Annotated in this window: 150 protein-coding genes, 3 pseudogenes and 1 riboswitch; of the genes and pseudogenes, 61 read left to right on the forward strand and 92 right to left on the reverse strand. The window is 59.6% G+C overall.

Going from position 1 to position 179,352, the window contains the following annotated elements:
* From BSU04_RS22985 to BSU04_RS23000, 4 genes and pseudogenes are all read right to left on the reverse strand, one after another.
* The coding region (locus BSU04_RS22985) for a transposase (protein WP_144021322.1) at positions 1 to 271 on the reverse strand (271 nt) is incomplete at its 3' end.
* Positions 272 to 313: 42 nt separating this feature from the next.
* Positions 314 to 1,075, reverse strand: a complete 762-nt coding sequence (locus BSU04_RS22990; protein ID WP_089162735.1) for a tetratricopeptide repeat protein — start codon at positions 1,073 to 1,075, stop codon at positions 314 to 316.
* Between the two features lie 74 nt (positions 1,076 to 1,149).
* Positions 1,150 to 1,452 (reverse strand): annotated as a pseudogene (locus BSU04_RS48860) (tetratricopeptide repeat protein); the annotation flags it as partial.
* Between the two features lie 469 nt (positions 1,453 to 1,921).
* On the reverse strand, positions 1,922 to 2,737 hold the full coding sequence (locus BSU04_RS23000; RefSeq protein WP_089162737.1) for an SDR family NAD(P)-dependent oxidoreductase: 816 nt from the start codon (positions 2,735 to 2,737) through the stop codon (positions 1,922 to 1,924).
* A gap of 147 nt (positions 2,738 to 2,884) precedes the next feature.
* Here BSU04_RS23000 and BSU04_RS23005 point away from each other — a divergent pair, with 147 nt between their 5' ends.
* A complete protein-coding gene (locus BSU04_RS23005; RefSeq protein WP_089162738.1) occupies positions 2,885 to 3,826 on the forward strand; it encodes a GlxA family transcriptional regulator in 942 nt (313 codons plus the stop codon).
* A 140-nt stretch (positions 3,827 to 3,966) separates the two neighbouring features.
* Here the strand turns inward: BSU04_RS23005 and BSU04_RS23010 are convergent, their stop codons facing one another.
* The 5 genes from BSU04_RS23010 to BSU04_RS23030 all read right to left on the reverse strand — a co-directional run bounded on the left by BSU04_RS23010 (position 3,967) and on the right by BSU04_RS23030 (position 9,807).
* A complete protein-coding gene (locus tag BSU04_RS23010) occupies positions 3,967 to 4,233 on the reverse strand; it encodes a hypothetical protein (RefSeq protein ID WP_089162739.1) in 267 nt (88 codons plus the stop codon).
* A 195-nt stretch (positions 4,234 to 4,428) separates the two neighbouring features.
* On the reverse strand, positions 4,429 to 5,619 hold the full coding sequence (locus BSU04_RS23015; protein ID WP_256983234.1) for a pyridoxal-phosphate-dependent aminotransferase family protein: 1,191 nt from the start codon (positions 5,617 to 5,619) through the stop codon (positions 4,429 to 4,431).
* Between the two features lie 211 nt (positions 5,620 to 5,830).
* The gene (locus tag BSU04_RS23020; RefSeq protein ID WP_089162740.1) at positions 5,831 to 6,844 is read right to left on the reverse strand and encodes an alpha/beta hydrolase fold domain-containing protein; all 1,014 of its coding nucleotides are present in this window, start codon (positions 6,842 to 6,844) and stop codon (positions 5,831 to 5,833) included.
* Positions 6,845 to 6,886: 42 nt separating this feature from the next.
* On the reverse strand, positions 6,887 to 8,359 hold the full coding sequence (locus tag BSU04_RS23025; protein ID WP_179258408.1) for an MFS transporter: 1,473 nt from the start codon (positions 8,357 to 8,359) through the stop codon (positions 6,887 to 6,889).
* 401 nt (positions 8,360 to 8,760) lie between these two features.
* A complete protein-coding gene (locus tag BSU04_RS23030) occupies positions 8,761 to 9,807 on the reverse strand; it encodes an AraC family transcriptional regulator (protein ID WP_089162742.1) in 1,047 nt (348 codons plus the stop codon).
* Positions 9,808 to 10,011: 204 nt separating this feature from the next.
* Here BSU04_RS23030 and BSU04_RS23035 point away from each other — a divergent pair, with 204 nt between their 5' ends.
* The 4 genes from BSU04_RS23035 to BSU04_RS23050 are packed head-to-tail and all read left to right on the forward strand — an operon-like array spanning position 10,012 to position 14,104.
* On the forward strand, positions 10,012 to 10,920 hold the full coding sequence (locus tag BSU04_RS23035; RefSeq protein WP_089162743.1) for an SDR family NAD(P)-dependent oxidoreductase: 909 nt from the start codon (positions 10,012 to 10,014) through the stop codon (positions 10,918 to 10,920).
* Positions 10,917 to 12,485: a flavin-containing monooxygenase gene (locus tag BSU04_RS23040; RefSeq protein ID WP_089162744.1), complete on the forward strand. Its 1,569-nt coding sequence runs from the start codon at positions 10,917 to 10,919 to the stop codon at positions 12,483 to 12,485. Before BSU04_RS23035 ends, BSU04_RS23040 begins: the two co-directional genes overlap by 4 nt.
* A 16-nt stretch (positions 12,486 to 12,501) precedes the next feature.
* Positions 12,502 to 13,470, forward strand: a complete 969-nt coding sequence (locus tag BSU04_RS23045) for an alpha/beta fold hydrolase (RefSeq protein WP_089162745.1) — start codon at positions 12,502 to 12,504, stop codon at positions 13,468 to 13,470.
* Between the two features lie 13 nt (positions 13,471 to 13,483).
* Complete coding sequence (locus BSU04_RS23050) at positions 13,484 to 14,104, forward strand: TetR/AcrR family transcriptional regulator (protein WP_089162746.1); 621 nt, start codon at positions 13,484 to 13,486, stop codon at positions 14,102 to 14,104.
* Positions 14,105 to 14,160: 56 nt separating this feature from the next.
* Here the strand turns inward: BSU04_RS23050 and BSU04_RS23055 are convergent, their stop codons facing one another.
* From BSU04_RS23055 to BSU04_RS23080, 6 genes are all read right to left on the reverse strand, one after another.
* Complete coding sequence (locus BSU04_RS23055) at positions 14,161 to 15,813, reverse strand: GMC family oxidoreductase (RefSeq protein WP_089162747.1); 1,653 nt, start codon at positions 15,811 to 15,813, stop codon at positions 14,161 to 14,163.
* 60 nt (positions 15,814 to 15,873) lie between these two features.
* The gene (locus tag BSU04_RS23060; protein WP_089162748.1) at positions 15,874 to 17,295 is read right to left on the reverse strand and encodes a coniferyl aldehyde dehydrogenase; all 1,422 of its coding nucleotides are present in this window, start codon (positions 17,293 to 17,295) and stop codon (positions 15,874 to 15,876) included.
* A gap of 50 nt (positions 17,296 to 17,345) precedes the next feature.
* On the reverse strand, positions 17,346 to 18,986 hold the full coding sequence (locus BSU04_RS23065) for a 3-(methylthio)propionyl-CoA ligase (protein WP_089162749.1): 1,641 nt from the start codon (positions 18,984 to 18,986) through the stop codon (positions 17,346 to 17,348).
* Between the two features lie 155 nt (positions 18,987 to 19,141).
* Positions 19,142 to 19,954: a GDSL-type esterase/lipase family protein gene (locus tag BSU04_RS23070; protein WP_089162750.1), complete on the reverse strand. Its 813-nt coding sequence runs from the start codon at positions 19,952 to 19,954 to the stop codon at positions 19,142 to 19,144.
* Positions 19,954 to 21,228: a glycoside hydrolase family 1 protein gene (locus BSU04_RS23075; protein WP_218827336.1), complete on the reverse strand. Its 1,275-nt coding sequence runs from the start codon at positions 21,226 to 21,228 to the stop codon at positions 19,954 to 19,956. Before BSU04_RS23075 ends, BSU04_RS23070 begins: the two co-directional genes overlap by 1 nt.
* 215 nt (positions 21,229 to 21,443) lie before the next feature.
* A complete protein-coding gene (locus BSU04_RS23080; RefSeq protein WP_089162751.1) occupies positions 21,444 to 22,898 on the reverse strand; it encodes a carbohydrate porin in 1,455 nt (484 codons plus the stop codon).
* Between the two features lie 398 nt (positions 22,899 to 23,296).
* On the opposite strand from BSU04_RS23080, the gene BSU04_RS23085 reads away from it, so the two are divergent.
* Positions 23,297 to 23,995, forward strand: a complete 699-nt coding sequence (locus tag BSU04_RS23085) for a TetR/AcrR family transcriptional regulator (protein WP_089162752.1) — start codon at positions 23,297 to 23,299, stop codon at positions 23,993 to 23,995.
* A 47-nt stretch (positions 23,996 to 24,042) separates the two neighbouring features.
* On the opposite strand, the gene BSU04_RS23090 is transcribed toward BSU04_RS23085, so the two are convergent.
* The 3 genes from BSU04_RS23090 to BSU04_RS23100 all read right to left on the reverse strand — a co-directional run bounded on the left by BSU04_RS23090 (position 24,043) and on the right by BSU04_RS23100 (position 27,874).
* Positions 24,043 to 26,598 carry a beta-mannosidase gene (locus BSU04_RS23090; protein ID WP_089162753.1) on the reverse strand — a complete coding sequence of 852 codons (2,556 nt, stop codon included), beginning with the start codon at positions 26,596 to 26,598 and terminating at the stop codon, positions 24,043 to 24,045.
* Positions 26,599 to 26,713: 115 nt separating this feature from the next.
* Positions 26,714 to 27,349, reverse strand: a complete 636-nt coding sequence (locus BSU04_RS23095; protein WP_179258409.1) for a TetR/AcrR family transcriptional regulator — start codon at positions 27,347 to 27,349, stop codon at positions 26,714 to 26,716.
* 174 nt (positions 27,350 to 27,523) lie between these two features.
* Positions 27,524 to 27,874, reverse strand: a complete 351-nt coding sequence (locus BSU04_RS23100) for a winged helix-turn-helix transcriptional regulator (protein ID WP_089162755.1) — start codon at positions 27,872 to 27,874, stop codon at positions 27,524 to 27,526.
* A gap of 93 nt (positions 27,875 to 27,967) precedes the next feature.
* Between BSU04_RS23100 and BSU04_RS23105 the strand changes: the two genes are divergently transcribed.
* The 3 genes from BSU04_RS23105 to BSU04_RS23115 all read left to right on the forward strand — a co-directional run bounded on the left by BSU04_RS23105 (position 27,968) and on the right by BSU04_RS23115 (position 31,490).
* Positions 27,968 to 28,717 carry an SDR family NAD(P)-dependent oxidoreductase gene (locus BSU04_RS23105; RefSeq protein ID WP_089162756.1) on the forward strand — a complete coding sequence of 250 codons (750 nt, stop codon included), beginning with the start codon at positions 27,968 to 27,970 and terminating at the stop codon, positions 28,715 to 28,717.
* Positions 28,718 to 28,917: 200 nt separating this feature from the next.
* Positions 28,918 to 30,288 carry a leucine-rich repeat-containing protein kinase family protein gene (locus tag BSU04_RS23110; protein WP_089162757.1) on the forward strand — a complete coding sequence of 457 codons (1,371 nt, stop codon included), beginning with the start codon at positions 28,918 to 28,920 and terminating at the stop codon, positions 30,286 to 30,288.
* A gap of 56 nt (positions 30,289 to 30,344) precedes the next feature.
* Positions 30,345 to 31,490 carry an alpha-hydroxy acid oxidase gene (locus BSU04_RS23115; RefSeq protein WP_089162758.1) on the forward strand — a complete coding sequence of 382 codons (1,146 nt, stop codon included), beginning with the start codon at positions 30,345 to 30,347 and terminating at the stop codon, positions 31,488 to 31,490.
* A gap of 12 nt (positions 31,491 to 31,502) precedes the next feature.
* Here the strand turns inward: BSU04_RS23115 and BSU04_RS23120 are convergent, their stop codons facing one another.
* From BSU04_RS23120 to BSU04_RS23140, 5 genes are all read right to left on the reverse strand, one after another.
* Complete coding sequence (locus BSU04_RS23120; RefSeq protein ID WP_089162759.1) at positions 31,503 to 32,981, reverse strand: M81 family metallopeptidase; 1,479 nt, start codon at positions 32,979 to 32,981, stop codon at positions 31,503 to 31,505.
* 85 nt (positions 32,982 to 33,066) lie between these two features.
* On the reverse strand, positions 33,067 to 33,840 hold the full coding sequence (locus tag BSU04_RS23125) for an ABC transporter substrate-binding protein (RefSeq protein WP_089162760.1): 774 nt from the start codon (positions 33,838 to 33,840) through the stop codon (positions 33,067 to 33,069).
* A gap of 112 nt (positions 33,841 to 33,952) precedes the next feature.
* Complete coding sequence (locus BSU04_RS23130; protein WP_089162761.1) at positions 33,953 to 35,056, reverse strand: DUF2817 domain-containing protein; 1,104 nt, start codon at positions 35,054 to 35,056, stop codon at positions 33,953 to 33,955.
* Positions 35,057 to 35,106: 50 nt separating this feature from the next.
* Entirely contained in the window at positions 35,107 to 36,219 is a 1,113-nt protein-coding gene (locus BSU04_RS23135) for a 2Fe-2S iron-sulfur cluster-binding protein (RefSeq protein WP_089162762.1), read from the reverse strand.
* A 2-nt stretch (positions 36,220 to 36,221) separates the two neighbouring features.
* A complete protein-coding gene (locus BSU04_RS23140; protein ID WP_089162763.1) occupies positions 36,222 to 37,274 on the reverse strand; it encodes an aromatic ring-hydroxylating dioxygenase subunit alpha in 1,053 nt (350 codons plus the stop codon).
* Positions 37,275 to 37,431: 157 nt separating this feature from the next.
* On the opposite strand from BSU04_RS23140, the gene BSU04_RS23145 reads away from it, so the two are divergent.
* Positions 37,432 to 38,397, forward strand: coding sequence for a LysR substrate-binding domain-containing protein (locus tag BSU04_RS23145; RefSeq protein WP_089162764.1), 966 nt, complete (start codon positions 37,432 to 37,434; stop codon positions 38,395 to 38,397).
* 40 nt (positions 38,398 to 38,437) lie between these two features.
* Here the strand turns inward: BSU04_RS23145 and BSU04_RS23150 are convergent, their stop codons facing one another.
* The 3 genes from BSU04_RS23150 to BSU04_RS46550 all read right to left on the reverse strand — a co-directional run bounded on the left by BSU04_RS23150 (position 38,438) and on the right by BSU04_RS46550 (position 40,766).
* Positions 38,438 to 38,665, reverse strand: a complete 228-nt coding sequence (locus tag BSU04_RS23150; RefSeq protein WP_144021325.1) for a hypothetical protein — start codon at positions 38,663 to 38,665, stop codon at positions 38,438 to 38,440.
* 143 nt (positions 38,666 to 38,808) lie between these two features.
* Positions 38,809 to 40,494 (reverse strand): NRAMP family divalent metal transporter, encoded by a 1,686-nt coding sequence (locus tag BSU04_RS23155; RefSeq protein WP_089162766.1) that lies wholly within the window; start codon positions 40,492 to 40,494, stop codon positions 38,809 to 38,811.
* Between the two features lie 125 nt (positions 40,495 to 40,619).
* On the reverse strand, positions 40,620 to 40,766 hold the full coding sequence (locus BSU04_RS46550; RefSeq protein WP_179258410.1) for a hypothetical protein: 147 nt from the start codon (positions 40,764 to 40,766) through the stop codon (positions 40,620 to 40,622).
* Between the two features lie 1,047 nt (positions 40,767 to 41,813).
* Between BSU04_RS46550 and BSU04_RS23160 the strand changes: the two genes are divergently transcribed.
* The 3 genes and pseudogenes from BSU04_RS23160 (at position 41,814) to BSU04_RS23170 (ending at position 44,572) form a co-directional block, all read left to right on the forward strand.
* On the forward strand, positions 41,814 to 42,131 hold the full coding sequence (locus BSU04_RS23160; protein ID WP_089162767.1) for a hypothetical protein: 318 nt from the start codon (positions 41,814 to 41,816) through the stop codon (positions 42,129 to 42,131).
* 107 nt (positions 42,132 to 42,238) lie between these two features.
* Positions 42,239 to 43,782: pseudogene (locus BSU04_RS23165) on the forward strand (carbohydrate porin).
* A gap of 223 nt (positions 43,783 to 44,005) precedes the next feature.
* Positions 44,006 to 44,572 (forward strand): cytochrome b, encoded by a 567-nt coding sequence (locus BSU04_RS23170; RefSeq protein ID WP_089162768.1) that lies wholly within the window; start codon positions 44,006 to 44,008, stop codon positions 44,570 to 44,572.
* 234 nt (positions 44,573 to 44,806) lie between these two features.
* Here the strand turns inward: BSU04_RS23170 and mntP are convergent, their stop codons facing one another.
* Both mntP and BSU04_RS47835 read right to left on the reverse strand, forming a co-directional pair.
* The gene (gene mntP, locus BSU04_RS23175; RefSeq protein WP_089162769.1) at positions 44,807 to 45,376 is read right to left on the reverse strand and encodes a manganese efflux pump MntP; all 570 of its coding nucleotides are present in this window, start codon (positions 45,374 to 45,376) and stop codon (positions 44,807 to 44,809) included.
* 22 nt (positions 45,377 to 45,398) lie between these two features.
* Positions 45,399 to 45,578: riboswitch (yybP-ykoY riboswitch) on the reverse strand.
* Between the two features lie 155 nt (positions 45,579 to 45,733).
* The gene (locus BSU04_RS47835) at positions 45,734 to 46,075 is read right to left on the reverse strand and encodes a hypothetical protein (RefSeq protein WP_179258406.1); all 342 of its coding nucleotides are present in this window, start codon (positions 46,073 to 46,075) and stop codon (positions 45,734 to 45,736) included.
* Here BSU04_RS47835 and BSU04_RS23180 point away from each other — a divergent pair.
* From BSU04_RS23180 to BSU04_RS23190, 3 genes are all read left to right on the forward strand, one after another.
* Positions 46,059 to 47,489, forward strand: coding sequence for a sensor domain-containing diguanylate cyclase (locus BSU04_RS23180; RefSeq protein ID WP_256983237.1), 1,431 nt, complete (start codon positions 46,059 to 46,061; stop codon positions 47,487 to 47,489). The two genes, BSU04_RS47835 and BSU04_RS23180, sit on opposite strands and share 17 nt — an antisense overlap.
* Positions 47,490 to 47,619: 130 nt before the next feature.
* On the forward strand, positions 47,620 to 48,213 hold the full coding sequence (locus tag BSU04_RS23185; protein ID WP_089162771.1) for a transglycosylase SLT domain-containing protein: 594 nt from the start codon (positions 47,620 to 47,622) through the stop codon (positions 48,211 to 48,213).
* 251 nt (positions 48,214 to 48,464) lie between these two features.
* Entirely contained in the window at positions 48,465 to 48,926 is a 462-nt protein-coding gene (locus BSU04_RS23190; protein ID WP_089162772.1) for a hypothetical protein, read from the forward strand.
* Here the strand turns inward: BSU04_RS23190 and BSU04_RS23195 are convergent.
* The 4 genes from BSU04_RS23195 to BSU04_RS23205 all read right to left on the reverse strand — a co-directional run bounded on the left by BSU04_RS23195 (position 48,923) and on the right by BSU04_RS23205 (position 53,149).
* Positions 48,923 to 51,130, reverse strand: coding sequence for a hybrid sensor histidine kinase/response regulator (locus BSU04_RS23195; RefSeq protein WP_256983241.1), 2,208 nt, complete (start codon positions 51,128 to 51,130; stop codon positions 48,923 to 48,925). The two genes, BSU04_RS23190 and BSU04_RS23195, sit on opposite strands and share 4 nt — an antisense overlap.
* 136 nt (positions 51,131 to 51,266) lie before the next feature.
* On the reverse strand, positions 51,267 to 51,626 hold the full coding sequence (locus tag BSU04_RS46560; protein WP_179258411.1) for a hypothetical protein: 360 nt from the start codon (positions 51,624 to 51,626) through the stop codon (positions 51,267 to 51,269).
* 277 nt (positions 51,627 to 51,903) lie between these two features.
* Entirely contained in the window at positions 51,904 to 52,245 is a 342-nt protein-coding gene (locus BSU04_RS23200) for a hypothetical protein (protein ID WP_089162774.1), read from the reverse strand.
* A 154-nt stretch (positions 52,246 to 52,399) separates the two neighbouring features.
* A complete protein-coding gene (locus BSU04_RS23205) occupies positions 52,400 to 53,149 on the reverse strand; it encodes a response regulator (protein ID WP_089162870.1) in 750 nt (249 codons plus the stop codon).
* A gap of 247 nt (positions 53,150 to 53,396) precedes the next feature.
* Between BSU04_RS23205 and BSU04_RS23210 the strand changes: the two genes are divergently transcribed.
* Together BSU04_RS23210 and BSU04_RS23215 are read left to right on the forward strand one after the other, a co-directional pair.
* Positions 53,397 to 54,182 (forward strand): response regulator, encoded by a 786-nt coding sequence (locus tag BSU04_RS23210; RefSeq protein WP_089162775.1) that lies wholly within the window; start codon positions 53,397 to 53,399, stop codon positions 54,180 to 54,182.
* A gap of 140 nt (positions 54,183 to 54,322) precedes the next feature.
* Positions 54,323 to 55,624 carry an ATP-binding protein gene (locus BSU04_RS23215; RefSeq protein ID WP_256983252.1) on the forward strand — a complete coding sequence of 434 codons (1,302 nt, stop codon included), beginning with the start codon at positions 54,323 to 54,325 and terminating at the stop codon, positions 55,622 to 55,624.
* Here the strand turns inward: BSU04_RS23215 and BSU04_RS23220 are convergent.
* A complete protein-coding gene (locus BSU04_RS23220; protein ID WP_218827337.1) occupies positions 55,611 to 57,899 on the reverse strand; it encodes a hybrid sensor histidine kinase/response regulator in 2,289 nt (762 codons plus the stop codon). The genes BSU04_RS23215 and BSU04_RS23220 overlap by 14 nt on opposite strands.
* Before the next feature lie 593 nt (positions 57,900 to 58,492).
* On the opposite strand from BSU04_RS23220, the gene egtD reads away from it, so the two are divergent.
* On the forward strand, positions 58,493 to 59,473 hold the full coding sequence (gene egtD, locus BSU04_RS23225; RefSeq protein ID WP_089162777.1) for an L-histidine N(alpha)-methyltransferase: 981 nt from the start codon (positions 58,493 to 58,495) through the stop codon (positions 59,471 to 59,473).
* A gap of 596 nt (positions 59,474 to 60,069) precedes the next feature.
* Here the strand turns inward: egtD and BSU04_RS23230 are convergent.
* The 5 genes from BSU04_RS23230 to BSU04_RS23250 form a co-directional block, all read right to left on the reverse strand.
* A complete protein-coding gene (locus tag BSU04_RS23230) occupies positions 60,070 to 60,366 on the reverse strand; it encodes an acylphosphatase (protein ID WP_089162778.1) in 297 nt (98 codons plus the stop codon).
* A gap of 189 nt (positions 60,367 to 60,555) precedes the next feature.
* Entirely contained in the window at positions 60,556 to 61,737 is a 1,182-nt protein-coding gene (locus tag BSU04_RS23235) for a hybrid sensor histidine kinase/response regulator (RefSeq protein WP_089162779.1), read from the reverse strand.
* A 32-nt stretch (positions 61,738 to 61,769) separates the two neighbouring features.
* Positions 61,770 to 62,378, reverse strand: a complete 609-nt coding sequence (locus BSU04_RS23240; protein WP_089162780.1) for a chemotaxis protein CheB — start codon at positions 62,376 to 62,378, stop codon at positions 61,770 to 61,772.
* Between the two features lie 2 nt (positions 62,379 to 62,380).
* On the reverse strand, positions 62,381 to 63,223 hold the full coding sequence (locus BSU04_RS23245) for a CheR family methyltransferase (RefSeq protein WP_089162781.1): 843 nt from the start codon (positions 63,221 to 63,223) through the stop codon (positions 62,381 to 62,383).
* 12 nt (positions 63,224 to 63,235) lie between these two features.
* A complete protein-coding gene (locus BSU04_RS23250) occupies positions 63,236 to 66,403 on the reverse strand; it encodes a hybrid sensor histidine kinase/response regulator (RefSeq protein ID WP_256983253.1) in 3,168 nt (1,055 codons plus the stop codon).
* 209 nt (positions 66,404 to 66,612) lie between these two features.
* Here BSU04_RS23250 and hpnA point away from each other — a divergent pair, with 209 nt between their 5' ends.
* Both hpnA and BSU04_RS23260 read left to right on the forward strand, forming a co-directional pair.
* A complete protein-coding gene (gene hpnA, locus BSU04_RS23255; RefSeq protein WP_089162783.1) occupies positions 66,613 to 67,635 on the forward strand; it encodes a hopanoid-associated sugar epimerase in 1,023 nt (340 codons plus the stop codon).
* Positions 67,636 to 67,782: 147 nt separating this feature from the next.
* On the forward strand, positions 67,783 to 68,319 hold the full coding sequence (locus tag BSU04_RS23260; RefSeq protein WP_089162784.1) for a hypothetical protein: 537 nt from the start codon (positions 67,783 to 67,785) through the stop codon (positions 68,317 to 68,319).
* Positions 68,320 to 68,386: 67 nt separating this feature from the next.
* Here BSU04_RS23260 and BSU04_RS23265 read toward each other — a convergent pair whose 3' ends face one another.
* Both BSU04_RS23265 and hpnC read right to left on the reverse strand, forming a co-directional pair.
* On the reverse strand, positions 68,387 to 69,574 hold the full coding sequence (locus BSU04_RS23265; protein WP_089162785.1) for a glycosyltransferase: 1,188 nt from the start codon (positions 69,572 to 69,574) through the stop codon (positions 68,387 to 68,389).
* Between the two features lie 80 nt (positions 69,575 to 69,654).
* Positions 69,655 to 70,515, reverse strand: a complete 861-nt coding sequence (gene hpnC / locus BSU04_RS23270) for a squalene synthase HpnC (protein ID WP_089162872.1) — start codon at positions 70,513 to 70,515, stop codon at positions 69,655 to 69,657.
* Between the two features lie 857 nt (positions 70,516 to 71,372).
* Between hpnC and ispH the strand changes: the two genes are divergently transcribed.
* From ispH to BSU04_RS23285, 3 genes are all read left to right on the forward strand, one after another.
* The gene (gene ispH, locus BSU04_RS23275) at positions 71,373 to 72,341 is read left to right on the forward strand and encodes a 4-hydroxy-3-methylbut-2-enyl diphosphate reductase (protein WP_089162786.1); all 969 of its coding nucleotides are present in this window, start codon (positions 71,373 to 71,375) and stop codon (positions 72,339 to 72,341) included.
* Positions 72,342 to 72,354: 13 nt separating this feature from the next.
* On the forward strand, positions 72,355 to 73,509 hold the full coding sequence (hpnH, locus tag BSU04_RS23280) for an adenosyl-hopene transferase HpnH (RefSeq protein ID WP_089162787.1): 1,155 nt from the start codon (positions 72,355 to 72,357) through the stop codon (positions 73,507 to 73,509).
* A gap of 171 nt (positions 73,510 to 73,680) precedes the next feature.
* Positions 73,681 to 73,932 (forward strand): hypothetical protein, encoded by a 252-nt coding sequence (locus BSU04_RS23285; protein ID WP_089162788.1) that lies wholly within the window; start codon positions 73,681 to 73,683, stop codon positions 73,930 to 73,932.
* A gap of 113 nt (positions 73,933 to 74,045) precedes the next feature.
* Here the strand turns inward: BSU04_RS23285 and BSU04_RS23290 are convergent, their stop codons facing one another.
* From BSU04_RS23290 to BSU04_RS23320, 7 genes are all read right to left on the reverse strand, one after another.
* The gene (locus tag BSU04_RS23290) at positions 74,046 to 74,441 is read right to left on the reverse strand and encodes a type II toxin-antitoxin system VapC family toxin (RefSeq protein ID WP_089162789.1); all 396 of its coding nucleotides are present in this window, start codon (positions 74,439 to 74,441) and stop codon (positions 74,046 to 74,048) included.
* Positions 74,438 to 74,674 carry a type II toxin-antitoxin system Phd/YefM family antitoxin gene (locus BSU04_RS23295; RefSeq protein ID WP_089162790.1) on the reverse strand — a complete coding sequence of 79 codons (237 nt, stop codon included), beginning with the start codon at positions 74,672 to 74,674 and terminating at the stop codon, positions 74,438 to 74,440. The genes BSU04_RS23290 and BSU04_RS23295 overlap by 4 nt, the downstream gene beginning before the upstream one ends.
* A 200-nt stretch (positions 74,675 to 74,874) precedes the next feature.
* The gene (locus tag BSU04_RS23300) at positions 74,875 to 75,501 is read right to left on the reverse strand and encodes an MlaC/ttg2D family ABC transporter substrate-binding protein (RefSeq protein ID WP_089162791.1); all 627 of its coding nucleotides are present in this window, start codon (positions 75,499 to 75,501) and stop codon (positions 74,875 to 74,877) included.
* A gap of 163 nt (positions 75,502 to 75,664) precedes the next feature.
* Positions 75,665 to 76,117, reverse strand: coding sequence for a DUF4174 domain-containing protein (locus BSU04_RS23305; RefSeq protein WP_089162792.1), 453 nt, complete (start codon positions 76,115 to 76,117; stop codon positions 75,665 to 75,667).
* A 65-nt stretch (positions 76,118 to 76,182) separates the two neighbouring features.
* Positions 76,183 to 76,671, reverse strand: coding sequence for an Lrp/AsnC family transcriptional regulator (locus BSU04_RS23310; protein WP_089162793.1), 489 nt, complete (start codon positions 76,669 to 76,671; stop codon positions 76,183 to 76,185).
* 10 nt (positions 76,672 to 76,681) lie between these two features.
* The gene (locus tag BSU04_RS23315; RefSeq protein ID WP_089162794.1) at positions 76,682 to 78,322 is read right to left on the reverse strand and encodes an acyl-CoA synthetase; all 1,641 of its coding nucleotides are present in this window, start codon (positions 78,320 to 78,322) and stop codon (positions 76,682 to 76,684) included.
* Positions 78,323 to 78,342: 20 nt separating this feature from the next.
* Positions 78,343 to 79,314: an SDR family oxidoreductase gene (locus BSU04_RS23320; RefSeq protein WP_089162795.1), complete on the reverse strand. Its 972-nt coding sequence runs from the start codon at positions 79,312 to 79,314 to the stop codon at positions 78,343 to 78,345.
* A 176-nt stretch (positions 79,315 to 79,490) separates the two neighbouring features.
* Here BSU04_RS23320 and BSU04_RS23325 point away from each other — a divergent pair, with 176 nt between their 5' ends.
* From BSU04_RS23325 to BSU04_RS23335, 3 genes are all read left to right on the forward strand, one after another.
* On the forward strand, positions 79,491 to 80,204 hold the full coding sequence (locus BSU04_RS23325; RefSeq protein ID WP_089162796.1) for a TetR/AcrR family transcriptional regulator: 714 nt from the start codon (positions 79,491 to 79,493) through the stop codon (positions 80,202 to 80,204).
* A gap of 409 nt (positions 80,205 to 80,613) precedes the next feature.
* Positions 80,614 to 82,857 carry a TonB-dependent receptor gene (locus tag BSU04_RS23330; RefSeq protein WP_089162797.1) on the forward strand — a complete coding sequence of 748 codons (2,244 nt, stop codon included), beginning with the start codon at positions 80,614 to 80,616 and terminating at the stop codon, positions 82,855 to 82,857.
* Between the two features lie 61 nt (positions 82,858 to 82,918).
* Complete coding sequence (locus BSU04_RS23335; RefSeq protein WP_089162798.1) at positions 82,919 to 83,602, forward strand: Fe2+-dependent dioxygenase; 684 nt, start codon at positions 82,919 to 82,921, stop codon at positions 83,600 to 83,602.
* 10 nt (positions 83,603 to 83,612) lie between these two features.
* On the opposite strand, the gene BSU04_RS23340 is transcribed toward BSU04_RS23335, so the two are convergent.
* Positions 83,613 to 83,933 carry a type II toxin-antitoxin system PemK/MazF family toxin gene (locus BSU04_RS23340; RefSeq protein WP_089162799.1) on the reverse strand — a complete coding sequence of 107 codons (321 nt, stop codon included), beginning with the start codon at positions 83,931 to 83,933 and terminating at the stop codon, positions 83,613 to 83,615.
* Positions 83,927 to 84,175, reverse strand: coding sequence for an AbrB/MazE/SpoVT family DNA-binding domain-containing protein (locus tag BSU04_RS23345; protein WP_089162800.1), 249 nt, complete (start codon positions 84,173 to 84,175; stop codon positions 83,927 to 83,929). The genes BSU04_RS23340 and BSU04_RS23345 overlap by 7 nt, the downstream gene beginning before the upstream one ends.
* Positions 84,176 to 84,463: 288 nt before the next feature.
* Here BSU04_RS23345 and BSU04_RS23350 point away from each other — a divergent pair, with 288 nt between their 5' ends.
* Both BSU04_RS23350 and BSU04_RS23355 read left to right on the forward strand, forming a co-directional pair.
* A complete protein-coding gene (locus tag BSU04_RS23350; protein WP_089162801.1) occupies positions 84,464 to 87,076 on the forward strand; it encodes an MMPL family transporter in 2,613 nt (870 codons plus the stop codon).
* Between the two features lie 81 nt (positions 87,077 to 87,157).
* Positions 87,158 to 88,048 carry an MlaA family lipoprotein gene (locus BSU04_RS23355; protein ID WP_256983247.1) on the forward strand — a complete coding sequence of 297 codons (891 nt, stop codon included), beginning with the start codon at positions 87,158 to 87,160 and terminating at the stop codon, positions 88,046 to 88,048.
* Between the two features lie 174 nt (positions 88,049 to 88,222).
* Here BSU04_RS23355 and leuD read toward each other — a convergent pair whose 3' ends face one another.
* The 3 genes from leuD to BSU04_RS23370 are packed head-to-tail and all read right to left on the reverse strand — an operon-like array spanning position 88,223 to position 91,138.
* Positions 88,223 to 88,840: a 3-isopropylmalate dehydratase small subunit gene (gene leuD, locus BSU04_RS23360; RefSeq protein WP_179258412.1), complete on the reverse strand. Its 618-nt coding sequence runs from the start codon at positions 88,838 to 88,840 to the stop codon at positions 88,223 to 88,225.
* Positions 88,833 to 90,254, reverse strand: a complete 1,422-nt coding sequence (gene leuC, locus BSU04_RS23365; protein ID WP_089162803.1) for a 3-isopropylmalate dehydratase large subunit — start codon at positions 90,252 to 90,254, stop codon at positions 88,833 to 88,835. Before leuC ends, leuD begins: the two co-directional genes overlap by 8 nt.
* A 5-nt stretch (positions 90,255 to 90,259) precedes the next feature.
* A complete protein-coding gene (locus tag BSU04_RS23370; protein ID WP_089162804.1) occupies positions 90,260 to 91,138 on the reverse strand; it encodes an alpha/beta fold hydrolase in 879 nt (292 codons plus the stop codon).
* 94 nt (positions 91,139 to 91,232) lie between these two features.
* Between BSU04_RS23370 and BSU04_RS23375 the strand changes: the two genes are divergently transcribed.
* Positions 91,233 to 92,129, forward strand: a complete 897-nt coding sequence (locus tag BSU04_RS23375) for a LysR family transcriptional regulator (protein ID WP_089162805.1) — start codon at positions 91,233 to 91,235, stop codon at positions 92,127 to 92,129.
* A 370-nt stretch (positions 92,130 to 92,499) separates the two neighbouring features.
* Here BSU04_RS23375 and BSU04_RS23380 read toward each other — a convergent pair whose 3' ends face one another.
* Positions 92,500 to 92,754, reverse strand: a complete 255-nt coding sequence (locus BSU04_RS23380; RefSeq protein WP_089162806.1) for a hypothetical protein — start codon at positions 92,752 to 92,754, stop codon at positions 92,500 to 92,502.
* A gap of 505 nt (positions 92,755 to 93,259) precedes the next feature.
* Between BSU04_RS23380 and BSU04_RS23385 the strand changes: the two genes are divergently transcribed.
* Entirely contained in the window at positions 93,260 to 93,571 is a 312-nt protein-coding gene (locus tag BSU04_RS23385) for a hypothetical protein (protein WP_089162874.1), read from the forward strand.
* A 345-nt stretch (positions 93,572 to 93,916) separates the two neighbouring features.
* Here BSU04_RS23385 and BSU04_RS23390 read toward each other — a convergent pair whose 3' ends face one another.
* The 6 genes from BSU04_RS23390 to BSU04_RS23415 all read right to left on the reverse strand — a co-directional run bounded on the left by BSU04_RS23390 (position 93,917) and on the right by BSU04_RS23415 (position 100,189).
* The gene (locus BSU04_RS23390; protein ID WP_089162807.1) at positions 93,917 to 94,864 is read right to left on the reverse strand and encodes a hypothetical protein; all 948 of its coding nucleotides are present in this window, start codon (positions 94,862 to 94,864) and stop codon (positions 93,917 to 93,919) included.
* A gap of 6 nt (positions 94,865 to 94,870) precedes the next feature.
* Positions 94,871 to 96,640, reverse strand: coding sequence for a ShlB/FhaC/HecB family hemolysin secretion/activation protein (locus BSU04_RS23395; RefSeq protein WP_089162808.1), 1,770 nt, complete (start codon positions 96,638 to 96,640; stop codon positions 94,871 to 94,873).
* A gap of 23 nt (positions 96,641 to 96,663) precedes the next feature.
* Entirely contained in the window at positions 96,664 to 96,765 is a 102-nt protein-coding gene (locus BSU04_RS48865) for a hypothetical protein (RefSeq protein WP_373452855.1), read from the reverse strand.
* Between the two features lie 217 nt (positions 96,766 to 96,982).
* Positions 96,983 to 98,737, reverse strand: a complete 1,755-nt coding sequence (locus BSU04_RS23405) for a hypothetical protein (protein ID WP_256983248.1) — start codon at positions 98,735 to 98,737, stop codon at positions 96,983 to 96,985.
* A 109-nt stretch (positions 98,738 to 98,846) separates the two neighbouring features.
* A complete protein-coding gene (locus BSU04_RS23410; RefSeq protein ID WP_089162811.1) occupies positions 98,847 to 99,236 on the reverse strand; it encodes a GtrA family protein in 390 nt (129 codons plus the stop codon).
* Positions 99,233 to 100,189, reverse strand: a complete 957-nt coding sequence (locus tag BSU04_RS23415; protein WP_089162812.1) for a glycosyltransferase — start codon at positions 100,187 to 100,189, stop codon at positions 99,233 to 99,235. Before BSU04_RS23415 ends, BSU04_RS23410 begins: the two co-directional genes overlap by 4 nt.
* A gap of 374 nt (positions 100,190 to 100,563) precedes the next feature.
* Between BSU04_RS23415 and BSU04_RS47840 the strand changes: the two genes are divergently transcribed.
* Positions 100,564 to 100,749: a SymE family type I addiction module toxin gene (locus BSU04_RS47840; RefSeq protein WP_144021326.1), complete on the forward strand. Its 186-nt coding sequence runs from the start codon at positions 100,564 to 100,566 to the stop codon at positions 100,747 to 100,749.
* 194 nt (positions 100,750 to 100,943) lie between these two features.
* Here BSU04_RS47840 and BSU04_RS23425 read toward each other — a convergent pair whose 3' ends face one another.
* Positions 100,944 to 101,675, reverse strand: coding sequence for a polymorphic toxin type 22 domain-containing protein (locus tag BSU04_RS23425; RefSeq protein ID WP_089162814.1), 732 nt, complete (start codon positions 101,673 to 101,675; stop codon positions 100,944 to 100,946).
* Between the two features lie 305 nt (positions 101,676 to 101,980).
* Between BSU04_RS23425 and BSU04_RS23430 the strand changes: the two genes are divergently transcribed.
* Complete coding sequence (locus BSU04_RS23430) at positions 101,981 to 102,208, forward strand: SymE family type I addiction module toxin (protein WP_089162875.1); 228 nt, start codon at positions 101,981 to 101,983, stop codon at positions 102,206 to 102,208.
* A 45-nt stretch (positions 102,209 to 102,253) separates the two neighbouring features.
* Here BSU04_RS23430 and BSU04_RS23435 read toward each other — a convergent pair whose 3' ends face one another.
* From BSU04_RS23435 to BSU04_RS48870, 6 genes and pseudogenes are all read right to left on the reverse strand, one after another.
* Positions 102,254 to 102,532, reverse strand: coding sequence for a hypothetical protein (locus BSU04_RS23435; protein WP_089162815.1), 279 nt, complete (start codon positions 102,530 to 102,532; stop codon positions 102,254 to 102,256).
* Positions 102,529 to 103,353 carry a hypothetical protein gene (locus tag BSU04_RS23440; protein ID WP_144021327.1) on the reverse strand — a complete coding sequence of 275 codons (825 nt, stop codon included), beginning with the start codon at positions 103,351 to 103,353 and terminating at the stop codon, positions 102,529 to 102,531. The genes BSU04_RS23435 and BSU04_RS23440 overlap by 4 nt, the downstream gene beginning before the upstream one ends.
* A gap of 27 nt (positions 103,354 to 103,380) precedes the next feature.
* On the reverse strand, positions 103,381 to 103,731 hold the full coding sequence (locus tag BSU04_RS23445) for a hypothetical protein (protein WP_089162817.1): 351 nt from the start codon (positions 103,729 to 103,731) through the stop codon (positions 103,381 to 103,383).
* Positions 103,728 to 105,419, reverse strand: a complete 1,692-nt coding sequence (locus BSU04_RS48560; protein WP_089162818.1) for a hypothetical protein — start codon at positions 105,417 to 105,419, stop codon at positions 103,728 to 103,730. The genes BSU04_RS23445 and BSU04_RS48560 overlap by 4 nt, the downstream gene beginning before the upstream one ends.
* Before the next feature lie 388 nt (positions 105,420 to 105,807).
* A complete protein-coding gene (locus BSU04_RS23455; RefSeq protein ID WP_256983249.1) occupies positions 105,808 to 117,570 on the reverse strand; it encodes a hemagglutinin repeat-containing protein in 11,763 nt (3,920 codons plus the stop codon).
* 30 nt (positions 117,571 to 117,600) lie between these two features.
* A pseudogene (locus BSU04_RS48870) lies at positions 117,601 to 117,717 on the reverse strand (ESPR-type extended signal peptide-containing protein); the annotation flags it as partial.
* A 378-nt stretch (positions 117,718 to 118,095) separates the two neighbouring features.
* On the opposite strand from BSU04_RS48870, the gene BSU04_RS23460 reads away from it, so the two are divergent.
* Positions 118,096 to 118,449 carry a hypothetical protein gene (locus BSU04_RS23460; protein WP_256983250.1) on the forward strand — a complete coding sequence of 118 codons (354 nt, stop codon included), beginning with the start codon at positions 118,096 to 118,098 and terminating at the stop codon, positions 118,447 to 118,449.
* 448 nt (positions 118,450 to 118,897) lie between these two features.
* Here the strand turns inward: BSU04_RS23460 and BSU04_RS23465 are convergent, their stop codons facing one another.
* A complete protein-coding gene (locus BSU04_RS23465) occupies positions 118,898 to 119,107 on the reverse strand; it encodes a hypothetical protein (RefSeq protein WP_089162820.1) in 210 nt (69 codons plus the stop codon).
* 86 nt (positions 119,108 to 119,193) lie between these two features.
* On the opposite strand from BSU04_RS23465, the gene BSU04_RS23470 reads away from it, so the two are divergent.
* Positions 119,194 to 119,604 (forward strand): DUF2000 domain-containing protein, encoded by a 411-nt coding sequence (locus BSU04_RS23470; protein WP_089162821.1) that lies wholly within the window; start codon positions 119,194 to 119,196, stop codon positions 119,602 to 119,604.
* A gap of 89 nt (positions 119,605 to 119,693) precedes the next feature.
* Here the strand turns inward: BSU04_RS23470 and BSU04_RS23475 are convergent, their stop codons facing one another.
* The 4 genes from BSU04_RS23475 to hpnD form a co-directional block, all read right to left on the reverse strand.
* Positions 119,694 to 120,347: a phosphorylase gene (locus BSU04_RS23475; protein ID WP_089162822.1), complete on the reverse strand. Its 654-nt coding sequence runs from the start codon at positions 120,345 to 120,347 to the stop codon at positions 119,694 to 119,696.
* A gap of 89 nt (positions 120,348 to 120,436) precedes the next feature.
* Complete coding sequence (shc, locus tag BSU04_RS23480; RefSeq protein WP_089162823.1) at positions 120,437 to 122,416, reverse strand: squalene--hopene cyclase; 1,980 nt, start codon at positions 122,414 to 122,416, stop codon at positions 120,437 to 120,439.
* Complete coding sequence (gene hpnE, locus BSU04_RS23485; protein WP_089162824.1) at positions 122,416 to 123,699, reverse strand: hydroxysqualene dehydroxylase HpnE; 1,284 nt, start codon at positions 123,697 to 123,699, stop codon at positions 122,416 to 122,418. The genes shc and hpnE overlap by 1 nt, the downstream gene beginning before the upstream one ends.
* Positions 123,699 to 124,544 carry a presqualene diphosphate synthase HpnD gene (gene hpnD, locus BSU04_RS23490; protein ID WP_089162877.1) on the reverse strand — a complete coding sequence of 282 codons (846 nt, stop codon included), beginning with the start codon at positions 124,542 to 124,544 and terminating at the stop codon, positions 123,699 to 123,701. Before hpnD ends, hpnE begins: the two co-directional genes overlap by 1 nt.
* 651 nt (positions 124,545 to 125,195) lie before the next feature.
* On the opposite strand from hpnD, the gene BSU04_RS23500 reads away from it, so the two are divergent.
* Both BSU04_RS23500 and BSU04_RS23505 read left to right on the forward strand, forming a co-directional pair.
* Positions 125,196 to 127,457 carry a hybrid sensor histidine kinase/response regulator gene (locus tag BSU04_RS23500; protein ID WP_089162826.1) on the forward strand — a complete coding sequence of 754 codons (2,262 nt, stop codon included), beginning with the start codon at positions 125,196 to 125,198 and terminating at the stop codon, positions 127,455 to 127,457.
* Between the two features lie 194 nt (positions 127,458 to 127,651).
* On the forward strand, positions 127,652 to 128,884 hold the full coding sequence (locus tag BSU04_RS23505) for a hypothetical protein (protein WP_089162827.1): 1,233 nt from the start codon (positions 127,652 to 127,654) through the stop codon (positions 128,882 to 128,884).
* Positions 128,885 to 128,987: 103 nt separating this feature from the next.
* Here the strand turns inward: BSU04_RS23505 and BSU04_RS23510 are convergent, their stop codons facing one another.
* The gene (locus BSU04_RS23510) at positions 128,988 to 129,542 is read right to left on the reverse strand and encodes an NADPH-dependent FMN reductase (protein WP_089162828.1); all 555 of its coding nucleotides are present in this window, start codon (positions 129,540 to 129,542) and stop codon (positions 128,988 to 128,990) included.
* Between the two features lie 820 nt (positions 129,543 to 130,362).
* On the opposite strand from BSU04_RS23510, the gene BSU04_RS23520 reads away from it, so the two are divergent.
* Positions 130,363 to 130,650, forward strand: a complete 288-nt coding sequence (locus BSU04_RS23520; RefSeq protein WP_089162830.1) for a DUF4148 domain-containing protein — start codon at positions 130,363 to 130,365, stop codon at positions 130,648 to 130,650.
* Positions 130,651 to 130,800: 150 nt separating this feature from the next.
* Here BSU04_RS23520 and BSU04_RS23525 read toward each other — a convergent pair whose 3' ends face one another.
* Positions 130,801 to 131,757 carry an AEC family transporter gene (locus BSU04_RS23525; protein ID WP_089162831.1) on the reverse strand — a complete coding sequence of 319 codons (957 nt, stop codon included), beginning with the start codon at positions 131,755 to 131,757 and terminating at the stop codon, positions 130,801 to 130,803.
* 629 nt (positions 131,758 to 132,386) lie between these two features.
* Here BSU04_RS23525 and BSU04_RS23530 point away from each other — a divergent pair.
* Positions 132,387 to 132,953, forward strand: a complete 567-nt coding sequence (locus BSU04_RS23530; protein WP_089162832.1) for a lipocalin family protein — start codon at positions 132,387 to 132,389, stop codon at positions 132,951 to 132,953.
* 43 nt (positions 132,954 to 132,996) lie between these two features.
* Here the strand turns inward: BSU04_RS23530 and BSU04_RS23535 are convergent, their stop codons facing one another.
* The 3 genes from BSU04_RS23535 to BSU04_RS23545 all read right to left on the reverse strand — a co-directional run bounded on the left by BSU04_RS23535 (position 132,997) and on the right by BSU04_RS23545 (position 134,950).
* On the reverse strand, positions 132,997 to 133,290 hold the full coding sequence (locus tag BSU04_RS23535; protein WP_089162833.1) for an H-NS histone family protein: 294 nt from the start codon (positions 133,288 to 133,290) through the stop codon (positions 132,997 to 132,999).
* 78 nt (positions 133,291 to 133,368) lie between these two features.
* Positions 133,369 to 134,592: a serine hydrolase domain-containing protein gene (locus tag BSU04_RS23540; protein ID WP_089162834.1), complete on the reverse strand. Its 1,224-nt coding sequence runs from the start codon at positions 134,590 to 134,592 to the stop codon at positions 133,369 to 133,371.
* Positions 134,593 to 134,731: 139 nt separating this feature from the next.
* Positions 134,732 to 134,950: a hypothetical protein gene (locus BSU04_RS23545; protein ID WP_089162835.1), complete on the reverse strand. Its 219-nt coding sequence runs from the start codon at positions 134,948 to 134,950 to the stop codon at positions 134,732 to 134,734.
* A 279-nt stretch (positions 134,951 to 135,229) separates the two neighbouring features.
* Between BSU04_RS23545 and BSU04_RS23550 the strand changes: the two genes are divergently transcribed.
* The gene (locus BSU04_RS23550; RefSeq protein ID WP_179258414.1) at positions 135,230 to 136,345 is read left to right on the forward strand and encodes a helix-turn-helix transcriptional regulator; all 1,116 of its coding nucleotides are present in this window, start codon (positions 135,230 to 135,232) and stop codon (positions 136,343 to 136,345) included.
* A gap of 37 nt (positions 136,346 to 136,382) precedes the next feature.
* Here the strand turns inward: BSU04_RS23550 and BSU04_RS23555 are convergent, their stop codons facing one another.
* The 3 genes from BSU04_RS23555 to BSU04_RS23565 form a co-directional block, all read right to left on the reverse strand.
* Positions 136,383 to 136,649: a hypothetical protein gene (locus BSU04_RS23555; RefSeq protein WP_256983251.1), complete on the reverse strand. Its 267-nt coding sequence runs from the start codon at positions 136,647 to 136,649 to the stop codon at positions 136,383 to 136,385.
* A 134-nt stretch (positions 136,650 to 136,783) separates the two neighbouring features.
* Positions 136,784 to 137,032 (reverse strand): DUF2164 domain-containing protein, encoded by a 249-nt coding sequence (locus BSU04_RS23560; protein WP_089162837.1) that lies wholly within the window; start codon positions 137,030 to 137,032, stop codon positions 136,784 to 136,786.
* Between the two features lie 17 nt (positions 137,033 to 137,049).
* Complete coding sequence (locus BSU04_RS23565) at positions 137,050 to 138,504, reverse strand: sigma-54 interaction domain-containing protein (RefSeq protein ID WP_089162838.1); 1,455 nt, start codon at positions 138,502 to 138,504, stop codon at positions 137,050 to 137,052.
* 300 nt (positions 138,505 to 138,804) lie between these two features.
* Between BSU04_RS23565 and BSU04_RS23570 the strand changes: the two genes are divergently transcribed.
* The 3 genes from BSU04_RS23570 to BSU04_RS23580 all read left to right on the forward strand — a co-directional run bounded on the left by BSU04_RS23570 (position 138,805) and on the right by BSU04_RS23580 (position 141,462).
* Complete coding sequence (locus tag BSU04_RS23570) at positions 138,805 to 140,205, forward strand: GntP family permease (protein ID WP_089162839.1); 1,401 nt, start codon at positions 138,805 to 138,807, stop codon at positions 140,203 to 140,205.
* 138 nt (positions 140,206 to 140,343) lie between these two features.
* Positions 140,344 to 141,144 carry a 3-hydroxybutyrate dehydrogenase gene (locus tag BSU04_RS23575; protein WP_089162840.1) on the forward strand — a complete coding sequence of 267 codons (801 nt, stop codon included), beginning with the start codon at positions 140,344 to 140,346 and terminating at the stop codon, positions 141,142 to 141,144.
* A gap of 84 nt (positions 141,145 to 141,228) precedes the next feature.
* Positions 141,229 to 141,462 (forward strand): hypothetical protein, encoded by a 234-nt coding sequence (locus BSU04_RS23580; RefSeq protein WP_089162841.1) that lies wholly within the window; start codon positions 141,229 to 141,231, stop codon positions 141,460 to 141,462.
* 88 nt (positions 141,463 to 141,550) lie between these two features.
* On the opposite strand, the gene BSU04_RS23585 is transcribed toward BSU04_RS23580, so the two are convergent.
* Complete coding sequence (locus BSU04_RS23585; protein ID WP_089162842.1) at positions 141,551 to 143,569, reverse strand: AI-2E family transporter; 2,019 nt, start codon at positions 143,567 to 143,569, stop codon at positions 141,551 to 141,553.
* A gap of 280 nt (positions 143,570 to 143,849) precedes the next feature.
* On the reverse strand, positions 143,850 to 146,357 hold the full coding sequence (locus BSU04_RS23590; RefSeq protein ID WP_089162843.1) for a PAS domain-containing protein: 2,508 nt from the start codon (positions 146,355 to 146,357) through the stop codon (positions 143,850 to 143,852).
* Positions 146,358 to 146,573: 216 nt separating this feature from the next.
* Here BSU04_RS23590 and BSU04_RS23595 point away from each other — a divergent pair, with 216 nt between their 5' ends.
* Positions 146,574 to 146,756 (forward strand): DUF1289 domain-containing protein, encoded by a 183-nt coding sequence (locus BSU04_RS23595; RefSeq protein ID WP_089162844.1) that lies wholly within the window; start codon positions 146,574 to 146,576, stop codon positions 146,754 to 146,756.
* A 220-nt stretch (positions 146,757 to 146,976) separates the two neighbouring features.
* Complete coding sequence (locus BSU04_RS23600; RefSeq protein ID WP_256983255.1) at positions 146,977 to 147,219, forward strand: hypothetical protein; 243 nt, start codon at positions 146,977 to 146,979, stop codon at positions 147,217 to 147,219.
* A gap of 43 nt (positions 147,220 to 147,262) precedes the next feature.
* Here BSU04_RS23600 and BSU04_RS23605 read toward each other — a convergent pair whose 3' ends face one another.
* Positions 147,263 to 147,625, reverse strand: coding sequence for a VOC family protein (locus tag BSU04_RS23605; protein WP_089162845.1), 363 nt, complete (start codon positions 147,623 to 147,625; stop codon positions 147,263 to 147,265).
* Positions 147,626 to 147,651: 26 nt separating this feature from the next.
* On the reverse strand, positions 147,652 to 148,164 hold the full coding sequence (locus tag BSU04_RS23610; protein WP_089162880.1) for a hypothetical protein: 513 nt from the start codon (positions 148,162 to 148,164) through the stop codon (positions 147,652 to 147,654).
* A 384-nt stretch (positions 148,165 to 148,548) separates the two neighbouring features.
* Here BSU04_RS23610 and BSU04_RS23615 point away from each other — a divergent pair, with 384 nt between their 5' ends.
* The 4 genes from BSU04_RS23615 (at position 148,549) to BSU04_RS23630 (ending at position 152,575) form a co-directional block, all read left to right on the forward strand.
* Positions 148,549 to 149,346 carry an SDR family oxidoreductase gene (locus BSU04_RS23615; protein ID WP_089162846.1) on the forward strand — a complete coding sequence of 266 codons (798 nt, stop codon included), beginning with the start codon at positions 148,549 to 148,551 and terminating at the stop codon, positions 149,344 to 149,346.
* A gap of 37 nt (positions 149,347 to 149,383) precedes the next feature.
* Positions 149,384 to 150,316, forward strand: a complete 933-nt coding sequence (locus BSU04_RS23620; RefSeq protein ID WP_089162847.1) for a 3-keto-5-aminohexanoate cleavage protein — start codon at positions 149,384 to 149,386, stop codon at positions 150,314 to 150,316.
* 210 nt (positions 150,317 to 150,526) lie between these two features.
* Positions 150,527 to 151,879 carry an MFS transporter gene (locus BSU04_RS23625; RefSeq protein WP_089162848.1) on the forward strand — a complete coding sequence of 451 codons (1,353 nt, stop codon included), beginning with the start codon at positions 150,527 to 150,529 and terminating at the stop codon, positions 151,877 to 151,879.
* 441 nt (positions 151,880 to 152,320) lie between these two features.
* The gene (locus BSU04_RS23630) at positions 152,321 to 152,575 is read left to right on the forward strand and encodes a hypothetical protein (RefSeq protein ID WP_089162849.1); all 255 of its coding nucleotides are present in this window, start codon (positions 152,321 to 152,323) and stop codon (positions 152,573 to 152,575) included.
* A gap of 133 nt (positions 152,576 to 152,708) precedes the next feature.
* Here BSU04_RS23630 and BSU04_RS23635 read toward each other — a convergent pair whose 3' ends face one another.
* Together BSU04_RS23635 and serA are read right to left on the reverse strand one after the other, a co-directional pair.
* Positions 152,709 to 154,469, reverse strand: coding sequence for a winged helix-turn-helix domain-containing protein (locus BSU04_RS23635; protein ID WP_089162850.1), 1,761 nt, complete (start codon positions 154,467 to 154,469; stop codon positions 152,709 to 152,711).
* Positions 154,470 to 155,278: 809 nt separating this feature from the next.
* Complete coding sequence (gene serA, locus BSU04_RS23640; protein WP_256983256.1) at positions 155,279 to 156,499, reverse strand: phosphoglycerate dehydrogenase; 1,221 nt, start codon at positions 156,497 to 156,499, stop codon at positions 155,279 to 155,281.
* A gap of 447 nt (positions 156,500 to 156,946) precedes the next feature.
* Between serA and BSU04_RS23645 the strand changes: the two genes are divergently transcribed.
* The 3 genes from BSU04_RS23645 (at position 156,947) to BSU04_RS23655 (ending at position 159,614) form a co-directional block, all read left to right on the forward strand.
* Positions 156,947 to 157,864 (forward strand): AraC family transcriptional regulator, encoded by a 918-nt coding sequence (locus tag BSU04_RS23645; RefSeq protein WP_089162852.1) that lies wholly within the window; start codon positions 156,947 to 156,949, stop codon positions 157,862 to 157,864.
* Positions 157,865 to 158,021: 157 nt separating this feature from the next.
* Positions 158,022 to 158,723 (forward strand): fumarylacetoacetate hydrolase family protein, encoded by a 702-nt coding sequence (locus BSU04_RS23650; protein WP_089162853.1) that lies wholly within the window; start codon positions 158,022 to 158,024, stop codon positions 158,721 to 158,723.
* A gap of 351 nt (positions 158,724 to 159,074) precedes the next feature.
* The gene (locus tag BSU04_RS23655) at positions 159,075 to 159,614 is read left to right on the forward strand and encodes a DUF1003 domain-containing protein (RefSeq protein WP_089162854.1); all 540 of its coding nucleotides are present in this window, start codon (positions 159,075 to 159,077) and stop codon (positions 159,612 to 159,614) included.
* Positions 159,615 to 159,748: 134 nt separating this feature from the next.
* Here BSU04_RS23655 and BSU04_RS23660 read toward each other — a convergent pair whose 3' ends face one another.
* From BSU04_RS23660 to BSU04_RS23675, 4 genes are all read right to left on the reverse strand, one after another.
* Positions 159,749 to 160,285, reverse strand: coding sequence for a GNAT family N-acetyltransferase (locus BSU04_RS23660; RefSeq protein WP_089162855.1), 537 nt, complete (start codon positions 160,283 to 160,285; stop codon positions 159,749 to 159,751).
* 5 nt (positions 160,286 to 160,290) lie between these two features.
* Complete coding sequence (locus BSU04_RS23665) at positions 160,291 to 160,869, reverse strand: helix-turn-helix domain-containing protein (protein ID WP_306427215.1); 579 nt, start codon at positions 160,867 to 160,869, stop codon at positions 160,291 to 160,293.
* A gap of 864 nt (positions 160,870 to 161,733) precedes the next feature.
* The gene (locus BSU04_RS23670; protein ID WP_089162882.1) at positions 161,734 to 162,255 is read right to left on the reverse strand and encodes a hypothetical protein; all 522 of its coding nucleotides are present in this window, start codon (positions 162,253 to 162,255) and stop codon (positions 161,734 to 161,736) included.
* A 564-nt stretch (positions 162,256 to 162,819) separates the two neighbouring features.
* Positions 162,820 to 163,005 carry a CsbD family protein gene (locus BSU04_RS23675; RefSeq protein ID WP_089162856.1) on the reverse strand — a complete coding sequence of 62 codons (186 nt, stop codon included), beginning with the start codon at positions 163,003 to 163,005 and terminating at the stop codon, positions 162,820 to 162,822.
* A gap of 259 nt (positions 163,006 to 163,264) precedes the next feature.
* On the opposite strand from BSU04_RS23675, the gene BSU04_RS23680 reads away from it, so the two are divergent.
* Entirely contained in the window at positions 163,265 to 163,624 is a 360-nt protein-coding gene (locus BSU04_RS23680) for a DUF2471 family protein (protein ID WP_089162857.1), read from the forward strand.
* Positions 163,625 to 164,028: 404 nt separating this feature from the next.
* Positions 164,029 to 165,048 carry a tyrosine-type recombinase/integrase gene (locus tag BSU04_RS23685; protein WP_089162858.1) on the forward strand — a complete coding sequence of 340 codons (1,020 nt, stop codon included), beginning with the start codon at positions 164,029 to 164,031 and terminating at the stop codon, positions 165,046 to 165,048.
* Positions 165,049 to 165,068: 20 nt separating this feature from the next.
* On the opposite strand, the gene BSU04_RS23690 is transcribed toward BSU04_RS23685, so the two are convergent.
* On the reverse strand, positions 165,069 to 166,286 hold the full coding sequence (locus BSU04_RS23690) for a DNA-binding protein (RefSeq protein WP_089162859.1): 1,218 nt from the start codon (positions 166,284 to 166,286) through the stop codon (positions 165,069 to 165,071).
* Positions 166,287 to 168,035: 1,749 nt separating this feature from the next.
* On the opposite strand from BSU04_RS23690, the gene BSU04_RS23695 reads away from it, so the two are divergent.
* Positions 168,036 to 169,385 (forward strand): replication initiation protein, encoded by a 1,350-nt coding sequence (locus BSU04_RS23695; protein WP_089162860.1) that lies wholly within the window; start codon positions 168,036 to 168,038, stop codon positions 169,383 to 169,385.
* 88 nt (positions 169,386 to 169,473) lie between these two features.
* Here the strand turns inward: BSU04_RS23695 and BSU04_RS23700 are convergent, their stop codons facing one another.
* On the reverse strand, positions 169,474 to 170,538 hold the full coding sequence (locus tag BSU04_RS23700; protein ID WP_089162861.1) for a ParB/RepB/Spo0J family partition protein: 1,065 nt from the start codon (positions 170,536 to 170,538) through the stop codon (positions 169,474 to 169,476).
* Positions 170,539 to 170,561: 23 nt separating this feature from the next.
* Positions 170,562 to 171,224: a ParA family partition ATPase gene (gene parA / locus BSU04_RS23705; RefSeq protein WP_062085299.1), complete on the reverse strand. Its 663-nt coding sequence runs from the start codon at positions 171,222 to 171,224 to the stop codon at positions 170,562 to 170,564.
* Between the two features lie 1,128 nt (positions 171,225 to 172,352).
* Between parA and BSU04_RS23710 the strand changes: the two genes are divergently transcribed.
* The 6 genes from BSU04_RS23710 (at position 172,353) to BSU04_RS23735 (ending at position 178,868) form a co-directional block, all read left to right on the forward strand.
* A complete protein-coding gene (locus BSU04_RS23710; RefSeq protein WP_089162862.1) occupies positions 172,353 to 173,738 on the forward strand; it encodes a GntT/GntP/DsdX family permease in 1,386 nt (461 codons plus the stop codon).
* Between the two features lie 66 nt (positions 173,739 to 173,804).
* Positions 173,805 to 174,095, forward strand: coding sequence for a DUF1272 domain-containing protein (locus tag BSU04_RS23715; protein ID WP_089162863.1), 291 nt, complete (start codon positions 173,805 to 173,807; stop codon positions 174,093 to 174,095).
* A gap of 187 nt (positions 174,096 to 174,282) precedes the next feature.
* Positions 174,283 to 174,822 (forward strand): formaldehyde-activating enzyme, encoded by a 540-nt coding sequence (gene fae / locus BSU04_RS23720; protein ID WP_089162864.1) that lies wholly within the window; start codon positions 174,283 to 174,285, stop codon positions 174,820 to 174,822.
* A 60-nt stretch (positions 174,823 to 174,882) separates the two neighbouring features.
* Positions 174,883 to 175,920: an aldo/keto reductase gene (locus BSU04_RS23725; protein WP_089162865.1), complete on the forward strand. Its 1,038-nt coding sequence runs from the start codon at positions 174,883 to 174,885 to the stop codon at positions 175,918 to 175,920.
* Positions 175,917 to 177,362: an NAD-dependent succinate-semialdehyde dehydrogenase gene (locus BSU04_RS23730; RefSeq protein ID WP_089162866.1), complete on the forward strand. Its 1,446-nt coding sequence runs from the start codon at positions 175,917 to 175,919 to the stop codon at positions 177,360 to 177,362. Before BSU04_RS23725 ends, BSU04_RS23730 begins: the two co-directional genes overlap by 4 nt.
* A 96-nt stretch (positions 177,363 to 177,458) precedes the next feature.
* On the forward strand, positions 177,459 to 178,868 hold the full coding sequence (locus BSU04_RS23735; protein WP_089162867.1) for an MFS transporter: 1,410 nt from the start codon (positions 177,459 to 177,461) through the stop codon (positions 178,866 to 178,868).
* Positions 178,869 to 179,352 lie beyond the last annotated feature (484 nt).

Below are 179,352 nucleotides of genomic sequence, written 5' to 3' on the forward strand. Positions count from 1 at the left end.
AGCGAAAGGCAACCGAATCATAGGTCGCTCGTTCAAGCCTGCGGCTGGAGAACACGCCCGTGGCATAGCCATACACCAGGATCGCCAGCAGGGTGGCCGGATGATGCGCCTTCGAGCCTCGTCCCGCGTACTGACGGGTCAGGTTCGACAGATCCAGTTGATCGACCACCTCGACCACGAACCGCGCCAGGTGACCTTCGTTCAACCAGTCGTCCAGTGACGGGGGCAGCAGATAGTCGGTGTTGCGGTCGGTGACGATGAAGTGAGACATGACAAAACTCGCTTAGTTATACGAATATAATTTTCTCATATTTCATGCTGGAATGCCCGAGAAAGCCCGACAGGCTGCTAGCTCCTTCAACACGTTACCAAGATTGTGGTGCCCCTCGGCGAGATCGGGTCTGAGAGCCAGCGCTCGCTGGTAAGCCGCAACGGCATCAGGCAAACGACGCAGTGCCCACAGCACGATGCCCAGGTTGTTATGGGCTTCGGCCATATCCGGGCGGATCAGCAACGCTTGCCGGTAGGCCGCTTCGGCCTCGGGTAGCCGGTCTAGAGTCTGCAGCACGATGCCCAGGTTGTAATGAGCTTGCGCATAGTCGGGCCGGACTGCGAGCGCTTGGCGGTAAGACACCTCCGCTTCGGGAAAGCGTTCAAGGACACCCATCAAGGCGCCCAGGTTAAGGTGGGCTTCTGCGTAGTCAGGGCGGATAGCGAGCGCCATCCGGCAGGCCAGCTCGGCCTCGGGCAGGCGGCCTGATTCCTTGAGCACGTTCGACAGGTTGTTGAGCGCCTCGGCGTATTGGGGCCTGAGGATCAGTGCCTGCCGGTACGCCGCCTCGGCTTCTGGCAGTCGGGCAAGTTCCTTGAGTACGTTGCCCAGGTTGTTGTAAGCCCCTGCATCGGGAGACAGAACCAATGCCTGCCGGTAAGCACTCTCCGCTTCGTGCCAACGGCGCAGGTCATGGAGCACGATGCCCAGGTTGTAGTGGGCCTGCGCGTAATTCGCACGGATCGCAAGCGCATGCCGGTACGCCGCCTCGGCGTCATGGAGGCGTCCGAGATCGTAGAGCACCGCACCCAGATGTTGCTGGCCTCGGCGAGGTCCGGACGGATGCTCAGCAGTTGCCGATAGATAGCCAACGCCTCCGCCAAAGCGCCAAGCCCCTTAAGCAGCATGCCGAGATTGTTATAAGCATCGACGAAATCGGGCTTGGCCTCGATAGCCCGCCGCCAATACGTTTGCGCATCCTCCAGTTGGCCAAGCGCTAGCGAACAGACCGCCACTATATTCAAGGCCTCCGCCAGCGCGCTTCCCGTCAATGCCGGATGTGGTTCAAGCATCGGCTTGACCATCGACAACGCTTGCGCATAGTGTCCGGCCAGGCATAGCGAAGCAGCCGACTGATGCCAGTCCGCAATGGGAGGTGCGCTTGTTGGGACAGATGTCATGAGTTGGCTGTCGAAACTTGGGTCAGCGGATTCTGTCGGGCTGCGCTTACCTCGCTCCACATGGCATGAAATCGATGCGCCGTGGTTCGGACGTTTGGGGGAAAGGGGAAGCGCCCACCACGAAGGTTACGATAGTTGCTATCGGCTTGACGGCGGGAAATGAGCGCATTGCTGCACGCTATTCGGAGGATGGGGCGCTAAAGAGCGTTTAGACAGCTTTAATGAGCTGGCGTATTTGCGTCTGGTCCGCGGCTGGAGGGTCTTGGTAAATCGCAAATGCCGCGTTCAGCTTAGCTAAGTCATAAGCTCACAACTCGAAGCTCACAACTCGAAGCTCACAAGTCGTAAGCTTACGTACAGGCTTAAGGTTCTTCAACGCGGCCCAATGCGCTGACACGCGGTTTCCTTAAGAGCGGTGATTGCGCTTGAAGGGAACGCACCGGCATTGAGCCACTCACTATGCAAACGCTTAATGTTGCGTGACGCTCGTTACGCCATAACGCGCCGCCGGCAGCCGATGCGAAAGGTTAGGCACCAACGCCTGGCGAGCCGCCTCGAACGCGTTCCAGTCTGCCGATTCCGGCAGCGAGGGAATCGTTACAAGCTCGCCCTGGTCGAGGCCTGCGAGTGCCGCGTCCACCATGTCTTCCGACGTCATGACGATACTTTGGGGCAGATAGCTCACCGGCGTGCCCGCGATGTCCCAGAACTCCGTGCTGGTTGCGCCGGGCAAGACGGCCTGGACCCGCACGCCCTTCGCGCCAAGCTCATGGTGCAACGACTGTGTCAACGCAAGCACGTAAGCCTTGCTGCCGCCGTACACGCCATTCAGCGTCTCCGGCGACACAGCGGCAATCGATGAAATGTTCACGATCGTTCCGCCTCCACGCGCGACAAAACCCGGTACGACGGCCTTCGTCAAATGCGTAAGCGCGACCACATTAAGTGTGATCATCGCGTCCATTTTGTCGATGTCCGAATCCACGAGCGGCGCGGTCGCGCCCACGCCGGCGTTGTTCACAAGCATTGTGATGCTGGAGTCATTACGCAGGACGTCTTCAACCTTTCGCACCCCTTCAGTCGTCCCCAAATCCGCGACGACCACCTCGAAAGTGCGTCCGGTGGACGTTGTCAGCGTCGTTGCCAGCGCGTTCAGCCGGTCGCGATTGCGCGCCACCAGGATAACGTCGTAACCCCGTTCGGCGAGCCGCTCTGCGTAGACCGCGCCAATGCCGGTCGAAGCGCCCGTCACGAGGGCCGTGCCTTTGTTCGCTACATTGCTCATTTCCGTTCTCCAGTTTTTCCAAGTGTTCCGGCAGAGGCGCCGGTGTGTGAACGGAATAGTAGAAGTGTGCGATCATGTCCTCAATGACATAGATGCAACTTTTTAGGACATCAACCGGAATCCCTTTCCCGGCGCGCAGGAGGCCATGTGAAAACGATCGGAATCATTGTTTATCCGGACTTTCAGGTGCTGGGGCTCGCGGTCTCGACCGTGTTCGAGTTTGCCAACGCAACCATAGGAGAAACCGCGTACGAGGTGAAGTTGCTGTCGGAACATGGCGGCTCTGTGCGTTCCTCGCTGGGATTCGGCGTTGAGACCGCGAGTTTCAAGGGCAGCGAGTTCCACACCCTGATCGTCTCCGGCGACAACACAGGCACGCCGCAGTCGGCAGGCGTGGCTGCGTTTCTTCGCGACGCGCTGAAGGCATCGCAACGCATTGCGGCGACCTGCACAGGCGCGTTTGTGCTGGCCGAGGCGGGCTTGCTGGACGGCCGCCGCGCGACCACGCACTGGTACTTCGCGCGGGCGCTTCAGCGCGCGTATCCGCAGGTCAAGATGGAGGAGGACCGGATCTTTATCGTCGACGGTCCGATCTGGACGTCCGCCGGTGCAAGTGCCGGGATCGACCTTGCGCTCGCGCTCGTCGAGAAAGACCTGGGCACGGACACCGCGCGGCTCGTGGCGAAAAAAATGGTGGTCTATCATCGTCGAGCCGGTGGCCAGTCGCAGTACTCCGCGCTGCTCGAACTCGACGCGAAATCGGATCGGGTGCAGACCGCGCTGACCTATGCAAAGTCCAACCTGAGCGCGAAGCTGTCGGTCGAAGAGCTGGCGGAAGTCGCCCACCTCAGCCCGCGCCAGTTCAGCCGGGTCTTCACCGACGAGACCGGACAGTCGCCCGCCCGGGCCATAGAAAATCTACGCGTGGAGGCCGCCCGCCTGATGATGGAAACGGGACGGCATTCAGTCGATGTAGTCGCACGCGAGAGTGGTTTCGGGGACCGTGAACGGATGCGGCGTGCATTCCTGCGTGCTTTTGGACAGTCGCCGCAAGCCATGCGCCGGATGACGGAATCGCAGTTGGTTTGATGAAAGGCCGGCTTGCAGCGCGGATGGTTCATGTCCGGGTTGACGACGCGTTGGGGACGCGTTGGGAACGCGTTGGGAACGTTACACACGTTCGCTGAACCACCCCGGGTTGACCGTGTATTCGTGTCCTGAGCCCGGGGTTATACCGCCGGCGCCAACTGCGCAAGCACGGTCGTCATGCTCATGACCTGCTGGTCACCATCTGAAATTCCCGCGTCGTAGGCAGCCTTGGCCAATTGAGCATTGGTTAGCCTGGCAAGGCCGTTGAAACTATCGCGGACAATCGTCGCAGTCGTGGCGGAACTGGTCCGAAGCTCCCAAGTCTTGTCTTCGACAAGCCTTTGAAGCACATATTCGCGAGCAGCCGTTTTCGCAGCAAGAATGCCGCGCGCTCGTTCTTCTGTCATGGTGTTCTCCCCGAGTTCGCCCTCGTTTTATAGCAACGCGGCGCAACCCTGGCGGTTCGGAAGAACACACTTGGCTCAATTCTTTAACGGATGCCCTTTCAGGTCTCGGGCAATGATCTTCTTCGGGTCACTAATCGTATTCCAGGTAGCCCGAAGAAGACCTGCCGACTGCGTACGTGGACCTTCAGTCCACATTCAGTCCAAAGCCAGACGTGCGATAGCACGCTCCACGCCACCGCGGCCGAAGGGAACACCCTGCGCGGTCATGGCGGCTTCGACGCCCCCGAGACATCCGAGGATCATCGCGGGGTTAATGTCGCCGAGATGCCCGATGCGGAATGCGCGGCCCGCAAGTGGCCCGAGACCACCGGCAATCGCAACTTCGAAGCGCTCACGCGCGACGCTGCGGATTGCTTCCGGATCGATACCCTCGCTCACCCCGATGGTCGTCACCGACACCGAGCGCGCCGCGGGTTCCTCGCAGAAAAAGCGCAACGCGCCCGTCTCGCTCCAGCATTGCACCGCAGCATGCACCGCTTGCGCGATTCGCCGATGGCGCTCCAGCACCTCGGTCAAGCCTTCCCGAAAGATCAGCCCGAGCGACGCCTCCAGCCCGGCGATCAGGCTCTGCGGCGGCGTGCCGCAAAACTTGCGGTACGACAGCGGACTTTTCCGCCGCTCCCAGTCCCAGTAGAAACGCGGCGTGCAATTGCGGCGCGAGACCTCCATAGCCGTTGCGTCGACCGCGACGAACGCGAGTCCGGGCGGCACCATCAACGCCTTCTGACTGGCGCCGAGAACCACGTTGATGCGCATTGCATCCATGGCGAACGGCGCGGCTGCAAGCGATGCAACCACATCGACCACGAGCAACGCCGGGTGATCAGCCCGGTCGATCGCTGCCCGCATGGCGGGCAGATCGTTGGTGATGCCGCTGGCGGTGTCCGTGTGAACGATGAAGACCGCGACAATCTCGCGCTTCACATCCTCCCGCAACACGGCTTCGATATCCGCTGGATCGATTGGACGTCCCTCGACCCAGGGTGTGCGGATCACACGGCCGCCCATTGCCTCGGCCTGCACCGCCCACGATTCCGAGAAGTGGCCCGTGCCAGCCACCAGCACCGCCTGACCCGGCGCAATCAGGTTGGCGATGACCGCTTCCCAGGCACCGTGCCCGTTCGAGGCATAGAGGAAGACGTCCGACTGCTCCGTCTGCAGCACGCGCTTCAGACCCGCTTCGCAAGCGGCAATACAGCGATCCAGTCGCGGGTCAGCCAGGTCCATCGGCTGGCGGCTCATGGCGTGCAGGACTTCATCTGGTACGCGGCTAGGTCCCGGCGAATGCAGAAAGCGATGACCGGGCAAACGGGCGAAGTCGTTCATGCGAGAAGGATTCGAGATGGGTGATTGCCGCTGGAGTTTGAGCGCGCTTGAGCTTTGTCGTCAGTCAGTTTCATTGCAACCCTGGCCAATTGTTGGTCAAGAAGATTCTACAGGGCTGCGCCGGAGCATGCACTTTCCATTCGCTTGCCTGGCGTAATCAAGACTGAGTGCCTCGTCAACGATGCTTCCTGAGCCCTATGACCGGCATGCGCTAAGCCGTCGAACGCTCCAGCCAGTGCTGCAGGAACTGCGCGGTCTTGCTGCAGGCAAGCATGGCCTCAGGCGTTTGCGTGCCGGTAGGCCAGGACTGATGCACGTGAGGCATCCCCTCGTAAATATCCAGTTTCACCACACGTCCGGCAACATCCAGCGCCTGGTATAGACGCACGGAATCGCTCAGCAAGATCTCCCGCGTTCCGGCCTGGATCAGAGTGGGAGGAAATCCCTTGCCGAAGTCACCGTGAATGGGCGATGCGTACGGATGCATCAAATGGTCGGGACCCGCATACATATTCATGTTGCAGGCCAGTTTCTCCGGATCGAAGAAGTCTGCGTGAAGCAGTGTCCGGATGGTGTCGCCCTCGCAGCGCAAGTCGACAAACGGCGACCACAACGCGAGCGCAGCCGGCATCGGCTTGCCCTGGTCCCTGAGCTTGAGGGTCGACGCGACAGCAAGGCCGCCTCCCGCCGAGTCGCCAAACAGCACGGTCTGCTCAGCAGGCGTCCCGTCATTCGTCAGGGCATCGAAGACCGCGACTACTTCGTCGGTGACGGTGTCGTAGCGTCCGCGGGGCGTCAGCGTGTAATCGATCGACAGCACGGGCTCTCCCAGCAAATTCGCGATCACCGCAGGCGCAACTGCGTTAGCGCTGGCGGAACCGCCCGTGTAGCCGCCCCCGTGCGTGTAGAAAACCCTCGCACGCTCACGATGCTGCACCGCTGGAATGTATTCCATCACGGGCACACCGCCCATATTGTGATCGACGGTTCGTGTGCCCAGTCGAGCCAGCACCGGCGCGGCCAACGCCTCTGCGAACCCGTTGGAGCGAGCGTTGGCGGCGGCCCATTCGTCTGGATTGTCAGTGATCGGCTGGGTTTGCAGTCCGCCGATCTTCATGACCTCCGCGACCATGCGGCCGAACGCTTCCTTCCACTGCGCGGAAACCGTCGACGGCAGGACAAACTGCAACGGCGTGGTGTCTTTCCCGTGCTCGATCTCTGACATGTTTATTCCGTCAATTATTCAATAATACTAATTAGATTTCAATCAGACCGCACGCTGCTGTATCAGTTGCTCGAGAATCCTTGCATGCGTAGGTCGATCAAGGCGGTACAACAGCATAATCAGCACGCCCGCTATCGAGAAGAGTGCGGCCCCAGGCCCGTAGCAGAGCCCCAGCAAGCTGATCGTCTCGGGACGAAGCGCAACCTGCGCGCCCGCATTCGCCGCCGCGCCGCTGGGAAATCCGCTGAACTGCAGGACCAGCCCTGCAATCAGCGCCCCGCCACCCGTCGCGACCTTTCCTGCGAAAGCCCATCCCGCGAAATACAATCCCTCGCGCCGGGAGCCGAAGAGGTACTCGTGCTCATCGGCAGCATCGGCCAGCATCGACGAGACGGCGATAGCCGCAGCAGTCAGGCCCAGTCCGCCGATCGCAGCGTTGCAAGCAAGCACTATTACGAGGGGCATGCCTTCCATATGCAGCAACCCGGCCAGCCGCAAGCTCGCAGGAAGTGCCTGGGTCACGATCAGGATGCCGAGGCTTACCAGCAACATGCGCTTCTTGTCGAATAGATGAGCGAACACGCCGATCAGCGGCGCGCCGGCCAGCAAGCCGCAGAAATAGGCGAGCATGACGACTTTGATGCCGTCACCGGATAAGCGCCAGAAATAGGTGTTGGCGTGCAATCCGAGCGAAAGCGCCACGCCTTGCGCGACAAAGAACAGCATTGATGAACTGAACAGGACGCGAAATGACCGGTTGCGGAAAATTTCGACGAGTCCTGCCAGCAATGCGCGTAACCAACCCGGCCGATTCACGGCAATTGGATGGGCTCGACCACGCAGGACGAACGTTCCCCACATGGCAGCGAGTGCACCACCAATAGCGAGCGCTGCACAGGTCATGGCAAAGGGGGTATAGGCTGACTTCTGTGACAGCCCGTCCGCGCCCTTGAAGAAGAGTCCGAAGCCAATCAGAACCGTGGCTAGTCCGCCGATCATGCCAAGCCCCCAACGCCAAGCCGCAACGCGTGATCGTTCGGCGTAGTCGTCGGTCAGCTCGGCGCCAAGCGCGAGGAACGGCAGATTGAAGAGTGAGACCGACACACGCAACATCACGGAGAGCAGAAGCAGCGTGACGAACAAGGTGGTTGCGGGCACACCCTTGGGCAACGAGAAAATCATCACGAAGGCGATCATGGACAGCGGAAGGCCCAGCATCATGAACGGCAGGCGCCGCCCGAGCCGCGAACGCCATCCGTCGGATATCGAGCCGATCAGCGGATCCAGGATCGCATCGACGACAAGTCCCGCCGACAGCGCCACGCCCGCCGATGCGCCCGACACGCCGCATATCGCCGTTACGTAGAACAACCCGAACACGGTCATGACGTTGTTGGTCACCGCATCGACAAACGATCCCGCGCTATAGGCAATCTTGGGTAACAACGGCAGCGGCGTATGCCGCCGCGCGATTGCGTCGATCAGATGGTCCGGGGTGGTATCGGGCGTTGTCACGACTGCGCTCATTAGGGGTACCGATCAGTGGGTTGTGCTGTTGGATCATCGGAAAAGCGCGGCTGGACACGCGTGCCGGGCCCCAGGGATTTGCTTGATCACAGCGGGTGCAAACGACCTGACAACACGTGTTGAAGGACGCACTGTGTCCCGGTGAAGCGCGCCCGGATGATTGCATTGCCGCTTGAAGTTGGCCGATAATAGCCGCTAATTTGCAAACAGGAAAGTCTGTTTTATTGTGCAATGCAATGAATCCTGCCAAATTGCAGGGTGATGCCGCGCGCAATTTTCAGCGCTGCTTTGCGTTGCAGCTTGGGTCTGCCGTCTGGACGCCATGACCTTGCAGAATCGCCAGGCTCCCTTCAAAGCCGCCCTAAAACAACTAAGCATGCCCGACAGTTTTAAGTACGCGTAACCGGAACAGCACGCTGAACTGCTTTGCGATAAACATTCGGCGCCACGCCATGCCACCGCTTGAAGGCTTGGGAAAATGTCGAGGAATCGCTAAAGCCGAGGCGCAACGCAATGTCCGCCATGCTGAGTTGCCGGTCCTTTAGCAACTCCTCCGCCACTGCACGACGCGACTCCATCAAGAGCGTCCTGAACGACGTACCCTCCTCCTTAAGGCGGCGCTTCAAGGTGCGTTCACTCACATTGATGATCCTTGCCATGGCAGCCAGATCCGGCAACGAGCTACCGGGAACGCTAAGGTATTGCCGGACGATCGTCGATGTCCCGGACCGCGCTCGCCGGCGTTCAATAAGCTCCGCGCACATCTGCTCGCACATGGTCGCGGTGATCGGATTGGCCTGCGGCAGCCGCCGGTCGAGGTACGCCAGATCGAACGACAAGCTGTTCATCTTGGCCCCGTACTGAGGGGTCGCCCCGAACACACCGCGGGCCTTCCCGCGCCGCGGATTCGTCCGGTTCGGCTCCGCCCTGAACGTCAGCCGCTCGATTCTAAAATCCGGACCGGCAATTTCGGAGAGCAGGACCGCCGCTCCCGCCATGTCGCCTTCCACGAGAAATCGCGTCAGGTCGCGTCCCAGGTCCGGCTCGCCGAACGTCAGCACGCCGAGATTGCCTTCCTCGTGGTACGAGATCAACGTGAACGCGAAAGTCAGCGGAATGAAACGAAGCGCGAGCGTCAACGCATCTCTCATGGTCGCGCTGCTGATCAGGCCGAATCCCCACACGCCGTAGGCCGAGAACCGATGACGAAGTCCCAGTTCGATGCCAAGTTGATCCGGTGCGCCCGTCAGCTTCAACAGGTTGCTGATGACGCGAAGCTCCTGCGCGGCCAATAGTTCGGCGTTGGGATCGTCGAGTTGCGTAAGCGCCAGGCCGCTGCCCTCAAGCAGCCTGGCGGGAGAAAAGCCCTTCGAGCGAGCGTAGTCGACAAGTAGCCGGGTGCGTGCAGGGCCGCGTCTGAAATCCCAGAAACTCATCAGGAGATACCCTTAAAGGACAAAATTTGGCCCAAATACTAAAACAGCTGTCCCGTTGCGCCATTGGTGTATTCCCGTTGCAACCGCACTATGGATCCTAACTGGACTGGCATTCAACGCAGCCGGAGAACCTGTGCGCCCACGCGCGGCGAGCAGGATTTCGCTATTGAAAGGTTAAGGGCAGAGTTGGCAAGGGACGTGTTCATGAAAAGCTTTGAGGGGAAAGTCGCCGCGATCACCGGCGCCGGGTCGGGCATGGGTCGCACCCTGGCGGTCGAGCTCGCTCGACGAGGTTGCCACCTTGCGTTGAGTGACATCAACGAGACAGGGTTGGTCCAGACGATGAAGGAATGCATGGTCCATGGAGTGCGCGTTACATTGCAACGCCTGGATGTCTCCGATCGCGCTGCTGTTTTTTCATGGGCGAGCCAAGTCTCGGCAGATCACGGACGCATCAACCTGATCTTCAATAACGCGGGAGTGTCGCTCGCGGCGCCTGCCGAGACAGCGAAGATCGAAGACTTCGAATGGATCATGGGCATCAATTTCTGGGGTGTGGTGCATGGCACGCAGGCCTTCCTGCCGTATCTGCGAGCGTCGGGCGACGGGCATGTGATCAACACATCCAGCCTGTTCGGCATTATCGCGATGCCAACGCAGGGCGCATACAATGCCAGCAAATTCGCAGTCCGCGGCTACACCGAGGCATTGCGCATGGAACTGGAAATGGAGGGCGTGTCTGTGAGTGCTACCTGTGTTCATCCCGGCGGTGTTGCGACCAACATCGCCACCGCGTCACGGATCGACGACAACATCCAGTTGCTGACAGGGCAGGACGCGGATGCGCATCGCCGCCAGGCTAATCGCCTGATCAACGCGACCAAGGCGGACGATGCGGCGCGCCAGATTCTTGCAGGCGTGCAGCGCAATGCGCGCCGCGTGCTGATAGGCAGCGACGCCCGGCGTGTCGATTTCATCTCGCGGCTGATGGGCTCGGCTTACCAGATCTATGTACTGCGTTTTCATCGCAAGCTTCAGGAACGTCGTGCGAACAATCCGCATGCTGCCCGGCCCGCTCAGGCCGCCGCTTCCACGCCCAAGGACATTGCATGACACCGGCTACCCACTCGAGCAGTCCCTCCCTTTCATCTTCATCTTCGCCTTCAACGCGCGCCGATATTGACTATGACGTGCTCATCGTGGGCGCCGGTTTGTCCGGTGTGGCCGCGGCGCATCATCTGCGCGAGCGTTGCCCCACTGCCCGGTTCGCGATACTCGAAAGCCGGTCCACGATGGGTGGCACATGGGACCTGTTCCGCTATCCCGGCGTGCGCTCCGACTCTGACATGTTCACGCTCGGCTATAGCTTTCGCCCATGGCATAGCGACAAATCGATATCCGACGGCCAGACGATCCTCGACTACATCCGGGGCACGGCCCAAGCATCGGGCATCGACAAGACCATCAAGTTCGGTCACAAGGTGACGGGCGCGAACTGGGATTCGCAGGACGCATGCTGGACGGTGCAGGTTCAGCGTACCGAGGGCAATGTCGAAATCGAAACGCGCTACACCTGCAAGTTCCTCTACATGTGCAGCGGTTATTACGACTACGACGAAGGTCATGCGCCTCGTTGGCCAGACATGGAGAAGTTCAAAGGCCGCATAGTCCATCCGCAGCATTGGCCCGCCGGCCTGGCCTATGCGGACAAGCGCGTTGTCGTGATCGGCAGCGGCGCCACTGCGGTAACCCTGGTGCCGGCAATGGCGGACACGGCGAAACACGTGACCATGCTGCAGCGCTCGCCCACCTACATCTTTTCACTGCCTGCACGCGACAAGATCGCAAACACGCTGCGCAAATGGTTACCATCAACGCTCGCGCACCGGCTTATCCGCACCAAGAACGTGCTGCTGACGATGTACCTGTACAACCGCGCACGCCGCAAGCCGGAAGAAACCAAACGGTTACTCATCAGGGCAGCAGGCAAGCAGCTAGGCCCCGGGTTCGACGTCGACAAACACATGACGCCCCGATACAACCCGTGGGACCAGCGCCTGTGTCTCGTCCCGAACGCAGACCTGTTCAAAGCGGTGCGCGCCGGCAAGGCATCGATCGCAACGGACGAAATCGAATGCTTCACCGAGACCGGTGTGCGGCTGCGAAGCGGCCAGCATCTCGACGCCGACCTGGTGATTACCGCTACCGGACTGAAACTCAAGATGCTCGGTGGATCGGTGATCTCCGTTGACGGACGCCAGATTTCCCTCGGGGATACGGTGTCGTACAAGGGCATGATGTATAGCGATATACCGAATCTCGCGTCGTCGTTCGGCTATACGAACGCTTCGTGGACCCTGAAGGCCGAGTTGATTGCACAGTATGTCTGCCGGCTCGTGAATCACATGAAGGCAAATCACTACGATGTTTGCGTGCCGCGACTGAGGGACAACGAAATGGGTTCGCTGCCTGCCGTCGATCTCACGTCTGGCTACATTCAGAGGGCGTCGAACATCCTGCCCAAGCAGGGGCTTCACAAGCCTTGGAAGTATCATCAGAATTACCTGCTCGATCTTGCGTCGCTCAGGTTCGGTGCCTTGAGCGACGGTGTCATGCAGTTCGAACGACGCCCCATGACAACAGTCAGGCTTAAGCGCGAAGCGCAAGAGCACGCATAAAAACAAAGGTGAGTACTTGACGCTTCTTTTCCTGTCCATCGTCGCTGTTTGCGTCATCGTCATCGCGGGGCTTGTTGCTTTTTCTCTTTACGTTGCACGCCGCGTCGACCAGGCGTTGCCCCCGCAGGGCCGGTTCATCGACATTGGCGCGGACCGTATTCATTACGTTGAATACGGGAATGGCCCGCCCATTGTCTTTGTTCACGGATTGAACGGGCAGTTACGCAACTTCGCGTATCTGCACATGAATGCGCTCACGCAAACGCATAGGGTGATCCTCATTGACCGGCCGGGCTCGGGGCATTCAACGCGAGGCGCAGGATCGTCCGCCAGCATCTCCGCACAGGCGCGAACCGTAGCCATGTTCATCGACGCCATGGGGCTGGACAAGCCGGTACTGGTCGGACATTCACTGGGCGGCGCTATCGCTCTGGCGGTCGGCCTCAATCATCCGGACAGCGTCGGCCGACTGGCGTTGATCGCCCCGCTCACCCACCTGGTCGATCCCATTGACGCCTTCGCCGGACTGCTGATCCGATCTTCACTGGTTCGGCGGATCGTATCGCTCACAGTGGCCACGCCGTTCGCTATCAAGGGCAGTCGCGCGATCCTGGACATCGTGTTTGGTCCCGATCCTGTCCCCAGGGATTTCGCGCTGAAAGGGGGTGGGTTGCTTGGCTTGAGGCCACGCAGTTTCTATGCGGCGTCGTCCGACATGATGGCAGTCGCTGACGAACTTCCGGCCATGGAAAACCGGTATGCAAGTTTGCACCTGCCCGTGGACGTGCTCTACGGCCGCGAAGACAGAATATTGGATTGGCGCAGTCATGGCGAGGCGCTCAAGCAAAAGCTGCATGGCACCAATTTGCGATTGGTCGACGGCGGCCATATGCTGCCGGTAACAGCCCCATCATTGACAATGGAGTGGCTCAGAACGATTGCAGACGAACCGCTGACGACATTTACCTCGCCCGTCACCCAATAGTCGCAATGACCACATGAACCGCGAACGGCTCACCCGCGAGCAAGCCCGCGAACAAACACGCCAACGTTTGCTCGACGCTTCGCAGCTCATTTTCACGAAGAAAGGATTCGCCGCGGGAAGCGTTGAAGAGATAGTATTGGCCGCGGGTTATACGCGTGGCGCGTTCTATTCGAATTTTCGCAGCAAGCAGGCGTTGCTAATTGAACTTCTCAAACGCGATCACCTTGCCATGCAAGCCGGCTTGCACGGCATCATGCAAGGACAAGTCACGCGTGAGGATCTGGAAGACCGCGCACTGCTTTTTTACAGCCATCTATACCGCGACAATAAAAACTTCCTGCTATGGGTCGAAGCGCAACTGCTGGCATCGCGCGATACGCACTTCCGCGTTATCTTCAACGCCTTCCTGCACGAAAAGCTTGAGCAAATGACCGTGTATATCCGCGAGTTTTCAGTTCGCGCGGGTACACCGTTGCCCGCTGAAACGCTTGCGCTTGGGTTGATGGCGCTATGCAACGGCGTGCGGTTCTTCTATTCGATCAATCCACAGCACGTGACGGGGGAACTGGCCGAATCCGTGCTGGCGCACTTCTTCTCACGGGTGGTGTTCGGACGCGGCATTCCAGGTCATTGAACCGTCTGCGCCGGTGGGTCTCGCCGGCGAGTGATGAGCTGTCAAGCCTGGAATATTCACGCCCGTGCACGAGCAGGGTTACGATCGATGGTATCCACGCAACGGAGACGGGCGCGCGGTGCACCCCGGATCATGTCGACGGCCTTTTCGGCGATCATGATGGTCGGCGCATTCGTGTTCCCGCCAATCAGCGTCGGCATCACCGACGCATCGACAACACGCAGGCCGTTCAGACCTCGCACGCGTAGTTGCGAGTCCACTACCGCGTGAGTATCGTGCCCCATCCGGCAAGTGCCGACCGGGTGATAGACGGTGTCGACGCGCCGTTTCAACGCATCGCGAATCTCATCATCCGTATTCACGTGCGCGGTAAACAAGTCCTTGGTGATCCATTCAGCAAGAGCAGGCGCTTGCATCAGGCGTCGCGCGAGCTTGAATCCCTCCACCATGTCGTCGAGATCGCGGGGGTCGTTGAAGAACGCCGGATCGATGCGCGGTGCATCGCGAGAGTCCCCGCTTTGAAGCGTCACTTCTCCACGGCTTCGTGGCCGCAGCAAACACACATGGCACGATAACCCATGGCCCAGGTGCAATGTGCGTGCGTGGTTATCCGCCATCGCCACGACAAAGTGAAGCTGGACGTCGGGCGTTTCCAGGTCCGGCCTTGTCTTGAGGAAGGCGCCGCCTTCTGCGAAGTTCGACGTCAGCGCCCCACGGCGCGCACCGCGAAAGCGCAGGATCTCCCGCAACAGACGCGCGCTGCCGCGAAACGATATGCCCAGCGTGTCGAGGCTACGCGTCCGGTAGCCGAAGATAAAATCAGGATGATCCTGCAGGTTCTTGCCCACACCGGGTAAATGCTGGACGACGGGAATCCCCAACCGGCCGAGCTCCTGCGTATCACCCACGCCGGACAGCATCAGCAGTTGCGGTGTCTGCAATGCGCCCGCCGCCACGATCACCTCGCGGCGAGCGCGGATAATGCGATTCTTTCCGGCAAGCATTACTTCAACGCCGACAGCACGTGAGCCCTCGAAAATGATCCGCTGCACGTGAGCATGCGTCTCGACCGAGAGGTTCTTGCGCTTCTTCATATGTGGCAACAAATAGGCGCGTGCAGCGCTCCATCGCTCGCCATTCTTTTGCGTGACCTGATAGATCCCGACGCCTTCCTGCACGGCGCCGTTGAAGTCGTCAGTCACGGGCAGCCCAGTCTGGCGCGCGGCCTCGAGGTACCTCGCATGGAACGGATTGTCGGTACGCAAGTCGCTGACCCAAAGCGGTCCATCATGGCCATGCCATTCGTTGGTGATCCGCTCGTTATGCTCGCTACGCAGGAAGTACGGGAGCACGTCCTCGTACGACCATCCTTCATTGCCCAGCGACGCCCAATGGTCGTAGTCCGAACGATGTCCGCGCGTATAAACCATGGCGTTGATGGCGGACGATCCCCCCAGTGCCTTGCCCCGCGGCTGGTAGCCCTTGCGTCCGTCAAGGCCCGCCTGCGGCACGGTTTCGAACGCCCAGTTGTTCAGCCGTGTCGGCAACATGACGACGGCGGCGGCCGGTATGTTCACGAGCGCGCTGTTGCCGCTTCCTCCTGCTTCGAGGACGCAGACCGTGACTGCAGGATCCTCGGTCAGCCGACCTGCGACGACACAACCAGCCGAGCCTGCGCCGATCACGACGAAATCGAAAAGCTCACTCATTCTGGTCTCCTTCGATGTAGTCAGCGCTAGTCGGCATGCGTCACGCCGCTGGCGTTTTGTTCATGTAATACGCTTGATCAGTTGCAGCATCAGGTCGAAGGTCTTGCCGTATGGGGGATGGAAAAGACGGGTGCCATTCAGACGCGCCTGGTAGAAAACCGGTTTCTCTTTGCTGAAGGTACGAAAGCCCCATTCGCCGTGATAAGCGCCCATGCCGCTCGGGCCGACTCCTCCGAACGGCTGTGCTTCTTGCGCCAGGTGCCACAGACAGTCGTTGATCGTGACCCCGCCGGAGACTGTTTCGTTCAACACCCGGTCGCGATTGGCGACGCTCCGGCCGAACCAGTAAAGCGCAAGGGGGCGCTCGCCCTGGTTCACCATGGCAATGGCCTTGTCAAGCCCGTCGTATTCGATAATGGGCAGCAGCGGGCCGAAGATTTCCTCGCGCATCAGACGCGTGCTCGCGGCCGCGCCGATCACTAACGTTGGCGGGAATTTGCGCGTGCCTTCGTCGAAGCGTTCGCCGGCTGGATTGACTTCGACAATGCGTGCACCGCCATCACGCGCTTCCTCCCGTATCGCAAGCAGCCGATTGCGATGCCTCGTGCTGATGATCGCCGTGTAGTCCGGATTAGAGATCAGCGTGGGATAGAGGCGCGTAATAGCCGCCTTGAGTTGATCGGCGACGCTGTCGGCCAGACCCACCGGCACGAGAACATAGTCCGGAGCAATGCAGGTCTGTCCGGCGTTCAGGAACTTGCCGTAGGCAATGCTAGCGGCGGCGGCTGCAATGTCGCAGGAGGCGTCGAATATCGCGGGCGATTTTCCGCCGAGTTCCAGCGTCACCGGCGTAAGGTTTGCCGCGGCGGCCTGAGCGACTTGCCGGCCGACCCGGGTCGATCCGGTAAAGAACAGGTGATCGAAGGGCAGGTGTGTAAAAGCCTGACCCACGTCCACACCGCCATTCACTACGCTCAGCTCATCCGGCGCAAACGAAGCGCTAACCAGGTGATCCAGCAGTTCGGAGAAACGGGGAGTCAGTTCGGACGGTTTGAGGAGCACCCGGTTGCCAGCGGCAAGGGCCGCCAGCGCCGGCCCCAACGATAATTGAATAGGGTAGTTCCACGGCGATACGATGCCGACCACGCCAAGCGGTTGCCGCAACAGGCGGTTATAGCCAGGCCGGAAGTGCAGGCCGGTTGCGACTCGCTGCGGACTTATCCAGTGCTTCAGGTGGTTGCGTGCGTGGCGAACTCCAGCGCGCACGACAAACAACTCGGCGATCCGCGTTTCATGAGCGGACCGGCCACCGAAGTCGGCGTCGATCGCGCGTATGAAGTCGCTTTCATGATTCTCCGTCAACGCAAGCAGCCGGTTCAGCCGGTCCATGCGAACGTGCAGCGGCGGATTCGATTCCGCCGCGAACGCCCGGCGTTGCGCCTCGAAGCGTTCTTCCAGGAAAGAAGGCGAGCTGACCTGCATGGTCTGTTTCCCGTGTGTGGAATGACGCTAGCTTACTCGGTTGGTACCGATCAGGCGGGTGCCGTGTGCGAACGGTCGTGGTGCCCTTTGAACTGCTCGCGCAACTGATGCTTGACTACTTTCCCCGTAGCGCCGATCGGGAGTGCATCGACAAAAATCACATCGTCCGGAACCTGCCACTTCGCCACGCGCCCGTCGAAGAAAGCCAGCATGTCGGCAGCGCTCAGCAAAACATTCGACTTTGGAACGACCACGAGCAACGGGCGTTCGTCCCACTTCGGGTGAGGGACCGCAATACACGCAGCCATTGCCACGCCAGGGTGCGCCATGGCGACGTTCTCGATGTCGATTGAACTGATCCACTCCCCGCCCGACTTGATGACGTCCTTGGCCCGATCCGTGATCTGCAGGAAACCGTCCGCGTCGAGGGTGGCGATGTCGCCGGTGCGAAACCATCCGTCGTCGAGGTTCTCGTGGTCCTGCTTGAAATAGCGATCGACCACCCAGGGTCCGCGAACCATCAGTTCACCGGAACTCGCACCATCTTGCGGCAGGTCCAGACCGTCGTTATCCACGATACGAAGATCCACGCCGAAGACGGGACGTCCCTGCTTCAGCCGTAACGTGCGTTGTTGCTCCTTGGGCAGCGCGAGATGTTTTCGCTTGAGCGTATTGACGGTCCCCAAGGGAGAAAGCTCGGTCATGCCCCAGGCATGCGAGAGTTCTACGCCGTAATCGTCCGCGAAGGCGTCGATCATGGCGGCAGGACAAGCCGAACCACCCACGATCGTTCGCTTGAGCGTGGAGAATCGAAGCTTGTTGCTCTGCACGTGGTTCAGCAGCATTTGCCAGACAGTGGGCACGCCCGCGGCAAGATCCACGGCCTCTGACTCGATCAGTTCGTAGACCGACTTGCCATCGAGTGCCGGCCCAGGGAACACCAGCTTCGCTCCGGTCAGCGCGGCGGAATACGGCAAACCCCATGCGTTGACATGGAACATGGGTACGACCGGAAGCACCGCATTCCTCGCCGACAGATTCATTGAATCGGGCAGTGCTACAGCGTAGGCATGCAGGACCGTCGAGCGATGGCTGTACAAGACACCTTTGGGATTGCCCGTGGTACCGCTGGTGTAGCACAGGCTGGACGCTGCGTTCTCGTCGAGGGACGGCCACGAATAGACGGCATCGGAGAAGCCGTCGATCAAACTCTCGTAGCACGCAATGCCGTGCGCGGTCATGCCGTCTGTCACGCGGTCCTGATCGCATAGCGCGACCCAATGGCGAACACCGGGGCACTGCGATTGAATGGCTTGCACCAGCGGCAGGAACGTCAGGTCGAAGCAGACCACCTCGTCCTGCGCGTCGTTGATGATCCAGACCAGTTGCGCTAGCGGCAAGCGCGGATTGAGCGTGTGCAATACACGTCCCGACGCCGATACCCCGTAGTAAATTTCAAGGTGCCGGTAACCGTTCCAGGCGAGGGTCGCCACACGCTCCCCGTGACTCGTTCCAATCGCGTCGAGCCATCGCGCAAACCGTCGCGCACGGCCCGCTACACCGTTCCAGTTCGTGCGATGCAGATCGCCCTCCACCCGCCTGCTGACAATCTCACCGTCACCGTGGCAGCGATCCGCAAACTCGATGAGGGACGCTACGTTCAGGGCGTGGCCCTGCATGTTTCCCAGCATTGCATTTCCTTTGGCCGCCTTGAGTGGCAGCTCGTCCGGCTACATGGTGTCGGCGCGACGGTCATATACCAATGGTGTAACGGGACACTTGCTTTAGTAATTGGGCCAAAAACCATGCTCTAGGGGTATCTACCCATGAGCATGCGCCCTCGACCTCACTGGGTAGCCGCGGTCAAGGCGGCGAGTGCGATAGGACGCATCACGTCGTATCCCGCCGCCGTGGGATGCACCCCGTCGCGCGTCAATTCGGCGCGCAAGCTGCCGTCCGGCGCCGCGAGAGCCGAATGATAGTCCGCGAAAACAAGTCCGCGCTCGACGGCCAAGGCCCTAAGCCATGCATTGATCTCTGTAATGCGGGCACGCGGATCGATCCCCGGACGCCAGGCAAAACTGCCTGCCGGGGTGACGCTGCCGAGAATCACTTGCACATCGAAGGCGCGCGCCAGCGTGACCATCGCGATGATGTTGTTCTGGTAGTCCGCGAACGTCGTAGGTCCGGTATTACCGGCGAGATCGTTTCCTCCGCATAGCAGGTGGACCACGGCGGGCTTCAGTTGAATGACATCGGCCATGAAACGCAGCAGGATCTGCGGGCTGGTTTGTCCACTAATGCCACGGTTGATCACGCCGCCGCTGACGAGGCCATAGCGGAACATTCCCGGGTCGCCCGCGAGCCAGAATTCAGTCAGCGAATCGCCGATGAACACCGCCTTCGGCGACACGCCTTGAAGCGTGCGGTTTGCGTCCCGGTACTGACCGAGATTGGGCCAGTCGCGCGCTCGCAGCGCTTCTGCACGGGCTTCACGTGCGGCCAGCACCGCCGGGTCGTGAGCCCGGGCGAGCAGGTCGGCATCGAAGGGACCGGGCGCCAGATAGGCATGCACGAACCGTATCTCGTCCTCAGTCGGTCCACTCCCTTGCGAGTCGAGTTGATCGACCATGCCAACACCAGGTACTGAATCGCTCATCAGAGTTCTCCCCGGCGCGCGATGGCGCCTAAGTGAAACGCGCTCGGCTTGGGCCTGCGCTCGAAAGTTTCAAAATCGACCTCGACGAGGCCGAAACGCTGATCGTAGCCCGACGTCCATTCGAAGTTGTCCAGCAAGGACCAATGAATGTAGCTGCGCACGTCGATACCTTCGTCCAGGCACTGGCGTACTTCCGCGAGAGCAGCATCGATATAGGCCACGCGACGCGTATCGTCGTTGGTCGCAATGCCGCTTTCGGTGACGTAGACGGGTCGCCCGGTGCGGCTTGCAGCCAAGCGGATCGTGGCTCCCAGCGCTTGCGGATAGAACTCGTAACCGGCCGCCGTCATCTCCGTACCGGGCGCGAGCTCGGCCTGTCCGTGTGCATCCACGCGTACGCGCGTGTAGGTCTGAACGCCGATGAAGTCGGTCAGCGCCGCTTCGTCAAGCCAGGGACCATAGAGGCTGTCGGTAATGTACCCGGCCAGATTTGCATCGCCAACGCCTTGCACTTCCTGCATCGTCAGATTGAGGCCAACCGGGAAATTACCCGGCCCTGCCTTGATGGCCTGCGCCGCCTTGCGGTGGGCATCGATCAACACGGCTTCGGTCTTCTCGACGTCTGCGAAAAGGAGCGATGAAAACTGCGTCGAGCCGCAACGCTGTGCACAAGCGAGCAGCATTGCATCGATAGCCGGCTTGGATTCGGGCGTCGCCAGTAGAACCTTGATCAGACGCTGGATGTTGGCCTCGTTGAAGGTCGTGGCGGCAGCCAGGTTTTCGCCCAGACGCCGGGTTGCCGTTTCCGCGAAACGTGCGAACAGATCCGCGCCGTCCTGGACCTCGAAACCGCCGCGCGCCGCAAACCAGCGCGGCACGGTGAAATGGCTATAGGTGAGCATCGGGGCTAGTCCACGCTCAAGGCATCGGTCTAGCAAGCGCGCGTATCGATCCAGTTCAGCCATCGAAAATTGACCGGGTTCCGGTTCTATGCGCGCCCACTCGATTCCGACTCTGTAGCAGTTGAAACCCAGGTCGGCGGCGATGGCGATGTCATCGCCAAAGCGATGATAACTGTCGCACGCGTCACGTGACGGCTCGCGGAATACGGTGGGGCTCACGTGCTCGGCGAGCCACACATCTGAGCTGACGTTATTGCCTTCGCTCTGATGCCCCGATATTGCCACGCCCCACAAAAAGCCCTTGGGTACTGCGCATGGCGCTTTGTACGCTTTGTCCGCTTTGTCTGCTTTGTCTGCTTTGTCACTAATCAAAATCACTTCCTCCGTTTGTTACGGTTTCATTGCGCCCCCGGGATAGAGAGGGCGCAGCAGTTCGCCGGATACCGTCACTGTGTTTTCAGCATCCGTTCGATCTCGCCTGAACAAAGCCTTGTGCAAAAGCCGATGTATTGCGGCAACGAGTCTCCGATGAACCGGGCCACAATGCGCCGGTCCCCCGGCGGTCATGTCCGAAAATGGCCCGTCGATCAGAACACCACAGTTGCACCCGTGGTCAGCAAAAGAGCCGCCTTATGCGAAGGGAACAGCACGGGTTGCGTTGTGTACGCGAGGCTATTGGTCCAGTAGATGCCCCGAGCCACGTGGAACGCATAGGACAGCGAGAACGTATTGCTGCCTGTAATGGCGGTCGCGGTCGTCACCAAATTTATGTACTGCTGAGTTTTAGGGCTAATCCATTGATGGGTGTAGCCGATGCTGATCATGTCGTAGGGACGCGAGTCAAACGGGCCGAGGCTATAAAGCGTAGCTGCAACGTCCCGGCTAAACGGATTCTTGCTTGCGTCCGCGAAGTCCACTTTGACATCCGCGTAAATACCGCGATAGGTGTAAAACTGATCGGGCTGGGTGAACTGCCGGGTAATAGCGACATAGAACCCCTTGTTACCGTACGTCGGCTTGCCGACACCGTAGTCAAAATAGTCGCTCGTGTTGTACAAGGCGCCTCCTCTCAGCCAGAAGGCGCGCTGGTTCACAGCGGACAAAATCCGATAACCCACTTCGTCCATATAAAGAGCCCTTGCACCGGGAACGCTAAAGTCCAGACCCGATGAATTCGCCTGGGAATCAGCCTGAAAACCTTGTGGACTCATGCTTCGCGTGACGGCGAAATGGTTATAGAACCGCATGTCCGGCGTGTACAGACGAATATCGAAAGTGGGTGCCGGCTTGACTGACGGAACGCCTAGTTCGTAAAACATACTACTGGCGGGACCTAGCGCGGACGATGCGACCGTCGTCCCCAACGTAAAGCCGTAAAAGCTGTTCGACGGTGTTTGATATCCGTACTCGATGCGTACCTGATGGTTAAAGAATTCCTGTTCGATCGCCAGTGCGCTCACGTAGGCGCCACGTGTACCCGAGCCAAGATAGCTGCTCTCGTTCCATTCGCCCGACATGATGAACTGCGAATCCTTGCTGAAGCCAACCCGCGAAAGATCGTAGGTAAGGACGGCCAGTGCCGCCTGGCTGTAGGTGGGGCGCTGCCCCGTATAGGCTTGCGGAACACTGCTGTCGGGATGCAGCAGGTCATACGTCACCCCCGCCGACATGCCGCCCTGAAGCATCCAGCCGTTTTCATACAGCTTCTCGCGCAGACCACCCATGCTCGGCGAAATGCTGTCACACGTACTCGAGAGCGGCGTCTCCAGACCGCGTGCGCGATCCTGGTCGTAGGCAAGGCAGTTCGTGGTCTTCGCTGCTTGAGCGATGCTGTCGTCGGCTTTTGCGAGCGTCGCCGAAAGAGCCAGTGCGAGTCCAAGACCCGCCACGTGCAGCAGTTTTCTCCCGCTGTCCCTTGCTCCGATTTCCCGGCGGACGTCCGCGTGCGCCTTGAACCACGGCGCCCTTTTCTTCCATTGCTCCACGACATTGATACGCGCATCGGCAGACTTCGCCGACCTCCGCGCGGGGGTCATTCTCATGTTGCTCGTCTCCTGATGTTTTTCTGGTTACTTGCCTGAAGCAAGTGCGTCACAGTAATTCGATAATAACAAACAGGCAAGACTGTTTGTGAATGTACGAGGGTATTTCCCGATCGGGAGATGGAAATGAAGAGAGCCGACTGACGCTTTCCACCGCCATATGAAGGTCTGGGATGGAAGCCGTAAAGCCGCATAAAATAAGGCTTTTCGAGGCGATTCAGGTCAATGCGCGGTATGCCAGTGCGCACCGGCGCGCAAGCCGGTTTCTCTTGCGATAAAAAACCAATAGACTTGTTTGTTTGTTTTCGTCTATTGTCGTGGTGGCCCACCTTGGCAAGCACGAGCAGATAAAAACGACAATGAAGTCAGCTAAACAGAGAGACGTAACCCAATCCGCCATGAGACAACAACCGAGAGAAAAGCCGCTCCGGACGTTACCGGTCCGAAGCGCGCCCGAACCCGCTGGAGAACCCGCGCGGCGTCCGCAAGCCCAGCGAAGCGCAGAGACACAGGCCAAGCTGATTGCAGCGGCCATTTCCTGCCTGCACCGGTTCGGCTATAGCGCGACGTCGGTGACCATGGTGGCGGACGAAGCCGGGGTAAGCCGCGGCGCAATGACCCATCAATATCCGACCCGAACCGACCTGATGCTGGCCGTCGTTGAAGCGGTGTTCGAACAGGACGTCCAGCACTACGAGCGCACGGTCGCCGAGAAAACACCGATGCAATGGATACGCGAGCTGCCGGCGACCATGTGGGAAGTGATGAGCCAGCCGTCGGGCACCGCCGTCATCGAGATCATGCTGGCCTCACGCTCGGATCCTGAACTGGCCGACAAGCTGCGTTCAATGCAGAACGCTATCGACCGCCTATCGCATCCGTGGATCATTGAGCGCCTGGAAGCCGCGGGTTTGCGCGATCGTCCGAACGGCGAGGCGATTCACCGCCTGTTTGTCGCGGCTATACGCGGACTTTCGCTCGAAGCGCTCTTCAGGCGCGATCGGGCCGACGCCGAAAACTCAGTCGCAGTGCTCAGCGAGTTGCTCCGCCTGCTCTACCCTGATATGGACACGGAACTCGCGCAACAGAGCAATTGAGTTCGATCGGGGCGAGGAGGCCCCGTCGTACGCGCGCCTCACTGCTCTCAGCGATGAAATGAACCCCGTGTGATATCGGCCGGTTCCAGCGTTGCGCCGGGCAGCGCCACACGTATCGTACGTGTCTCGCCGGCTTGCAAGTCGAAGTAGTTATCGCTGAACACAGTGGTCGGCTGCCGAGCCGAAAGATGCACGAAGTGATGATAGCCAACACCCGTCAACGTCACGGCGAGCGAGTGGTCATCGGCTATCTGCACTTGCATCTCCGGTTCGTCTGGAGAGAAAGGCAAGTCCTTGACCGGCGCGAAAAACAGGCGGTTATCGGCAAATCGGTTTGAACGAACGACAAGCACCCTGGCCGGGTCCGCTGCCATGCGCGCGGCCTCGCCACGCCAGACCACGCGGCTTTCCGTACCCGGCACGCTTGCCGTGACAACTTCCTCCCACAGTGTATTGCCGTCGAAATTCTTCATGGTCAAGGTCGCCGCGAATTCGACCCTCTCGCGGGTGTCGTTGGTCATCCATAATTCGATCACGCCGTCGTCCAGCGTCTTGAACGACCCGAGTACCGGCGCGTAAGCGCGGGCGACGTAGAACCAACTCGCCTTCCGCACGCGGTCGAAATCAATCAGGCTCCAGCTAATTCCCGGCCAGCAATCGTTGTATTGCCAGATCAGCGTGCCCGAACAATGTGGCTTGCGGCGGCGATAATGCTCAATGCCAAACTTCAATCCTTCGGCCTGTACCAACTGGGTGAAGACAACATATTGGCCGAGGGTGTCCGGCAAACCGGTCACCGGAATCAGCATCGCGTTCACCTTATCTCGCGGGTGGTCCTTGATGCGATTGAGAAAACCATCGCTGCCAAGCGACATCTGGTCAGGCGCGAGCCAACGCGCCAGCGTGCTCTCAGCCGGTGACGCCTGGATGCCGAATTCACTGACGAAACGCGCTTTGTCTTCCGCGTAACGGGTATAGGCCACCGCTTCCGGGCCGTGGCTGAAATCGCCCACCGGCAGTTCGTCGGGAACCGGCGGCAGGCCATGCCAGACCGTCCAGTTGTGGACATCGCCTGCGCGCATGCTGTTGTGACTGGGACCGCCGTAAGGGCTGCCCGGCCAATAGGGCGTAGACGGATCGAGTGTCTTCAGTGCTTGCGGAATCGTTCGTTGGAAAAACAGGTCACCAGGATAAGGCGCGTTCGACCCGCTCATCCGGGCGATGAACTGATGAACTGCCTGTCCCTCGTTGTTGCCGCACCATAACGCCAGCGAGGGATGATTCCGGAGCCGGGTAATCTGGTGATCGACCTCACGCTGCACGCTTTCGACAAAAGCAGGTTCGTGCTCGGGATACGGCGCGCACGCGAACATGAAGTCTTGCCAGACGAGCAGGCCCAGGCGGTCGCAGGCGTCGTAGAACGCATCGGCTTCGTACAGGCCACCGCCCCACACGCGGATCATGTTGATGTTCGCGGCGAGCGCGTCTGCGAGCAAGGCTTGATGGTCAGAAGCGGTCGTCGCGCCGACAAGGGAACTCGCCGGTATCCAGTTCACGCCGCGCGCAAAGATCGGCACGCCGTTCAGAATGAAGCGGAAAAAGTCACAGCCGGGTTCATCCGGATCGGCCGACGTATCGAGTTCGATACAGCGAATGCCGACCTTCAGCGTGCGCTGGTCGAGACGTTGCTCCCCCTGTGCAAGTTCGACGCGCAACGTGTACAGCGAAGGCAAACCGAGCTCGGGCGTCCACCATAAGCTCGGTGTATCGATGATCGGCTGCCACGTCGCGGATCGGCTCGTCCCATCAAAGGTCAGGGTCGTGCCGCCGGCAAACACACCGTCCGGATCAATCAACTGAAGCATCGCGAGCAGAGGCTCGCGAGAATCGCTATCCGTGGCGAAGGCGTCGATGGTTATCGCGACATCGATCCTGGCTGCGGGGTCGATTGCAATCGTGCTAAAGCGGACATCATGGATGACCGCGATTCGCTGACGCTCCAGACGGACGGGGCGCCAGATTCCCACGCTGGGCAGTTGCGGACCCCAGTCCCAGCCCCAGCCAAACTGCGCTTTTCGATGGTAATTGCGTTTCGATTCTTTGATCGGATCCGCAATGATCTCCCAGGTTTCCATCGACTTGTCGGCCACTGGCAGCGCAGGTGGTGTGAAACGGATCAGCAGCAGATTGGGTTGATCGTCATGCAGCAGCGGGCCGGCGTCGAAACTGAACGCCGTGAACATGTTGTCCGTCTTGCCCAGAAGACTTCCGTTCAGCCAGATCGACGCATAGGTGTCCAGGCCTTCGAACGTCAATATCACACGTTCTCCAGGTCCCGGCTTCATGGCGAAAAATTGTGTGCGCCACCACCACTCACGGTCTTTCACCCAGGCGCAAAGGAACTCGTTTTGCTCGGCAAAAGGATGCGGGATCCGGCCTGCAACGTGCAACGCTAGATAGGTGTCGCCGGGTGCAGGAGCGGGTATCCAGCCATCGCCGCCTGCCGACAGTTCTGCCGCCTCAGCCTCGCGAGGCGCGTAATCCTTGATCTCCCAGTCGCCGAGCAAAATGTGCCCGACCGGGTCGGTGGTCGTCTCTGCCACTGTTTGTACTCCTCGTCCGTTCCTGGGCCATTTGATAGCAGCCCTCGTTTATAAGTCACTATACCGTGACTTATAAACGAGGGCAAACGACACAATGAATTGGCGACCCTCGGTTTTATTTGCGCAGACCGTTGTCGCCGGCACCTTGAGCGACCGCTCGTATGCCGGCTAGCGCAATCGTGGAATAGAGATCGGCGACTTCGTCGAGCGATTTGACACCCGTCTGCATGACGTCGACAGCGCCGGACATGGCAGCGAGCAGCATGCGGGTCACGATCTCCGCGAGCGTCATGTCGAGGCCGGTTTCCGTGGCGATCATCGCGGCCCAGTCGGCAACCGCGGCGTTCAGGATGGTGCTCGCGTAGTGTTCCAGCGGCCCCTCGCCGTAAAGCAAGCGGCGCAACAGCGGGCCGCGCTCGGCGATGGTCGCCAGCCATAAGCGAGTATTGACTCGCAAGCGCTCTTCGAAGCTCGTGATCACAGGCAACTCTTCATGGACACGTTGCCTCATGACCTTGAACTCACGTTCGACGAGTGCACCTATGAGATCGTCGCGGTTCGTGAAGTATCGATAGCCTAGCCGCTTGTCAACGCTGGAGCGCGCCGCCACGGATTCCATGGTCACCGCCGACACCCCGCTCTCGACAATGATTTCCGCCGCCATGTCGAGAAAGCGTTCGCGCCGCTTGGCGCCGCTCAAGCGGCTGCGAGGCACCGGGTCAGGATCGGGCGAGGCGGAGTTGGTTTTCACATCGGTTGCCATTGTTGAGTTCTAGTTAGCAGGACATTGTTGAGGCGCTATCTGCAGTGAGTTGCACGCATTGTGCGGCCGGTCCGGTTTGTCGGACCAAGCAAAAGTGCAAGTATCAACGGCGCTAAGCCACACGCTTGATTGCATGCTATTCATTAGCATACCGAACATACTCTATTGAGTCTTTGTCTTGTCCAGTAGCAAACCGTCTATCCGTTCCCTGTTTTCATCGCCCCAGGCACAGAGCGGCATGAGCGCTTTCGCCAGCGTCTTGCCGAACTCCGTCATTTCATAATCGACCCTGGGCGGCACTTCCCGATAGTCACGTCGCACGATGATGCCATCCTCGGCCAACTCGCGAACCTGCTGGATCAAGACCTTTTCACTGATGCCGGCGACAAGACGCTTCAATTCGCCGAACCGACGCGGCCCACTGTTCAGATGAAACAACACGATCGGCTTCCACTTCCCGCCGACAACCGAGAGAGCTATCTCCAGCCCGCAACTAAACGCCCGGTTTTCCATAAAATGACCTCCACACATACCTTTAGGTAGGTACTAGCCTAACAGAATGTACTCGCCCATAATAAATCTTCACACTCGATCGGGAGATTTCAGATGGGTAAGCTCAGTGGAAAAGTGGCAGTGGTAACGGGTGCAAACAGCGGAATTGGCCTCGCGACGGCAAAGCGCTTTGCGCGGGAAGGCGCGCGGGTTTTCATGAGCGGCCGGCGCCAGAAGGAACTCGATGCGGCCGTCGCCGAGGTTGGAGAAAATGCCCGCGGCATTCAAGGCGACGTGTCCGTCCTTGCCGACCTGGACCGCCTGTTTGCCATCGTCAAAGAGGAAGCAGGAACGATCGACGTCCTGTTCGCCAACGCCGGCGGTGGAGAATTTGCAGCGCTCGGCGAGATTACGGAGGAGCACTTCGATAGAACTTTCGCGACCAACGTAAAGGGCACGCTTTTCACGGTGCAGAAGGCCCTCCCACTGCTCAAGGACGGCGCGTCGGTCATTCTCACTGGATCGACTACCGAGGTGACCGGCGCGCCGTCATTCAGTGTCTATAGTGCTAGCAAGGCAGCGATCCGCAACTTCGCGCGAAGCTGGATCCTCGATCTCGCGCCGCGCAAGATCCGCGTCAATGTGCTTGTGCCAGGCGCAACTTCCACACCCGGATGGCATGGCCTCGCCACCTCGGAAGAAGCGAGCGAGGAGATGATCAAGTTCGTGCAGAGCACGACACCGCTTGGCCGCCTTGGCGATCCCTCGGAGACCGCGAGTGCGGCACTGTTCCTGGCTTCCGACGACAGCAGCTTTGTCACCGGCAGCGAATTGTTCGTCGACGGCGGGTCAGCGCAGATCTAGGGAACATGCAGGCCGCGAGTGGTCTACGAGACAGGTGGGCCACGGTTCGAATGTGCTCGAGCCGTGAGCGAAAAACTGTTGTCTGCTGCGCAAGCATCGGGGCGTTTGCGCGGTCGGACTTGCGCGTTGCCAATACTCAGTAAAATAGGTCCCGCACGGGCAATATCAACCTGCTGCCCATCCTGGATATTCCCGCCACTGTGACAAGCACACTCGAACAACTTCGCACCGGACAGCTAGCCGGTACCCAACGACTGACGCTAGCCTGCGGCCTGACCGAATTTCCGCGCGAGATATTCGGTCTGTCCGACACGCTGGAAATCCTCGACCTGTCCGGCAATGCGCTTTCGTCGCTGCCCGATGATTTGCCGCGCCTGACGAATCTGCGCACCATCTTCTGCTCGAACAACCAGTTTGCAGAGCTTCCGGAAGTGCTCGGTCAGTGCATGAAATTGAGCATGGTCGGATTCAAGGCAAACCGCATACGAAAAGTATCGGGTGCTTCATTACCGCCCAATCTTCGCTGGCTGATCCTGACCGACAACGAAGTTGAGGCGCTTCCACCCGAGATCGGAAACTGCACTCGGCTACAAAAGCTGATGTTGGCGGGCAATCAGTTGCGCACGCTGCCGGTGGAGTTGGCCGCATGCTCTCACCTTGAGTTGATCCGCCTGGCAGCTAATCGGCTTACCGAACTGCCGCTTTGGGTCGCGTCCTTGCCCCGGCTTTCGTGGCTGGCGTACGCGGGAAATCCATTCAACGACCGACTTGAAGCACGCGCAATGACGGATACGCCCGTTGCCGATATCCCCTGGGAGGCTCTGGATCTGCAGCATCGGCTAGGTGAAGGCGCATCGGGCGTGATTCATCGTGCGGAACTTCGGGTGGAATATCCGGCGGATAGCGACGCAACCCAGCCCGTTGCAGTCAAGCTATTTAAGGGCGCTGTGACCAGTGATGGCCTGCCGCACTGCGAAATGGCCGCTTGCATTGCTGCGGGACCACATCCGAACCTGATCCCGGTACTCGGCAAGATAAAGGGCCATCCCACCGGGGCCCATGGACTCGTGATGGAGTTGATTGACCCGCAGCTAAGGAACCTTGCGGGGCCGCCCAGTCTGGAGTCTTGCACGCGCGATATCTATGACCTCGGTACCCGCTTCGACCTGACGTCAGCGCTAAGCGTTGCACACGGGATCGCATCGGCAGCATGGCATTTGCATCAGCAGGGCATCATGCATGGCGACCTGTACGCCCACAATATCCTGCATGGCGGACAGGGTCAGGCGCTAATGGGAGATTTTGGCGCGGCATCGTTCTATGCAACCGGCGATCAAGCGCTGGCCAACGCACTCCAGCGCCTGGAAGTAAGAGCGTTTGGCTGCCTGCTCGAAGAATTGCTTGATCGATGCGATGCGCAGGGGTCCGCGCAAAGAAGCTTGGCGGTGCTCGCAAGCCTGAAAAATGACTGTCTGGACGAGCAGGCCGGCGACCGGCCCCTGTTTGGCGAAATCGTGATTACCCTGGCCGCGCTGAGGGATTCTCGTCGGGACGAGGCAACTTCAGCTTAAATTCGGGTGCTTTAAACCGTATACTCATCCTCCCGTTCCCGTAGCGAGAGAGAAACGTGCCAGTCATTACCTGCATCGAGGATTTGCGCGTGCTCGCGCAGCGGCGCGTGCCGCGCATGTTCTACGATTACGCCGACAGCGGCTCGTGGACCGAGAGTACCTACCGGGCCAATGAAAGCGACTTCCAGCGTATCAAGCTGCGCCAGCGCGTAGCGGTCAACATGGCGGGTCGCAGCACTCGCACGGAAATGGTGGGGCAGGAGGCCGCCATGCCGGTGGCGCTGGCACCCACGGGATTGACCGGCATGCAACACGCGGACGGCGAGATCCTCGCCGCACGCGCAGCAGAGAAGTTCGGTGTGCCGTTCACCTTGTCCACCATGAGCATCTGCTCGATCGAGGACGTCGCGGCACACACCAGCAAACCATTCTGGTTCCAGCTCTACATGATGCGCGACCGCGACTTCATCGTGCGGCTGATCGAGCGCGCCCGGGCTGCGAAGTGCAGCGCCCTGATGCTCACGCTCGACTTGCAGATTCTCGGTCAGCGCCACAAGGACATCAAGAACGGGCTCTCGGCGCCGCCCAAACTGACGCTCCCGAACCTCATGAACCTGGCGACCAAACCACGCTGGTGCCTCGGCATGCTCGGCACCAAGCGGCGCAGTTTCGGCAACATCGTCGGGCATGCAAAGGGCGTGGGGGATCTCTCGTCCCTGAGCTCATGGACCGCCGAGCAATTCGATCCGGCCTTAAGCTGGGCAGATGTCGAATGGGTCAAGAAGCTGTGGGGAGGCAAGCTCATCCTGAAGGGCATCATGGATCTGGAAGACGCGCGCCTTGCCGCCGACAGCGGCGCCGATGCAATGATCGTCTCCAACCACGGCGGCCGCCAACTCGACGGCGCGCCATCGTCCATCTCCGCGCTACCCGAGATTGCGAGCGCGGTGGGAGATCGAATCGAAGTGTGGATGGATGGCGGCATCCGCAGCGGACAGGACGTGTTGAAAGCGGTGGCGCTCGGTGCGAAAGGCACGCTGATTGGCCGCAGCTTCCTGTACGGGCTGGGCGCAATGGGTGAGGCAGGGGTCGAGCGATGCCTGCAGGTCATCCACAAGGAACTCGACACCACCATGGCCTTTTGCGGGCATACCGACATCCGGCGCGTGAACGATCAGATCCTGCTACCCGGGACCTTTTGAACGCCCGCGCCGTTACCAGTTCGTGCCGGTGTCCAGCGGATAAACCGGCCGCTGGACGTTCTTGAATTCGAACAGGCTGAAGTCGGAACTGGTCACGCCACGGCTGTCGCATTCAACCAGGCCGTGCGCGATCGGCACAAATACCGGACGGCAATACATACGCGACTTGAGGATGAGAAACGTCGCACGGCGCGGGTCGATGCCAACACTTTCAAACACGCCAAGGTCCCAGGGCTCGTGCGTGCGCTCCGTCAACACGATCTGCGCTATGCCCACATCAAGCACCGCAGCGCGGCCCATGTGGGCGCGCTGTCCCGTGTAGGTCGGTCCGCTGATTACGTATTCCCCGTCGGTCAACGCACGCACAACGCCCGTGAGCGTGACCGGTAGACGCGGTTTCGCGGCTCGCCCGCTGAGCTTGTTGCCAATGCCAAGCGTGACAGTCTCGCCCACTCCCGCCGCGAACAATGCAGCGACGGCTTCGGGATCGCATACCAACCCCATCACGATCCCCGTCAAGCCCTGGTGGATGGCTTCCTCATAGACCTCCATCGTGTCGCACGTGCCGCCTGACATGCAGTTGTCGCCATGATCGAGCAACAACACGGGCTTATCAGCGCCACGTGCGAGCGCGGCGCCCTCGGCAACGGAATCAGCGAGCGGCGGACTTCGATAGAAAAATCCCTCCCGGTCTTCCCAGATTTGCCGCGCAATGCGCTCAGCTACTTGCGCGGCAGCCTCGCGATCACCGTCGCCGACCACCACCACGCTGATGCAAGGCGCCGGGATATCGGCAAGTGAAAATCCCGCCAGCACGGAGACGGCGAGCATGCCGTCGCGCTCGGCTGCCTGGGCCGCTTCCACCGCGCGTTTCATTGCCCCCGCAGCGCTCGCACTGCGCAGCGTATGCGTGAGCAGCGGCGGCTGCGACCACGCAATCACCGGCCGCGCGCGGCCATCGAGGAGATCGAACAGAAGCCGCGCCGCGTGAGCGCCGCATTCGAACATATCGACGTGCGGATAAGTCTTGAAGCTGACCATGACATCCGCGTTGTCGATCATCTTCTGCGTGACGTTCGCGTGCAGATCGAGAGCGACCGCTATGGGTGCATGCGGCAATGCGGCACGCAGCCGCTCGAGCAGGTCACCCTCGCCGTCGTTGGAATTTTCTGCAACCATTGCGCCGTGCAAATCGAGCATGACGGCGTCACAACCATGCGCGGCATCCACAATTGCGTTGCAGATGATGTCGTACGCAATGGCCGCGACCGGACCGCTCGGATTCGCCGACGCCGAAACCGGCGTGACAAGTTGCGCGCCCGCTCGTTCGGCTGCGTCGATAAACGCGGACATGGCGGTTTGCATGCCCTTGTTCTCGTTGTACGCGTCCTCGCCGAACGTGGGACCGTGACGACCGAACGCCGCCAGGGGTGTAGCCACCGGCGAGAACGTATTGGTCTCGTGATTCATGCGTGCGACAAGAATTTTCATGCGGCTTCCACTCGATGAGTTCAGACCACGCGAACGCTCTCTCTCACACTGCGAGCGAGTTCGCCTCTCGCCCGATCATACATTTTCAACTCCCCGAAATATCGAAATCAAAGTAGCGGCGCTCGATTTTTTGATACGTGCCGTCCTTCCTCATCGAGTCGATCGCGTGGTCGAGTTTCGTCTGCAACACGGTATCGTCCTTGCGCACGCCAATACCTGCTCCCTTGCCCAAGGTCTTCGCGTCGCTCACCGGATCTCCAACGAATGCAAAACCCTTGCCTCGCGGCGTCTTGAGAAACCCCTGGCTGCCGGCGATCATGTCGGTCAGCGTGACATCGATACGGCCGGCCAGCAGGTCCGTGAACACCTGCTCCTGGTTCGCGTACGACACGACCTCGATCCCGGCTGGCGCCCAGTTCGCTTTCGCGTAGGCCTCTTGCGTCGAGCCCTGTGCGACCCCGACTTTCTTGCCCTTCAACGAATCCACCGTCGGCTTGATATTCGCCCCTTCTTTTCCAATCAGCCGGCTAGGCGTATTGAACAGCGGCACGGAAAACGCGACCTGTTCCTCGCGCTTCGGGGTGATCGACATCGCAGACAGGATGGCATCGAACTTGCGACCCTGCAGCGCTGGAATGATGCCGTCGAACCCCGTTTCGACCCAGACGCATTTGACATCGAGCCGCTTGCAGATTTCGTTTCCCAGGTCGATCTCGAAGCCCACGAGTTGCCCCGATGGCGCCTTCGATTCAAACGGCGCATAGGTCGGATCAACGCCAAAGCGCAGTTCGCTTGCGTCTTTCGCTTGCACGCAGAACGCGGCGAGTAACAACGCCATACCAGCAAGTGCCTTTTTCATGATGCTCCAGTTCGACGGAATAGCCGCATCGTTGAATGCGTTGCCGGCTAAGGTTGATAAAACCGCTGCTAAAGCGGGTTGTGCGTTTTTGGCGTTGCTCGAGGCTCAGTCGCTAGGCTGCCTGCAAAGCCCGCAGCCCACGCTCAAAAATCTGCCGCGTGCGTAGCTGGGTGAGTTCACGCCAGTCCTGATCCGCAGGGTAGAAATGTTCCGCCAACGCAGCCTTGATCCGGCGTCCCGTTTCGTCTTCAGGATCGCCATACAAATGCAGCCAGTGATCGTCTCTTAGCGCGCGATGTCCCCTGATGCCGTCGTAGGTCCCGCATTCAATAACCAGCTGCATCAGGTCCATGCCGGGCAGTGCATCCAGCAGCGCCTGTGACGTGTAGCCGGTCGCGGTCGCCGCGATTCCTGAATCGGTCGTGGCGGCAGGTCCGGTGATCACTGTGTAGAGCCAGGGGCCGAAAACCGACTGTGACTTGGCGAGTGCGGGGTAGCTCTCCTGCGCCACCGCCATCAACATCGCATGACCGAACGCCCCTGCTCCCGTATGCAGGTCGAAGCACATTGCTGTATGCGCGCCTTCCATAAAACGCTTTGCGATGGCCCGCAATGTACGGTTGCTCCAGGTCGCATGCTGGCCGCCGAAGAAAATGCCGTCGGCATGAGCGTACTGCCCCGCCTCGACAATGCTCATGACCGTAGCTAGACCCAGTCTTTTAATCTCCTCTGCCATCCGTTCGTCGGCACGGCGGCGAGCGGGACCGTCAAGATCGCAGCACAAATAGATACTGTGAAAAGCCTCATAGCGCGCGTTGTCCGGCAGCGCCTCATTAAACGCAACGTAGTTCCGGTTGAGGTCGACGTTGTCCTCATTCACTCGACGTAACCAGGCCGTTCCCCAAGGATTGATCAAGTGCACCATGACCACGCAGACGTCGGCTGGCAACGCGCGTTTTTGCATTGAATAAAGGAATGCGATCTGCGATTCCGAGCCGTAATACCCTTCGATGCCATGCGTACCAGAAACGACGATGAACCGCTTGGGCGCAAGCGGATCGCCGATCACCGCTACGTCGGTGGCGAGCATTTCACGGCGGGGGCCGCGCATTGGATGCTCGAACTCCGCAAGCTCGGCGCCGACAGCCCGCGCAGCTTCGATAAAACGATCTCGCTGGGCGGTGAACCCTGGGGCTTCAATAAAATACCGGTTCATGTTCTCTTTCCAAAAATTTAGAATCGCTGGCGGCAGACTAGTTTGCTTTGCTAATCAATTTGTATGGTGACTGCAGTTGACGGCCTTGCGCAGCACAGCAAAATTTCTCCGTCGCGCGGCTCATCAAGCGGTTGCTCGAAGTATTCGACGGTACCGTCGATCAACCGGCTGGCACAGCTCCCGCACAATCCAGCGCGGCAACTGAACGGTGGTTTAAAGCCCTCAGCTTCGGCAAAATCCAGCATTGAATGACATGACGGGTCCCATGCAGAGGTTTTGCCGGAGGGCATGAAACAAACCGTGGGCATGCCCGCTTCATATGCTTCAGATGTAGCCGAAGGCTCGGGCGAAGACGGCATGTCGACCTCGTCCAGCTCAAGCGCCGAGGCGGGCCCGAAGAACTCATGCCGGATACGGGCTTCGTCGACACCGAGGCTTCGCAGCAACCGGAAGTTCGACTGCATGAAGCGCGTTGGGCCGCACAGGTAAACGTCGTAGTCGTCGAGCGGCAGCAGGCGCTGCAGAGTCTCGCGCGTGATCAGGCCGTGACTATTGAAGCGCTGCTCTGCAACGTCCGATGGCTCCGGCGTGCGATAACAGATATGCGTCAGAACACCCTCCCGGCTCGCCTGCAAGCTTGCCACTTCGTCCCGGAAAGCATGCACGCTTCCGTTTTCGCATGCGTGGATAAAATAGACTCGGCGTTGCGATGTCGCACACAAACGATGCAACATGCTGAGCATCGGCGTCACGCCAACACCACCGCTTAACAGCACGACGGGACGATCGCCAAGCTCATCGAGTACGAACCCACCGGCTGGACCGGCCACATCAAGCGTAGCGCCCGCCTCGATAACCCCGTGTAAATGGCTCGATACCACCCCGTCAGGCAGTTCGCCCCGATCCGGTGGCGCCAGTTGATGCTTGACCGAAATACGCCATCGAGTGCGCTCGGCAGGATCGCCGGACAGGCTGTAATGCCGCAGCAAGCGCTGCCCGTCCGACCCGGTGAGACGCACCTGAACAAATTGTCCCGGTAGGAAAGCCGGCAGCAACGCACCATCCGTCGCTTCAATCACGAACGATTTGATGACGCTGCTTTCCCGCTGCAGCTCCGCTACGCGCATCCGCTTGAACGCTCGCGGTTCTGTTGCCTCTTGCATCGCTAGCGCACGCGCTCGAGCGCGGCAGGCTCCTGAGCCTGCGTCTGCGCGTCGATCAGCCTTTGCAAACTGCGTCGAAAGCGCAACGGCCCGGCGTCGAGCGGCAGATCGAGATTCGGCGTCCGCCTGTTCGCCATGCCCGCGTGGACGGCCGTCAGGATCACGCGGTCTTCTTCAAATGCATGACGAACGTCCTCGTTGAACTGACGCGACACGTTTTCATCGCGTTGATCGAAGTTGCGCATCTGGAACCAGAAATAGCGCGTGTTCGATTCATCGATCGGCGTCATGAAGTTGTATGAGTTCATCAGGAAGACGTGCTCGTGCAGCGGGCCTTCGTCGGTACCGGTGCCGGCCGGCGTGAACACCGCCTTGATGATCGCATGCGATGGAAACCGCACTTCGTAATGCTGCTTGCGATCGCAGCGTCCCGAGAATTTCACGAAGCGCGCGTAGAAGGGCGCCACATCCACGTCTCGCATCCAGCGCGACACGACTACCCCGTCATCGGTCACCGTCGTTTTCAACGGCTCGGATTCGCACGCCGCGTTGCCGAACGAGGACGGGTGAACCCACGCGACATGAGATGGATCAAGCAGGTTGTCTGTCACATACAGATAGTTGCACGCGAGCGTCATTGCATCGCCCTGGTTCATGCCCCAGGCAGGGTCGCCCCATTCTTCGACTGCGAAAATAGTGTCCGCATTCGCCTGCTGCGCCGAGCCCATCCAGATCCAGACCAGGCCGTAACGCTCTTCAACGGGGTAGCTTCGAACTCGCGCGGCCGGTGGAATTCTCGCCATGCCCGGTGCTCGCACGCAGCTTCCCGAGCAATCGAACGTAAGGCCGTGGTAACCGCATTCAATCTGGCCGTCCTGCAGGCGTCCCATCGACAAAGGCAGCTTCCGGTGCGGACAAGCGTCTTCCAGCGCGACCACCGCGCCGCCAGGCTTGCGATACAAAACCACTGGCTCGCCAAGCAGGGTCATCGGATGCAAGCCGTCGCCAATCTCGCTGCTCCATGCCGCCACATACCACGCGTTTCTTAAGAACATTGCCCTCTCCGTTCCATTCGGATGACAGCCGTTTCGGCTGTTCGATCCGGCCAATCCCTCGGAACCCAGCTTAGGAACTCAAAATTGAAAAGAACAGAGGGCTAAAGCTTTGGCATCGTTTAGAATTTCTAAAACGACTTGGGCTCCCCCGCCAACCATGGACACACTTCCGCCGCTGCGAGCGTTGCAGGTATTCGACACCCTGGGCCGTTGCGGGGGAGTAGTCGAGACAGCGCGTCGGCTGGGCGTCTCGCCGGGCGCGGTCAGCCAGCAGATCAAGATCCTGGAAGATTCATTGGGCATGCGGCTGCTAGCGAGAGAAGGCAAGCGGCTTCGCCTGACTGCAGCCGGCGAGCGATATCACGAGACCTGCGCAGCGGCGTTCGAAAGCCTGCGCGTGGCGGGTGCGGAGATAGAGCGAGTCAGGAACAGGCGTAGCCTCAGCGTGAGTGCGCTGCCCTCGCTACTGTCAAAGTGGCTCGCGCCGCGCATCTACGAGTGGCAAAGCGAACATCCGGAACTGGATGTATATCTGGACGGCACGCATTCGGAGCCATCGCCCGATGGCCCCGAGATCGACTTTCGCATTACCTACGGCGAGCGCATCAATCATGCAGGCACTACGGTGGAGTTGTTTCGTGACAGTGTCGTACCGGTATGCAGCCCTCGGTTGCTCAACACCGGGCGAGCGCTCGGCAAGCTGGACGACATTCTTGCTTACCCGTTGCTGTCGATAGACTGGTTTCCCAAGTTTTCCTCGCCGCCGTCCTGGCGCGAATGGTTTGCGGCTAAAGGCATTGAATGCCCGGAGGACATGCGCGGCAATCGCCTGGTGTTTTCGTTGTCGGGCCTCGCGATACAGGCCGCCATTGAAGGTCATGGCTTCGTGCTGGCGCAGACATCGATGATCGTAGATGACCTGACCGCGGGCCGTCTCGTGTTGCCGTTTCCGGTCGGCGTTGCACTGCCCTCGCCCTATTTCCTGACTTGGCAGGCGAGCAGCTTCGACCAGCCGCACTGCCGCGTTTTCCATCGCTGGATTCTCACGCGAAGCCGCGAACAACAAGCGATCAACGACCGGTTGCTCAGTCCAGGGGAGTCGCGTGCACAAGAAGATTTTTAGTCGCTCGTGTGCTTGCTGGTGACTGCACGATGCAAGCGACCTACATGCTGCCCATGAATTTGCCGAGGCAATATTTTCCATATACCCGGCAATAGCCGGTGACGACCCAGTGTTTTTCAACCCTGACACGCGATTGCGCCGACACGTGAATCAAGTTGGGAGCGAATGAGCGCGTAGTGGGATTGAGAATGGCGAATAGCAGAAGAACAAGCAGCCCTATGAATCGGCGAGTCAGGCTGATTGTGCGGCGAAGCTGATTTTGGTCCATCGCCAATCCTTCGTCGGCTATTGCGTTGATTGCGCGCTTCAACCAGCTTGATGAACTTGCGATGAAACACGTCAGCCCACCATGACCCAAGAGAATGGGCACGACTCCGTCGTAACGCACGCAGCCACACCCGCACATTGCTGTCAGTGCACCCAGATCATCTGCACGACCTTTACCACCACAAGCCCAACCGCCACGATCAGGTAAGCGCGAAGCACACCCATCCAGATCCGCTTTGTCAGCGTGAGGTTCGGCGGCGGCAGTTCATCAAGCGCCGGCATGCGCCACGTATCCCGCGTATCCCGCGTATTCCGCGTTTCCTGCGTTTCCTTCAGATAGCGCTGCCCGGTGCGTCCCTGCGCGCCGTCCGATGCTTCGTGGCCACGTTTGCGAAAGACCACCATGGCGAGATATCCGAGCACGGCCAATGCAGTTCCACCACCCAGCACTTCAAGAATGGTCTCGCCGGTGATATCGGGGTACACAACGGATGCCGTCAGGATAATCGACAACATCACCAGAACCCAAATAACAGCGCCCGTGAAAACATTGAGCTTCTTCGAGTTGGCCCACGGTCCCAGCACCGCTTTGTCGTTGCACAATAACAGCAGGAAAACCGTTGCGCTAGGCAACAAAACGCCCGCGAGTGTTTGCACGGCTTCCGTCAACAGTCCCAGCGGACTGCCGGGAATAAGCACGAGTGCTGCGGCCGCAGCTACGATACCGAAATAAACCAGATAAAAACCTTTTGCGTCCGACACGCCACGGTGCAGCGAGTGACGAATCTTGAATACGTCTCCAATGGCATAGGCTGTTGACAGCGACACCGCAGCAGCACCAATGATGCATGCGTCAAGCAAGGCCACGGCGAACAGCGTGGCGCTCGTGCGTCCCGCGTATTTGCTCAAGCCCGCGATCACCCCGCCTGCGTCGGTGAAGTTACCGAACTCGGGCTTGCCGGCGTAAAGCGCCGCGCAAAAGGACATCATTGCCACACCGCCGATCATCACAAAGACAATACCGATCCACAGGTCGGCCTTCTCATACTTCATGAAGCGCGGCGTAATACGCTTATCGATTACATAGCTTTGCTGGAAAAACAATTGCCACGGTGCAACGGTGGTGCCAACAATACCGATCACGAGCAACATCACGTCGCTCAGCTTCGACTGTGCCGGCCAGGTCGGCACGAAGAAGTTGCTTGCCATCTGCGACACGGGCGGGTGGATCGACACGAGCACGGGAACGAGCAGCAAACTCAACAGACAAAGAACAATCGCAAACCGCTCGAAACGTCTGAAGCTTCCCGTACTCACGGCCGCCATAGTCAGCGCTGCGGCAATGCACACACCCAGTATTTTGGAAATGCCGAAGAAATCAAGGACAAACGTGATGCCGATAAACTCGGTCACGATTGTGAGCGCGTTTAGAATAAACAGGTCGATGACGCTAAAGGCACCCCAGAATTTTCCAAAGCGTTCAAAGATCAGACGGGCATGACCGACTCCGGTAACGGCTCCCAGACGCAGCACCATTTCCTGGTTGACGAATAGAACAGGAACCAGCAGCAGCAACGTCCAGAGCAACGTTGTTCCGTAGTTCTGACCTGCTTGCGTATAGGTGCCGAAAGCACCGGCGTCGTTGTCGCCCACCATCACGATCAGGCCGGGTCCGAGAACGGCCAGGAGCGTGCGGATGCGCGCCCACCAATTGGTGCGTGCACCTGTGTCATGTTGGGCGATCGTGCCGAGTGCGCCCTTGATGTCGCCAACGTGCGCATCATCGAGCACAGCGCTGCGTGGTGGTAGAACTTGGGATGGAGTGGACATTATTATTTTTCCGGAAAGCATGCGTGGCCGATAGGGATGTGCCGTGCTTATCCCGTGTACGACCGACGTGAGTCATCCTTTGATGAAGCTCAGGAGACCCCGGACGGTGTACGCGGGAACGTTAATCAGGCGTGAAACACGAATTTGCGGAATGCGCGCCATGCGTTAGCGCAGCGATGCCGGCTGGTGGATTCCAGAGCCAGCATGCCGTTGTAGTGAAGGCGCGATTCCTGGACGTGCGGAAGGTGTGAGACGAGCAAACCGAAGTTCATGATGCTTCTCCGACAAAGCGGCTTTTCAGTGGTTGGAAAGCCAGCAGAACGAAGTTCGGACACGCAGTGCGTGTGACGAAAAGGATCTACTCGCCTTCCCTGGCAAAAGTGAAGGTGCTGCGGCGTATGGGATAACTGTCACTGTCCGGCATGGCGGCTCCTTTCTTGCGTATGCACGCACGTCATCATCCGCACGGCGCACTTTTCTTTTTTCAAAGGCGCGAGCGGAACCAGTCACGAGTGTCAGCTCGCAACGCGATTCGTATGGACGCAGGTAATCCTGGCGTCAATACGCTGTTTCAAGGTGCACGGAGTATTTACTGCGGCGCGCACCGTCTGCCTGCTGGCAAGACGGCGGCTAGGGAATCAAGCGCGAACGTCCTGCCGGTCAGGCAGAGAAAAACTTCGAAGGTCGACTACTACAACTGTCCAAGGCATTGGCCCCGTTTGTGACGATGCCCGGATTCTAGGCGCGCGCTAAATGTCGAGTCAACCCTATTCGTTAAGCAGAGCAGAAATAGTTTTGACGCGTGGTTAATGCGCTGTTGATTCGTGGTTACTGCACCCTTAGCGGATCATTTTTCACGCTAGCAGGAATATGCGAGCAATGTGCGCGTAAGCATAATGAAACGAATTACTGAATGACGTCAGCTTTGTTCCCGGCTTAATCGGACGTTGGACGGGACTGCTTTTCACTGAGTTAATGGCGTCATTTTCTGACGCCATTTTTACTTGCCAATAAGTTTGGCTCGAGAATACAATCCGCCCGTCTCATCAAAAAGGAGTCCCTCGTGGACACATGCCCTAGTAGTGGAAGTTCGATGCCGGCCAGCGCCGGCGAAGCATCCGCGAGATAGCGTCACAGGAAAACTCCTTAGCCGCTAACTCGCCTCGTCGGGTTAGCGCGCTTCATCCCGGACCGGCCTCAGGCCCGTCTGTCTGCAGCACGCTCCCCTTTGTCTGATCGCTCTTTGCAAGTTCGCTTGCAAGGCCGCGTCATGTCTTGGCACGTCGCTCGATCCAGTCGAGCTGGACGGGAGTCTGCTCATGTTTGTCATTTCGCTTATCTCGCGCATCCGTCCGGTATTACGGCCGGCCCACCACACCTTCGCTTGCAACCCATCGTCGGGCTGGGCCGAGCTTTACCTGACTACGCCGGACAAAATGTGTTCACGCCGCTTCTGGGCTGGCGTCGTTCGTGCCCTGCTGCGTAAGACCGGTTACGCCGGCGGCTCGCTCACGCCGACAGTCTGCTTGCTCATCGCGCTGACCGTTGCAGCCGTTGTTATCACAGGCGGTTTATCCGCTACCTCAGTAGGCGACGAACTCGAACGCGCAGTGCGTTTGAGCTGGTGGTTCGTCTGAGAGCGGCCGCAGCACGCACTCACTTCCTCATTCGCCTTTCCACCCGCCCTTGCACTTTTACCGAGAAAAAAATGTAGATCGTAAAACCATCTATCTCTCCACACACCATGAATAAAAACCTTAAGAATTTGCTTTCGAGTTTTCTTGAAGAAACGCCAACGCCAACGCCAACGTCCTGCGCTGCGCAAGCACCGCGCCTATCAAGCAGAGCACGATCAAGTGTTCGCAACGGGGTTTCCGTATTAGTGTCGCTAGGCGCGCTATCCACCGCTGCCGCACAGACGAGTGTCGACGCACCGGGCGCAGACACCGCCGACGCACAACCCGCTGACACGCAAGCAGCACCGGCGCCAACCGGGCTTTGGGACCGCTCGACCTTGTTCGGGGATATGGGAGGGCTGCGACCATGGCTGGGTAATTACGGCGTCACCCTCGGCGTGCAAGAGACCAGCGAATATCTGCGTAACCTGTCCGGTGGCGTGGCGCGTGAAGGTGCGTATGACGGCCTCACCCAAGCTTCGCTCCAGATCGATACATCGAAAGCATTCGGCCTGCCGGGCGGTACGTTCAACGTCTCCGGCCTGCAAATTCATGGTCGCAACCTGAGCCAGCACACGCTGCTCACGCTACAGTCTGCAAGTGGCATAGAAGCAGACGCAAGCACTCGACTGTGGGAGCTTTGGTACCAGCAGTCCCTGCTTGACGGACGGGTCGATGTAAAGCTTGGCCAGCAAAGTCTCGATCAGGAATTCATGGTCAGCCAGTACGCCACGCCGTTCATGAACGCTACGTTCGGCTGGCCCGTCTTGCCGTCCGTCGACCTGCCCTCGGGCGGCCCCGCTTACCCGCTGTCCTCACTCGGCGCTCGTTTCAGGGCGAAGCCATCGGACGCAGTGACCGTGCTCGCAGGTGTGTTCGACGGCAACCCGGCCGGGAGCAATAGCGGGGATCCGCAAAAGCAGGATAGTCACGGCACGAACTTCAATCTGGGCAACGGCGCGTTGTTCATTGCGCAAGTGCAGTATGCGATCAATCAGCCGCCGGCCGATGCGAAAGCGCCTCAGCCAAGCGGACTTCCAGGCACCTATGAACTCGGCCTCTGGTACAACTCCCAGAACTTCGCCGACCTGCAGCACGACACGAACGGCTTGTCGCTTGCCAACCCCGCGTCCAACGGAATTCCCGCACGTCATCGCGGCGACTACGGCGTCTACGCCGTCGCCGATCAGATGATCTGGCGTCCAGGCGCGGACAGCCCCCAGTCAGCCGGTGTATTCGCCCGCGCGATGGGCGCGCCCGGTGACCGCAACCTGGTCGACCTCGGCGTGAACGCGGGCGTCACGCTGAAAGCGCCGTTCAAGGGCCGGGATAACGATATTGCCGGACTGGCTATTGGCTACGCCAGGATCGGGTCGAATGCGCAGGGCCTCGATCGGGATACCGCATCGTTCTCCCACCGGGGTATCCGCAGCGCAGTGCTGAAACGATCATTGAAGCGACCTATCAGTACCAGGTCGCGCCGTGGTGGCAGTTGCAGGCCGACTTTCAATACGCGTTCCGGCCGGCCGGAGGAATTCCTAACCCCGCGAATCCATCCGAGCGCGTGCATGACGAAGCGGTGGTCGGCGTACGCACCGTCGTTAATTTTTAAGAAACAGGTGTCTTCCTGGTCTCGGTCTCGGTCGCAGGAACAGGAACAGGAACAGGAACAGGAACAGGAACAGGAACAGGAAGTCTTCCGGTATCTGGTCTGCTCATGTGGGGCTGCTTCTCGTCGGATGAATCCAATTGGGGTAATGTGGAACATCCCGTGGAGCAACCCGTAGGGAAAAGGCGAGTCGCGGCCCACCGCGAAACCAACCGAAGGAGGCGACATGAACATCGCGAATTCTTCCGCCCCGCCGCGTGATCCAATCGCCGGCGTGCCGCGTTATTCGTCCGCGCAGATCGCTCTGCACTGGGTAATCGGGCTGGCGATCATCGTCATGCTCGGCATTGGTCTCTACATGGTCGGGCTGCCGAAAGACCTCGCTTTCAAATCGAGCCTGGTCAACTTCCACAAGTCGCTTGGGATCACCATCTTCCTGCTTGTGCTGATTCGCATCGTGGTTCGCCTGGTTGCAGGCCCTCCTCCGCTTCCGCCAATGCCCGCATGGCAACGCGCCGCCGCAAGCGTGACGCAAGGTCTTTTATACGTGGCGATGATCGTCATGCCGCTAACGGGTTATCTTGGCTCGTCATTCAACAAGTTCAGCACGCGCTTCTGGGGCATCCCGCTCCCAATGTGGGCCTGGGACGACCCCGGCTTGCGAAAAATTTTCTTCACGGTACACACGATCAGTGCCTGGGTGTTGATCGCACTGATCGTGCTGCATGTGGCCGGTGCGCTCAAACATCAGTTGGTAGACCGCGACCGCCTGATGGAAAGGATGCTGCCATGACGCAATCGCATGCATCCGAAGCGCAGCTATTTCGCAACCCTTATTAATTAATTAAGCATCCTGACGATCAACAAGACCCTCATTTTGGCGCTCGTCTTGGCATTGGCACTCTCAGCCCGGCTGCCGGCACCGACCGACGGACGTGCGCTCTACTCGAGACATTGAACGCGGTAGCGGCAAGGGTCTCCGCGCACAAGAAGGAGCCTTACCGCATGCCGACCGTCATCCGCTACTTCAACTCATATAGCCAAGATGCTCGGCCAGGATTACCGACCCGATAACAACAAGAATGACCCCGCCCGCAATCTCGGCGCGCTGCCCCACGGCCTTGCCCAGAAAACGCCCGACCATCACGCCCAGGGTCACCATGATCAGCGTCGCCAATCCGATAGTCGCGGCGGTCGACAAGATATTCACATCGATAAAAGCGAGTCCCGCTCCCACCGCCATCGCGTCGATACTCGTGGCGAACCCGGTGAGCGCCAGCAGCCAGAAACCGTGGCTGTTGGGCTTCTCGACTTCCGTCGTGGGCGCGCGCAGGCCCGAGGTGATCATACGTACGCCGAGCACGAGCAGCAGGCTGAACGCGATCCAGTGATCCCACGAGGCGACATACGGAGCGGCGGCCTTGCCTAGCGCCCAGCCAACCAGCGGCGTGATGGCTTCAATCACGCCGAAGATCAGGCCGGTACGAAGCGCCTCGCGAATTCGCGGACGATGCAGGGCGGCGCCCTTGCCGACCGCAGCGGCGAAGGCGTCTGTCGACATGGCGAAGGCGAGCAGGAGAGTAGAAGCAATATTCATGGGGATGTCAGGATGTGGTTATGCGTTCGGGCCGGGCAAGAACATACGATGCAGCGGCGAGCCCGACCGGTTTCGCCGATACATCGATGGTCTTGCCAACCAAAAAGCTAACGGCGGCTCATGCCACGGTTCGATTGAACCAAGCGTGTTGACATGAGCGCTTCCAGCAAGTGGAAGCCGGCTACTCCCCAAAGACGAATGGAGGCTACCATGCTCGAAATGAATTTGTAAGCTTTCCCCGGCAGCGTGAAGGGATACTTCCGGGCCGCTTCTGCCATGCGCATCGACACGGATCAAGGGTCCACACCGGTCCACAGAAAGGACGAACCCAGATAATCTTGCCGGTCGACAAAACCGTCACGAAAGTTCAAGCCGATACAATGCGGCCAGCCAAGAATGGCGAGCCTCCCGATCGAACCTCCCGCGCGATGCCAAACCCGAAATCCAAACCGCTGCATGACAGTGCGTGCCCAGCGCCGCACCGCGCTCCGTGCCGCCGGTCCAGGCATCGTCTTCGCCGCCCATGCCTTGTGAGCCGAGCGCGATGAACCCCGCCTCTCCCCCAGCGGCAGGTTTAAGGAAGCGCCGCATCAGGTCTCGCTGGACGGCGGTCGGGATGGCAAGCGCGCTCTCCCGCCATCCGATGGTCGCGGGTGTCGTGGGTACCGTGGTCGCGGTGCTGATGGCGAGCTTGTCCATAGCGACCTTGTATCAGGGGCGCCAGGGCGTGCTCGACCACGCCCATGAAACATCGGCGAATCTCGTCGCGATCATCAGCAGCGACCTCGCCCGCAATGTCGAAATCTACAATCTCTCCCTCAACGCGATGGTCGAAGGCGCGCAGAACCCGGCCATGACGGCACTCTCGCCCGCCCTGCGCGGCCAGATTCTCTTCGACCGCGCGATCTCCGCGGCCTACATCACCGGCGCCTATGTGCTGGACGCGCACGGCAGGGTCACGGCGGCGAGCAAGGACGTCCCCCTGCTCGCGGCCTCTTTCGCCGACCGCGAATATTTCTACGCCCAGCAACGCAGCCCCTCGACCGGCCTGTTCTTCTCGCATCCGTTTGCGTCGCGTTTGCGCGGCACGCCGACAATCGGCATGAGCCGGCGCGTCAACGCGCCCGACGGTTCGTTCGCCGGGATCGCGCTGCTGGCAATGAACGTCGCGTATTTCAACTCACTGCTCGATAAACTCAACGTCGGCGCCGAGGGGTCGATCTTTATCGTCTATCAGGACGGTACGATGATCGCCCGCAAGCCTTTCCACGAAGACTTGGTCGGGCGCAACGTCGCCATCTCGCCCACCTTCTCGCGCATGGTGAATGCCACATCGGGATCGTACGCGGCCATCTCCCCGGTCGATCACGTGCGCCGCCTCTACACGTTCTCACATGTGCCGGGGACACCGTTTATCGCGGTCGTGGCGCCGGCCGAAGGGGATGTGTTAAGACAGTGGCGCGAACGCAGCCGGGTCGTCGGCGCGCTGACGCTGCTGTCGGGGATGAGCTTCGTCGCGGTGTCGTGGCTGCTTGCGCTGTCGCTGCGCGAGCGGGCCCGCGCACAAGAGGAACTCGTCCGGCTGGCCGGCACGGATGCGCTCACCGGCCTGCCGAACCGGCGCGCGTTCGACGAACGCATGGACGACGAATGGCGCCGCGGACGCCGGGCGGGCACGCCGTTGTCGGTGCTGTTCATCGACGTGGATTATTTCAAGGCCTACAACGATACCTACGGCCACGCACTCGGCGACGACGCGCTCGCCACCGTCGCGCACAGTATTGCCACGACTGTGCGCCGTCCGGGCGATGTCCCGGCGCGCTACGGGGGCGAAGAGTTCGTCGTTCTGCTGCCCGATACCCCCCTGGAGGGCGCACGGCATATTGCCGAAGCGATCCGGCAGGGCGTGCAGGCCTGCACGATCCCCCACCGGGCCAGCGCGCTCGGCACGGTGACCATCAGCATAGGTTGCGCGACGGCATCGCCGCCGGGCCTGGGCGGTGCGTATGGCCTGCTCGCCGCCGCCGACCAGCAGCTCTACAAAGCGAAGGCCGCAGGGCGCGACTGCGTCCGGCCGCTCGCCCACGCGGCGGCGCCGGTAGTGAGTGGCTGAGCACGCCGGCAGGCATGCCCAGTACTGGCCGACGGCGCCCGGACCCGCTTGGGCGACCCAGCAAACACATGATTTGCAAGGATTTTTCTCATCGGTATAATGCGACCTTCCCTTCCGAGGCCACTTCCCCATGAGCAGACTCCTTTGGCTCGCTGCGCTGACCTTCGGCGCGACGCTAGGACCGATGCAGGGCGCGGTGGCTCAGGAACGTGCCCCGGAAGCCGCCCAGCAAGATGCAGCAGCCAGCGACGCCACCGTCGAGGCCACTCATCAGGTCTCCCAGTTGATCTCCCAGTTGATCTCCCAGAAGTTCGGCGTCGCGCGGGCAAAAGCTGAGCAGATTTCGGCCGCGGTCATGTCAGCGGCATCGAAATACTCACTCCCTCCCGCCCTCCTCCTCGCCATCATCTCCGTTGAATCCCGCTTCAAGGAAAAAGCCCGCGGCGCCAATGGCGCAACCGGGCTGATGCAGGTCGTGCCGGCCGCGCACAAGCAACTCGTGCGCAACATAGACCTGACGGAAGCCACCGCGAATATTGAAGCGGGATCGGCGATTCTCCACGGTTATGTGCAATCCGCTCGTGGCGATGTGGGCGCAGCCCTGAAGAGCTACGGCGGCTCGAAAGCCTACGCGGAAAAGATCAGCCTGCGAGCCAAGGCGTTCGCTCCGCAATTCGGCTCGGGCACCGATGCCGGCACCAACACCGAAACGACCGGCGACTGACGCTCCGCTTCAGCGCTCTGCAGCAATATCCCCCCAACTCCCTCTCATTGCATGGCGCCTTGCCTCCACGCCCGGCGCGGACCGGTTTTTGCTGTCCTTACTCGGGGCCGACCGCACTTCCAATGGACAACAACAGTGCAATTGCCGCCCCCGCGACCAAGCCTGAACACGGTTGAGCCCGCTGCCGCCTGCTTTCGATTCTCCGACGCGTCACTCGTTGGCTAACCGATCGCCTCACTTTCGAGGAATCCGTGACACGACGCCCTTTTGAAGCGGACCAGGAACAGTTCGCTTTATGGCAGCCCAAGCGCCTGCCCACGCTCATGCCCGCCCGGCGTGTCGTGATCGCGCACCGCGACCCGATGATCGGCGAGTCGTTCGTGTTGCTGCTCGGTTTGAAGGGACTGGCGGCGCAGCACGTGAGGGACGTGGACGCGCTGACGATGCTGATCGAAGACTGGCATCCGCAGGCGTTGATGATCGATACCCGCCTGGGAACGGGCGAGCACAGCGGTTTCGTGCGCAGGCTCTGCGATAACCCCCGCCACGCCGGCACCCTGCTTCTCGCGTTGAGCAACTTCCTTCCGGAGGATTGCGTCCCGGTATTGCAGGAGGCAGGCTTCGACGGTCATTGCCGCCGCCCGTGTCCGATGTGGCGTGTCTCGGAAGTACTCGCCGACTTTTTCGCCCCGAATGGCGTGTCGATGAGTTAGCGCAGTACCAGTTCCCGCAGTTCGTCGATATTGAATGGCTTCGCGAGAATGGTCACCCCAGTATGGCGCGCGCGCTCGAATTCGTCGGCATAACCGGTCATCAGGGCGATCCGCTGTGAGGGCCAGGTGCCGCGCACTTTTTCAGCCAGGTCGATGCCATTTAGCCGGCCAGGCATTTGTATATCCGACAACACCAGGTCAAAGCGGCTGCCTTCGTTGAGCAAGTCGAAGGCTTTGTCGGCGGTGAGTTCGTGACGCACGTCGCAGCCAAAGGTCGCGAGCACCGCTGCCACGCCCGCCGCCACTTCCTCGTTGTCTTCCACCAGCAAGATCGAACCCGGATGCAGCCGTGCCGGCGCAGCCTTGTCCTGCGAATCCGGCGAATCCGGCGTATCCGACGGATCCGCCGTATCCGCCGTGTGGGTTGCGTCGTTCGGTGCAGTCACCGGCGCGGCGGCCGGACCGTGGTATCGGGGCAGATAAAGCCGCACGGTCGTGCCGCGCCCCAGCACGCTGTCAAGGCGCGCGGTGCCACCCGCCTGCTCGCATGCCGCCTGCACTTGCGCCAGCCCGAGGCCCGTGCCTGAGCCGCTCAGCTTGGTCGTGAAAAGCGGCTCGAAGGCACGCCGTGCGGTCGTTTCGGGCATGCCGTCACCGCTGTCGGTGAAAGCGAGCAGCGCGTATTCACCGTCGGGCAAAACGTTGTCGGCCGTCACGCGAACGTTCTGGCTGCGGATGACAAAACGGCCGCCGCGAGGCATTGCATCGCGGGCATTCACCGCAATGTTGATGATCGCAAACTCAAGTTCCGTGGCGTCCGCGCGAACCTGCCACATGTCCGGTGGCACTTGCACTTTCACCTGGACCTTTTCGCCAGCCGCCGTTTCGATCAGCCCGGCCGCCGCGGGCAGCCAGACAGCCAGATCGATCGGCTCCTGCTTGAGCGGTTGCTTGCGTGCGACGCTGAGGAGGCGTCGTGCGAGCGCTTCGGCACCAGCGGTCGCGCGCTCCACGGCCAGGACTTCCCTTTCAAGCCCATTGAAATTCTTGCGCCGCGCAAGCTCCATGTTCGCCGCCACCACCATCAGCAAATTATTGAAGTCGTGCGCCACGTTGGCGACCAGATTGCCGAGCGCACCCATGCGCCGCAACTGCCGGCTGGATGCCTCGGCCGAGAGCCGCATGGCGACTTCCGCCTGCCAGCGCTCCCATGCGGCCTGTTGCGCCTGCAACTGGCGCAACGAAAAGAGCACGAGCAGCCAGACCGCGACGCACGGAGCCGCCGTAATCACGGCGATCAACGTGTAGTGCTGCCGCCACTCCGCAAAGATCGCGTCGGTCGGAATGGCGCTTGTCACGTAGAGCGGGTAATCCCCCACGCGACGAAACGCCACCACGCGCTCCACGCCGTCAATACTGGAGCGTATCCGCAAGCGTCCGAACAGCTCGTTGTTACGCATGGCGCTGGTGAAAGCCACGTCGCGGGCGTGCGTGATGCCGGCGCGGTTGGGCGGCTCGCGCACGAGAATGCCGCCGTCGCGGCGAAACAGGCCGACGCTCATGCCGGGTTCACCATTCGACAGATCGCGATAAAAGCCTGCGAAATAATCGCGTTTGAGCGCGATCGACACGACGCCCGCAAAACGGCCGTCGTTCAGGCTACGCCCGACGCTGGTCGTAAATACATCAGCTTGCTGGACGCTGCCGAGCAGCGGTAGGGAGAAATAGGGGTCCGGGCGGATGGAGCGCGCAGAGATGAAGTCGTCGCGATTGGCAATGGAGACCGCCGGCACCGGAAAGTAGCGGTTGCTGGCGAGCATCTCACCCGTCACGCCGAAAATGGTGATGCCCGCCACCTGGGCAAACGATTCGCCGATCACGCTCAGGCGATCATGGATGGCTTTCTGATTGGCGTGGATCTGGGCGTCGTCGCTATCGGCGAGCATTTCCACAATACGCGTCGAGATTTCGCGGTTGAGGTCGAGCACCTTGACGGCTTGTTCGTCGGCGACGCGGGCCACGCGGTCGGCGATATCGTCCGATTCGGTCATGCGGCGCTGGTAATCGTAATAACCGTAGCCAAGCAGGAATACGATTGGAACCAGGATCGATACCGCCAGCACGACTAGCAGGATCCGCCGCGTCGCGGCGAAATTGCGCAACGGCAATGGCAAGTCGAGAGCAGCGGAATCCGAAGAGTGCAAAGCGTCAGGGCTCCAAGATTGGGTTCGCTCGCGCCACGGTTGGTCAGATCGCGCTCGGGGCAGATCTGCCAGCAGCCAGCAACTGGCAGACCCCTCAAGCCTGATTACCCAGGGCCAAGCGAAACGCCCGATCCTGTTACTGCGGCTTCGACATTGTCCCACTACCATTTGGCGATGCAGTGGTCGAGTTGCTATTTGCGCTGGAACCATTGCTCTTCATGTTAGGCGTGGAGCCTGTTCCCGTACCCATCCCGCCACCCACTGCGTTACCCCCCGGGGCACCGCTCATTCCCGCCCCGTTGGAGCCACCCGCATTGGCCCCACCCATTCCACCGCCGCCGCCCACGCCTGCGCCACCGGCCGAGCCTCCGCCTGCTGAACCGCCTCCAGCGCCGCCTCCGCCCGCACCGCCTCCCCCGCCCGCCTGCGCATAGACACCGCCCGACAGACCCAGCACCAGCGCAGACACCAAAATCTTCTTCGTCACGTGTTTCATTGCCGCCTCCTTGAACTTCCGTTGAGTGCGTTGCGCAGGACTCAAGTCGCAACGCTCGCTCTCAAGCTAGTGCAAGGGGCATGCCGCACATGCCGCTATTGTATAAGCGGTAACGCTTGCCTGGCGGGCGTTTCGGCAATCCTGTGCCAGCAGTACATGTGACCTTGGAGTGGCTCTTTGACCAGCTTTTGCCCCGAATGTCGGTTGATTTCAGGGCGTTCAAAACAAAAAAACCGGGCTTGTCAGCCCGGTTTTGTCATTGCGAAGCGGCTAGGACTTACCAGCCTTGTTGCTGGTAATACCCCGCCTGCGGTTGCGGGCCGCACGGTACATAAGCACGGCGATAGTCGTCAAAGCAGTATCCCGGTGGCGGACCAGGCTGGTAGGCCGGCTGTGCATAAACAGGTTGCGCATAAACCGGCTGATACACCGGCTGCGCGTAGACAGGTTGTGCGTAGACCGGCTGAGCCACCGCGGACCCCACCAGTGCACCAATCACGGCGCCGCCCAGCAGTGCGCCCACAACCGCACCGCCGTCTCCGCCACCCCCGTGCGCAGACGCCTGACCCGACATGGCAAGACTTCCGGCCAACACCAACACTGCTGCTACGCGTTTCATTTGAGTTCTCCAGATCCCGTGGTCGGGACTATGGAACTGATCTTATGCGGGTACAGAAGAAATAACTGATGCAGTTGGTAACGGATCATTTCAGCGGATACATATTCGCGAGCGGCTTTTTGCGGACAAAACCCTGCAAGACTCGGCGCTTCGTTCACGCTTCGGTCGATGCCCGCCGGATCGCCCGTTCTACGGCGCCGGTCTCGCCGTGCGGCACGAAAATGTAGCCCTGTCCCCAGACCGTCTGGACATAGCGGGGATCGGATGGATCGGCTTCCAGCAAGCGCCTCAACCTCCATATGGACACGTCGAGGCTGCGGTCCCTATACGTTCCGGCCTGACCGCGCAGCTTCTCGTTCAACTGCGCACGCGTGAGCACCACCATTTCGTTTTTCACGAAGATCTTCAGCGTCGCAAATTCGCCGGATCGCAATGGCACCCGTTCCCCGTTGTGACGCAGCTCACGCGCGGCAAAATCGACTTCATAGGGGCCAAAGCGGTAAGGCGGCCGGTCCTCCGGCGCGCCCGGCGCCGCCGCGTCGCGACGTCTCAGGACCGTACGGATGCGGGCTAGCAGTTCGCGTGGATCGAAGGGTTTGGCCAGGTAATCGTCGGCGCCCAGTTCGAGGCCGATCACGCGGTCAATCACATCTGAGCGAGCCGTCAGGAAGATCACGGGGATGTCGTCGCCGGCCGCACGCAATTCGCGCAACGCACTGATGCCATCCTGCTCGGGCATCATCACGTCGAGCACGACAATTGACGGCCGCTCGACATCGAGACGTCGCTTAAGACCCGTACCGTCGTGCAGCACCGAAACTGCAAGGCCGTTGCCTTGCAGATATTCGCGAACGAGGTCGCGCACTACGGGGTCGTCGTCGACGAGAAGAACATGATGGGTCATGCGATTCATTCTAAGACGCCAAAGCGCCTTTTCGCGACACTGATTCCTTTCCGCTTCTTTCATCGAATTGCACGGCAGGGAAGTGCTTAATAGATCTGACCAAAGCGCTTAGCCGCCCGGGTCAACGCATACAGGCTTTTCAACCCGCCCTTCCCGGTCATTTTTGCAAGGGTTTTGGGTAAGAATCGGTAACCATCTTTGAGTAGATGAAAAACCGTAGGTTTTAGATGCCAGCTAAAATTTCACCATGACTACATCCGTATTGATCGTCGACGACGACCCGGCGGTATGCGACCTGCTCAGCCGCTTCCTGAAAGCGCGCGGGCTGGACGTTTCCGTCCTTCACGATGGCACCGGCCTGCGCCGGCGGCTGGAATATGCACGCCCGTCCATCGTGGTGCTCGACATCATGATGCCGGACATGGACGGCCTCGCGGCACTTCGCCAGGTGCGCTCCGCCGGTGACGACATCCCCGTGATCTTCGTCACCGCGCGCGACAGCGTGACGGACAAGGTGGAAGGGCTGGAACTCGGCGCGGACGATTACCTGGCCAAACCCTTCGATCCGCGCGAACTGCTCGCCCGTATAGACACGGTATTGCGGCGGCGCGCGCCCGCATCGACAGGACGGCCCGAAGCCTGCGCAAGCGAACGCTTCGGCCGCTTCGAACTCGACTTCGTCACGCGCGCGCTGGTAAGCGGCAACGAGCGCATCCCGCTGCGCGACAGCGAATTCGCGTTGCTCAAGGTGCTCGTACGGCATCCGTACAAGGTCCTGTCTCGCGTGCTGATCCACGACCTTGTGCATCGCGACGACAGCACCTTCAGCGACCGCAGCCTCGACGTGCCTATCTGGCGGTTGCGCAGAATTATCGAGGAAGATCCGGCCAGCCCGCGCCATGTGCAGACCGTGCGCGGCCAGGGTTATGTGTTCATTCCCGATCCTGACGGTGCGCGCAACACGAACGCGGCGACCCAATCAGTGCCGGCCATCCCCGCTACCTCCACGCCCGATCGCGCTTCTACGGTATGAGACTCTTCGGCACGGCGCCAGGTCACGGCCCGCGCGGGATCCAACGCGCCCGCAACGGGTCAGGTCATGCCGGGCCGGTTCGCCTCTTGAGTCGCAACCGTTCGGGTCGCGGCAATCCGTTCAATACGCTGTTCGGGCGCATGGCGCTCATTTCGCTGGTCGTGCTGTTTGCCGTGCAGGCCTGCTGGTTCACGGTGCTTACCGTGCAGCGGCCGCATCACGACGCAGAAGGTTATGCGCGTGGATTGATGCTTGTACTCGCCGCAGCCAACGACGACGCACGTCAAGGCGTGCGGCTCGCGCCCGCGTTGAGCGTGCAGTTGGTGTTGTCCTCGAACCTGCCCGAAGGCATCACGTTGCGCGAGCCCGACAACGGCCCCGTCGTGCATTTGTTGCGCGAGTTGAGGAACGTGCTGCCGCCGGGCACGCGGCTCGCCGTCGATGGCCCGAAGCACGCGCAGCGTCTCTGGGTGCGTTATCCGAACAGTCCGAACTGGATCGTGACGCCGGTTGACCTGCCACCCGCACCGCCTATTCTGATTGAATCGGTGGGTATGTTGCTGGCGGCCGTGATCCTGTCACTGGTCGCAGCGTGGCAACTGCAGCGGCCGTTGTCGCGCGTGGCGCAAGGTGCGCGGCAGTTCGGTGCGGGCGAGCGCCCGGTTCCGGTAGATGAGCGCGGACCGCGTGAGCTCCGCGACCTGATCCGCGCATTCAACCAGATGATGCGGCGAATCAACGATGCCGACGACGAGAAAGCCGTCATGCTCGCCGGCATTGCGCATGATCTGAAGGCGCCGCTCACGCGCCTGAAGCTGCGTGCGAGCGTCCTGGTACAGGACGATGCCGAGCGCGCACATTTCATTCGCGACATCGACTCGCTGACGCGCATCGTGCAGCAATTCCTGGAATTCGCGGCCAACGCGCCGACGAGCGGACCGGCTATCAACGTGGACGATTTTCTCGCGGAGCAGTTCGCGCAAGACGAAGCCGGCGACAGCCCACTGTTTCGCCTCGACCTGGGCGCTGGCGATACATTCCACTTGCCGCGCACCTTGCTGGACCGGCTAGTGACCAATCTGGTCGATAACGCGCTGGAACATGGCGCGCCGCCCGTCGACATCAGCACGGGCAAGCGCAATGGCGAGTGGTTCATCACGGTGCGCGATTACAGCGACGGAATCCCGCCCGAGCGTCTGGACGATGCCCGCAAGCCGTTTGTCCGCCTGGACCCGGCGCGCGCGGGCGATGGTCATTGCGGACTGGGACTTGCCATCGTCGGACGTCTCGCGCACGAGCTCGGCGGCCGCTGCGATATCGGCAACGCGGCAGAGGGCGGCCTGACCGTGCGTATCGTCATTCCGATGGACGAACCCGACCGCGCGGGCTGCGGCCCAGCTTTGCACACCGCCCGTGTGCCCGAAGCCGTCATGGCTTCCTGAACACCGCCTGTTCAAGCTCATCGAAGTTGAATGGCTTAGGCAGCAGGGTCGCGCCGCTCAGCTCGTCGCCAAGTTCAGCCGCAATGCCCGTCCCATAACCCGATGCCAGCACCACATGCACGCGTGGCTGCATGCGCTTCATCACGCGCGCCAGATCGAGGCCTGACATGCCGGGCATGCGGACGTCAGTGAGCAGGACATCGAATAATTGCTGGGCGATCACGTCGAGCGCGGCCTGCGCACTATCCACCGCCAGCACTTTTGCGTCGAGCAACTCCAGCAACTCGCGCGTCGCCTCGCGAGTGTTGGCGTCGTCCTCCACGATCAGGACCCGTAGTGGCTGAAGTGGCTGAGGTTCAGGCGCGGCAGCAGCGTGCGGCACCTCTGGCACCTTCGCCACGTCCGGCTTATCGGGCGCCTCATAAACCCGCGTGCGGAACATCCAGCGCACCTTGCGCGCCAGTGCATCCCGCCGATACGGCTTGCTGATCAACGCCACGCCCGGATCGAGCCGGCCACCGTGCACGATCGCGTTTTCGGTGTAGCCCGATGTAAACAACACTTCCAGCGCCGGCAGCATTTCCTTCGCGCGCCGAGCGAGTTCGACGCTGCGCATCGGTCCCGGCATCACGACGTCGCTGAACAGCAAATCGACGTGCACGCCGCTTTCGAGCACACTCAACGCGCTCTGGGCATCAACAGCCTTCAGCACCTGATAACCCAGCTGGGTCAGCATGTCCACGGCAGTGGCGCGTACGTTCGGGTCGTCCTCCACCACCAGGATCGTTTCCGTGCCGCCCGTCACCGGATCATTTGCGGCTTCCACGCGCACAGCCTCTTCTTCCATCGAGCGCGGCAGATAAAGCTTGACCGTCGTGCCGTGGCCCGGCTCGCTGTAGAGCTTGATATGGCCGCCGGTCTGCTTCATGAAGCCGTACGCCATGCTCAAGCCCAGGCCGGTGCCTCGACCTTCTACCTTGGTCGTATAGAAGGGCTCGAAGGCGCGCGCGAGGATCTCCGGCGTCATGCCGCAACCGGTGTCGGAGACGGCAACCATCACGTACTGGCCGCTCGCCAGGTCCTCGTGATGGCGCGTGTACTCGTCGTCGAGCATCGCGTTGCCGGCCTCGATGGTCAGGCGCCCCGCGCCGTCCATCGCGTCACGCGCGTTGATCGCCAGGTTCACGATCACGTTCTGCAAATGATTCGGATCAGCAAGCGTGTTCCACAAGCCGCCCGACACCACCGTTTCCAGTTCGATGGTTTCGCCGAGCACCCGGCGCAGCATGTCGTCAGAACTGCGCAGCAGCCGCGAAATATCGAGCGCCACCGGTTCAAGCGGCTGCCGGCGCGCAAACGCCAGCAATTGCGACGCGAGCTTCGCGCCGCGCTCGACTGCTTCGTGCGCGCAGGTGAGGCGCCGCGTCAGCGTTTCGTTACCGTTCGATTCCTGCACGGCGAGCTGCAGATTTCCGCCAATCACCTGCAGCACGTTGTTGAAATCGTGGGCCACGCCGCCGGTCAGTTTGCCGACGGCTTCCATTTTCTGCGATTGCGCCAGCGCAGCCGCCGTCTCGTGCCGCTCGGCTTCGCTCGCCCGCAACGCCGCCACCGCCTCTTCGACGCGGCACTCCAGCGTCTCTCGATGCCGCTCAAGTGCCTCACTCAAGCGCTTTTGCTCCTGCAGCGCGGCGTCGAGTGAACGCACGCTGAGCACGCGCTCCGTGATATCGCGGGAAATCGATACGAACCATTGCGCACCGGCTGGCTCGTTCACCGGCGACACCGAGACGTCCCAGTATTTCGGCGTGCCTTTCGCCGTCGGGCAGAGCGCTTCGAAGCGCGAATGATGGCCTTGCCGGGCGTTATCGATTGCCTCGACCAGCAGATGCCGGGATTCCTCCGGCCACAGCGACGCCCACGACTTGCCCTTGAGCGGCGCGAAGTCATCGATTTCCATCAGGCAGATGCCGTTGGCGTTCATGAATTCGAGCGTACCGTCGAGCCGCAGGATCTTGATGCAATCCGTGCTGCCATTCAGCACACTCAGAAAAAACCCGCCGGAATCAAGCGAAAAGGCAGCGTCGTTATCGGACTGGTGATCACTAGAGGGCGCGCTTTCTGGCTCGGGCACAGCCGGGATAGCGCCATGAAAACCGAACGGTTTGTCGGCAGGCGCCGCAGGTTCGGGCTGCTCGACCGGCGTCGGGATGCTGTACGCGCCCGTGTCGTCGAGACGTGCGATCACGGGATCGGGACTAGCTGAGTCGGTCATGAATCGGGCGCTGAAGAGAGAACGGCGAGGACAGCGCAAGGCATTTTCAAGTCGATGCGCTGCAACGTGAACGGAAATGGAAAGCAAGCATTGCGCCAGTGTGGGGAAGCGGAGCCACACGCGTGGCAAAGCTCTTGCAGCGCTTGCTTCACGCGGAGATCGCCCCACGGCGTTCACAGAGCACGTGTAAAAACCAACCCGGTGGTGGGTAGTTATTGCGAAATGGCCTAATTCCGGGATGACTTTAGCGGGATATCGAAGACACCGGTACAGCCGACTACCACCAGTATTTGATAGCGGGGCCTTGACCTATATTAGTGAATGTCCCGTCGGCTTCCGGCGGGTTCTGCTTGAAAAGACGCGTTTCGGATCCTTTAGCGACATGGCTAGCGTGATGATGCACGCCCTTGCATCCGGATTTGAAGGCGCCGTGCGCGCTTCTTGCTCACCCAAAGGCTTCGCTCCCCGGCCGCGTGGCGCCTGGCACGGCCGGAACTGCGATCTACCCATTCTCGTCAGGTGTTTTCGACCCGTAATTCTCGTCATGGATAACCCGCCGCGCGCGCTGCGACGCGGCAACATGGAGACGTCTCATGCCTCAAGCCACGACGCAGGCCGTTCAGTCGCCGCGCTTTTCCTCCCCGTTTGCCGCAGCCGTACACGAAGGCCTCACGCACGCCCCGCAAAAAGAATTGCCGTCGATGTATTTGTACGACGAAGTTGGCTCCGCCTTGTTCGAAGTCATCACCACGTTGCCGGAATACGGCGTGACGCGCGCTGAGGAGCGAGTGTTGAACGCGCATGCTGCCGATATCGTGGCCGCGTTGCCGCGAAATGTGAGCGTCGCCGAACTCGGTAGCGGCAGCGGCCGGAAAACGCGGAAAATCCTGGAGGCGCTATGCAAGAAGCGCCCGACCGAATACTGTCCGATCGAAATTTCGCCTACCGCGTTGCAATTGTGCCGGCGCGAGTTAGGCGATATTGAACGGATTTCGATCGTGGGCTACGAGCGCGATTATCTGGCCGGGCTCGCGGAGGTCAGCGCCAACCGTAAAGAGGGCGAAGTTCTACTCGTGCTGTTTCTCGGCAGCACGATCGGAAATTTCGCGCGGCTGGCAGCCACGCGGTTTTTGAAATCGATTCGCGGCATGCTCCAGCCGGGCGATTCGTTGTTGCTCGGGATGGATTTACTCAAGCCGCTGGATGTGCTGATTCCGGCGTACGACGATCCTATTGGCGTTACGGCTGCGTTCAACCTGAATCTGCTTGCGCGGATCAATCGCGAACTGGACGCGGACATTCCGCTGGACGCGTTCGAGCATCTTGCGCGCTTCAATCCCGATGCCCGCAGCGTGGAAATGCATTTGCGTGCGAAGCGTCCGGTGAGAGCAACCATTCGCGCGGCAGGATTAAGCGTGGAATTCCGCCAGGGCGAGACGATCTGGACGGAGAGCAGCCACAAATATCTTCCCGGGGAAGTGGGGCCGTTGGCTGCGGATGCGGGATTCGAAGCCACGAGGCAGTGGCTCGACGACGAATGGGGATTTGCCGAGAGTTTGCTGGTGGCAAAGTAACGAGGTGGGTTGCTCGCGATGGACGTGGGCAGGCGTTGGACAGAGCGCTCCGGGCTTGTTTGAAGTCCGGAGCGCTGCCGTTTTGGTCCTGATGGACTGGACCCGGCGCGACACAACGGATGACGAATCCTTTACATAAGACTGGCCGACGACGTGAGCGTGTCAAAGAAACGAGTCGTGTAAAAGTATCCGGGGCAATGCTCAGTATGACTTACCAATATGTTATCCAGTCGTAACAGCTTTTAGAGATACAAATGCAAAGAGCCCCGAGATAGGGACCCTTTGAAAGCTGGAAAACGGCAGGCGGAACATCCCCTTAGCACGAGGTAGTCGGGGACTAGCGCAATTTATTGCTCTGCGCTACCACTGCCTCAGAATCCCGGATGATTCTGTGCCCGATTGAGTAGACCCGTCCATTCCGGAAAGGCCCCCCAAAGGTTCTTGCAACCAGCCCGCCCAGTCTAGCGTCCTGACACCCTGAGGTCAGGAATCCAGACCCAGCCACCTGCCGAAAAATGGTAATTTGTACTTGCTCGACGAGGTTCAACTCAGGAGATAGGGAGCCAAAATCGCCCTGGTTTCTTGTCGAGAACCCCTCAATGCTGCTCGAACCGTTCAAACCGCTTCTCGATATACCGCTCCTCGCTGACCAGATCCGTGACCCGCGCATGCGGCGGCCCCCGGCGCAACCATTCAAGCATCAGGTCGACCTGATTCGCCGGTCCCTGGATCATCGCTTCAACCGATCCGTCCTCCAGGTTGGCTACCCAGCCGCGAACACCGAGCGCATGCGCCCGGCGCAACGTCGCATGGCGGAATCCCACCCCTTGCACCAACCCCTTCACGTGCACGTAATACGTCTCTATTCGAATATCCAGGTCTGGACTCGGCATGTTTGCTTCTCCCGATTAGTGCTGATTCGCCACGCCGCCAGGCTTGTGCCCGAGGCACGTCCGGCAAACGCCATCAGGCCGCATTTTAGACAAGACCAGGAAAACCGGCAGTGACGATGGGATTACCGTGACCAAGCAGCGCGCAATCAGCACATGGCACAAAGCTGCGATTTGCGCATCGGCCTACCCTCACCCCAGCCGGAACGGCTGTGCCCCCTCGGCCGTGTCACCACCCACCCGCCGCGCCACCGCTTCGCGCGGCAACGTGACTTCGAATACCGTGCCGCTCTCCGCGTCGGAGCGAACTTCCACGCGCCCGCCATGCATCTGCGCAATCTCGCGCGTGATGTAGAGGCCAAGTCCAAGCCCGCCAGTTTCCTGCTGCGGCCGTCCCGAGCGATACGGCGCAAAAATGGTCGGCAAGACATCGACGGGAATCTCGCCTGCGTTTTGCACGCTGATCAAAACGTCGTCGGCAGCGTCACCGTTCAGACGCACCTGAATGGTCGAACCGTCACGCCCATGAGTCAGCGCGTTGCCGATCAAATTCGAAAACACCTGCGACAACAGATCGCCATCGCCTTGCAACAGCGTATCGCCATCGCGGAAAATAAAGATGCGGCCCTTGCCCACCCGCGCCTCGTATTCTTCAACAATATTTTTCGCCAGCGTCATCAACTCCACCGTCCGCGGCTGCAGCGTGACGCGCCCGCCGCGCAGCCGTGCGAGATTGAGCAACTGGTCAACCATGCGCACCATCCGCATGCCGCTGCTCTTGATGCGCGTGCCGATATTCGCCACATTCTCATCCGGCACGAACCGCGCAAGATATTCCGCCGATGCAATCACCGCCGACAACGGCGTACGCAGATCGTGGCCGAGCACGGCCATGAGCATTTCGTTGGCGTCGAGGAGTTGCTGGACGGTCGCGAGTTGCGTGGCGAGCTGCTGCTTCTGCTTCTCGATCTGGATGAACACATCCACCTTCGAATTCAGGATCCGCGAGTCGTAAGGCTTGTACAGGAAGTCCACCGCGCCCGCTTCATAACCGCGAAACGTGCGACCGGTGTCCTGCGCGGTCGCGGTCAGGAAGATGATCGGCACATGCGCCGTACGCGGACTGCCGCGCATCAGTTCAGCCAGTTCGAAGCCGTCCATGCCCGGCATGTTGACATCGAGAATGGCGAGCGCAACTTCGTGCTTGAGCAACAGCTCCAGCGCGGCCGGCCCCGAGCCGGCCGCGAGTACCGAGATGTCCGGGCGCGCCAGCGACGCTTCCAGCGCAGTGATGTTGTTCTGCACATCGTCCACGATCAGAACGTAAATGGGCGGCCTGAGCGGCTGCCTGACAGATTGCCTGATGTGTTCCATTAGAGGAGTTCCATTAGCGTGTCAGCTCCAAGTCAACCGGGTTCGCGGCGCGTGCCCGCGGCCAAGCGCGCCAAACGAGCGGTCATGACGTCGAGCGTGAGAATGTCGTGCACGCCGCCGCGCGCGATGGCGCCGAGCGGCATCGCATTGGCCACGGCTGTGTCCGGATCTTGCACCCAGCAGCGTCCACCCGCCCGCGAGATCGCGACCAGCCCGCGCGCGCCGTCGTCGTTAGCACCGGAAAGCACAATGCCGAGCAGCGTATCGGCAAAACACAGCGCCGCCGATTCGAACAGCACATCCACCGACGGCCGCGAAAACCGCACCGGCGGATCGACGGAAAGGGCAATCGTGCAATCCGGCTCGACCAGCATGTGATACCCCGGCGGCGCAACATAGATCGTGCCGCCGGCGATCTCGTCCTTGTCGTCGGGCTCGACGACCGGCAACTGGCAGCGCGCGGAAAACAGCGCGGGCAGCAGGCTGGGTGGCTCGCTCCTGACATGTACGACCACCAGCACGGCAGGGCGAAAATTGGCCGGCAGTGCAGGCAGAATGTGATTCAGTGCTTCGATGCCCCCCGCCGATGCCCCAATCACGATGGCTTCGATGGCATCCAGGGAATCGGTCGACGGCGTCATCGCTAGACCTTTTGATACAAACGCTCGCGCGCATCGAAATCGGCGAAGCTTCCCGCGTGTTTCGAAAACCGCAGACTCTCTTTGCTGCCGAGCCCAAGAAATCCGCGCCGCACCAGCGAATCGCTGAAAAGTCCCAGTGCACGGTCCTGCAGCGCGCGGTCGAAATAGATCAGCACGTTGCGGCACGACACCAGATGCGCTTCGAGAAAGACACTGTCGGTGGCAAGGCTGTGATCGGCGAACACCACGCGCGACTTGAGCGTCTGCGAAAATTTAGCCGCGCCGTAGGCCGCGTGGTAGTAGTCGGAGAGCGAGCGTTTGCCGCCGGCCGCCAAGTAATTCTGGCTGAAACTGGCCAGCCGATCCAGCGGATAAATACCGCTTTCGGCCTGGCGCAAGGCGTCGGCGTTGATATCGGTGGCGTACAAAACCGTACGGTCCGCAATGTTCTCCTCAGCGAACAGAATGGCGAGTGACCACAGTTCCTCACCGCTGCTGCACCCTGCCACCCACACCTTGATGGACGGATACGTCTGCAAGATCGGCACGACCTGCTCGCGAATGGCGCGGAAATACAGCGGGTCGCGGAACATCTCGCTGACCTGCACCGTCAGGTACTGAAACAGGCGCGCGAACAGCGTGGCGTCGCGAAGAATGCGCTCCTGCAACTGCGACATCGTCGTGAAACCCAGATCGTGCAGCGCCTGCGTCAGGCGCCGGCGCAGCGAACTCACCGAATAATGGCGGAAGTCGTGCTGGTACTTCAGATAAACGGCTTCGAGCAACAGCTTCAACTCGATGTCGAAGATCGCCTCTTCCGTGTCCTTCAGGGTTCGATGTGGCATGGCGGATCGTGGCTATCGTTGACGCAACCAGACACGACACAGCGACACCAGCTTGTCGACGTCGATCGGCTTCGAGATATAGTCGTCCGCGCCTGCTTCCAGGCACTTCTGGCGATCACTCGCCATCGCTTTCGCGGTCAGCGCGATGATCGGCAACCGCGCATGATCGGCGTTCTTGCGGATCTCGGTCATGGCGGTGAGCCCGTCCATTTCGGGCATCATGATGTCCATCAGCACGAGGTCGATGTCCGGATGGCGGGCAAGCGAATCCAGCGCCTCGCGGCCATTACGCGCGATTTCAAGCTTCGCGCCCAGCGGCTCGATCACATGCGACAACGCGAAGATATTGCGGACATCGTCTTCGGCCAGCAGGATCGTGCGGCCCTCGAATACGTCGTCGCGCTGGCGCGCCGCGCGCAGCATGCGCTGCTGCTCGGGCGGCAACGCACTCTCCACGCTGTGCAGGAACAACGTCACTTCGTCTACCAGACGTTCCGGCGACTTCGCGCCCTTGATGATGATCGACTTGGAATAACGGCGCAGACGCTGCTCTTCGTCCGGCGACAGCACGCGCCCCGTGTACACGATTACCGGCGGCGATGCATGCTCCTCCGACGTCGATACCCGCTCCAGCAAGTCGTAACCGGAACCGTCCGGCAAGGCGAGGTCCATCACGATGCAATCGAAGGTCACGCGGTTCATCTGCTCCAGCGCTTGGGCAATCGTCCCGGCCTCCACGATCTCGACCGTCGCGCTTTTCAGCAACGCGTGGATGCTCTGGCGCAGCGCGGGGTCGTCCTCGACCACCAGCACGCGCCGCGTGCCTTGCGCCGAGCGCGCTTCGAGCTTTCGGATCGCGCCCGCCAGCGTGTCGCGCGCGCTCGGTTTGAGCGTATAGCCGATCGCGCCGAGATGCAGCGCGACATCGGCATGATCCGTCGACGAGACGATGTGAATCGGGATGTGGCGCGTGAGGGGATCGTGCTTGAGCCATTCGAGCACGGTCAGGCCTGACTGGTCGGGCAAACCGACATCGAGCAGGATGCCGTTCGGTTGCAGGGTGCGGGCCAGTTCCACACCTTGTGTCGCGGTGGTCGCGTGCACGAAGTCGAATTCGAGTTCATGCGCGAGGTCGTGCAGGATGTGCGCGAAACGCACGTCGTCTTCAATCGCCAGGATCACGCGGTCCGGGCGCTTGCGGTTGGCGCGGTCGTCGGCTATGGGTTGCGGCGCCGGGTAGTTCGCATTCGGCGCGCGCCAGGACGACGGCCCATGAGCAGAAGAAGCCGATGCCCTTGCCGCGAGGTGCACCGGCGCGTGGCTCTGCACGACGCCGGCGCTCACCGCCAAGGCTGTGTCCGCCGCGCCGTTTGCCAAGGCAGCCTCCGGCTCGCTCATGGGCCCGATCACATCAAGTTTCGCGGTGACCGTGCCTTCTTGAACGGCCAGCGGCAGCGTGACTGAAAACACGCTGCCCTTGCCCGGCTCGCTCGATACGCTCACTGAACCGCCCAGCAGCCGCGAGAATTCCCGCGATATCGACAAACCCAGGCCACTGCCGCCGTACTTTCGGCTGGTCGTGCCATCGGCTTGCTGGAACGCCTGGAAAATCAGGTCCTGCTTGTCGCGCGCAATGCCGATGCCGGTATCGCGCACATCGAAGCGAAGCGCATTTTCATTGTTATCCGCCTTCTGCACCGAGACCGTCACCTGGCCCTGCTCGGTGAACTTGAACGCATTCGATAACAAGTTGCGCAGGACTTGCTGGAGACGCTGGTTATCGGTGACGAAATACTCCGGCACGCCTTCCGCGCGTTCGGTGACGAGCTTCAGCCGCTTCGAATCGGCGACAGGCGCGAACGATTGCCGCAACGACTGCAACATCCCGTCGATGGCAACCGGCGCGAACTGCACGTCCATCTGTCCTGCTTCCACCTTCGACAAATCCAGGATGTCGTTGATGAGCGACAGCAGATCACTGTTCGACGAATGAATGGTCGCGGCGTAGCGCACCTGTTCGTCGGAGAGATTGCCGTGCTTGTTGTCCTGCAAAAGCTTCGCGAGAATCAGCGAACTGTTCAGCGGCGTGCGCAACTCGTGCGACATGTTCGCGAGGAATTCGGACTTGTACTGGCTCGCCCGTTCCAACGCCAGCGCGTTCGATTCCAGTTCCTTTTGCGCGCGCACCAGTTCCGTTTTCTGCCGTTCGAGATGCTGTGTGTATTCCTCGAGATGCACGTTGGTCTGCTCGAGCTCGGCCTGTTGCGTTTCCAGCCGCGCCTGCGTTTCCATCAAGACCCGGCCGCGCTCCTCGAGCTCTTCATTCGATACCCGCAGCTCTTCCTGCTGAACCTGCAATTCCTCGCTCTGGCGCTGCGTCTCCTCCAGCAAATCGACCATTCGCGAACGATACTGCGCCGAGCGCAGCGCCATGCCCATTGCTTCGGCGGCGTTTTCGAGGAGCTCGCGGGTATCGTCCACCGCGTTTTCATCGCCGACAAACCCCACTTCCAGCACGCCGATCACTTGGCCATCGGCCATCATGGGCGCGACCACGCAATGGCTCGCAGGCGCCGATGCCAGCGCCGAGCCGACCGTCAGGAAATCCGATCCCGCCCCCCTGACCTCGATCGCCCGTTTCTCGTCGAGCACCTGCCCGAGCAGCCCCTGGCCCCGCTCGATCCGCTGCGGCACGGCGTTCTCGGCAGGCAGCGCCCAGGTAGCGATACGCTCGAGTGCATTGCCTTCACGGCTGTAAAGCACGGCGACATGCGCGCCCACATACGGCACGAGCGAGCCGAGGATGCCGTTGGCAACGGCAGCGGGGGCGAGATCGCCGCGCGTCTGCAAGCCGATCTGGACTTCGCCCTGCTTGAGCCATGCGCTGCGTTGCAGGTTCAGCCGCGTTTTGATATAGAGATGCCCCACGGCGGCCAGCACGAACATCACGATCACGCCGATCACGCGGTTGATTTGCAGCGCGATCGGTCCGGTGAGCGCGTCGGCGTTCGTGAGGAAATAACCCGTGAACATCAGCACGGAGGCCACGCCGGCGGTCATGAACGGCACGGTGGGCCGGTCGGCCCACATGCAGAGCGCGACCGGCAGCATGTAGAACACCCAGATGGCGACGCGCAGCGGCGTGAGCCAGTCGACCGCAAAGACGATCAGGAGCAACATCGCGATCGCGAAGTACAGCCACACGGATCGATTTCGACTGTCTATGAACATTGGCTGAAGAGTTTTCTTTAAATTTGGGGTCTGGCGGACTTAAGCAGCACCGGACCATAGCACGAGCCGCGAGCCCTTGTCACATATGGGCTGGCGGCAGATCGACCCGCTTCGAAAGACGCGCAACTGTTACCTTTGCAAGACAAGAAGAGGCAAAAATGACTGACCCGTTAAGTGGGTTCGCCCGTGGACGCGTGCTCGTCACCGGCGCATCCGGATTCGTTGGATCGGCGGTCGCGCGCATCGCGCGGGAACGTGGTTTCGACGTTCGCGTAGTCATACGCAAGACCAGTTCCCGGCAGAACCTCGAAGGCCTCGACGCCGAAGTCGTGATCGGCGACATGCGCGACGAAGCCTCCATGCGGGCCGCGATGAAGGGAGTGCGCTACCTGCTGCACGTTGCCGCCGACTACCGCATCTGGGCTCGCGATCCGGGCGAAATCGAGCGCGCGAACCTGGAAGGCACCGAGGCCACCATGCGCGCAGCGCTGGCCGAGGGCGTCGAGCGGATCGTGTACACGAGCAGCGTGGCAACGCTGAAGGTGAGCCCGGCAGGAGATATTGCCGATGAAACGAAGCCTGCCCAGGCCCATCAGACCATTGGCGCGTATAAGCGCAGCAAGGTGCTGGCGGAACGCGCGGTCGAGCGCATGGTCGCGAATGACGGCTTGCCGGCGGTGATCGTGAATCCATCCACGCCGATCGGCCCGCGCGACGTCAAGCCGACGCCGACCGGGCGAATCATCGTGGAAGCGGCGACGGGCAAGATCCCCGCTTTCGTCGATACCGGCCTGAACCTCGTGCACGTGGATGACGTGGCGAACGGCCACTTTCTCGCGCTGGAGCGGGGAGTGATCGGTGAAAGATATATTCTCGGTGGCGAAAATCTGTCGCTGCAGCAGATGCTGGCCGACATTGCCGGACTGGCCGGGCGCAAGCCGCCGACCATCAAGCTGCCGCGTGGTCCGCTGTATCCGCTCGCAATCGGCGCGGAGCTTTACGCGAAGTTCAGCGGCAAGGAGCCGTTTGTCACCGTCGATGGCTTGAGGATGTCGAAGAACAAGATGTACTTCACGTCGGCGAAAGCGGAGCGGGAACTGGGATATCGGGCACGGCCGTATGGCGAAGGCCTGAGCCACGCGCTGGACTGGTTTCGCGCGAACGGCTACCTGAAGAAATAAAGCGATCAATCGTAATGCGCATCGCCTGTTGTTTTGATGGCATTTTTAGTGGCATACACGCATTTTGTTACAACGTGTGGCGACGTTGCGCGGTACGCAGCAGTTAAAATCGCAGGCTCGATGCAAGGCTAGCAAGGCAAACAACGCATGAACTTAACTGACCAGCTCGGCGCGCTGGAATCAAGCCTCGATGAGCTGATTTCCGCAGCCGCTTCTACTCCCGCTTCTATTCCTGCTTTTATTCACGCTTCTCCCGAATCTTCCCCTGCTTCTGTTGCTGACTCTGCAACTGACGCAACCGTTGATCGGGCGACGGCAGCTGCGTCCGCTGTTGAAGAAAAACCGTCCTTGGCTGAGGAAAAGCCCACGCTGAACATCTCGCGCCCTGAAAAGAACCTGATCGCGATGACAATCGGCGGGGTGTCGGTGGCATTGAGCCCCGCTGGGGTATCGGAGTTGATCGAGGAATTGTCGAACGCGCGCGCTTCGATGGACGTCGAACAGCCAGGGGGCCTGCCGCCCGGCTGGCGCTTTGTCGCAACGAAAAACCCGGTGATGGCAACGCAACGTTATGCGAACGGCGACCGGTTGCTGGTGTTGCGCCATACCGGACACGGCTGGGTTCCGTTCTCGTTCTCGCCTGACATGGTGATCGAGATGTACGCGATGCTGACAAAGCGGTGAGTTGAACTGCCATGGGCGAAATCGGTTACGCAACATTCGCCCACGCACATGGCTCAGCTTCTTCCGCTCAAGGCGCCTGGACCCGCGCCTTCCACTGCCCGCCCTTGCCGCGCCAGAACCGTATTGCCGAACCAACCGTCGCGCTGACATAAAACAGCGCGATCACCGGCAATAGCGGCGCCCAGAGTATCGAGCGGCGGTAGTAGCGCAGCATCGGCGAATACGCGCTGCACATGGCGAGCCACGCGAGCCACGCTGGCCATCCCTTCGCGCCAAGCGTCAACGCAAGCACCGGTGGCGCGAGATAGATCACGCACATCGCGAGCACTGTCCCGACCAGCAACAGCGCCGAATAACGCAACTGCGTGAACGCCGTGCGGGCGATCATGTTCCAGACTTCGCGCCAGTTGTCGTAGGGACGCAACGATTCACTGTCACCGGCAAGATCCAGACGGATCGGCCGCGCTGCGTTCACGCCGTTACGAAACTTGATGCGTGAAGCGAGGCTGCAATCGTCGATGAGCTCGCCACGAATGGATTCGATCCCGCCCGCCTCCACCAGCGCCGCGCGCCGCACCATCATGCAACCGCCTGCGGCGGCCGCCGTGCGGCTGCTCACGTTGTTCACCCACGCGAACGGATACAGCTTTGCGAAGAAGAACACGAACGCGGGAATCAGCGCTTTTTCCCACGTTGAGTCGCAGCGCAGCCGCACCATTAACGAGACCAGATCGCGATCTTCCAGAATCGCGCGGGCGACGAGTTGCGAGGCAGCATCGGCCGGATGCCGGATGTCTGCGTCGGTAAGCAGCAGGTAATCGGCCGGAAAGCCCAGCCCGTCGATAGCCGCAATGCCTTGCGACTGCGCCCACACCTTGCCGGACCAGCCGGGCGGCAAGGGAGCGGCCGTCAGCACCGTCAGGCGGTCTTCGAAACCGCCGTCACGCGCGGCGGCCTGAGCAGCGTCGGCGGTGCCGTCAGTGCTGTGGTCGTCGACGACGATCAGATGGAACGAACCCGCGTAATCCTGCGCGAGCAGCGAGCTCACCGCACGGCCGATCACGTCGGCTTCATTGCGCGCCGGCACGATCGCGACGACGGCCGGCCATGCGCCGCGACGCGCGATCTCCGCCTGACCGACTGCGTGGACGGTACTTTCGCTCAGCCGTTCGAGGGCTTGCGCGCGCCAGAAACCGCCGCGGCCAAACAGCAGGACAAGCCAGATGAGGAGGGACAACCAGGCAATCAGGAGCATCGTCAATTCAGAGCAGGTCGATGATTAAGCAGATTCAACATCAGGAGGGGCGCCATACCACGTCAGGTCAGCACGTCAGGTCAGCTTTCGACCGAGCGCAATTGCACACCCACCCGGCCACGCAGCCGCATCGCGAGCGAGCGCACGCCGATCACCGCCCAGTCCGGGCCTTTCAGCACCGGGCGCTTGCGGAACACGTCGTAGTCGGCCTGTTCGATTTTTTCGAGAATTCGCAAACCGCCATGCACGACGCTACACAGCTCCAGGCCAAACCGCCCGGGCATGCGCACGGCCAGCGGCGCGCCGCCAACGATCATCGCACGCGCGTGGTCGACTTCATGACGCATCAGCGCGCGCCAGGCGTCGTCGCAGATTTGCTCGTCGATATGCCGTTCGGTCACGCCGAAACGCTCGAGATCGCATAACGGCATGTAAATCCGGCTCTTCTTCCAGTCGATACCCACGTCCTGCCAGAAGTTGATGAGCTGCAACGCGGTGCAGATCGCATCGGAATCGGCAAGATTCTCGGGCGTGCTGGCGTCGAAGAGATGCAGCATCAGCCGTCCGACCGGATTCGCCGAGCGCCGGCAATAGTCCATCAGCGCAGGCCAGTCGGCGTAACGCGTGGTGTCGATGTCCTGATCGAACGCCGAGACGAGATCGTAAAAGGGCCCGAGCGGCAACCCATATTGCGCGACGGTGCCAGCAAGTTTCTCGAACAGCATGGGATGAACCGGTGCCGGGTCCCCGGCGGCGACCGCATCCAGCCCGGCGCGGAAATCGGCGAGACGGGCATGGCGCTCGGCCGGCTCAAAGACACCTTCGTCGGCAATGTCGTCTGCCGTGCGCGCGACGTGATAAATCACGCCGACCGGCGCCCGCAGCCGTTTCGGCAGCAATATGCTGGCTACCGGAAAATTTTCGTAGTGATCGACTTCCATAAGACGGTCCAGGTATTCGACACGGCGCGCGGATGCCAGAATGGACATCGACGCACGCAGGTCGTGCGTGCCGGGTCGCTGACGCGTAACAACATTGCGCTCCAGGGCGACCTAAATGTTGGTTAGGCGCAACGGCCCGACACGTATAAATTCTTGTCGTGCGCTGCCAGAAAACCTGTTGGAGAAGCAGGCGCGAATCCAGGCGAACCCGGTGCACTTGTTCAACCCGCTTATTCAACCCGCTTATTCAGCCCGCTTATTCAGCCCGCTCACGCGGCTTATCTGGCATCCGCCCCAACGCAGGTTTGGATTGGATTCGCGTCAGTTTCGGTGAATCCAGCTGCCAGGACCGATGCTTCTACCGCCGCTGATCACCGCTGATCATGCCCGGCAGGCCATATATTCCGGGGACGTTTCGTCGTGCCTGTCGTCGTGCCTGTCGTCGTGCCTTTCGTCGTGCCAAGCGGCACGGTCCCGCTACCCGGGCGCGCCTGCGGCCACCGCTCAACAGCCGGTTCACCTCGGCGCCATGGCATCTTCGAGGCCGTTTCGCGGGCAATCCGGCGAAGCACTAGTTTACCGGCTTCCGCGTCCGCGCAGTAATTCAACCCTGCCGATAGAAACGGAAACACCCTCTTACAAGCATCCAAAAACTGAACGCGTTAGAATACGCGGTCTACTTCGGCCTTAAAGTTGAAACGAATGGCATCTTCTCAGCCAATTGTTTCCGAAAGCATTTTCCGAGAAGCTTTAATTTTGCTTACAACAAATCAACCGGATTTGATCGAAGCCCGGATTTGATAGAAGCCTATAGCCGGTTCCATTCGAAACCCGCGCCAGTCGGAGTTCGCCCGAATATGCGTATTATCCTTGCTCAACCCCGCGGCTTTTGTGCGGGCGTGGTCCGCGCGATCGAGATTGTCGATCGCGCTCTTGAACGACATGGCGCGCCCGTCTACGTACGCCATGAGATCGTTCACAACCGGCACGTCGTCGACAACCTGCGTAGCAAGGGCGCGCGTTTCGTCGAAGAACTCGACGAAGTGCCGCACGGCGCGGTCGCTATTTTCAGCGCGCATGGCGTCGCGCAAACGGTGGAAGCCGACGCAGAAGCGCGCGGTCTGGACGTGCTGGACGCCACCTGCCCGCTGGTGACGAAGGTGCACGTACAGGGCCGGCAATATGTTGCGCAGGGCCGCACGCTGATCCTGATTGGCCATGCGGGGCACCCGGAGGTGGAAGGGACTATCGGCCAGATTCCCGGCACGGTAGTGCTTGTGCAAAGCGAAGCTGAAGTGGCAACGCTCGCGCTGCCTGTCGATGCTCCTGTTGCCTATGTCACGCAGACCACCCTGTCGGTGGACGATACGCGCGACATCATCGACGCGCTGCATCGCCGGTTTAGCGACATCGTCGGCCCGGATACGCGCGACATCTGCTACGCCACGCAAAATCGCCAGGCGGCGGTGCGCGAGCTGAGCAAGCAAGTCGACGTATTGCTGGTGGTCGGGGCAACCAACAGTTCGAACTCGAATCGTCTGTGCGAGATCGGCGCCGAAACCGGCGTGCCAAGCTACCTCGTGGCGGACGGCTCGGAAGTGAAAGCCGACTGGTTTGCGAACGCGCAGACTGTCGGAATTACGGCCGGTGCGTCCGCACCGGAAGAAATGGTTAAGCACGTTATCAATGCACTGCGCGCGCTGGGCCCGGTCGAAGTCTCGACAATGTCCGGCCGCGAAGAAAAAGTTGAATTCAAACTCCCCGCGAAGCTGACGAAGCCGCTGGCTGCGGCAACGGCATCCGCCGGCGCCCTTCGCGAAGATTAAGGAGCACACGCAATTGTCTATTCCGATGCTGCAAAAAGTCCGGGTTGGCGCTTACATCGCGCGCCAGCATTTCATGCGCAACAAGCGCTATCCGCTCGCGCTAATGCTCGAGCCTTTGTTCCGCTGCAATCTGGCGTGTAACGGCTGCGGCAAGATCGATTATCCGGATCCCATCCTGAACCAGCGCATCTCGATGGAAGACTGCCTCAAGGCCGTCGATGAATGCGGTGCACCGGTGGTTTCCATCGCTGGCGGCGAGCCGCTGCTGCACAAGGAAATGCCCCAGATCGTGAAGGGCATCATCGCGCGCAAGAAGTTCGTCTATCTCTGCACGAACGCGCTGCTGATGGAAAAGAAGATGGACGACTACGAGCCGAATCCGTACTTCGTCTGGTCGGTTCACCTCGATGGCGACAAGCAAGCGCACGACCATTCCGTCTCGCAAGACGGCGTGTACGAGAAGGCCGTTGCGGCGATCAAGGAAGCGAAGCGCCGTGGTTTCCGCGTGAACATCAACTGCACGCTGTTCAACGACGCCGATCCGGAACGCGTAGCGAATTTCTTCGATACGCTCGGGCCCATGGGCGTGGACGGCATTACGGTGTCGCCGGGTTATGCGTATGAACGCGCGCCGGACCAGCAGCACTTCCTGAATCGCGAGAAGACGAAGACGCTGTTCCGCGACATCTTCAAGCGCGGCGATAACGGCAAGCGCTGGTCGTTCAGCCAGTCGAGCCTGTTCCTCGACTTCCTGGCCGGCAATCAGACCTACGAATGCACGCCTTGGGGCAACCCGGCGCGTACCGTGTTCGGCTGGCAGCGTCCGTGTTATCTGCTCGGTGAAGGGTATGTGAAGACCTTCAAGGAATTGATGGAAACCACCGAGTGGGACAAGTACGGTACGGGCAAGTACGAGAAATGCGCCGACTGCATGGTGCATTGCGGCTTTGAAGCCACCGCCGTGATGGATACGGTTGCGCATCCGCTGAAGGCAGCGCGCGTCGCCTTGCGGGGTCCGCGTACCGAAGGTGCTTATGCGAAAGACCTGCCGGTCGACAATCAACGCCCGGCGGAATTCGTATTCTCGAAGCACGTCGAGATCAAGCTGGAAGAGATCGGCCGCGCGAAGGGCAACAAGGGCGGCAAGCAAACGACAATTGCGGCCTGAGTTTGAGTGCCTGAGCTTCGGCTAGTCACTTGAGCTTGATCGCATGCGGCAAAAAGAACGGGTGGATAAGGTCGCGACGAGCGGCGTTATCCACCCGTTTTGTATTTCGAGATGCGTAGGTCGCACGCCCGTGTAGCATCGCGGGTTTTCAAGGCAAACAAGCAGGAAGCAATGGCTGAATTCAGCGTAATGATCAATCTCGGCAAAGCCGATCTGGACGACTACTCTCTCTTGGCAAAGATGCTGCACAAGACCGGTTTCAGCGAGACGAAAGCCGCGCAAGTGGCGGCGGACTATCGGCTGTTGCCCGCTTCATTCAAGTACTCCAGCGAGACCGAAAACATGACCGCAGTGAGGGAGAAAGCGCTGAAGTCGGCGAAGAGCGTTTCGTCGAAGGCAATGGTGCTTGTGTCGGAATGCTGAGGCGGGGGTCAAGGCAAAGGCTGCGAGGGCGGAACTTGCTGCGCATAAAGTTCGGTAGTGCCTAGGCACTTCGGAGCCAAGGGGTCGGGCGGCACCGCCCTTTACGGTCTAGCTCACCAAATCGTCTTGACGTGGGCGTAAGCCCTTATTTTGGGATCCTTCGTCACGAGTGGCGCAGCATACTTCCGCGCCGTTGCCACGATCAACCGGTCCGCTGGGTCTCGGTGGAACTCGCCCGGCAGTTGAACGGATTTCACCGAAATATCGACGTCGACAGGGGCAAATTTCACACCGGGTATCTGCTGCACGGTCGCAAGCCAGTTCTCCACGTCCATTGAGAACACGATAGCTTCACGTTTTACGAGCATTGCGATTTCCCACGCCGAGATCGCCGAAACGATGAGTTCGCCCCCTGCTCGCTCACGTTCGATTGCAGTTTTAGCCTTTTTGCTCAGCGCGACGTCGTTGGTTACCCACCAAATCAGCGTATGTGTATCCAGAACAATCACTGCGCGGCCTCCCAATCGCCTTCCCCAACAGGGTCCGTTGGATTGTCATAACGCAACAGCGAGCCGCGCAGAAGATCCAGCGGATCCCGCGCATCGGCACGATACGGCCGCAATTCCAGCGTTGGCCTGCCGTGGTCGGTCACGATCAAACTCTCCCCCGATGACTCCACCAACCTAAAAAATTCAAGTGCCTTCGCCTTGAACTCGGATTTCGATACTTGCCGATGTGGCATTTTATGTCCCTAGTCATATGACAATAGTCATATTAGCCAGTGTAAGGTGTTTTGTACATGGTGATGCGTTGACAATCAACACGCAAAAAAGGCGCGTCCGGCTGTCGCCAGATGCGCCCTTTGTTTTGCTGCTACACGATGTACTCGGCTCGCTATTTCATCCTATACGCATGAGTCCGGGTCCTAGCTCCGTGCCTCGCTCACTCCGCTGTCCGCGCGTTGTGGGCGGCCAGGAACTTGATCAAGCCGTCCACGCCGCCCTTCGCCAACTGACCCGAGAACTGCGTCTGGTACACCTGGATCAGCCACGCGCCCATCATGTCGATGTCGTAGATCTTCCAGCCGTCCGGCGTCTTTTCCAGACGATAACGCACCGGGTTATCGCCGCCGGTCGAGTACACGTGCGATTGAACGACAGCGTCTTTCCCACCGGCATCGAGCGTCGGGGCGTCGAACTTGAACTTGACGTCTTCGTCGCGTAATTGCGACAGCGACGACGTGTAGGTGCGCACCAGCAGCGTCTGGAATTGCTCATAGAGCGCCTTCTGCTGGTCGGGTGTCGCCGTACTCCACGCCTTGCCGACGGCAATCCGCGTGGTGCGCTCGAAATCGGTTGCCGGCACGAAGCGCGTCTGCACCAATTGCGTGATCTTGGCCATGTCGCCGCCACGCGCGGCAGGATCAGCCTTCATCGCGTTGACAGTGCCTTCCACGGCGCCTTTAACGACGGCATCAGGACTCACCTGCGCAAACGACGCGCTGGAAAACAGCGCCGCCGACAAGGCCAGGGCGAACAGAACAACACGGACAGGCAAATAGCGTTTCATACGACCGTTATCGAGTAATGGAGAATGGTGTGCAACCCAAAGCGCCGGATTAGCGGAAAACGCAGTAAGTATATCGACCCGCGTTTGCCGTGACAGTTCAGCGCCTTCCAGCGATTGTCGGTTCAAAGTTGACGCGGGAACCTGTGGAAGGGGACACAGCGAATCATTGGTCCTTGTGTGCCTCGCCAGTGACGGCTTGCTCACGCGCTTCCTGGCGGCGCATCGGCATGGCATCGATAGTGGAGATCAATTGCTGCGGCATGATTGCCTGCGGCGAATCGATCTTGACCCCGCCATCCTTGCCGATCAGGAGTGCCCGAAAAGTATTGGCCTTCACCCCGTAACGGCGCCGGAGCTCGGCCGCGCTGTCGCTTGCCCCCGTGACGGACTCGCCGATCACCTCCACGAGCACAAGGTTGCGTTGCGCAAAGCCCGGTCCGATATCTGCAATGGCCGTGCGCTGGGCGGCCAGTTGCGCTGACGTGGAATCTGCAGCGAAAACTACCAGCAGCCGGTCATGCCACGCATGCTGATTGATCGTCTGCGAAGCTGCAGCAAACTCGAATTTCAAAAGGCAAGCGAGAGCGAAGACGAATGCTAGAGATGACGGTTTCATCGAAGCAGCTCCTAAGCGCCGCCGTGGTAAAAAGGCAGCACATACCCATTCTACGACCCCTGCCGTCAAACCAGCGGACTCGGCCCGCGCTCCAGGTAGGTTGTCAACGCGATATAACTGCGCGTGCCGGTGAACCCTTCTATCGAATGAATGCGCTCGAGCAGATGTTCGAGCGTCTGCGTGTCGCGAGTTCGCACTTTCAGCAGCATCGCGCTTTCGCCAGTCACCGTATGGATCTCTTCGACGTCCGCAAACTCCGTCAGTTGCAGTAGTTGGCGCGTGACGGCCCAACTGGAGGTATCGACGTGAACGAATGCCAGCAACGGCCGGCCAACGCTTGCGCCGTCCAGCGTCGCCACGGTCGCCTTGACGACGCCATCTTGCTTCAGGCGCTTCGCCCGTTCGTGCACGGCAGGCGCGGACAAATGCAGCAGACGGCCAAGCTCGGCGTAGGTCCGCGTGGCGTCTTCGGCAAGCAACGCCAGCAGCTTGCGATCGGTCGCGTCGAGGGCGGCGGGAGGCTTGCGTTTGGGCAGGGCCGTCTCCGGGGTCATCGGCGGATCCTCATGGCTTGGTCGGACTAATCAAAACCGGCAACCCTGCCCGCAATTCCTTGCGCATCACCTTGCCGGTCGGCGTCATCGGCAAAGCGTCGACAAACCTGACCTCGCGCGGATATTCATGCGCCGCCAGCCGCGTCCTGACATGCTGCTGAAGCTCGCGCACAAGCGTTTCGTCCGGAACATACCCCGCATTCAACACAATGAACGCCATCACGATCTCCGTGCGCGTTGCGTCCGGTGCGCCCACAACCGCCGCCATGCTGACGGCGGGATGGCGAAGCAAACAATCTTCAATAGGCGCAGGACCGATCCGATAGCCCGCGCTGGTGATCACGTCGTCGTTGCGGCCGACGAAGCGGATAAAACCATCGGAGTCGCATAAGCCGAGGTCACCGGTCAGCAGGAACTGGCCGCGGATTTTATCGCGCGTGGCCGCTTCGTTGTTCCAGTAACGCAGGAACATGACCGGGTCGGGAGCGGCGATCGCAATATTTCCCGGTGTGCCGGGCGGAAGTTCTGTGCCTTCATCGTCGACGATCGCCACGCGATGTCCCGGCACGCTGCGCCCAATTGCGCCCTCGCGCGGGTCAAACAACGCAGAACATGACGACACCACCACGTTGCACTCGGTCTGCCCGTAGAACTCGTTGATGGTCACCCCAAGCGCTGCCCTACCCCACGCGATCAATTCTTCACCCAGCGATTCCCCGCCGCTCGCTACCGCGCGCAATGACAACTGCCACTGCTCGGGGCGCGCCACCGAGCGCATCATCTTGAGCGCGGTCGGCGGCAGGAACGTGTGCGTGACGCCGTGACGCGCCATCAGATCGAAGGCAGCGGGGCCATCGAACTTTTCGAAACGCCGAGCCAATACCGCCACGCCGTGATGCCAGGCGGGCAGCAAGACATCGAACAGGCCTCCAATCCACGCCCAGTCGGCGGGCGTCCACATCAGCCGGGCGTGCGCCGGGAAAAGTCCTTGCGACATTTCTACGCCCGGTAAATGACCCAGCAACGCCCGATGGGCAAGCAACGCGCCCTTGGGCTTTCCCGTCGTGCCGGAGGTGTAGATGATCGCGGCGGGATCGTCGCAGGAGGTATTGGCAGGGGTGAGGACGTCTGTTTCCGCGCGCAGCGAATCCCAGAAGGAATGGGCGTTTTCGTGGGTGGTGGTATCGACGCAATAGGCCGCTTCGAGGTCTGGCAACGTCTCACGCACCTGCGCCAGTTTCTCGAAACCCGCATGGTCGGTGATCAGTGCCGCTGCGCCGCTATCGGCGAGCCGGTACTGGATGGCATCGACGCCGAACAACTGAAACAGCGGCACCGCGATATAACCCGCCTTGTAGATGGCCAGATGCGCGATGGCCGTCTCCGGCGATTGCGGCAGGAATATCCCCACGCGGTCGCCGCGCTTAAGCCCCGCGCGAGCAAGCGCGTTGGCGAACTGGTTGGAGAGCGTCTTGAGGTCATCGAAGGTGAAACGTGTTTCCGCGCCTTCGCGGGTCTCGTAGATGAGCGCGAGGCGGCCGGAACCGTCGGCCCATTTATCGCAGGTGTCGACGCCGACGTTGTACTGCGCGGGTACCTTCCACGCGAATGCCGCGGCAAGGGTTTCATATGAATCGGCTGCGGGAAGCATCGCTTCTCCCTGGTTGAGTCTCACTCACCGGCGCTGGATGGCGCGGCTTCGTCGTTTGCATCGTTTGGATTGTTGGTGGCGGCCAATTCCTGCAACCCCGCAGGCGGCCGATAACGCGAAAACCCGTTGAATTCAAGCGTACGCCCAGCGGCCGCCAAGGGCCACGAATGGCGCGCGTTCGGTACGCCGCCATCGACGCGAATCACCGTCCCGTTGATGAACGCCGACGCCTCCGATAACAAAAATACCGCCGCCGCGGCCAATTCGGATTCGGTCCCAAAGCGCTGCAACGGCACCTTGTGCTTGAGCTCACGCAACAACGCACGATAGCGTTCGTCGTAACTATCCATACCCGCCGATGCAATCCATCCCGGCGCGACAGCATTCACCCGCACGCCGGCGTAACCCCATTCGCACGCGGCTGTTTCCGTGAAATTCCAGACGCCGGCGCGCGCGGCGCCCGAATGGCCCATGCCGGGCATGCCACCCCAGATGTCCGCGAGCATGTTGACGATCGCGCCGCCGTGATCGCGCATCCACTGCGTAAAACATTCGCGCGACATCAGGAAAGTGCCGTGCAGGTTATTGCGTACGACAGCGTCCCAGCCATTCAGGGAAATCTTGTCGAGCGGCGCGGGAAACTGACCGCCCGCGCAATTGAATAGGCCGTCCAGCCGGTTGAAATCAGCGAGTGCCGTCGCGACGACTTGTTTGACGCTCGCTTCGTCGCGGATGTCGCAGGAGTAGCAGCGCACGCGTTCGGTGCTTTCGGGGTAGTCCTCGGCCAACTCGTCGCGCACGGTTTCCAGCTTCGCCAGGCTTCGTCCGATCAGGAGCACCGCAGCCCCCAGCGACACGAGTTCATGCGCGGTGCATCGGCCAAGCCCGCTGCCTCCCCCCGTCACCATGACGACCTTGCCGGCGAACAGGCCGGGACGGAAAACAGAGCGGTATTGATGCTGACCGCGGGGATCGTTCGAATTGGATTCCATGATTCTCAACGTAACTGGGCGAGTGCGCTTCAATGCGGTTGAGTAAAACTCAACTATACGACAACGTCAAGCCGGTTAAACCTTAATATTCTGCATAAAATCGCTTAAATTTAACTAGAATATCAATTGAGCTACACTCAAAATATTACCCCTGACGGTCGAATTTCATCGCCTATATGAGCCAGCCCAAAACCCTTCCCGCACGTCGCGCACCATCGAGCGTCAAGTCCGGACAGCGCATCAGGGACATCCTGCTCGTGGCGCGGCAGGTGTTCTCGGAACGCGGCTATGCATCGGCAACGACGATCGAGATGGCGCGTCGGCTTGGGGTATCGGAGGCGACGGTGTTCACGTATTTCTCCGGCAAGCGCGACCTGTGCGTGCGGGTGATCTGCGACTGGTACGACGAGATCATCGCGGAGATCGAGGCCGCGCTGCCGCACATCACGGGAACGCGCGAGAAGCTGTTTTTCCTGATCCGCACGCACTTGTATCGGCTGATGATCGACGGACCGGGGCTGTGCGCACTGATCCTGTCCGAAGGGCGCGCGAAAGACGACACCTTTGGCGATGAAATCGTGCAACTCCAGCGGCGCTACACCGCGCCGCTGATGCAGGTGCTGTCGGACGGCGTGGCAGCCGGCGATATCCGCAACGACCTTCCGCTGAGCCTGCTGCGCTCCAGCATCTATGGACCGATGGAACACGTGCTGTGGGACGCAATCAGCAAGAAAACGGTGGATATAGAAGAAACGTCGAAACGGTTGTCTCTGCTTCTTTGGCAGGGTTTGCAGCCCCCCAATCCGAAAGTCGCCGCCCTCGGGCAATTACAACGCGACATGGCGGCGGCGCTTAAGAAGTTTGAAGACACCCCAAGCTCGCCTGAATGAAAGCTCTGCTTTCGGCAGATGATTACGGTTGACCACGACCTACGCGGCAACAGTTGTTTCCCTCCACGCTCCGGCATTACCCTGCTCATCCCCGCCCCGCAACACTGCGCCCTCCACAGCGTGTGTTATCTCCCGCGATAGAACCGCCCCGTGAAAATCGCGGGGCCTTGGTCCGTCAGCAATCCGCATAGTTCCCGAAGTGATATTGAAAACAATTCTTACTTGTGTAATGATATTGATTCGCATTTAGGAACTATCAGGAAAATGGCGTGCGTTCGCTGCAACGACGGACTGCTGCTTCGGCCACGCCTGTTGCCATTCGCTCACGCCGCCGCGGGCATCGCGGAAGCAATTAACCGGCATGGCGCAACGGCGCCGGCTTTCGACCATCTAGTACTCGGGGATACACATGTTGAGGAAGACACCGCTTGCCGCGGCGATCATGACCGCGCTGGCGGCTCCTGCTGCCGTTCCGCTTTATGCTCACGCGCAGGCTGCGCCGCTCAGCAAGACCGATCAAACCGCCCAGGCGGAACAGCCAGCACAACCCGCACAAGCCGCACCCCTCGTTGAAAACGCTGCACTGCCGGCCGTGCATGTCTCCGGTCAGGCCATCACCACGCCCGATTTCCAGCCCGAAAAGTCGAGCGTAGGCGCCAAGGTTCCCACTGCATTGCGAGATATTCCCCAAGCGGCTGTGGTCGTCCCGAAAGCCGTGCTGCAGTCCCAGGCAGCCACCTCTTTCTCCGATGCCCTTCGCAACGTCCCCGGCGTCACCATTGGCGCTGCGGAAGGCGGGCAGATCGGCAACAACATCAACTTGCGCGGTTTCTCCGCGCGCACGGATATTTATCTCGATGGCTTCCGCGATCGCGGCCAGTACTATCGCGACACGTTCGACCTTGAATCCATCGATGTGCTGTACGGCCCGTCCTCGCTCTATTTCGGGCGCGGCTCCACGGGCGGCGTGATCAACCAGGTGAGCAAGCAGGCGGAGCTGAAAGCGCATGCATCGGTATCCGCGATGGTCGGCACGAGCGACCGCTACCGCACCACCGTCGATATCAACCAGCCGCTGTCCGACACATCCGCCGTGCGGCTCAATGCGTTCGGGCAAGACCTCGGCTCCACGCGCGACGTGATGAAGAGCAAGGACTACGGCTTCGCGCCGACGGTGCGCTTCGGCATTGGAACGCCGACGGAAGTCACATTGTCAGCGTTGATCCAGCACAACCGCGACCAGCCGGACTACGGCATTGCGCCGGTGAACGGCGCGCCTGTGCCAGTGAGCAAGGGCCAGTTCTATGGCTTCGAAGGCGATCGGACGATTCAGGATGTGCAGACGCTCTCGGCGCGTATCCAGCATCGATTCAACGACAACCTCACGCTGCGCAACGAGACCCAGTTCAGCCACTACGGCACCGAAGCGACCGCGACCAACGCAGCGGCTGTGCTGACGGGGCCGCTGGGAACATCGACGGCACTCGCCAACGGGAATTACACGTCGTTGCCGTTGTCGTCGCTGTATGTGAAGTTGCAGGGCAAGGACCGCAACATCAACGATCACTCGGTCTACAACACGACCGATATCGATTACAAGTTCAACACCGGTTTCCTCAAGCACGAGGTGATCGCAGGCGTTGACCTGAGCCACGAGACATACAGCAATCAGTCGTTCACCGCGACGACCCCGGGCCTGCCGTCGAACACCATCGCGATCGTTCCGCTACTCAATCCGCAATACACCACGCGACCGGCCAATACGCAGGAAGTGGCGACCAACCTGGCGGAATCGAGCGCGAACGGCGTGGGCATTTATGCCAACGATACGGTGTCGGTCGGCCAGTACTGGAAGGTGGTGGGCGGCTTGCGCTGGGACCGTTACGAGGCATCGATCAAGAACACCCTCAACCTGCCTTCGTACGCCACGCAGACCAATTACTTCACCAGCGTGCGCGGCGGGATCATTTTCCAGCCGACCGACTGGCAGTCGTACTACGTGTCGTACGGCACGTCGTTCAACCCGTCGCTGGAAGCGCTGACGCTGACGAACAACCAGCAGAACACGCCGCCTGAATCAAACCGTTCCTACGAAGTGGGCACCAAGTGGGATTTGCTGAACGGCGGGTTATCGGTGACGCAGTCGCTGTTCAATATCGATAAAACCAATGCCCGTACGCTCCAGGCCGACGGCAGCTACTCGCTCGACGGCGACGTGCGCGTGCGAGGTTATCAACTCGGGCTGGCGGGCCACATCACCAACAAGTGGCAAGTCTTTGGCGGCTACACCTACATGGACGGCCAGGTGGTGAAGGCGCTGGACAACACCAACGGCAAGACCCTGGCGAACACGCCGCGCAACATGATCACGTTGTGGACGACTTATGACCTCACGCCGCAATGGACCTTCGGGGGCGGCCCGGTGTATACATCGGCGCGATATGCCGCCAGCAACGACTTCGTGCAAGTGCCTGCGTACACGCGCTGGGATGCAATGGCAGCGTTCCACCAGAAACATTACGACGTCCAGTTCAACGTGCAGAACCTGACCAACAAGCACTACTACGACGCGCTGATTCCATCGGATGGCGGCCGTGCGGTGCCGGGTTACGGCCGCACATTCCTCGCGACGCTAAACTACCGGTTCTATTGACCCACCGCAGGACATGCGAGCCGCGCGATGCACGTCGCGCGGCCGCTGGACCCCAAACACCATGATCCTTTCGATACCCAACGTCCTCAGCCCCGAGGACGCCGCCGCCATGCGCGAGCGGCTCGATGCGTCGGATGCATGGGTGGACGGCCGCGCGACGGCCGGCTATCAGGGCGCGCCGGTCAAGCGCAACCAGCAGATCGCGCAGGAAGCGCCGATTGCGTTTGAACTCGGCGACATCATTCTTGGCGCGCTCGAACGGCATCCGTTGTTCATCAGTTCAGTGCTGCCCAACCGTGTTTATCCGCCGCTCTTCAACCGGTACGAAGGCGGGATGCATTTCGGCAGTCACGTGGATGGGGCTATTCGGCTCGTGCCGGGACATGGCACGCGGGTGCGCACGGATGTATCGATCACGCTGTTCCTCACGCCGCCGCAAGACTACGACGGTGGCGAACTGGTGATCGAGGATACATACGGTGTGCAGGAAGTGAAGCTGCCGGCGGGGCATGCGATTGTTTATCCGGCGACCAGCTTGCATGAAGTACGGCCGGTGACGCGGGGAATGCGGGTATCGAGTTTCTTCTGGGCGCAGAGCCTGGTTCGCGACGATACCCGCCGAAGCCTGCTATTCGATATGGACAACGCCATTCAAAGGCTCAATGCACAGAACGCCGACGACGCCGCGAGGCGAACGCTCGTGGGCTGCTATCACAATCTGCTGAGGCTTTGGAGCGAGACGTAGGGGTAGCTTATTAAACTGCGAAGACTTCCTGCAAGGTCCGCAATGCGACCGACAGCGTATTCGCCGGCACAGCGCCGAGTTTCTTGACCAGACGGGTTTTGTCGATCGTGCGAATCTGATCGAGAAGCACCAGTCCTTTCTTCTGGCTGAAAACCACTGAGACACGGTACGGCGCCGGCCGGCTTTTCGTTGCCATGGGCGCGACGATCACGGTACGCAAATGGTCATGCAACTCCGGCGGCGATATCACTACGCAAGGCCGGGTTTTCTGAATTTCGCTGCCGACGGTAGGGTCCAGGTTAATGAGCCAGACCTCTCCACGCACTACCACGCAAGCTCCGCATCATCAGCGTTCGGAAACTCGCCCAATACGAGTTCGTCATCGCCGGCTTGAGCTATTGCCTTGCTTGCGTCTGACCACCCCTGGCGGGCCTTCTTTTGCGGTTTTCTTAAAACAATTGCGTCGTTTTCCACTTCCATCTCCACTTCGTCCTCCAGCCCAAGTTGGGCCAGGATGGGCTTCGGGATCAACACACCCTGCGAGTTACCCATCCTGCGAATCGTTGTTTTCATCGCTTCACCGTGATGACAATGTTAGTCCATGAAAAAACTAAGCGGTCACACAATGTTAGTACAATTTGTCATTAAGTGTGCGCTGACCTCGGCCCCCGCCAGAACCCGGTCCGCAAACTGCTGAGGCGAATGAGACGTTTTTGTCCGTCGGCGCCGCCCAGCCTGAACACGTAGTGTGAAGCTCCTCCTGCGAGCTTCTCCTCGCGCCCGGTATACTCACGCGGCGCCTCATGGCCCCCTGTCCAGACAGCCAAACATCAGAACACGCCCTCCGAGGCATCCGTCTTCATGCTCACGCCTCTCATTGCCCGTCTCGTCACGCTATCGATTCGCCGACCCGGCTGGATCATCGTTTTATCGCTGCTGATCGCCGTGCTGAGCGGCTATTACGTCGTGCATCACTTCAAGATAAGCACCGACATCAGCCAGTTGATCGAGACAGAACCCGACTGGGCCGCGCGCAGCCACGCGATTGACGAAGCCTTTCCGCAACGGGGATCCACCGTGCTCGTGGTGGTCGAAGCGCAAGCGCCTGAATTCGCCGATGCCGCCGCCAAGGAGCTAGCCGCCGCGCTGGCCAAGAACACCGTTCACTTCACGGCGGTGTCGCAACCCTCGGGCGGTGACTTCTTCGAGCACAACGGCCTGCTGTACCTTTCCACCGATAAAGTCGCCGACACCACCCAGCAACTCGTGAAAGCGCGCCCGCTGATCAACGCGCTGGCGCACGACCCCACGCTCACCGGCCTTGCCGGCACGCTCAACACCAGCCTCAACCTGCCGCTGCAACTTGGGCAAGTGACGCTCGGGCAAATGTCGAAGCTGCTGGGCCAGAGCGCGGACGTGCTCGATAAAGTCCTGGCCAACCAACCCGCCGTGTTCTCGTGGCGCAATCTGGTCGAACCCTCGGCCACGCACCCTGCGCGTGCCTTCGTCACCGTGCAGCCGGTCGTGGACTACAACGCGCTGGAACCCGGCGCGAGCGGATCGAACGCGATTCGGGCGACAGCAAATGAACTGAAGTTATCGGAGAAATATGGGGCTGTTGTACGGCTGACCGGCGAACAGCCGCTCTCCGATGAAGAATTCGCGTCGCTGAAAGACGGCGCCGTGCTCAACGGCATCCTGACGTTCATCGTCGTGCTGGTGATCCTCTCGCTCGCACTGCGCTCGGGAAAGATGATCATCTCGGTGTTCATCACGCTGTTCGTCGGACTGGCGATCACGGCCGCGCTCGGCCTGCTCATGGTCCACGCGCTGAACCTGATTTCAATCGCGTTCATGGTGCTGTTCGTCGGACTCGGCGTGGATTTCGGCATCCAGTTCGGCGTGCGGTATCGCGAGGAACGCTTCAAGGATGACCGGCTGGACGTTGCGCTCGTGAATACCGCGCGCCACGTTGGCGTGCCGCTGACGCTCGCGGCCGCCGCGACGGCCGCGAGTTTCTTCTCGTTTTTGCCGACCGCGTATCGCGGTGTGTCCGAACTCGGGCAGATTGCGGGCGTCGGCATGATAATCGCGTATCTCACCAACATGACCTTGTTTCCGGCGCTGATCAAGGTGTTCGGGCCGCCGGGCGAAGCGGGCTCGCCGGGCTTTCCGAAGCTTGCGCCGGTGGACGAATACCTCGCGCGCAATCGCAAGCCGGTGCTGATTGGCACGCTGGCAGTCGTGATCTGCGCGCTGCCGTTGCTGCTGCATCTGCGTTTCGACTTCAATCCGCTGAACCTGAAGGACCCGAAAACGGAGTCCATGGCCACACTGCTCTCGCTGAAAGACGCGCCCGAAGCGGCCGTGAACGATGTGAAGGTGCTCGCGCCGTCGCTTGAGGAAGCGGACAAGATGGCGGCGAAGCTCGAGAAGCTGCCGGAAGTGGAACGCGCGACGACCTTGTCGACGCTTATTCCCGCTGATCAACCGCAAAAGCTCGATTTGATTGCCGCCGCGGCCGCGCAGCTTTTGCCTTCGCTTGACCAGCGCGTTGCCACGCCCGCTGATGACGCCGTGCGCGTCGCCACGCTAAAACGCCTGTCAAACTCGCTGGACCTCGCCGCCGATGAACATCCCGGCCCGGGTGAAAACGAAGCGCGTCACTTGTCCGCGACGCTGAAAAAGCTCGCCGCAGCCGATGTCGCCACCCGCGACCGTGCCGAGCACGCCATGTCCGACCCGCTGCGCATCGCGCTGGGCCAGATGCGCGCGCTGCTGCAACCGTCGCCGATCACGCTGGCGTCGCTGCCTGAGTCGATGACCGAAGGCTGGCTCGCCGCCGACGGCCACGCGCTCGTGGAAGCGTCGCCCAAAGCACTGGACGGCAAAAGCCGCGACGACGACAAGCTGCTCGCCCGCTTCGCGAATGCCGTGCAGAAAGTCGAGCCGAACGCGATCGGCGGCCCGATCTCGGTGCTGCATTCGGCCAATACGATCATCAAGGCGTTCGAGCAGGCGGCGGCGTTGTCGCTGATCGCCATTGCGATTCTGCTGTGGCTGACGTTGCGCCGAATCGGCGATGTTTTGAGAACTTTGATACCGTTGCTTGTTTCCGCCGTTGTCACGCTGGAGTTATGTGTGGTATTCGACATGCCGCTGAACTTCGCGAACATCATTGCGTTGCCGTTGATGCTGGGCATTGGTGTGGCGTTCAAGATCTATTTCGTGATGGCGTGGCGCTCCGGGCAAACCGGTCTGCTGCAGTCCAGCCTTACGCACGCCGTGATGTTCAGCGCCGCGACCACGGCGACGGCGTTCGGCAGCTTGTGGTTTTCGCATCATCCGGGCACATCGAGCATGGGCAGGCTCCTGGTCCTGGCGCTTTTTACGACGTTAATTGGCGCAGTGGTATTTCAGCCGGTTCTAATGGGAAAACCGCGGGTACGGCCAAAAGTGGCCGACACCGTTTAGGCCGTCTTTTTTTAGACCGTCTGTCTTTGAACCGTCCCTTAATGCACTAACTACTTACGCACGACCCAAGGAAACCGACCCATGAGGATGGCAAAAACGCCTGATGCCGCCCGCACCCTGCGAGCGCTCTCCGGCGGCGTGCTGCTCGCCGCTGCTTTCGCCCTGTCTGGTTGCGCCACTGGCCCCACCGCCAAGCCGGGCGATCCGCTGGAGCCGATGAACCGCGAGATCTTCAAGTTCAACGACGCCGCCGATAAATACGTCGCCCGCCCGATTGCGACCGGCTACGTGAAGGTCACGCCAGTCCCGGTCCGCACGGCGATCAGCAGCTTCTTTTCGAATATTGGGGACATTGGCAACTTCGCGAACAACCTGCTGCAGTTGAAGATCACCGATGCGAGCGAAGACCTGATGCGCATCGCGATCAACTCCACCTTCGGTATTGGCGGTTTGATCGACTGGGCGACGCCAGCCGGACTGCCGAAGCACAACCAGGACTTCGGGCTGACGCTGGGCCATTACGGCGTGCCGTCGGGGCCGTATCTGGTGTTGCCGTTGCTCGGCCCGAGTTCGGTGCGCGATTCAACGAACTGGATTGCGAGCTATCCGCTCAATCCGGGTACTTATTTGAGTACGGAAGCGAGCGTGTCGATGTTCGTCGTACAGTTCGTGAGCGCGCGTGCCGATCTGCTGGGTGCAACCGACATCCTGTCGCAAGCCGCGCTGGATAAATACGCATTCGTCCGCGATGCCTACACGCAGCGTCGGCAATATCTGCTGACGGGCGCGGCGAACGCGGCGCTGCCGGATTACGGCGATGAAAGCGGTACTACCGCAGCGCCTCCGGGTGCCGCAAGCGCGACAGCTGCGCCGGCGAAGCCGGGCATGGGTGGGAGCAGCAGTTCGCAAGGCTTGCCGAACTACGCTGATCCGGGTGCGGCCGCGCCGGCGTCGGCACCTGCTGGGAAGTAATTGAGTGTCAGCTCGCGATACGGCTGCCGTATCGCGAGTACTTTAGCTTTATAAAGACCGCTCGGCCTTGCGTTGTTTCCAACGGCCACGCAGCGTCGAGCGCTCCCCTTCCACGCGTTGCGGCATCCCAAGCCGAGCGCGCAGCATCCAGCGATCCAGTTCCTGCTCCCACGGCTACATCACGGCGGCCCAGGGATGGCGCTCGAAGTGGCGCTTTTCAAAGGCTTCTATGTCGGTGAGAACCGTCAGCGTCAGGTCGATCGTGTCCATGCCTTCGATCACCATGCGCTTGTGCCTCGCGCCGAGCGGGAACTTGAAAACCTGCGCGCTGGTTGTTGAAGTAACCGTTTGCGCTTCCAGGTCGATAAGGATCTTCGACGCAGGATCGTTGGTCGATTCCCGCAGCAATAAGTCCACCGCTTCACGATCGAGTTGCACGAGCAACAGGCGATTGTTCATCGCGTTGGAGTAGAAGATTTCGGCGAAACTGGGTGCAATCACGGCGTCGAAACCGTATTGCTGAAGTCCCCACACCGCATGTTCCCGGCTCGATCCGCAACCGAAATTTGCACCGCCAATCAAGATGCGCGCGCCGTTATAAGCGGGTTGGTTAAGTACGCAATTTGTGAGCGGTTCGCCGTGTTCATCGAAACGCAGGTCGTAGAGCAAGCCCTTGTTCAAACCCGCTTTATCGATGATGCGAAGAAACTGCTTCGGCATGATCTGATCGGTGTCGAGGTTCTCTATTGGCAAGGGCACCGCGCTGCCTTCAATTCTGTTCATGTCAGTCATGGTGATTCTCCAGCGAGCGGACGTCGGTGATCTTGCCGGTCAGCGCGGCGGCGGCGGCCATCGCGGGACTCATCAGATGCGTGCGGCCGCCGCGTCCTTGCCGGCCTTCGAAGTTGCGATTCGTCGTTGATGCGCAGCGTTCGCCGGCTTCGAGGAAGTCGTCGTTCATCGCGAGACACATCGAGCATCCCGGCTCGCGCCATTCGAAGCCAGCCGTTTTTAAAATCTCCGCGATGCCTTCCGCTTCAGCCTGCCGGCGCACCGAGCCCGAGCCCGGCACGACCATCGCGCGTACGCCTGCTGCCACCTTGCGCCCGCGCGCGATCGACGCGACGATACGTAAATCCTCGATCCGCCCATTCGTGCAAGAACCGATAAACACACGGTCGATCGGCGTTCCCGCTATTGGCCGGTTGGACTCGAGACCGATGTAGTCGAGCGCACGACGCAACGCAGCGGCGGCTTCGGGCGTACCTTGCTGGGAGGCGTCGGGCACGAGGGCATCGACGCGCATCGCCTGGTCGGGGCTCGTGCCCCACGTGACGAAGGGCGCGATGTCGCGAGCATCGAAGGAGTATTCGGCGTCGAAGGTGGCATCGGCGTCGGATTTCAAATCGCTCCAGTCGGCGAGCGCTGCCATCCATGCGGCTTCGTCTAGCGATGTCGCATGGGCGCGGACGTAGTCGAACGTCGTCTCGTCCGGCGCGATCAACGCCGCTCGTGCGCCCGCTTCCACGGTCATGTTGCAAAGGGTCATGCGCGCTTGCGCCGAGAGCGACGCGATGGTCGTGCCCGTGAATTCCACCGCATACCCCCGCGCCCCTTGAGCGCCAATCTGGCTGATGATCCAGATGATCACGTCCTTCGATGCCGTGCCATAAGGTAACGCGCCATCGATGGTGATGCGCATGGTCTGCGCCACGCGATACACCAGCGTCTGCGTCGCGAGAACGTGTTCAACCTCCGATGTACCGATACCAAACCCTAGCGCGCCCAACGCGCCGTAGGTGGTCGTGTGACTATCGCCGCAAAGCACCGCCATGCCGGGGCGGATCAAACCCAGTTCCGGCGCAATGATGTGTTCAATACCCTGCAGCGGATCGTTCGCCGCGAAGAGCCGGATCCCCGCCTTATCGCAATTGCGCGCGAGGTTCTCGGCTTGTAGCAGCGAAGCGGCATCGCGAATCACGCGCGGCGATTCAGCGTGCGTTGGAATGATGTGACTCACCACGGCGAGTTGCTGCTTCGGACGACGTACCGGGCGGTGCTTTTCGGCAAGTCCGCTGAACGCTTGCGGACTCGTGTACTCGTTCATCAAATGCAGATCGACGTAGAGCAGCACGTTCTGATCGTCGATACGCGTAACCGTATGCGAGTCGACGAGCTTTTTATAGAAAGTAGTGTGGTTCGACATGATGCTCAATCCTGAAGAAACGGCAGCACGCGCTCGAGCAACAATTCGGGCGCTTCTTCCGGAATGTAGTGGCCGCATGGCAGCGAGTGGCCGCTGACGTTATCGGAGAAATGCTTCCATTCGGCGACAGGATCGAAGCACTTTTCGATCACGCCTTCCGCGCCCCACAGCGCGAGAAAATCGCAGGTGATCTTCTGGCCCTTCGCCAGCGATTCGCGATCATGTTCCAAGTCGATCGTCACGCTTGCGCGATAGTCCTCGCAGATGCCATGAGCAGTTCCCGGCTGTTGCAGGCAGCGCAGATATTCCGCGTATGCCTCGGGCGTGAACGGCTTCAACCCCGCACTGCGCGCGCCGATGGTCTGCTTCAGATACAGGTCGGCGTCCGCGCGAATCAGCGTCTCGGGGAACGGCGCGGGACGGACCAGGAAAAACCAGTGCCAATAAGCGCGAGCGAATTCGAACGAGGTTTTCTCGTACATCGCGAGCGTTGGCGCTACGTCAAGCGTGATCAGCTTCTTGATGGCCGCAGGATGATCCAGCGCCATCCGCACCGCCACCCGGCCGCCGCGATCGTGTGCGAGCACCGCGAACGATTCGTGACCCAGCGTGCGCATCAGGTCGACTTGATCCTGCGCCATACGGCGCTTCGAATAGTTGCTGTGATCGGGAAGGCCTTCTGGTTTGCCACTGTTGCCATAACCGCGCAGATCCGAGGCCACGACGGTGAAGTGTTTCGTCAGCTTGGGCACGACCTTGTGCCAGATTGCGTGGGTTTGGGGGTGGCCATGCAACAGCAGCAGCGCCGGCCCATTGCCGCCCTGTATCGCCTTGATCCTGACACCATCGACGGTTGCCGATACGTCCTTCAAGTCATCGAACATCATTGTCTCCAGCAGTTTTATGAAGTTTAATTGATGCATTTCCCGATACAGTTTCTATTCAGGCAATCCAGACTTAACTTTTTGGAACTAATCGATGGACGGTTTTTCGGACCTCAATCTGTTCACGCTGGTCGCGCGGCATCGCAATCTGGCAGCGGCTGCGCGCGATCTCGGCGTGACGCCGCCCTCCATCAGCAAGCGTCTCGCGCAGCTCGAGCGGCGGCTCGGCGTGCGGCTTTTAAACCGCACCACGCGGCGCGTCAGCCTCACGCCCGAGGGCGAGTTGTATCTGGCGAACGGCTCGCGCATCCTCGATGAACTCGCCGAACTGGAACAACTCGTCACGAAAAGCCGGGCGGAGCCGACGGGTTTGCTGCGCGTGAATGCATCGTTTGGATTTGGGCGCAGCCGGATTTCCCCGGCGGTATCGAAGTTCATCGAGCGATATCCAGCGATCAAGATCCAGCTTCATCTGTCGGACCGGCCGGTGAATTTGCAGGAGGAAGGTTTCGACCTGGGTATCCGTTTCGGCGATGTCCCCGATGCACGCATCAACGCGCGTTTGCTGCTCAGGAACCGGCGGATTGTGTGTGCATCGCCGGGATATGTGGAGAAGCACGGGCTGCCCGCCACGCCGCACGACCTGACGCGGCACGCGTGCCTCGTGCTGCGGGAGAACGAATCAGCGTATGGTGCCTGGCATTTCACGCGCGGCAAAAAGTTGGAGACCGTCAAGGTCGATGGGCCGCTCAGCAGCAATGACGGGACCGCGGTGCTGCAATGGGCGCTGGATGGACGCGGCATTGCTGTGCGCTCGCAATGGGAAACAGAGGCGCTGGTGCGCGATGGGAAGCTGGTGGTGTTGCTGAACGACTGGGCGCTGCCGAACGCGGATATCCACGCGATCTATTTAGAGCGGAATCAGTTGTCCGCGAAGTTGCGGACGTTCGTGGAGTTCCTGGGGGAGGAGCTACACGCTGGGGCCGGCTAGACGAGCGCTACTCAATATCGATGAGTCGAACGTGCTCGCGTCCGAGTACAGCGATGCGACCAAGCACACCGACTGGCCAACGCTGGGAAAGTGCGCTATTTGGACTACGAGCCACTTGCCTCGCGTAGCAATTTTGCAGCGTAAAGAGACTTCGCCAATCTTTCATCGCGGGTATTTCTTTATTTGATGCGGCTGTCGATTATCCAGAAAAAGCAGCGTTTAATTAATTGATTTAAAGTGATGATTTGCATCTCTAAAGAGCAAATGCCCACATTTAACGCGCCTGCTTTTTGGCGGGCGTGTTTTATCGACACCTATACGGTTTTTTTCAAAGCGGCTTGGCTTTGACTTCCGGTTTGAAAGGCCGGATTTATGCGGCCTGATCGAAAGACTGCTGCATTACTCGCTGTTGCGGCGCATGCTGACGTTCGTCTATTTCCGCCATGCCATACGCAAGGGCAAACTTACGGGCATCGACAGGGCACGGGAAATGGCCCAGCACGCCAGTCGCGCGCTGTACGCCATCAACCTCCCTGACGATAAGCATGGCTGCGTATAAGCCATCGTCGTACGCGGCCAGCGGAATCAAGACGACATTCTCGTAAGCGATCTCAGCGTATTGCATGACTGAATCCCCCAAGTTGACGACTCACTACTCTCTCAGCGCACCAGTTGGTCTGGCACGACATTGTGTTTAGGCATTATCAATAAACGGAAAACAAGAATCAACCGGATTTTCCCTGTTGAGGGTTTATACGTGGAATTAGCCCGATGTTATGTGGCGGCCACTTCATTTACCTGGTGCATTTGGCGCACGCAACAGGCAGAAGAAAAGCTTATACAGACAGAATATGTCAATTTGATGAGATACGTGGGACAACGCATGGATGCACTGTCGTTGTGCGGTTGATGCTTCTGGTGGCGGAGGGAGATTGCGGCTTCGGCCGCTTCGATGACACCCAACGGGCACGGAGATTCTGCAATGCCTTTTTACCTTCGCGTATTCTGACGCTTAGGTTTGCTTGGCGAATGTGATGACGTATTGAGGCGCTTAGCCTTGATGTCAGGCACGTGATATGCGCGCAATCCTTACACCGACAGCAATGTCCTAATGAACTATGGGGGAGCTTGTGAAACTCGATCCGACTGCATGGTTTCCGTTGAGCGATTACACGCCGGTGCGCGACGGATGGTACGAGGTGCAACTCGCGAGCGGCGAAACAGCATTTGCGAAGTTTGGTACGGACGGATGGACCGAAAAACCGATGCTTGTCTTCACTCACTGGCGCGGCCTTGCTGGCGATCCGAGCAAGGTTGAGGGTGCGGAGACTATCGATGCTGAAGCGACAGCGGCGGAAGGGGTTAGAGCGGTTTGGGATACGTTCTTCCCCGGGTCAGGAGCGCAGCAGCATAAGCCGTTGGACGCGGGGCATAGCAAGTAGTAGCGGTGGGGTTTGATGACCCGGTGAGGGTCCATAGGCTGGCGAGCGTGGGTGGCTCGCCAGTTTTTTGTTTTGGGGATGCGGGTTGCGTTTGTTGCGGTGAGGTCGACTGGCACGCGACGTCTAGATTTTTAAGTTCTGCGCGTGGCTATTGTGCGGAAAAGATCCTATCAGTGTTGTGAGTTCGGGGAAGACGCAGCCTCAATGCGAATCCGGTACGAATAGTCCCAATACAGGACGGAGCCGATGATGGCAAGTAACACCGCGACTCCGAGAACTGAGCTCACACGTTCAATCAAAATTAGCATTCTTTATAGCGGCACTTGGTTAAAAATCACGCGAACGTCACAGCTCGGCCGCGTGAGACTTCAGTTCCTGGACAATGAAGCTCGACGCAATCTGGTTGAAAGCAATATCGGTACCCGCCAGCAGCGTAATCGGCACGCTCTGTCCAGCCATGGCATAGGTTGCGGCATACACCCCCACGTTTAGTTGTGCATAGGCAGATGCTGGCGCGTTCTCGTTCATGCCTGTCAAATAGGAGACGTCTCCTAACGTAGCGACCGTTCCGCCAAACTGCTGTTGCAGTTGCGCAAGAGTTTGTGAACTAGCGACCGCCCCGCTTTGCACGACGAGCACCGGCGCACTCGCGGTGATTTGCGTTGAATAGCGAATCGATCCGCCCGGCATTGCCACAGTGTCTGCGGCAAGCGCGTGCGCGACGCCGCTATCCGCATCAGTGGCCACGCCCGCAATCGATTGACCGGAGACATCCGATGATGTCAGCGTTGCCCGAAAGACATCGGCGGAACCGCCCAGACCGAACGTGAACCCAGTCAAATCCTGGTGGAACATCTGGATGTCGTTGCCAAGTCCCAACGTGCTGAAATCGCCTGCCGCCGTGACGATTGTCTGGCGTGCAAGCGTCGCGCGGTATTGTCCGATGACCTCGCTGGTTTGCGCGTTAAACACAGTGCTGCTCGCGGTCGATATCGACAGTTGCTCGCTTGCGACGCCCGTGTATTGAGAGGACGTGTTCTTGCTGCTGACGAAGCTGACATAACCCGTCCCGCCGGTCTGCAGAAATATCGCCGAGATGAATGCCGATGCAGAACTCGGTATGGACCCGCCTTTGGCGCCGCTGGTGCCGGTCTCGGACGCATTGTTGACGTTGCTGCTATTGCCGGTGTCCCCACCGCCTCCGCATGCTGCGAGCGCGCTTAGCGACGTGGCGACAGCTAACCTGCAGAGGGGCACAGCGAAATAGCCTGACGAAGTTTTTCGTGATGTCATGGTTGTTCAGTATTGGTAGATGACCTGGATGCCAGCGGTGGTGCGAGCGGTTGGATAATTCGATGGCTTGTACAAGGGCGTGCCCACGAAGAAGTCGTAGCTGACGGCACCGGCAACGCCGACTTTGCCGCCGCGAATGCCAAGCACCGCACCAGCGATCTGTTTGCCCAGCAGCGCGGCGACGCTGGGGCCGTACACATGGCCGTAATCAAGGCCCACATAAACGACCTGGCCGCTATTGCCCACAGGCACTTCAAGATCATTGCGCCAGTAGAAGCCTTTCTCCGAGCTCAGGAGATATTCACCATCGAACCCGCGCACGCTATAGAAGCTGCCGATGGAGATATCGTCGATATAAAACAAACGTTGATTCGTGAACTGCCCGCGAAATGTGCTCGCGTATCGAAACGGAACGTCACCGAGTTTGAACGGAACGGACAACGACGCATCGAGCGTCGCCATTTTGTAGAGATACGTCTGCGGGAGCTTCTGTCCACTGTACGGATCGTGGAGATCGCCTTGCGCGCCAAACCAAGGCACGCCTTGCTTGTAGGCGAGCGTCGCGTCGAGCGTGGCGCTACCTGCATGCTGACGACGCGTCAGGCCGACCTCGAAAAACGAGTTGTCGCGATGTTGCGCGTCAATCTCCGTATCTTCGATAAAGCTGCGTCCATAGCGGCGGGAAAGTTGTGCCTCGACGCCTGTCTTGCTGGTTTGATCCCGATACAACAACCGGTCGATACGGAAGTTGAGTGACTTCGTATCGCCTTGGGATAAGAACGTCTGATTCGCGCCCGCTATATGCTGGAAGTAGCTGCTTTTGTTGCCCGAGAGCGAAAAGTTCCAGTTCCCCCAGGGCACCGAGTAATACGCGTTCAGGCCATGTGTGCCGTATTTCTTGTCGGTGAAATAGAGGTCGTTCGAAACGCCAAGACTGAGAAGATCGTTAAGACCCAGCGGATTGTCGAGGCCGAATGTCGCCGTACCCTGAAACCTGCCGGTCTCGAGGGTTCCGGAGTTATCTATTCCCAACACGAGCTTCCACGGCTTTGAGCGCTGTACCGCGATGACGATGTCACTCGTGCCCGCAACGGCCGCCGGCTCGATCTTCATGTCTGCTTCCTGGCTCGCGATACGCTTCATCTGCTCCAGTCCCTGCTCGATGTCACGGAGGTTCAGCAAATCACCGGGACGGCTTGGGAACGCGGAACGCCACGTACCGCGGATGGTGGGATCGGCAAAGCGGATATCGTGGATCGTTCCCGGCAGCAGTTCGAAGCGCAACGTGCCCTTCGATAAATCTTGATCTGACAACAGCACGCGAGTCGTGACGAAGCCGCGGGCAAGGATCTGCGCGAGCACGCCCTTGCGCAGGAGTTCAATGCCGTGTTGCCCGACGCACTGGCCCGCGTACCGGTTTAGCCACTGGCGCGCGAAGGAAAACGCATCGTGTAGCGAGGCAGGGTCATTGAACGATTGGATGCGATCAGGGAGAGTCGCGGGGACGTCGAGCGTTATGGTGTCGAGTTTGAAACACGGCGCTTCCGATGGCAGGACAGCGGGGATCGGCTCGCTGCCTACCGGAAGCCGGACGTCCGGCGTCTGCCATTGGCGATCCCGCTCCAGCGCTCGCTCGCGTTCTTGCTGCAGTTGATCTTGCAGTGCAAAAGTACGTGCTGCTGCGGCTGCGTTTGGATCGGGTTGGGTCTGGGCAAGCGCAACCAAAGGCATCGCCAGCAGGGCCATCGTGATCGGGCCATATACGTGTCGCGACATTGTTATTGGTTGTGTATTTATGTTTATAGTTTTGGCGCGATGTGACCGGCGATCCATATCCATTGCGAACCGTCCCAATGCCAATAACCACCGACCCACGCGACACCGGGCAAGTTGGGCGACATCTCTGCGATGGGGGCAGGCTTTGGGGGTGCGTTTGGCGGTGCTGATTCGCATGCGGAGAGTAAAGTCGCGGCGACCGCGAGTAGCAGGCATTTGCGTAGACGAAATCTAAAAATATGTATTCCTAAATCTTAGAATAAATCGGAAACAAAACGATGTAGCGGCGTTAGCGAAATCGCGCGGTCACACTGGAATTCCCTATGCAGGGTTTTTCAAGTCCTAAAACTGAGCGAGACGGCACCATTGGTAGATAACAACACCCTTACCTATTCCCGCTCGATACGGGACACACGACTCCAAGTCAAGCGTGAACCCGTTGCGCTCAAAGATGGGCATTGTCTCTGCGGCCAGCGCGCGATTCTGCGTAGCCACGTCTTTTTCGTCATCGGCGCGCAAGCCCAAGCTGCACTTCGTCGAATCCCCGGAACCCGGGAGTACCGTCGCGTGCAGGTGAAGATGCGTCACGGCCCAACGAACCGCTGCGCACCCCCGATCACTGTTGGCTAGGCCCAGACGCGTCATGACCGCACTCATGGAAGCAACGTTGTCGATGCGCCAGTTGTAGGTGCCGTTCACGATGCCGAATGCCGGACCGTTGCGCTCCCTCACCCGGTCACGGATTCGATCTCCAAACGCAGCTGTTCCCGGAAAGCTGCTTTCGAGCTGCGTGAATGCGACATCGGGTGGAAACTGCGTGACTAGCCATCCCCAAGCGGTCGTGCCTCCCACGATGACCGCCGTGGTGCGTTCGGGTTGCGTGAGCGCCGGCAACTCGGCGTGATAGAGAGGATCGGACCATCCCTCGTGGCCCCACGTCCTGCCGCCGCCAGTGACAACGACGGCTGTCGCAACACCTATCAAGCCTACCGTTGCATAACGGGCCACCCGGGCGGACAGGAGATGATGGAGGAGCACCATCAGAACCAACGGTGCAAGCACCTCCGGCACGACGATATAGCGATAGATGCTGAACATCTTCATCCAAAGCACATAAGCGAGCGCCACGAAAATAATGAGCAAGCGCTGCCTGTTATCCATCGACGGTCGTTGTCGACCCGTGAAACGAGAAGCGATACCGACAATAAGCCAACACCAGAAAACCACATACACGATCGGCCAGATGATTTGCCGAATCGCCGTTTCTCCGACACGGTGAGAGTCAAATGTGAAGATAAACGGCCAGAAAATCGTCTCCGTGAGACCCTGCGGTAACCATCGGACGTCCCCAACCGCACGAGCCTGAGTAAGCGTGTTGTGGAAGATCGCTCCGAACTGCGGGTACAACGGGTTACCAAAAACCTCCCACATATGAAACATCCAGTAGCCGCCGGTAGCCGCCGTTCCCAGCAACACGCCTATGCCGAACAGGAAGCTCACTCGAAACCGGACCATTAACGTACTTGGATAGCTCAGGAGCGAAATGCATAACGCGATTGCGTAGACGGCATTGGTCAGTTTCAGGCCAACTCCGAGTCCGACCAGCAGACCGCTTCCGACCGTGACCGGAATGGCGCCGGAGGAACACTGCCCGGCGATTGCCCATTTTGAAATGATCAACAGGAGTCCGCTGAGTACGAAAAGCGCTGTGGTGTCGTCACCCATTGAGTTACCGAGGCCTGACAGGAAGTTCGCGGTCAGGCATCCCGCCAGCGCGATCAGGATCGGTACGCGATAACGGTCCTCGTCAGGCAACGCCGGGAGCGCGTGGCGCGCTATGCCGGCGATGAGAACAAACGTCAATCCATGCAACGCTCCCATTGTGAACCCGACGAGTCGGGATGGAAGATGTGTGTTCAGCAGATACAGGGCAACGTCCATCAGCGGATTGAAATACGACTGCATTCCCGCAGGTGCGAGATCGATGTCGAGCTTTCCGTAAATCCATGCGAATGGGTTATAGAGGTGATAGTTATACAAATCCCAATTGGTGTCGGCGCCGAGCCATAGCGAGTAAAGTCCGAAGCAGATGGGCACCAGGAAGCAAGCTCGGACCATTGCGCGTGACGAATTGAGATCCAGGTTTCTCAGTCGATGGAAGGTCCGACATGACAGTCCTCGGGTGTTATTTCTCATTTGATTTCTGTTAATTTCGCTTGCTGAAGACCCAAAGTTTTGCGGTCAGAAAATTAATCGCCATTCCGGCTATGGAACCCGTTGACACTGCGTATAGCGGCAACATCGCACTCTGCGGCACGGACATGACCACCGCGCTGTAGACCGCGTAATTGACGACTCCACCGCCCAGCATTGCGAGCAGATACCGCCACCATTCGGTCCATGCGCAAACATGTGGGTCTGCAGGGAAGGAAAAGCGCCGATTGATGCGCCATGTGATCCAGACTGCTGCCGTGAATGACCCGCCTCGTCCGAGGAAATATCCACTGCCTAAAGCGAGCGCCATGTACAAGACGCACGCATCGACGACAAGGCCGATCACGCCAGCTATCGCGAAATGAAGAATTTCTCGCTTCACGGATGGTCTTGGTCATTGTTGGAGTATGGCGCTTCAAACGCGAGATAGGCCAATCGCTTGGTTTCCGAACGGCCATGTGTGACCGCATCGAGCACGATTCCGCATACGAGCAAGATTGAGCCGAGCAACGTGAGCGCAGTGCACAGGACGGCAGTCGGGATTCTTGGGACGAACCCCGTCTCCACGAAAGTGGCGAACAACGGAATGGCGAGAATCACTGCGAGGAGGACGCAGACGAAAAACCCGACTGAATAAAATAGCAGCGGCCGTTCGACGCGGAAGAGCTTGATGATCATCGACAGGATGCGCAGACCGTCGCGGTATGTACTCAGCTTGCTGAACGATCCTTCGGGGCGCGACCTGTAGGTCGTCGTTGCTTCCCCAACCGGCATCCTTAATTCAAGCGCATGAATTGTGAATTCCGTTTCCGTTTCGAATTTTTTCGAGTGCGCGGGAAACGATTTGACATAGCGCCGAGAAAACACCCTGTACCCGGAGAGCATGTCCGTGAACGTTCGGCCAAAAATTAAACCGACGCACTGAGTCAGTAGTAGGTTCCCCAAGCGATGTCCGAGCCGGTAAGCCTCTCGTTCTTCTGTATGGCGGGGGGCAACGATCATATCCAGGCCTTCTGCGAGAAGTCTCTTGACGAGCTTTGGCGCCGCTGACGCGTCGTAGGTGCCGTCGCCATCAACCAGCACGTACGCGTCGGCGTTGATATCAGCGAACATGCGCCGGATGACGTTCCCTTTCCCGCGATCCGCGACACAGCCCACGATAGCGCCTGCCCCACGAGCGAGGTCCCCTGTGGCATCGCACGAATTGTTATCGAACACATAGATGGACGCGCCGGGTAGCGCAGCGCGGAAGTCGTGTACGACGGCCTCGATCGTCGATGCTTCGTTATAGCAAGGTATCAGGACAGCGATGCGTACGGGATCGGGAGGGGGCATTGGGGAGTTAGAAGGGAAACGGGTTACGGCTTAATGGCTTTTTTCTCACTAAGCGCGATCGCGGGAAGCGTCAACGGGGCTATCGTGATCGGGTGGTATGCGTATCGCTGAATTGTTATTTTGTGTGCCTGTGTGCTTATAGGCTTTGTCTCAAATGGCTCTCGTTTATATATTCATAGTAATGCTTATAATTTATCCTCCCGCGATGCGCGGAAAATTCTGGACATGCCTCAGAGCTAAGTGATCGCTTTGTTCGCACGCTAGCCAGAACTCGCCCGAACGCACGGAGAGGTGTCAGGATAACCGCGAACAGCACGTTTTTGACAGAAACGAAAGGTCAAAAAATGTAGCCCTCGATTACTGGTAGTTATTGTGTGAAACTGACGCCGACAGCAACGTCGTCGGCATCGTCTAGCCCAACGCAGTGGTCGCTGCTCACACAACGGCCTATCCCGCCTATCCGGCTCATGGGCCGATGGCTTGAGCAGGCTGGATTCAAACCCGATAGCCGCGTTTGCGTTCACGTCGAAGACGGCAGGCTTGTCATCACGTCAGCTTGAACCACGCTCAATAAACAACGAACCCGGCCATGGCCGGGTTCGTTGTTTATTGAAAAATGAATTTAATTATTAGCAGGGTTCCGATAAATGCGGCCACTGCACCAACACAAATCCAATACCCGATTTTTTGGGCGCGCGTCATCTTCGCCCACTGCTCTGGATTAGGTGCTCCGCCGACAGCCATATAGATATCCTTATTTGTTTCCAGTCATCTGTGCCCCATGCCCCCAAGGCAACACCCCAAAGCTCAAGGATGCGGGAGGACTCATTCCAAATTCAATCGCTGTAGAACCTCCATACGCGTGCGTGATTGCGCCAATAGCGTTAACACCGAAAGGAGTAGGTATAGAGATGAATACTTGATTCCCGTCTCCAGCTATGAAGTTATGCGCATCTTGCGCGCTGTTCGCACCGAAGATATAACCAACTGTAGTCGCAATACTGGGCGTGTACGAAACGGCAGACGGGTTTGTCATGGCGACCCCGCCCGACACATAGGTCGCACCATTGTAAAGATTCACAATACCAGATGCATTTCCCGACAATGCCCCGATGCTTGCAGTAACGTAGTCAGGTGCGAGTCCACGTCCATACTCACCAAATCCCGCAGAATAATCCCCCGTATTAAAGTTTGGCGAGAACGGCCCATTCGGATCAATCTTCGGCGCTGCCGCCTGACTGGTTGACGTTCGCCAGCTATACGGCGAGCTTGCGCCGCCCGTGTTCTGGGTAATCAGGTCTTGCAACGCCTTCGACGGCGTCGCCAACATCGACTGGTCTTGCACCAAATAATTCCCGGTGCTATCCGTCTCCAGCTTCATCCCCGTCGTGTCATAGACCGCGCCCGCAGGTGTGTTCGCATTCAACGGCACCACAACTACCGTTGCAGCAAACTCACCATACTGGCTATTGTCCGCAGCGCGCATGGAGTTCTCGATCTGCGCCGCCGTAATCGGCGATCCATCGGAGTTAGTCAGCCCTTGAGCCTTTGCCGTTGCTGCGATTTGCTGCGCCTTCGTTTTCTCAGGCTGATGAAGTTGTCTGTTGTAACGGTCAGCCAGCTACCGAAGGCGCGCCAACGGTTCGTGTCCGAGATGTTGGATGCCGTGCTGGCTCAGGCACAGCAGTAGGGAGAATGAAGCTGGAATAGAGAAGTAGAAGAAGCGCGGGTCGTATGGGCGCCAACCCATACGACCCGCTGACCACCACCAACTCACAGAAGGAGTTGACCATGGCTGACGCCAATCTTAAATCAAGCTCGCCCGTTACCGAACGCTTTATGGCCTGCGAGAGCGCCACTCGTTGGACTGACTACCCGCTGCACCGGACACCGCCCACGCAACGGCCTATCCCGCGTATCCGGCTTATGGGCCGATGGCTCGAACAAGCCGGATTCAAACCCGATAGCCGCGTCTGTGTTCACGTCGAAGACGGCAAGTTGATCATCACGCCAGCATGAACCAAGCTACACAAACAACGAACCCGGCTAAGGCCGGGTTCGTTGTCATTGCGACTTGTCTTGATCGTCGTGTTTGACTTGGTAGCTCTCCCGAGCTTTCTTGTACGAGTTGTCAAAGGGTTTAAGTCCGAGCGCCTTTGCACGAGATGCATATCCGCCAATTGCTGCGACTGGCAATCCAAGAACAACTAGGGCTAACGCTATAACACGCGGAAGAGAGTCAAGAGCGAGACCAAGGATCAACATTAGAAAGCCTAGCGCTATGAGGCTGATCCTTGCCCACTCTGTGATGTTTCCATCGACAATGAATTTGATCTTACTCATTGAAACTTCCCTTTTAGGATTCCCCACTGGGTATTTATCCAATCCTGAGCGTTTTGTGCCGCACCGCTGTTGCTGGTCGTATTGCCAAACTCATTGAATATCGGCGCGGCAATCGGATAGCGAGCTGTAATTGCACCAGTGACCTGACTAATTCCGTTCGAAACCGTGTAGCCGCCAAAGTTAGGAGAGGCAGCTTGCTGGACGCCATTCAGGAACCATGATCCGGCAGACGCCCAAACTGCGACTGCTTCAGCGGGAACCGAAACGTATGGAATTGGCAATCCTGCTGCGGCTAACGCGGTCGCCATTGCTGAAGCACGATCAAGCTGCGTCGCACCGAAGCCAGCCGTGTCCGCAACTTGCTGTTGCGAAGGTGTTTTGTACGCCATCCCACAATCACCCTTCGGACACATTGTCCCTGCATTCAATCCGTTCGTTCCATACTGCGGCCCGATCTGCGGCTGCGTGGGCGAAGCCGTGTAACCACTCACTATGCTCGGCACAGCGCCGGGTGCCGCTGACGCGTAGTTATTTACGATGTACGCCTGAAGCTGAGGATCAACCGCTGCGTTGGTCTGAGTCAGAATTGGCTTGCCGTCAGCGGTCAGGCCCGCGGACAACCAGCCTGCACCCGCATCGGTTGGCTTCTGACCGATCAGCGTATCGGGCGCGCCATTCTCGACCGTACCGTTGACCGTCGCGCCCATGATCCGCATTTGATCTTCAACCTGCGCCGCCGTGTATGTGCCGCCGCTCTTCGCTGCAATCTGCTGCGCAAGCGTCTTTTCTTCCGGGTGCAACTGGCGGTTGTAGATGTCCACGTCATAACTCGAATTCAATTTCCCCAACTACTTCCGCTTGCGCGATCGCTCAACTCGATCGGCGAACGCTGCCCCCAAAAGACACAGCCCAACTCCCGGAGCCAAGATTGTCAGGTCTGGCTCATGGGTTCCGAATGTGCCAAAACCTAATACGACAATCGACATCAGCGCCACGGCAGGACGGCCCAGCCACTTGATTATTTCGTGTGGCATGAACGGACGGCCTATCAAGCAAGCACACAAAACAAAAAAGAGCATCAAGCCAGCCTGGAACGCCGCCTTCGAGGTGTCCACAAAGTAGAGAAAGAAAAAAGCAAGCGCGTAAGCGGCCGCAAGCTCACTAAGATAAGCCGCTATATGGACGATCCGAGGTTTCATTGTTTGCGTCCCAGAATGTCGTTTATTGAAGGGATAACGAATGTCGACGATGTAGATTTACCCGCGCCTATGCCAGCGCCGAAACCCGCACCGGGGAAAATTTTCAAAGGTGCAGCGCCTCCAATGCCTCCGATAGTGCCATCGTCGCTGATGGCGAAATTGGCACCTGCCGACGCACCAAATCCGGCATTGAGCTCTGCATACCCGCCAGTACTGCTACCAGTAGTGATTGGCCCGTTACTGTGACCAATACCAACGCCACCTCCTACACCTGCGTACGCACCCGCGCTTGCCATGCCATTCGCTTGAACTTGGATAAACGGCGAAGTTTCCCTTAACGTCCCATTTGTTTGCAGGCCAACGCTAACTCCACCACCGGCACCGACGAAAGGAAGCATCACGGTTCCGGAGATTCCGGCAGAGTATTGTGTGTAAGCCTTGGTTGTCGAATCGTATGTGAGACCGGACGCATTCTTTGCGATGTAGCTTTGTAAACCCGCATCGCCAGAAGGCAACGACTGCGCCCACACCTGTTGTCCGGCCTGATTGACCCCATACTGAACCCATGTTGTTCCATCGTTCGGCTGGCTACCCACTGCAACACGGACGCTACCTAGCTCAGTCTGACTTCCTGTAGTCAAGTTCATTTGAGCCATTTGCTGCTCAATCTGCTGTTCCGTGTATCTTCCACCACTCTTAGCTGCAAGTTGGTTGGCGACTGCTTTTTCTTCCGGATGCAACTGCCGGTTGTACAACTGATTGTTGGACGCCGATCCACCGCCAGCCAATGCCCCTTGTGAGCCACCCGCCAGTGATCCGGCCGCCGCTCCACCTGCCGTCGCCACCACAACATTCAACGCATTCCTCGCCGCTTCCTGCGAACCCGGCGGCAATCCGCTGACCGCCTGATCGATGATCGGTTTAGCCAGCGCCGTCAGTGCATCGCCCGTCAGCGAGCCGCCAACTGCACCCGCGATGTTCCCGCCAGAGATCGCGGCACCAATCGCGGCAACCGCCGCGTGCATCACATCACGTCCGGGTTTGCCTTCGCCAAACACCTCCGGATTGCTTTTCGCAAGAGACCCTGCCGCCTCTGCCATCGCATACGTCGCGGTCTTCCCAAACGCCTGCGCGAACGCCAGATCGTTTTGCGTCTCCCGAAGGTTGAACGTGTTCTGAACCGTCTGGTTCGCGTTCGACGTGTCACGCGATAACCCCGCCGTGCTGTCCGTTCCGTTCGCGTCATCCGCCTTCACTGTGATCGTGCCGGGACTGATCGCCGCGTATGTCGAGCCGTTCTTCTTTTCGCTTGTTTGCGCGAACTGCGGACCGCCAATCGCAGGCCCGCTGCTCAGCGTTACACCCGCCGTCGAACTCGACGAGTCGAACGTGTTGTCGATATTGCTAAAGTCGAACGTTCCGGTCGTCAGGGTGTTTTTATCCTCTGCCGCCGGGCTCACAATTTGCGCGCCATTCAACTGCGTATGCCCGGCCACATTCACATTAAACCCGCCGTCACCCGCAACAATCCCCGTCTGCTGACCCACTGCATCGAAGTTGCTATCGATCTTCGTCCGGCTCGCGAACGCGCTGCCCGAGAGCCCGCCCGCGCCGAACGTATAACTCAAGCCACCGCCCGCGCTGCTCTGTCTCTCAGCGTAGTTAGACGTGTCCTTCTCACTGGTCATCGTCAAGTCGCGACCTACATCAACACCCACCGCATTGCCCGAAGCTAGCCGCGTTTGCGTTCACGTTGAAGACGGCAAGCTGATCATCACGCCTGCTTGAACCACGCTCCACAATCAACGAACCCGGCCACGGCCGGGTTCGTTGTAATTTCGATTTAGCGTTGTCGCATTTTTAGCCATCCGAAGACAGTAAAGACAAGAGCGAGTAGCACACCTTTGCTCAATATACTCTTTACGCTAATAGTGCCTAAAACTCCTGCAGCCCCCAAGGCCTGATAGCAACCTTGGACAAAGAAGCATGCGAGATAGCTACCCACAACCCATATCACTGTCATTCCAGTAATGCAAATGAGGAGAGATATCATCAGCATAGTAAGCAGGGGTTTTATCATCTCCCAACCCCTGGCTGATTTTGCATACGCTGATATATACCATTAATTATTTCTTGACCTGATGCGCCTCCAACTGAACCACCGATAGTAGAGAAATTGTTCGGACCAAACATATTCCATCCACTTCCAGATAAGACGCCGGTTGCAGCCCAATTCGGGCCATTGATCGTCGGCTTAATGGCTGTATTGACTCCAGATTCACCGAGCTTTCCCATTCCGTAACCTAAGCTGGATAACACACCGCTGGTGATGCCTGATCCAATCACGCTGTTGTTCTGGCCATACACAGCGTTATTGATTCCGGTACCCGTGGCTCCGCCGAGCGCATTCACTGCTATGTTCCATCCCAAACCGCCATACACGCCAACGCCACCCGATACACCGGCGATTCCCACATCAATCAGGTTGATCTTGCCGTTTTGGTAATACTGCGAGCCCGCATTGATACCCGCGCTGATCGCGCCAGTTCCCGCCGATGAGGCCCACGTACCCGAGCCCAGCGCACCGCCCGAACTAAAGATCGGCGCACCCGGCAAGGCGCCAACCGGACCCGCAAGCGCCAAGCCACCCGCTGCCGCCGCCGCGCCCCACGTCTGGTTGGCAAGCGCATCGCGGCTTGCTGCATCATGAGTCGCCGAACCCGCAATATCAGCGGCCGCAGGTTTATTCAGCCCTGTGCCATTCGGGTAATACCCCGCATACATATTCGGATTCGCCTTCTGATCAGGCGTCGCATAAAACATATAACCCGGACCGCTGTTTCCATCGGCTGGCAGCATTCCATGCGCTTGACTCAAGAACGCGCTCGCAGTTTGATTCCATGCGCCCGACGAACCGTTTTGCAGTTGCCGATCTGCCTGAGCGGTTAATTCGCTCGCGGCCTGGTCAACAGTGATTCCATTCTGCTTGGCATAAGCCGCTGCATTGGTTTTAATCCACTGTTTTTCATCCGGATGAAGTTGCCGGTTATAGATCTGATTGTTGGACGCCGAGCCCGCCCCAGCAAGCGCTCCTTGCCCACCGGCTAGCGCCCCCGCAGCAGCTCCACCCGCTGCTGCAACAACATCATTTAATGCATTCCTCGCCGCTTGCTGCGACCCCGCCGGCAATCCACTGACCGCCTGATCGATGATCGGTTTAGCCAACGCCGTCAATGCGTCGCCCGTCAGCGACCCGCCAACCGCTCCTGCAATGTTGCCACCCGAGATCGCCGCACCAATCGCGGCCACCGCCGCATGCATCGCGTCTCGTCCCGGCTTCCCCTCGCCGAACACCTCCGGATTGCTTTTCGCGAGAGATCCTGCCGCTTCAGCCATCGCATACGTCGCTGTCTTCCCAAACGCCTGCGCGAACGCCAGGTCGTTTTGCGTCTCCCGCAAGTTAAACGTGTTCTGAACCGTCTGGTTCGCGTTCGACGTGTCACGCGAGAGCCCCGCCGTGCTATCCGTCCCATTCACGTCATCCGCTCTTACCGTGATGGTTGCAGGACTAATCGCCGCATACGTCGTGCCGTTGGCGTTGTCGCTCGTTTGCGCCGCTTGTGGTCCGCCCACCGTTCCCGAGTTCAACGTCACACCCGTGGTCGATCCCGATGACTCAAACGTGTTGGCAATGTCGCTGTAGCTGAAGCTGCCGGTTGTCAACGTGTTCTTCGCCGCCGCCGAGCTCGCAATCTGCGCTCCATTCAACTGCGTATGCCCAGCGACATTCACATCAAACCCACCCTCACCCGCAACGATGCCCGTCTGCTGACCCACCGCATCGAAGTTGGAATCGATCTTCGTCCTGCTCGCAGATGCACTGCCCGAGAGCCCGCCCGCGCCGAACGTATAGCTCAAGCCACCGCCCGCGCTGCTTTGCCTCTCAGCGTAGTTTGACGTGTCCTTCTCACTCGTCATCGTCAAGTCCCGACCCACATCCACACTCACCGCGTTGCCTGACGCTAACGCGCCATCAAGCGTCGTGTCCCGTCCCGAATGGATCGTGAGCGCGTTGCCTGCCGCCACCGTCGTGTCCTCCTGCGTCACGCTCTCGCCGTTGCCATGCCCGCTCGCCGCATAACCGTTGGCAAACACGCTGATCCCTGCACCGCCCTTGGAACTCACCCCAATCCCCACACCCGCATTCCACCCGTTCGAGCCGTTCGTGCTCGAATCGATTTGCGTACTCTGCGCACTTTTTAGCGTCACGTCGTTGTTCGCCCACAAATCGACGTCCCTGCCCATCACGTTCGCATCGGTCATCGTGATATCGCCCGTTCCTGCTGCGCCGTTTCCACCAGTGGCCGTAATACTCACGTTGTTGTTGCCAACGATCGATGACCCACGCGCCGTCGATATCGACGTGCTCGACGCCTGATCGTTTTGGCTCGACCCAATGCTCAACTGCAACTGAACACCCGATGCGTTGGCAACATTACCGCCGCTCGCCAACGCGTCCGCCGTGCCAGCGATCTGGCCACGGTTCTGATACGCCGCCTCCGCCGCTGCCAGCCCTTGCACCGCGGCCAGTCGCGAATCGCCTGACTGAGTACCCGACTTCACATCGGCGACCATCGTCTGCGCTGTATCGAGTACCCCGCCGCCTATGCCCACGGTAAGCCCCGACTGCTTCGACCTTTGCGTCTGCGCATCCTGATACGCGTCGTACGCAGCATTCACCGTGACGTTCTGAGCTTTGATCGCCACATCCTGACCTGCGACCACTTGACTGCCAGTTAGCGTCACGTCATGACCGGCGTTAATCGAAACGTCCCCTGCCGATGCCCCGATCGTGCTGCCGTGGTTCGTCACGCTCGATGATTGATCCGTCTGCGCCAACGACCGGCTGCCAATCGTCACGCCCAAGCCACCGCTACCCATCAAGCCTGACTTGCTCGATTGGTACCCACTGCTTTGCGCGTCTGTGCTTTGCGACGTGGTGATATTCACATCCTGACCTGCCTGCAGCGCCACGACGTCTGTACCGACCACAGCGCTTCCGCGAACGTTGATATCGTGACCTGCGCCGATAGCTACCGAGTCGCCCGATACGAGCGAGCCCGTCGCGTTATCTCCCGCAAACGTTCGCTGCGAATCCGTTGTCGACCGCGATAACAAGCTCTTCGACGACGAATGCGATGTATCGCTAAAGCTGGTCTTATCATGCGCTTCGACCATGTTCACATCGCCGGTCGCCCCCATCAGCACCTGACTGTTTCCCGCGCCATTCGTCCCGGCAACAATCGAAGAACCCTGAAGCGTCAGATCTTTCGCCGGCGCTGATCCGACCACCGGCAGCACAAGATTGCCGTTCGCATCCGGCTGCGCGCCAGCCAATACGGTGACATTGCCGCCCGCAGACAGCGAGCTCGCCGCATTCGTTTCGGCGCTGGAATGCACCGTCTCCCAGGCGCGGCGAGACTCCCCATGGCCGTCGTTCGTGCTTGTGTTCGTCGCGCTCACAATACTCACGTTCCCAGCGCCCGCGACCACCGTGCTCCCCCCGGCATTCAACTGACTGCCGGCTACATTGATATCACCGCCGCTGACAACGCCAAGATTTCCACCCGCCGATATCGTGCTTCCGGCTGCCTGCGTCGAGACAGTGTGCTCGGTGTTTTTACCCGCCTGCGTGGCGACGTCCGAACCGGTCTGAGCCGCAGCGATGTTCACCGCATGTCCCGCCGACATCCCCATCCCCGCACCTGCCGTGATCTGCGCACCTTGCACCGTGATGTCATTGCCCGCGTTCATCAACGTGGTTCCGCTCGACTGAATCTGCGCCACCGGTCCAATCGACGTGTGGGACGAAACGCCGCTCGCGGACGTCGACCATTCCGTATCCGTCACGGACCGGTTGACGATGTCATGTCCCGCCTGCATACCGACGTTACCGCCCGAGATCAAGCCACCGATGTTCTGGATATCGTTGTTCGCAATCAGAATCGTGTTCTGTGTGCTGCTGATCGCACCACCGTTGTTCATGATATTGGCGCCACTGATCCCAACCGAATTGCCCGCGATCAACGCGCCGGTCGGAGAAAGGGTGGCGTCATCCGTCTTGGCGAGATAGACCTGCGGCACGAGAACGGTTTGCCGGGTGCCATCGGGCATAGTCACGGTCTGGTTAACGAGCCATACGATGTCCTCAGTCAACGCAGCCATCTGCGCATCCGTGAGCGCCACGCCCGGTTGCAGGCTGAACTGTTTTTGTACTGCCACACTGCTCAACATCAGTTGCCGATATTGCTGCTCGGCACTGGTGTCGCCGGGCAGATACTTGCGTCCTGTCAGACTCGTTACCTGATTTTGTACAAGTTGCGTTTCATAGAAACCATCGCCCAGGCGCTTTTGCGTCTGCTCGGGATTGATACCGAGCAGGTTGAGCATGTAGTCGCTGGAAATGAATGTGCCATAGCTCGTGAAACGCGGGTCGGTTTGCACGAGATAGCTCTGGCCGGGCGTATCGCTGACTTTGTACAAGCCACTCGTCGGCAGTACCGGACTCAGCAGAGCGGCACGCGCGCCATCCACTTTTCGTACCGCACCAGACACCGCCGCAGCGGCGGTCGCGCCGCCCGTTGCGTTAATCGTGCCTGTGCTGGTTGTCACCGCCCCCTGGGCACCATTGGCCGCGCTACCTGCGGCACCAGCCGTGCCCGTTCCTCCAACCGAGCCGCTCGCACCAGCAGAACCAGCCGTGCCCACCGAACCCGACGCGCCCGCCGTGGTGATCGTGTCGCCCGTGCCCACCGCGCCCGGAAGCGTCACATTACCCAGGCCCAATGCCTGCGCACTGGCGCCAGCGACACCGCTCGCCGCTGACACGCTGCTGTTCGTGATGTCACCGCCGTTGATCGACACGGTCTGATTGCTCGTGATCGTGCCACCGGCAATGCCGGTATTTTGGGTAATGGACGGATTGGTCCACGTGACCCACTGCACGGGTGCAGTCGGATCGGAAGCCCATGGGCTGCTATAGCCCGAGCGATTCGAAAATGAATACGTCGTGCTGAGCTGCGCGCTGGTGTTGTTGATCGCTGCGTTGCTGCTGCCATTCGTACCATTGACGACCTGCTGCTGGTTGACGTTCAGGTCCCCGCCCGCAGCCACCGTGCCGTTGTCGTTATTGAACCGGCTGCCTATGACCAGGTTCATTGCTGAGCCTGCGGTCATCAGCGCGGGCGCGCCGCTCCCGGCGGACAGCGTGGTCTCCGCGACGGTCTGCGTCGCTTGCCGCTCCACTTCCGTAGGATACGAACCCGGACCGCTGCCCGCGCGGCGCTGCTCGGTCGACTTAATGATCTGGGTAGTCGGGTCCGTGTAGCCCGGATACGTTTCAAGCCTTACGCAGGACGTCGTGCAGTCTCCATATTGATTGGAATAGGAGATGGTACCGAGCTGGTTGGAGACCGTATCAAGGCTGTGATCCGGAAACGCGTTGCCTCCGCCGGTCTGGTCCGGGTTCGACTGGTCGGTGGTCTGACTGTAAACGTACAAGACGACCTGTCCCGCGGCCACGTCCACGCGCAACTGCTGCCCGTACTGGATGTTCCCTCCGCCGTTGGGTTGACCGTAAGTCAGACCACTCTGCTGCCACTGAAACACCGATGCGTTCGCTGGCAAGTTGACGACCACTCGCTGGACGATATAACCATCGGGCGTCACAACGGGCGTTGAAGACACGATGTCCGACGGATTCACGTAATACGCGGTTTGAATATTCGTGTTCGCATCCTGAAACGGGGCGGTGTTGCCGGGCTGGCCCGGGTGCCACCACGGCAACTCCTTCATCACATACGTTTGGGTGCTTGTGGTGGTCGTCGTCTGGATATTCTGGCGGACGTTATTTATCTGGTTTGCGGCTGCATCCAGATTGCCACCAGCTTCAATCGTCGACGATAAGTTATTGATGGTCCCAGCCTGATTGATCAGCGTGCCGTTCGCATCGGTACCGCTGTTTGCGGCCATGTTGACGTCGCCTAGACTGTAGACGGTGGCGCCGTTTTGATTGTTGATCGTGCCCGGCACCCACAGGTTGGCCTGCTCAGTGCCCGCGATGATCGCGGCAACTCCGTCGTTGGTCAGCGTGTTCGCGTTCGCGTTGATCGTGCCGCCGATAATCGTGGCCGTGTTCTCGAGCGTATTGCTGATCGTCGTGACGGTATTGCCTTCAATACGCCCGGCGTTGTTGATATCGCCCGCGCCATTGCCGGCGATTAGCGTCGTTTGGCCTGTCGCGGCATCGCCTGCTGTACCCGACACAATGTCCGCGCCAGCCGTGTTCACGATATTCGCCGCGCTCACGGTCACGCCGCCCGCTGCCGACAATGTCTGCTCGTTCGTGAACGTGCCTGATGTCGACAACTTGAGGTCGTGGTTCGCCGTGATCAGGTTGCCGGCGTTGTACGTATAGTCGCCTTGCAATGAAACAGTTGCGTCATGGCCGCCGATGATCTTGCCGTTGCCGGTAAGCGCGTTGGCCGTTATCGCAAGGTCGCCACCGCTTCCCACCGAGCCGCCGCCGTTTTCCAGCGTGCCGGTTGAAATCGTAACGGTTCCTGTGCCACCCAATGGATTCGCAATTTGCCCGTTCGTGTTGTTCAGGCTAGCCGTAGTCAGCGCAACGTTGCCGCCGCTTACCGTTCCGCCGACATTGGAAAGAGAGGCGCTCGGTTCGTTGAGCGTCAACGTGCCGCCAGAAACCAATTGCCCATCGTCGTTGACAACACTGCCCGGCACAGTGAGCGTCAACGCACCGCCCGCCGCCGTCTGGGCACCTTGCGTGTTACTGAAATTAGCGCCCGCGATGGCGACATCGCCGTTCCCACCGATCACGGCCGCCAAGCCGGCGTTCGTGATCGCGCCCGTCGCATTCACGCTGGTCTGAGCCGTGCCCGCATTGGTCAGGACACCGTTGGTATTGTCGATCGAACTGCCTGCAAGCGTCAGCGCACTGGTTGCCCCAAGGCTTTCGATCTTGCCAGCTACATTCGATACCGCACCCGCTGCCGCGACGGCAAGATTGCCTTGGGTCGCGATCGTGCCGCCGTCGTTGGTCAATGACGATTGCGAGGCCACACCGAGGTTGCCAAGGGCGGCCATCGTGCCGGATGTGTTGTCGATTGAAGCCGCGTTCACCGATACATCCGCAGCACCACCAATCGTGCCGGCGCGGTTGGACAACGCCTCCGCTGCAACCACCGCGACAGCGCCACTGCCAAGTCCGTGGACCGTGCCGCTGTTGTTATCGATCGATTGCGCGCTTACCGTTGCAGCGCCTGTTGCCGCCTCAATCGTTCCGCCTGTATTAACGACTGCGCCCTGACCGGCAGACACCGTAACCGACGATCCGCCGATGTATCCGCCCATGCTGTTATCGACCCCGCCCTGCCCGATCAACGACTTCGCGCCAAGCGCCGATATCTGGCCGCCACGGTTCGATACAGAACTCGCGTTGACCGTCGACATGCCGTTGGTCGCGATCACACCGCTGTCGTTATCGAGCACCCCGGTTGCTACGTTGAGACTGCCCGACCCCGAGTGCATGATCGATCCGTTCGCGTTGATCAGCGTCTGCGGCGTCATCGAGAAATCTGTCGCTGCGATTTGTATCGAGCCACCAGTGTTATCGAGCGTGTTCGCGACATCAAGCGTGGCAATGCCGCCGGATGCGGTCTGCGCGATCTTGCCACCGGCGTTGGTCAGGTTGTTCGCATGAAGGCTCGCTGATGCAGCGTTGACCCAACCATCGCTGTTATCGAGCTCGTCAGCGGTGATCGTCACGGCACCGGCCGCAGTAGTCGTTCCCGACTGAATGGTGCCGCCCGCGTTTGTCAATCGCGTGCCGGCCTGCACCGTCAGCGCGCCCACCGACGCGAGCGTACCGCCGTTGTTATTCACTGCCGTACCAGCAACGTCAAGCGTGCGCTGAGCGCTTACGGTCCCGCTGTTGGCAATAGTGGTTGCGCTTACTGCTGCAGCGCCGTTGCCGGAGATCGACCCGGCGTTGGACAACGCGCCGGTTTTGATATCGAGGGTGCCGGTGCCCGCGTGGGCGATGGTCCCTTGAGCGCCGTTAGTCAGCGAGCCTGACGAGATCGTGAAATCTTGCCCGTTGCTTTGAAGCGTTCCCGACGAGTTGTCCAGCGAGCCCGCAACCGAAACGATGGTGTTACCCATCCCGCTTTGACTCACGACCCCGGCGTTATTGATGAGATTGAGCGCCTGAACCTGAATCGACTGGCCTGATGCTGTGCCACCCGAGTTATCGAACGTGTTGGTCACCGCGATGCCCAGATCGGTTGCGGCGCTGAGTGTTCCGCTATTCGTGAGCGACCCGGCCGTGATCGACGCGGCGCCGTTGCTGCCGATCACCCCGCGCGAACTATCGGCTGCGGGCGCATTGCTCAACTGCCCAGCGACGTTGAGTGTCATCGCGCCGGTGCCGAGCGAAACAATGCGTCCCTGAGAGTTATCCAGCGATCCGGCGGACGCCACGAGCGGACCACCCGCATCAATCTCACCGCCGATGTTCGACACTGCTCCTGGCGTTGAAATAGAAAGACCGCCCTGACTAATGATCGCACCGCGATCATTAGTCAGCGAAGACTGCGACGCAACGTTTAGCTGACCAAGAGCCGTTATCGTGCCTGCTGTACTGTCGATCTGAGCAGCGTTTATCGATACGTCACCGTTCCCGCCAATCATGCCGCTGCGGTTCGAGACGGCACCGCTCGTGGTCACCGTGACGGCTCCCTTGCCCAGCGCGTGGACGGTGCCGCTGTTGTTATCGAGCGCTTGTGCGTTGAGCGTTGCCGGACCCGTCGCTGCCTCGATCATTGCGCCGGTGTTCGTCACGCTCCCCTGCTGCGCCGACACGGCAACGCTTGCACCACCGATATAGCCGCCAGTGCCCGCTAACGCGCCGTTATCAACTCCGGTCTTCCCCGTTATCGATTGCGCCCCCACGGCCGAAATCTGACCTCCGCGATTCAACACTGATGAGGCTACGATCGCCGATGCGCCGTTCGTGCCGAGCACACCGCCATCGTTGTCCAGCGCGCCGGTCTGCACGCCAAGCGTGCCGTTACCAGCGTGCGCAATAGTCCCGTTAACATTGGTCAGCGTCTGCGGTGTCAGCGCGAGATCGACCGCTGCAACCTGTATCGACCCAGAATTGTTATCGAGCGTGTTCGACACATCCAGCGTGGCGGTGCCATTCGTTGCCGACTGCGTAATCTTGCCGCCGAGGTTCGTCAGATTGACTGCGTGAATGCTCGCAGAACCTGCATTGATCACGCCCTGACTGTTATCCAGTTTGCCGGCCGTGATCGCTACCGTGGCAGGAGCAGAGGAAGTCCCCGAGCGTATCGTGCCGAGCGTGTTGGTGAGCTGAGTTGCGCTCTGGACCGTCAGGCCATCGACAGATGCGAGCGAACCACCATTGTTATTAATCGATACCGCCGTCACGCCGAGTGTGCGCTGAGCGCTCACTGTGCCGCTATTGGCAAGCGTCGTCGCATTCACGGTGGCATCGCCGTTGGTCGCGATAGCCCCCGAGTTCGACATTGCGCCGGTTTGGATCTCGAGTGCTCCGGTTCCGCTATGCGCGATCGATCCTTGAGCGCCGTTATTCAAGGAACCGGAGGATATCGTCAGATCCTGTCCATTGGTTTCGAGCGTACCTCCCGAATTGTTCAGCGAGCCTGCAACTGAAACCGTGGTGTTATCCGCTCCGCTTTGACTGATGACCCCGGCTTTATTGACGAGATCATTTGCCTGAACCTGAACGGTCTGCCCGGACGCGATGCCCTTCGAGTTATCGAAGGTATTGGCGACGTTGATACCCAGGGTTGTTGCCGCGTTGAGCGTTCCGCTATTCGTCAGCGACCCTGCGGCAATAACGGTCGCTCCATTGCCGCCGATCAGGCCATTCGATCCGTCGGCGGCCGGCGCATTGATCAACTGTCTGCTGACATTCACGGTCAAGCGATCGGCGCCCAGCGCTGCGATACGGCCTTGCGTGTTATCCAGCGATGCCGCGGATACGTTGAGCGCACCACCCGCATCGATGCTTCCGCCGACGTTTGAAACTGAACCTGTAGATGCGACGGTCGCGGCGTTCACGGCGGAAACTGCGCCGCCTTGATTGCTGATGCCCGAGGCTTGCACCGACAGCGCGCCATTCGACGCGACCACACCACTTTGATTGTTCAAAGGACCGGTCGTCACTGTCAGCTTGCCTGATCCCGCGAGCTGCACCTTGCCGCCAGCGTTTGCTATAGAACCCGCCCGCAGTGCGAGATCTGAGGCATTCGTGGTCAACGTGCCGCCCGAGTTGTCGAACTCGCCCGTGATCTGAATCGATGTGTCGGCGGTGCCGGTTTGGTTGATCAGGCCGCCTTTGTTAGAAAGACCTGCCGCATTTATGTTGATCTGAGCCGCATTGATTTGCGCGAGCTCGCTCGCCCTTTCTGCGTCGTTGCGCACCGTCCCTGCAGGCGCATTGATATCGACTCTCTGTCCAGCGCTCGTGTTGGCGCCCGTCAGATTGGCGTCACCGTTCTGAGCCAGCAGCGACAGGTTGCCGTTTGCCGTGGTCGTCGACCCGGAGAGATCAAGCGACGCACCCTGCAGCGTTGCGTTGCCGCCCGCGATGTTCCGGCCGTTCGCAGCAAGCGTATTGCTAGCGACGACGATCAGGTCACCGGACTGGCTCACGTTACCCGATGCATCCACTCCCGCAGCCAGGCTGCCCGTGGACGAGACGTTCGCGCCATTGACTACGACCTGGGCCTGCCCCGCGATCGTGCCGCTGTTCGACACATCGCCCGGTGAGTTGACGGTTGCCGACTGAAGTCCGTAGATCGAGCCGCTGTTTCCTACGCCACCCGCCGCCGACAGATTCAGGTTGCCCGACGCATTCGTGTTACCCAAGACGACCAGTTTGCCTTGCGTGGAAAGTGTGAGGTCACCCGACTGAGCGGCGATGGTGCCCGCGTCATTGACGCCGACGCCACGCTCGGTCCCGACCAGCCAGATATGCTGAGCGTACATACCGCCCAGTTGGCTCACATCGACACTGACCGAGGGCGCCGTCCCGGTGCCGGTGATGGGGGTTGCTGCCAGCGGAGAATGGTCGACTTGATTGGCGCCTGTAACTACGTTTAATGAGTTCGCGTACACGCTGGCGTTCACCGACACGGCACGCGCAATCACATCGACCTGATCCAGATTCGACGCGTTCAAACCGGCGCCGGTGAGCGAAACGGTGCCGCTCGTGACGCGAAACGCATCGAGACTGCCGCTCGGTCCAATGACAGGCATGCCGGTGGTGAGAATGCCGCGACTCGTATTGATGAAGCCGCACCCCGAACAAGTGATGCCTGCGGAGTTTGCGATCACGACTTCAGCCTTGCGTCCTGCGACTTCGATCTGTCCCGCGAGCATGGACGGGAGATTGCCGGTCACTTGATTCAGGATGATCTTCGCTGGCGACGTCAGATTTGCGTTGCCTGGAATCCAGCCGGCAAGTTGGCTCTGAATGGAGGTCGGTGAATTGTTCAATACCGCTCCGGCGCGGCCGACGGAAAATTGATCGTACTGGTTGTTCGATACACCCGCAGCCGATGGGCGAGAGATCTGAACCAGGGGAATGCCTGAAGGCGTGGTAGCGACAGTCGGTTTCTGTGCTCCAGCGTTTGGATTCGGAACGATTTGCGCGGCGACCCATACGGGAGTCAAGCCGAAGATGCAGAGGGCGCCGAATGCTGCCACTCTGAGTTGCCACACGAGGGGCAGCGGGCGGGATGGTGCATCGCCTGAATTTCCGCTGCTTGAACACCGCCCAGATACCGTCTCCGCGACCGCAACTAATGCGTTTTGAACACGGTTGAAAACAACACGGAAACAGTTTTTATTCATTTCATTACGCGCGTGGCAATCAGAATGGCCGGCGAGTGTAATGGTTACGTTTGTGAAAGTTGATACAAAGTGTCAAGGTAAGCTAATTATTGTTGTCGTTTTGGATTTCCATGTTTTTTTCGACAACGTGAGTATCTCGTTAGCCCGGCCTTTTCAGAATATTCTCAATTTGGCGCATCGCCGGGACTGTGCGGATTGTGGGGCATGCGATGAGAAAATTTGGCAAGTTCTTGATCGTTCACTTCGCTCGGTACGGGCCTCGTCAAGGATGTGCTCGCAGCCTCACATTCGATGGAGATCCGAATCGCGAAGGGGTGTATGTCTACGTTGTGTGACAATCAAGTCCTCACCCTACAAATCACAGCACGGCGGAAGATCATGAACATCAACAAGAAAGTGACGTATCTGGTCAGCATCTTTATCGGTACTCCGACACAGCAGCACGCACAGATCAAAGACATCGCGGCGCAAGTGTCAGGCGACGACTACGAGTTCTTGCATCTGCATCAAATGGGCGCGTTTTTGGTGCTGAACACGGATCGCAGCGCCAAGGAACTGGCGGGCTCGTTCTCGCGTGCGACAGCGGCAGATGATCGAGTGTTTATCTGCGAAATGGGCCAAGACTGGCACGCGCTCGGATTGAACAAAGCGATGTTCTGGTTGCAGAACCATCTGGCGACCAAGACGCAGACGCCCGCGACTAAGAAAGGGAACCCGTTTGGAGATGCGTGATCGTGTGTGAGATGAGCTTTTGGACGGATCTTGGATCACCGTTGTAATCGCGGGTAGATACTCCTCGAAGCTTTAGTGCAACCCCATCGAACGGCTGCCCTTCGGCCGGAGCTGACATTCAAGTATCACCGTAGGTCAGTCGGCTATGCGTCGCTTTCCTGACGTTCGCAGATGGAGTGTCGCGGTGACCAGTCTCACGGACGCCGAATGCGTACTTTCGATCCGAAACAGTCGGATGCCTCTCCTAAAAAAGCCGCCACTCGGTTGATGTAACGCGCCCCTGCCGCTCCGGAAGCATCTGCCGCTGTTTCGGCGCACTGCGAGTTATCTTTCGATCGCTAACTTCGGTCGTTCCGAATCGGGTTGCGTGCAACTCGGTTCGTCCCTCGTCAAAAGTGACCCATTGCGGCCTGCAATCTGACGACCGCTTAAGATGTTAATTGGAATTCTACGTGAACATCAACACCGTCCCGCTGCTCGACGCCGCCACCGTCGGGAAGCCGCCATATTGCTGACGTAGAGCCCAGTCCGCTCCAACGGCCGCTCCGGCCGAATGGCTGCCGTTCGAAGATACAACCGCGGCCATCCTTTTCGGCTGAACGTTATTCAGCCGAACCGCGAGCGGATCGCTTCGCACCTTCAATTCATCGAAGGACATTCGTTTCTTCAGTCCCACTATCCCGCCGACGCTTCACTTTGCCTACCATCCCAAAGTGACCACCCCCTAAAGCCTCAAACCACCCCATGGAATTCGACACCAAAGTAGCGATCATCATCTTCGACGACCTCGCCGTCTGGCAGAAGCTCAACGTAACCGCGTTCCTAGCAACCGGCATAGCAGGCGCAGCCCCTGACGCAATGGGCGAACCCTACATCGATGCCGCCGGCAGAACCCACGCCCGCCTCCTCGGCCAGCCCATCATGGTCTACCAAGCCGACACCCCCGGCCTTCTCCGCGCCTTCCGTCAATCGATAGAACGAGAACTCACCCGCGCCGTCTACGTCCGCGCAATGTTTTCCACTGGCCACGATGAAGCCAATCGAGAAGTGTTCCTAAAGGAGCCGGCAGATACGCCCGATCTAGTCGGACTGGCCGTGAGAGGCCCGAAGAAAGCAGTCGATAAAGCCATCAAGGGCTTATCGCTGCATGGATGATTGAAACGAGATCGAAACGCGGTCGCTCGCCAACCCACCGACCGCCATTCCCTACTCAGCCGCGCAACGGCCAAGGCAAACCAAAAACCCTAAACCCCCAAAGCCCCCGCCGCGCCCATAGCGTGCCGCGCCTGGACCAACGAAGTCCGCGCCGCCCGCGCATCGCCGGCGACCTTCAACAGCGCCCCAAGCTGCGAGGGCTCCTTCAACAACTCGCGCAAGATCGGCAGAATCGTCGTAGTCCCATCATCCCGCAACCCGGCCGTCGCAGCACTTGGCAAACTCCGCCAAGCCGGATCAACAATCGCCCGGCAAACCGCAAACGGTAACCCACGCGCCGTAGCAATCGCCCCGGCAATATGCGATTCCATATCCACCGCCAGCGCCCCAGTTGCCCGATAAAGCGAGCTCTTCTGCTGCTCGCCGGTCAAAGGCGCAGCCACACCGGCCATCGTCCCTCGAACCGCCTTCGCCTCCAGCGGCGTCCAGGCAAACGCCGCGAACAGCCTCGTAGACCATTCCGGATCGGTATCAAGCACACCGAACGGCCCCGATACCGAGCTAGCGATAATCACCGTCCCCGGCTCCAACTCTGGCGAAAGCCCTCCGGCTGTTCCGAAGCTGATAATCCCGGAGCACCCCCGCGTCAATGCTTCGCTTAACGCACGTTCAAGCAAATCCGACCGCGCCGCAAACACCGACTCCACTCCAGGTCCACGAGCGATACGCGCTTCGAACGCCATCCCCGTCACGGCAATCACGGGCAACCGCGCATCGCCAGAACCGGAGCCAGAACTGAAACCAGATCCAGAAGCAAAGCCCGGTCGCGAACTCACATGCCCGCCGTCACGCGCGACGTACCGTCGCGCATCATGTTCCTGTACCGTGCCATCGCCCAAAGCGGGAAGAACTTTCTATACCCGTGGTATCGCAGATAAAACACCCTCGGAAATCCAGTCGCTGTAAATCGCGTCTCATCCCACAACCCATGTTCACGCTGCGTGGCATGCAGATACTGCACGCCCTTCGCCACCGCCGGATGATCGACAAACCCCGCCGCCATCAACCCCAACAACGCCCACGATGTCTGCGAAGCCGTGCTCGGCGCCGCTTCATATCCGCGATAGTCGAGCTTGTAACTCTCCCCGCCCTCACCCCAGCCGCCATCGGCGTTCTGGATGCTGATGAGCCAATGCGCGGCGCGCTGAATGCGGCTATCGGTAAGAGGCAATCCAGCCGCATTCAACGCACACAGCGCAGTCCACGTGCCGTAGATATAGTTCAGCCCCCAACGCCCGTACCAGCTTCCATCGCGTTCCTGACCACGCAAAATATAGTCGAGCGAGCGCTTCGCCGGCTCACTCGTCGCTGGCTGCTCACCCAACTGCGCGAGCATCGAAAGACAACGCCCGGACACATCAACAGTAGGCGGATCGAGCAACGCGCCGTGATCGGAGAAAGGAATGTTGTTGAGGTAATACTGCGTGTTCTCAGGCTCGAATGCGCCCCACCCGCCGTCGCTGCTCTGCATGCCAACGACCCATTCTCGCCCGCGCGCAATCGCCTCGCCGTACAGCGCCGTCCCGTTTTCACGATCGGCACGTTCCATCGCCATTGCCACAACAGCCGTATCGTCCACATCCGGATAGTGCGGATTCGCGAACTGGAACGCCCACCCTCCAGGCCGGATATTCGGCCGGCGCGAGATCCAGTCGCCGCGTACATCGAGAATCTGGAGCGGCACCAACCAGTCCAGCCCACGCGAAACAGCAGCGCGTGCCTTGGGCGTATCGGCTTCGAGCAACGCGTGCGCAACCAGCGACGTGTCCCATATCGGCGATAAACACGGCTGGCAATAAGCCTCGCCGTCCGGCGCTTCATCGATGATCAAAAGCTTCTCAATCGACTTGCGCGCAATCGCCCGGTTCGGATGATCTTCCGGATAACCAAGCACGTCGTACATCATCACGGAGTTGGCCATCGCGGGGAAAATCGCGCCGAGACCATCTTCGCCGTTCAACCGTTCATCGACAAAACTCACGGCCGCTTCTATCGCGCGTTGCCGCGTGTGGCGGGGGAACAGCGGATCAGCGGCGCGCAGCACGGCATCCACGCAACGGAACAACACGAACCAGCCCTGATGCTGATGCGGCGCACGCGCGGCCATGCCGGCGTTCACGGGGGCATCGAAGAACAGTTCATCAATGCGCACGCCCTTCGGATTCCGCGCTTTCGGCCGCTTCGCGTTGAGCACGAGCAGCGGCACGATCACGGTCCGCGCCCAGTACGACACCTTCGACAAATGGAACGGGAACCACTCGGGCAAGAGCGTGATTTCCACGGGCATCATGGGCACCGCGCGCCACGACACCACGCCGAACAGCGCCAGCAGAATTCGCGTGAACACGTTGGCTTTTTCCGCGCCGCCGGCCGCGATAATCGCGCGACGCGCCCGCTGCATGTGTTCGGCTTCAGGCGAATCGCCAATCATCTTCAGCGCAAAATACGCCTTCACGGTGGCGCTGACGTCCATGGCGCCATCGGTGAAAAGCGGCCAGCCGCCATCGTCACGCTGGATCCTGCGCAAGTACCGCGCGATCTTCGCTTCGAGCTCGAGATTCGGCGTCTCGGCAAGGTAATGCACGAGCAGCACGTACTCAGCGGGAATGGTGGCGTCGGCTTCGAGTTGGTAGAGCCAGTAGCCGTCGGGATGTTGGTCGGCAAGAATGGCATCGGCAGCACGCGCCACCGACGCTTCCAGCGCCGCCGCCGTCACCGGCTGGAGACCGGGCGGCTGGACAGTTTCGTTCATCAGCGTTGCACCGAGAAATCAATCGAGGGATTCATAAGCAGGTCCGCGGCCTTCTGGCCGGAACGGATGGAGCCTTCTATCGTGGCGGGCAGACCGTTGGCCGTCCAGTCGCCGGCCAGCATCAGGTTGGACCAGCGCGTACGCGTGCCCGGCCGGAGGTTTTCCTGGCTCGGTATGGCCGCAAAGGTCGCACGCTTTTCCGTGACAATTTGCCATGTCGGCATGCGCTCAACGGGCAAGCGCGCCACCTTCGCGACCTCTTGCCAAATGCCATGCGCAAGCACTTCGCGCGGGGTATCGAGGAGACGATCCGCGCCGCTGATGGTCACCGAAAGACGTCCATCGAACGCGAACAGCCATTCGGCGGTGCCGTTCAGCAAACCGGTCATCGGCTCGAAGGCAAGCGGCGGATCAATCGCGAAATGCGCATTGATGATCGCGCGGAATTCGTTCGGCGCGGTCAACCCCGGCACCAGTTGCTGCGCGACGTTCGGCGGAACGGCAAGCACGACGCCGTCGTGAAGGCCGATGTCCACGCGGCCATCGTCGAAATCAAGCGAAGTCACACGCGTCTTCGAATCCGTGCCGGCGAAGCCGATCTCACGGACCCGCGACCCGAGCTTGATCTCCGCGCCGCCATATTGCAGCAGCCGCAACGCGGGATCGATGAACGCATGGCCCAGCCCGTTGCGCGCGACCAGCGGCCGGCACGCCTGACCGCCCAGCAGCAGCGATTCCTTCAGCACGTTGCCGGCAAGCACCGCGCTGCCTTCATGCGGATCCACATTCAGCACAGCCAGGAACAGCGGGTTGATCAACGCGTCCCATAAGCGCCCGTTCGTACGCATGGTCTGCTGCATCGTGCGGCCGGGTTTGGCGAACAGTAACGGCACAAGCGACAGATAATCCGCGGGCATGGTGCCCGGGACACGCGCGGCGGAATCGAAGATCCAGCCCGGCACGCGGCCCGGCGAAAGCTTCACTGTCCAGCGCGCGCCACTGCGCAAATCCATGAACGGAAACTCGGGCTGGGTCGGGCCGACGAGTTCGTCGGCAGCACCAATCGTCTTGGCATAACTCAGCGTGGCGTGATTGCCCGACAGCACCAGGTGGTTGCCGTTATCAATCGTGGCGTTGAGCTTGATATCGAAGTAAGAACGGCAGCGGCCGCCCGCATGCGGTGCGGCTTCGTGCAGGACCACACGCGCTCCACGGCGCTGCAACTGGACTGCTGCGGCGAGTCCCGACAACCCCGCGCCGATCACATGAACGAGACGCGACATCAGAAAATATGTCGCGCGACGATCCACAGCAGCCGCGAACGCGGCGTGCGGATGTGGTTACGCGGAAGATCGAAGCCGCGCTTCAAATTCGCTTCAAGCACGCACCGGTACGCACCCGACATGATGCGCGGCGCCCGCACCTGCGCGCGCGGCGCGGTGGCCATGATCGCATCGGATTGCGCGTAGTGGGACCGGGCGCGATCGGCAAGCGTCAGGCAGACACGCGGCAAGCGGGCATCGTTGACTATGGACGTGATGTCGGTCGTGGAAATACCTTCGCGGGACAGCAGTTCACGCGGCAGATAGACCCGTCCGATACCGGCGTCTTCATCGATATCGCGAAGAATGTTCGTGAGTTGCAGCGCACGGCCGAGGTGGTGCGCGAGACGCCGTCCGGCATCTTCGTGCATCCCGAATATCCTCACCGATAACCGCCCGACCGCACTCGCCACGCGGTCGCAATACAGGTCGAGCGTGGCTTCGTCGGGTGCGACGATGTCTTCGGCGGCGTCCATGGCCATTCCGTCGATCACGGCAATGAAGTCATCGCGTGAAAGATGAAAACCTTCAATATGTTGCGTCAACGCGGCCAGCGACCTGCGCGGCTTGCCGGCATAGCAATCGTCTATATCCGCACGCCATTGTTCAAGCGCGGCGGCGCGTTCGCCGCGCGGCAGCGTGCCGTCGGCAATGTCGTCAACCGCGCGGCAGAACGCGTAGACCTGATACATGGCGTCCCGCTGCGCAGCCGGCAGGATGCGCATGGCGAGATAGAACGAACTACCCGACGTTACCTTGGCAACGTCGGGAGCAGGATCGTCGGCGATAAGATTGGAAACGGCCAAGACGGACTCCGCTGTGGCGCCCCCAAGGGCAGCAAGTGTTAGATGCGGGCGCCGGACATGCAGCTTCATGGAACATGCTTTGAAGCTGAATGTAAGCCCGGCGCGAACCGGCTTCAGGCGGCGTGCAAGCCATGCCGGAAGCGGCGAAAAGTATATCAAGTTTGTGAAGTGTTGCCCTGCGTCGGCCTGCTGCGTGCTTTCAACCCGCTTGCCACGTGCCCTCCGCCGGCCTCAACCTTCGTACGAAACTGCAGCCGTCAGCCTGTATCCCTCGTTAATCACCATCACCTTCAAGTGCTGGCGCAAGCCGCTGATTCATACATCGGCAGAACGATTCAGCGACGCTGGGCGACCGAAGGCCGATATTCCCCGCTAACTTTACCCAGTCCACCGATTTTTACATCCGCCCTCGGCCTCCTGAAGCGTCATCTCTCCTCAATTCCTGCGCTTTAAACGTCGATACCGTGCATTTGACAGAACATCCATTCATCGGGTCAAAGGCACGATTTATGCACGCATTTCCTTTCCCGGGCGCCGGCGATAAACAAACAAACGACTAAAATGCGCAGAATTACATGTGCCGCAACCACTGCCCTCATCGTTGCATAAAGACGCCGCGCTCAGCCACTCACATCGGGACGACGACTCACCATGACGCCGCAACGCGAGGAACCGGGCGCTGACCATTGGCAAGACGAGCCGCCTTTTCCCGTCGTACCGGAGCGTAACTTCACCGCCCAGCGCATGACCCTGCGGGTCCTGCTCATCGCCGCCATTGTCTTGCCCTGCCTGTATGTGGCGGCCATGTCGTGGAGTGACCTGAAAGGGCGCGAAGCCGATGCCGCCGAGGTGGTTGACCGCAACGCGCACGTCGCCGAAGAACACGCGCTGAAAGTCTTCGACATGAACGAGACGCTCAACGCCCGCGTGATCGACCTGATCGACGGCGTGGACGACGACACGCTGCGCCGCGAAGAACTCGCCGTTCACAACAAACTCGTGGCAATGGGCGGCGGTTATCCGCAAGTGGCGTCGGTGAGCATTATCGGCGCGGATGGGCGCCTGATTGCCACGAGCCGCATCTACCCCGCGCCAGATATATCGATTGCAACCCGCGACGACTTCGTCGGCATCCGCGACAACAAGATGTTTGAAAACGTCTCCCGCGTGATGTTCGGCAAGGTGGCGGGCGAGACCGTGTTCAACACGGCCGTGCCGCGCAAAACCCCGGATGGCCGCTTTGACGGCATTGTGACCGTCGCGCTCCGCCCAGGTTACTTTGGCGCGTTCTATAACGAGTTGCTGGGCGAACACTCCACCGTATCGCTTGGCCTCACGCGCGCGGACGGCGCCGTGCTCGCCTGGTATCCCACGCGGCCGCCCGAGCGCATGGATCTCGCCGCCAGTTCGCCGTTGCGCGAAGCGTATGCCTCGGGAGAGCGGAACGGCGTCGTGCGAATGCGCTCAGGGCTCGACAACGAAATGAAGATCGTGGCGTATCGCAAGGTGGGGAATTATCCGGTGTATGTCTCCAGCGGATATCCCCTCGCCACCATCTGGGCTGCGTGGTACCGGCATGTCAGCGTGCTGATGCTGTCCTTGTTCGCGCCGTGCGTGGTGTTGTGGGGCGTGATCTGGTTGTCGCTGCGCCGCCTCGCCAATGAAGAAGATGCTTGGGAGCGCTGGCAGGCTGAAGCCTCCATGCGCCGTTCGATCGAATCGGCGTACCGGCAGGCACGCAAGATGGAAGCGCTGGGCAATCTGGTCGGAAGTGTCGCGCATGATTTCAACAACCTGCTGATGATCCTCTCAACGAACGTCCAGATTGTCCGGCGACGCGGCGCTACCGGACTGGATCGCGAGTTGTCGGCCATGGAGCGTGCGCTCAAAAGCGGCCAGTCGCTCACGCGCCAGTTGCTGGGCGTCGCCCGCAAGCAGCCGCTGCGCAACGAGACCATCGCCATCGGCAAGTGGCTGCCGGCCTGCCGGGAACTGTTGAAGGCGTCGCTCGGCGCGAAGGTCGCGCTGAATCTGGAAACGAATGGCGACGTATGGCCCGTTCGCGTCGATGCCGCCGAGCTGGAACTCGCACTGATCAACGTGGCCGTGAACGCCCGCGACGCCATGCCGAGCGGCGGCACCTTCTCGGTCCAGGCAAACAACGTGCAGTTTCGCCACGAGGACGGTTTTCCTATCGTCGGCGAATTCGTGCAGTTGACGCTGGAGGACACCGGCGCCGGCATGGGTCCCGAGGTCCTTGGCCGCGCGTTCGAACCGTTGTTCACCACCAAGTCCAAAGGCATGGGTACCGGCCTGGGCCTGCCGCAAGTGTTCGCGTTCTGCGAGCGCGCGGGCGGCGTGGCAACCATCGACAGTGCGGTCGGCGCGGGCACGTCGGTACGGCTGTATCTGCCGCGCGCGAGCGAAACCGCATCCGAAGCGCTCGACGCACAACATGACACGGCTGCAACCACCGAATCGCACGGGCTGCGCGTGCTGCTGGTGGAAGATAACGAAGAAGTCGCGGCAGGCACCGAAGCGTTGTTGTCGATGATGAATCACTACGTGACGCATATTTTCAACGCGGACGGTGCGCTCGCCATGCTGGAGGCGGCCCGTCACGACGTCGCCAATGACGGTGTGTTGCCGTTCGATGTCGTGCTCTCCGATATCCACATGCCGGGCAAACTGAACGGCATTGACCTGGCCGAGATCCTGCAAAGCTGGATACCGCGCGTACCCGTCATCCTGGTGACAGGTTATGCCGAAGAACTGGACCGGGCGCGTGGGGTCGATGCGCGCGTGCTGTCCAAACCGTTCGATATCGCCCTGCTCGATTCGCTTCTGCAAGCCATTCGCGAAGACCTGAACGCACGCGCCGACAATCGCGAGCACGGCGAAGCCCCGCACTGAGCCGGGCGCCTTTTTCCACACCATTTGTAAAAATATCCGCTCGCCGGCAGGCATCGGGAGGAGACGCCTGGGACTAAGGACGGCTTCACAGCGCTCACGCATGCTACCCGGCACGCGAGTTGCGAGTCCTTGAAGGAATTGCGGCGAATCCGTCTGACGCGTCGCATTTCAATCCAGCTACCCAGGAGGCAGCCATGCGACACACAGTTATTGGTATTTTCGATACCTACGACCAGGCCGAAGTGGCGCGTAGCGCGCTTGTTGCGTCGGGTTTTGCTCATTCCGACATCGAACTCCAGGCTGCACCCGAATCTTCTTCGCCCGAAGATCCGACTCTCGCGCCGGGCGTGGGGCAACCGTCCGAAACTGGCGGCGTGCTGGCGAACATCGAACGCTTCTTTTCGATGCTGTTCGGCGGCCGCGATCAACCGCCCGAAGTAGCCCATTATTCCGAAGCCGTGCGGCGTGGGGCGGTACTGGTGGCAGTCGATACGGCAACGGAGGCGCTCGCCGACACCGCGCGCCAGACGCTTGCTGAACAAGGCGCAATCGATATAGACGAACGCGCGGCCAGCTGGGGCACGCTGAATCACTCAAGGACGGGCAGGCCGGTACCGGCAGCCGATGAAGCCGAAAGCCGCGATCATTCGCTGCTCGACGAGCTCGGCCTGGGTAGCGGCAGCGCCGTGCCGGGACATGCGCCAGTGAATCCGCCGGTGGATCCCCTTGACCCCGTTCGCGCCGATGCCAACAGGGCACGTGCTTATCCGCACGCTGATCGTGACGATCCGGCTGTGCGGCCGCTCGACCCGATCAGCCCGGTCGGCCGCGATGTATTTGCCGGCGGCAGCGACTCGACCTATCGCGCAACCGGCGGCGATCCGATGACCAGCGGCACGGTCTGGCAGGACACGGACGAAACGAAACTTCGCGCGGCGGGTGCGGAGGATCCGTTGACGGGAACAACTTCCGCGCAAAGCTGGCGCGCTGTCGATCCCCTCGATCCGCTGGATGAAACCGAAACGTCGGCGCGAGTCAGTAGCGCTGGCGCCATGAGCGCGACGGGAGCGCCGGTTCCAGGTACGTTGAGTCAGACCGGTGATTCGGCGCTCGGGTTGCATGCGGGCCCGCGGAACACGATGCCGGACGAGTACATGGAGTACGAGGACGAGTTCCGCACGGATTACGAATCGAAGTACGCGGCGACGGGTACGAGTTATGAAGAGTACGAGGAAGCGTATCGATACGGCGTGACAGCGGCCAGCGACGAGCGTTATCACCGCCGCAACTGGGACGATACGATGGAAACCGAACTGCGCCGCGATTGGGAAGGCCGCAGTTCAGGTGGCCATGACACATGGGAGCGTTTCAAGCTCGCGGTACGTCATGGCTGGGAGCGTGTGACGGGCCATCAGCATCATCTGTAACCCGACCCGCACTGCTCAACATGTTGCAACGCCAACGGCCCGCTAAAGCGGGCCGTTGGCGTTTTGCTGAAGGGTTTTTCTTGAAGCGAGTTTTTGCCGAGGCCTAAACCGTTGCGAGGCGCTGAACCCACGCGGCGTATTTATCGACGAAATTCTGCAAGAACTTGCGCATGTCTTCATTCACGATAGTCCCGCTGGCATCAATACGGTTTTCATCGTGCTTGATGAACATCTCCGGCTGGCCCATCAGCGGCACGTCCAGGTAAGCAAGCACGTTGCGAAGGTGCGCCTGTGCGAGCGCCGTACCGGTCGCGCCCAGCGACGTCCCAAGGATCGCACCCGGTTTGTTGGCCCATGCGCTCTGCCCCCACGGCCGCGAACCCCAGTCCAGCGCATTCTTCAGCACGCCTGGAATCGACCGGTTGTATTCCGGCGTCACGAACAGCAGTCCATTCGCCGCCGCTATCTTTTGCTTTAAGGTTCGCGCGGCTTCGGGAAAGTCGCTGTCGTAGTCCTGGCTATAGAGCGGCAAGTTCGCAATATCCAGGAACTCGAACGAAAAATCCGGCGGCGCAAGTGACGCTACCGCATGCGCGAGCTGCTTGTTGAATGACTCTCGGCGAATGCTGCCAACAACAACCGCAATCTTGTAGGTCATGGCTTGTCCCGGTGACTGATTGAAGCGGAAGGATGAACTGCATCCACGAATGTAACGCGTACCAGCCGGCCCATCATAGGCGCTCGACCGGGGCCAAGGCTATCCGAAATGGGTCGGATTGACGCCTGGACCGGCATCTGACGGTGGACGTTTCCTGTCGCGTTCTGCTTCGAGATGGGCGTTTCGATCGATACCGGGCGACAGCCCTGTTTCAAGCCATTTTCGAGATGATTTCCACAAAGTTGTCCACAGAAACTGTGGACAACTTTGCAGATGTTTAATAATTCGCACTAAACCGCTCGAAACTTGGCGGAATAAGGCTAGAGGCGTGGCGAAGGCCGGCAGGAGCGCCGTTATCGCCAGCGACGGGCCAAAAGTCATTGACCGAAGAACACATTGCATTGCGACGGCGGACCCTGGCACGTCGATGACTGTGAATTGGCGTTGGCGGCGGCGCTGGCAGCACCTGCCGCAGCGAACAAAGCGACAGCGGCGAAGAGGGAAAGCATGCGTTTCATGAGACACCTCGGGGAGTTGGCTACGATCGAACTCGATCGGCGAATCGAGAATATCGATTAAGCGAACGCGGAAAAATGCCGGTGTAAGGAATTGATCCTTACTGAAAGCGCAATGATTGGAACGCTGCGGGCCAGAATAAGCGAGCGATCATCTTCGCGTGCCGGACAACAAATTTCACATTCATGCGCGACGGACAACAATATGTTTTCTCAATCGACATTGGTCATCGATAGCAATGTGAATAGACTGCTTCACATCGGCGGCGTGAAACGCGCCGTCTCCAAACAGTCGAGGATTCGTCATGCAACGCACGCTTATCGGAAGTTTGTTTGTCGCCGCACTGGTCTCATCGGCACCGGTCTTTGCGCAATCCACCGACACCGTCCAGCAAAACGCGTACGCGCCTAGAACGAGGGCCGAGGTGAAGGCAGAACTTATCGCTGCACAAAAGAGCGGTGAGCTCGACGCGATCCATTCGGAAAGTTATCCCCAGTTGCTGCCCTATCAAACCGCGCGGTTCGAACGCGTCACACCGGGTACGGATACGACGGTGACGCAAGCGAACGGCATGCGCGTGAGCACGCAATAAGCGCAACCGGGAAGTTATCGGCGGGAAGAGAGAGCAACGCGGTGGATTGAATTGCTGAGGTCACGGTGTCTGTCGAATCACGCCATGTCTCGATTGGCAAGCGGTTTAATGTTGAACATGACGCGACCAGAACGGGTCCATCGGGCTCCGCTATGAGGTCAACATGGCCAGACACACCGTGACCGTGATAAGCGAGATAACCGTGGAAAACAGAATGGTGCTGGACGTCACCGCCGCTTCCCGCCGATAAAACTCCGCCAGCATGAACGGCCCCGTCCCCGTGGGCAACGCGCTGAGTATGACAGCCGTCTTCGCCCACAACAGCGGCAATGCGAACACATGAAACGCCAGCCACCACGTCAGCAGCGGTTGCGCAATGAGCTTGGCCAAGACGAGCATGGTGGTGGTTTTCGCCGCGCCGCCTTCTGACTTCTCGCCAAGGAATAGTCCGAGCGCAACAAGTGCGCACGGACTGGCCGCTGCGCCCAGCAACTTCAGAAACGTGTCCGCACCACCCGAGATAGTGAACCCCGCTCCGCTGCATAGCCAGCCCGCGAACGGCGCGAACAATAACGGATTGGTGGCCAGCGACCTGACCACTTTGCCAAGCGTGGCGACAAAGTTCTTCTCCGTCTGCAACCCCAGTTCGATCAACACAATAGCCACGGCGAACAGCACGCATACTGTCATGATCATCGCAATCACCGCGGGCGCGAGGCTCGCGTGACCGAAGGCGAGCAGGCATAACGGCAAGCCGATGAAACCCGCATTCGGATACGCGGCGTTGAGACCGTCGAGGCTGGCATCGGCGAGATCACGCGACTGTTTCAATCGAATCAGCACGGTCAGCAGGAATATCCCGCCCGCCCCCAGGCCGAACGCTGCAATGAACGCAGGCTGATCAAGCGTATGCCATGGCGTGGTCGCCATGATGTCGAAGAGCAGCGCGGGCAACGCCAGATAGACCACGAATCGATTCAGTTCCGACGACGCATTCGGCCCCAGCCGATTGGTCTTGCGGCACGCATAACCGGCGAAGATCAACGCGAACACGGGAAGAATGATTGTTAGAAGCGGTGTGAAAAGCGACGAGACCAGCGACGGCATGAGCAGCGGAGCCAAGTGAACGAGGCCAAGAGCATAGCGGCTGAATCCGCTTGTCGCAGGGAGAACTTTATAAAGGTGAGCGATTTCGGGAGCCGCGCGAGGTGAGTTGCATGACCTGGCAAAAACTCACGCTTGAGGCTATTTGCAAGTATCGCTAACTAGATCGAAGACGTAAGCGAGCCTCAGCAAGTGCTTGAGGTATACCGCTGTGAGCCTTTATCTATAAGGCTTTCACGGTGCACCCATTACATCGCTCAGAGATCTTCATTGCGTGCCGCATGGGTGATACGCGACACAAACTCGACGCTGCGCTCGCGTGAGTCTGAAGTGAGTGACGCTATAGGTGAGGTTATACGGGAGGGTGATCGTGCGATGATGAGAAAGCACATGAAGAGCGTTGAGCAAGTGTTGCGGCGAAACGGATGCGCCACGTTAAAGTGTTCTCTATCAACGAGTTGCGACCTGTTGTTAAAACAGTTGATACGGCTGCAGGTGAGCTTTCAGTGCTTGCTGGCAGTGCTTTCGGATGACTTCATCACGCTATAGGTGAGGCTATGCGGGACCCGAAGCAACGGAATGAAGCTTGCTAATACAGCGACGCGTACCGCTTAAACACAACGAGGACCATTATGAAATTCAAACGATCCGTCACCATCGGCACAACGGCTTTGCTGGTGATTGGCGGACTGGGCCTGATCGCCGCATGCACCATGGCCGGCAGCAACAAGAGCGGCAACGCGCATGTGCCCGAGCCTGCGAAGCCGGTCGATCTCGATCGTTACCTGGGCCAATGGTACGAATTTGCACGTTATGAGAACCGCTTTGAACGCGGCTGCGAAGCCGTCACGGCGAACTATGCAAAACGCGATGACGGGCTGGTCTCCATCATCAATTCATGCCGGGATGGCGGAGTGAATGGCGCGTTCAGGTCGTCCGAAGGGAAGGCGAAGATTGTGCCGGATTCAAACAACACGAAGCTCAAAGTGTCGTTCTTCGGGCCGTTCTACGTAGGCGATTACTGGGTGCTCGATCACGCCGATGACTACACGTGGTCCATCGTCGGCGAACCGAGCGGCAAATATCTGTGGATCCTGACGCGTGAAGCGAAACCCTCTGCTGAGCAACGCACGGCATTGGTCAATCGCGCGCGCACGCTCGGCTACGACGTGACCTTGTTGCGAGAGACGCTGCATTGAACACATCACGCGTGGACCTGTTGAACGCTCACGCGCGAGGTGTTCAAGCACCAATCAGGAAACGTTCCCTGTTACGCCCTGCCAGCCAGCCGGGTGGGCGTCCGCGTCCGCTCCATGTTTCGCCGGTCTTTGGATCGCGATACTTCGGCGGCAGCGGCGCCTTCCTGGCCGGCCGGCCGCGCCTCGCTGAAAAGCCCAGCTCTTCGACGGTCAAGTCGTAGTCGACGATCTTGCGCTTGATGTCCTCGATCACAGCCGCAATTTCCTTCTGCTGTACAATCGCAACTTCCTTGTGCAGTTTTTCGAGTTGTGCGCTCAGTTGCTTGTAGGTGGCCATAAGCTGCTCCTGGATTCGACATGCGCGCAAATTGGACACGGCGCGGTAACGCCGGTCGTCGGTTTTACTCGCTGCCGTTTAGTCGTCGATGGCGTCATACAGATGGCGCTCGAACACGGCTGCCATCGGAAAGGGTTCCACGCTGCGTCGCTGGATCAGCATGATGCCGATCATGTTTTCCACCGGATCGGCGAACCAGTTCGTGCCAAGCGCACCGGGCCAACCGAACGAACCCGCAGAACGATATCCGAGCGTGCGTTGTTGCGCTGGATCGTCAACGATGGCCAAGCCCAATCCAAACCCTTGGCCCCCCCACACGATCTGCCCAAACGCCGGAATCCGGCGCTGATCACGCGACAGGAAATTCGTGCGCATGAGGTCCACCGACCGATGCGACAGCAGACGCGGACCGCACGCGCGTTCATCGGCATCGCCTTGCAAACGGCCGCGGCCGAGCAGCAGGCGGGCGAAACGCAGATAGTCGTCGGCAGTGGAAACAAGACCGCCGCCGCCGTTTTGAAAACGCCGGGGGTTGGCAAAGCGGCTTGATGCCGGATGATCTTCCACCACGCGTAGTCGCGTAACAGGATCAATGGCATAGGCCACCGACAAGCGCCCGAGTTTTTCAGGCGGCACCACGAAGCCAGTGTCTGTCATTGCCAATGGCTCGAAGATGCGCGTACGCAAGAACGCATCAAGCGACAACCCGCTGATGCGCTGGATCAGCGCACCGAGGACATCGGTGGAAATACCGTAGTGCCAGCGCGTGCCGGGCTGGAACATCAGGGGCAACTCGGCCACGCGGTTCAGCCATGCACCTGGATCAACCGATCCATCGACGCCGTTGAAGATGTTGCCGTAGGCGTCGGCTAACGCACCGAACGCAGTGAAGTGATAAGCGAACCCGGCGCGGTGCGTGAGCAGATCGAGCAACGTGATGGGGACACGGGCGGGTTCTGTGCGCTCGAGCGGCCCAGCGGGGTCTTTGAGCACCTTGGGGTTAGCCAGTTCGGGCAACCAGCGCGACACCGGGTCGTCGAGCGCGATGCGGCCTTCTTCCACCAGCATCAAGGCAGCGACGCTCGTTACGGGTTTCGTCATGGAAGCAATGCGAAACAGCGTGTCGCGCGTCATGGGCGTGAGGGTTTCGCTGTCGCTGCTACCGAGCGTGTCGACCCGGGCTATTTTGCCGTGCCGCCAGACCAGGGTGACGCAGCCGGCAACGTCGCCGGTCTCGACAAACTGCTGCATCGCGGTACGAGTGCGCTCAAGGCGCGTGGCGCTGAATCCCGCGTCGGACATTCAATAAACCTCTTGGTACGCATTTTCTCAGCACGTCATTTAATCACGCCGGAAATGGGACTCCAAGGGAAGATGTACCTCCGGTTGTAACTCCGTGACACAAAGCGGGAAAACAGACTATCGAAAACTTGTTTAAGGTTCAAATGAGAGAGCAGTTCAATCCGATGCTGGCTTCAAGCTGTTCGAGCCGGACGTTGATGCGCTGCATGCGCGATTGCTGCGCGGGCACAAGCGCGCTGGATGCGACCAGATCAACCCGATTACGCCAGTAAGACAAAGGGATGCGGTCATCAGCGGAAATTCTTCCGATTACCTGCTCCAGATGGAGAATATCTGTTTCGATTTGCCGATGATTCATTCACTACTCCAAGGTAGATGTTGTTTTTACTTTTTATGAAACGAGTTCAAGGCAACACACGGAACAGATAACCGTTTCCGGTGTCATAAACAGGATGCTCTGAGTTTGCACAATGCGCAGCACGTGCCGCCGGAAAAGAGGCAGCACAGGCTTCGGGAGCGCTTCCTGCAGAGTATCGAAACATGCGGGGTGATGTATATTCCGCAAATGCGGAACAGTAAAAATGCAATAAGCCGGCGTTTCGGATCGGCAAATTATCCGCATGACAGGAGAAAATGGATGCTTTTTGAAAGCGACCAATACGATCAGGCCGTCAATGCTATATATGAAACGCTTACGCGCCCTCGCACGTGGCATGCCGTATGTGCTGCAATCGCCGCCTTGATTGGCGCACGTGCAGTCTGGATAACCGTCGGCGATGAGAACCCGGCTAATGTGCATTTCGAGAACTCTCGATATCCAGATAATACGGATCATTACAACTCCTTAGGAATCAGGCCGGCGCAAACGGCGGAAAATTCAATTGAATCGTTTGCGCGCTTCGAATTGGATCGGAAAGGGGTTGAATCAGGGAACATAAGCGCGTCGGGACGTGTTTCAAGCCGGCCTATTCTCAAAACTGGCGAATTGCTGATCACGCTGCTTTGTGAGTTTGTATCGGAGGGGGAGGCTTTTATCCAGTTGGAGCGGCGCTGGCTGGATCGCCTGATGCCGCATCTTTCGCGCGCTGCACAACTTCAGGACCCACGTCATTTCGCAACGCCCGAGCTTTTCGCCCGCGTTCCCCGCGTTCCCCGCGTTCCCCGCGTTCCCTTTCTCGACGAATGGCGTCAACCGGCCCTGCTCGTCGCACTAACCGGGAAGGTGCTCCGCTTTAACGACGTAACCACGCAGTTGCTGGGGCGAACCAGGTTGGTTCAGGTCATCGACGGCAAGCTTGAACTGCAAGGCGCGGCGCAACGCCGGATCCTGGACGAATGTCGTGCGGCGGCAGACGTGACGCCGGCGTATAGGATGCTTCGGCTGACAGAAGAGCGCCACGGGGAGCCTGCGGGTCAAGACGCCCTATACGTGTTTTATCGCCCGGTCGCAGTGAACCGCGAGCACGCCGCGCTGCTCACGTTCTATCACCCGGATTCACCGCCTATTGTCGATCCCGATCTGCTCGCGAGCGCGTTCGACCTGACGCCGGCGGAGTGCCGCGTGGCTTGTCATATGGCGGAAGGGCGCACGCCCAAGGAGATAGCCGGGAGGATCGGCGTGCAGCACGACACCGTGCGCAAGCAGTTGCAGGCGATCTATCAGAAGACGGCAACGAATCGTCAAGTCGATCTGATTCGGCTGCTGCTCAACCTGCCCGCGCACCCGGCGCCGGTTTGTCCGCCGCCGGTTTAGAGGCTTGGAGTCTTGGCTTTTGAAACAAGGCCAGCCGTTACTTCGCCCTGCACGCGATCAACAGGCTGTTCTGGCCGTTGTCGCTGCTTTGATCAAGGACGTCGTAACTGCCTGCACACAATGCGCGGGCATTTTCCTGGCAATTGCTCCAGCCGCCGTTAGCCGGGCACTGGATCATGCTGGTCGGGCGGCCATCGGATGAAAAGAGCGGCGGCGCGCTGCTACACGCAGACAACACCGACACCGCAGCCGCAAGCGGCAACAGCGCCAGGAAACGCGATGCTCGTACGCTGGAAATCTTCATCCGGAACCCCTTTTTAACGCTGTTTTTATTGATTCCGCGAGTATGCCACGGGGAGCTTTCGGCTTGCCTCCTTGGCTGTGCGGGTCGTGCGCTGGAGCGAAACCGACACGGACATATCCGCAGCCACGTTCGCGCTACTTTTGAAGCCCCCAGATGTCGCTGTCGATCATCTCGACGCGGGCGTCGATCTTCGCTTTCGCATCGGCGAGTGCCTGATTGTAGAAATGCGCGCCAATGATCTTCGATAACTCATCCAGCCATTCCTTCGCCTCGAACTGCCCAAGCCGGGCATCGAAGCGTTCTTGCGCCAGGCGCTGCAACTGGTCGATCGCAAGGGCTTCGTACTCGCGGGATAACACCGTCTTGTTAGTCTCTTTGCTCATGTCTTTTGGCTCCCGGTTCAAACTTCTATGCCTAATGCGACGATCTTCTTGTACATCGTCGCCCGGCCAATGCCAATGCGCTGCGCCGCCTCCGCCACGCGGCCGCCGCTTGCACGCAGGGCTTCCGCCAGGAACCGCTTTTCGAAGCCTCCCATGGCCTCGGCGTAGGACATTATGTGGGATTCGCCGGTTTCCTCCGCCACGCCCGCGGGTTCCCGCGATGCCACCGCACTCGCTGTACCCATGAAGGCGCCGAGCGCGCGCGCATCGATATGCTCACTGTCCGACAACATCACCGCACGCTCCAGCACGTTGCGCAACTCGCGCACGTTGCCGGGCCACGAATACGCGGCGAGCAGACGTAGCGCGTCGTCGTGAAGCACGAACTGACCGGCGTGCCGAGGGCGGGCATCGGCGGAAAGCTCCTCGAGCATGGCGTACACCAGCGCCTCGATATCCCCCGCCCGCTCCCGCAACGGCGGCGCGTGAATGGACAACACGTTCAGCCGATAAAACAAGTCCGCCCGAAACCGGCCGCTGGCCACCAGCGCCGGCAAATCCGCCGACGTCGCAGCAATGATCCGCACATCCGTGCGCACGATCCGGTTCGACCCCAGCGGTTCGAACTCCTTCTCTTGCAGCACGCGCAGCAACTTGCCCTGCAACACGAGCGGCATGTCGCCAATTTCGTCGAGGAAAAGCGTGCCGCCATCGGCCAGTTCGAACTTGCCCACACGGCCTTTGCGATCCGCGCCCGTGTAGGCGCCCGCCGCCGCGCCGAAAAACTCCACTTCCAGCAGCGTGTCCGGAATCGCCGCGACATTCACGCTCACGAGCGGCCGCGCCGCGCGCGTGGATGCGCCGTGAATCGCATGCGCCAGCAGCTCCTTGCCGGTGCCCGTTTCGCCGGACAGCAGCACGGGCGAATCGACTTGCGCCGCGCGTCGCGCCTGACGTTTGACATCGAGGCTCGCAGCGCTCGTCCCCACGAAACTCGCGAACGTGTATTTCGCACGCCGCGCCTGCGCGAGCGATTGCCGCGTCGCGATCAGTTCCTGCTGCACGCGCGAGTAGTGCGAAAAAAGCGGCGTGAGCGCCTTCATTTCGTCGAAGAGCGCGAAACCAATTGCGCCGACCGTCTGGCCGAAATCGTCCTTCAGCGGCAGGCGCGTGACGACCAGCGGCTCGCGATCCGTTTCCAGCAGATCGAGCAGGATCGGCTTGCCCGTTGTCACGACCTCGCGCATCAGGCTGTTCGGAATCACCGCTTCGCAATCGCGCCCGATCGCTTCTTGCGGGTCCGAAAACCCGAAGCGTGCCGCGTAGCGTTTGTTGATCCAGACGACCCGCGCTTCTTTGTCGACGATAAACGTGCCTTCGCTAAAATTCTCGAAGGTCTTGAAAAGCGAATCCATCGCGCGACGCAAAACGTCGCTGTAATCGACGGGGACATGCGTCCAATCGTTGTGCATCCGTGTCTCGTGAGGTTTTCTCTATATAGAGACAGAGTATCTCGAAACGTGGAAATACGGCAAGATTACCGTCATGCATTGTGTGACCGGCCGTTCGGGCGAATTTTACGTCATCGCGTTGTCTCGATTGGTAGACATCATCCAAGGCGCATGGGGCACACCGGAACCGCGGACCCTTGCTGGGCAATGCTTCCTGGTCTTTGGCATGAATGCTGCATAGAGGGCGCATCCTTTCCGGACGGCTATAGCTTTTGCTATTGCTGTTGCTTGCCGGGACACACAACAACTAACGGAGACTCAATGTCGTTCATCATCGTCCTCGCCGCCCTGGCGTTTCTCATGCTGGCCGCGTATCGCGGATACAGCGTGATCCTGGTGGCGCCGCTCGCCGCGCTCGCCGCAGTTCTTCTGACGGAGCCCGCCGCCGTCGCGCCGGTGTTCTCCGGCATCTTCATGGAGAAAATGGTCGGCTTCGTGAAGTTGTATTTCCCCGTGTTCCTGCTCGGCGCCGTATTCGGCAAAGTGGTGGAATTGTCGGGATTCTCCGAATCCATCGTGGCCGCCGCCATTCGATACATCGGCAAGACGCGCGTCAATGCGGTGATTGTCGCGGTGTGCGCGTTGCTCACCTATGGCGGCGTGTCGCTGTTCGTGGTCGTGTTCGCGGTCTATCCGTTCGCGGCCGAAATGTACCGGCAGAGCAATATTCCGAAGCGGCTGATGCCCGGCGCCATCGCGCTCGGTGCGTTCTCGTTCACCATGGATTCGCTGCCGGGCACGCCGCAGATCCAAAACATCATTCCCACGACCTTCTTCAAGACCACCGGTTGGGCCGCGCCGTGGCTCGGCACCATTGGCTCGCTGTTTATCGTCGTGGTCGGGCTGACGTTCCTGGAGTGGCGCCGCCGTTCAGTCATGGCAACGGGTGAGGGTTACGGCACATCGCTCGTGAACGAGCCGGAACGCGTGGAAAGCACGCATTTGCCGAATCCGCTGCTCGCGGTTGCACCCCTTGTGCTGGTTGGCGTCGCGAACTTCGTGCTGACCAAGATGATCCCGGTCTGGTACGGCGAAAGTTATTCGGTGGCCGCCAACGTACTGCCGGGCATTCACACGCCGGTTGTCACGCCGATCAAGGCGGTTGTCGCGATCTGGGCCGTGGAAGGCGCGTTGCTGCTAGGCATCCTGCTGGTTGTCTTGACGGCGTTCGCACGCGTGCGCGAACGCTTTGCCGTAGGAACGAAAGCGGCAGTCGGCGGTGCGTTGCTCGCCTCATTGAACACCGCGTCCGAGTACGGTTTCGGGGGCGTGATTGCAGCGTTGCCGGGGTTTATCGTGGTCAGCGATGCGCTCAAGAGCATCCCGAATCCGCTCGTGAATGCGGCAGTGTCCGTGAGCTCGCTGGCAGGCATCACGGGCTCGGCGTCGGGCGGCATGAGCATCGCGCTGGCCGCCATGTCGGACACGTTCATCAAAGGCGCGCAAGCGGCACATATTCCGCTGGAGGTGCTGCATCGCGTGGTCGCCATGGCGAGCGGCGGCATGGACACGCTGCCGCATAACGGCGCGGTGATCACGTTGCTCGCCGTGACCGGGTTGACCCACCGCGAGTCGTATCGCGATATCTTCGCCGTGACGATCATCAAGACGCTGGCCGTGTTTTTCGTGATCGCGGTGTACTACACAACCGGGCTGGTTTAAGGCTTTCTGCTTTTGGTTTCTGCCCTTTGCATCGGCGGCGTTCGTTGAAGGCCGCCGATGCATGCCTCCCTCCGTGATCCGCATCTGGCAAACTTTGCGGCAGCCCCTTCCCTATTCCTCTCCCACAGGACTTCCCCCATGACCTCATCCGCAGCAGCACCGCTCGCCGGCAAAACCGCGCTCGTCACCGGATCGACGAGCGGCATCGGCCTTGGAATCGCTACCGCGCTGGCGCAAGCCGGCGCGAATCTCGTGTTGAACGGCTTCGGTGACGCCACTGTCATCCAGGGCGCCATCGCACAAATCGAACAGCACGGCGTGAAGGCGGTGCATCACGGCGCGGACATGTCGAAGTCCGCTGAGATCGAAGCAATGATCGCCTTCGCCATCGAGCAATTCGGCGCCGTCGATGTGCTCGTGAACAACGCGGGCATTCAGCACGTGGCGACGATTGATACCTTCCCCGTCGACAAGTGGGACGCGATCATCGCGATCAACCTGAGCTCGGCCTTTCATACCATGCGTGTGGCATTGCCGAAGATGCGCGACAGCGGCTGGGGTCGCGTGATCAATATTGCGTCGGCACATGGGCTGGTCGGGTCGGTGGGAAAATCGGCTTACGTGGCGGCGAAGCACGGCATTGTCGGCCTGACGAAAGTGGCCGCGCTCGAAAACGCGCGCACGGGCGTGACGGTGAATGCGATCTGCCCGGGATTCGTGCTGACGCCGCTGGTGCAGAAGCAGATCGACGATATCGCGACGCGCGACAACATTTCGCCAGATGCGGCTCGCTCGAAGTTGCTGGGAGAGAAACAGCCGTCGGAGCAGTTTGTTACGCCGCAACAGATCGGCAAACTGGCCGTGTTCCTGTGCTCGGAAGGCGCCGATGAAATGCGCGGTGCAGCGCTGCAGATCGATGGCGGCTGGACGTCGCAGTAACGTCTGCGTGTGAGTCGAAAAGCGGAGCGCGTGCCTGAGGTGGCAACCGTTGGTACTATCGGGGTTGTTAGAACGGAGACTCCGATGACGGCTGAACACAATCGAACAGAAGAAGCGCGGGCGATGGAGCGTATCGTCAATGCCACGCGGCAGGTGCAGACCGCGTTTACGGCGTTGCAGGGACACTTTCCGCCCGATGGTGACGGCCGGCCGTCGCAGATGGCATTGCAGACCTTCGATGCCGCGCTCCAGGAGCTGGAGGAAGCGCAAGCCGCGTTCGACACCATGTTGAACGACCTGTTCGACGGAAACCGCTAGAAGGGTTAGGTCTAGGTTTGATTCGTTCGCGACCGCATGACAGGCCGGCAACCGCCAGCCACGGCGCGAACGGATCCGCAAAAAACCCTCAAGCCCCCCGCAGCACCGGAACCACGGGCGCCTTCCCCTTGGCGCTCTCAACCTCTCCTGACACAACCGCGTCGGGTGGATTCAGCCCCTCCCACGAAATGCCGTCGGTGGACTGCCGCCGAGCCGCCGCCACACACGCCTCGACCAATTCCTTGAACGACGTAGCTGCCGAGGTCTTGCGAATCACGGCTTCGCCTTCCAGCGCACTGTTCGGCAGCACCAAACCCACAATCAGATCAGCCGTGGCCGCCCGCTGGTGCAGACGCCGCAGCAGATTACGCAAATACGGCGGCGACTCGGCGGCATCGAACGAAATCACGCAAATCAGCGATACGCCCGTCAAATCGATCTCGTCAAAGCGCGTGCGCGAAAACCGATCATAGGGCGCCATATCCGCGCCCAGGCCATGCTTGCGAAACAGTTGCACCGCGATAGTCGCCGCCAGATCGTCAAGCACCCCGCGCCCGGCAATGCACAGCACCGACGCTGTATGGCCTTCGCGGGCGGCATCGAAGTGAGACGGCGGCGTTTCATGCACAATGCCGGCTTCGCGATCGGACATCTCTAGACTGGCCGGCGGTTCCTCTTCTTGCCTGACCGCCATCACCACGTCCTCCACCTCCTCGAGCCCTTCGACAATATCCATCGCCGATTCGTTGATGCGCCTCAACTGGTCCGTGGTCACGACCCCGCGCAACACGTCGTTGTGCGCAATCCGCAAACCCTCCAGCGCCACTTCGTCGTAATACGCGCTGAGCGAACGCTCCTTGAGCAGCGACTCGGCTTGTACAAGCGCTTCATCAGGATCGTTGGCCAGTAGCCGCTGATAAAAATTCTCCGCTGGTGTCAGTGCTGGACGGTCGCCGAACAGCACGTCGAGGAATTCCAGGCGGTCCACATGCCGCCCCAGAATCACCAGGCACAAGGTCAGCGGCGTCGATAAAACCAGTCCGATCGGTCCCCAGATCCAGCTCCAGAAAATCGCCGCAACAATCACCGCAAAAGGCGAAAGGCCCGTGCTGTGCCCATACAGCAGCGGTTCGACCACCTGCCCCGCGACTACGTCGGTCACGCCGAACAGGACGATGGTCCAGATCATCATCGACCAGCCGGGTCCGACGGCGGCCGCGAACAACACAGCCAGCAACGCCGCGATCCAGGTACCCACGTACGGCACGAAACGCAGCAAGCCGGTGAGCACACCGAACAGCAACGCGCCGGGTACGCCGATGATCGCCAGCCCGATCGAGATGACAATGCCCACGCCCATGTTGATGCCAAGCTGCGCGAGAAAATAGCGGGACAGCCGGCGCGCGGCTTCGTCCATGGCGGTGGTCGCGCGATGCAGGTCACGTGAGCCGAACAGCCGGATCAGCCGGTCGCGCAGGTCCTCTCGCTGCAACAAGATGAAGATGGCGACCACAAGCACGATGCCGGTGGTTTCCAGCGGGCTGATCACCGGCGATAAAAATCGCTGCGCCAGCTCCACGGGCGAAGGCGCCGGTTCGTGCACTTCGACCGGCATCGGGGAGTCGATGGGAGACGCGGCGGGATTCTCTTCGTTCTTGCGAATCTCATCCTGGCGATTCGGAGAAAGGCGCTTGAGCGCCGTCGCCGCTTTACCTAGAAACGCGTCGGCCCGGCCGATGGTCTTCTGCTGCACGGCGTCGATCTTGCGCTCCACCGCGACCTGATACTGCGGCAGATCGCCGGCCAGTTGCGCGACTTGGGCGCCTATCAGCGCGCCAACAGCGGTCAGCACCGACAACGCCACCAGCACCGCCACGATCACCGACGGCACCTGTCCGAACTTCAGCCGCCGCAACAAGTCCACAAACGGGGCGACGAGGAAGCTCAACAAAACAGCGAGGATGATCGGAATCAGCACCGCGCGGCCGAAATACAACACGCAAATCACCACCACACTGGTAATTAACGATGTCAGCGCCCGCAAACCCGGTCCTTCGGGCGGCAAGACCGTGGTCGACGGCCGACGGGGCACGGGATCTGGATTCATGACATCGTTCTCATTAATGACGGCGTAAGGACGTAAGGGCGTAAGGACGTAATGGACAGCGGGGATCAAAGGCAGCAACGCACCCCGCCCATCCCGGCAGGATCGCGGTGCGGGCGCACGTTTTCCGAGTCTAAAGTGCCACGAGCCGGTGTCCGGCAGCTCGGGTGTCGAAGGAACGTCGACATGCATGAGCAAAGGGCATGCCATTTACGCCCAAAGGTGAGCCTTTACGGGAAAAGTAAGGGGAGTCTTTACGGGAGCACGGGCCACATCGTCCCGGCTAGTCGTCCGTCAGGCCCAGCGTGACCATCCTGCGAATCCGGCTCGCCATGGATTCGAGCGTGAACGGCTTGGTAATCATTTCCATACCCGTATCGAGGAAACCATTCGTGCGGGTCGCCGCTTCGGCGTAACCCGTCATAAAAAGCACTCTCAGCTTGGGCCGCGTCGCCCGCGCGGCGTCCGCCAGTTGCCGGCCGTTCAGCCCGGGAAGCCCGACGTCAGTCACCAGCAAGTCGATACGCGCATGCGAATTGAGGATGGTCAATCCGGACGGGCCATCGAAAGCTTCGAGCACCTGATAATCCAGGTCGCGCAGGATCTCGCACACGAGTTCACGCACGGACGCGTCGTCTTCCACCACCAGGATCGCGTGCCGTCCGGCCGCACGATGCGCGTCGTTAAGTTCGGTCGCGATTTCCTGTGTGCCCGGATCGCCCGAAAAACGCGGCAGATACAGCCGGATCGTGGTGCCGGCGTCGGGCGCGCTGTCGATTGTCGCAATCCCGCCCGACTGCTTCGCAAACCCGTAAGCCATCGATAAACCCAGCCCCGTGCCCTGACCCAGCGGTTTGGTCGTATAGAACGGGTCGAAGGCGCGCGCCTTGACGTCGGCCGGCATGCCCGCGCCCGTATCCGACACCGATACCACCACGTAGGGCCCCGGGGCGACATCCGGATGGCGCGCGGCGAAGTCGTGGCCAAGTTCCACATTGCCGGTTTCAAGCGTCAGGCGGCCACCTTCTGGCATGGCGTCGCGCGCGTTGATCGCGAAATTCAGCAGCGCGTTTTCAAGCTGGTTCGCGTCGCAGCGCGTGAGCCAGAGGTGCGGGTTCGGCACCACGCGCGTATCGATCGCTTCGCCCATCGTGCGCTTGAGCAGATCGTCGATGGAATGCAGCAGTTCGTCGGCGTTCACCGGCTTCGGGTCGAGCGGCTGACGCCGCGAAAACGCCAGCAGCCGATGCGTGAGCGATGCCGCCCGGTTTGCCGCACCGGTCGCCATCGAAATGAACCGGTCGATGTCGTCTGTCCGGCCGAGCTGGGTGTATCGGCGGATCAGTTCGAGCGGCCCCGTGATGCCTTGCAGGAGATTGTTGAAATCGTGCGCAATCCCGCCCGTCAGCTGCCCGAGCGCTTCCATTTTCTGCGCCTGGCGCAGCGCTTCCTCGGTTTGTTGAAGCGCTCGCTGAGTTTCCTTTTCGCTGGTGACGTCGCGGCCGTTGCCGTAGAGCGCGTCGCCTTCTGGCGCTGCGACCCACGACACCCATCGATACGAGCCGTCCTTATGGCGGTTGCGATTCTCAAACCGCACCAGCCCCGACCGGGCTGCCGAAAGAAGTGCCGCTTCGGTAGCTTCCACGTCGTCGGGATGAACGATTTCCGCGAACGACTTGCCGATCAGCTCGTCCTCGCGAAAGCCGAGAATATCGGTCCAGGCCGGATTGACGGCACGCAGCAAGCCCGCGCTGCTCGCGACAATGAACAGGTCGCGCGAGTTGCGCCAGATGCTGTTGCGCTCGCGGGTGCGGGCATCGACTTCGGCGGCCAGCGAATCGTTCAAGCGCCGCAATTGCGCCTCGCTGACACGCAGGCGTTCCTCAAAGCGCTTATGCCCGGTGATGTCGTAAGTCACGCCGAGATAACGCAAACCGCCCGCACTGTCTGCAATCGCTTCGCCACGCCGCGCCATCCAGCGCTCCTCGCCGTTGTCCGGGCGGCGAATCCGGTACTCCAGATAATCGAGCGCACCGGTCGGCATGTCGAGATGGCCAGCGCGTACGCGGTCGCGGTCGTCGGGATGCACGAGTTCCAGCAGGTCGTCGAGATGGTATTCATGACGGGGCGTCAAACCCCATTGCCAGCAAAGTTCTTCGGACACCGCCAACCGCCCGGTATGCGGAAATATCTCGAAGGTGCCAATCCCGCCCGCCTGCTGTGCGATTCGAAGACGCTCCTCGCTTTCGCGCAATGCCCGGTCGCTCGCATGGCGCTCGATGGCAAGCGCCGCGATGCTCGCCACTTGCGCAATGTCGTCCAGTTCCTCGCGCGATGGCGTTTTCGGGACCGAGTAATAGTTGGCGAAGGTGCCGAGCAGCCGACCATCGGCCGCCTGGATGGGCATGGACCAGCAGGCGCGCAGGTCGAACTGTCGCGCAATATCGCGAAATGCCGCCCAAACCGGATCGGTCTGGATATCTTCCACAATCACCGGCTCGCCGCGGAACGCCGCCGCCCCGCACGACCCCATGAGCGGCCCGAATTCGAGGCCATCCACGATGCGGTTGTAATCATCAGGCAAACTCGGCGCGGCGCCGTGGACCAAGCGCTTCCCCGTGGCATCAACAAGCAGCACAGAGGCGCGCAACGGCTGTTCAGAGCGGTTTTCCACTCGATGAACCACGTGCTCAAGCACCTCGCGCAACGGCATGCCTGCAACGACGCGTCCGAGCACGGCCCGCTCGAACTCGAGCTGGCTCAGCGTGGAAAACAAAAGAGGTTTCTGCATGGTCGTCAAGCAAAAGCCGGTTTGTCGGGCACAGTGCAACGAGCGGAAGGAATGTTCCAAATCTTAGCACTCGGTATCGTCTGATCTCCGGTTGCACGATGATGCACAGCATGTGGCGCGCCTATTGTCCCCATCCAGATTATGTTTTAGGTCCACGGGCATGCATCGTGCGAGATTTGGAAGGTCTAAATCAAGCGTACGCGCAATGGATTTGTAATGGCCGTGGAGTCGCCCTGTATCAGTATCTGCAAGTTCGATGGCAAAACCGGGCTTTGCGTAGGTTGCTTGCGAACCAAGGACGAATGCAAACAATGGAAAAAGCTGAAGAACAAAACCCGGACAAAAATTATCGATGAACGGCCCAAACGTGCGGCTAAGCTTAAGAAAGCAAACAAGTGACGCGACGCGCGCATGCAAGTGTGATCGCAACTGTTTGACCTATTTTTGACACGACAAAAACGCGTGCTCGAGTGACGCGACAAGACGACAAGGACACGAAAAACCCACTCATTTAGGGAGTTCAGTCATGACCATCATTGTTACGTTCAAACGCGTTTTATCAGTATCTGCAGCAGTGCTAGTTACGTCGTTCGCCACTCAGGCGGTCCATGCGCAAACCATGAGCACGGGCTTGAGCCCCAACGACAACATGCTTGCACCGGCTAACAGTCCGAAATTGATGCCGAACGCGCCGCTTGGCAGCGAATATCCGACGCACGGCAATCAGCAAGCGGGTGAAATGAACCTGAATCCCACCGATCCACGTGCGCAGTTGATCAACGGCTTGCCCAATAACACGCAAAGCGGTGGTTATGGCTCACCGCTGGCAGGGAACAAGTCGAATGTGCCGGCGGGGTATTAGGTTTTACGGTTTTGCGGTTCGATGTTCAAGGCCGCGGTCTTTGCTAAGGCTTGTGGTTCATATGTGCAAGAACATTGATGAGCTTGCCGAACGGATCGCGGACGTAGAAACGCCGTACACCCCAGGGTTCATCGGCGGGCCCGTATTCGATCGGGAAACCCGCTTCTTTCATGCGAACGAAAGCGGCGTCCACATCGTCCACTTCAATCGACAGGTCCGGCACCGGCATGCCGGACCCGCCCTCCGAGGCCACGCTGACCTGGACGCTCATCGCTGTCTCGGAACCGAAGGTCTGAATCCAGCCGTGATCCATCAGCAGGTCCAGACCTAGTACGTCCTGATAGAACCGGCGGGCTTGAGCCAAGTCTTGCGTGCCGATGTTGGCGACTATTCGCTTGACCTTCATCTTCACCTCCTTTACTGGCCTTCCACTTACGGCGCCGAGGGCGGATACGGTAAGGGCTTCGTCTTGGGATCGGTGATCGTGTTGTCGATGACCTTGTCGACATCCGCCGTTTTCGCCAGCTCGGAGAGGAATTCGTCTTTGTTGAAAGCCGGCGAAACGCAACCTTGCACGTAGATAAACCTGCGCTGCAGCAACAACCATAACGATGATTGTTCGCGCCAATGCATGGCGATATTGATCATACTGAGCCGACGCTGAACCGCTTCGGCTATCTCGGCATCGTAGCGATACGAATTCGACAAACGACACCGCCCCTCCACCCAGCAGCTATTGCCGCGCTCGATCCGGTAATGCGCTTCGCTCACCCATTCCTGCTCCGTCTCCAAAGGTCCCAGAGGAATTGGGCATTCAGGGATTGCTTTGGAAATCTGGAAAAACGGATCGTTTCCGTGGTTACTGCGCAGGTCGTCGGCAAGCGCCGGCTGGCTTGATATCGATACCAGCAAGCACCAGGCGTAGTGTCGAATTAGCGATCGCATTTTCTTGTACTCACGGTCTTGAGCGGCTGCGTCACGCCAGCCTTGAAGCTGCTTGGGCGTCTTAGCGAATATAACCGATCGAATCAGCCCACCGGGCGACGCAACCATTCGCCTCGCAGGGCCTTTCCATCCTGCGCCCTTTAGCGTTTTCCCTAGGTCACTGCGCGTTGACATTCTTCCCGGCAGCGACCAAACTTGCTCGCAAGTGTGATCACACATCACAGTTAGCTTTATCGACGATATGGCGCGCGCAGGTGCGTTCTCGCCGTGAATGCGGGCGACCTGGGAACACAGCGCAGCTTGCAAAACTATCAGGATCACTAATTAAGGAGCGCAACATCAGGCTGCCTGACGTTGCCCGAGTCATGACTGAAAGGAATAACAATGAGCGTTTTAAGCATGCTTCAACCGCGTTCGGGCTTGCGCGTACTCGTGACCGGCGGCGGTTCGGGCATCGGCCTGGTCATCGCCCGGGCCTTCGCCGAAACGGGCGCACGCGTGCATGTCTGCGACGCGAGCCAGCAGGCGCTCGACGCGCTGCGCTCGGACCCGGCCAATGAAGCCATTTCCACCACGCACGCCGACGTCGCCGATAAAACCGCTGTCGCCCGCGTATTCGCCGACGTCGAAAGCAAGCTCGGCGGCCTCGATGTGCTGCTCAATAACGCGGGGATCGCTGGCCCGACTGGCGGTATCGATGAGATGGATGTGGAGCAGTGGGAGCAGACCGTCGCGATCAACCTCAACGCGCAGTTTTACTTCGCGCGCCTTGCTGTGCCGCTGCTCAAGAAGTCCGTGCATGGCGGTTCGATCATCGCCATGTCTTCCGTGGCGGGAAGACTCGGTTATGCATTCCGTACGCCCTATTCCGCCACCAAGTGGGCGCTGATCGGCCTTACCAAGAGCCTGGCGATCGAACTGGGGCCGGACAACATCCGCGTCAACGCGGTCCAGCCGGGCATTGTGCGCGGGCCGCGCATGGAGCGCGTGATTGCCGCTCGTGCCGAGCAGCTCGGCTTGTCCTACCCCGAGATGGAAGCGAAGTATCTGGAAAAAATCTCGTTGCGCCGCATGACGACGCAAGAAGAAATCGCGGCAACCGTGCTGTTCCTGTGCTCGCCAGGCGGCAGCGGCATCTCCGGCCAATCGATCTCCGTGTGCGGCAACGTCGAAGTGCTCTGACGCGCTGAATCACTCCTCATTCGTAAAGGAATTCATCTTGGCCTCAACCCGCAAAGTCATCATTACCTGCGCGCCGACAGGCGCCATTCACACGCCGTCCATGTCGGCGTACCTGCCGGTCACGCCGCAAGAAATAGGCGATGCCGCGCTCGCCGCCGCAGAAGCCGGCGCCGCAATCCTGCATCTGCACGCTCGCGATCCGAAGGACGGCCGGCCAACGCAAGACCCTGCCGTGTTCTCCGAATTCTTGCCCCGCATCAAGGCCAATACCGATGCAGTCATCAACCTGACAAGCGGCGGCAGTCCGCACATGACCGTGGAGGAACGGCTTCGGCCCGCCCATCATTTCAAGCCGGAAATAGCCTCGCTGAACATGGGCTCGATGAACTTCGGCCTGTATCCGATGCTCGACCGCTTCAAGGACCTCAAGCACGATTGGGAACGCGAGCATCTCGCCAACAGCCGCGACCTGGTCTTCAAGAATACGTTCAAGGACATCGAGTTCATCCTGACTTCGTGCGGCGCGAACGGGACTCGCTTCGAGTTCGAGTGCTACGACATTTCGCATCTCTACAACCTGGCCCATTTCGTCGAACGCAAGCTCGCCAAACCGCCGTTCTTCATCCAGAGCGTATTCGGCTTGCTCGGCGGTATTGGCGCCCATCCGGAAGACCTGATGCATATGCGCCGCACCGCCGACCGACTGTTCGGCAAGGACTACGTCTGGTCGATTCTCGGCGCCGGCCGCAATCAAATTCCGCTTGCAACGTTAGGCGTCGCGCAAGGCGCGAACGTTCGTGTCGGTCTCGAGGATTCCCTGTGGATCGGACCGGGCAAGCTGGCTGAATCGAGTGCGGCGCAGGTACGCAAGATCCGGCAGGTGATTGAAGGGCTGTCGCTCGAGGTCGCTACGCCGCACGAAGCCCGCGCCATGCTCGGACTCAAGGGTGCCGACAACGTGAATTTCTGAGCCGGGTTTCACCGGCCTTTCACATTTTCAACAACAAAAAAATGGTAGGAGACAAAGACGATGAAGATCGAAGGAAAAAACATTTGCGGCGACATTTGCATCATGCGGCCGCTTCGCCGATGTCCAGATGTGCACGCCCCATGCACCCCAGGCGCTCAACGCTTGTTCACCGGGCGCCTGGCGTTGCGTCGATCCTGATCGGAGTTCTCCATGTCCAGACCTCAAACAAAACCGCAACCCGCCACGCCGCTCGCGCACGCTGCCGTCACGCGGTTGATGATCCGCAAGCTGATGCCGCTGCTGGTGATCGTCTATGTGATCAGCTTTTTAGACCGCACAAATATTGCGCTCGCCAAGCATTCCATGAGTGTGGATCTAAGCCTGTCCGCTGCCGCCTATGGCCTCGGCGCAGGCTTGTTTTTCCTGTCGTATGCGCTTCTCGAAATCCCGAGCAACCTGATCATGCATCGGGTAGGCGCACGCATGTGGATCACGCGGATCATGATCACCTGGGGCCTGCTCTCCATCGCCATGGCGTTCGTGCGTGGGGAGACCTCGTTCTACGTATTGCGCCTGCTGCTTGGCGCCGCCGAAGCCGGCTTGTTTCCGGGCGTGATGCTGTACCTCACCTACTGGTTCAATCGCGAGGAACGGGCGCGCGCCACGGGCTATTTCCTGCTCGGCGTGTGTTTGGCCAACATTGTCGGCGGACCGCTTGGTGGTGCATTGCTCGAGCTCGACGGACTGCTCGGATGGCACGGCTGGCAGTGGCTGTTCGTGGTCGAAGGGCTGCCGGCCGTGTTGCTGGCGTTCGTCGTGTGGAAGGTGCTGCCAGATGGACCTGCGTCGGCACGATGGTTATCAAAGGAACAGGCTGAAGGGCTTGAGCGCCGCCTCGCGGCCGAACGCGAAAGCCAGGCAAGCGGTGGCCGCGGCAGCCACTCGCTGCGCAGCGTGATCGGCGACAAACAAGTTTGGCTCGCGATCTTCGTGTATTTCTGCCACCAGCTCACCATCTACACGACCATCTTCTTTTTGCCCGGCATCATTGGCGCGTCGGGACATTTTTCTCCCTTCGCTATCGGCGTGCTGACGGCCTTGCCCTGGATCGCAGCGGCTATCGGCGCCGCGACGCTGCCGCGCTTTGCCAACACGTCTTCCCGCAGCCGGCAGATCCTGACCGGCGGGCTGATCGTGATGGCGGCCGGCCTCGTAATCGCCGCGTATTCAACACCGGTCATCGGATTGCTCGGCGTATGTGTGTCGGCGTTCATGTTCTTTGTGGTGCAGTCGATCATCTTCACGTTTCCGTCGTCGCGCTTTAACGGCCCGGCACTGGCCGGCGGGCTCGCGCTGGTCAACTCATGCGGCCTGCTGGGCGGCTTCGTGGGACCGACAGTCATGGGACTGATCGAGCAGTCGACCGGCAACCCCATGAACGGCTTGGTGATTCTCGCGGTAGCGCTTTTTATTGCAGCACTATGCAGCCTGCGATTGCGTCACGGTGCCGAGGACCGCGCAACACCCGCCGATGGCAGGCCTGCAGCGGGTAAGCCCATCTGACAGCAAAAGGTAAGCGCGTTCTGGACCGCTCGCAGCTGTGAGCGGTTCGTCCTTCATTGCGCACCCCGGCGCGACGTTGGCCGGTGCGCTGGTTTCAGTATCAGAAACGCCCACGACGATTGTTTCCTCTCCTCGCGCGCTAGCCGGCGCCAAGCCATCGCTGGCGGAATCGTACTAAGTCCTGGCCGTCCCGCACCTCTGCAGATCGTTAGCGACCCTAACTCTTCTATATCGCGTCCAATTCCAATCGCGTTGCGCCGGCAAGTGAAGCGCGTTAACGATTTCTTCATCTTGCGTCGATGGCGTTCTGCATAACAGCGTCGCAACATGACCCCACGCGATCCGGGCTGTACGGTGCTCAAGCGATGAACTGCCCGATATCGCCTTTTTCGGCCAGTAGTTTGCTGACCGGTCCGACTTTGGCTTTTGGGAGAAATCAACATGAAAACGCTTAGATTCGTGGCTGCCTGCGCAGCCGTCCTTGTCGTTGGACACGCATGGGCGCAAAACCAGCCTGCAACCACCGAAACCGCGACCGCACAGCCCGCGCAGGACGTTGGCGGCGTGACGGACATGTCCAGAAGCGACGCAGGCGCGCCAATGAGCCCGACGCGGCAGCAGGTCTACCAGGACCTCCTCCGTTCGCAGCAATCCGGAGAACAAGGCCGGTTGCAGGATATCTATCACGGGCAGTGACCTCTGGCTACGCTCGTATTCCGCGTGACGGGGGCGAGCCGGCACGCGGAGTTCGGACAAAGCGCTCAACATGCTCAACGGGCCGAGTATGCTTGACCGGTTCATCGTTCACGAAGCCGCGCGACACCACCCATCAATAGCCAATCCTCTTTTCCACGTTTCGGAAACGCCCTGTCGACCGATAGCGATCGAACCACGTGTTCGTGCGCAATTCACACAGGCGAGACGATCGTTCCGCCAGTGCCACGTCGAGCCAATGAAACATCTCGTCCTGCTTACCTAGCCGGGCGTAGATCTCCGCAAACAGCAGCGGCGACGTATAGCCCAGTTGCCGCCTCGCCAGCAAATCCTGCAAGTACCATTGCAGGAGTGCATCGTAACCCCCCGCTTCCCAAACGGTCCGGATCACCTCGGCCCGGGCGAAGTCGTTGCACCGTGTCAATGCATCGACCGTCGCTTCCACCGCTTCCTTGTAAGCACGCTGCGCTTCGAATGCGATCGACAGCACCTGGTAGATCAACGGTGACCGGTTGCCATGCCCCTCGGTCAGAAACTCCCTGGTGACCTCCTCGTACCGGCCTGATAACACCAGTCCGAATATCCGTGAGCCGTCGAACGTAAGCGGGTCGAGTCGCTCCGCACGCTCGAACTGCGCGCGCCCCTCCGTTTCCCGTCCTTGCGCCATCAACAGTCGCGCATAAAGGCGGCTGGTTTCAGCGAGATTGGGATTCAGGTGCAGCGCTTCGAGAAATTCCGCCTCGGCCTTACGCCAGTCCCAGTCATAGAAATAGTGCACGCCAGCCAGGGCGTGATGAGCTTCCGGAAGGTCCGGGTCCAGTTCCAATGCGCGAAGTGCGGTTTCCCTGGCTTTCGGATAACCCTGCGACGGCGCAAACAGGCCATGCGTCACGGTCGATCCATAGATGTTCGACAAGCCGACATAACCTAGCGCGTAGGTCGGATCACGTTCGATGGCGGTCTCGAAGTAGCCGAGTGCACGCGTGAAGTCCTCGCCGCTCAGTCCATGATGGGCGGCGAACCCCGGGTGGAAATGAACCCGACGCAACCAGTAATACCTTCCGTGCAGGTACGCGTCGTGCGCCGCCGGATCGATGGGCAGACGTCTTGCCAGCATGGACCGCTGCTGCTCCGCGAGCGTCGGCAACACGTCCCGCGCCAGCGCGGTCCCAACCTCCTTCTGCATATCCAGCGAGCCACTTGCCACCGGCTCATAGGCGCGGCCCCAGACCTGCGCCTGACCAGTGCAGCGAATCAGCTGCGCCAAAACGCGAACGCGTCCGCCCTCCCGCGCGATCGAACCTTCCAGCACATAGTCGACCGCCAGCTCGTGCGCCATCTGCGCAATGCTCTTGTTGGACCGCCGGTAACTTGCGGCGGTTGTCCTGGCAATAACATAGATCTGCTCGGCATACAGCATGCCGATATTCGCGGAAGTCTCGTCGGCGAGCGCGTCGCAGAAACCATCCTGGGTTGGGTCACCACTCTTGTTTTCGAAGGGCAGCACCAGCACGCGAACGGCGGCGGGCGCGGCGGCTTGCGGTTGTGCCGGCGACGTCCGCACGCCATCGAGGCGATAACCCTTGCCCTTGATAGTAAGCAGATACTTCGGGTCGTCGGGATTTTCACCGAGCGCAATGCGGATTTTCCGGATCGCGGTATTAATGCTGTTGTCAGTGTCCCGGAACGCATCGCCGCTCCACAGGACCCTGACAATGTCGGCGCGCGTCACGAGTTCGCCGCCGCGCGATACCATGAAAATCAGGAGTTCCATTGGCAAGCGCTCCAGTCGAATGCGCTGCCCCGCACGGCGCAATTCGTAGCGCTCCACATCAAGCTCGATGTTTCCGATCCTGATGGCTTCGTGCGTATTCATGTGCCCTCCAGCGAGATCTATTTTTATGTGCGCTCGGTCAAACGCCGACGCTTCCGCTTGCTTGATTCATTCCGAAAGACGCCACGAATGCGAGGGTCACGCACGGCACCATGGACAGTGCGGGCGCCGGAGGTCAATGCATTCGGGCAACCAGGACGCCGGCGATCAGCGGCGCCGTCCCCATCGATGCAGCCAGGCTGAGACTTAATCGCGGTACCCACGACGCTGAAGCGCACACCGACTGCAAACAGATCGGCGACTGCACACGCGAAGGTGGCGGGCGGCCATCATCGCGTTTCGGATCGGGAGCGAAATATCGAGCATAGCCCTCCTTGAATCATTGGGCACGCACAGTCGCGGGTACTGTGCGCTACGTCGATTTCCGCGTGTGAGCGCTAACGCTCTACTATCCTAGAACGCGACCACGTGTCATATCCGCCATTCTCGTAAGAATATTGGCCGACGCTCAGGGTTGGTGCATGGAGTGGAATATGCAGGGTGGAACATACCGATGCGCTCGCATGTGGCTGATTGACAGGTCATGCTCCTGCGGGCCACGCATGCTGGCTTCTGCTTTTAAAGCGGGATGAGTTGGCGCGCTTGACACGAGTGGGCGTGATTCGCCTATCCGCTTTGAGGTCGTATCGCGCCACGCAACCCTGTGCAATAAGCTAAGTACCCCGACGCTTATCGGCAAGAAAGCGTGGTTGTTCTCAGCTCGAAGCGGCTCACCTTCGCGTTGATGTTGCACTGGACGGGGACCGGCGTGTACTGCCCGGCAGAACGTCGGTCCCGTGCATGACGGCGGATTATTTGACCAGCAGGCGCGTTCGGATGAAGCCAGGTTCGCGGGCCAGCGCCTGTATCAACTCGCTGGATGGGGTTCTATCCAGGTCCGTTACCACGTAGCCGGTCTCGCCCTGCGTCTGCAAGTGCTGGGCGACTATGTTGGCGCCCTCCCCGGCCAGCCGCGTGTTAAGCGTCGCGAGCGCGCCAGGCGCATTGCCGTGGACGTTGAGCAGACGCGCGGGCGCGTCCAGCGGTCCCGGATTGACATGCGGAAAATTGACCGATCCCACTGTGTCGCCGGTCGTTAAAAACGAAATGAGTTTCGTCGCGACTTCCGTCCCAATGTTTTCCTGCGCTTCCTCCGTGCTGCCGCCAACATGCGGGGTCAGGATCACATTCGGCAAATGCTGAAGCACGCTCTTGAAGATATCGGCATTGGTCTTGGGCTCCTCCGGGAATACGTCGATGGCAGCTCCGCCCAGCCGCTTGGCCTGAAGTGCTTGCGCGAGGGCATCGATATCTACCACCGAACCGCGCGATGCATTGATCAGGATCGCACCGCTTTTGAAACACGCCAGCGTTGCCGCGTCGATCATGCGGCTCGTCTGGACCGTTGCGGGAACGTGGAGCGTCACTACGTCGGCATGGGCGACCGCGTCGGCGAGCGATTGTGCCGCACGGGCGGAGCCGAGCGAGAGCCGCGCCTGTACGTCGTAATACACCACGCGCATTCCCATGGCTTCGGCAAGCACGCCTACCTGCGAGCCGATGTTTCCATACCCTACGATCGCAATCGTCTTGCCGCGCGTCTCGAACGATCCGCTTGCACCCTTGGCCCACGTTCCAGCATGCGCCAGCGCGCTCTTCTCGGGCACACGGCGCAGCAGCAGGATAGCTTCGGCGATCACCAGTTCCGCGACCGAGCGTGTGTTCGAAAACGGTGCGTTGAAAACAGGAATTCCTGCGTTCGCGGCTGCGTTCAGATCGACCTGTGATGTACCAATGCAAAAACAGCCTATTGCGAGCAGATGACGCGCTGCATCGATTTCCTCGCGCCCGAGGTGCGTTGCCGAGCGAATCCCGACCAGGTTATGTGCCTGGAGCGCACTCGTTAAATCCTTGCCGGCGAGCGCACCCGCGCGGCGCTCGACCTCAAGTTTCGCTTCGCTGAAACGCGCGACCGCGGTGTCGTGGATATTTTCGAGTAGAAGAACAGAGGTCATAGAACGCTTATGTGTCAGTGACGTGGGCTATTCATATGCCCAGCAGGTGGTGTCCGGATATCAGTCGCAACTTCCTCGCGCTCGATCACGCCGGACGAATCGATGCTTAAGCTTCAAACATCACGGCGATGTTACCGCTTGCCGGGCATTCGTATTTTCTACCCTACTGCCCATGGGGGCTTTAGGCTTCAGCGTTCTTTGGATCACGTTATCCGCCGGATAAAGGCAGGTCTTTGGGCGAAGCGGTATGCTTCACGCTTGATTCTTGGGGATCGGACAGGTATCGGACCCGGATCTCCGGGCGCCTTAAGAGAACGGATAACGCCGACCAGACCGGCTAAGACAAACCAACGGTATTTTCCTTACGATGGCCAACACGTATTGCTTACCCACGCTTGCGGCATGCCGTCATGAACCGTTGAGAACGTCAGCCCTTCCGCAGAACCCGCACAGGAGTTCATGCCAATGAGCGCATTCGCCAAACGGTCGTCCCGGACCTATGCAATGCCCGAGCGCAGCGACCGCCTCGACTTCTACATTCGCGACCAGACCCTACGCTCGGCGATCACGGAACCGCACAAGCACGACTACTTCCAGATTCAGATCAATCTGGGTGGCGACACGAAGCAGCAGATCGGCGAAGTAACGCGTCCGTTCCCAACCGGCTCAGTCGCGTTCATCGCGCCACACCGGGTGCACATGATTGCGCACCCTGAACACTCGCGGTTCATCGTGATCAATTTCGCGCTGGACTTCCTTGGCCTGGATGTCGATGCTGTCGATGGCCGGATCGACCTCGGCAGTATTCCCATCATCCGGTTTCCGGAGCTAGCGCCCTTTCGCTTTCAAGACGAGATAGATTTCAAACTGACGGACTCCGATCTAGTCGAAGTCGAACGCATGGTTCACCTCATGATGGAGATAGATAGTGCGCGCGGCTTTGGTGCAACCAGCCGGCTTCGTGGTTACCTCCTGCAATTGATCGGACTGATTTGCGCAAGATACGCGGACCCGCTTATGCAAATGGCAGCGCTCAGCGAACGCGCAGTCAGCCGCCGCGACTCCATCAGCAAAGTGATGCGTCACGTTCTGGAGCACCTGGAAGACGACACGCTTTCGCTGGGGTCGGCCGCGCACGCAGCGGCGTTGACTCCCGGCTATGTAGCCCGCCTGATGAAAAAGGAAACCGGCAGGACGTTTGTGCAATGGGTAACGGATCAAAGAATCAGCCGGGCAAAAGCATTGCTTGCAGACGATACCCGCCGCGTCAAGGACATCGCATTCGTGGTCGGCTTTCGCGACGAGGCTTATTTCACCCGACGCTTTCGGCAAGCGGTGGGGACATCGCCGACGCAATACCGTGCTTCGCAATTCGAGCTATAGGCTCCTGCGGACCCTTTCGCTAGCGCGACCCGGAATAGAGCAATTTAATCCAGGAAGTAGGGCGGATTTGTCCTGCACGGAAGGGTAGCCGAGGCATATTGTTTGGGGGTGTCGCGGTGATCCGCGCCAAACAACCTCCACCTTCGAGTTCGCCGATATGACCGAATACGTCTTCCCTGCCCCCCAAACTGTCGTTGTGCCCGTCGCCGGCTCGAGCGCCTCGTTCGCGGTACGCCGTGTCTTTTGCGTAGGGCGCAATTACGCCGATCATGCGCGCGAGATGGGAGCCAACCCTGACCGCGAGCCACCCTTCTTCTTTACGAAACCGGCCGACGCTGTTGTGCCAGCAACGGGAACACTTGCGTACCCAATGCTCACTGAAGACCTGCACCACGAGATAGAGATGGTGATTGCCATCGGAAAAGAGGGGCGAAAAATCGAGCCGAAGGATGCGCTGTCGTACATATTCGGCTACAGCGTTGGCGTGGACCTCACGAGGCGCGACCTCCAAGCGGTCGCAAAGAAGATGAGCCGGCCGTGGGACTGGGCCAAGGGCTTCGACGAATCCGCGCCGGTCACCGCTATCCGTCCTGCGACGGAAATCGGCCATCCGGGCAGCGGCCGCATCTGGTTGTCGGTCAATGGCGAGACACGGCAAACGGGTGACCTCGGCGATATGATCTGGCCGGTTGCAGACATCATCAGCCAGGTTTCGCAAGCGGTTGTCATCAAGCCCGGCGATCTGATTTTTACCGGCACGCCAGCGGGCGTCGGGGCGTTGAAGCCTGGCGATAAGGTCGCTGGCGGTGTTGACGGTATTGGCGATTTCCACTTCGAAATTGGCAAGGTTCAGGGCTGACTTCAAGATTAATCGCTTGGCTTAAGTAGTCACTCCGTACGCTTTACTAATCAACATAAGGCTTTTCAGTTGAGGTCTGAGGCGAAGTCAGCACTAGCTCTTGCTGGCTTTGCCGCTTCATGGCAATGGTCGTCGTGTCCTTCAAGGCCCTTATCCGCACAATGCGCAACGCTCCCGAATAACCTCACCTAAGCGCTGATAAAGCAGTGCTTCCCGCGTACAGCATTTTTTTGGGCAGGCCCTCTAGGCCGCGATCTGCTATCTGCAAGTCTTTTTTATGACTGCAACGCTTGCGCCGACTGTGTATAACATCGACACATTTCCGTTAATCGCCAAGCGAGAGAGCAAAACATGAACAGCCCCATTCCGCGTGACGAACAGCGCAAAGATAAACACCACCACTTGCGTTTTCATCTGCCATACGTGCACCTTTCGTCAGTATTCGGTGATGACTGGTTCGCGCTCAAAGCCGAGCGTTTCGCGCGTTTCTTTGGAACACCGACTTTCCTCGTCGGGCAGACGATTATTGTTGCAGCCTGGATTGGCATCAACGTCGCCGGCCTGACAAAGTTCGACGTTTATCCTTTCATTCTTCTAAACCTCGCCTTTAGTCTCCAGGCCGCTTACGCCGCTCCGTTGATTCTGCTTGCGCAAACGCGCCAAGCAGATCGCGACAAGGTCAATTCAGACGCCGACGCGCGGCATCGCGAAGACCTCGCCTCAGCGAATGAGGAACGGCAGGTGCAGGCCGCTCGGCAGGCCGAACAACTCGTCGCCTTGCTTGAGCAAAATACCAAATTGACTGAGATTACGAAGCAAATGAGCGAACGTATCGAGGCATTGACGCGCGAAGTTCATAACAGGATCGAGCAGGCAAATATCAAACCGTAAGCGCTCTGAGGGTTAGCCTTCGAGTCATCGATGCAGCCTTCAGAGAGTTCACAAGACCGCAGCGACGATCAAGCTGCGGCGGCGGTTGAACCTCATCGCGATATCATCTGTAACCCGAATTTAAACTTAAATTCTTACTCGGTCGGGACGCGGGCTCCAATTCGCTTCCAATAAATTTTGGTCCCGGTCAGCCCTCCATGCGGCTTGAGCGCGTAGTCTGGAATCTCTCCCGTAAGAGTGAACCCGAGATGCTCGTAGAGCGTAGACGCTCCGCCATCGGTCGCGGTATCCAGGACCAGCAGCGTGCGTCCGCGCTTCACGGCCAGATTCTCGGCCGCCTGCATCAGCGACGCAGCCACACCTCGCCCGCGGTGGCTGAGACAAGTCATCAGCTTCGCGATTTCCGCCCGGTGCGGCTGGTTGGGCGGACAGTCGAGCAACAGGGTGACGGTTCCGATCAGTCTCTCACCGTCCCATGCACCCAGAACTGCTCGTTCGCCGCGAGTCGCGGCAGCCAGCGCATTGGACCAGAACGCTTCTGCCGCTTCGGGCTGCAGCGGATGCATGAAGCTGACCGAACCGCCGTTTGCAACAGTTTCGATCAAGAGCCCGCTGAGCATCTCTCGGTTCGTTGACGTAGCCTCTAGTTCGCTGATTTCAATGTTTGACATGACGGCTAAGTCCTGGCGAGAACAACGAGATAGGTACAGGTCGAGGCGGTTTCGTTAGCCAGAGTCACCTCCGAAGGGGGTCCGAATCCCAGGCAATCCCCGGCGCTCAGAGCGTTGCGCTCGCCGCCTTCCAGGATCACGAGATCGCCCACTAACACCCACACAACCTGACGGATATGGGCATAAGACGACGGCGGTAACACCACTTGTCGTCCCGCGGGCAGGTCGACCTGAACGATCTCCACCGGGTGGTCCGGACTGTTGAATACCTGCTTCCGAAGATAGCCGGTCTTGGGATCGCGCCAGAGCGGTTGATCGACGGCCCTTGACAAGCGCTCTCCATTGCCTTCTGCCCTCACCAAAAGGCCCGCGAGCGTCAAGTCAAAGGCCGCGGCCAGTCGCACCAGCGTAACCGCGGTAGGGCTTATTTCCTCGCGTTCAATCTTGCTGATCGTCGCCTTGGCAACCCCCGATGATTCGGCCAGGTCCGCCAATGACCATCCGCGCGCGCTTCGCTCAAGCCGAATACGACTAGCGATTCGAGGTCCGGTGTCGTCTATTGATGATGTCATATCGTCTATCATAGTAGACGATAGGGTCGTGCGCAAGACGTGGACAATAGCCCTTTGACTGGCTTGGAGTTGGGATCAAGTACGACAACCGATTTCGAGAGACTATGTCAATTCCATCTAAACGTTCAGGATGACGAAGCAGGCGAAGCGGGCGGAGGACAGCTCATCTTGGCCGATACGGACCCGCCACCGCACGCCGATTGACTTGGGGAATCCAAAGTACCGCAGGCGGACAGCAACAGTCCGGGAAGTATCGACGCGACTATGAGCGCACAGAGTCGAATTTTCGACGTTTGCATGACTTTCTCAGGAAGGATCGAAGTGAGCGGATACGATCGGCGCGTACCAATCAAAGCGAGCCACCAAAGCGATGGCGCTGACCGATCGTTGATGACAGGCGGGTGGGAAGATTCGAAAAGATAAGACTAGGACGGTCGGGACGCGAATGTTTCGAATCAAATTCGATTCGGGGTGATCCCCGCTTGAGGTTCTGAGTTCATGATGGCTCCCGGAAAGGCTCACCGATAACGATACATGCTGTAAGAGCGACACTTCTGGCAAGCCGTTTTCGGACATGATGTCTCGAAGCGGTTTTGTCTTAGGTGAGCTGATACGGGAGCCAGCCTGAAGCGCGGTCAGCCAACGAGGTTGACGCCTTTTGAAGTACAGGTTTTTAGTCTGGAGTCCATATCAGAGAGGAATCAAGATATGGGCGGCGAAGCGGTGAACGTCGGCAGGTCGGGATCAGCGGAGTCTTGGAATACCTTGCGACGCTCGAGACCCTAGAGATGACCACACCTTCCCGTCTCCGATTCGCCTTTACTGTGCGATCTCAAGCGAGGCGCGAACCAGAGTCTGGACGCCCGTCCGGCGACGTCACCAAAATTTGACTCGCAGTTGAAAACCCAGCGTGAAAGGCAAGTCGCTAGAGGGGATCGGCGGAATCAGGATGATGTTCGCGGCAATACGACCGTACTCTGCCATGATGAGCGGCGCCAGGACCGGACCCAGTTTGTGATCGTGGCCGATACCCCACTTTCCGTAGTCATATCCCGATATCAATCCGCCCATTGCGGCCAGTCGGATGTAACCCCAATGCGCGAATTCGGGCGCCCAGACACCGCCGCCATAAAACGACGGCGCCGTAAGCGAGTTTCTGAAGTAACCACCTGCCAGCGCCCATTGCGGTGCGATCCAGCACTCAACGCCAACGCCCGGGTTGAATTGATCAAAGTGTTTTTTCGGATGGACGTGATATGAACCGATCATCGCGTCCGCCCACAAGCCGTCATTGCAAACCTCGGCTGCCGAGACATTCGATGCCGCACCTGATGCGATCAGGGCCGCCAGCGTGAGCGGGATACGGATCTTTTTTGAGACAGTTGCTGACGTTTTCATTCGGCTCAAACCTGTGCGTTCTGCCGTCGCGGTCTCGCCGACCACGCCTTTTATATGAAGTTCGAGCAGAACTTTACATGAACACTATGTGCATTGGTGTGAAATTGGAGAACGAGATCTCAGGAATTCAAATCGCGTGCGGGTTTGAAATTCAGCTGACGTCTTCAGGCTTTTTAATGGCTTGATGCTGGGCCCTATCTTCTTGTCGATATGTAGCGTGCTGCGATAAATAGGCCGCCGAATGTATGAGGATGAAAAGCAAAAGCTGGTCTTTTCGAGTGAGTGCAATCCGAACCTCATGGACTTGGCGCGGCAAGCGCCTGCGGTATCTGGAACTTGATGCGCATAAAGTTTTCCGACTGCGCGTCAAGTCAATGAGGAGACCAGCAGGGCGCCTGTCGATAACCGGTCAGCCCCGGCATAAGCAACGATCCTCGCGATGAAGTAAACGTAAAAAGCCGTTCCAAATCGCTTTGGAACGGCTAATCATCTTTAAAGGCTATTGCTAGTGCGGCGTGTAGCCAACTCCGCTCAGCCGCCCCGCGTGATCGATCAACTGACTAATCAACGTTTTTTGAGCGAGTCCTTTACGTCTTCGCGTGCATCGCCGACGCCTTTTTGCACCTTTCCGGCTGCCTGCTGCATATCACCCTTTGCTTCCTGGGTCTTGTTGCCGGTTACCTTGCCAACCGCCTCGTTGACTTTGCCCTTCGCTTGATTCACCACACCGTCTTTCTGATCCTTGTTCATCTTGATCTCCTTTCGTATCGAGGCGCGAAATCCCAGCCAGTTGGGATTCGCGGCGTCATGTCAGGGAAAGCGCCCTGAACGTGTAATCAGAATGGCGATTTCGAACGCCGCAGACCAGCCGCACACGTCTGATTCCCACGTAGGCGGAATCGCACATACGCGCGGAGCGCTCAGGGCGACGCTAGAGGAACATTGCGATAAACACTGTATGTTTGTACAGTACACATCTTGGCGCAATGGCTGAATGGAGGAGAAGACAATGGACTTCGACGACGATCGTATGGACACCCCCGAATTCGCACGCACGGTGCGTGACCTTGAGCGGATCACGCGCGATATAGCCGAGCGCTACATCGTGCAAGGTGTGCCTTTGACTTGGCGGTTGCTGCTCGCCATTGAGGCGGAAGCGCTCGCGGATCTCGGTTTTGCAGGGCGACATGAGTCGGCACTCCGCGCGCTGTTTGCGCGCCCGGACGACATGGCTTTTCCCGAAACCGATGATCTCGTCGATTTCGGGGCATCGAATGCCTTACCGCCAGTGTTTGTATTTGCCGTCGATGCCTACGATCGCGCTGCTCGCGCTGGACACCCTGAACTGGCAGTCGCCGTTGCGCATTGAGATATGGACTCGTGCTCGCGGGAAATCGAGCGAAGCCGCCGGGAAACCGGCGGCGGTTACTTTTTCAGCCGTGATTCAAGCTCTTAATCAGGCTGGAGCGCGTTAGCGTTGCATCGCATGTCATGCGCCGGGCAAGACAGAATGCCATCTGCCATTTCTTCTTATTGCTGGCGCTGGCCAATACGCCGTCATTTAAGATCGCACCAGAAGCGCCTGGAAATGCGACTTTCAGCCTGCAACAGCACTTAGATAAGAACTGAATCGCTATGAAATCACGATGTGTCGCAAAGCCGTCCATTAACCGAGGTACTCAAATGGATCGATAAGATCCGGCCGTAGACGTCGCCGTCAGCTTTCGCGTAATCTACTGCATACACGTTTACAACTAACGGATTATTGGGCCAATGACTGCTCCCGCGGAAACTCACGAGATTTTCGATCACGGGCGGGCCAATTGGTACGCCGATCCACGTAGCGCATTCGACTCCTGGATGGCGCATCAAGCGTTCAAAGCGTCTTCCGCAGACGTCTACAGAGCGCAATGGGGACTCTTCCTCGACTGGCTGATCGTTAAACGAAGCGATCTCCGAACGGTTGACCGACTTGCCATCGAACAGTTCGTCACCCAATTGGAGATTCGAAAACCACAGCGCGTTCGCTATCTGCGCCTTATCGAACGCGTACTCGACCATGTGCGCGAGATTGAAATGGCATCGACAAACCCAGCTCGCTTCATTGCCCAAGACGGCGAGGCGCCATGGCGAGATGCACGCGAAAACGAGCCAACGGGATTTCTCGCCCACGGTGAACGAGCGGCCCTGATCAAGTATCTCTTCTCTCCACTCGGCGGTTTGCCGACTGGGCAGCGTTGGCGAGAGCGCCGCGATCGTGCGCTGGTCGGTGCGTTTTTGGGAGGCGGGGTAAAAACGGGTGAGGCAGCGGCGCTGACCGTTAGTAACTATTCATGGAATCAGCCATGGCTTGTGGTCGAGGCTGCAAACTCCGCAGTAAATCGAGAAACCCGGCTCGCACCATTTGCGATCGCGTTACTCGACCAGTGGATCAGCGAGCGCAAAACGGCACTTTTACTCGGCAATCTGCTGTTCCCTTCTACGCCATCGGGGCGTCCGATGCACAAGGCCACCATGCTGCGCGCGATCGATGGCGTAATCGAAGCCGCCGGCATTGCCGATTCACGAACGGCACGGGCCAGTCCGCAAACCTTGCGCAATACCTTCGCAGCCGATTTGTTCGAAAGTGGTACGGCGCCCGAGCGCGTCGGGCAATGGCTAGGTTTCCAGCAACAAATCTCGGCGCATCGGCTGTATCGAGCATGGCAAAACTGGATAGGTGAGGAAATACGGGAGCGGGATTTAGCGCAGGCGCAAGAAAGCGCCCGCGAAGAAAGCCACAAATTCGAATAGCGGCCGGCTCCCGAAAAAGCTCACCTCTCCGTCTGTTCACTGGGGGTGTCGGCGATCTCGGGGGAGTGAAATCGGGCGACCGCGAGCAACCGCGACGACGCAGTACCCGATGACCGATCGCAATCCGGACAGGACAACTCGAACTCATCATCGCGCTGCGCAAGTTCAGGCTCACCGGTGACGCAAGTGGGACAGCTGGGCGGCACTGCGACAAAACCATCGATGTCCGTTCCCAACGCCTGCATTTCCTGCACTGACAGCCGTCCTTCCTCGACCATCGTGCAGATCAGCCGCGCGACGTTTTCGCTCATTCCGCATTGTCCGAGCAACGCGTCACGTTCGAAGGCCAGCGCGTCGATCTCGTCCGATTGCTCACGAATTCGCAACTCCAGCCGATCCGTGCGTGCCTTGGCGATGCTAAGTTGTTGAATAAAATCGAATTCCTTCTGGCTTGCTTGACGCACGCCGGCCTGATAAGTCGCCGCCATGCCGCGCAGAGAATCAAGTTCCACTAGCATCGGCTTCACTCGCCGCTCAGCCTCGCTGATCGCATCCTTGATCTGTTGCGCATAGTGCTCGGTGTTGTGTCGCAGTTCACCGTTCAATGCGTCCAGACGATCGCGCAGCACGGCGTTAGCCGTTTGCTCGGTTTCGAGCCGTTGAGTCAACGCAGCATGTTCCCGTTCCAACCGATGAGTCGACGCCTGCAAACCGCTTTGTGCCTCCAGTTCGCGGCCACGAAGCGATGCCAATTCGACCTCGAGTGCGCAATTGCGTGCTAATGCAGTATCGGCGCGTGCCTCGCTGCGACGAAGCGCCTCGTCGACCGTCGCACAACGTACTTCTGCATCGCGAAGCCGGCTTAATGCAGCATCTACGTCATCTTTTGCAGCATGGCGCTCACCTTCGAGCGATCGAATCGCAAATTCCTGCGCTTCCAGGAAAAGCTGCCCGAGCAATTCGCCGGCTCGTTCTTGCAGTCCTTCTGGAATCGCTCCGCTTTCGATACGAACCTGGGACGCGGATCTGATCCGAGTCCAGAATGCGTCGATATCCTTCGGAATATCGCTCGCACTACCGGTTTGGGTGAGATCTCTGACGGTAGCCGTTGACGGGCGAATGCCGAAATCGAAGAAGAGCCGCTTGCAGGCGTGTTGCGATAGCTCTTGTCGACGCGCACCGCTGGTTCGCATCGTCGCAAGCTCAGTCCGCAGGGTAAGACGTTCTGCGTCGTTCATAGGAACTCCAAATAAAATTCGTTCGTATAATAATACTTTACGTATCAAACGCTACAAATTTTGGTTGGACGGACAGACCGGTGCTTGTGCGTACTCTCTTTTCACCTCAATCGTCTATATCACACATACATCGCAGTGGCATCCGTGAAACATGTCGAGGTTAATCCGTCAAGCCGTTGATTACTAGCATCTTTTTTCAGCTTGACCGTTTCTGCAGATGTTCCACGGAGTTTTTGTTTCACGGTTCTCTCTCTTGGATCTCTCCGCTGCTTGAGAGTATTAGAAGTAAACACCTTTGAAACCTAGTTAAAGACGTTAACGCCACGGCAAAGCCTTACCAGATAAGGCTTTCCGAGCATGTCGGTGAGGGTCTGCGGGATAGAAGGTGAGAGAACACGGGGGCGATCGGTGTATAGGTTCGGGGACTAGCGTGAGGAGTCACGGGAGCGAACGTGAGCGAGTTCGGGAAGCGGGTGTTTTGGGAAGGTGAGGAAATACAGGGGCCGCGTCGGCTATAGACCATATGTGGCGGTACAGCACACGCCGGCAGGCCAATTTCTGCAGTGAGCGTTTGCAGGATAAAGAAAACACGCCTATTTCAATTAAAAATAGGTAACTATTACCTATAGGTGAGGCTTTCCAGGGGTCAAGCCAATTCCAGGGTGAGACTATGCGGGTGTAAACACTCGGAAGCCCCGATCGGCGAGGCGCGCAAACCGCGACGGTGAGGAAATACGGGAGAGTTACGCGGCGGTCGTTGGACCTGACCAATTTCGACGATGCTGCTGGTTTTAAGGGGTATTTCTGCAAAATCGGGCTGAAGGTGAGGGTTTTCGGGAGTAGTTTGCAGTTCGTCTAAAGCCACATCGATAGCTTTGGTGAGCGTTAAAGGTGAGACTTTTCGGGACCGCATGCGCTTGATCTTAAGGCTTGGATATCCTGCTCGGCAGATACCTTATCAACGAATATTATATTAAGTACATGATTTAAAAAGACTTAAGCTGGATTGAATGGGTTCGCATCTCGACAAAGGTGAGGTTTTTCGGGAGTGCTATTCCGTTGTGCGCAGCGATCTTCTTAATGTGAAAAAGAGTCAAAGGTGAGCGTTTACGGGACTCGTTTTGACCGGATTGGGGTGCTGAGGAAGCTTCTGCAGTGCGGAAATCCTCAAAAACTTTCGTTTGTGTCTTTAAAGGTGAGTGTTTGCGGGGGCTGGTGAGGGGCATGTATCGATCTTGCCAATCATGGGGGAATCCAAAGGTGAGGTTATGCGGGACCCTGGATGCGACGCTCGATAGCCTATTTTTAGGCCTAAACGCGGAGGAATAGGGTTCCCCGGCGACTGAAAGGTGAGTGTTTGCGGGAGTAATTGCACGGTAACTAGCGTGCTATCGAGAGTTAAAGCTTTGATAACTCGACAAATACCGCAATTTCTCCACGTTTTCATGAATTTTCGCCTTCCGGGGGAATTTAAAAAAACCACAGGGACGCGTAAAAAAATTTCAGGTGAGGGAATACGGGACCAGGTTCGAGGCGACTCAATTCGTTTCCGCAAGCGCTCAATCCGTTTACCCGCATGGCACGGGGCATCAATGCGATGAGGCGTGACGGTGAAGGTGAGTGTTTTCAGGAGCGCACCTCAGTGAGTTTTGCGTGTGGCATCCCCTTCACCGATACAGGGTGAGTGCGCACCTGTAGACGAGCTTCACCGTCATGAGTATGCTTTCCCAAAATTCTCTTGACTCCAGCATGGCAACCAAACGCGCGAAGAAGACCGACATAGTGAGTCCGAGTTCGGCTGAGCTGCGAAAAGCCGTCGAAGCCATCGCTATCCAGCCAAAAAGCGGCAAGATCACGCTTTTGACTCGCAAGTTATTCAACGTTCTGCTGGCTGTCGCTCAGCAGGCGGATGAATCCGGGGATACTTATCGCGCGCTTTTATCGGACATTGTTGCGAATGCGGCGTTCGATTCCAACGATACCGCGCTGGTGAAAGAGCATTTGCGCCGCATGGTGTCGGTGCAGGTTGAGTGGAGTACAGGCACCTCGAGCCTGAAGCCTGGGCGCAAGTGGGGCATATCGACGTTGATCGCCGACGCGGAAATTCTCGAAGACCCTGCGACGCGCCGCGTGTGGGTCGAATTTTCCTTCGCCCCCAAGATCAAGAAAAAGCTGCTCGACCCAGTGCAATACGCGCGCTTGAGTCTGCAGTTTCAAAGTCAGCTCCGCAGCAGTGCTGGCCTCGCGCTGTACGAAATCTGCGTCCGCTATCTGACGAATCCGAGTCATCTCACCATGCGTGAGACTTGGGAATGGTGGCGGCCGATCCTCTCAGGAACGCCTGACACCGAAGCGGGCGACGAAGCCAAGCGCGAATACAAATATTTCAAGCGCGACTATCTTCGACCGGCAATTGCGGAAGTCAATGCCGTTACGAACATCTTTGTCGAATTGATCGAGCACAGGGAAGGCAGGCGGGTAGCTGAAATTCAGTTTCGCGTGACTGAGCGCAAGCAGCCTATGCTCGCACTCGATGAACATCCGAACGTGTTCGACAGTACGTTGGTCGATCGCATGGTGAAAATCGGGATTCCGCTGAAAGATGCGCAAACGCTTTATGCGGACAGCGAGGAAAACCGGATTCGTTCGGCGTTGCAAATGACCGAGCAGAGAATGCGAAGCACGTCTCTGCCCCCGGTGCGAAGTGCAGCGGCGCTTTTCAAGGATGCTTTGAAGAAGGGTTATGCGCCCCAGGTCGAAGCATTGCCGGCAGTAGCGGCTCCAGCGAAAACCAACGGAGCGCCAGCGGACGACCTGAAGGCGCGCTTGCTGAGCGAATATTCCGTGTTTCGCCGGAAGGAAGCGCGCTCGTTATACGAGGAACAAGGTGAGTCTGAACGGGAACTGGCCCGTCAGACCTTTGAGGAGGATGTGTTGCCGGAGCTCGGCACCCACATGCGCGACGACTGGCGCAAGCGGGGGCTCGATTCAAAAATGGGAGAAACCTCGTTTTTTGACTGGCTTGCGCGCAAGACATGGGGAGAGCCGACCGACGGCGACCTGCTGGCATTCACGCTGAATCAAAGCCGTACCGCGTAGGCTACGTTGGAGGGACAGCAGGTGAAGGCGTGCTTGCCCCGCCTTCCTCCCTCTATTCGTTTTGTCGTCTGCCGCTGCTCCGGTTGCTTCATCGTTTTACCGTATCGGCCTGCAGCATCTTCTCTATCTGTTGAAGAATTTCGTCGCGTTTGTCTTTCGACAAACCACGCAAGCGCAACTCAAGCCTGTCGTCTCCGTAAGTCTTGAGATCGCCTACTGCAAGCCCGTCCATCTTGATTTCTAACCGCTGCGCATAGCGTTGACGGCCTGCGGGTTTCGGCGTTTCTTGTGCGCTTGCACGGCCTTTCACAATATCGGCGACTTGGCGGGTGCTCAGATCATCCGATGCAATTTTGTTGATCAACCGCAGCGTGGCATCTGCGCCGCGCGCCGTATGAAAGCGTGAGACCTGATAACCCATGTTTGAACCAAATCGATCCGGCCGGGCGACCATTTCATGCATCACGTTCTCGGGTAGCTTCGCGATAGCCAAAGCAACGGCGATCGTGGATTCGTCGAGGCCCAGGTGATCGGCGAGTTCCCGCTGGCTTTGAAAGTGCTTTTCATCGAGGAAACGCTTCCAGACGATGGCGTTATCGAAAACAGTTTGCGAGTCCCGTTGTACGTTTAGGTCGTATCCCAGCTTGTAGCTTTCGATGCCAATGGGAAGGTCAATGACAATCGCCTTAACGGTTTCCTTGTTGGCTTCCTTCAACGCCCGCACTCGCCGGCCGCCGTCGCTAACAAAGAAAGTACCCGGGTTTTCGTGATCGGGAATTACGTGAATCGCTTGCTGCTGGCCCTGCTTCGCCAGATTGACGGCCAATTCTGCGATGGACGCCTTCAAATAAAAATGCCTGGGATTGAAGGGACTCGGCTTGATGGCCTTAAGCGGCAACTCAATGACCTGGCCCTGTACGTATCTGTTTTTCCGGCGCCACGCCTTGAAGTTTTCCGATTCCTGCGCCGCTGGGTCATCGTGAAACTCGTCTTCGGTGTAGGCGCTGGAGCGACCGGTGACTTGCTTATCATTCCCCGCCTCTTGATTGACGATTTCGTCGATTGCATTGATGCGATCAAGGGCGGTGCGCTTTTCGCTGCTGGTGGTATCTGGCCGGGCTTTAAAGCCTTTTGCGAACTGGGTAGGTTTCATTAGGATCCTTTATGCGCATAAAGTCAGGGAAGCATGGCGAGAACTTCGTCTGCACACGCACGTATTTCAATGGCCGCCAGCCGCGCCCCGCGGTCGCTCATCTGAAGTACGGTCTGGCCTAACGCCATCGCCTGCTTGTAGCACTCTCGAGTTGGAATCTGGGTTTTCAGCAAAGGGAAACCCAACTCTTCCAGCGCTCGCTTCAGTTCGCGGGTCAGCATGCGTTTCTCCTCGGTTTTGTTGAGCAGAAACACCGCGCGCAGATCTTCATTCATGACCTGTGCTTGCTGAATGAGTTTGACGAGGCCCACGCTGGACCAGTAGTCGGCAGGTGACGACGATGTCGGGACAATGGCAACCGTCGCAGCGAGAAGGACGACGCCCGATACCTTTTCCGTAATTGAGGGCGGGCAGTCGACGACGATGATGTCGTAGTCATTGACGAATTTCTTGATCTCTCGATGAATCTGGGCCCCTGCTTCGGACAGGTTCACGATAGGGAAAGGGATGCCGCTGGCCTCGTCGGCCGCAGCGCTAGCCCAGTGGACCAGGGTATTTTGCCCGTCCGCGTCAACGACGAGCACTCGCTTTCCTTTCTCGTGAAACGCCGCGCCAAGATGCATTGCTATCGTGCTTTTCCCCACTCCGCCCTTCTGCTGCGTGATCGCAATGATTTCAGCTGCCACGTTTTGCTCCCAAATTTAGCTTTTCGAATTTTACATTGAAAACTCAATTTTTGTAGCGATAACTCGTCGAGTTGGCTGTTTGGCCGGTTTTCTGTGGGATTTATGCGCATAAAGTCCGGCGCGTTGGAGCAACTCAACAGCGCGGCGATGCCGTTGTCTCACATTGAATGCTACGGATCGTTTCGCGAAGGGGTTGCGTGTGTGATGCTGGTTTCTCACGCTGGAGTCTCACTTTTGATGCTTGGTCTGTACGCTAGTGAGTCGATGCATCGCTAAGCAAAAAGCGACAGCGAGTCGGGCGCGAGCCAGGAAATCCGTCCAGGAGGCGGAGCTTTATGCGCATAAAGTCGGCATTGCGCGTGGTGGTTTTTGAAGGCTGCTAGGGGCGAGAAGGTGCCAGCCTCGTCGACAGGGACGAAGCTTGATCAGTCGGTCCGCGCGGCGTCCTTGTGTGCGCAGTTCTAGGTGTCCTGTCACGTTTGAGATGTCGCGAATGATGTACAAGCCTGAACCTTATCTACAAGTGCCTGTTTGGCACCCTTCCCAAAACCATGCAAATTCGCCATCGAGCACCTCCGCTTGTTGAAATCGTATCTCTCTGGCCAAGTCGCTGCGGTCGTGAAGCAGAGCACAGCCGCTGCTTTTTACTTAAAATTATACTAATTATAATTATTCAACATAATAGACTTCAGCCAACGCCGGCTTATCTTGGACGCTAGTCTGATGAAGCTTTTAATCAAGCACGGACTTCAGGACGCAGAGATCGCACAAATGATTGAACCGGGAGCACGGTGAGTCCCAATCCCATCAACGTGTTGAAGTCATAAACCGCGAACTTGCATCAGCCCGAACCCGCCAAGGAACGAGATCAATTCGACTACCTCCAAATAAACGCGATCCGCACCACCTAAAAATCCCCTTCAAACCCCTACGGTCTGAAAGTATCCAAAGTATTTTGTAAGTATCCACTCGTAAAATCCGGCGACCGTGCGATGCCTGCGACTTCAATGCCCGTGACTTACTATGACCAGCCGTCGCGGACAAACCAGCAAACGGACAAACCAGCAAACGGACAAACCAGCAAACGGACAAACCAGTCATCCCTTCCACTTAGCCAAGGGCATTTCAGTGCATCTGACCTCGACTCTCGCCGCGTGGTCCGCCCACGACACGCGTCTTCTCATCGCCTGCGCGCTCGGCCTGGCGTCAATCATCGTTTTCATCAGCGCGCTGAAACTTGCGCCGTTTCTCTCAATCCTCGTCGGCACTTTTGTCGCGGGGTTCACGGCGAGCTTGCCGCTGGAAGCGGTCGCGAGCGCGTTCAGCAAAGGGGCGGGCGGAATCCTGGGGGATGTCGGCATCATCATCGCGCTCGGGGCCATGCTCGGCGCGCTGATGGCGGAGTCGGGCGCGGCCGACCGGCTGGTCTCCACCATCCTCGATCACTCCACGCCGCGCACGTTGCCGTGGCTGATGGCGCTGGTGGCCATCATCATCGGCTTGCCGCTGTTCTTCGAGGTGGGTCTCGTCATGATGGTGCCGATCATCTTCGTGATGGCGCGCCGCTCGAAGCAGCCGATCCTGCGTATCGCGATCCCCGCGCTTGCCGGGATGACGACGCTGCACGCGCTGCTGCCACCGCATCCGGGTCCGCTGATCGCCGTGAGTGCGCTGCACGCGGACCTCGGGATCACCATGGGGCTGGGTTTTATCATCGCGATTCCCGCTGTGATTCTCGCCGGGCCGGTCTACGGCATGTGGCTGTCGCGCCGCATGCACGTGGAGGAGCCGGAGGAGATGGGCAAGCTGTTCTCATCGAAAGTCGATGAGAACGGAGCGCTCGACGCGCCGAGCTTCGGCATTTCGCTGCTGACCATTCTTCTGCCTGTCATCCTGATGCTTGGCCGAACGGTGGCGAAACTGGCGATTCAGCCCGAAAGCCTTCTCTTCGATACCCTCAATTTTCTCGGTGAGCCACTTATCGCCCTGGGACTCACCGTTCTTTTCGCGATCGTTGCGCTGGGCTGGTCGCGCGGCATGCCGCGTGAGCGCGTGAGCGGCATCCTGCGCAAAAGCCTGCCGCCGATCTGCGCTTTGCTGCTGACCATCGGCGCGGGGGGCGGTCTCAAGCAGACGCTCGTCGTCGCCGGCATCAGCACGACGATCGGCAAGATCGCCATCGGCTCGCACATGCCGCTGATCCTGCTGGCCTGGCTGATCGCAGTGGCCTTGCGCCAGGCGACCGGCTCGGCGACCGTTGCCACCACGACCACCGCGGGGATCATCGCCCCGGTCGTGGCGGGCTTGAGCGCGACCCACAACTCGCTGCTGGCGCTGGCTATCGGCGCCGGTTCGGTGTTCTTCTGCCACGTCAACGACGCCGGTTTCTGGATGATCCGCGAGTATTTCGGCTTGCAGTTGAAGCAGACCGTCTATGTCTGGTCGGTGCTGCAAACCATCGTCTCGGTAGTCGGGCTCGCTTTGACGCTGGTCATGTGGGGCGTGCTGACGTAAATCGTGGGGAGATTGGCAAGGCAAGCGGGCACTCCAACCCTAAAATGCAAGAAGGAGATATCGATCATGCTTGCCTTGCGCCCCTCATGTGAATGCTGTGGAAAATCTCTGCCGCCGGACGCGCGCGACGCGATGATCTGCAGCTTCGAATGCACGTTCTGCGAAGCCTGCGTAATGTCCCGGCTCAGTAACGTGTGCCCCAATTGCGGCGGCGGCTTCCAGCTCCGCCCGATCCGGCCGAAAGCGATGCTCGAGCGCCGGCCGGCCTCGACCGACGTACACCCGGCCGGCGTGAACGAGCAAGAGCATCGTGCATTCTTCAATCGCTACGGTGCGATTCCGCCTTCCGAACGATAAACGCAAGCAGGCCTGAAGGCCGTCAGCTGATGACGTCGCAATCGTCGCAACCGTCGCATTCCCCTGCCTCAGGGCATTCCCTGATCTGAGCGGCGCTCATACCGGTGCGCACGAATCGTCGATTCCTCCTCATCGACATGCGCTCGCACAATCTGTTCATCGATCCACTCCATGAACGGAAGCCAGCATGCCAACACCCCAAACCGGCCGGACCCTCCATATTGGCGAGGGCTTTGAAGGCCCGGGCGTCAATCTCGCTCACATCAACGTGCTCGTCGGCCCGCGCAACGGCCCGGCGGGCCAAGCGTTCGCCACCGCACTTGCCACGCCTTCGGCCGGCCACGCGCCTTTTGTCGTTATTGCACAACCTGGCGTGCCGACCAAACCGCTCACGCTGTATGTCAACAAGGCTCCTATAGCTGGTGAATTTCACGGCAACGCAACTTGGGGGGCATCGCAGGCGGGCATTGCGAAAGCCGTCGCCGAATCGCTCGAAGACGGAACGTTGCCACCGGAAGCAGAAAACGATTGGGTGGTGGTAACCGCCAACTGGGTGAACCCGTCTACCGACGATCTGGACGCGGTCTTTCGCAACAACTATCGCGCGGCGAAAAACGCTATCAAAGCCGCCATGCTCGGCTTGCCGTCGAAGGAAGACGTGTTCGCCGCCGCGCGCGAAGTATCGAATCCCTTCTACACCCCCAGTTTGCCGCAGGCATCCCTCTAAAAATCAGCGCGCCGGTGCCGTACTCGGCAACCGTCGCCATGCGTCATGGAGAACCAAAGAATGGAATTCGTCCGTCTGGGCCAGTCAGGCCTGAAAGTATCGCGCCTGTGTCTCGGCACCATGAATATGGGCACCCCGCAATGGAAGCCGTGGATTTTTGACGAACAAAGAAGTGAACCCATCGTCCGCCACGCGCTGGAGGCGGGGGTGAACTTCATCGACCTGGCGGATTTTTATTCGGCAGGCGTCGGAGAAGAAGTCGTCGGCCGCATTCTCGGACGTCTTGCGCGGCGTGAGGAAATCGTGGTGACGACCAAGGTCGGCTATGACATGGGCTCGTATCAGAACGCTGGCGGTCATTCGCGCAAGCATGTGCTTGACGGCATCGATGCATCGTTGCGGAGGCTGGGCATGGACTATGTCGACATCTACATGCTGCATTACTTTGATACCACCACGCCCGTCGAGGAAACGATGGGTGCGCTCAATGACATCGTCCGTTCGGGCAAGGCGCGTTATATCGGGGTTTCGACCATGTACACGTGGCAACTGGCGAAGATTGTCCAGACCTGCGAGCGGCATGGCTGGCACAAGCCTGTCAACATGCAGTTGCAGTTGAATCTCGCATACCGCGAGGAAGAGCGCGAAATGATGCCGTATTGCGCCGACCAGGGATTGGGCGTGTCCGTCTTTAGCCCACTGGCGCGCGGTCTCCTGACGTGCGACCCCGCGTCCACGCGTAACCAGACCGACTTCTTTACGTCGCAAATGTACGGCGACGCAGCGTCGCGGGAGATTGCGGCATCGGTGGCGCGCGTGGCGAAGCGGCGTGGCGTGAGCGCGGCGCAAATCGCGCAGGCGTGGGTGCTCCAGCGCGATGGCGTCGCCAGCATGCTGGTCGGTGCGGATTCACCTGCCCAGTTCGATAGCGCGCTTAGCGCGCTCGGCTCCCGCCTGGACGCGGACGAACTGTACGAACTCGATCGCAATTACACGCCGTGCGATGTCATCAATGACTACACGGCCGGGCGTCGTACCGCGCGCGAATCTCGCGCGCCACAAGGTGACTTTGTTCAACCGATGAAGGACGCCGCATGAATCTGCTTCGCAAAGAGCATTACATCAATGGCGCCTGGCACAAAAGCGCCGAGACTTACGCCGTCTGCAATCCGGCTACGGGAGAAATGATCGCAGATGTCGCGAAGGCCGGCGCAGAGGAAACGCACCAAGCCATTCACGCTGCGGAGATCGCGTTTCCCGGTTGGCGCGCACTCACCGCCAAAGAGCGTGGGGCGAGGGTCAGGCGCTGGGGCGAACTAATGCTTGAGCATCGCGATGCGCTCGCTGAACTGCTGACGCGTGAGCAGGGCAAGCCGCTCGCGGAAGCAAAAGGCGAAGTGGCCTATGCCGCAAGCTTCCTCGAATGGTTCGCCGAAGAAGCGAAACGCAGCTACGGAGATGTGATCCCCAGCCCGAAGCCCGGCTCGAAGATCATCGTGACGCGCGAGCCCGTCGGCGTGGTCGCAGCCATCACGCCCTGGAACTTCCCGCTTGCCATGATCACGCGCAAAGCCGGCCCTGCATTGGCGGTTGGTTGCACGATGGTGCTGAAGCCCTCCGAGGAAACCCCGTTGAGCGCGTTGGCACTCGCTGTGCTGGCCGCAGAAGCGGGCATCCCGGCGGGCGTGTTCAACGTGGTATCCGGAGATGCTGTTGCGATTGGCGCGACGTTGACCGCATCGCCCGTGGTGCGCAAGTTGTCTTTCACCGGATCAACGCGCGTGGGCAAGCTGCTCGCCGCGCAATCCGCGGACACGTTGAAGAAACTCTCGCTGGAACTTGGTGGCAACGCGCCGTTCATTGTGTTCGACGACGCTGATCTCGACGCTGCAGTGCAAGGCGCGATGGCATCGAAGTTTCGCAACACGGGCCAGACCTGTGTATGCGTGAATCGATTTTTCGTGCAGGCGGGCGTGTATGCCGAATTCACACAGCGCTTGACCGACGCAGTAAGCAAGCTTCGCGTAGGGGACGCGCTCCAGCAGGAGGTCGACCAGGGGCCGCTCATCAACGAGGACGCGTTCAGGAAAGTTGGCGATCACGTCGCAGACGCACTGAGCAAGGGCGCGTCCGCACTAATCGGTGGGCATCCTCATGCGTTGGGCGGGACGTTCTACGAACCAACGGTACTCGCTCATGCGAACCGCACCATGTCGATCGCGCACGAAGAAACGTTCGGACCGGTGGCGGCCTGCTTTTGCTTCGAAACTGAGGCCGAAGCGATCGCGCTTGCCAACGGCACCCCGTTCGGACTCGCCGCCTATTTCTATACGCGTGACCTGGGGCGCGCGTGGCGGGTAGCTGACGCGCTTGAGACGGGCATGGTAGGTATCAACGAAGGAATCATATCGACGGAGGTGGCGCCGTTTGGCGGGGTCAAGCAATCAGGTCTTGGCCGCGAGGGATCGAAGTATGGCCTCGATGAATACCTGGAAATGAAATACATGATGATCAGCGGCCTGATGGGCATTGGTCGCTGAATGGCGAAAGATGCTGGCCGTGCGCAGCAAGCAGCGCTGCCGCCCGCACATAGCCGGCGTTAGCGCAATCGAAGAACATATGGGTAAGGAGACGCAGTGAGTCATCAGGACACGTCAAGCAGTGCATTCCCGATCAGTCCGCCGCCTCATGCGGCCACAACGCCTGTTCGTGCGCCGGCGCCGCAGACGCCGAAGCCGGTTTTACTCGACGACATTCCATTAAACCGATTTCACATAAAAATTGCAGGCCTGACATTTGGCGCCCACTTCACCGAAGGTTATGCGCTCGGCACGGTGGGATACGCGCTCGCATCGATGAACCGCCAGATGCCGCTCGATTCATTCTGGATGGGTGCAATTGGCAGTTCCGCTTTAATCGGAATTTTCCTCGGCAGCCTCGTATTTGGCCGATTGTCGGATCGATTGGGCCGCCAGCGCATCTTTCTTAGCAGCTTCGTCATCATCACAGTAGCGGCGTTCCTGCAATTCTTCGCTACCTCACCTACGGAGTTGTTCGCGTTGCGGGTATTGATTGGCTTCGGCATGGGCGGCGACTTCACGGTTGGGCATGCCATCCTCGCCGAGTTTTCGCCGCGAAAGCATCGTGGCGCGCTTCTGGGTTCCTTCAGCGTGGTGTGGACTATCGGTTACGTCGTAGCGAACGTGCTCGGCATGTCGTACGGACATGCAGGACCCGACGCCTGGCGCTGGCTTCTCGCGTCTGCAAGTCTTCCAGCGCTTATTGTGCTGGTATTGCGTATTGGCACGCCGGAATCGCCCCGTTGGCTGCTGGGCAAAGGTCGCCTCAAGGAGGCGAATGACATTGTGCTTAAGCATTTCGGGCCAGGCGTAACGCTTGACGCGGAAGATGCAATGGCCAGTGTCGCGACGAAACAGGGTTATGCACGTCTGTTTCAAGCCGACCTGATCCGGAGGACCCTCTTTAATTGCGGGTTCTTCGTGTGCCTGGTGATTCCCTACTTCGCTATCTACACTTTCCTGCCCGGCATCCTGAAGGTAATCGGCCTGAGCAACGGTTTCGGTGCGGATCTGCTGCTGAATGCGGTGCTGGTGATTGGCGCTGTGCTGGGAATTTGGCTGACCATCAAGCTGCCGCGCCGACACTTCCTGATCGGATCGTTCGCAGTCACTTGCGCAATGCTGGTAACCATGAGCTTGCTGCCATCGTCCGCAACGCTCGCCATGATTGTTGCGTTCGCTGTCTTTACCTTGACCATGTCGGCATTCAGCAATCTCGTTGGTGTCTTCCCTCCAGAATGCTTTCCGACAGAAGTTCGCGCGTCGGGTGTTGGGCTAGCCATTGCATGCAGTCGGCTTGGTTCGGCGATTGGTACGTTCCTCTTGCCCGTTGGTATCGCGGAGATTGGGTTCCATTACACAATGATGGTGCTGGCCGCCGTGCTGCTGATTGGCATGATCGTATCGATGGCCTGGGCGCCCGAGACGCGTAATCTCACTTTGCGCGCCGCAAGCGGTGCCTCATAACCGGAACGGTCCCTGCACAAACCACCGCTCCCGAAAACCCTCACCCATCTGAACCCATCTAAAAGCCCAAAGGCGTCCGCATCGCGGACGCCTTTGGGCTTTTAGGCGTCCATGACCGCGCCCATCCCACCCACACGCACCATTTCGCTCTTAGGAACTCTCAATTTTGTCCTAATTCTTTAAGAGAGTTCCGAGGGTCATCCGAGGTACCCGGTCTTAATATTCATTCACTCGCAGACGAACCGGTTCATCGCCTCCCACACGAATCCAGACGATGAAAAAAACAGGTGGCTCGCACTGCGCGCTCAGCATGACAGGACGAAGTAGTCCTAAGCGCTGTAAGTGTCTACAAACCCGCATTCATTTCTCTACTGGAAACGTTCATGAAATCATTTCTCTCCACCCTCGCTGCTGCTGCAACCCTGGCCACGATGGCACTCGCTTCGAGCGGCGCAAGCGCTGCTGACGGCACGATCACCTTCAC

The organism is Caballeronia sordidicola (assembly GCF_002220365.1).
Taxonomy (GTDB): domain Bacteria; phylum Pseudomonadota; class Gammaproteobacteria; order Burkholderiales; family Burkholderiaceae; genus Caballeronia; species Caballeronia sordidicola_C.

Excerpts from the sequence above, each read along its gene's own strand:
- BSU04_RS23000 (WP_089162737.1), bottom strand. The coding sequence starts at position 2,737 with ATGAGCAATGTAGCGAACAAAGGCACGGCCCTCGTGACGGGCGCTTCG.
- BSU04_RS23010 (WP_089162739.1), bottom strand. The coding sequence starts at position 4,233 with ATGACAGAAGAACGAGCGCGCGGCATTCTTGCTGCGAAAACGGCTGCT.
- BSU04_RS23015 (WP_256983234.1), bottom strand. The coding sequence starts at position 5,619 with ATGAACGACTTCGCCCGTTTGCCCGGTCATCGCTTTCTGCATTCGCCG.
- BSU04_RS23020 (WP_089162740.1), bottom strand. The coding sequence starts at position 6,844 with ATGTCAGAGATCGAGCACGGGAAAGACACCACGCCGTTGCAGTTTGTC.
- BSU04_RS23030 (WP_089162742.1), bottom strand. The coding sequence starts at position 9,807 with ATGAGTTTCTGGGATTTCAGACGCGGCCCTGCACGCACCCGGCTACTT.
- BSU04_RS23035 (WP_089162743.1), top strand. The coding sequence starts at position 10,012 with ATGAAAAGCTTTGAGGGGAAAGTCGCCGCGATCACCGGCGCCGGGTCG.
- BSU04_RS23040 (WP_089162744.1), top strand. The coding sequence starts at position 10,917 with ATGACACCGGCTACCCACTCGAGCAGTCCCTCCCTTTCATCTTCATCT.
- BSU04_RS23050 (WP_089162746.1), top strand. The coding sequence starts at position 13,484 with ATGAACCGCGAACGGCTCACCCGCGAGCAAGCCCGCGAACAAACACGC.
- BSU04_RS23055 (WP_089162747.1), bottom strand. The coding sequence starts at position 15,813 with ATGAGTGAGCTTTTCGATTTCGTCGTGATCGGCGCAGGCTCGGCTGGT.
- BSU04_RS23060 (WP_089162748.1), bottom strand. The coding sequence starts at position 17,295 with ATGCAGGTCAGCTCGCCTTCTTTCCTGGAAGAACGCTTCGAGGCGCAA.
- BSU04_RS23065 (WP_089162749.1), bottom strand. The coding sequence starts at position 18,986 with ATGCTGGGAAACATGCAGGGCCACGCCCTGAACGTAGCGTCCCTCATC.
- BSU04_RS23070 (WP_089162750.1), bottom strand. The coding sequence starts at position 19,954 with ATGAGCGATTCAGTACCTGGTGTTGGCATGGTCGATCAACTCGACTCG.
- BSU04_RS23080 (WP_089162751.1), bottom strand. The coding sequence starts at position 22,898 with ATGAGAATGACCCCCGCGCGGAGGTCGGCGAAGTCTGCCGATGCGCGT.
- BSU04_RS23085 (WP_089162752.1), top strand. The coding sequence starts at position 23,297 with ATGAGACAACAACCGAGAGAAAAGCCGCTCCGGACGTTACCGGTCCGA.
- BSU04_RS23100 (WP_089162755.1), bottom strand. The coding sequence starts at position 27,874 with ATGGAAAACCGGGCGTTTAGTTGCGGGCTGGAGATAGCTCTCTCGGTT.
- BSU04_RS23105 (WP_089162756.1), top strand. The coding sequence starts at position 27,968 with ATGGGTAAGCTCAGTGGAAAAGTGGCAGTGGTAACGGGTGCAAACAGC.
- BSU04_RS23120 (WP_089162759.1), bottom strand. The coding sequence starts at position 32,981 with ATGAAAATTCTTGTCGCACGCATGAATCACGAGACCAATACGTTCTCG.
- BSU04_RS23125 (WP_089162760.1), bottom strand. The coding sequence starts at position 33,840 with ATGAAAAAGGCACTTGCTGGTATGGCGTTGTTACTCGCCGCGTTCTGC.
- BSU04_RS23130 (WP_089162761.1), bottom strand. The coding sequence starts at position 35,056 with ATGAACCGGTATTTTATTGAAGCCCCAGGGTTCACCGCCCAGCGAGAT.
- BSU04_RS23135 (WP_089162762.1), bottom strand. The coding sequence starts at position 36,219 with ATGCAAGAGGCAACAGAACCGCGAGCGTTCAAGCGGATGCGCGTAGCG.
- BSU04_RS23140 (WP_089162763.1), bottom strand. The coding sequence starts at position 37,274 with ATGTTCTTAAGAAACGCGTGGTATGTGGCGGCATGGAGCAGCGAGATT.
- BSU04_RS23145 (WP_089162764.1), top strand. The coding sequence starts at position 37,432 with ATGGACACACTTCCGCCGCTGCGAGCGTTGCAGGTATTCGACACCCTG.
- BSU04_RS23150 (WP_144021325.1), bottom strand. The coding sequence starts at position 38,665 with ATGGACCAAAATCAGCTTCGCCGCACAATCAGCCTGACTCGCCGATTC.
- BSU04_RS23155 (WP_089162766.1), bottom strand. The coding sequence starts at position 40,494 with ATGTCCACTCCATCCCAAGTTCTACCACCACGCAGCGCTGTGCTCGAT.
- BSU04_RS46550 (WP_179258410.1), bottom strand. The coding sequence starts at position 40,766 with ATGAACTTCGGTTTGCTCGTCTCACACCTTCCGCACGTCCAGGAATCG.
- BSU04_RS23160 (WP_089162767.1), top strand. The coding sequence starts at position 41,814 with ATGTTTGTCATTTCGCTTATCTCGCGCATCCGTCCGGTATTACGGCCG.
- BSU04_RS23170 (WP_089162768.1), top strand. The coding sequence starts at position 44,006 with ATGAACATCGCGAATTCTTCCGCCCCGCCGCGTGATCCAATCGCCGGC.
- mntP (WP_089162769.1), bottom strand. The coding sequence starts at position 45,376 with ATGAATATTGCTTCTACTCTCCTGCTCGCCTTCGCCATGTCGACAGAC.
- BSU04_RS23180 (WP_256983237.1), top strand. The coding sequence starts at position 46,059 with ATGGCGAGCTTGTCCATAGCGACCTTGTATCAGGGGCGCCAGGGCGTG.
- BSU04_RS47835 (WP_179258406.1), bottom strand. The coding sequence starts at position 46,075 with ATGGACAAGCTCGCCATCAGCACCGCGACCACGGTACCCACGACACCC.
- BSU04_RS23185 (WP_089162771.1), top strand. The coding sequence starts at position 47,620 with ATGAGCAGACTCCTTTGGCTCGCTGCGCTGACCTTCGGCGCGACGCTA.
- BSU04_RS46560 (WP_179258411.1), bottom strand. The coding sequence starts at position 51,626 with ATGAAACACGTGACGAAGAAGATTTTGGTGTCTGCGCTGGTGCTGGGT.
- BSU04_RS23200 (WP_089162774.1), bottom strand. The coding sequence starts at position 52,245 with ATGAAACGCGTAGCAGCAGTGTTGGTGTTGGCCGGAAGTCTTGCCATG.
- BSU04_RS23205 (WP_089162870.1), bottom strand. The coding sequence starts at position 53,149 with ATGACCCATCATGTTCTTCTCGTCGACGACGACCCCGTAGTGCGCGAC.
- BSU04_RS23210 (WP_089162775.1), top strand. The coding sequence starts at position 53,397 with ATGACTACATCCGTATTGATCGTCGACGACGACCCGGCGGTATGCGAC.
- BSU04_RS23215 (WP_256983252.1), top strand. The coding sequence starts at position 54,323 with ATGGCGCTCATTTCGCTGGTCGTGCTGTTTGCCGTGCAGGCCTGCTGG.
- BSU04_RS23220 (WP_218827337.1), bottom strand. The coding sequence starts at position 57,899 with ATGACCGACTCAGCTAGTCCCGATCCCGTGATCGCACGTCTCGACGAC.
- egtD (WP_089162777.1), top strand. The coding sequence starts at position 58,493 with ATGCCTCAAGCCACGACGCAGGCCGTTCAGTCGCCGCGCTTTTCCTCC.
- BSU04_RS23230 (WP_089162778.1), bottom strand. The coding sequence starts at position 60,366 with ATGCCGAGTCCAGACCTGGATATTCGAATAGAGACGTATTACGTGCAC.
- BSU04_RS23235 (WP_089162779.1), bottom strand. The coding sequence starts at position 61,737 with ATGGAACACATCAGGCAATCTGTCAGGCAGCCGCTCAGGCCGCCCATT.
- BSU04_RS23240 (WP_089162780.1), bottom strand. The coding sequence starts at position 62,378 with ATGACGCCGTCGACCGATTCCCTGGATGCCATCGAAGCCATCGTGATT.
- BSU04_RS23245 (WP_089162781.1), bottom strand. The coding sequence starts at position 63,223 with ATGCCACATCGAACCCTGAAGGACACGGAAGAGGCGATCTTCGACATC.
- BSU04_RS23250 (WP_256983253.1), bottom strand. The coding sequence starts at position 66,403 with ATGTTGCTCCTGATCGTCTTTGCGGTCGACTGGCTCACGCCGCTGCGC.
- hpnA (WP_089162783.1), top strand. The coding sequence starts at position 66,613 with ATGACTGACCCGTTAAGTGGGTTCGCCCGTGGACGCGTGCTCGTCACC.
- BSU04_RS23260 (WP_089162784.1), top strand. The coding sequence starts at position 67,783 with ATGAACTTAACTGACCAGCTCGGCGCGCTGGAATCAAGCCTCGATGAG.
- BSU04_RS23265 (WP_089162785.1), bottom strand. The coding sequence starts at position 69,574 with ATGCTCCTGATTGCCTGGTTGTCCCTCCTCATCTGGCTTGTCCTGCTG.
- hpnC (WP_089162872.1), bottom strand. The coding sequence starts at position 70,515 with ATGGAAGTCGATCACTACGAAAATTTTCCGGTAGCCAGCATATTGCTG.
- ispH (WP_089162786.1), top strand. The coding sequence starts at position 71,373 with ATGCGTATTATCCTTGCTCAACCCCGCGGCTTTTGTGCGGGCGTGGTC.
- BSU04_RS23285 (WP_089162788.1), top strand. The coding sequence starts at position 73,681 with ATGGCTGAATTCAGCGTAATGATCAATCTCGGCAAAGCCGATCTGGAC.
- BSU04_RS23295 (WP_089162790.1), bottom strand. The coding sequence starts at position 74,674 with ATGCCACATCGGCAAGTATCGAAATCCGAGTTCAAGGCGAAGGCACTT.
- BSU04_RS23300 (WP_089162791.1), bottom strand. The coding sequence starts at position 75,501 with ATGAAACGCTATTTGCCTGTCCGTGTTGTTCTGTTCGCCCTGGCCTTG.
- BSU04_RS23305 (WP_089162792.1), bottom strand. The coding sequence starts at position 76,117 with ATGAAACCGTCATCTCTAGCATTCGTCTTCGCTCTCGCTTGCCTTTTG.
- BSU04_RS23310 (WP_089162793.1), bottom strand. The coding sequence starts at position 76,671 with ATGACCCCGGAGACGGCCCTGCCCAAACGCAAGCCTCCCGCCGCCCTC.
- BSU04_RS23315 (WP_089162794.1), bottom strand. The coding sequence starts at position 78,322 with ATGCTTCCCGCAGCCGATTCATATGAAACCCTTGCCGCGGCATTCGCG.
- BSU04_RS23320 (WP_089162795.1), bottom strand. The coding sequence starts at position 79,314 with ATGGAATCCAATTCGAACGATCCCCGCGGTCAGCATCAATACCGCTCT.
- BSU04_RS23325 (WP_089162796.1), top strand. The coding sequence starts at position 79,491 with ATGAGCCAGCCCAAAACCCTTCCCGCACGTCGCGCACCATCGAGCGTC.
- BSU04_RS23330 (WP_089162797.1), top strand. The coding sequence starts at position 80,614 with ATGTTGAGGAAGACACCGCTTGCCGCGGCGATCATGACCGCGCTGGCG.
- BSU04_RS23335 (WP_089162798.1), top strand. The coding sequence starts at position 82,919 with ATGATCCTTTCGATACCCAACGTCCTCAGCCCCGAGGACGCCGCCGCC.
- BSU04_RS23345 (WP_089162800.1), bottom strand. The coding sequence starts at position 84,175 with ATGAAAACAACGATTCGCAGGATGGGTAACTCGCAGGGTGTGTTGATC.
- BSU04_RS23350 (WP_089162801.1), top strand. The coding sequence starts at position 84,464 with ATGCTCACGCCTCTCATTGCCCGTCTCGTCACGCTATCGATTCGCCGA.
- BSU04_RS23355 (WP_256983247.1), top strand. The coding sequence starts at position 87,158 with ATGAGGATGGCAAAAACGCCTGATGCCGCCCGCACCCTGCGAGCGCTC.
- leuD (WP_179258412.1), bottom strand. The coding sequence starts at position 88,840 with ATGACTGACATGAACAGAATTGAAGGCAGCGCGGTGCCCTTGCCAATA.
- leuC (WP_089162803.1), bottom strand. The coding sequence starts at position 90,254 with ATGTCGAACCACACTACTTTCTATAAAAAGCTCGTCGACTCGCATACG.
- BSU04_RS23370 (WP_089162804.1), bottom strand. The coding sequence starts at position 91,138 with ATGTTCGATGACTTGAAGGACGTATCGGCAACCGTCGATGGTGTCAGG.
- BSU04_RS23375 (WP_089162805.1), top strand. The coding sequence starts at position 91,233 with ATGGACGGTTTTTCGGACCTCAATCTGTTCACGCTGGTCGCGCGGCAT.
- BSU04_RS23380 (WP_089162806.1), bottom strand. The coding sequence starts at position 92,754 with ATGCAATACGCTGAGATCGCTTACGAGAATGTCGTCTTGATTCCGCTG.
- BSU04_RS23390 (WP_089162807.1), bottom strand. The coding sequence starts at position 94,864 with ATGACATCACGAAAAACTTCGTCAGGCTATTTCGCTGTGCCCCTCTGC.
- BSU04_RS23395 (WP_089162808.1), bottom strand. The coding sequence starts at position 96,640 with ATGTCGCGACACGTATATGGCCCGATCACGATGGCCCTGCTGGCGATG.
- BSU04_RS48865 (WP_373452855.1), bottom strand. The coding sequence starts at position 96,765 with ATGTCGCCCAACTTGCCCGGTGTCGCGTGGGTCGGTGGTTATTGGCAT.
- BSU04_RS23415 (WP_089162812.1), bottom strand. The coding sequence starts at position 100,189 with ATGCCCCCTCCCGATCCCGTACGCATCGCTGTCCTGATACCTTGCTAT.
- BSU04_RS23425 (WP_089162814.1), bottom strand. The coding sequence starts at position 101,675 with ATGCGCGCTGCGGACAATAGCCAGTATGGTGAGTTTGCTGCAACGGTA.
- BSU04_RS23430 (WP_089162875.1), top strand. The coding sequence starts at position 101,981 with ATGGCTGACGCCAATCTTAAATCAAGCTCGCCCGTTACCGAACGCTTT.
- BSU04_RS23435 (WP_089162815.1), bottom strand. The coding sequence starts at position 102,532 with ATGAGTAAGATCAAATTCATTGTCGATGGAAACATCACAGAGTGGGCA.
- BSU04_RS23445 (WP_089162817.1), bottom strand. The coding sequence starts at position 103,731 with ATGAAACCTCGGATCGTCCATATAGCGGCTTATCTTAGTGAGCTTGCG.
- BSU04_RS48560 (WP_089162818.1), bottom strand. The coding sequence starts at position 105,419 with ATGACCAGTGAGAAGGACACGTCTAACTACGCTGAGAGACAGAGCAGC.
- BSU04_RS23460 (WP_256983250.1), top strand. The coding sequence starts at position 118,096 with ATGAACATCAACAAGAAAGTGACGTATCTGGTCAGCATCTTTATCGGT.
- BSU04_RS23465 (WP_089162820.1), bottom strand. The coding sequence starts at position 119,107 with ATGTCCTTCGATGAATTGAAGGTGCGAAGCGATCCGCTCGCGGTTCGG.
- BSU04_RS23470 (WP_089162821.1), top strand. The coding sequence starts at position 119,194 with ATGGAATTCGACACCAAAGTAGCGATCATCATCTTCGACGACCTCGCC.
- BSU04_RS23475 (WP_089162822.1), bottom strand. The coding sequence starts at position 120,347 with ATGGCGTTCGAAGCGCGTATCGCTCGTGGACCTGGAGTGGAGTCGGTG.
- shc (WP_089162823.1), bottom strand. The coding sequence starts at position 122,416 with ATGAACGAAACTGTCCAGCCGCCCGGTCTCCAGCCGGTGACGGCGGCG.
- hpnE (WP_089162824.1), bottom strand. The coding sequence starts at position 123,699 with ATGTCGCGTCTCGTTCATGTGATCGGCGCGGGGTTGTCGGGACTCGCC.
- BSU04_RS23500 (WP_089162826.1), top strand. The coding sequence starts at position 125,196 with ATGACGCCGCAACGCGAGGAACCGGGCGCTGACCATTGGCAAGACGAG.
- BSU04_RS23505 (WP_089162827.1), top strand. The coding sequence starts at position 127,652 with ATGCGACACACAGTTATTGGTATTTTCGATACCTACGACCAGGCCGAA.
- BSU04_RS23510 (WP_089162828.1), bottom strand. The coding sequence starts at position 129,542 with ATGACCTACAAGATTGCGGTTGTTGTTGGCAGCATTCGCCGAGAGTCA.
- BSU04_RS23520 (WP_089162830.1), top strand. The coding sequence starts at position 130,363 with ATGCAACGCACGCTTATCGGAAGTTTGTTTGTCGCCGCACTGGTCTCA.
- BSU04_RS23525 (WP_089162831.1), bottom strand. The coding sequence starts at position 131,757 with ATGCCGTCGCTGGTCTCGTCGCTTTTCACACCGCTTCTAACAATCATT.
- BSU04_RS23530 (WP_089162832.1), top strand. The coding sequence starts at position 132,387 with ATGAAATTCAAACGATCCGTCACCATCGGCACAACGGCTTTGCTGGTG.
- BSU04_RS23535 (WP_089162833.1), bottom strand. The coding sequence starts at position 133,290 with ATGGCCACCTACAAGCAACTGAGCGCACAACTCGAAAAACTGCACAAG.
- BSU04_RS23540 (WP_089162834.1), bottom strand. The coding sequence starts at position 134,592 with ATGTCCGACGCGGGATTCAGCGCCACGCGCCTTGAGCGCACTCGTACC.
- BSU04_RS23545 (WP_089162835.1), bottom strand. The coding sequence starts at position 134,950 with ATGAATCATCGGCAAATCGAAACAGATATTCTCCATCTGGAGCAGGTA.
- BSU04_RS23550 (WP_179258414.1), top strand. The coding sequence starts at position 135,230 with ATGCTTTTTGAAAGCGACCAATACGATCAGGCCGTCAATGCTATATAT.
- BSU04_RS23555 (WP_256983251.1), bottom strand. The coding sequence starts at position 136,649 with ATGAAGATTTCCAGCGTACGAGCATCGCGTTTCCTGGCGCTGTTGCCG.
- BSU04_RS23560 (WP_089162837.1), bottom strand. The coding sequence starts at position 137,032 with ATGAGCAAAGAGACTAACAAGACGGTGTTATCCCGCGAGTACGAAGCC.
- BSU04_RS23565 (WP_089162838.1), bottom strand. The coding sequence starts at position 138,504 with ATGCACAACGATTGGACGCATGTCCCCGTCGATTACAGCGACGTTTTG.
- BSU04_RS23570 (WP_089162839.1), top strand. The coding sequence starts at position 138,805 with ATGTCGTTCATCATCGTCCTCGCCGCCCTGGCGTTTCTCATGCTGGCC.
- BSU04_RS23575 (WP_089162840.1), top strand. The coding sequence starts at position 140,344 with ATGACCTCATCCGCAGCAGCACCGCTCGCCGGCAAAACCGCGCTCGTC.
- BSU04_RS23580 (WP_089162841.1), top strand. The coding sequence starts at position 141,229 with ATGACGGCTGAACACAATCGAACAGAAGAAGCGCGGGCGATGGAGCGT.
- BSU04_RS23585 (WP_089162842.1), bottom strand. The coding sequence starts at position 143,569 with ATGAATCCAGATCCCGTGCCCCGTCGGCCGTCGACCACGGTCTTGCCG.
- BSU04_RS23590 (WP_089162843.1), bottom strand. The coding sequence starts at position 146,357 with ATGCAGAAACCTCTTTTGTTTTCCACGCTGAGCCAGCTCGAGTTCGAG.
- BSU04_RS23595 (WP_089162844.1), top strand. The coding sequence starts at position 146,574 with ATGGCCGTGGAGTCGCCCTGTATCAGTATCTGCAAGTTCGATGGCAAA.
- BSU04_RS23600 (WP_256983255.1), top strand. The coding sequence starts at position 146,977 with ATGAGCACGGGCTTGAGCCCCAACGACAACATGCTTGCACCGGCTAAC.
- BSU04_RS23605 (WP_089162845.1), bottom strand. The coding sequence starts at position 147,625 with ATGAAGGTCAAGCGAATAGTCGCCAACATCGGCACGCAAGACTTGGCT.
- BSU04_RS23610 (WP_089162880.1), bottom strand. The coding sequence starts at position 148,164 with ATGCGATCGCTAATTCGACACTACGCCTGGTGCTTGCTGGTATCGATA.
- BSU04_RS23615 (WP_089162846.1), top strand. The coding sequence starts at position 148,549 with ATGAGCGTTTTAAGCATGCTTCAACCGCGTTCGGGCTTGCGCGTACTC.
- BSU04_RS23625 (WP_089162848.1), top strand. The coding sequence starts at position 150,527 with ATGTCCAGACCTCAAACAAAACCGCAACCCGCCACGCCGCTCGCGCAC.
- BSU04_RS23630 (WP_089162849.1), top strand. The coding sequence starts at position 152,321 with ATGAAAACGCTTAGATTCGTGGCTGCCTGCGCAGCCGTCCTTGTCGTT.
- BSU04_RS23635 (WP_089162850.1), bottom strand. The coding sequence starts at position 154,469 with ATGAATACGCACGAAGCCATCAGGATCGGAAACATCGAGCTTGATGTG.
- BSU04_RS23645 (WP_089162852.1), top strand. The coding sequence starts at position 156,947 with ATGAGCGCATTCGCCAAACGGTCGTCCCGGACCTATGCAATGCCCGAG.
- BSU04_RS23650 (WP_089162853.1), top strand. The coding sequence starts at position 158,022 with ATGACCGAATACGTCTTCCCTGCCCCCCAAACTGTCGTTGTGCCCGTC.
- BSU04_RS23655 (WP_089162854.1), top strand. The coding sequence starts at position 159,075 with ATGAACAGCCCCATTCCGCGTGACGAACAGCGCAAAGATAAACACCAC.
- BSU04_RS23660 (WP_089162855.1), bottom strand. The coding sequence starts at position 160,285 with ATGTCAAACATTGAAATCAGCGAACTAGAGGCTACGTCAACGAACCGA.
- BSU04_RS23665 (WP_306427215.1), bottom strand. The coding sequence starts at position 160,869 with ATGATAGACGATATGACATCATCAATAGACGACACCGGACCTCGAATC.
- BSU04_RS23670 (WP_089162882.1), bottom strand. The coding sequence starts at position 162,255 with ATGAAAACGTCAGCAACTGTCTCAAAAAAGATCCGTATCCCGCTCACG.
- BSU04_RS23675 (WP_089162856.1), bottom strand. The coding sequence starts at position 163,005 with ATGAACAAGGATCAGAAAGACGGTGTGGTGAATCAAGCGAAGGGCAAA.
- BSU04_RS23680 (WP_089162857.1), top strand. The coding sequence starts at position 163,265 with ATGGACTTCGACGACGATCGTATGGACACCCCCGAATTCGCACGCACG.
- BSU04_RS23685 (WP_089162858.1), top strand. The coding sequence starts at position 164,029 with ATGACTGCTCCCGCGGAAACTCACGAGATTTTCGATCACGGGCGGGCC.
- BSU04_RS23690 (WP_089162859.1), bottom strand. The coding sequence starts at position 166,286 with ATGAACGACGCAGAACGTCTTACCCTGCGGACTGAGCTTGCGACGATG.
- BSU04_RS23695 (WP_089162860.1), top strand. The coding sequence starts at position 168,036 with ATGGCAACCAAACGCGCGAAGAAGACCGACATAGTGAGTCCGAGTTCG.
- BSU04_RS23700 (WP_089162861.1), bottom strand. The coding sequence starts at position 170,538 with ATGAAACCTACCCAGTTCGCAAAAGGCTTTAAAGCCCGGCCAGATACC.
- BSU04_RS23715 (WP_089162863.1), top strand. The coding sequence starts at position 173,805 with ATGCTTGCCTTGCGCCCCTCATGTGAATGCTGTGGAAAATCTCTGCCG.
- fae (WP_089162864.1), top strand. The coding sequence starts at position 174,283 with ATGCCAACACCCCAAACCGGCCGGACCCTCCATATTGGCGAGGGCTTT.
- BSU04_RS23725 (WP_089162865.1), top strand. The coding sequence starts at position 174,883 with ATGGAATTCGTCCGTCTGGGCCAGTCAGGCCTGAAAGTATCGCGCCTG.
- BSU04_RS23730 (WP_089162866.1), top strand. The coding sequence starts at position 175,917 with ATGAATCTGCTTCGCAAAGAGCATTACATCAATGGCGCCTGGCACAAA.